This is a genomic window from Elusimicrobiota bacterium, assembly GCA_016706425.1.
In the GTDB taxonomy this organism is placed as follows: Bacteria; Elusimicrobiota; Elusimicrobia; order FEN-1173; family FEN-1173; genus JADJJR01.
This window is the reverse complement of the sequence record JADJJR010000001.1, coordinates 690,381-921,066: the sequence shown is the minus strand read 5'-3', so window position 1 is coordinate 921,066 and position 230,686 is coordinate 690,381. Positions and strand designations below refer to the sequence as shown.

Genomic DNA, 230,686 nt, shown 5'->3' with positions numbered 1-230,686 from the left:
CGTAGCCGGCCTCGCCGGCGGAGAGCCGGTCGGCCGGGATGTATTTCATTTTCAGGTGGCCCACTTCCTCGACCTGGTGCACGGAACCCGTGGCCATGAACCGCACCTGCATCCCCCGCTTGAGCACGCCGTCCAACATCCGGACGTAGACGATGACCCCCCGGTAGGAATCGAATATGGAATCAAAGGCCAGGGCGGACAAGGGCTTGGCCGGGTCCCCCGAGGGGGCCGGCACCCGCTCCACAATCGCCTGGAGGATCTCGGGGACGCCCTTGCCTTCCTTGGCGCTCGCGGGGAAATAGGGCCCGTCCAGCCCGAGGGATTCCCGCAGTTGTTTCTTCACCCCCTCGGGGTCGGCGGAGGGCAAGTCGATCTTGTTGATCACGGGGATCAGCGTGAGCCCCGCGTCCAAGGCCAGTTGGGCGTTGGCGAGGGTCTGGGCCTCGACGCCCTGGCTCGCGTCCACGAGCAAAAGGGCCCCTTCGCAGGCGGCCAGGGCGCGGCTCACTTCGTAGGTGAAGTCCACGTGGCCCGGGGTGTCGATCAAGTTCAACAGATAATCCTGCCCGCCCGTGTTCCACATCATGCGCACGGCCTTGGCCTTGATGGTGATGCCCCGTTCGCGCTCCAACTCCATGCCGTCCAGGATCTGGGCGCGCATTTCCCGGCGGGGCACCGTGCCCGTTTCCTCGAGCAGGCGGTCGGCGAGCGTGCTTTTGCCGTGGTCGATGTGCGCGATGATCGAAAAATTGCGAATGCGTTGGATGTCCATCGACGGGCTCAGCGGTTGCGGAATCGGCGCAGGAGTTTTTGCACGTTGTCCCGGGAGGGGTCTTTCATGACTTCCTGGGTCAACGCGCGGCAAGCGGCGTAATCCAAATCGCGGATGTTCTTTTTGAGTTTGGGGACGAGCGCCGGCGAGACCGACAGTTCGTCGAGCTCGAGCCCGATCAAGATCGGGGTGACCTCGGGGTCGGAGGCCATTTCGCCGCACATGCCGACCCACTTGCCGGCCGCGTGCGCGGCCTGGACCGTTTGATGGATGAGGCGCAAAATCGCGGGGTGCAGGGGTTCGTAGAGGTGCGACACCTCGTCGTTGACCCGGTCGACGGCCAGGGTGTATTGGATCAGGTCGTTGGTCCCGATCGACATGAAATCCGCCTCCTGGGCCAGGTAGTCGACCACCAGGGCCGCCGAGGGGATTTCGATCATGAGGCCGACCTCGATTTTTTCGTCGAAGGGAACCTTCTTTTCGCGCAGTTCCTCCATGCAACGCTCCACCGTCCGCTTGGCCAGGCGGAACTCCTCGAGGCCCGACACCATGGGAAACATGATCCGCACCTTGCCGTGGACCGAGGCGCGCAGGATGGCCCGCAACTGCGACCGGAAGAGTTCGTCGTGCTTCAGGGCGAGGCGGATGCCCCGCAGCCCCAGGAACGGGTTGGGCTCGCTTTTGGTGTCCTGGGAGAAACCGAGGTCCAACAGCTTGTCGCCGCCGATGTCGAGGGTGCGGATGATGACCGGGTGGGGCAGGACCGATTGCGCCACCTTGGCGTAAAACTGGTAATGGTCCTCCTCCGACGGAAGGGATTGGCGGTTGAGGTAGATGAATTCCGTCCGGTAGAGGCCCACCCCCTCGGCGCCGTTGGCGAGGATGTTCTTGACCTCGTTGGGGGCGTCGATGTTGGCGGCGAGGACGACGCGCCGGCCGTCCTTGGTCTGGGCCGGCTGGTCGCGCAGGCGCTCCAGGTCGCGGCGCTCGGCCAGGCGGATGTCGCGCTCGCGGCGGTAATTGTCGATGACGTCCGGCGTCGGGTTGAGGATCACCGTGCCGGTGTGGCCGTCGACGATCATCATCTCCCCGGGGCGCACGCGCCGGCTGATTTCGTGGAGGCCCACCACCGCCGGGATTTCCAACGAGTTGGCGAGAATGGCGGTGTGGCTTGTCCGGCCGCCGATGTCGGTGGCGAACCCCTCGGCGAATTGGGCCTTCATGTGGATGGTGTCGGAGGGGGTGAGGTTGCGCGCCACGATCACCGAGGGCTCGCTCAAATCCTCCAGGCTTTGGGGCTCGTGGCCCAAAAGGTGCAACAGGATTTTCCGACCCACGTCCAACACGTCGTGGCGGCGCTCGCGGAAATATTCGTCGGTGGCCGATTCCAGGGTCTTGACCGCGCCCGCGACCGCTTCGGACAGGGCGTACTCGGCGTTGACGCGGTTTTGGGTGATGGCTTTGACCACGTCCTTGGAAATGAGGGGGTCCTCCAGAATCAACAAATAGGCTTCGATCAGGTTGGCGTGAGATTTTCCCAGGAGTTTGAGGATTTTTTGCTGGGTGGCCAACATCTCCTTGCGGGTGTCCGCCACGGCCGAGCGAAAGCGCGACACCTCGGCCTTCACGGCCTCGGGCGGCACCTGCCAGCGGCCCACGGCGAGGTCCATGTCCTCCAAAAGGAACGCTTTGCCGATGGCGATCCCCGGAGAGGCGGAAATCCCCTTGAACACCCGGGTGTCGGCGGCGGGGGAGCTCATCTCATTCCTCGTGGGCCTGTTGGGTGAAAAAACGGTCCAGGGCGTCGATGACGCCCTGCTCGTCAAAACCTTCGGCCACCACCGTCAAGGCCGATCCGTACTCCGCCGTGAGGGTCAAGATGCCCATGATGCTTTTCCCGTCGACTTCCTGGTCGTCCTTCCGGAGCCGGACCTGGCTGTCGAATTTTTGCAGGGTTTGCACCAACATGGCCGCCGGCCGCGCGTGCAACCCCATTTTGTTTTGAACCGTGAACGTGCGTTCGATCACAAAGCCGCCTTTATGATGGAATAAAACACACAGACACCCGCCGTGCCCGTCGCCAACAACGACGGCCGCACGCCCAGACGCAAAAACCCCCAAAACACCCCCGCCCACAAAACGGGGCGCAGGGCGAACCCTTCCCCCCCCCCGGCCAACCGCAGGGCCGCCAGAGCGGCCCCCACCACCGTCACCGCCACCATCACCCGCTGCAGCCGGAGGAGCGCCAGTTTTTCAACCACGGCGCCCTTGTGTTTGTAGCCCAGATAAAACCCGCTGAAGCGCATGCCCAAATGCACCCCGTTGTAAAGCAAAAGGAAAATCCCGGCGACCGGCAGAGCCCGCCCCGGGAAAACCATCGCCGTCACCCCCGCCACCGCCAAACTGAAAGGAAGCCACGTTCCCCAGAAAAACCCCTCGCCGATGGCGGCCAAGGGGCCCGCAATGCCGGAGCGGGTCGCCAAAATGTCTTCCGCCGACCGTTCGCCCCGACTTTTTTCAACCTCGAGGCCGCACACCACGCCCAGCAGGACCCCCACGGTGTAGGGGTGCGTGCTGAAATACCCCAAGTGCGGCCGGGCGGCGCGGGCCCGATCGTCCCGTCGGGCGTACAAACTTTTCAACACCGGCCACAGGCTGAAGGTGAAACCCAGGCTTTGGGCCCGTTGAACCGTCAACAAACCGTTGAGAAAAACCGACCGCGCGCAGGCGGAGACCAAAGCGCGCGCGGGAACGCTCACGCGGGCCCCCGGGAAGGGCACCACGATTTCCAATTTTTACCGAGCCGTCCGAAAAAGAGATGCCAAAGCGTCGCGGCGCCCAACGCGGGCCAAAGACGCCAGGCTTGGTCCAGCCCCTCGGCGAGGGGACCCGTCAAACGCGGGAACACCGCGCCGCACAACGCCCCGCCCAAAGTCTCCGCCACGAAAAAAACGACGAGGCTCTTGAACCCCCACAACACCATCGAAAAAACCAACCCCCGCCAAAAGGGGCCCGACACCCCGTGATTGAACCCCGCCCGGGCGTAGTCGGCCAAAACCCGCGTGTTGCGCCGCAACCAAATATCCACCGGTCGGGCGACGACGGCAAAGGGAACGCTCGCCAAGAACGCCGTCGCCAGAAAAGCCCCCCGCGGGGAATCGCCCGGAACGGCGACGCCCGGGGAAAAAGCCCACACGCACGCCAGGGCGACGGCCAACCCCGTGTCCCATTGGGACGGTCCCGCGGGCGGCACCACCACCCACAGGCTTTCCCCCAAAAGACCGAGGGCCAACCCCTCGGCGGGGCGGCCCCAGAGAGTCCCCAACAGGGCCCCCAACACCAAGGGCCGCGAAAGAAGAAAGGGCCCCACCGCGAAATGGTCGATGGACAACACCCCGTACAACAGGGCCGATAAAAGTCCGGTCACGCCGTTTCCATGTCGGGGAACAACGTGCGAACGGGAACGTTGTCCGCCGTGGGCAGGGACCGCGTGTCCACCGCGATCCCGCGACGCAACAAGGAGGCCACGGCCCGTTTTTCTTCGACCGTCAAGGAGAGGTGCGGCGTGGCCTGGGTCCGCCCCGGCCCGTCGTGCACCCCGCCCAAATTGACTTGGGGGAGGGGGGCGCCCGCCTCCACGGCCCGCGCCAAATCCGCCACCGACCCGAACAAAACCATGACGCGCTCGTTCCCCCAGGGGTTTTCTTTCAGGCGGGCCGTGGCGGCGTCCACCGGGAGGACATCCAACGCCACCTCGTCGGGCACCGCCAGGCGCATCAACCCCCCCTGAAGCGGGTCGGCCGCGGCGCGGTCGTTGGCCACCACGATGCGCTGCGCCTGGATGACGCGCAGCCACCCCTCCACCACCTGCCCGTGGATCAAACGATCATCGATGCGCGCGAGGACCAAAGGCATATCAGGCCGGGGGCAGGTGGTCCCGCAATTTTTGCAAGGGCCGTTGGGCGCTCCGCGCCGCGTCGTCCACCAATTTTTGGGCCAACTGGGCCAACGGCATGTAATGCCGGTTGGCCAGGGCCGTGATCAACATGGGCAGGTTCATGCCGGTCACGAGCTCAAAGTGCAATTTCGGGTCGCGGGCCAGGCGGAGACACACGTTGCAGGGGGTGCCGCCCATCATGTCCGACAGGACGAGAGCGCCGGTCGGCCCGCTCCAGGCTTCCAGGGCTTCACGCACGCGGCCCTCGAAGGTGTCGGGGGAATCGGAAGGCCCCAACCCCAACACGCGCACGTTGGCCTGCTTGCCCACGACCGATTCGGCGCAGGACAAAAGCTCGTTCCCCAACCCCCCGTGGCTGACCAAAACGATTCCGATCATAATTGTCCTTTCCTTACCGCGCCGCGTCCCGGTGGTGCACCCGCACGTCGAACCGGCCGCCCCGGCGGATGAGCGCCGCGAGCGCCTCGGACACGGCCACGCTGCGGTGGCGGCCGCCCGTGCAACCGACGGCGATCGTGAGATAGCTCTTCCCTTCCTGGGAAAAGCGGTCCAGCAGATACGTCAGCACGGGCGTCAGCAACTCGATAAATTTTTTCGTGGCCTCGTTGCCCATCACGAACCGCGCGACCGCCGGGCTTTGCCCGGTCAACGGACGCAGCCGGGCGACGTAATTGGGGTTGGGCAAAAAGCGCACGTCCCACACGAGGTCCGCGTCGAGGGGCACCCCGTGCTTGTACCCGAAGGATTGCACGACCACGGCCATGCCCTGGGGGTGGCGCAAGCCGAGGGTTTTGAGAACGACCTCTTTGACCTCGGGCGGCGTGAGGTGCGAGGTGTCGATCGTTTTGTCCGCGAGGGCCTGGATGTCGTGCAACAGGGCCCGCTCCCGCCGAATGCCGCTCGCCACCGAGCCGGACAGCGGGTGCCGGCGACGGGTTTCGGAATAGCGCCGCAGGAGCGTCGTGTCGTCGGCGTCGAGGAAAAGGACCCGGGTCTCGATCCCCTCCCGGCGGAGCGCGTTGAGGGACCGACGGTAAACCCGGGCGGGCAGCCCCGTCCGGACGTCCACGCCCACCGCGACTTTGGTCAACCGCTGGCCCCACCCGCGGTACATGCGCATCAAGTCGGGCAAGAGGGGAAGGGGCAAATTGTCGACGGCGAAATACCCCATGTCCTCCAGGGCGCGGAGGGCGGAGGTGCGGCCGGCCCCGGAGAGGCCGGTGACCACCACGCATTCCATCCCGGCCCGGGAGGAACGGCGGCGCACGGACGTCACCCCCGGGCCGAGGGACCGGACATGCGCTGAATGAGCCGGTCGTTCAACTCGCGGGCGGAGTGGATGCCCTGCTGTTTGAGTCTTTGATTCAAAGCGGCCACCTCAATCAAGGAGCCCAGGTTGCGGCCCGGTTGGACGGGCACCCGAATCTCGGGCACCTCGACGCCCAGGAGCGTCGTGGTTTTCTCCTCCAAACCCATGCGGTCGTATTCCTTTTTGGGGTCCCACATCTCCAGGTAAACCACCAACTCGATGAGGGACCGCTTGAGCACGGCCCCGACGCCGAAAATTTTCCACACGTCGATGATGCCGAGGCCCCGGACCTCCATGTGGTGTTGGACCATCTGGTGCCCCGACCCCACCAGGATCCCGCCGGGTTTGTGGCGGACCTCCACGCGGTCGTCGGCCACCAACATTTGGCCGCGCTTCAGCAACTCCAGGGCGCACTCCGATTTGCCGATCCCGGACGCCCCCAAAATCAGAACCCCCATCCCGTACACGTTGATGAGCGTTCCGTGCACGGAGGTGCAAGGCGCCAGCCGCTCCTCCAGATAGGCCGTCATTTCGCCGATGAGCCGCGCGGTTTCCCATTGGGACTGGAACAGGGGCACCTGGAAACGGTCGCACATTTCCAAAAGTTCCGGCACGGGCTCCCGCCCGTGGGTCAAGATGAGGCAGGGCAATTCGTTGACGGAAAGGATGCGCTCGAAAATTTCCATGCGCTGGGCGCTCGACAGGGTGGACAAAAAGGCGCATTCGCCCATGCCGAACACCTGCACGCGTTCGCCGCGGTAATAATCGAAAAACCCGGCGAGGGTGAGGCCCGGGCGGTTGATGTCGGCCACGCGGATCGTCCGGCGGAACCCTTCTTGGCCCGCCAACAGGGAGAGGCGCAGGGACTCGGCCTGGCTCTTCCACATCTCCTCGACGTGGAGGGGGGCCGGGCGCCCGGCGGTGGCTTCGGGGGAGGGGGCGGGGCTCACGGGGTTAGAACTCGTCCTCGTCGTTGATGATTTTGAGGGCGGCCTCGGCGGATTTGGCGTCCCGCAGGGATTGGCGGAAAAACCGGTCTTTGAGCAGGCGGGAAATCTTCGCCAAGGCCTTGAGATGGTCCCCCGCGGCGTCCGTTGGCGCCACGAGCAGAAAAACGATGTGAACGGGCTCGCCGTCCAGGGCCTCGAACCCGATGCCCCGCTTGGAAATCCCCAACGCGGCGGCCTGCGCGGGGAGGTTCGCCGCTTTGCCGTGGGGGATGGCCACCCCCGCCCCGATGCCGGTGGAACCGAGGGCCTCCCGTTCCAGGAGGGTCCGCACCATGGCGGCGGGATCGGGCAACTTGCCCGCTTTGCCCAACACGCCGCAAAGTTCCTCCAACACCCCTTTTTTCGTTTGGGCGATCAGGTCCACCACCACCACATCGTTGGACAGGAGCGAAGCGAGTTTCATGGCGGGCCTCTAGAGGTTGGGTTCCAAAAGGCCGTAGGTTCCGTCTTGCCGTCGGTAAATGATGCGCGGCGCGTCGTCAGGGCCGAGGAACAACAGAAAATCCAATTCGGATTCGTCCAAAGCCCGCGCCGCTTGGGCGATGGACAACGTCCGGGGCGTCACCCGGCTGATGCGGGAAATGGTCGGTTCCTTGGGCTCCATCGCCACCGCGGCGGCGCGGTCCTTCACCTTCCCCCCCCGGCGCCCGCGGACGCGGCGGTCTTTTTCCCGGGCCAGATGGTTCTGCAGCTTTTCGGCGGCCAAGTCGATGGCCGCGTAAAGGTCGCCGGCCACCTCGCGCGCTCGGAAGTCGTGGTGCCCCTGGGCGTGCACCACCACCTCCGCGCTGTGCCGGTGTTTCTCGACGGACAAAATGACCTGGGCCCGCAGGACGATTTCAAAATGGCGGGCGATGCGCTCAAATTTTTTCCGGGCGTAATCGGCCAGGGCCGGTGTGAGCTCGATGTGGCGGGCGGTGATGTGTATTTGCATAGGGGTGGCCGCTTTCAGGAAGAATTTGAGGAGATTTTACATTTCCCCTTCGTCGGTGTCAAAGACGGAATTTTTCCCCCAAATAGACCCGCCGGGCTTCGGGGGAGTTCAACAGATCCTGGGCGCCGCCGTGGACCAGTATTTTTCCCGCGTAGATGATGTACGCCCGGTCCACGATCTCCAGCGTCGCCCGCACGTTGTGGTCGGTGATCAGCAGGCCCAAACCCCGCTTCTTGAGCTGGGACAGGACCTCTTGGATGTCGGCCACGGCCAAGGGGTCGATGCCGACGAAGGGCTCGTCCAGGAGCAAATACCGGGGGTCCGTCACCAGGGCGCGGGCGATTTCGGTCCGGCGTTTTTCCCCCCCGGACAGGGTGTAGGCCATTTGGTCCCCCAGACGGGTCAGGCCCAGGTCCTCCAAAAGGCGGGCGCGCTTGACCGACCGCTCCTCGGGGGCGAGGGGGACGTGTTCCAAAATGGCGTTGAGGTTGTCGGCCACCGTCATCTGACGGAAAATGGAAGGTTCCTGGGCGAGGTAGCCCAGACCGGCGCGGGCCCGCTGGTACATGGGCAAGGCGGAGACATCGCGCTCATCGATGGAAATCCGGCCGCCGTTCGGTCGAACGAGCCCCACCATCATGTAGAAACTGGTGGTTTTCCCGGCCCCGTTCGGCCCCAGGAGGCCGACGATTTCGCCGGGGTTGACCTCCAACGTCACCCCGTCGACCACGGTGCGGTGGCCGAACACTTTTTTGAGGTTTTCAGCGCGCAGGGACACGTGTCTTTTCCTCCGCTGGGTTGTTCAATTTTTCCCGGGACGGCACGGTCCCCGTTTCAAACAGAAAGACCGCCTCCACCCCGCCGGACAGGGACAGACGCCGCGCGCCCGGGTGGTAGGCCAACCGGAGCGCCCGCAACTCCCGGGCCTCCCGACCGTCGGTTTGCCGGGCGAGGGGCCGGTCTCCCCCGACGGGCGAACCCGCGGACGGCGCCCCCCGGGCGAACCCGCCCGTGAACACCATTTCTTCGCGGGCCCCATCGTAATCCATGCGGTCCGACCACAATTCCGTTCGGCGGTGAAGCGCGGGCTCTTCGCCCGCCAACCACACGCCCCCCGACGCCTCGGCGAATCCCCCCCGGACGGGAACGGTCGATTCGCCGTTCCGAAAAAAGATGTCCGTGGCCTCCAACTCGAAGCGGCCCGTCCCCGGATCGTCGGCGCGGGGGGTTCGGAGGGCGCGGGCCGGCCGCGCCGCCCCGCCCCGCAAATGCCCCGACGACGTGTGTGTGTCGTAGAGCCCGTGGTCGCCCCAGGCCTCCCAGCGCGCCGGATCGCCCGGCCATTCGCGACGGAGATACACGCGGTCCCAGGCCTCGGCCAGCGTGTTTTTTTCGGTGGTGACGACCCGATCGGCGGTCAGGCGGTCTCCGCCGCGGGACAAAGCGACGCGCCCGGTGAATTCCACCGATTCCCCCCGGTCCAGCACCCGCACCCGATCGCTGGCGATGACCGTGCGGGTTTCCGTCGATACGAACGGCGCCTCTTCCGCCGCGCCGCGCGCGGCCGCCCACAGCAACAGAAGGCCCAGGGCCGGGGTTTTCACGGCCGCTGCCGAAAGAAACGTTCGTCTTCGGGGGCGATTTCGCCCCGTTGCCGCCGCACTTCCATCTCCGAAAAGTCCGGCCGGGCCGACCAACCCACGCCGCGCACCACCGAACGCCCCCGCGTGATGACCACCGCGGCCGTGGAAAACAACAGGTCCTTTTGACTGTCGTAGCGCATCCAGGGGGTCTCCAAGCGGGCCCCCTCGGTGGACACAATCACCACCCCGCCGCCGGCGACCATATCGCGGGACCGGGTGTTCATTTCCCCGTGGGCGGCCGTCACCACCGAACCGGGCTTTTCGTCCGCGAAAAAGCGAACCTCCGGCCGGTCGAGGTCGGCGCGCTGGGGTCCGTCGAACACCCGGGCCTCCGGGGCCGTCAAGCTCCACGCCAAAGACCCGCGCGCGTAGGTGTCCATGCGAAATTCCCGGATGACCTGGTCGGGCGGCGACGGAACGTCGGAGGGAACCGTCGGCGCGCCGCCGCAGGCCGTCGCGACCGCGGCGAGGGCCGCGAACACGGAAACCCTCACGGGTTCGGGCGCCGCTCGGGGTTTTCAAACCATCCCAAGAGGGCGTCCGTCAACCCTTGCGCGTCCAAAACCGCGTCGATGACCTCCCGCACGGCCCCGCGGCCGCCCGCCGATCGCGTCGTCCAGGGGCAAACGGCCTTGACCGCGGCGTGGGCGTCGGCCGGGCACACGGCCACCCCCGCGCGGCGGAAAGCGGGCAAATCCACCAGGTCGTCGCCGATGAACAACGATTCCGAGAGGGCGATCCCCAGCTTCTCGCAAACCGCCGCCAGGGCGCGGCCTTTGTGATCGCATTTCTGATGGAGCGCGTCGACGCCGATTTCCCGGGCCCGGGCCGCGACCTGGGGGGAGGAACGCCCGGTGATCCAGGCGATTTTGAAGCGCGGCGAAAATTTCTTGAGGGCGAATAGCCCGATGCGGTCCTTGACGTTCCAGATTTTGATTTCCTCCCCGGAGTTGAGGACCACGATGTCCCCGGCGGTCAAAACGCCGTCGACGTCCATGGCGAAAAGCCGGATTTTTTTTAGCCGGGCCCGCACCGCCGCCGGGGGACGGGGGATTTTAAAGGAGGCCTTCATCCAACAGATCCTTTTCGTCCAGGACGCCGAGCGGACGCCGCCGCGCGTCCACGACGGGGAAATTGTCCAACCCGTGTTTGCGGAAAAGCGGCGCGACGTCGGCGGCCAGCTCCCGGGGGCCGATGGTGCGGGGCGACCGGGTCATGATTTGCGACAAAGGGCGGGCCAACAGGCGGGGGTCTTTTTGCAGCCCCCGGCGCAGGTCCCCGTCGGTGAACACGCCGACCAACCGGCCGCGGGCGTCCACCACCGAGGCGGCGCCCAGGCGCGTGCGGGTCATGATCGCGAGGGCGTCGGTGACCCGCCGATCGTCGCGCACCAGGGGGTTTTCGGCGCCCCGGTGCATCAAATCCTCCACGCGCAGGGTCAATTTTTTCCCCAGCGCCCCCGCCGGATGGAGGCGCGCGAAATCGTCGCGGCCGAAACCGCGCATCGCCATGGCGAGCAACGCCAGCGCGTCGCCCATGGCCAGCGCCGCGGTGGTGGACGCGGTGGGCGTGATGTTGAAAGGGCACGCCTCGCGCTCCACGGCGGTGTTGACCACGAGGTCGGCGGCGCGTCCCAGGGGCGACTGACGCCGTCCCGTGAAGGCGATCAAAAAAGCCCCGCGGTCTTTGATCGGCCCGAGGAGGCGTTTCAACTCTTCGGTTTCACCGGAATGGGAGAGGGCCAGCACCGTGTCGCCCGCCCGCACCATGCCGACGTCGCCGTGGGCGCCCTCGGTGGGGTGGACGAAGAAGGCCGGGGTGCCCGTCGAAGAGAGCGTGGCCGCCAACTTTCGCCCGATGAGGCCGGATTTCCCGATGCCCATCACCACCACCCGGCCCCGGGCCGACACCAACCGTTCGGCCGCCCGGACGAAATCCGCGTCGATGTGACGGGCCTGGTGGGCCACCGCGCGGGCCTCGACCGCCAGCGTGCGCCGGGCGTGACGGAGCCAGCGCGCTACTTGTTTTTGAGCCACGGGGTCATTTCCGGCGGGACGTCGCGCAATCGGTAAGGCTCCGGAAGCCGGGACAAGAATCGATCCACGGCGAAAAAAACGACGACCAGAACGATGTAGATGACGGCCAAAACTTTCAGGTGCCAGGCCCAGGAGGGACGCCAGAGGGGCTCCGACGGGGCGGGGGCCGGGGCGGACGGCGGGGAAGCGGGCGGTCTGGGTTTCATAGGTCCTCGGTCAGTGGAACGGGTTGTCGGTGAAGCCGCGGCGTTTGACCGTCCGGTCGAGAGCCAGCAGGCGCCTCAACAAATCGGGCACGTGCTTGAGACGCACGGCGTTGGGTCCGTCCGAGAGGGCCTTCTCGGGTTCGGGGTGGACTTCCATGAAGATTGCGGCCACGCCCAGGGCCACGGCGGCGCGGGCCAGGGGATAAATGAATTCGCGTTGCCCCCCCGACGATCCGCCCTGGCCGCCCGGCAACTGCACCGAGTGCGTCGCGTCAAACACCACCGGCGCGCCCAGGCCCCGCAACACCTCCAGGCCACGCATGTCCACCACCAAATTGTTGTAGCCGAAAGAAAACCCCCGCTCGGTGAGCATCGTTTTCTCGGAGCCGGCGGCCCGGGCTTTTTTCAAAATGTTTTCCGCCTCCCAGGGCGAGAGGAATTGGCCTTTCTTAATGTTGACGACGCGGCCGGACTTGGCGGCGGCCATCACCAGGTCCGTCTGGCGGCAGAGGAACGCGGGGATCTGCAGCACGTCCGCCACGGCGGCCGCCGCGGGCACTTCGGCGGCGGAATGCACGTCGGTCAAGATGGGCACGTCCAGCTTTTTTTTGATCCGCCCCAGGATGGCCAAGCCTTCCTCGGCGCCCACGCCCCGGAACGAGCCGATGGACGACCGGTTGGCCTTGTCGTAGGACGCCTTGAAAACGAAGGGCACGCGCAGTCGTCCGGCGATGGACTTCAGCTGTTGCGCGATGCGCAGCGTCAACTCCTCCGTTTCCACCACGCAGGGGCCCGCGATCAAGCCCAGGGGGCGATCGTTGGCAAACCGCGCGGAACCGATGGAGACGATGTCGGCGTGTGTCATGAGGGAGCGCCTATTATAAAAGAAAAGGGCCCTCGCCGGAAACCGGCGAGGGCCCTTTCACGCGATAAATCGCGATTTACAGCGGCCGAACGTTGGCGGCCTGCAGGCCTTTGGGGCCTTTGGTCACCTCAAGTTCCACCGCTTGGCCATCATTCAGGGACTTGTAACCTTCCCCTTGAATGGCCGAGAAGTGAACGAACACGTCCTCCGCGCCGCCTTCGGGGCTGATGAAGCCATAGCCCTTCGACGCGTTGAACCATTTCACTGTGCCTTTCATTGAAACATCACCTTCCTACGGTAAGACAAGATTAGAAGCTTTTCCCAGCACCAGCGAACCACCCGTAAAAAACCCGCGAGCCGATTTGCGCCCGCGGGACGATGATGTTCCACCGAACGACCGGAAGCCAAACTTCAGCCTTACAGTCACTATTATGGCATGTGGCCGGAAAATGTCAAGCCTCTCGTCCAGCCATCCGTCATTCCAGCACGCTCCTGGCGGGAATCCGTTCGCTTCTCCCCCGGAAAAAGAAAGAGGCCCCCGCCGGAAACCGGCGGGGGCCCTTTCACGCGATAAATCGCGATTTACAGCGGCCGAACGTTGGCGGCCTGCAGGCCTTTGGGGCCCTTGGTCACCTCAAGTTCCACCGCTTGGCCATCGTTCAAGGTTTTGTAGCCTTCGCCTTGAATGGCCGAGAAGTGAACAAACACGTCCTCCGCGCCACCTTCGGGACTGATGAAGCCGTACCCCTTCGACGCGTTGAACCATTTCACTGTGCCTTTCATTGAAACATCACCTTCCTACGGTAAGACAAGATTAGAAGCTTTTCCCAGCACCAGCGAACCACCCGTAAAAAACCCGCGAGCCGATTTGCGCCCGCGGGACGATGATGTTCCACCGAACGACCGGAAGCCAAACTTCAGCCTTACAACCACCATTATCGCATGTGGCCGAAAAATGTCAAGAACTCTTTGTGACCCGCCCCCGTCACGGGTCCGAACAATCCCGGGTGTACCCGCAGGTCGTGCAAATGATTTTGCACTTCCGGGCGAGCGCGAGCCCGCCGCAGACAATGCAGATCGCGACGTCCCGCGGATCCCGCCCGGCCAACCGCGGGTCGCGGACGGCGGCCGCGGGCGCGGGGGCCCTATCCGCCACGGAGCCCCTTCATCAAATCCATGGCCGCGCGGGCGCCCTCGGCCTTGGCGTCGGACAGCGCGCCGTTGAGCAGATCCACGAGGGCGCGTTCCAGGGCGCCCTTTTGGACCGGGGCCAGCAGGCTTTCGTCGATGGACAACGAGTGGACCACCTGGTTGCCGCTCACCGACGCGCGCAGTTTGCCGCCCAAGCCTTCGCGCTCCAGGCGGATGTCCCCCAGCCGGCGCTCGGCCTCCTTGGCGAATTTTTGCATGTCCATCAGTTGTTTCATTTTTTCAAACATAACGCCCCTCTCCTTTTTTTCACGTCAAATCTTTGGGCACTTCCTCGCCCCAACGGATCCGCTCGGGCGAGACCACGGCGCGGTACACCAAGACCTCCACCCCCGCCGCGGAGGCCCGCCGCAGGGCCGCGCCGTAGGCCGGGTCGATGCGATCGGCCGGCCGGAACACCCGCCCGTCGGGCCGCTGAACGACAAACAACATGGCCGCGCGGTCGCCTTTTTCCACCACGCGGGTCAACTCCTCCAAATGTTTGAGCCCCCGTTCCGTCACCGCGTCGGGAAACAGGGCCGTCTCGCCCTCCACCAGACTGACGCTCTTGATCTCGACCCACAGACGCCCGGGGGGGCCCTCCAACAACAAATCGATGCGGCTGTTGACGCCGCACCGCACTTCCCGCCGGACGGACGTGTGGCTGATGAATTCGGGGATGAGGCCGTACTTGGCGGCCAGGGCGGCGAGCCCGTTCGGGATCCCGGTGTTGACGCCGACCCAGCCCGCGTCCATGCGGATCATCTCCCAGGTGAGGGGGTGTTTCCGCGCGGGGTCGGGGTGGTAACTGAGCGCCACCTCCCGGCCGGGTTCCGAACAGTTTTTCATGCTTCCGGTGTTGGGGCACAGCGCGGTGATCACCTTCCCCGACGACAAACGCACGTCGGCCAGGAACCGCTTGTACCGCTTGAGGAGCACCCCCCGCGCCAGGGGCGATGAGAAAACTATTTCAGCTTCCACAGGTCCCTCAGTTCGTCGTTGATGGCGTCGCGGTCCGCGGCGGACAGCCCGGGACCCCGGCGGCCCGGGGCGGGCGCCCCCGCGGCCAAAAAATCGGCGACGGCACAGACCCGCGCGCCCGCCGCCCGCACCCAACGCTGGATCGCCCGATCGTCGGTGACGACCACGGCGTCCCGGGGGGACGCGGACTCGTCCACCAACGATTTGATCAGCGCGTCGGCGTCCTTGCCGTGGGAGAAAAACACGCGCGTGGGACCCGGCCAACGCGGGGAAGACACGTCCGCCCGGCCGTCGAACACCACGGTGACGCGGTGGGCGGGGCTCCCCTGGGGTCGCCGCTCCTCAATAAAGCGCAGTAGTCGCTCGCGCTGGTCCCGCAAGGAGCCGGCCGCGAGCGCGTCCGATTGCCGGATCACGTTGTAACCGTCCACGACGAAGTGCATCGGCGCCCATGATACGGGTTTCGGAACGCCTCCACAACACCGTCGACAAGGCCGATCCAAGGTGGTAGAATCCGCGCCATGAAATGGGCCTCCACCCTCTCGACCGCGACGCGCCTCGAAACCGCCGTGCGGGAAGCCGCCCTCGGCATCAAGGAGAAACTCGAGGGCGCCGCCCCCGATTTCGCGGCCCTGTTCGTCGCGCAGGCCTTCGCCGAGCGCCGCGAAGACATTCAGAACCTGCTGGCCAAGCATTTGCCCGCGCGCGTCCTCGTCGGGGCGAGCGCGGCCGGGGTCATCGGCGGCGGCCGGGAATGGGAATCCAAGGCGGGGCTGAGCCTCGTCGCGGCCGTCCTGCCCGACGTCAAGTTGCGGACCTTCGCGATCCGGGACGAGGACCTGCCGGACCTCGACGACTCCCCGCGCGCCTGGGAAAGCCTGGTCGGCGTCCGGGCCGCCGAGGAACCCCAGTTCGTGGTGTTGGCGGACCCCTTTTCCATCCGGCTGGACAATTTTTTGTCGGGGCTCGATTACGCTTTCCCCAAATCCGTGAAGGTCGGCGGCGTGGCCTCCGGCGCGTCGGAGCCGGGGCGCGGCGCCCTCTATCTCAACGATCAGTGCCTGCGGGGCGGCCTCGTCGGGGTGTCGTTCACCGGCAATTTGCGCATCGATTCCGTCGTCGCCCAAGGGTGCCGCCCCATCGGGCGCCCCCTGCGCGTCACCGGCTGCAAGGAAAACGCCCTGCTCGCGGTGGATGGAAAACCCCCGGTGGAAATCCTCCAAACGATTTTTAAGGAATTGTCGGACCGCGACCGCCAATTGTTGCGCCAGGCCCTCTTCATCGGCATCGCGATGACCTCCTCGGCCGACGCCCCCCAACCCGGGGATTTTTTGGTGCGGAACATCGTGGGCGTGGACAACGACCACGGCTATTTGGCCGTGGCCGCCCCGTTGCGCCTGGGGCAAACCGTCCAATTCCACCTGCGGGACTCCCGATCCTCCCTCGAGGATCTGCGCCAGGTGTTCGCCCGCTTCAACGGGGGCGCCGCGGCCCCCCACGGCGCCCTGCTGTTTTCCTGCGTCGGACGCGGGGAGGCGTTGTACGGAAAGGCCGACCACGATTCCGCCTTCTTCGAGGAAACCGTGGGCCCGGTGCCCTTGGGCGGCTTTTTTTGCAACGGCGAAATCGGCCCCGTCGGCGGCACCACCTACCTGCACGGCTACACCAGCTGCTTCGGTCTGTTCCGGTCCAAAACATGAAACGGCTGTGGGCGGCCGCGGCGATCCTGTTGGGCGCGGGATCGGTCCGGGCGGAGGACGCCGCCGTCGACGCGCTGATCGACACGGGCCTCGAAGCCATGTACAACCTCGACTACGCCCGGTCGCGCGCGGCGTTCGACGAATTGACGACGCGCTTTCCCCAAAACCCCATCGGCCCCTACGGCCGCGCCACGATCCTCTGGTGGGAACTGACCAACGAATACGATGAACAGAACGACGCCCTGGAGAAGGAATTCCTCGCCGCCGTCCAGGACACCGTTGAAAAAACACGCGCCCTGGCCAAAAACGGCGACCCCACCGGGCTGATCCGCCTCTGCGGGGGAGGCGCCCTCGGGCTCAAAGGCCGCTGGGACGCGATCGGCGGCCACTGGCTCGCGGCCTACCGGGCGGGCAAACAGGCGTTCAACCTTCAGTCCGCCGCCATCAAGGCCAACCCCGCCATGTACGACGCGTACCTGGGTCCCGGCATCTTCCATTATATGGTCGCGACCCTGCCCGCCGCCGCCAAGGTCATCGGCCGCATGATGTTCGGAGGTTCCAAAGAGCAAGGACTGCAAGAAATCCGCCTGACCATGGAGAAGGGGCGTTTCGCCAAAACCGCGGCGCGCCTTTTTTTGGTGAACATTTACGTCAACAACGAGAAGGACCCCGCCGCCGCCCTGGCGCTGTTGCGGGAGGGACGGGCGGCCTATCCCCAAAGCCCGTTTTTCCACTACGTGGAACTTTTGATCCTGGAGGAAGCCAAGGATTGGCCCGCCCTGGAGGCGGGGGCGCGGGACTACCTGGCCAAAATCCACGCCGGGGCGCCCCATTATTCGCCGCGGTTTCAACACATGGGTCTGTTCGCCCTGGCCAACGCCCACCGCGGCGCCGGACGGCTGGACGACGCGCTCGCGCTTTACAGCCGCGTGGTGGACCGGCCCGCCCGCGACGACCGTTGGGTCAGTTTGGCCTATTTAAACCGCGGCAAAACTTTTGATCTTTTGGGCCGCCGCGAAGACGCCCTCGCCGATTACCGCACCGTTTTAAAACGGCGCGACGTGTGGCAACTTCACGACAAAGCCCGGGACCGGGTGCGGCGTCCTCATTCGCCGGACGACGCCCCGCGGCGGCGCTGACCTTTGCGAACGATGGGCCCGCCCCCCCGTCGCGCCGCCGTCTGGCTCGTCACCGTTCTCTTCGCCGGGGGAACCCTCACGGCCATGGGGGCCTCTGTGCTGTGGGTACGCGACGCCGTTAACAACGCTTATTTTCTCCGGAGCACCGGTCCCATCCAAAAAGCGCGCGCCGGCCTTCAAGAAAACGTCGACCGGCAGGTCCGCGACCTGAACGCGGTGGCGGACGGCGTTTCGACCGACGGGGAGTTCGGGCCCGAAGCCTTTCAACACCGGGCGGCCCGCGCCCTCGGCGACAGCGCGGCGATGCGCGCCTTGGATTTTGTCGACCGCTCCGGCCGCGTGCTCTGGACCTTCCCCTTTTCGCCGGAACGGACGAAGCGGGGCGTCACGGGCGATCGGTCGGTCGCGGCCGACCGCGCCGGCCGGGAACAACGCACGACGGCCTCGGGGCTCATCGATCTCTGGGACGGCCGCGTCGGGGTCGCCCTGTACGCGCCGGTGTTCCGGGGGTCCCTCTGGACGGGCCTGGTGGAAGGCACCCTCGAGGTCTTGCGCGTGGCCGCCGGCGGCGCGCCGGGACTCGGGGAACGCTTCGACGTCACCTTCATCGATGAAACCCAGGGGCGGGAATACCGCCCCGTGGAAAGCCCCGGCCCCGCCTCCCCCGCCTACGATCATTACTTTCCCCTCAATCTGGCCGACCGAACCTGGTGGGTGATCCTTCACCCCCTGCGGCCGCCCCCGGCCCTGGCAATCGTCGTGGGGGCGCTCTTTTTGGAAGCCTTGCTGGGCGGTGTTGTCGTTTATTTGTGGTTGAGGAGGAACACGGCATGAATCAACGATCGCGGACCGGACTGTTCATCGCTGTTCTTTTCATGGGCCTGGGATTCGTGGGGCGCCTGCCCGCCGCCCCCCTGGATTTGGCGGTCCCCTGGGGCACCGACGAAAAGGACCCTTTGATTTTGCAGGGCGACTACGTGCCCCCCCAACGGGAGGGCGCCCCCGTCTTGATCGCCCTGCACGGGCTGGGCAGCGATCGCGCCGAATGGCGCCCGCTGGCCGCCGCGGCTCAAAAACGGGGATGGGGCGTGTGCCTTTACGACGCGCGCGGCCACGGAAAAAGCCGGGCGACCTTGACGGGCAAAGCGGTCAATCACGAAGACCGGGCCCAGCGGCGACCCGCTTTTTGGTTCGGCATGATGGACGATTTGGCCCGGGCGTCCCGGGCCGTGGAGGACCGGGGCGTGCCCCCCGCGCGGCAGGTGTGGGTGGGCGCGAGCCTGGGCGCGAACGTGTGCCTTTTAACGGCCTCCCGCGGCGTTCCCCCGGGCGCCTTGGTGTTGATGTCCCCGGGCTTGGATTACGCCGGACTCGAGGTCGATGAAATTCCCGCCCGCGTGGGGGCACCCATGCTTTTTGTTTCCGCCCAGCCCGACACCTACGCCCACATCAGCGCCGAGCGCCTGCTGGGGCAGGCCGATCCCGGCCGATCGAAATGGATCGCCCTCGAAAAGGGGACCGCCCAGGGGGCCCACGGAACGCAGTTGTTCGACGAAAAATTGGAAGGGAAGATGCTGGACTGGGTCGGGCGCGTGATGAAAATGGATCAGCCGCGGTCCGCCGGGGGCGCGCCCAAACCCAAGCGCTGAACCCGGGCGGCGCGCTCAAACCGGAGGGCCGCCCCGCCGGCGTTGACGCTTTGGACCAACACCCGGAATTTTTCTCCGAAGGCCGCCGGGTGCACCAACTGTTGGACCTCCCGCCCCCGGGACGGGACCGCCTCGATCGCGGCCCGCAAAGTCCCCTCCGCCCCCGCGAGCAGAAAAGGCCCCTGATCGCCGTAAAAAACCGTCCGAAACCCCCGCTCTTCCCCGGCCCGCGCGAGGCGGGTGAAATCCACGTGCGCGGTGATGTCTTTTTCACCCACGTCCCGGAAAGGGTCGTCCCCGACGCGGTGGTGCGAAAACGTGCGTCGCGTGCCCCGCGCGCGCGTGGGGTGATGGACTTCGGCCGCCGCGCCCCCGTAATCCACCGTCAACACAAACCCGCGCGCGAGCACCCGGGCCAATTCCTCTTGAACGGCGTCCACCAACGGGCACACTTCGGTCTCTTGACCTTCCTCCAGGGAAATCCCCGCGGACGACAGGAGGGCCACGAGGGCCGGGTCCGACAGGGGGCCCGGGGTTTCGAGCAGACCCCCGTTCCCCTCCGTGACAAAAAGCTCCTCCGGTCCGCCGGCCGCGCCCCGCAGCCGGTGGAAGGGCAGCGCGTCGAAAAACTCGTTGGAGTACACGCACCCTTCGACCCCGGCGGTGTGCTCCAGGTCCGCCAGGGCGGCGTGGAGGTGGACCCCGCCGAACCGCGACAACCGCCGACGCGCCGCCGCCCGGGCCGCGGGGGAAGCTTCCACCAGGTGCGTCGTCACCCGGCGGGCGCGACCGCGCCGGTCCAACGCGGTCAGCACCCGTTCGGCAAGCACGCCGTCCCCCGCCCCCAACTCAATCAACGTCCACCGGGCGGATCCCAGGGCGTCCCACATGTCCACGAGAATTTCAGCCAGAGCCTCCCCGAACAGGGGCACCTGGGCGTTGGTGATGAAATCCCCGGCCCGGCCGGTGCGCGCCCCGGCGGTGTAGTAGCCGTGGCGCGGGTGGGTCAGAGCCCATCCCATGAATTCGGCGAAGGTCACGCGCCCCCGCCGCCCGATTTCCGCGCGAACGGTTTCGGTGAAGGGCCCCGTCACGCCGCCTCCCGCAGGGACCGGTCGATTTCCTCTTTGACGACGGGGTGGGTTTCCGTCGTCCAAGCGCGGTCCAGCCGCGCCCGACCGACCCGGCCCGCGCGCCCCAGGGCCCAGGCCGCGTGCTCCCGCACCACCGGCTCGGGGTCGCGTCGCAGACGGTCGTCCAAAAGATCCGCGAGGGCTTCGGCGTGCCCCCCGTTGGCCGCCGCGACGCACGCGTTGCGCGCCAGTCCCGCCCGTTTGGCCCGCAAAACCGACGTTCCCCGAAACCGCACCCGGAAAGCTTCGTCGGAATCCAGCCGCAAAAGGTCCTCCAGCGACAACCACGGCCCCGGGCCCCGGCGGGCGGAAAATTCCGGCCACCGGTGGGCGGCCGCGCGCGCGTTGAACGGGCAAACGTCTTGGCAATCGTCGCAGCCGAACACCCAGCGGCCGATTTTCGGCCGCAGGTCCCGGGGGATGGCCCCCCGGTTTTCGATGGTGTGGTAGGCCACGCAGAGGCGCGCGTCCAGGACGAACGGGGTGTCCAGGGCGCCCGTGGGGCAGGCGTCCTGGCACCGCCGGCAGGCGCCGCACCCCTGGGGCACGGCGCCCTCGGGGGGCAGTTCCAGATTGACCAGCAGATCGGCCAAAAACAAAAACGAACCGCTGCCGGGGCGGATGAGATTGGTGTTTTTTCCGACAAACCCCAAACCCGCGCGCCGGGCGAAGGCGCGCTCGAGCAACGGCTGGATGTCGACGGCCGGCCGGGACAGGACCGTGGGACCGAAGGCGAGGCGCAAGCGGTCGCGCACGTCCCCGAGGCGCCGCTCGATGACGGCGTGGTAGTCCTCCCCCCAGGCGTAACGGGCCACCCGCCCGGCGGGACCGGCGGGGCGCGGGGCGGTGTCCTCCTCGAAATAAGACACACCCAGCGTGATGAGCGTGCGGGCTTCGGGCATCAGGGCGGTGGGACGGGCCCGGCGTTCGGGATCCCGGGCCAGCCACCCCATGCCCGCGGCCTTGCCGGCCGAACACCAATCGCTCAAAAAAGCGCCGTCGGACGCCGCGGGCGACGCGGCGGTGAAAGCGACCGCCTCGAACCCCGCCGCGGCGGCGGCCGCGCGGACGATGTCCGCGGGGGTCATCGGGCGCGTTCCGGAAAATTGGTGGCCAGGGCGTCGACCCCGGCGGCCCGCAACCGGCGGATCTCGGCCGGCGCGTCGGCCGTCCAGGTGCCGACCCACCACCCCCGCGCGTGGGCCGCCGCGACGAAATCGGGGGTGACCAAATGGCGGCGCGGGAACACGGCGTCGGCCCTCGTCCGCGCCACGCGGCGGGCCAAATCCGGGGGCGTTTCACGAAACAGGAGGCCCACGCGGACGCCGGGCAAAAGCCGTTTGACCCGCGCCGCGGCGCCGTGGTCGAACGAAATGACCGTGGAGCGCCGCACCCAACCCGCCCGCCGGAGGGCGCGCGCGACTTTATCGGCGATGCCCGGGTGGGGACGGTCCTCGGGGCGTTTGATCTCGATCACGAGTTCCAGCGGCCGGCCCCGGCGGGTGCGTCGGTGTTTGGCCCAGGCGAGAAGGTCGCCCAGCCGCCACAGCCTCTCGCCGCGGTGGGCCGGGCCGAACCAGGCGCCGGCGTCGAGATCCCGCAGGGCGGCCCAGGGCATCGCCCGCACGAACCCGTGACCGTCGGTGGTGCGGTCCAAAACATCGTCGTGAATCACCACGGGCACGCCGTCCCGCGACAGGTGGACATCGCATTCCAAAGCGTCCGCGCCCAGGGCGAGGCCCCGTTCAAAGGCGGCGCGGGTGTTTTCGGGCGCGTGCCCCGCGGCGCCCCGGTGGCCGATGAGGATCATCCGCCGAAACGGAGCGCCGCGCGCGCGGCGCCCCCCCACCCGCAAAAATAGACGAAAGCGCCTTCCCCCGCCCACTCCGCCGCCACGGGGCCCAGGGGATCGGGAACATTCCACCCGCGGGCCGCGAACAAAGCCGCCGTGCCCACCAGCGCCGGAACCGGGCCGCCTTCATGGAGCGACAAATTCCCCCCGAACCCGGCGTCCCCGTGCTCTTCAAAAGCGACGACGTCCTTGGCCCCCCGGCTGTTCCACAGCGCGACCCGGTGCAAATCGGGGGCGCCGGGATGCGCCGACCGGGCGGCCAGGCTGGCCGCGACCGTCAGAAAATCACGTTGGTTGTCGATGGTTTCGGGATGGGTGCGGAAGCCGCGGAACCGCCAGGCCGGATCGCCGACGGGGTGGGCGAGTTCATCCATAGAGGAAAAAATATAGGACCACCCCGGTCACGCACACATAAAGCCAAAGTGGCCAGGTCCAGCGCGCCCAGGCCCGGTGCCGTTCCGTCCGGTCCCGCAGGGCCCACACCAGGGTGACGATCACGAGCGGCACGATGACGACGGCCAGGACCGTGTGGGACAGGAGCAGGGCGAAATAGATGGGTCGCGTCCAACCGGTGCCCGTGTAGGACGTGTGACCGATGCCGGCGTGATAGTGGAGGTAAGAGGCCAGGAAGAGAGTTGAAAGAAGAAACGTCGCCCCCATGAGGGCGCGGTGCCAGGCCAAACGGCCCGACCGCACGGCCAGGCGGCCCAAGACCAATAGCACGGCCGCGGTGCCGTTGAGCATCGCGTGCAGGGCCGGTCGGGCGATCATTCTACCCCCGGTCGCGCCGCACGAGGGTCGTCGCCGCCGCGCCCATGACGACGGCGAAGAGCGCCATCACGGCGAGACAGGCGCCCAAGGACGGGCCCGTGGTCGCGCCCAGAAGCGCGCGGTGCAGGCCGTGCACGCCGTAGGTCACGGGGTTGGCGGCCATGGCGGCCGCCAGCCAACGGGGCGCGCCCGCCGACGGGAACACCGCCCCCGACAAAAACCACAGCGGCATCAAAATCAAGTTCATGAGCGCGTGGAACCCCTGGACGGATTCCGACGTCCAGGCGAGCAGGAGCCCCAACCCCGTCAGGCCCAAGCCCAGCAGGACCAACACCGCCAGCGCGGCGGCCACGCCCCCGGCGGTGAGAGGCACGCCCACCATCGGTAAGAAAATGAAAAACAACACCGACTGCCCCACCGCCAAAACCGTGCCGCCCACCATCTTGCCCGCGACCACGGCCGAGCGCGGCGCCGGCGACACCAGCACCGCCTGAAGGAACCCGGCCTGCCGGTCCTCGATCACCGATATCGTCGAAAAAATCGCCGTGAAGAGGCACACGAGCGCCATGGTCCCCGGCAGGAAAAATTGCAGGTAATTGAGCCCTTCGGCGCCGCCCAGGTTCACGCGAAAACTGGAGCCCAACCCCGCCCCCAGGAAGAACCAAAAAAGGAGCGGCGTGGCCAAAGCGCCGATGACCCGGTTGCGCTGGCGCGCGAAGCGCGTCAGCTCCCGCGCCGCCAGGGTGCCCGCCGCCAGAAAAAAAGCCCTCATCCGTTTTTCTCCGCCCAGAACCGGTGGCCGGTGTGCTTCACGAAAACATCCTCCAGCGTGGGCCGCCCCACTTGGACGGTCTCCACCCACCCGGGGAATTTTTCCACCAGTTGGGGCACGAACCGATGGCCGTCGGCCCGCTCGACGCGGACGATGTTGTCGATCACCTGGGCCGTGAGGTCGAAGGCCGCGCGCAGGCCCGCCGCCAACCCGGCCGGGTCGGAAGTCGTCACCGTCACGACCTCCCCGCCGACGGTTTTTTTAAGTTCTTCGGGAGTCCCGAGAGCCGCCAGGCGCCCCCGGTCCAAAATCGCGAGACGCGAACACCGCTCGGCCTCCTCCATCAAATGGGTGGTCACCAGCACCGTCACGCCCTCCCGGGACAAGGCGCTCAAGTAGATCCACAAATCGCGGCGGGCTCCGGGATCCAGGCCCGTGGTCGGTTCGTCCATCAACAAAAGCCCCGGGCGATGCAACAACCCTTTGGCGATCTCGGCCCGCCGCTGGAGGCCGCCGGAAAGATGTTCCACCACGTCCCCGGCCCGGTCGGCCAACCCCACGCGATCCAAAAACTCCAGGGCCCGCGAACGCAGGACCGCCCCGCTCAAACCGTACAACCGTCCCTGGTGGATGAGGTTTTCCAGAACGGTCAGTTTCTTGTCGAGGCTGGGGTTTTGGAAAACCACCCCCAGGGCGGCGCGCGCCGACGCGGGGTCGGACACCACGTCGCGGTCCATCACCCAGGCCTGTCCCGCGGTGGGGGGGAGGGCCGTCGAAAGGATTCGAAAGAGGGTGGTCTTGCCCCCGCCGTTGGGCCCGAGCACGCCGAACAATTCCCCCGCCCGGACATCGAAGGTGACGCCGGAGAGGGCCTCCCGCGCCGGCGAACGGCCCCGGGCCGGGTAGACATGCCGCAGGTTCTCGAGCCGGACGGCGCGGTCGTTCATGAGCGGAATCCGGACCAGACCAGCGCCGTCAGCAAAACGGGCAAATACACGACGGACGCCAAAAAGAGGCGCCGCGCGCGCCGGGTCGTGCGGTCCCGGTGAAAATGAAAACCCAAGGCGACCAGCGCCGCCCCGAGGGCCGTGGCCAGGACCGCGTAGGCTCCCGTCCCCCGCCCCGCCCACACGGGCACCCAGCTCACCGCCAACAGGGCCAGGGCCCCGAGCAACGCGTGGAGGGACGTGCCCCGGCCGTCGGGCTGAACCACCGGCAGCACGACGAACCCCGCCCGGGAATAGTCTTCGCGGTAAAGCCAGGCGAGGGCGAAGAAATGCGGAAATTGCCAAAAGAAAAGAATGCCGAACAGGATCCCCGCGCCCAACTCCAGTCGGCCCGCCGCCGCCGACCAGCCGAACACCGGCGGCAAGGCGCCCGCCACCGCGCCCACCAGGGTGTTGACGGCGGAAATTTTTTTCAAAGGCGTGTAGGCGTAAAGGTAGACGGCCGCCGTGGCCGCCGCCAGCGCGGCCGTGAGACCGTTGACGAAAAGTCCGAGGTAAGAGACGCCCCCGAGCAACAACAGGGCCCCCAGGAACAACGCTTCACCGGGCGAAACACGCCGCGCGGGCAAGGGCCGATCGCCCGTCCGCGCCATCAGGGCGTCGCGGTCCCGTTCTATCAACATGTTGAGGGCGCAGGCGCCCGCCGAAACCAACAACGTGCCCAGGGCCGTGTGTCCCAACCGCCCGAAGGACACCGCCCCCCGGGACGCCAGCAAAAATCCCGCCAGAGCCGTCAAGGCGGCCATCAAGGTGATGCCCGGCTTGGTGAGAGAAACGTAATCGCGCAATCGGTCGCCGTTGAACGCCCCCGGGAACCGTCGCCAGGAGAGAAGCGCCAGGGCCACCGACAAACCCAGGAGAAGCGCCCCCGCGACGACGTGGGCGGTGGCCCAACCCACCGAGGACCACGGGTGGACGGGCCATCCCGGCCCCAGGAAACTCAGCAGGGCCAAGAGACCGAGCAGGCATTGGACGGCGAAAACCGCCGCCACCGCGCCGGCCACGGCCCAAAGGTCTTTTTCCCGCGCGTGGGACAGGGACAGCCGGTGGAAGGACCAACCGATCCACAACAGGATCAACCCGGCGTTCACCAAATGGAACGACAGGGCGTGCCCCGTGTGGCGAACGGTGGCTCCCAAAATCAATTGAAGGTACAACGACGCGACGAGGAGGAGGGCGATGTGCGGCAAAGGGATGTCCGTCCCCCCCGCGTCCGCCGCGGGTTCGCGTTTCCAGAGGGGCGAGGTCCAGACCGCCAGGGCCACGGTCATGCAGAAGAATGTTTGCGCGAGCGTGGCGTGAACGATGGACACCGGCTTGGGGAGCTTCAGGAGAACCGTCAGGCCGCCGAAGACGCCTTGAAGGATGACCAACCCCAGGGCGGCCCAGGCGGTTCGGCGCAACCAGGCGCGGGGGTCCTTCCGGAAAACAATCGCGGTCACGATGGTCAGCAGCCCCACCAGAGTCGCCGCCAGGCGGTGGCCGTGTTCAAACAAAATGCCGCCCACCAGGCGGGGCATGAGGCGGCCGTAGGAGAGGGGCCAGTCGGGCACCGTCAAACCGGAATGGGTGCTGGTCACCAAGCCGCCCAACCCGACAAGGAGCAGTGTCGCGGCGGCCAAGGCGAGGGCGCACCGGAACGGCGCCACGGAAGAGGGCCGATCGATCATGCTATTCGGCCCAATCGTCCGCTTTGGGCGGGGCCAAGCTGTGCAGGTAAGTCACGAGGGCGTCGAGTTCGTCCTCCGAGAGAAAATCTTTCCAGCCGGGCATTTCCACCCAGGGCGGCGGGCGGGTGGGGTCGGCCGGCTCCGGTCGGCGTCCCAACCGAATGCGTTCCTTCAACTCCGGAACGGAGAATCCGTCGCGGGCGTGCTTCAAACCGGGCACCGCGCTGCCCACCACGTTGTTGTTGGGAAAACCGCCCCGCCCCCGGTCGCCGTGGCAGGCCACGCAGCCGACACGGTTGTAAATCATCTCCCCCCGTTTGCGGGGGTCGGCTTTGACCCCGGGGGCGTTCCAAGGGCGCGTGGCGCGGTAGGGCTCGCCGTTTAAAGATTGAAGGTAGGCGACCAAATCCGCGCGCACGTCGTCCTTCAACTTTAAATTGGGCATGGTGGTCCCGAGTTTCCAGGCCGACGGATCCTTCAACCACAAATCCAACCACGCGGCGGAATGTCGGATCCCCACGGTGGTGAGGTCGGGGCCGGCCTGTCCGCCGCCCCGTTCCCCCACGCGGTGGCAGGTCACGCACCCCAGGGCGGCGAACCGCGCCGCCCCGCGTGCCGCCGGGTCTTTCGACGGGGCGCAGGCCGACAGGGCGAACGGGATTAAAATCCAGAGCGCGCGACGCATCTTATCGATCGAACACCGCGCCGGTGTCCGCGCTCAAGACATGCTGGACGTAACGGCCCAACCACCCGCGGGTCACCCGGGGCTTGAAGGGTTTAAGGGACTTTTTCCGTCGCGCCCATTCGGACGCCGGGACCAAGGCATCGAGTTTCCCCCGCCCGGCGTCCACGCGGACGCGGTCGCCTTTTTTTAAAAGGGCCAAGGGACCGCCGGCGGCGGCCTCCGGGGACACGTGGCCGATGCAGAGACCCCGCGTGCCGCCCGAAAAACGCCCGTCGGTGACCAACGCCACGCGCAACCCCGCCCCCATGATGGCCGCGGTGGGGCTCAGCATTTCCTGCATGCCCGGCCCGCCGCGCGGCCCTTCGTAACGGATCACGACCACATCGCCGTTTTTCACGCGGCCCTTCAAAATGCCGTCGAGGGCGTCGTCCTGGGATTCGAAAATCACCGCCGGGCCCTCAAACGTCATCATGTCGGGAGCCACGCCCGCCGTTTTCACCACGCCGCCCCGGGGGGCCAGGTTGCCGAAGAGGACCTTCAATCCGCCCGTGCGGCTGAAGGGGTCTTCCACCCGGCGGATCACGTTGCCGTCGGGCGACGGGGCGTCCCGCAAAAGGTCCGCCAGGGTTCCCGTCACGGTCACCGCGCCGGTGTCGAGGCCGACGTCCGCGCGGGCCACTTCTTTTAAAATGGCCGCCACCCCGCCCACGCGATACACGTCCTCCATGTGGACGTCGGGCCGGGAGGGGCTCACTTTGCAAACGCACGGGGTTTTGCGGGACAGGGCGTTGATCCGTTTCAAATCGTAGGGGACGCCGGCTTCCCGGGCCAGGGCGAGGGTGTGCAACACCGTGTTGGTCGATCCGCCCATGGCCATGTCGCAGACGAAGGCGTTGTCGAGGCTCGCCCGGGTCACGATGTCGCGCGGACGAATGTTGTTGTCGATGCAACGCTTCAAGGCGTGGGCGCCGCGGCGGATCAAGGCTTCGCGCGCGGGGTTGTCGACCGGCCGGCCGTCGGGGCCGCGCACCTGGGCCGGCACGCTGCCGTTGCCGGGCAGGGCCAGACCGATCACTTCGCCCAAACAATTCATCGAGTTCGCCGTGAACATCCCGGAACAGGACCCGCACGACGGGCAGGCCCTCTCGGCCAGGTCGGACAGGGCGCCCTCGGTCATTTTCCCGACGGCGTGCTTGCCCACGCCCTCGAACACCGTCACGAGGTCCGATCCGTCCTCCCCGGCCAACATGGGTCCGCCCGACACGTACACCGCGGGGATGTTGACCCGGACCATGGCGTTGTACATGGCGGGAACGATCTTGTCGCAGTTGCCGAGGCCGATCCAACCGTCGCAGGGATGGGCGACGAGCACGGTTTCGATTTGATCGGTCATGAGTTCCCGGCTCGGGAGGGAGTATTTCATGCCGAAGTGGCCCATGGCGATGCCGTCGTCGACGGCCCCGCCGAGGTTGCAATACCAAACGTTGTAGCCCAGGCCCTTCAGTTCCTTCTCCAGGGCGTGGCCGAGGGCTTCCAAATGGGCGTGGCCGGGGATGTGCGTGGAGTAGGAATTGACGACGGTGACGAACGGCTTGCGCCGGTCGGCGATGGACCCGATGACACCGGCCGCCTTCATCAAGGAGGCGGCGGGCAACATGCGGGCCCCTTCCCCCACGATCCGGCTGCCGTACCGACGAAGATTTTCGATTCCGGGGTTGATGGAGTCCGATCCGTGTCTGGCCATAAAGTCCTCTCTCAGGGCGTGCGCCGCGGCCTGTCTCCCGCGGAAAAGGACAGGATACAATTTCCCGCGATCGACGGAAAGCGCGCGGGGTTTCCTCCCCGGGGCAAGAAACCCTTGAAAAGGGGAGGTTCTTCTGCTATGTTGAATTCGCTATGGCTTTGGGTTTCTCACATCACGATTCAACAACGCGGACCCAAGACCGCCGGTGCCGCACGCGACGCGCCGCTCGGCGCTCGTCGCTTGCGGCCCTCGCTTTTCTGGCGTTGTTCTCCACCGCGCCCCTGCGGGCCTTCGAAGAAGAAGACGACGATCTCGTAAAAAAGTGGCAAGAATCGGAAACCAAATCGAGTTGGGTACTTTCCCCCGCCCTCTACGGCGGTTATCTGGACCCGCTGGACGGGTACCCCCGGTTCGAAAGCTTCGCCAGTGGGGGGTTGGATCTTTATGTGAGGCCCCCTCTCCCCCAATTTCCCAATTGGGCCGACAAACTGGTGGGGCGAATCTCGTTCAACTATTTCCCCTTGGAAGCTCCCAAGGAGGTCCGCGGGGTCATGGAGGACATTTATTCCATCGACTTCAGCGTCCTGTATCGTCTGACCCGGTTCAAGGGAAAACCCGATCATCTCCGTTGGGTGCCGTTTTTGGGGGGAGGCATCGGCGTTTACCAGGACGTGATTAAATCCGAACACCCGGCCTTCTCCTCGCTGGGGCAAATCAAGCAGCGTGAAACGTACATGGGCTTGAACGGTTCGGCGGGTTTTATGCTTCCCTGCTTGGGTCCCATTCGTTTGATTCCGGAAGTCCGGTATCACGCGCTTAAAAAAGAGCACGGGGAGTGGGCGACCCACATCAGCTATCAACTGGGGTTGGCCTATTGGATCCCGGACCGGATCGAGGAGTAACCATGACGCCATTTCAAAAAACAGCGGCGACGGCTCTCCTCCTGATCTTGGGCAGCGGCTGCGATCGTTTCAACGACGGATTGACGGGCACCCCTCCCGCGGGCGCCACGGCCCTAACGTCCTTTAGCGGGACTTACGACCTTTCCCACTTTCCGGATGTTACGGTCACGTTTACCCTGGACACGGACCTGGGCCCCGTGGACAACCTGCAATTGGGCAACGTCGCCGCCCTGACCAAAGAATTTGACGTGGAAATCGACACGGCCACTTTGACGGTGACGGGCACGGTGTCCAAAGGTCCCGACCCCGTCGTCATCACCCAATTGACCAAAGACCCCTTGATCGCGGGGACCTACAGCCTTAATTTCCGAACGAAAACTTCGGGTTATTGGAGTTTCACCCTCGGTTTTGATTACGGGGGACTCAAGAGGACCGTTGACAGTTTTCTGAATTACCAAGGGTCCGCTCTGCCGATAGCCCCGCCCGGCGCCTCCGGGGCAGTCCACGTCACGCCCGCTTCAACGAACAACGGCGGCTGAACTTTAACCCGAATTCCCCAGTTGCGTCGCGGGATTCGACGGAAAATCCGGCCCTCTTTCCTTCACAAAAAAGTTTGCCCGTAGTCCCTGCTACGGACTGCACTTTTTTGTTCGTAAAAAGGGCGGTCTTTTCCGTCTCGGTCCTCGCGATCAACTGCGGAATCCGGGTTAACCCGAATTGTTGGGGAATCAATGAACCCGCCCGAAACCGAGGCGGGTTTTTTATTGGCTTTTAGCCGTAGCGGTACTGGACCCCAAAACCGCCCCGGGGCCAGTGGCATTGGATGTTGTCGAAGGGGCAGAGCATGCGGCAGGCGCCGCATTCGATGCAATTTTCAAAGGAGACGACGAGTTTCTTTTGGGGGTCTTCCCACCGGTACACCTGGGCGGGGCAGATCGTCGTGCAGGGGCGGTCGTGGCAACGGTCGTGGCACACGTCCGCGCTTTTGATGGTGATGTGCGCCTGGTGGTCCGCCTTGTAGGTCAGCGTCCCGAGCTTTTCATCGACGTTCACTTTGGGCAAATCGGGCATAGTGTCCCTTTATCCCCCGTGGGTCATTTTCCAGAGAAGCACGCGCATCTTGAGCGCGAGTTTCATCAGGGTGAATTCGTTTTTAAGGGTCAATTCGGTCTTGGCCAGTTCCTTGACGGCGGGGTTGCGCATCACCCGTTGAAGGATCGCCTTTTGCACATCCCGCCGGGCGCGTCCGTCCACCGCGAAATAGTCCAAGGCCGCCTGGGCCAACAGCTCCGGGCCTTGGTTGACGAGCTCCATGTGCTTCTCGATCAGAGGTTCCAGATCTTTGTGGTCGAAAAGATCGGGGAGGATAAACGAATTGCGCAATTTGGTTTGGTAGGCCGACAGGGTCGCCGCCGAGAAATTCCCCTTCTTTTTCGCCTCGATCACGGTTTCCCCGGCCATGCGACCGGCGGACATGGCCAGGTTCGACCCCTCGCGGTGGGAGGGGTTGACCATCTGGGCCGCGTCGCCGGCGATCAAAAACCCGTCGGCGTAAAGCGGCGGCATCGAGTTGTAGCCCCCCTCGGGAATGAGGTGGGCGGAGTATTCCAGGGGCTTCGCGTCTTTCAACAGACGTCGGACCATGGGGTGGTTCTTGGCGTACTCCAAAAGATCCGGAGGCCGGACGCCTGTTTTCTGGAAATGGGACAGTTTGGCGCCGATGCCGAAGGAAATGGATTCTTTGTTCGTGTACAGGAACGTGTAGCCGAGCATGCCCTGGGTGTTGTCGCCGAACATCTCGATGGTGGTGCCTTCCCCCCGCTCGAGATTAAATCGGTCTTCCAGCTTTTCCCGCGGCAACGCCAGGACCTCTTTGACCCCCAGGGCCACTTCGTCGGAACTCCACTCGTCCAAAAGGCCCAGGCTTTGGGCCAAGAGGGAATTGACGCCGTCCGCGGCGATCACCACATCCGCGTAAAGTTCGTCCCCCTCGCTGGTTTTGACGCCGACCACTTTGCCGTCTTTTTTGATGCCTTCCCGGACGGTCACGCCCGTGAAGAGCTGGGCGCCCGCCTCCTCGGCTTTCTTGGAAAACCATTTGTCGAAGTTGGCCCGGATGATGGTGTAGCAGTTGTGGGGTTCCTGCAACCATTTTTCGGATTTGAAACCCACTTGGAAGGCGGAGTCTTTGGAGAGAACCCAAATTTTCTGTTCGGTGATCGGCCGCTCCATGGGGTTCCCGTCCTCCTTCCAGAACCCGGGGACGATCTCATCGAGCATCTTGGTGTACAGCACGGCGCCCTGCACGTTTTTGGCTCCGGGGACATCGCCCCTCTCGAGCAAAACCACGTTGAGCCCGGCGCGCGCCATGGTGATGGCCGCCGCGGTGCCGGCGGGGCCGGCCCCGACCACGATCGCGTCGAATTTTTCCTCAGCCACGGTTAAAGGGAAACGGGCGCCACCTGGCGCGCCGCCTGTTCGAGGTCTTGGGGCGTGAAAGGCTTCGAGAGGAAACCCTTCACTTGGTTGAATTTTGAAAACATGTCTTGGGTGAACTCCAACGCCGTCACAACGATGACCGGCAAGTTTTTGAGGGACGCGTTCGCCGACATTTTCAGAAGGATCGAGTGGCCGTCGAGTCCGGGCAACATCACGTCCAGGAGGAGCATGTCCACTTTTTCCCGGAGCAACAGCTCCAGCGTGGCCGGCCCGGTGGCGGTTTCCACAACCGAGTAGCCCCCCCGCTCAAGGACGGCCCGGGCGAGTTCACGAATGTTTGCTTCGTCGTCCGCGACGAGGACACGGGGCATGGATTTATTTCTCGTAAAGCTCTTTGTAACGGGCCGGGTTCTTGGCTTTGAAATCAAGCAGAAGTTTTTCGCGTTGGGCTTTCCAGACGGCGGCGTTCTTGCCGGATTTTCGCTGTTCGCTGTCGTACACGAGGAACCGGTAAACCGCTTTGCCCTCCGGCTCGGAGATTTCGCAACCGGGTTTCGCCATCATACGCTTCACGTAGCGCTGCCAAATGTCGTTTTCCACCTGCCAGACGGCGGGGTTTTTGAACATGTCTTTGTTGGCGCCCTGGAGGCGAACCAAGTTGGCGGCCTTCTCTTCTTTCTTGCCAGGGACCTCGAAGAACTGGCTGTTCAAGGGCCGGGCCGCTGAATGGCATTTCGCGCATTTGACGAGCAGCACCTCTTTGTAGGCTTTCACGTGCTCCGCGGGGTAGGCGGCGAGCTGGGCGTCCGTCAGTTTTTCGGGCCCGAAATCGTTGGCGTAGGGGCTGGCGAGGGCTTTTTTGCGTTCGGCCTCGAACGCGGTGTCCGCGGCGAAGACCGCGCTCCCGGTCAAAGCCAACACCGTCATGAGAAATTGAATGGTTTTTTTCATAGGATTCCTCCGTTCCCCTTCTTATTAAGCTTACCAGTCCTCGTCTTTTTCCGCAATGCTGAACAGATAGGTCAACAGGTCGTCCATCTCCTGGCCTTTGATCTTTTCCTTCCACCCCGGCATGTACAGGGAGGGGGTCGGGCCCTTGGGATCTTTTTTGTCCACGGGCGACACGCCTTTCTCGATTTTCTCCTGGAGCTCGTGACGGGTGTAGGTGCCGACGACCTTCACCAAATTGGGTTCCGTGTCGTTGACGTAGTTGAAATTGCGGATCCCCCCGGTCCCGTCGGGGGCGTGGCAGCCGCCGCAGCCGTATTTCACGTACACCGCGCGGCCGCGCTCGATGGCGTTGCGGAACACCGGCGCGGGGCGGGGGCTCGCCGGGGCCAGGAATTCGGCCGGGATGCGGTCCCCGCCGAGGGACAACACGTACGTCGTCAAGGCGTCGGCCTCTTCGGCGGACAGGCTGAAGAACGGCATGCCCGACGGGGGCACCGGCTCGTCGTTGTGCAGGCCTTCCGGGTCGCCGGGAACAAGGGTCCACGGGTCCTTCACGAAGTGCAGCCGAATCCAATTTTCCAGCGTCCGGTCCTCGTGGGGAAGGCCCGTGAAGCTGAAATCAATCCGGGAAAGGGGCTTGTCGGCGGTTTCCTCGGCCAAGTCCACGGAGATGGGGCCGCCCTGGCCGTGGATCTGGTGGCAGCCGATGCAGCCGATTTTCTGGAAAAGGGCCTCGCCCTTGCGCCAGTTGTCCGTGAAGGGCATGGCCGCGGCGTCCCACAGATTGCTGTGGCACTTCGCGCAGGAGGCTTCCAGCACCGCGCCCTTCCTCATCGGTTCTTCCCAATGCTTGACGGGGCCGTGGGCGGCCCGCGCCGTGGTCGCCAGGCCCTGGCCCTCGTGGCACACCGTGCAACCGAATTTATCCGCCGGGTGGGACGCGTGGATCGCGCTGGGCCGCGCCTTGTGCGGGGGGTCGTCGTAAACGGTGGTTTGCGTCGGGGCGATCCCCGTGTCGTAACCCAAGTGACAGGTGATGCATCGGTCGTAGCGGTCCAACGCGGGCACCATCAACTGACGCAATTTGATGCCCTGGCCGCGCAGCAGGGCGAGGTGCTTGTCCACGTGGGCGGCGTCGGGGGTGTTCTTTTTTTCCTCTTTCAGGCGCTTGAATTCCCGGGCGTAAAATTCCTTTTGAACCTCTTTCCATTCCCGGCGCTGGTCCTTCACCACGGCCGCCGCCAACAGCAGAACGAGGACGACGTTGCCGCCCACGAAGAGGTTGCGCAGGGTGAAATAGCGCGTGAGGAGCAATTCCTTGACGCTCATAGGTTCAAATTGATCGACGGCAAACTGAGAATGTACTTGATGTTAAAGCCCATCCGGGCGCCCATTTTAAGGATCACCCCCAGCATCATCAAAAGCAGGAGCATGGTGGTGACGTACTGCACGGGGCTCAAGGGCGACGCGCGCAGATATTTCTGGGGCAGAAGGAACCCGATGACCACGACGATGAACAACACCACCGCCACGTAGGCGATTTCCGTCGGGCCGAATTGGGGAATGTTTTTCCCGATGAAATCGTGATGACGGAGAAAAACGTGGCCGACCTTCGCCGCCACGCCCACGAAAAGGGAGGCGACCGCGGTCACCCACAACGCCCGTCGGAAAGACCACTCTTTCTTGATCAGCCGGGGCAAGGCCAGGCCGGCCCCGAAATAGGCGCCGATCAACCCGCCGGCGGCGGCCAGGGCCGCGGCGATGCCCAAGAAACCGGGAACGCGGACCCCCGGCGTTTTCTGGCTCGTGAAGAAGACGCCCGCCTTGTCCGTCAAGTCGACGAGAATGAGGCTCCAGGACGGCGGGGGAAGGGCTTTGTGAATCTCCCAGGACTCCCAGGGCCAGTACCAGCTCCAGTTCGGACCGCGCAACACGGTCCCGATGAAAATCAGGAGGAACCAGAGGGCGATGCCGAAGAGAAATACCGTGCTGGCGAAGGGCCGTTCCTTGATGGAGTAGTAACCGACGCCCCGCTTGGCGTCCGGATCGATGTAGGGAATGGCCATGAGGCCCATGGCGATCACCCCGGGCAGAACGACCCCGGCCAGCCACGGATCAAAATACACCAACAACTCTTGCAGGCCCAGGAAGTACCAGGGGGCCTTGGACGGGTTCGGGGTCACGCCCGGATTCGCCAGTTCTTCCAGGGGGGCGTTCTGAAGGATCGACCAGGCGATCAAGAACACCAGCATCAACACCGCGCCGATGTATTCGCGAACAACCAAATTGGGCCAGACTTCCATCTTCTTCTCGGGCGCGTCCCCGGGGAGCGGCGCCGCGGAGAAACCGTCTTTGCGAATCCGCCAGAAGTGGACGATCATGAGCACGCCGGCCACGAACGGGACAGCCACGCAGTGCAGAACGTAAAAGCGAATGAGCGTGTTGGCGCCCACGGACGTGCCGCCCAAGAGCGCGAAGCGGGCGTCGTTGGCGTTGGTCACGCCCAGCAAATTGGAGAAGGGGCCCTCGGCCCCCGCAAAGGGGGTCGCGCTCGCCATGTTGGTGCCGACGGTGACGGCCCAGAGGGCGAGCTGGTCCCAGGGCAACAGGTACCCGGTGAACGAGAGGAAGAGCGTCACCACCAAAAGAACGACCCCGATTCCCCAGTTGAATTCGCGCGGGGTTTTGTAGGCCCCCGTCAGGAACACGCGGACCATGTGCAGGATCACCAACAGCACCATGGTGTGGGCGCTCCAGCGGTGCAAATTGCGGAGGAAAACGCCGAGGGACACGGCGAATTCCAGGTCTTTGATGTCCCGGTAGGCCAATTCGACGGAGGGCCGGTAATAAAACATCAAAAGGAGACCGGTGAGGGTGAGGATCATGAAGAGGCCGAAGGAGAGCCCGCCCAGACCCCAGGTGTAAGTGAAACGCACCGCGCGCTGGCGAATGCGCGCCGGGTGCAGGTGCAGCCAGACGTTGCCCAGAATGTGCTGGGCGCGGTCGCGGGAGGTGTCTTTCCAGGTGCCGCCCCGGAACATGGAGCGCCAGATCTGGCTGTTGATGAGTTTGTCTTTGGCTTCTTGGAGGGAGAGCATCAGACGACCAGGTGGAAGGCGCCCTTTTCACGGAACCCGGGGCGGTTTTCCATTTGGGATTTATCGATCACGAGATCGCCGTCGGGGGTCACATCCACCGCGCAGCGCCACAGGGGCTTGGGCGCGGGGCCCGCGACCACGTCGCCGTCGACATTAAAATTAGAGCCGTGACAGGGGCAGCGGAACCGCGATTCCGCGGGGAACCAGTTCGGGGTGCACCCCAGGTGGGTGCAGCGGGACCAAAGGGCGTAAACGCCTTTTTCGTCCCGGACGACCCACACCCGTTCTTTTTTGTTGATCGTGACGCCCAGGGGCAGGTCGAGGGCTTTCCCCATTTTGAACCGTTGCGAGGGTTCGTAGAGGACGTTCGGGAGCATGAAGCGCGCGCTGGCGCCCAGACTGCCCGCCACAAAGGCGCCGAAAGCCGCCCAGGCCCCGGCCAGCAAGCCGCGGCGGGTCAGCTCCGGGTTTAAAAGAGGGGCGCTGTCTTTGGGTTCGTTCGTGGGTTCGGACATGGCTGTATTTACGATCGCGAAGGGCGAAGCTTACAAGTTCCTCAAGACGCCTGTCAATCAAGAAACCCCGGCGAGGGTGGTTTCGACGGTGTCCTTGAGTTGGTGGAAGGTGAAGGGTTTGGGCAGGTAGGCCTGGATGGACCGTCCGATGTGATCGCGGACCCGCCACTCCTCGCACACGGTGCACAGGATGATGGGGCGGTGGGGCCAACGGTGCTTCATGGCGATGGCGGTTTCGACGCCGTTCATCCCGGGCATGCGCAGGTCCATGATCACCAAGTCCACGGGGCGGATCTCCAGGAGCGTCAAAGCCTCTTCGCCCGAGGCCGCCACCATGGCGCTGTGGCCCTGGGCCGCCAACGCCTCCGCCATCACCTCCCGGATGGAGGGGTCGTCTTCGACGATCAGGACCGTGCCGCTCATGTCAGCGCTCCAACTCGCTGTGCCAGTAGGCGTTGTCCACGAACCGCTGCCAGGACTGGCGCACTTTGAAATTGGATTTAAAGACGAGGGACGCCGGCCCTTTCCAGCGGGGGCGCGTGGGCTGAATCAGCAACCGCATGCCCGCTTCCGCCGGGGTCCGATTGGCCTTTTTGAGGTTGCAGGGGATGCAGGAGGTGACGATGTTTTCCCAGGTGGTCGACCCTTCGCGGCTGCGCGGAACCACGTGATCGAGGTTCAAATTTTCGGTGGAGAATTTCTCCCCGCAGTAACAACAACGATGCCCGTAATGGTCGTAGATGTTGCGGCGGGTGAATTTGACTTGACTCTGGGGCAACCGGTCGAAAACGCGCAAAGCGATCACTTCGGGGATCGCCAAGGAAAACCGCTGCGTGCGGATGACGCCGGTGGGGTGTTCGGCGCGGGAGGCGGAGAGGGCGCGCCAATCGTCGAAGGTGTAGGTGCGGTACTCCGCGTCGACCACCTGGGCGTGGTCGAGGTAAAGCAGTGTCAACGCCCGCTTGAGCGAGGTGACATGGATGGCGTAGAAACGCCGGTTAAGGACCAGAACGTCCGAACTCACGACTCCTCCCCCCCTGGGCGATCGTGCGGCAACGGCAAATTGGGGCCCGGGACGGCGGCGAAAGCGGTCAACCCTCCAGCGTGTCGTGGGTCACGGATTCCACTTTGACCCCCTGGCTTTTGAGCCACGCGGTGGCGGCGTCGAGGAGGGCGGCGTCGCCTTCCAGCTCCAGCACGCTCTCCCCCGCGGTTTCGGTGATCTTCGCGCGACGGACGTTGAACACGATGTCAAATTTTTTGGACAGCTCCCAGGTGAGGGGCTTTTGCACGAGATCCTTGGGAAAAATGAGGTGAACCCGACGTTTCATCGGCCCCCCGTCCTCCGCGCGGCGCTCCGATGACAGGGCGCGGCCCCTGTTGAGAGGGCCGAAACCCCGCCCGTCATCCGCGCGGCGCTCCGATGACAGGGCGCGGCCCCTGTTGAGAGGGCCGAAACCCCGCCCGCAATCGCCGGGACGATGCTGACCTCGGCGCCGGCGGCCACGGTGGTCTTGGCGCCGTCCTTGAAGCGGATGTCCTCGCCGTTGACGAAGACGTTGATGAACCGGCGGATTTGGCCGGTTTCGTCGCAGAGTCGTTCTTTCAGGCCGGGGAACCCCTTGTCCAGGTTGGCGATGATTTCGCCGACGGTCGCGCCCTCCACGTCGACCACGGCTTGGTCTTTGGTCAAACGGCGCAGCGGGGCGGGGATGCGAACTTTGGCGGCCATCGAAAGTCTCCTTGGGTCAAACGGGGGGCCGCGCGAGGCGTTCGTAGAGCCCGCGGAATTCCGCGAGGTGCGGCGCGATCTCGTGCACGGGCGCCACGCGCCCGGCGACGGCCTCCATCGTTTTGAAACCGTTGCCCGTGATGTAAGCCACCACGAGCTCGTCGGTGGAGATCCTACCACTCGCCGCGAGCTTTTTCAACACGGCCACGGTCACGCCGCCGGCCGTTTCGGTGAAAAGGCCCTCCGTGCGGGCCAAAAGACGGATGCCCTCGACGATTTCGTCGTCGGTGGCGGTGTCGGTGGCGCCGTGGGTGTCCATCACGATGCGGGAGGCGTAGGGCCCGTCCGCGGGGTTCCCGATGGCCAGGGATTTGGCGATCGTGCGGGGGCGGACCGGACGAACGACGTCGGTTTTTTCACGAATGGCCGTGGCCACGGGGGCGCAGCCCTCGGCCTGGGCGACGGACATGCGCGTCTTGTGCTTGGGAATGAGCCCCAACATTTCGAACTCTTTCAAGCCTTTGTGGATCTTGGTCAACAGGGACCCCGACGCGGCGGGCACGACGCAGTGGTCGGGGGCCCGCCAGTTGAGTTGTTCGGCGGTCTCAAACCCGAGGGTTTTGGACCCCTCCGAATAGTAGGGGCGGAGGTTCACGTTGACGAAGGCCCACTTGTGCGTGTCGGCCACTTCGGCGCAGAGGCGGTTGACTTCGTCGTAGTTGCCGCGCACGCCCACAATCACGGGATCGTAAACCCCCGCGCCGACGATCTTGCCCGCCTCCAAATCGGCCGGCATGAAGACGAAAGTCTTGAACCCCGCCGACGCCCCGTAGGCCGCCACCGCGCCCGCCAGGTTGCCCGTGGAGGCGCAGGCCACCGTGTCGAAACCCAACTCCCGCGCGCGCGAAAGGGCGACGCTCACCACCCGGTCTTTAAAAGAATAGGTGGGGTTCACGGAATCGTTTTTTATAAAGAGGTTGTTGAGGCCCAGGGCGCGGCCGAGGTTTTTGGCGTGGAAGAGCGGCGTCATGCCCTCGTGGATCGAGACGACGTTGTCGGTGTCCACCGGAAGCAGGTCCCAGTACCGCCACAGGGTGTGGGGGCCGGACTCGATTTTGGCCCGGGTCAGGGACCGCTTGATGAAATCGTAATTGTAATCGACCTCCAAAGGCCCGAAACAAAACTCGCAGACGTGGATGGCCTTGGCGGGGTAGAGTTCCCCGCATTCCTTGCATTTCAAGCCTTTGATTTTCGTCGACATCGTGGGTTCTCCAAAATAAAAAACCCCCAAGCAGAGCCCGGGGGTGCGCGCGTTTCTCTTATCGTGCCCGATTCGGGCCGGCGTTGGCACCGGCGGGGGGTCGCCCCGCGGTTGCCGTGGGTTCGTCGGGCTCTGTCCCTCCCCCACTCTGGATAAGAAGGTCCATCCTACAACACCCGCCGACGACCGTCAAGATTGGCTCACCTCACATCGATATTTTGATGGGTTTGCGGCAGAGCTCCCAGTAGGCGCAGTCCCGTCGGCAGGCGTCTTTGATGCCGGCGGAAATATTGGCTTCGCAGACTTTGTAATTGTGGGCCACGCGGGCGATGGCCTGGACGACGCCCGGGGACGGTTTGAGGAAGCGAATTCCCACGTGGGTCCCGGCGGGATCCTTTTCGGCCCAAACAACCTTCCCGCGCAGGCGAACCCCCTTCAGGGGGCCGGGGAGATCGAGAAGGATCCAGAACTGCTTTCGCCGCCGGACCTTATCGTAAAAAAGAACCCCCAACCCCTCCGTGGAAATATTCACCAACTCCCCTTCCAGGGGCGGTCGGTTCCGGCGGATCAGGCCGATGGGATAAAAAGTGGCCAAGCGGCCGTGTTCAATGCGCAGAGGAACGCGATAGGCTTTGCGGCGATCGACTTCCATGGACCCCTCCGGACGGCGAAATATTCTTCGTGGTGTGGGATGAATGAGTGCGCTGGTTTCTTCCACGAAGCGGAGGGACCCCCCAACCCTACCCCGGGAAGACCCGAATGTCCAGGGGAAATACAAAGGCCGCCCCCCGATCCAGGGGGCGGCCTTGTCAAAAATATTGAACAACAACAGTTATTTAACTTTCGACGGGTCCGCGCTGATTTGCAATTCCACCCGGCGGTTCTTGCTCCGCCCCTCTTCGGTGGTGTTGGGGGCCACGGGGGTCGCTTCGCCCATGCCCACGGCTTCCACGGCCGCGGCGGGCACGCCGCGCCCGACCATGGACAACCGGACCGCCTGGGCCCGTTGCAACGACAGGTTTTGATTGTAGGCGTCGCTGCCGCGATCGTCCGTGAAACCGACCACGATGATTTTGTTCTCCGGGTATTGCTTGAGGATATCGGAGATTTGGTTCACGCTGTCGGCCGCCACCGGCTTGAGGTCCGCCTTGGCGGTGTCGAACAACAGGTTGTTTTTCAGGGTGGTGACGATCCCGCTTTCCGTCCGGCGGGTCTCGGCGATCTTGGCCAACTCCTGCGCCTGTTTGTCCAGTCGATTGCCGATGGTGCCGCCCAAAAGGCCGCCCAACACACCACCGAGCAACGCGCCTTTGTCGCGGTTCCCCGACTGGTGACCGATGATCGCCCCCACGGTGGCCCCGGCCGCGGCGCCCGCGCCCGCCCCGATGGCGGTGCGTTTGCCCGGCGTGGCGCACCCGGCGACCAACAAGAGAGACAACAACCCAGCGATTTTTTTCATAGGAATACCCTCCGTTATGAACGAACTAAATTTGCGGAACCGCCAACTTTTCTTGCAACAGGCGTTGGACGGCCTGGGGGTTGGCCCGGCCGCCCGATTTTTTCATCACTTGGCCCACCAGGGCCCCGACGGCGCTGGCCTTGCCGCCCCGCACGTCGGCGACGATCTTCGCGTTGGCCGCGATCACCTCGTCCACCCAGCCGGCGATCGCCCCGGGGTCGTCCACCTGCACGAGCCCTTTCGCCTTGACGATGGCCTCCGGGTCCCCGCCTTCGGTGAACATCGTGTCGAAAACGGTCTTGGCGGCCTTGCTGTTCAAGGTGCCGTTTTGAACCAAGCGCACCAGGGCCCCCACCTGTTCCGGAGAAACGGGCGATTCCTCGATGGTTTTCTTCAGGCCATTGAGCCGGCCCAGGAGCTCCGTCGTCAACCAGTTGGTCAAGGGCTTGGCCGCGTCTTTCCGTTCGGCGGGCGCCAAGCGCCCCAGGGCGGTTTCAAAATAATCGGACAGGGCCTTCTCCCCCGTCAACACCCCGGCGTCATAGGACGACAGCCCCAGTTCCGACTGGTAGCGGGCGCGGCGGGCCTCCGGCAACTCCGGCAGGGCGCGCCGCTGCTCCTCGATGAAGGCGTCCGTCAGTTCCAGGGGCACCAGGTCCGGGTCGGGGAAGTAACGGTAATCGTGGGCCTCCTCTTTGGAGCGCATGGAGCGGGTGCTGGCCGTGTCCTGGTCCCAGAGGCGGGTTTCCTGGACGACCCGCCCGCCGGAGGAGACGAGCTCGATTTGGCGGGCGATCTCGTGGGCGATGGCGTCGCGCACGCTTTTGATGGAATTCATGTTTTTCACTTCGGCCTTGGTGCCCAGGGCCGTCGCGCCCACCGGGCGGATGGACACGTTGGCGTCGCACCGCAGGGAGCCCTTTTCCATGTCGCAGTCCGACACGCCGACGTAACGCAACAGCGTGCGCAGGGTGTCGAGGTAGACCCCCGCCTCCTCCGGCGAGCGCAGGTCCGGCTCCGAGACGACTTCCATCAAGGGCACGCCCGTGCGGTTCAAATCGACGAGCGAATAGTCCAGGGCGCGGCTGCCCACGGCGTGGAGGAGCTTGCCCGCGTCCTCCTCCAGGTGAATGCGGTGGATGCGGATCCGACGGGCGGGCGCCCCGCCCGTGGCGATGTCGAGCCCGCCGTTGATGGCCAGCGGGAGGTCGTACTGGGAAATTTGATAGTTCTTGGGCAGGTCGGGGTAGAAATATTGCTTGCGGGCGAAAGTCGAGCGCCGGTTGATGGCGCAACCCACCGCCAGGGCCGCGCGCACCAGGCCCTCGACCGCGCGGCGGTTCAACACGGGCAGGACGCCCGGGTACCCGCAGCACACCGGGCAAATTTGGCTGTTGGGGTCGGCCCCAAAGGGGGTGGGGCAGGAGCAAAAAATCTTGCTCTCCGTCTTGATCTGGACGTGGACCTCCAGGCCGATGACCGCTTCAAACGTCGTCATTTTTCTCCCTTTAACATCTTCAAAATGTCGCGGTCCGAGGGGTACGTCACCCGGCGCGCGACCTCGGCCATGTCGCACCAGGCTGTCTCCAAGACTTCCTCGGCGTCCGGGGTCCCGTCATGAGCCTCCGGCGCCATGCGAAACCAATGCACCACCTTGTCCACCGGTTCTCCGCCCCGCTTAAACCGATAGCGCACGTCGAGCAAGGGCGACACCACCCGGCACCGCCAGCCCGTCTCTTCCCACACCTCGCGCCGGGCCGCGTCCTCGGGCGATTCGCCGGTTTCCAGATGGCCCTTGGGAAAGGTCCACAGTTCGCGGCCCTCCAAATTGCGCACCCGGATCATCAAAAAACCGTTGGGGCCTTCCACCACCCCGCCCGCCGACACCTCGCGCCGCGGGGTCAAACAGCCAAGGGCGGCGTGCGCACCCAGGCCGTGGCCTTCTCGTAGGCCGCGGCGGCCGCCAGCAGGGTTTCTTCGTCAAAGGGTTTGCCCAACAACTGCAGGCCCACGGGCAAATTCTCCGCCGTGAACCCGCAGGGCAAAGACAGGCCGGGCACCCCGGCCAGGTTGCAGGAAATGGTGAACACGTCCGACAGATACATTTGCAGCGGATCGTTGGATTTCTCCCCCGCCTTAAAAGCCGCCGTGGGGCTCGTGGGGGTGGCGATGATGTCCACGGACTCGAACGCCTTGTCGAAATCCCGCTTGATCAACGTGCGGACCTTTTGCGCCTTTAAATAGTACGCGTCGTAGTAACCGGAGGAGAGAGCGTAGGTGCCCAGGAGGATCCGCCGCTTGACCTCGGGCCCGAACCCCTCGTCCCGGGACAACTCGTACTGCTGGAGCAGGTTCTCCGCCCGGGGGGAACGGTGGCCGTAACGGACCCCGTCGAAGCGCGCCAAGTTGGCGCTCGCCTCGGAGGGGGCCAGAATGTAATAGACCGACAACCCGGCGTCGGTGTGGGGCAGGGAGATTTCAACCACCTGGGCTCCGAGGGATTCGAGCGTTTTGACCGCTTCCCGAACGGCCTTTTCCACAGCGGGGTCCATGCCGTCGATGAAATACTCCCGGGGCAACCCCACCCGCAGGCCCTTGACGCCCCGGGCGAGCGCTTTCGAAAAATCCGGCACGGGCACCGGGGCGGAGGTGGAATCCTTGGGGTCGGGACCGGCGATCACCCCCAAAACGAGCGCCGCGTCGGCCACGTCCGTTGAAAAAGGGCCGATTTGGTCGAGGGAGGAGGCGAAGGCCACAAGCCCGAAGCGCGACACCCGCCCGTAGGTGGGCTTGAGTCCCACGACGCCGCAGAGGGCCGCCGGCTGGCGGATCGACCCGCCGGTGTCGGACCCCAGGGAGACGGGGGCCAGGCGCGCCGCCACGGCCGCGGCGCTGCCTCCCGAGGACCCACCGGGCACCCGGGACGGATCCCAGGGATTCCGGGTGGTGAAGTAGGCCGAGTTTTCCGTTGAAGACCCCATGGCGAACTCGTCCAAATTGGTTTTCCCGAGGAACACGGCCCCCGCGGCGCGCAGTTTTTCGATCACGGTGGCGTCGTAGTTGGCGGTGAAATTTTCGAGGATTTTGGAGGCGCAGGTCGTGCGGGTCCCGGTCACGCACAGATTGTCTTTGATGGCCACGGGCACGCCCGCCAGGGGGCCCGGGTCTTCGCCCCGGGCGATGCGGTCGTCCACCCCGCGCGCCTGGGCCAACGCGGCCTCCTCCGTCAAGCACAGGAACACTTTGAATTTCGGGTCGAGGGCCTTGGCCCGGTCGAGGAAGGCGCGGGCGACGTTCACGGCCTTCAATTCCCGGGCCCGCACGCGGCGGGCGATCTCGCGGGCGGTGAGCCCGTGCACGGCGCTCATTCGATGACCTTTTTCACCTTAAAGTACACGTCTTCGCGGTCGGGGGCGTTGGCCAAAATGGATTCGGGGTTAGCGAAGGCCGCGGCCTTGTCCTCCCGCCAGACGTTGGCCAGGGGCACCACGTGGCTGGTGGGCGGAACGTCCGTGACGTCGTACTTGGCCAGCGCCTGGATGTGCTCCAAGATGCGCCCCAGCTGGCCGAGGGCGTTGGCCCGTTCGGCGGGCGTCAGGGCCAAACGCGCCAGGCGCGCCACGTGATTCACGTCTTTTTCGGTCAGGCTCATGGGAGGAGGGATTTTACCAGTTTCTAAACCGTTTCGAAGTTGGCGTAGCGCGCCAGGATCTGCTTGCGCGCGCCGGAATCGAACAGGACCGTCACCTTGACGTTCTCCCCGGACCCCGATTTGTCCAGGATCTTTCCGGACCCGAACATCGGGTGCTTGACGCGTTGGCCGATTCGAAGGGGCCGGGGGCCGGACGCCGGAACGCCCTCCGCCGGGAGAGCCTCCCCGTCCGGATCGAAAACCCCGATGACCGGCCCGGCCGCGGGCGGCGCGTGTTCCGCGATGGGCGCCGCGAAGGCCCGCGCCGGCTTTTCCACCACCAGGCCGGCTTCGGTGACGAAGCGGGAGGGCGTGTTCCAATGGGACCGCCCGTAAATTTTGCGCGAGGCCGCGGACGTCAACGTTAAAAGCTCCCGCGCCCGGGTGATGGCCACGTAGGCCAGGCGGCGCTCCTCTTCCAATTCTTTTTCCTCAAAGGCGGACTCCCCGATGGGGAACAAGCCCTCCTCGAGACCGGTGACGTACACGATCGGGAATTCCAGCCCCTTGGCGAGGTGGACGGTCATGAGGGTGACGGCGCCCTCGTCCCCCTTCAAAACATCCAACCCGGAGGCGAGCGACACTTTTTCAAGGAAAGCGGCGGCCGTTTTCTCCTCCGAGGATTCCTCAAATTCCTTGGCGGCGTTGACCAATTCCTGCAAGTTGTCCAAGCGGAACGCCGCCTCGGGGTCGGATTCCGTTTGGCTCTCCCAATGGGCCCAATAGCCGGCGTCTTCGAGCACGCGCTGGACGAGGACCGACGCCGTGGCTTGGAACGCCGCTTCGCGAAGCCCCTTTATAATGTCCAAAAATTTGGTCAGGTTCCCCCGGACCGCCGTGGGGGCCTCCGGGTTCTGGGCGGTGGCGACGGCCGCCTCGTAAAAACTCACCCCGCGCGCCGCCGCCACGCGGTCCAGGGATTCGAGGGTGGTTTTCCCCAACCCCCGGGCGGGCACGTTGATGACGCGTTTCACGGCCACGGAATCCGCGGGGTTCACCGCGACCCGCAGGTAGGCCAACACGTCCTTGACCTCCATCCGCTCGTAAAAACGGACGCTGCCCACCAACACATAAGGAATGTTCTCCCGCCGAAAAGCGTCTTCGAGCACGCGGGATTGGGCGTTGGTGCGGTAAAAAACGGCGATGTCCGACCGACGACGCCCCGCCGCCAGATGGCGCGAGGATTCCTGGGCCACGGTGCGCGCCTCTTCCTGTTCGTCGCCGAACTCCCGGAAACGGACCGGTTCCCCCCCGGGGGCGTCCGTCCAAAGTTTCTTGTCCTTGCGGAACCGGTTGCGCTTGATGACGTTGTGCGCCGCGTCCAGGATCGACTGGGTCGACCGGTAGTTCTGCTCCAACTTCACCACCCGGGCGTTGGCGTAGTCCCGCTCGAACTCCAAAATATTGCGAATGTCCGCCCCCCGGAAGGAATAGACCGACTGGTCGTCGTCGCCCACCACGCACAAGTTGCGCGGCGGGGCCACCAGGTTCTTGGTCAAAACATATTGCGCGTGGTTCGTGTCCTGGTACTCGTCCACCAACACGTACCGGAACCGGGCCTGGTATTTTTCCCGCAGGGCGGCGGTGTCCCGCAGGGCGACGGTGGTGCGCAGGATCAAATCGCCGAAGTCCAGCGCGTTGGCTTTGACCAGCTTTTTCTGGTAGGCGCGGTAGAGGTTGGCCACGACCTCCCGAAAAGAGTCGTTCTGGGCCAGGGCGTGGATGGCGTAGGAATCGGAGTCCAGCAAATCGTCCTTGGCCCTGGAAATCACGTTCAACACCTGGTTGGGTTTGAACTTTTTCTCATCCAGGTTTTGCTCCCGGAGGCACTCCTTCATCACCTGGGTCTGGTCCCCGTCGTCGTAGATGACGTAATGGGGGTCCAGGCCCACGGCGCGGGCTTCCACCCGCAAAAACTGCGCGCAAAAAGAGTGGAAGGTCGAAATCCACACGCCCCGCCCCCGCCCGCCGGTCAATTCGTCGACACGGCGGCGCATTTCGGCGGCGGCCTTGTTGGTGAAGGTGACGGCCAAAATGTTCCAAGGTTCCACGCCTTCGGAAAGGAGGTGCGCAATGCGGTAGGTGATCACCCGGGTCTTGCCCGAACCCGCGCCGGCCAGGATCAACAGCGGTCCCGCGCCGTGGGTCACGGCCTCGCGTTGGGGGGTGTTGAGGGTGTTGAGCAGGTCGGGGGGCAACATTTTCGTCGGAGCGCGATTATACCAGATGCGCGGTTTAAATTTCGTAAAATAGTCCATTCCCTATGAAAAAATGGCCTTTGCTTTTCATCGCCTTCTCCCCCCTGGCCCAGGGCGCGGAGACCGACCTGCGCCGTTGTTACGAATGGGCGCTCGCGAGCCACGAAGGTCTGGCCCGCCAACGGGAAACCATCGCCCAGGCCCAAGCGAGGGGCCGCGTGGCCCTGTCCGGGGCGCTGCCCAACGTCGCCTGGGAGTGGCGCGGCACGCGCCAGGACACCCGGGGACTTCAAAACACTTTCGGGGGTTTCATCGAGCGGGACCAAATCGAGTCCAAATTCACCTTGGACCAGTCGATTTATCACGGGTTTCGGGAATGGTCGGCGCGGGCGGGATTTAAGAAGGAAGCCGCCCGGGACCTTCTCCTCTTAAAACGGTCGGAAATCCTCCTTTTCGCCGATGTGGCGACCTTGTATTACAACGTGGTCGCCCTGCAAAACGCCGTGACCGACACCGACAGCGCCCGCCGCCTCGCGGAAGGACGTCTCCAAGACCTACGGGAATTTTTGCGGTTGGGCAAAACCCGCGCCAGCGAGGTCCACAGCGCCGAATCCCAGGCCGCGCGCCTGCGGGCGGAGGTCACCCGATTGAAAAGCCGGCTTCGCGGGGCGCGCGCCGAGCTGGCGTTCCTCACCCAGCGCCCCTTGGGCGACAACCCCCTGCCCGACGGTTTGGACGCGGCCCCGGGCGGCCAACCCCTGGAAAAATTCCTGGACGGGGCCCGACGCCGTTCGGATCTCGAGGCCCAGCGCCGCGACGCCGAAGGCCGGGAGTACAACCTGCGCTACGAACGGGCGGACCGCTATCCCACCCTCGGCCTCACCGCCCACTGGTACACCCGCCGGCCCACCTTGTATGAGCCCATCGATTGGGACGCGAGCCTGTCCCTGCGCGCCCCCCTCTACCAGGGCGGCCGGACCGTGGGCACCGTGGCCGAGGTCCGCTCCCAAAAGAAACAGTCGGAGCTTTACCTCCGGGAACTCGCCCGCCGCATCGACACCGACGTCCGCCGCGCCTACGACGACTGGGTCGATTCCGGGGCCGAAATCGCCGACCTGGCCGCCGCCCAGCGCGCCGCCGAGGCGAGCCACAACGCCCAGGTGAAGGAATACCGCCTCGGCCTCGTGACCAATTTGGACGTCCTCATGGCCCTGCAAACGTTGCTCGACGCGAAACGCGCCCTGGACGACGCCCGCATCGAAAGCCGCCGCCGTTACGTCGCCTTGATGGTGGCCGCGGAGGTCCTGCCGTGAGATTGTCCGACGCCGCCATCAAGAACCCCGTCCTCGCCTGGATGATGATGTTCGCCATGATCCTCTTCGGGCTCATCGGCTTTGGTTCCATCGGCAAGAGCATGTTGCCCGACGTGGATTTCCCCATCATCAGCGTCTTGACCCGCTGGGAGGGCGCCGCCCCCGACGTCATGGAAACCGACGTCGTGGACATCATCGAAGACGCCATCACCTCGGTCAAAGGCGTCAAAAAAATCAATTCCACCTCTCAATTGGGCCAGGCGCGGATCGTCATCGAATTCGACCTCAAGACCGACGTGGACGTGGCCCTGCAGGAGGTGCAAAGCCAGATCTCCCAGGCCCAGTTCAACCTTCCCCGCGACCTCGACCCGCCGATCATCGCCAAGTTCAACCCCGAAGACCAACCCTTCATGTGGCTCTCCCTGTCGGGCGACCGCCCCCTGCGTTTCCTTATGGAGTTCGTCCGCGACGAGCTGAAACACGAATTCACCACCGTCCCCGGCGTCGGCAACGTCTTCCTGGGCGGCTACATCGAGCCCGCCCTGCGGGTGTGGCTCGACCCGGAAAAATTGCGGGCCAACGAAATCACCGTCGACGACGTGACCGCGGCCGTCGCCACCGAGCACACCGAGCGCCCGGCCGGGTACCTGACCTCCGCCACCAAAGAGTGGAACCTGCGGGTGATGGGCGAGGCGGGCGGCGTCGCCGAGTTTGAGAATTTGGTCATCCCCGCGCGAAACGGCGCGCCGGTCTATCGCCCGTTCCATTTAAAGGACGTCGCCACCATCGAAGACGGCCTGGCCGACGCCCGCGCCATTTCCCGGGTGAACGGCAAGCCCGCCATCGGCCTCGGGATCCTTAAACAGCGCAACGCCAACATGGTCGACGTGGGACGGCGCGTCAAAGAGAAGGTGGAGGCGCTTCAAAAGAATCTGCCCGCGGGGGTGATTCTCGCCGTCAACTACGACGGCACGGTTTTCGTGGAGGACGCGACCCACGAGTTGAATTTCAACCTCCTCCTCGCCGCGATCCTGACGTCCTTCATCTGCTGGCTGTTCCTGGGTTCCTGGAGCTCGGCCCTCAACATCATTTTGGCCATCCCCACGTCCATTCTGGGCACCTTCATCGTGCTTTACTTCCTCGGGTTCACGCAAAACACCTTCACGTTGCTGGGCCTGACGCTCGTGGTCGGCATCGTGGTGGACGACGCCATCATGGTCCTGGAGAACATCGTCCGCCACCGCGAGCTGGGCGAACCCCGGGTCAAGGCCGCCATCCTCGGCGCCCGCGAGATCTATTTCGCCGCCATGGCCACGTCGGTGGCCATTCTGGCCATTTTCGTTCCCGTGGTGTTCGTCAAAGGGGTCATCGGCAAATACTTCTTCCAATTCGGCATCACCATCTCGGCGGCGGTCATGTTCTCCCTGGTCGAAGCCCTGACCCTCGCGCCCATGCGCTGCGCCCAGTTCCTGGAAATCGGCCAAAACAACCGCCTCACCCGCGGCGTGGACGCCTTGATGGAGACCCTGACCCGCCGCTACAAATCCACGTTGACCTGGAGCCTCAATCACCGCTGGACGGTGGTGATTGTCGCGGCCGTGTTGTTCCACGGGTCGCTCCTCCTGTTCCCGCTCGTCAAAATGGAATTGATGCCGCCCCAGGACCAGAACATCCTGTTCCTGCGCATGGAAACCCCGGTGGGCTCCTCCATGGGTTTCACCGACGAGACCTTAAAGAAAGTGGAGGCCTTCACGATGGACCGCGGCGAGGTGGAGCGCTACTACGCCGCCGTCGGGGGCTTCGAGGGAGGCGAAATCAACAACGCCTTCATGTTCATCACGCTCAAAACCCCGAAAGAACGACCCGCGCCCGCGGGCCGGCGCCGCGCGTTCAGCCAACAGGAATTGATGGACGTGTTCCGCGCCGAAATCGCCAAACTCCCCGGCGTGGAAAAGATTATTTTAATGGACCTGTCCGTGGCGGGCGGCGGCGCGGAGCCGGGCTTTCCCGTGGACCTGGCGCTGCGGGGCCGGGATTGGGAACAACTGGCCAAGTCCAGCGAGCTCTTGAGGACCAAAATGAAGGAAACCGGCCTCATGGTGGACGTGGACTCCAACTACGCCCTCGGCATGCCGGAAGTGCAAATTTTCCCCAACCGCGAAGCCGCCGCCGCCCGGGGCGTGAGCGTGTCGGTCATCGGCAACGCCATCAACGCCACTTTAGGGGGCCAGCGCGTGGGCAAGTTTTCCCGGGGCGGTCGGCGGTACGACGTGCGCGTGCGCTTCCGCCCCGAGGACCGCGACAAACCCGCCGACTTGGACAAAATTTACGTCCGCAACAACCGCGGGCAGGTGGTGCCTCTCAAAGACGTCGTGACCGTCAAAGAACGGCAGACCCTGCTCAGCATCACCCGGGAGAACCGCTCCCGGGCGATCCGCCTGTTCGCCAACATCGCCCCCGGCAAGTCCCAGGCCGAAGCCTTGACGGCCGTTCAAAAAATCGGCAAAGACATTCTGCCCGAAGGGGTGACGCTGGTGTTCTCCGGCGCGGCCGAAACCTTCAAGGAAGCCTTCGTCGGCCTCGTGGCCGCCATCCTTCTGGGCATCATTGTGGCCTACATGGTGCTGGGGTCCCAGTTCAACAGCTTCATTCACCCGGCCCTGGTGCTCTTGGCGTTGCCCTTCAGCGTCACCGGCGCCGTGCTGGCCCTGTGGGTGGGCCAACAGTCCCTCAACATGTTCAGCATGATCGGCATCGTCCTCTTGATGGGCATCGTCAAAAAGAACTCGATCATGCTCGTCGATTTCACCAACGAACGACGGCGCGCCTTGGGCATGGCCGTGCGCGAAGCCCTTTTGGACGCCTGCCCGATCCGTCTGCGGCCCGTCATCATGACCACGGTGTCCACCATCGCGGCGGCCGTTCCGCCCGCCTTGGCGCTGGGCCCCGGGGCCGAAACCCGCGTGCCCATGGCCCTGGTCATCATCGGGGGCGTGTCGGTGTCGGCCCTGTTGACCCTCTACGTCGTGCCGTGCGCTTACAGCCTCACGGCCCGCCTCGAGAGCCGCCGCCATGAACAGGCGCTCAAGGAAGCCCTCCAAGAATTGGGCGAACTGCCCTCCGACTCAAAATAAGATTTTCGTTCTGGGAATTCGGGTCCCGGGGAGGACCCCTGGAGGGACGGAACTACTTGAGATCCAGCCGAACCACCGTCTCCACGTGGGGCGTGTGGGGAAAAAGATCCACCGGCTGGACGGTTTTGACATCGTAGACCGGCGCGAGATAAGCCAAGTCCCGCGCCAGCGCCTCCGGGTTGCACGACACGTAAACCCAGCGCGAAACAGGTTGTTCCAAAAGCAGGCGCCGCACATCGGGTTGCAGGCCGGGGCGGGGCGGGTCCATGACCGCCACGGCTCGGGGAGCCCTCCAGTGTTCCACCCAGGCGGGGGTTTTGGCGAAGGTCGCGGCGTCGAGCGCGTGGAACTCCGTGTTGGGCGCTTCCTGGACCCGCGCGTTTTGCAGGGCGTCCGCCACCGCCGCGGGGTTCGATTCGATGCCGACCACCTGTTTCACCCGGTCCGCCAAACACAGGCCGATGGCCCCCCCGCCGCAATAGACGTCGAACAAGGTGTCCGCGCCCTCGCCCAGGAAATCCCCCACGATCCCGTAAAGCTTTTCCGCCCCCCGGGTGTTGCTTTGAAAGAAGGACCGGGGCGAAACACGGAACACTTTTTTTCCCAACCGGTCGTCAATGGTCCCCCGCCCCCGCCACACCGCCCGCTCCTCGCCATGGGCCACGTCCGACAACCCGGCGTTCACCATCCAAACCACGGTGTCGACGCGCGCCCCCGAAGCGTCCAAGGCCGCCAAAAAACCGTCTTTGGGAATCTCGCCCTCGGCCGTCACCAGGGCGACCATGCGCTCGCCGGTGTTTTTCCCCTCCCGCACGACCAGATAACGCAACAATCCCCTATGGGATTTCAGGTGGTAAGTGGGCCATTTCTCCGCCAAGGCCCAGCCGCGCACCGCCGCCAACAGGGGCCCGGCCTCCGGCGACAGCAGGCGGCACTCGGTCAAATCCACAACGCGGTCAAAGCGCCCCTTTTGGCGCAGGCCCAGAAGCGGCGGTTCGTCCTTCAACCCGCCGAAGGCGAATTCCATTTTGTTGCGGTAGTGGAAGACGTCCGGAGACGGAACGATCGGCCGGAATTCCCCGGTCAAGAAAGGGTCGGTCAACCGGCGGACCAGGCTTTCCTTATGGGCCAATTGGTGGTCGTAGGGGCGGTCCTGGGAAGCGCAACCGCCGCACGCGCTGGCCGGAATACCGGGAGGACGGTCGCCCGTTCCAAAATGGGGACAGAGGGACATCGCCGGCCGGGGGTCCGCGGTACTCATGGACCCGCATTTTACATCGATTCAACCGGTGGGGGAAAGAGCCGCTACTGGGGGACGCCGAGCTTTTGCATGAGCTGCTCGGGAAACCGGGTGTGGCGGACGGCTTCTTCCAATTTAATGGTTTGGCTCGCCACGAGGTCCTGCAAGGACTGATTGAGGGATTGCATGCCGAAACGTTTTCCCGTTTCGATGTCGCTGACCACCTGAAAAGTTTTTCCCGTGCGGATCAGGTTCCGCACCGACGGAGTGGACACCAGAACTTCCAAGGCCAACGCCCGTCCGCTGCCCACCGAACGCCGCACCAATTGCTGGGAGAGGACCCCCTCCAGACTTCCGGAAATTTGGTTGCGCACCAGCGCCTGTTGGTCCGAAGGAAAACTCTCGATGACGCGGTCGATGGTGGACGCCGCGTCCATGGTGTGCAGGGTGCCGAGCACCAGGCGCCCCGTGCTGGCCGCGGTGATGGCCATGCCGATGGTTTCGCGGTCGCGCATTTCCCCGATCATAAGGACGTCCGGGTCCTGGCGAAAGGACCGCCGCAACGCCACGCCGTAACTGTCCGTGTCCTGGCCGATTTCCCGTTGCTTGATGAGGGCCCGGCGGTTTTTAAAGAGAAATTCGATGGGATCCTCGAGCGTGATAACGTGGCACGCCCGTTCGGTGTTGATGATCTCGATCATGGCCGCCAAAGTCATGGATTTGCCGCTGCCCGTGGGCCCGGTGATGAGCACGAGCCCCGATTCTTTGAGCGCCAGGGTCCGGACGATCTCGGGCAAACCCAACTCCAACAAAGACGGTATTTCCAGGGGGATTTTACGGAACACCGCCGCCCAACTCCCGCGCTGTCGGTGGATGTTGCCCCGGAAGCGTCCCACGTCGGTGAACCCGATGGAGAAATCCAATTCGCGATCGTTCTGGAGCCGCGCCTGTTGGTCGTTCGTGAGCACGCGGTAAAGCATTTGCTCGAGGTCCCGATATTCCAGCGGCTTGGCCCCCGGCTCCACGGGTTCGATGCGCCCGTTCACGCGGAAGCAGGGCGGCGACCCCGCGCACAAATGCAAATCCGACGCTTCGGCTCTTGAAAGCTGGGTCAGCAGTTCTTGGATATCAGGCACGGGGTTTCTCCAGGGACAATTCGCCCCATTGGCGGGCCAACCAACCGTAGAGACCGACGAACATCACGAGGACCCCCACCAGGGCGGCGGCAAACACCCCCACCAAAACACGCAACATCACCTGCTCCGCCGGCCAATGACTTCGCCCCCAAAGGGCGAAAAGGAAGAGCACGGCCAAAAGCGCCGACAAGCCTTGGCTCAACTTCGTCAAGCCGTCCACCAGAGCGAACTGGGCGCGCCAAAAATCGGCTTCCAGCCGTCGTTGGATCGTGCGGTGAACCCACCGTTCCAGGGGCCACAACAGGATAAAAAACAGCGCCACCCCCCAAAGCAGGGTGACGACCGGGGAACGCAACAAAAACGGCCAGCGCGAAGCCAAGATGTCGCCCCAGCGGGTCTCGGCCGTGTAGGCCGCGACGAACGCCACGGTCAGGTGAACCAGTCGCACCCAAAACGGGAGGTTGACCCGCCAAAACACCGGCCAGCCGTTGGAAAAGTCGCGCGGGGTCAGTTTCTTGAAAAGATTCGCCATGTTGTCGCTCGTCCCAAGTCTACAACCGGTTTCAAGAAAAACAAGGGCCATCTCCGGTCAAGGCGCGGGGGCGGGCTCCCGCCGAAAACGGGAAGCCAAGCCGATGTAAAAGAGGGATTTCAAAAAAACCATATCGCCGGCCATGCCCACCGCCATGATCGCGACGTTCAAAAGACCGTAGAAAAAGATCGGCTCGAATTCGCTGAGCATGAGGACGGCGAAACCCATCGAAAGGACGAAAGCCGAAGAGAGGGACGCCTCGCCTTTTTCCTCGGTGACCTCGTGCAGGGCCTCCGCCACGGGCACGCCCGCCCATCGCCGCTCGCGGTAACGAACGAAAAAGTGCACCGTGTCGTCCACGATGATGCCGAAGGCCGAAGCCGCGATGAGCGCGGTGCCCGTGTTCAACGTGATGCCCCGCGCGCCCATGAGGCCGAAATTAACAAGGACGGGGAAAAGGTTCGGGACCAAAAAGAGGAGCGTGAGCGGCAGGGAACGCAGGACCACCGCCATCACCAACCCGATGCCGAACACCGCCGAAAGAATGTTTTGCACTTGCCCGTTGACCATCACCACCTGCGATCGCACCAGATCCGCCATTTTCCCGATGAATTCCCATTCCACCCCCGGCCACGGGGTTTCCCCCAGGATCGAACGTATTTTCCCCAGAATCGCCAACACCGCCGCCGACCCGTCCGCGTGGAGGCGGATGCGCACGCGGGTCCAGTTAAAGGCTTCGTTGACGTATTCCCGCATATCCTCCCCGCCGTACAACAGGAGGTACTGATCGACCATCCGGCGGGTGCCCGGAAGGCGTCGCTGGGCGGGGTCGTCGGCGTGAAAGGCTTCGTTCATTTCCATAAAGAAGTCGGTGAGGGAGATCGCCTTGTCGACACCCGGAATGGCTTCTATTTTTTCTTGCGCCGCGCGCAGGCGGTTCAAAAACAACGGGTCGCGAAACGCGTTGGGGTCCGCGGCGCGGAAGGAAAGGTCGATGACCGTCACGCCGGCCAGACGGTCGCGCACGAACTCGATGTCCTGACGGTAGGCGTTGCGGGGTGGAAAAAACTCCATCGGGCTTGTTTCCACGCGCACCCGCCGGGCCTGGAACAGGGACGCGATCACGACCGCCAAGCAAAGAGCCAACGCCGTCCGCGGTCGGGCCCGCACCGCTTCGTGCACAAAAGACACCAGTCGGGGTATGGCGCGACGGCGGCGCGCCTCCACCGACCGGTAAATCTTCTCCACCGGGAACAGGAGAAGCCCGGGCGCCACGACCCCGAAAGTGATTAAAAATTCAAAGAACATCCCCGCCGCGGCCAGGAAGCCGAACCAGCGAACGGCGGGCAACGGCGTGAGCATCAAGGACGCGAACCCGATGGCGGTGTTCACGCTGGTGAGAAAACACGGGAACAAAATGGGTTCGAGGGCCCGGGCCAGGGCCTCGCGGCGCGAGGAGCCGCCCCGCGCGGCCTCCTCGTTCAAGTGCGTGAACAAATGAACCAAGTCCGACAGCGCCAAGGTGATGACGAGCGGGACCACCGCGACCACCGTCATGCTCACGGGAATGCCGCACAAACCGGCCAAACCCATGGTGGCGCTCAAGGTGAACACGATCCCCCCCCCCGCCATCAGCAAAAGGCGCCGATTTCGGAACACCCACCACAAAGTGCCCAGGGTCAACAACAAGGTCAAAGGCACAAAGCGCATCACGTCGGCGTTGGTGAAACGGGCCATTTTGACGTTGGTGATGGGCCACCCCGCCAGACGGAAACGGGGACCGCCTTTTTCCAGGGGCGCGAGCGTTTTTTCGATCGCCGCGACGACGCCGGCCCGGCCGCCCGGCGGGGACTCGGCCGACAAATGGACGATGATCGCCGCCACCCGGCCGTCTCCCGACACAAGCGCGTTGCGGTACAGGGGGTTGCCCAGCGTCCGTCGGCGGAGGGCCTCCATCGCCGCCCCCGCGGGCGGGATTTCGTCAAACAGGGGCTCGACGACGAAGGCGTCTTCGGTCCCCTTCATGTCCTCCACGCGGGCCAGGCTGATGGCGTCCGCCACGCCCTCGACCGCCAGGAGGGCGTCCGTCGCTTCGCGCAATCGGCGCAGGCTGTCCGGCGTGAAGAGGTCCGCCGTTTCAAAAGCGACGACCACGTGTTCGTTGCGGGTGAAGACCGACTCGGCGGCCAGCCCCAACAGGCGGACGGGATCCTTTTCCACGACGAAGTCATCCACGTCGGTTCGAAAGGCGAGGCGCGGCAGGTGGGCCCACAGCACCCCCAGCAACAGGAGCACGGCGGAGGCGACAATCCGGGGGCGCCCCGTGATGAGCCGCGCCGCGCCCATCACGAGCCTTTGGCGGAGCGGGAGGTCGGGTTGATTCACGATGGTCCTCTTAAGGCCGATTGAAGAAACGCCGCGCGGGGGTTCGGCTCCAGAACAACAACCACGCGGGCAAAAGAAACACGTCGGCCAGTACGCCCGTCACAAGGACGAACACATTGAGCAATCCAAAATGGAAAATAGGCACGAACCGGCTGAGCAGGAGCACGCCAAACCCCAACGTCAGCACCAAAAAGGAAGTCAGGACGGCCTCCCCTTTTTCACGCATCACCGACAGGACCGCGGGCTCGACCCCGTCCCCCCCCCGCCGGCGCTCCCGGTAGTCCATCATGAAATGCACCGTGTCGTCCACCACAATGCCAAAGGCCGCCGCGGCGATCAACGCCGTGCCCGTGTCGAGCGCCACCCCGGTGTAACCCATCAGCCCGAAATTCAAAACGATGGGGAACAGGTTCGGCATTAGAAAGAGCAGGGCCAAACGGAACGACCGCAACACCAACCACATCACCAGCCCGATGGACGCCACCGATTGGAACAAGTTCTTGGCCTGGTCCTCCACGATGACCCGCGCGGTGTTGATTTCCTGGGCCATGTAACCCGTGATTTTAATCTCGAAAGGCGTGTCGAGGGCGGCGGTGTGGGCTTCGATTCGCCGGGCGATCTCCCCCAGGCGCCCCAGGCTGTGTTCCGACAAATGAATCATGATCCGCGCGTGCCGGAAATCGGGGGTGACGAAATCCTCCAGATCGTCGGCGTTGTACAAGAGGAGGAATTGCTCCACCAGGCGCCGCGTCGCGGGGAGGACCGAACGGCGGGGGTCTTCATCGTAAAAGGACATGTTCATGTCTTTCAAGTAATCCACGAGCGATGTGGTCACGTCCACCCGGGGCAACCCGGCCGCGAAAGTTTGGAGATCCTCCAAAACGGCCAGGGCGGCGGGGTCTTTAAAGGCCCCGGCCGTCGGCCCCCGAACGGACAAACTCAGGTCCTGCGTGCCGCACAGGCGGTTTTCAATGAACTCGACGTCCTGTCGAATGCGCTCGTGCGGCCAGAAAAACTTTAAAAAATCCGTGTCCACCCGCACGCGGCCGACCCCCGCCGCGGCCACGGACAACACCACCGCCCCCACCGCGAGAATCGTCCCCGGGCGGGCCCGCACGGCCCGTTGGCAGGCGGCCAAGGCTTTTTGCAGGAGGTGCGGATTTCCCAGGTCCCGCTCCCGGTAGAGGGCCGCCGCGCGGAATCGCAACAGCAGAGGCGCCAACAGCCCGAAGGTGAAAACGAATTCCAAAACCATCGCGGCCGCCGCCACGATGCCGAATTCGGCGATGGCTTGAATGCGGTTGTTGGCGAAGGAGGCGAAACCCAGGGCCGTGTTGACGCTCGTGAGAAGGCACGAAAAGATCACCCCCCGCAGGGCCGCGGCGAGGGCGTCCCGCGGGTCCGGGTGAGCCCGCAGGGTGTCCGCCTTCAGACGACCGAACACGTGCACCGTGTCGGCCAGCGCCAGGGAAACACACAGGGGGACCACAATGGTCGTCACCGTGTTCAACGCGAAGCCGCACAACGCGGCGAACCCCATCGTCGACCCAAGGGTGACGCCGATGTTGAGCATCGCCAACGCGAACAAACGTCCGCTGCGAAACACCCAAAGCACCGTCCCCCCAACCAGGATCAAGACCAGCGGCAAAAAACGCACCAGATCGCGGTTCATGAACTCGTCCAGGGCCACGTTGGTGACCAAATACCCCGCCAAACGGTATTCCCCCTGCGGCAAAGGGTGACGCGCCAAAATCTCCCGGGTTTTGCCCAGAAGCCGTTCGTGGTAGGTGGGGTCTTCGGGTCGGTGGTGCGCGTAAACCACAATCGCCCCCACGCGCCCGTCTTCGGACACCAATTGGCGGCGGTAGAGGGGGTGGGCGACCGCGCGGCGGCTCAATTCCGCCGACTGGGCCGGCGACGCCGGCAGGGTTTTGAGGAACTTTTCAGCGACAAAGGCGTCGCCGTCCCCCACCGTGTCGGTGACGTTGGCCAGGCTGGTGACGTCCAACACCTCCTCCAGGCCGGACAGGTCCTGGGTCAACGCCCGCAGACGGCCCAGGGACCCCGCTGAAAAAAACGCCTCGTCTTCGAACGCGATGAGGAAATACTCCTCTTTGGGAAATTCCTTTTTAAACTCGCGAAAATAGCGGGCCGCGGGGTTGGTCCAATCCAGGAAGACGTCCACGGAGCTGGCCGTGGTGAGCCGGGGAATCTGGGCCATCAGGAAAAAGGCCAAACCCCCGACCAGTCCGGGGAGAATCATCGACCGGCGCGCGATGAACGCGGCGGCGCGGCCGCGCCAATCCCGCTCGGGCGCCTTGGTCACGGGCGATCCCGGCGGCCGGATTGAAGGGAAAGGGACACCTTGTTACCAGTGCCCGGACAGTAAAAGGTTGTAGTCATCTTTGCTCATCCCGTGGGATTTCAGGACATATTCAAGCTTCTCCCCCTGGAGACTCTTCAGCACGTCCGATTTCTCAACAAAGAAACGATGGAGGTCTCGAGGACTCAGGCGCAATTTCGGCTCCAGGACCTCCCGCGGAATGGCTTTATCAAGCGCGCAACGAAACAGCGCGATTTTGAAATTTAGCCATGACAGGGGTTTTTTCAAAGCGGCGCGGAGCGCTTTTAAATCGATCCGCTTGGCGACGGCCGGTTTGGGCTTGACGTGCGTTTCGTCAAACCCGAAGTGTTTGACGCCACCGATCACGTCGAGCGGGAAATATTTGAAAGACATCCGCTTGGGATCGGGGTTGGTCACGAGACAGCCGTCGTCCAAGTCGGTAAAATACAAACCCCATTGCAGGGCCAGGCGAAACATCGTGAAAATAAAAGAAAGTTTTTCGGGGTCAAAACCCAATAACCGCTTGCGCTTGAACAGACCGCCTTTGACCGCGAAGTATCCCACTTCGCCTATTTTCCGGCCCCCCGCGCGCAGAGCGTCCGCCTCCGGCCCGTACCCACCGTCCATCGGGAGACCGAGCGGCGAGTCTTTAAACGCCGAGAGGGTGATAACGACTTCCCCTTCCTTGACCCCGATGAACACCCGGGTCTCTTCGGGCAGGAGGTGGTGGACCCCAACGCGGATCGGCGCTTTGTAACGTGCCGGCAGGATGAGGCCGCGTTTCGCGTATTCCCGGTAGACCAGGGAAAGAGCCTCCTCCATCTCTTGGGGGGTCGTGGCAATCTTGTATTCCACAACCCCCAAGGTCGCGAACCGCTTTGTCAGCGAGGTCCCCATCCCCTTGTCCCTTTCGCGCGGTTGATTCATGAAGGTGGAGGGCCGGCGATCACGCGGTCGCGTCTCCCAAAGTGAATGTGCCGGTCTCGACCAGCCGGTCGAGATCCACGAGGTGGAGACGCGGGGCGGCCGCCACCGGACGCCCGGAAACAACGCGCACCGCCAACGTGGCCGCCAGGGCGGCCACGGCGGCGCCGCCGGCGGCCACCTGGGAAGCCGGGCACGGGGTGCCGTCTTCCATCACTCTCAACGCCTCGGCCATGACCCCGACAATCGCGGGATTCAGTTGGCCGGCCAGGGCGCGCATCAACCCGGCGAACCGCTCCGTGTAGGACGCCCCGTCCACAGATCCGGTGGAAGGGAGGCCGAAGAGCGACCGGGCGGTGCATGGTCCATCGGGAGGGAAATAGAACCCCACCGCCCCCCACCCCGCGGAGAGGCAGGATAAAAGAGGCGTTTGGGCCTTCCGGGCGGCGTCGTGCAGGGCGATCAGGTCCGGCAAACTGAGAAAATCGATGGTGTCCATAACCAGGTCGGCGTTCCCCACAAGCGTCGCCGCGTTTTCCGCGCTCACACGGCGGGCCACCGCGGCGATCTCCGCTTCGGGGAAAATCGCCAAAAGTCGGTCCCGCAGGGCATCGACCTTCCGCCGGCCCACATCCCCTCGGCCGTAGGCTTGACGGTTCATGTTGTGGGCGGCGACGGTGTCATGGTCCACCAGCGTCAAATGGACGAACCCCGACCGCAACAACGACTCGGCGATCGTGCTGCCCAAACCACAGCCGGCCACCAAAACGCGGGTCGCACGGATCTTTTCTTGACCCCCCGGATCGATGTACCCGCGGTTGCGCAGGGTGAAATCGCGGTAGGGTCCCGGGTCGGCGGGAAGGTCCTTGGGCATGGCGGTGTCCTTTCGATGCATCGTTCTCATCGAAAGTTTACCCCCGAAACGGAGGGTTTTCAATCGTCGGTTTTAGACGGAGGGGCGGACGAGCGGGACCAACAGTTCCCGCAGGCGCGGGGGCACGGCCACGGGCTTCCAGGACTTATTGACGAAGGGGTGTTTGGTGGTCCCGCGCACCAAGGTTTTTCCCGTGTCGGCGTTGACGACCTCGTAGGCGAAGGTCATGGAAGCGCGGCCCAAATCACAAATACGTGTTTTGATTTTGAGCAGGTCGTCGTAATGGGCCGGGGACAGGTAACGGAGGTTCGCCTCCATGGCGGGAAGAAAAAGGCCCTCCTCCTCCAGATCGCGGTAACGCACCTTGGCTTCGCGCATCAACTCCGTGCGCCCCCGCTCAAACAGGATCAGATAGTTGGCGTAATAGACCACGCCCATCCGATCGGTGTCGGCGTAGGAAACGCGGAAATCCAACTCGTGAACGGTCACGATGGGCCGGCTATCGGGATTCCAAAAGAAGCGTTTGGGTGGGGACGTCGGTCACCGCCGCCGGACCGAAATACTGGATCGGCCCGGGGAACACGTAATCGTCGTTCTTGGCCCAAGCCGCCCGGGCGGCGGCCAGGGCGCCGAAGGGGCGACCGTTCAACACCACCAGCGCCTTTTGAATCACGGGCTTGTCTTTGCCTTTTCGGCGTTCCATGTTCATCATCATTGTTAAAGGAACGCCCCCGGCCTTCCATTGGCCGGCCGGCTTCGTCAGATTTTGAATCGACGACAGGTAACCGGTCAGCCCGTTCAGGGCCAAAACGGCGGCGTTGAATCCCAGGGCGTAGCAATAGGTCGCGTCGAAATTCGACGGGGCCCCGCAGCGGCCCTCGTAGCCGAAGAAGTGGGTGATGGCGGAGAACTTACCCCCGTCGCCGCCGGTCTTTTTCATTTCCGACAGTCGGGTTTTGACCATCTCCACCAAAAGTTTTTCGGTCTCGATCTGGGACACCGTCACGTTCCCGTGGGGGTCGCGGTCCAGCATCAGCTGGATTTGGAGGGCCTCGGGCAAGGAGGTCAACAGCGCGGCCGTTTCCCCCGACAACATTTTGCGGACGATCTCGCGCTTTTCCGCGAAGGACGCCGCGTTTTCCGCCTGGGGAAGGGCGTCGTTCAGCTCGGAGATCAGGCGCCGCATTTCGGGAATGAATTCAATGAGACCTTCGGGGATCAAGACCAGGCCGTAATTCTTCTTTTCGGCGGCCCGCGCCATGATCACGCCGGCGATGCCGTCAACCACCTCGCCCAGGGTTTGTTTCCGGGCCAACACCTCTTCGCCGATCAAGGCGATGTTGGGGTGCGTCTGGAGCGCCACCTCCAGCGTGATGTGGGAGGCGCTCCGGCCCATCAGACGGACGAAATGCCAGTACTTGCGGGCCGACAGGATGTCGCGCGCGATGTTGCCCACCAGTTCGGAATAGATCTTGGTGGCGGTGTCGAAACCGAAGGAGGTCTCGATCCGCTCGTTCTTCAAATCGCCGTCGATGGTTTTGGGCACGCCCACGACGCTCGCCGGGAGCCCCTCGGTTTTGAAATATTCCGCCAAAAGGGCGGCGTTGGTGTTGGAGTCGTCGCCCCCGACCACCACCAGGGCGTCGAGTTTGTTGGCCGCGATGTTTTTCTTGGCGGCGGCGAACTGCTCGGGCGTCTCGATCTTGGTCCGGCCGGATTGGATCAAATCAAATCCGCCGGTGTTGCGGTAGGCGGCCAGGACGGCCGGGGTCAGTTCCAGGACTTTGTTGTCCAAAATGCCCGAGGGGCCGCCCAGGAAACCGAACAGTTTGTTTTTGGCGTTGGCTTTCTTCAGGCCGTCCAACAAACCCGCCAGCACGTTGTGCCCGCCGGGCGCCTGTCCACCGGACAAGACCACGCCCACCCGCACCGCTTTTTTGGTCGCGCCCGGGTTTTTCCCCTTGCCGAAGGAGACCACCGGAAGACCGAAGGTTTTCGGGAACACCGCGCGCAGGGCCTCCCCGTCGGTGACGCTCCGGGGGACCTTCCCCCCCTGGGGCCGCACCGTCCCCGGTCCGGCCTTAAACACGGCGGGCAGAGTCGGTTTGAATTTGAGGCGCTCTTTTTGAAGCGGAGAGATGGGGCTCATGGCGTGACCTCGTTTGAAAAAACCTCCCCGGCCCCGCGGGGGGCCGGGGAGGTGTTGAACAGTGGATTAAGCGATGGTGACGGACTTGTCCAGGTAGACGTCCTGGATGGCCTGCAACAGGGCGGCGCCCTCTTTCAAGGGGCGCTGGAAGGCCTTGCGGCCGGAGATCAAGCCCATGCCGCCGGCGCGCTTGTTGATGACGGCCGTGCGCACGGCGTCGGCCAAGTCGGAGGAGCCTTTCGATTCGCCGCCGGAGTTGATCATGCCGGCGCGCCCGGCGTAGCAGTTCAACACCTGGTAGCGGCAGAGGTCGATGGGGTGGTCCGTCGTCAGGTCCGAGTAGACCTTGGGGCTCGTCTTGCCGAACTTGACGGCGTTGTAGCCGCCGTTGTTTTCGGCCAATTTTTGCTTGATGATGTCGGCTTCGATGGTCACGCCCAGGTGGTTGCCCTGGCCCGTGAGGTCGGCGGAGACGTGGTAGTCCTTGTCGGCGGTTTTGAAGGCGTTGTTGCGGACGTAGCACCAGAGCACGGTGAACATGCCCAACGCGTGGGCCTCGGAGAACATTTCCGAAATCTCCTGCAGTTGGCGGCGGCTCTCCGGGGAGCCCCAGTAAATGGTGGCGCCCAGGGAGGTGCACCCCATGTCGTAGGCCTGCTTGACGCGCTTGGTGAAGAGCGTCTGGTCGGGGACCTGCGGCAAGGACATGAGCTCGTTGTGGTTGATCTTGAGCATGAAGGGAATCTTGTGGGCGTATTTGCGCGCCACGGCGCCCAGCACGCCGAAGGTCGAGGCGACGGCGTTGCAACCGCCCTCGATGGCAAGCTTGACGATGTTTTCGGGGTCGAAGTAATCCGGGTTGGGCGCGAAGGAGGCGCCGCCGGAGTGTTCGATGCCCTGATCCACGGGCAGGATCGACACGTACCCCGTGCCGCCCAGGCGGCCGGTGTTCAATAAGTTCTGAAGGTGGCGGAGCACGGCCGGCGAGCGGTCGGAGGCGGTCCACACGCGGTCGACGTAGTCGGCTCCGGGCAGGTGCAGGCGGGACGCCGGCACCTTGGCCTTGTAGGTCAAAAGATTTTCGGCGTCTTTGCCGAGCAACTCGGCGATGGAACTTTTCTTGGGCGCTTCGACGACACTGCTCATGGGTGTGAATCCTCCGTTTAATTTCCGTGCCGGACCGGCCGGTCCCGCCCCGCGGGGCGAAAGACCCGGCCCCGGGCGCGGATCAAGATTGTTCGGCTTTTTGCGTCGCGGCTTTGCTTTTGCGGCGGGGCGCGGCCTTGAGCTTCTTGCCCTCTTCCACATCGAACCGCCCGAGCACGCGGTATTTCTGGTACCGCTTCTCCAGAAGCGCCTCGGCCGACAGGCCTTTCAAATCCGCCAAATGGCTCAAAATCGCTTTCTTAAGGGCCGCGGCGGTCGCGTCCATGTCCCGGTGGGCGCCGCCCAGGGGTTCCGCGACGATTTCGTCGACGATGGAGAGATCTTTCAAATCGGTCGCCGTGATCTTGAGGGCGCGGGCGGCGTCGGCGGCCCGGGCCGCGTCGCGGTACAGGATGGAGGCGCACCCCTCGGGGGAGATCACCGAATACCAGGCGTTTTCCATCATCAAGAGGCGGTCGCCCACGCCGATGGCCAGGGCCCCGCCGGACCCGCCTTCGCCGATCACGCAACAGACGATCGGCACCGCGAAACCCGCCATTTCCCGTAAATTCTCGGCGATGGCCGTGGCCTGGCCGCGCTCCTCGGCGCCGATGCCCGGGTAGGCGCCGGCGGTGTCGATGAACGCCACGATCGGGGCCCCGAACTTGGCCGCCATGCGCATGAGGCGCAGGGCCTTGCGGTAGCCTTCCGGGTGGGGCATGCCGAAGTTGCGCGCCATGGACTCTTGCAGGGTGCGCCCCTTTTGGTGCCCGACCACCACGACGGCCTGGCCGTCGATGTAGGCGGGGCCGCCCACGATGGCCTTGTCATCGGCGTAGTGGCGGTCGCCGTGGAGTTCGATGAAATCGGTGCAGACGCGGGCGATGTAGTCGAGGGTGTAGGGGCGGCGGGGGTGGCGGGCGATCTGGACGCGTTGCCAAGGGGTGAGCTTGCCGTAAATATCGCGGCGCAACTCCTCCAAACGCTGGCGCAGGGCGCCGATTTCCCCGCCAATATCCACCCCTTCGTTGGCCTGGGCGGTTTTTTCCAAAGCCTGGATCTGCTCCTCCAGGTCGAGGAGGGGCTTTTCGAAATCAAATCCCTTAAATGTCGAGGTGTGTTCGGCCATGGCCGTCACCATCCTTGATCGTTTTGGCCGGCTCTCGCCGGGCTAAAACCCTCCGGAATACGCAAGGCGCACCATCCGCTCCCGGTCGTAACCGGGGCCCAACAGGTCGCGAAAATCGAACTCCACCGAAAAACTGGGCGAGACCCAAACCTCGACGCCGGCGTTCACTCGGCTGTCTTCCATGTGGTGGACGTTGTCCCATTCCGCTCGCAGGCCCAGAATGTCTTGAAACGAATAGCGCAACCCCGCGAAACCGTAGAGCCCGTCGTCTTGAAACCCGAATTTGTTGACGCCGGCGTGAAGGCTCAAATTGGGCACGAGGATTTCCCCCGAGCCCACGATGTAGACGCCTTTTTCCGGAAGGCGGTACTCGCCTTCCTTGTCGTTGTAGTAGGCGCCTTGGCCGTCGTAACCGATGGCGATGGCCGGCCAGTAGCGGCGCCCGTCAAAAACGCGCCACCGGGCGTGGATCGTGGGGGTGTTGAAATCGGCGGAACCGCTGCCGATGAACCCCTCCGTGTCGATTCCCAGGCCCATGTTGAACCGCGAAAAAACGCCGAAAGTACCCTTGGCCAGCATCCCGCCGCCGCCGTAAAAGCGAAACGAGGCGTCGTAGCCGTAGCGGTCGACCACTTCGGCCGTGGGCACGTCGATCAAGTCGAGAATCGGCGGGGCCGCGGCGCCCACCACGGGGATGAAAAGGAACGCAAACAGCGCAAATTTGGATTTCAAACGGCCCTCGTTTGGTTGAGAGATTTGTCTTGGAGGGGACCCTCTCCCCCGATGGGGAGGCGTCCGGCATATCTTTCTTATTATACCAGTTTTTAGGCTTCTTTCGCCAAGGCCGCCCGGGCTTCGGCCAGTTCGGCTTCCCGGCCCTTGAGGGCCTGGTCCAGCTCCATCAACTTCTTGTAGTCGCTTTGAATGAAAACCGAGCTCAAATCGCCGTTCAAATCGGCGATTTCCTCTTCCAACGACCGTATTTTCTGGTTGATCTTTTTGCGGCGTTTGGAACGCTCTTTTTCGGCCTCCCGGAGGCGCCGCAGGTCCTCCGCCGACCCCTTGACCCAGGAGACCTCCGTCCCTTTTTGACCGGGCGACTTGGGCGGGGAAGTGTCATCGGCGGGCGAAGAGGAAAAGGCGTAGGCCGCCTGGCGGAGGAAATCGTCGTGGTTGCCGGCGTAGAGCCGGGCCCGGCCCTTGTCCACGTGGGCCACGTGAGTCGCCAAGGCGTTGACGAAATAAAGGTCGTGGCTGATGAAGACCAGCGTCCCCGGAAAATCCCGCAGGGCGTCCACGAGGGCCTCCACGCTGGACATGTCGAGGTGGGTGGTCGGCTCGTCCAATAGCAGCAGGTTCGGGGGGTCCAACAACAGCTTTGCCAACGCGAGGCGGCTCTTTTCCCCCCCGCTCAGCACGGCCACCTGTTTAAAAACGGCGTTGTCCCGGAACAAAAAGGTGCCCAAAATCGTGCGGACCAGCAGGTCCGGGTTCATGCGGCGGGTGTCCATGGCCTCCTGAAGGACCGTGCGGTCGGGGCGCAGGGATTCCCAACGGTGTTGGGAAAAATACCCCGCTTTGACGTTCAAACCCAGGACGCGTTCCCCCTTTTCAAAAGGAAGGACCCCCGCCAAAATCTTCAACAGGGTCGATTTGCCCGCCCCGTTGGGGCCCACCAGGGCCACCTTTTGCCCCCGTTCCAACTCGAAATCGAGACCCTCGTAGACTTTCACGTCCCCGTAGGCCTTGTGAATGCCTTGAAGGGACAGAACCCGCACGCCGGGCTTCTCGGGCTGGGGAAAGTTGATCTTGACCTTGCGGATTTCCGGCGGAATTTCGATCAACACCTGTTTTTCGATCCATTTAATGCGGCTCTGCACCTGGGGCGCCTTGGCCGCCTGGGCTCGAAAGCGATTGATGAATTCCTGGGCGTCGGCGATTTCCCGCTGTTGGCGTTTGTAGGCCTCCAAGCGCTGCTCTTCCTCCCGCTCCCGCGCCGCCAGGAAATTCTCGTAGTCGCCCGGGTATTTGTTGAGCTTGCGTTCCCGCAAATCCAAAATGCCGTGGGCGATGGCGTTCACGAAGGCCCGGTCGTGGGAAATCAGAAGAAGGGTGGACTTGCTCTCCAGCAGTTTGTTCTGGAACCAAAGAAGCGAGTCCAAATCCAAATGGTTGGTGGGCTCATCGAGGAGCAGAAGGTCCGGGTCTTCCAGCAGAAGGCGGGCGATGGCGATGCGCATGCGCCAGCCCCCGGACAGGGCCGTGGCCGCGCGGTCGAAATCCGAAACGCGGAAGCCCAGGCCCATGAGGATTTTCTTGGCCTCCGCCCCGCGGCGCTCCGCCGTCGCCGGGTCGGCGTCCCCGTGGAAGGCGGCGAGGGTTTCCTCGATTACGGTGCCGTCGCCGATGTCGGCGGTCTCCTGGGGCAGATAACCCACCTTAAGACCCCGGGGGTAGGAGATCACCCCGTCGTCCGGCGTGTCGGTTCCGCGAAGGATGCGAAAAAGGGTCGATTTCCCCGCCCCGTTCGGGCCCATGAGGGCGTAGCGGTCCCCCGCGTTCATTTGGAGCGACGCGCCGTCAAAAATGACCTGTTGGCCGAAGGCCTTATGGAGGTCTTGAACGTTGAGCATGGATATGGGTAAGGGAGCGGGATTGTAGAATAAAAAACGTCGGGGTGACTGAACTTGAACTGGGCTCCCCCGCCCCACGGCGGGGAACACCCCCAAATTCAGGCCCTCGGCGTTCCGCCGAGCGCTTCCGCTGGGCTCCCCCGCCCCACGGCGGGGAACACCCCCAAATTCAGGCCCTCGGCGTTCCGCCGAGCGCTTCCGCTGGGCTCCCCCGCCCCACGGCGGGGAACACCCCCAAATTCAGGCCCTCGGCGTTCCGCCGAGCGCTTCCGCCCACGGCCCTTTTCTTGAACTGAAACTGGTCGGGGTGGAGGGACTTGAACCCACGGCCTCCTGCTCCCAAAGCAGGCGCTCTAGCCAACTGAGCTACACCCCGGTCACTCTAAGACCATATTGCCCAGGGTAGTCCTCGCGGTTTGTGCGAGGGCACCCCGAAAAATCTTATGAGCGCCTAACCGCTTTGGTCGCCCTGGACGGCTGAAGCCGTCCGCGCCATACGTGTGCCCCCGGCACACGGCGCCCCACGCAGGCGCTCTAGCCAACTGAGCTACACCCCGGTCACTCTAAGACCATATTGCCCAGGGTAGTCCTCGCGGTTTGTGCGAGGGCACCCCGAAATAAGGATTATAGCTTTAAAAACATCGCGCCCCGGCCGTTTAATACAGCCGGGGCGCGAGGAACAAAATGTGCGGTTTAGCGTTTAGCCCAGGTCATCTCCGCGTCGATGGGCACCTCGGCTTTGATGGCCATGCCGAGGAGCGACGGTTTCGGAATTTTGAAATCGTCCACGTTCAACGGAACGACGCCCTTGAACGTCAGCCCCCCGTTGGCGCGGCCGACGACAGTGAACGGCACGGCCCTGTACGTGTGGCTTTGACCCGAGAATTCAATGCCCAGGTCGGCGGCGAAGGAATCCCCCGCGGGAACCGCCGGCATTTTAACGGTCACTTTGACCATCGGGAAAGTCGCGCCCCGGGTGGTTTCGATCATGTGCAGGTCGCGGTTCGTGTCGCCCGAGTCGAAACTGTTGACCGGAGCGGCCACGAGGAATTGGCATCCCCCGGCGTCGCACAGGCCCTTCCCTCGGGAAAGGCGACTCGTTCCCTCGACCTTGTGCAACCGATGGGTCACGCGGTAGGTGAGGGTGGAGGATTGCAAAACCCAGTTTTCCGCCCGGGCCACGACGGACAGAAAACCCAAAAACGACAGCAGCAAGAGTCGGCGCATGGGGGCGGGGATTAGAAGTTGAAGACCATCACGAGCATGGCCGCCAGGTACGAACCGGCGGCGACCCCCGCCACTTCCCGATGGTATTTGGCGGAACCGTGAATGCTCTCGCCTTTTTCCGCCTGTTTGTAGGCTTGGTACCCCAGGATCGGGGCGGCCACCATGGCCGGGAAGTGAACCCAGGCCAGGGCTTTATGCAGTTTGGTCAAACCTTTGTTTCGCCCGGCGGTTTCCCCTTCGGGCGCGGCCAGGGCGAACCCCGCCGTCGTCAAGTACATGGCGCCCGAGGCGATGCCCAGCATTTTGTGGGTGTCTGTTTCCGACTCGACGTCCGCGGGGTTGCCGCCTTCAAATTCCGGGGCCGTCATCACCGTCGCCAGGATGGGCACGGCCGTCACCAACCCAAGGATCTGATGGGTCTTTAACATGCGGGAGCGTTTATGAAGTCGGGCCTGCATCGCGGGGTCCGATTTCATTTGGTCGGCCTGAAAACCCAAATCGTCCAAGGAAAGCTCTTTCGCCTCCGCCGCCCAGGATCCCGGGACCGCCAACCCCAAACCCACCCAAACCGCCAAAATTGATTTCAAAATGTTTTTCATTTTTCCCCCATAACAGTTGGACGCTAAGGTCTATATAGATCTTATTGAAGAGGACGAACATGACGGACGTCATGATTCACGGAACGAGAGGAAACCCGTCCCGCGGGGGGATCAACGGAGGCGAATGACGAAACGGGTGACTTCTCCCCGGTCTTTGATGGGGCTGTAGGTGTATTTGACGCTGTCCGGAGGCAATTGCAAATCCTTGGTGATTTTGTCCGTCAGCCGGCGCTGGCGTTCCTTGATCGGGTCCCCCTGGGGGGCCTCGGTCTGGAATTCCAAGGAAAAGGGGTAAGTGGAATATTCGCGCAGGACATCCAGCGTCCGCTCCAAAATCGGCACGGCGTCGATGGAAACTTTTTCGTCCTTGAAGAGGAATTTCGAAGAAATCTCAACGATGACGTTGCGTTTGTCCTGGTATTTCAAATGCCGGAGGGTAAAAGCTTTCCCCAGGGTCGTGTGGGTGTTTTGGAATTCGTCGATGGTGATGAAGCGGAAGGAATAGGCCGCGGCCACGCGGATCATTTGCCCTTTGGCGTCGATCCCGTCCCAGACGATCTCCTTGACCGGGTTGCCCTTGCCGGAAATGATCTTGATGACCTCCCCCAGGTCGTTGGTCACTTCCAACCGCCAACCGGTGACGGTGGTTTTGGGCGGAGCGGGCTGGAAACTGATGAGCGGGGGCTCGGCCAGGTCCGGCAACCAGGGCCGGGCGGTCTGGTTGGAGGTCAACCGGTCGAAATGGTCGTAATCCTCCTGGTCGGGAATGGTTCGGGGCCGCTCCAAAAGCTGTTCCGTCTTGTCCGTCACCGAATCCACGATCTCTTTGACGTCCAATTTTATTTCGGGGGAGGATTTCTCGATAAGCACTTTGTCTTTGGCTTGGCCCGTCACCTCGTAAGAACCCAGGTTCTCGCTGGCTCCGCCGGTGGCGGGGGCCGCGGCGGAGGGGGCGGGCTGATCCGGGGGCGGCGGCGTGGGCGCCTTTTTGGTGGTCGGCGCGGTTTTTTTGGCCGCGGCCGGCTTGGCCCCGTCCTTGGTCGCCGCCGGGGCCGCACGGAGCGCGCCCCCGTTGAGAGCCATCACCACCACCAAGATTCTCGCGAGAAGTCTCATGCGGTTCTCCTTGAACGCCTCAAAGCGCCCGGAACTTGAAAGTGATCAAGCCCCATTGTTCCTGTCCGTACTGGGAGGAGGGCAGGGGCTCGAATCGCCACTCGGACAACGCTTTCAGCGCCGCGTCGTCCAATTTTTGGTAGCCCGACGAGCGGGACACCGTGATGTTGTTCTTCACGACCCCGGTGTGGAACACGTAGAACCGCAGGGACACCGTGGCGATGAGACCCTTTTCCCTCGCCCAATCGGGATAGGGCGGCAACTGAAGATACAAAATCTTTCGACCGGACAGAGGGCCGGTGATCTCAAAGGGGGATTTTCCCCCGCCGGTCCCGGAGCCGCCCCCGCCGCCGGAGCCGATGCCCGAGAGGGATCCGCTTTGCCGTCCGCCACCGCCCGACACGTCGCTCGGAATACCGTCGAAGGCGCCGCCCACCCCGGAGAGACCGGTGCCGGTGCCGCCGCCCTTGTCGGTCAAAGCGCCACCGCCCCCGCCGGAACCGTGCCCGGCGCCGTCGCCGCCGCCGGTGCCGCCGCCGGTGCCGAAAAAGCCGGTGGAAATCTTCTTGATGCCCTTGTCGCTCCGGGCGCCCACGGCGATGCGCGGCGCGTCCTCAAGGCCCGCGGGCAGTTCCCCCTCGGGCGCGCGCTTGACGGCGAAGGGAAGATCCCCCGCCCCGACGCGGAACGCCGTGTTCGATTTTTCCTTCAAGGTGCCGCCGCCCGCCACCAGGGGGCCGGCCCCGATGCCGCCGGGGGCCAGGGTCGCCTGGGATTTGATGTTGGACACGTCCACGGTGCCGGCCAGGGAGCCGGCCGTGCGGGTCTTGTCCGACAACCGGTCGGACCCCAAAATGGATTCGATTTTTTTCGCCGTCGAAATGGGTCCGGCGCTGCCGGTGCCGGCCAGTTTGGCGGGCTCCGGGGTGGGCTGGAGGAATTTCTCCATCGACACCGGCTTGCTGGCCAGGCCGATCTTCTGTTGAATCTTCTTGAAGAACGTTTGCTTGGGCTCCTCGACTTCTTTCTTCACCGGGGGCGGTTCGGGTTCCGGCTTGGCCTCTTCCTCGATCACGAAATCGACGCCGACGATGGGATCCCCCGTGGGGCCAAGGTCCGGGCGCGCCTTCCAAAACAACAAGGGCGCGTGCAGAATCAGCGCCGCCGCGAGGAAAACCATCTCCCGGGGCTTGCCGAAGACGTGGTCGTTGAGCTCGAGGGCCGTCACGGGTTGGCCGCCAGGGCGGTGCCCGGACGCTGTTTCGTCGCCACGGCGATGCGTTTGGCCCGGGTTTTCACCTTAATCAATTCCATCAAATTTTCCACTTCGCTGTAGGGCACGGACCGGTCCGCCCGGATGATGACGATGGGGTTCTTTTTGAGCTTGAGCTGGCGATCGAGCGTGCGCGGGAGCTCCGTGATCGGCACGATGTTTTCGTCCACGGCCACCCGCAGGTCGGTGCCGAGGGAAATCGATATGTTGAGCTCTTTGGTCTCGGAGGTGTAGGCCTCGGGCAGTTCCACTTCCATGTTGGGGATGTTCATGACCGGCGCGGCCACCAACATGATAATGAGAAGAACGAGCGTGATGTCGATGATGGGGGTGATGTTGATGCCGGAAATCCCGCCCGAGCCGCTTTGGTCGCGGACTTTCTTCATGACTTGGCCGCCTTTTTCACCAACGACAGCTTCTCCGCCCCGGCCTGTTTGGCGATGTCCAGCGCGGTCACCATCCGCCCGTGGGTGACCCCCTTGGCCGCCGTCACGATGACCGTGCGGTCGTCCTTGCGGGACAGCTCCCCCCGCAAGTTCGCCAGCAATTGCAATTCGGTGGTCAGCGGGTTGGTGTTGAGAACGTAGGCCTCGGGACGCACTTCCAGGAAGAGGGGCTTTTCCTTGACCGTGCGGTCGGCCTCGACGGCCACCGCCCCCCGCGAGGCGAACACCTTGATCATGGACTGCATGACCATGGGGGTGATGAGCATCAGGATGATCAGCAACACCAGCGACACGTCGGCCAGGGGCACGACGTTCACTTCGCTGATATCTTCGCCTTCGCCTTTTTCAATCGAGGAGCGTTTCATGGCTGTTTAATAAGACACCCCGGGGGCCGTTATGTTCCTACCGTTTTTCCCCGAAAATCGATAGGAGGAGCCGCTGGCCGTAGGTGTTCATTTCCACCAAAACGGCGCGCAGACGGAAGTTAAAATAGTTGTAGATCATGGCCGCCGGCACGGCGACCACGAGGCCGGCCACCGTAGTGATCAACGCCTCGGAAATACCGGCGGCGACCACCGACGGGCCGCCCGACCCCGACTTGGCGAGGTCGTGAAAGGCGCGCAACACGCCCAACACCGTGCCCAACAACCCGATCAAGGGCGAAATGAAGCTGATGGTCCCGAAGAGGCCCACCCGCTTGCGCAGGATTTCCTGGCCCTCTTCCTTTTCAATGACCATGCCGTCCTCGGCGTCGAGGCGGGACACCAGGGACCCCTCGAGGCCGGCCTTGAAGACCTTGGAGAACACCCCGGAGGACACCTCGCAAAGGGCGATGGCGTCGCGAAGGCGCTTTTCGCGGATCAAGCCCACGATGCGCTCCCAGAGCTCCCGAGGGAACGTGGCTTCCCGACGAAAAATCCACATCCGCTCGAATGAAAAGGCCACCAACAACACCGAAAAAATCAAAATGGTGCTGATGATGGGCGGGTTCACCATGAACCACTCTTTGAAGCCCATTTGCATCATGATGCGTTCCTCCCTTGGATGTCCAGCGTCAAAACGAAGCTCAACGGCCCTTCAATTCGCGAATCTTTTCTTGCGCCACTTGACGCCATTCGGCGTTGGGGCTGTAGGACGCGATGTCCTGGTAAATTGCGACGGCCTGATCCTTGGCCCCTTCCAGCTCCAGCATCTCGCCCAACATCACGAGGCCGGCGAGGCGGAATTTGTTGTCCCGGGGCGTCAGCCGCCGAAGGGCCTCGTAGGCCGCCTTTTCTTCCGTGGGCGCCTTGAGCTTCTTGTAGCAACGGCCCTGGGCGAAGAGCGCCTCGAAAATCTCCATCTTGTCGCCGGGCACCTTTTTGTAGGTGTCCACGGCTTTCACGTAATCCTCCGCCTCCTCGTACAACTGGCCCATCTGGAGGATCGACGCCGCGACTTGTGGATCGTCGGGGTAGCGGCGGAGGAAGTTGCTGTAGGCCTCAATGCCCTGGAAGGGCTGGCCCGCCTTGGCGTAACAGACGGGGATATTGACGGCCGCGTCGCGGGCCTTGGGATCACCGGGGTGGGCTTCGATGAAGTCCGTAAAGGCGATGGCCGCCTCGGGGTAATTCTTCAAGCTGAAGTACGAAACCGCCAATTTAAACCGCGAATCCTTCGCCAGCACGTCCTGCGGGTAGCTGACGATAAAATTCTTGAAGTTCGTCACCGCGGCCTCGTAGTCCCCCTTCAGGAACGACGAATCCGCCTTGTAATAATAGGCCTGGAGCGCCTGGGTGCTGTTCGGGAAGTCGAGGATCAACCGCTGGAAATAATCCAGGGCCCTGTCGTAATCCTTCCGGTTGTAGGCCTCGGCGCCCAGTTCCCAATAGATGTCGGCGGTGAACTTGCTTTGGGGAAATTGGGCGATCATGGCCTTCAGGTCGTCGCCGCTTTTCCCCTGCTTGTAATAGGCCATTTGAAGGAGTTCCTGCACCTCGCCCGTCTTTTCGTCGTCGGGGTACTTCTCCATGAAGGCCTTGTATTGGTCGATGGCGCGCGGGATGTCGCCGGCGTTGTAATGGCACTGGCCCATCATCAACAGGGACTCTTTCGCCAACGGCGTGCCCGCGTACATTTCGGTGACGCGGCGGAAGGAGCCGTAGGCCTGTTGGTATTGGCCCAGGCCGAAGTAGGTGCGGGCGACCTGGAAGTTCGCCTCCGGCGCGAGGGAGCTGTTGCGGTAGCGGGCCAGGATCACGCTCCATTTTTTGATGGCCTCGGTGAAAAATTCCTGGCGGTAAAGGGCCAGTCCGGCCTGATAGTGGGCGCGGTCCGCGCGGGGGTCGTCGGGGTATTTGTTGATGAAGTCCTCGTAGAACCCCACCGCGCGTTCGTACTCGCGCTTGTTGAAATAGACGTCGCCGGAATCCAACAGCGCGGTCTTTTTGACTTCCGGGTCGTCGGCCCCCTGGGACAATTCGCGGGCGCGCGCCTGCATTTCGATGGCGCGGTCGTAATCGCCCATGCGGGCCAGGCTGGCGGCGATGCCGAGCGTGGCGCTGGGCACCAAATCGGTCGCGCGGTAGTTCTTCAACAACAGTTCGTAGGTTTGCTTCGCCAACTCAAATTGCCCGATGTTGAAATAGGATTCGGCCACCCAGTAGTAGGTTTGCGCCTGCCACGGGGTGGGGCTGGCGGGGGCGCTCTTGAGGATGGCGTAGACGTGGGTCACGACCTCGGCGTGGCGCTGGTCCTGCACCAGGGCCACGGCCATCAGGTAGAGGGCCTTTTCGAAATAGGCGGTGTTGGGGTAACGGTCCAACAGGAACTGGTAACTGTCGATGGCTTCGGTCCGTTTTTTCATGAGGTGCAGGCAAAGACCCTTGATGAGGGAGGTCTTGGCGTGCAATTCGCCCCATTCAAAGTCCTTAATAAAACGGTTGGCGCGGGACACCGCCATGTCGTACTGCCCCTGCACGGCCAGGGACCAAATCACCTTGTACTGGGCGTCCATGGAGTAATCGTCAAGGGCGACCAGGCCGCTGAATCCCGTGATGGCCGGCCCCAGCTCGTTTTGCCGCAGGGCGATTTCGGCGAGCAAATACTGGCTGGCCGGACCCGAAATGTTTTGCGGGAATTCCTTCACGAGTTTCGCCCAGTTTTGGCCGGCGGCGGCGAAGTTGCCGTTCTGGAAATTGACGCACCCCATGCGGAAGAGCGCGAAGGGTCGCAGAGGGCTTTCCAATTCCTTGTCGTAAATCCGTTTGAAGGAGCTGAACGCCAGCGGGTATTCTTTGGACTGGAAATAGGCTTCGCCCATTTGATACAGACCGCGGTCGGTCCAGGTCCGGGTGGTGTCCCCGTCGACGACTTCCTTCAGCAATTGAGCCGAGGCGATGACCCGGTTCAAAAGCCGCTGGCACACGCCGCGGTAATACAGGCACGCCGGGTCGGCCGGAGCGCGCTCCAAAAGATCCAGGGCGTCTTGGTAGCGCCCCCGTTCCATATGAATCAGGGCCATGGGCACCACGATGGGGGGCAGGTTGGAATACCCCGGGTTTGACTGGAGCAATCGCTGGAAATAAACCTCGGCCTTGTTTTTCTCACCGCGGGCGAGGTAGCAGTAGGCGGCTCCCTTCAACGCCTCGGCGCGAAGGACGGCGTTCTTTTGCTTTTCCACCCAGGCGAAATGGTCCAGGGCCGCCAAATATTTTTTGAGGTTGAAGTGGCATTCGCCGAGCCGCAGCCGCGCGCTGATCACCATCGCGCGGTGCGTCGGGTTGTCGTTCGCGTCGATGAATTCCTTGAATTCCGCGGCGGCGTCGTTCCAGCGGTTTTGACGGAAAAGGGATTCGGCCTTGATGTATTGGGCGGACACGGCCTTCGGGTCGCGACCGAACTGGCGCAGGAAGGCGCGGGCGTCCGCGATGGAAGATTCGTACTTGCCCGATTGGAAACCGCCGGCGATGACGGCGAACAGACGCTCGGCGTCCGGGTTGATCAACTCCGCGCGCACCCCCGCCCACGGCGCCACCAACGCCAAAACGCCCAGCCATCGTCGAACGGTCGTGTGAGTCATCGTGGTGTTCCTCCGCTTCCTTCGTTCATCTACCGCGCCGGCGTCGGCGCGTTTTCCCCGGTGACGGGGCCGGCCGGGGTCGGCGCCCCGGCGCTTTGGGCGTTGTCCGCTTCTTTCGGCATCTCCATCGGCACGGGCGTCTCTTGCGGCGCCGGCGCGGCCGCGGCGGGCGGGGTCGCCGTGTCCGCCCCTTCCAACCCCTCCGCGTCGCCCTTCATCCGGATTTCAACATCCGGCACCTGGTTCGTTTTGTAATCGAGGCGGAACCCCCCGCGCTCTTCCCACGTCTTGCCGTTCTTGTATTCCACGCGGAACAGAAACTTGTACTTGCCGCGTTTGACCGGCCGCCCGCCCTCGTCCATCATGTCCCAGAGGATCACGGTCGGCGGCGAGAACTGCTCCGACAGCGTGCGCACCGGCTTGCCCATCGCGTCCGTGATCGCCAACACGTACCGGTGCACGCGGAACTTCGGCACATTGGTCCGGAACTTGAGCTCGTTGCGCAGGCCCTCGAGATAGATCGACTCCGTTTCCTTCACGATGCCTTCGGGGTCGATCTTGGCCTGGTAAACGTTCCCCCACCGCCAGGTCAGGGAGACTTTGTTGTAGTCCCCCAGGTCCCGTTGGGTGGAAAACGCGTAATCAAATTTCAAATAACGGAACCCGAACCCCATGCCGGCGGTGACGGCGTTTTTCTCATCCCAGCCGGCCCGTAAGCTTAGCAGGGGAGTCGGGGCGTATTCAAGCCCCGCGGTGTAATAAACGCTTTGGCGTTCGGTTTTGTTCAAATCAAAAGCCACGATGAACCTGTCCCGGGGGGCCCGGTAGGCCAGACCCAGGCGGGCCGCGGGGCGGAATTCGTCGGACTCTGAATCGACGGTAATCTTTGGCCGGTTGAGGTTGTTAAGGGTCAGGCCCGTGGAAAAACCGTTCCAGGGCTTGGTGTAGCCGGACAAATCCAAGGCGAGGGCGTTGCCGGAGGCCGAGAAAATTTTCTGTTGAAGGAACCGCAACCGCGCGCCCGCCGACCAGCGGTCGCGGAAGGCCCGCGCGTAGGAGAGGGACGCCGCGTTGTGCAGAATCGATTGGTTGGACCCGGAGGGCTGGTTGAGGGCGTCGCGGTCCTGAAACCCGTCGGACCGCAGCATGAGGTTCGACGCCGCGAGGGACCCGTTGGGCCCCAGGGGAATGCCGACCCCCAGATAGTATAGGTTGGTGCCGAAATTGTAGGGGGCGTACATGGTGATCAACTGGTATTCGTCCAGGAAAGCCAGCCCGGCGGGGTTCCAGTATTCCGCCGAGGCGTCGTCGGCCACGGCCGTGAAGGCGCCGCCCATGCCCAGGGGCCGGGCCCCGGCGCCCTGCCGCAAATAATCCCCGGCGTCCCCGAACACCGTTTCCGCCCGGACGACGGACAATCCCGCCGCCACCAACGCCACCGCGCCCAGCCACCGCCGCATCGTGTTGTCCATTATTTTTTCACCGCGATCTTTCGTTTAAAAGTCGAACTCCCGGCTTTCAGGATGGCCACGTAGCCGCCGTTGGCGACCACCGCCCCTGCGCTGTTGCGGCCGTCCCAGGGGATCCGGTTCAATCCCGCCTGAGCCCCGACCGAACCCTCGATGACATCCCGCTCGTAAACCAACTGGCCCATCATGTCGTAGATCGTGAGTTTCACCGGCTCCGGCGCCGCGAGATTGAATTCCAGGAACGTCTCGGTGCCGGCGCGGAAAGGGTTCGGGTAATTGACCAACCCCTCCGAGGGGTCCGTGTCGGCCGTGACGAACACCGTGCGGGCCGTTTTGGTGGTCTCCGTGTGCAGCAGGGCCGACTGGGCCACGCTGTAATATTCGATGGTGTGCAGGCCCACGGTCGGAATGGCGAAGGGAGCGACGTAGGCCAGGAACGGCGCCCCGTCGATGGAATAACGGGTTTCCACCAGGACCATGCCGGGCTGAACGACGGGCGTCAGGGTGATGGGGTCCGCGGTTTTGAGGCTGTACCCCGCGGTCACGGGAACGCCGTAGCCCCCCACCGAGAACGTCGTCAAGGGCGGGCCGAGCACCCGGAAAGCCTGCCGCACGCTGAAGGGGCTGGACACCGCGATGAAATCGACCAACCCTGCCTTTTGGGCGTTGACGGTCAATTGCGTCGAGGATTGGCCGTTGACGTCGGAAACCCCGTTCGCCGTGGACAACACGCCGAAGGAGGTGTCGCTCAAGCGGAACGCCAACGGCAAATTCGGAATCGGGTTCCCGAAGGCGTCGAGGAGCGTGACGTCCACCGACTGCGTGGTGCCGGCCTCCAGGGTCGCCGGCAGAGTCGTGTTCAAAGCCGCCAGGGGCCCGGGGAGGAAATTCATGGCCGCCGTGGTGGAGAGCCGGGGCCCGTCCTGTAATTCAAAGCGGAACACGCCCGCTTGGGAGAAGGCCTGCTGGAACGTGGTCGTCCCGCCGGTCACCAGAACGGCGCCGACCTGCAACACCCCCGTGATCGGGGTGCCGATGGGGCTCACCGGGACGATGTTGACGTTGGACGTCCAGTTCTTGGGCACGGTGCCGGTGTTGGTGTCCTTGGGCACGACCGACATGGTGAAGCTGTCGGGAGGCCCGACCCGGGACTCCGCCGGGATCACCGCTTCGTAGCGGACGTTCCGGGGCACGAAGGGAATGGGCGCGCTGAAGCCCTGCCAACCGTCCTCATCGACAAACTTCAGGACGACGTCCTCGGCCACTTTGTAGGCCATCGTCACCGTCATGACGCCGGCGGGCAGCATTTTGAACATGTTGGGCCGCAGGGGGTCCGGCAGGGGGGGGTTGAGGATCACCAAATTCGTCACGGGCAAGGGGTCGAGGGTCGCGGTCAATGGAGTGACCGTGACCTCCCCGGAGAATCCGTTCACGATCGCCCCGGTGCTGACCCCGTCGAACCGCACCAATTCCAGCTGGACATCGAAAAAGTCCGGCGGGCCGCTGAAATAATCGGGCGGCGTGGGGGTCGCGGTGACGGCTTGGTAGACACGCCCGGTCAAGGGAATCACCACCGACTGCGGGAAAATGCCCGCGTTGGCGGTGTCCCGGGCCGTCAGGGTGGCCTGGGGCGGGGAATTGAGGGCGATGCCGGCGAACAGGGCCTGCCCGTTCACAAACCCCAACACCGAGGGGATCGACGATCCGTCCGACGCCGTGAGCGTGATGCTCGGGGCGAGCGGTGTGTTGAGGGAGGTCACCACGTTCCAGTAGCGGTCCACGGCGTTCACCTGCGCGCTGAAGGACTCGCGGGCGGCCTGGGCGACCAGTCCCGTGGAATCTTTGCCCGTCAAGGACGGGATGCCCGGGAGCGCGACTTCGCCCGGGGCCAAAATCTGAAGCTTCACGTAGGCGCCGGCGGTGATGTCCATGTCGTCCAATCCGGAAATATCGACAAAACCCGCCACGGCGCCCGTGGCCTTCACCACGATGTGTTCCGCCTTGGTGTAGCTGAAGTTGAAGGTGGCCACCCCGTTCGTCAATGTGGCGGCCGAAACGGGGGCGCTGCCCACCGCGGGCAGGCCGCCCACTTCAACGAAAACGTTGAACGTGTGTTGGTAGGAGGAATCGGCGATGGGGAAAGCGTCTTGCAGGGTGTCGTAGAGACCGACGCTGACGGGAAAAATATCGTCGGTCGTCCTCGAGGTCGCCGGCAGGGTGACCAAATATTTCAATCCGTTCGGCGTGATGTTGATGTTGCCGCTCAAGGCGACGCGGTTAAAGCTGTCGGTGATCTTGATTTTAATGGTCTCGACGTGGCTGTAGCTCTGGTTAAAGGCCACGGCCCCGTTATTCAAGGTTTGCAGGGGCACGCCCAGGGCCACCGTGGCCGGGGCCCCCAAGGGGGTCAAGGCCTGCATCGTGAAGGAGTTATTCGCCCCCGCCATGGGAAGTCCCGAGAGGGGGTCGATCAGTTCCACGGTCATGGGGAAATTGGCCCCGGCCAGAGCGGCCGGTGGAAGGGTGATCAGGTAGGTGGCCCCCGGCGTGACGGGGACGTCCGAAAAAGAGGTCTTGTTCGTGTCGCCCTGGTCGACCGCGGTGACCCGCACGGTCGAGGGGTTGGGAAGATTTCCGGTCAAGTAGACGCTGGGAACGGTGCCGCTCCCCGCCACGATGGGCAGGTTGAGGAGGCTGACCGATCCGTCATCGGACGACAGGTTGACGGCGTTGCCGGTGTAGGTCGTGTCGACGTTGTAAAACCGGTCGCAGGCGAAAATTTGGAAGTTGATGTTGGTGTTGGCCTGCGCCGGCAGGATCGCGGCGGTGTTTTTCCCCGGGGACGCCGGCGACCCGGGGATTATCGTTTCGCCCGGGGCCAACAACAACAATCGTCCCGTGACAGCGGCGTAGGATCCCGCCGTGACGGGGACGGTGGACGTGGCGACGAACCCCTGGGAGATGACCTCGCCCCGAACCACGGCGGCGGGGGTGGCCGTGTAAATTTGAATCACCGCGTTGCCGACCCCTTGCGCGAGCGTCACCGTCGGGGGCGCCCCCAAATTGGCCAAAACCCCCGGCGTGGGGAGCGTGAGCGTGGCGACATCCGCCTGGTTCAACCGATTCCCGAACCGGTCGACGGCCGTCACCGTCACGAGCAGGGAATCCCCCGCCATCACGGGATTCGGGTTGCCCACTTTAAAGACGCCCGTGAGACCCAAACCGGGACGTCGGGTTTCCCCCGGCAGGGTGACGACGATGCGGTCCCAGATGGCCTCCTCTCTCACGCTGAAGAAGGCACTGAACCCTTCCCGCAGGGCGGGCGTGTTGATGAACGCGCGAATTTGAAGTTGGTCCGGCCCCAACCCGAGGGAGGGTTCGGCCAAGGTGACGGTGACGGGGAGGGTCACCTCGCCGCCGAGGATGGGGTTCGACACAAAGGTCACCGAGCTGGGGGAAATGGCCCCGACGTAGGGAACGGGAACGCCGTTCGCCCACAACTCCAAAGTGACGTCCCCGCCAAAATTTCGGGCCAAATTGCCAAAACCATCAAAGGCCTTAAAAGTCATGCTGAAAGGAACGCCCGCCGTTTGGATGGGAATGGGGTCCGGGACGACGGAGGCGGGGTTGGGCGTGACAACAAAACGCGTGACGGCCCCCGGCTGAACGTCGATGGACACCTGGGAATTGCGCGCCGGGTTGAGGGTGTCGGTGACGACGATGGTGTTGGTCCCCATTTTGCGGGAGGTCACCAAACTCGAGAACAGCGACGAGGCCATGGGCGCGGGGTTGGGGGCGGGGAAAGTGATGTCCCCCCCGCCCAGAAGGGTGAATTGGAGGCTCGGCCAGGCGCCGGAGTAGGGCGGCGTTTGAACGGGGTTGAAAAACGAGTCGGTCAAATACACCTGCATGGGGAACCCGACGTTGAAGGCCTGGGTGGATATGGAGTTGATCTTGCCGTCGGGTTCCGTCGGGTTCCCGGGGGAAAGCGTTTCGGTCGGAGCGACCACGACCACGTTTGAATAGGCGCCGGGATTGACGGTGATGCCGTCGCTGTTCCCCAAAATATTCGGCACGGGGATCTGGGCCCGCAACACCTGGGGCACCGCGGCCGAAAGCGGCCGGAAGGAGGACGAGCGGAGACGTATGTTGTTGACCGTGATGTCGCCCACCGGGGGCATCACCAGTCCGCCGGGCACGTCGATGAAACCCACGGTGTTGTCCATGAACAAGGTCAACGGCTGGGGCACCGGGATGGAAACCTGGTTCCAGCTTAAATCGGTCACGCGCACGACCGCCGAAATGAGGGCGCCGGCGGACTGCGTCGCGGGCAGGTTCAAGTTGCCGGGGAAGGCCCCGGGGGTGTAAACCTGCCCGGGAAGCGTGAAGTGAAGCATGGCGGCGCCGCCGGCGTCGTTGTCAAAACAGGTGGAATTGCCGCTTAAGCCCGCCCCGGCGTCCACAAAGACAAGGCGGGTGAGGTTCGACGCCTTGAACACCTGCACCGGCCGGTTGATCCACTGGCCGGCCACGAAAGTGATGGTGTTTTGAGCGCCGGGCGTGGGCACGCCGGGGGCGGTGTCGAGGGTGTTGTTGCCGAAGGGCGCCCCCGCGCAGTTGTCGGCGGTGACGAGCGCGGTGCCGTTGTAAGCCACAAGGGGGTTGTCAAAAATGTCCACCGCCTCGACGGTGATGATGAAGGGGGTGACGGCGTCCGAATTGGGCATGGGGTCCGGGGTCACTTTGAACCGGAACCCGGCGGAGTTGACCACCGGCACGATGCTCTGGCTGACTTCGACGCCGGCGGTGGCTTGAATGAGGTGGTTGCCGGCGACGCGCATCACAAAGCTGACGTTCGCCTGGTTGGTGTTGACCAACACCGACGGCAAGGGCACCGTGTCGGGGGGGACCCCGGCGAAGAAGGACACGTAGTTGATGTTGAAGGGGTAGATGCCGGCGTTGGCCGCGGGGTTGATGGGGTTGTGCCATTGGTCGACAAGGTCGACGAAGACGGGGTTGATGCCCGCGCCCGCCACCTGGGTGGCCGCCGCGCCGGTTTTTCCCGCGCCCGTCCCCGGGGTCAGCGTTTCACCGGGGAATCGAAGGAGGATGTGGTCGTAGACGTTGGGATCGATGGTCAAAGGCGGCGAGGTGATGCCCGTGGCCGGCACGGCCTGGCCCGCGTAAGTTTCCACCTGGTTGGCCAGGATGTTGTTCTGCCGGGTCACGGGGTTCGTCCCGAACAAAGTCACCACGATGGAGGCGACCCCGTTGATGAAAGTGGCGCCGCTGACGAGTTGGCCGGCGCCGCCGACAGTGATCGACAAATCGCCGATCTGGGCGCTCAAAAGGACGTCGTCGCGGAAGGACGTGATGGTCACACCCCCGGGACCCACCGCCCGCACTTGAAGGTTGAACCCGACGCCGGCCATGCCCGTGAAGGGGACCAGGGGCGGCACCAATTCGAAGGACACGACGGTCGGCTCGATCTGCACGCTCTGGAACCCGAACACGTTGGCGTCGTTTTTGTCCCGCACGCGCAAATCAAAGAAACCGACGGGGGCGACCGCGTTCGTCCGGACGGTGAAATTCGTCAAACCCGCCACAATCCAACCGTTGACGGGGTCACCGGTGCCGCCGGCGCCCTCGACCGTCACCCCGGGGGGCACGACGAAGAGCACGCGGTGGGAGCTGAGATCGGGGAGATTGGCGGCGTCGCGGGGATCGACGGTGAAATTGATGCCGCTGTCGCCCTTCATGATCGCGAGCGGCGCGGTGACGATGTAATGGTCGACGACGGCGTGGGCCGCGCCCGCGCCGGTGGTGAACAACAACCCCAAAACAAAGCGCCGAAGGGTTCTCACCGGTTGGCCCCTTTGGCCCCTCGGGGCGCGCGGCCTTCGCCCCGCGGGGGGGCTTTTCGTCCAACGGGCACCGAGGCCGCCCGCGCCGTCAGGCGCACCAACCCGGTCGGGGGAGCGCCCCGGAACTCGACTTCCACCTCGGCGACGCCGTTTTCGAAGCGTTCGGCGGGCACCCGGTCGTTCAAAAGGGCCCCGGCGCTGGCGGTCAAAACCACCTCGTCCCGAAAATCCACCGCGATCAAACCGCGGTCGTCCAGGGCCACCAAACGGACCCGGCGACGCGGGTCACCCACGCGGGTGGGCAGGGGCGTGACCACCAACCGGGCCGTGGCGGGAATGGCCCGCACAACCCAGGACCCCGCCGCGGCGGGGCGCTCCCGGTTCCGGACCACGAGGCCGACCATCCCGGGACGGACGGCGGTGTTGAATGAAATTTTGTATTCGGTGGGACCGCGAACGGTCCAACCGGCCTGGGCATCAACGGGGGCCACGGTCACACCCGCCGGCAAATTCGTAAATTCGATATCGTGGGGCGTGGGATCGGCCTGTCGGCCCTGCATGGGGAACACCGTTAATGCCCCCTCGCCGCCCACGGGCAAGGATTTGGGACCTTCCAAACGGTAGCCATCGACCGCGCCGGAGAGACCGGCCAGGAAGGTAAAAACGCCGACAAGGAATGAAAAACGATTAAATTTCATAGCCCCCCTCGCAAGCTATGCATGCGCCACTTTCGCCAAAACCAACCGATTCCGGGCGGTTTTTATACGGGCACCACCATTTAATGAGAAGACTCGGTTCCATTGCCCAAACAGGGTAAACCCAGAAAGCTTTTTTTTCAAGAGTTTTTTACAAGAATTTTACTTTCGGAAGTAGGAGCGGTACCAATCCACGAACCGCTGGACGCCCGCTTCGATGCCGATTCGGGGTCGGAAACCCAATCGCCGGCGCGAAGAATCGATATCGGCCCAGGTCGCGGGGACATCGCCCGGCTGCAGGGGAAGAAATTTCTTGACGGCCTTTCGTCCGACAGAATTTTCAATGGCCCGAACAAATTGTCCCAGTGTCACGGGCCGCGAATTCCCCAGATTATAAATGCGATACCCCGTGTTCCGATCCAAGGCGGCCAAGACCCCGGCGACGATGTCGTCAATGTAGGTGAAGTCGCGACGCATTATTCCCCGGTTGAACAGTTCGATGGGCCGACCCTCCATAATCGCTTTCGTGAACGAAAACAACGCCATGTCGGGCCGGCCCCAGGGCCCGTAGACCGTGAAAAACCGAAGTCCCGTGCAACGAAACCCGTACAGGTGGTGGTAGACGTGCGCCGTCAACTCGTTGGCGCGCTTGGTCGCGGCGTAAAGCGACAGGGGGCGGTTGACCGCGTCTTCGACGGAAAAAGGCGCTTTGCGGTTGCCGCCGTACACCGACGACGAGGACGCGTAAACGAAAGAGCGGACGCCGGCCGTCCGGGCGGTTTCCAACAAATTCAACGTTCCCAGATTGTTGGTGTTTTCGTAGGCGAACGGATTTTGAAGGGAATAGCGCACGCCGGCCTGGGCGCCGAGGTGGCAGATCCGGTCGATTTTATTCGCGCGGAACACACGGGCCAGCGCCGCGCGATCGGCCAGATCGATTTCGTGGATTTTGACCCGGGGGATCAAGGCCTTCACCCGGTCGCGTTTGAGGCGGGGGTCGTAATAGGGGTTGAAGTTGTCCACGCCGATGACGCGTTCGCCCCGCTCCACCAGCGCCTTGGCGGTCCAGGCCCCGATGAAACCCGCCGCTCCCGTCACCAAAATCGTCTTCATTTTTGAACCGCCTCCCGGGGCGTCAGAACCACTCCCTCGCCGACGGACGACGGGTGTATCTCGTAAAGCCCGGGGGCCGCGGCCTCCAACGTGTGGCGGGCGGTCGTGAGCCGCGGACGCCACGGGGAATCCCCGTCCCAGCGGTCGGATCCGAATTTGACCAGACGCGCCCCCGCCCAGGACATCACGGTGTGGGTGCCCACCCGGACCAAAAACGTTTGATCCACGCCGACCAGGGGCCAGGAAAAACGCGCGTATTGGAGAGGCACGATCCAACGCGCGGTTTCGGGGTTCTCCACCACCCGCCCGACGCGTCGGCGCGGCCGCCAAACACGGAGCTGGCCGTCGGGGGTCACCGCCAGGACCGCCAGGGCTTCGCCCCGGACAAACGGCGCCGCCGCCCAGAGAATCCAGAGGATCAAGAACGCACCGGCCAGGGACATCATCACGAGGAAATCCGTGGCCCGCGAAACGGGCGACCCCCATTTCCAAGACACCACCCGGCGGGCGTAATAAAGAACCAGCACCAACAACACCATGGCCGCCGCCCCGAGCAGTTCTTGCAGCGGCTTTTGATCAAATTGGAAAAACCGGAACCGGTTCGCGGCGAACAAGGTCATTCCGTAGAAAAACACATAACCCGTTGCACGCAGGACGAACGCCGTGGCGCGCGCACCCCCCGCCAACCAACCCAAGCCGGGCAACCCTCGAAACCATCGCCCCGGGGAGGTTCCACCCCCCGCGCGGCATTTCGCGCAGGCGCCATCGGCGTGGGCGTTGGTGTGACCGCAGGCCGGGCAGATCCATTGGGGGGCCCACCCCGCGCCGCGCGCGGCTTTCCAACGAGCCCAAAACCAACGGGCGGGCGGAATCGCCAAGGCCAGGACGACGATCCCGAGGGACACCGCGTGGGCGCGGACCGCCCACAGGGCCAGGCCTTCCCCGAAGAAACGCTCAAGACCGGCGAACACCGCGCCGATCATCGGCCCGCTCCGGACCCGACCCATTTCTTCAAATACGCGGCGGCTTTTCGAAAGGCCCGGGAGCGATGGCTCAACCGGTTCTTTTCCGCCAGCGACATTTCGGCGAAAGTTTTCTTTTTCCCCCGGGGCAAAAAGACCGGGTCGTAACCGAACCCTTGGGAGCCCCGCAACGCCGGCACGATGCGACCCGGGCAACGGCCTTGAAACAATTTCTCACGCCCGTCGGGAAACACCAGGGCGACCACGCAACGAAAAACCGCCCCCCGCCGCGCGGCCGGGCGGTCGCCCAGGAGGCGAAGGACTTTGCGATTGTTGTCGGCGTAGGAACACCCGGGCCCCGCGAAGCGGGCCGAATACACCCCCGGGCGGCCGCCCAGGGCGGCGACTTCCAAACCCGAATCGTCGGAGAGCGCGGCGACGCCCGTGCGGCGGACGGCCTTGCGCGCCTTCAGCAACGCGTTGGCCTCGAGGGTTTTGCCGGTTTCCCGCACGGTGTAGGCGGGCGGGAAATCCACCAACCCCTTGACCGCGCCGACGCCGCGCCCCAGGATCTTTCGTATTTCCCTCATCTTGTCCATGTTGTGGGTGGCGATGACGATGACGGGGGGCTTCATAGACGGAGAGTCTACGTTTTCCGGAGGATCCCGGAAAGGTTACGGGAACTCGAGTTCGAGCCCTTCGCGGGCCGCGTCCACCTGCAGGGCGGACCCCCGGGCCATGGCCTGGGCCCGCATCCGTTCGACGATGCGGTCCAGGTCGGCGTCCGTGCGGTCGGGGTCGTGATGGAAATAGAGGAGCTTTTTGACTTTGCCGCGGAGCGCCATTTCAAGTCCGAATTCGAAAAAACTGTGGCCCCAACCGGTTTTTTCCTTGTATTCCTCTTCCGTGTATTGGCCGTCGTGGATCAAGAGGTCGGCGTCCGCCAAGTGGTCGACCAGCATGAGATCCTCGCGCTCCAGATCGACCTCGCCCCGGGCCAGGTCCTCGAACACGTCCTGCCGTTTGCCGAGACGTCGCAACAAGTAACGGAACGGTTCGTTGTCGGTCATGTACACGATTTTGCTTTGGCCCGTGTCGATTTTATAGGACAGGGCCAGGCCGGGGTGATTGACGTAAGCGGGCGTTATGGTCCACCCGTTGAGCGTGATGGGCCGGGTGGTCATCTGCACGAACTTCAACTGCGCCGGCATCTCGGCCAGGGTGACGGGAAAATACTCGGGGCTCATTTGCCCGACGAAAATATTTTCCAGCTTGCGGCCGGTGCCCTCGCAGCCGTAAATCGTGAACTCGTTGCCGGGTTTGTAGAGAGGCCGGAAAAAAGGGAACCCGACGATGTGATCGAGGTGGAAGTGGCTGATGAAGAGATGCCCCACGATCCGGCCGTTTTTCCCCGCGCGCCTCAGGAGATCCTCGCCCAACAGCCGCAGGCCGCTGCCGGCGTCCAAAATGGCCAGAGTCTCCTCGTCGGAAATCTCCACGCAGGAGGTGTTGCCGCCGTACTTCACGGTGTGAGGGCCGGGGGACGCGATGGAGCCGCGTGTGCCCCAAAACCGGATTTTCATGGTAACCCATTATTGTTGAAGATCCGGGGGGCGTCAAGGACAAAAGAAAACTCCCGTCCCCCGCGTTCGCGGGGGACGGGAGCGTTGGGAAACGTCGGCGGGTTAGGCGGCGACCGGCGCGCGTTTGGCGAGGATGTAATTCACCAGGTCCACGACGCGGTTCGAATAACCCCACTCGTTGTCGTACCAACTGACGAGTTTGAAGAAGCGTTTGTTGAGCTCGATGCCCGAGCCTTCGTCGAAAATCGACGACGCTTTGCAATGGATGAAGTCCGAGCTGACCACTTCGTCGGATGTGACCTCGAGGATCCCCTTCATATAGGTCTCGCTGGCCTTTTTCATGGCGGCGGCGATTTCCTTGTAGGAGGTGTCCTTCGACGTCTTGACCGTGAGATCGACCACGGAAACCGTCGGGGTCGGCACGCGGAAGGCCATGCCCGTCAACTTGCCCTTGACCTCGGGCAACACCAGGGCCACGGCCTTGGCCGCGCCGGTGGTGGAAGGAATAATGTTCTGCGCCGCCGTCCGGCCGCCCTTCCAGTCTTTCTTGGAGGGGCCGTCCACGGTTTTCTGGGTGGCGGTGTAGGAGTGAACCGTCGTCATGAGGCCTTCCTCGATGCCGAACCCTTCCTTGAGGAGGACGTGCACGACCGGGGCCAAGCAGTTGGTGGTGCAGGAGGCGTTGGAAATAATGTTGTGCTTGGCCGGATCGTATTTCCCCTCGTTGACGCCCATGACGATGGTGATGTCCTCGTTCTTGGCGGGGGCGGAAATGATGACTTTCTTCGCGCCGGCGGCGATGTGGCCCTTGGCCTTTTCGGCGTCGGTGAAGAGCCCGGTGGATTCGATGACGATCTCGACGCCGAGTTCTTTCCAGGGCAAGCCGGAGGGGTCCTTCGCGCTCACGACTTTGATGTCGTGGCCGTTGACGACCAGCACGTCGTCCTCCACCTTGTCGGCGGCGGACTTTTTGGATCCCACGGTGCCGCTGAAACGGCCCTGGATGGAGTCGTACTTCAAAAGGTAAGCCAGGTTGTCCGCGGGGACAATGTCGCCCACCGCCACGACGTCCAGGGTCTTTCCCAAAAGCCCTTGTTCGACGAGCGCCCGGAACACCAGGCGGCCGATGCGACCGAAACCGTTGATTGCGACTTTGACTGCCATAGACTGCCTCCTTAAGATAACCGCGTGTTCATCCCACAGAGGGAACGAAAAGGGTCCGCCGGATGGAAATGAAAAGGCCCCCCGACCTTCTCGGGGGGCGAGGGCGTGCGTCTATTTTACGAAACCCCCCTCTCCCCGGTCAAGGGCGAGGGAGGCTCTCTCAAAAAAAAGACGGTTTGGCGCCCGACAGAAGGGCGTTGACGTGGTCCACCAAAATCGACGGGTCCACGGGCTTGGCCAGAAAATCGTCCGCGCCCACGTCCTTGGCCTGGTGGCGGTCGGCCGGGAACGCCTTGGCGGTCAACATGATGACTTTGATGCGGGCGGTTTTGGGGTTGGTCTTGACCCGGTGGCACACCTCGTAGCCGTGGACCTCGGGCAACATCACGTCCAAGACGATCAATTCGGGGGGCCGGGCGGCCACGGCGTCGAGGGCGGCCTGCCCGTCCACGGCGGCCTCCACCGTGTGGCCGGCGTTTTCCAGAACGAATTTGAGGAATTCGCGGTTGGATTCTTCGTCTTCGACCACCAGGAGGCGCGCCATGGTAGGCGATTGTAGGCAATGCGCGCGCGGGCGTCAATTTGGCCCCCCGCGGCCAATGTAGTAATATGGGCGCCCTATGACGGAACTTCCCAGCGTTTACACGCCGGAAACCCCGGAGTCCAAATGGTACGAGGTGTGGGAAAAGCGCGGCCTGTTCGGGGCCGCGCCCGACCCGGCCAAACGGCCCTTCACCATCGTGATTCCCCCGCCCAACGTAACGGGGTCCCTCCACATGGGGCACGCGCTGAACAACACCCTGCAGGACGTGCTGGTTCGCCGGGCGCGCATGAAGGGGTTCAAGGCTCTCTGGGTCCCCGGCACGGACCACGGCGGCATCGCCACCCAAAACGTCGTCGAAAAAATCCTCAAGAAAGAGGGCAAAACCCGTCACGACCTGGGCCGCGCCGCCTTTTTGGAACGCATGTGGGCCTGGCGCAAGGAATCGGGCGACGCTATTTTGCACCAGCTCCGCAAGTTGGGCAGCTCCTTGGACTGGACCCGCACGCGCTTCACCATGGACGAAAAAAGCTCCCGCGCCGTGCAGCGCGCCTTCGTCGATTTGCACCAAAAAGGGAAGGTCTACCTCGGCAAGCGGCTCGTCAATTGGTGCGCCCGCTGCGGCACCGCCCTATCGGACATCGAAGTCGAATACGTCGAGCAATCCGGCCATTTGTGGCACATCCGTTACCCCCTGGCGGACGGCGGCGACGTGGTCGTGGCCACCACCCGACCCGAAACGATGCTCGGCGACACCGCCGTGGCGGTCCATCCGGAGGACCCGCGCTACGCCGACAAACGCGGGAAGACCCTGCGCCTGCCTTTGCGGCGGGCGGGCGACGCCAATTTCGAGATCCCCCTGGTTTTTGACGCGGCGGTGGACAAATCCTTCGGCTCCGGCGCGGTGAAAGTGACCCCCGCCCACGACGCCACGGACGCCGACATCGGCGGTCGCCACAAGCTCGCCTCCCTCACCGTCATCGGGTTCGACGGGAAAATGACCGCCGCCGCGGGGACCGACTACGCCGGCCTGTCGGTGAAAGACGCCCGCGCCAAGGTCCTGGCCGACCTGGAGGCCCAGGGCTTTTTGGTCAAAGTCGAGCCCCACAAGAACAACGTGTCCACCTGTTACCGGTGCGCCACGGTGATAGAACCCTTGGAATCCAGTCAATGGTTTGTGAAAACCCAGGAAATGGCCTCCCGGGCCGCGGCCGCCACCCGGGAGGGGCGCGTCAAAATCCACCCCGAATCCTGGGCCAAGCCTTATTTGGCCTGGTTGGACAACAACAAAGACTGGTGCGTCTCCCGCCAAATCTGGTGGGGCCACCAGATCCCCATTTGGTATTGCCGCAAGTGTGCGGAATCGAATCTTCAGGCTGGGACTCTTCGCCACCATTTGGATCAGGACCCGGAATTCAAATCCCAATGGACCAAAGAACTCCTGCGAGCGGCGGGACTCAAGAGCGCCCAGGCCACCGAGACCCGCCCCGCCCCCTGCGCGGATTGCGGCGGCGCGGATTTCATCCAAGACCCGGACGTCTTGGACACGTGGTTTTCCTCGGGATTGTGGCCCTTGACCACCCTGGGTTGGCCGGACGCCAACAAGGATTTGGATTATTTCTACCCGACGTCGGTGTTGGCCACGGGCCACGAAATCCTCTACCTGTGGGTGGCGCGCATGGTGATGATGGGGTTGGAGTTCCGCAACGAAGTGCCTTACCGGGATGTCTTCATCCACGGCATCGTCCGCGACAAGCAGGGGCGCAAGATGTCCAAGTCCCTCAACAACGTGATCGACCCCCTGGACGTCATGAAGAAGTTCGGCACCGACGCCCTGCGCTTCGCGCTGGTGACGCAGGCCTCGCCCGGCCGGGACATGCAAATGGCCGACGACAACTTTGTCGGCGCCCGCAACTTCGCCAACAAAGTGTGGAACGCCAGCCGGTTTGTGATGATGAACCTGGCGGGCTTCGCCCCGGCCGCGGACGCGCCGCTGGCGTCCCGGGCCGTGGAAGACCGATGGATCGCGGCGCGCTTCGCCGCCGTCGCCCGCGCGGTGGACGGCCACATGGACGCCTTCGACCCCGCCCAGGCGGCGCGCGCCCTCTACGGGTTTTTCTGGAACGATTTTTGCGATTGGTACATTGAGATGGTCAAACCCCGCCTGTCCCCCGGCGCCGACGCCGACTCGGCCCGGGCGGCCCGTCAAACCCTGGCGGAAGTCTTGGACGGGGTTCTCCACGCCCTGCACCCTTTCATGCCCTTCATCACGGAAGAGTTGTGGCAGGCCCTCTGGGCAACCCTCGGCCGGCCCCCGAAGACTTTGTTGATGGAAGAGCCGCACCAGCCCCTCTGGAAGGACTTGCCCGCCGGCGATGAGGACCAACGAGCCATCGGGCTCGTGCAAGACGTGGTGTCCTCCCTGCGGACCATCCGATCGGAAATGAACGTGCCCCCCGGCAAGGCCATCCGGGTGGCGGTCAATTTGACCGCGGCGGCCCCGGCCACCAAAGCCGTTTTGAAAACGCTCTCCCACCACATCGCCCACCTCGGAAAATTGGGCGAATGGAAAGCGGTGGAGGCCGGCGCTTTTGAGACCCCGCCCCAGGCGGCGGCCGCCGCCGCGGCGGATTTCGAAATGTTCATCCCGCTCGAGGGACTGATCGATTTTGAGAAGGAAAAAGCGCGGTTGGAGAAGGAAAAGGCGGCCTGCGAAAACGGCATCGCCCGGGACACGGAGCATTTGGCCAACCCCGATTTCCGCCAACGGGCGCCGGCGGCCAAGGTGGCCGAAGTGGAGACCCGCCTCGCCGAAGGCCGCGCGCGGTTGGCGCGCCTCGGCGCGTTCATCAAAAGCCTTTCGAATTAAATCCTAACCGAACAACACCGCGCGGAGCTTGTCCCAGGCCGACAGGCGGACGCGCCCGGCCCACACGTTAAATCCCCCGCGTTCGATTTTCGACAAAATCCCCTGGTACAGCCGCCCCATGACCAACGCCGGCCGCGCGTGTTTGCTGTCCGACCGGGGCAGGGCCGCTTCGGCCTTTTGGAAATAATCCCGGGCCCGGCCCGCGCCCGCCTTCACGACCCCCCGCAGGCCCGGGGAATCCCGCCCGGCCAAGACATCCGCGTCGGAAACGGCGGCGCGCTTCAATTCGTCCAGGGGCAAATACACACGCCCCCGGCGGGCGTCGGCCGCCACGTCGCGCAAAATGTTCACCCACTGCACCGCCCGGCCCAGGGCCACGGCGAAATCCGCGTGGCGGTCTTCCGTCAAACCGAAAATCGGCAAACAGGCCAGGCCCACGGAACTCGCCACCCCATCGCAATACACGTCCACGTCCGCCGCCGTGGCGTACCGGGTTTGGGTCAGATCCCGTTCCACCCCCTGGATCAAATCAAGCAGGTGTTTTTTATTGATCCCGAACCGGCCCAGGGCCGACCGAAGTTCCTCCCAGAGGGGGGCGTGTTCCGGTCGCTGGACGTCGCCCTGGACCAGCGCCCCGCGCCAATCGGCGAGGAGGGCCCGGGCCTCCTCGGGACGGTTTTGCGCTTCCCCCGTTTCGTCCACCGCGTCGTCCACGACCCGGGCGAAGGCGTAGACCGCCGCCAGGGCGCGCCGCCGGTCCGAGGGCAAAAGCCAAAAGGCCGGGGCGAAATTGCTTTTCGTGTACAGCGCCGGTCCGGGGGTCAGGCGGGGGCTCCCCACAGCCATTTTCCGCCGAGCCGCAACCAGTCCCATTTCGTCAGCGCGGGGCGGCCGGACCACACGTCGCCGTTCCGTTTTTGAATTTTTTTGAGAATCTCCATTCCGCCCAGCCAAACAAGCCGCAATTCCTTGCGCAGGCCGGACGGCGCGTCGGTCAAGAGCGGCCGTCCTTGGTCGAAGAGAGCGGTCGTTCGTTCGATTTGACGGTACATGAAAGCGCGCAGGGCGGGGGTGGCGGGGCCCTTCAAATAGTCGGTCTCGGCGATCCCCGCCGCGGCCAGGTCCTCAAGGGGCGCGTAGATCCGGTCTTTCGCGGCGTCGACGATCACGTCCTGCCAAAAGTTGGCCAGTTGAAGCGCCGTGCAAATCGCGTCGGACCAGCGCCCCCGTTGGGGCGTCCAGGCGCGATGGAGCCGCAACACCAATTCCCCCACCGGGTCGGCGGAATGACGGCAGTAATCCAGAAGCTGGTCGTAGGTGGGGTGGCGGTGAACCGTGACGTCGCGCTCAAAAGCGGTGATCAGGCGGTGGAATGGGTCCAAGGGGAGGTCAAAGCGTCGAACCGTGTCGGCCAGGGCCACGAAGATTTCGTGCCCTTCGGCGTCCACGGAGCAACGATCGAGGCGACGGCGCCAGTCGGCCAGGCGGGCCAAGCGTTCGGGGGCTTCGGGCCCCGGCTCGTCGGCGAAGTCATCGGCCGTCCGGGCGAAGGCGTACACGGCCGCCACGGGGCCCCGCAAGTCGGCGGGGATCCACCGGGACGCGACGGGAAAGTTTTCGTAGTGGGATTGGGCCAACCGCCGACAGGACGCGTAGGCCTCGCCCGGGGACAGCGGCGTCCGGCGGGGTTCGGCCACGGCCATCCTTAAACTAGTCCCAGATGGGCGCGTGCCAGATGGTCTCCATCAACCAGCGCACCTCGGAGTCGCAGAACACCATTTCGTGGTGCTGGCGTTTGCCGTGCTCGTCGCGGTAGGTGAGGGTGATGGTGACGTCGCGGTGTTTTTCGGCGTGCTTGTTGGCCGACCAGGCGGCCGACACGCAAAGAATGCCCGCGGGAATATCAAGATGCGCGCGCCAATCGGCGTTGGCGCAGGGGCCTTGGCAGGCCAGCCCGTGGCCGTCGGCGTCCTTGCCTTTCTTCTTGGCGGCGCCGGTCATACCGGCGGCCTCGCAGAGGGACGACAGGAATCGATCGAGTTTGCGTTTGTTCAGTTTGGGGAACCGCTTGGACGGCGGTTTAGGGTCTTGCCCATCATTTTCGGGTTTGTCCATTGTGTCCTCCCCTTCTCGGCCGTGTCGGCCACTATTCTTACTATTTTATCATATTTTCCAAGTCCTCTTTAATTCCAGCGAAAAAATAAAAAATTGCTATAATCCGGCGTCTCGGGGCTACGCCCCGCAACGGGTCCGTAGCTCAGGGGTAGAGCATTCGCCTTTTAAGCGAGGGGCCGAGGGTTCAAATCCCTCCGGACCCACTTTTTTTATTCCAGGACCTTATGGACATCCGCAACCTGCATCCTTGGAATATCCCCGCCTCCCAGGCGATCGGCGTTCAGGCCGACCTGGTCCGGCGGTTGTCGTTGCACAACGATTTCGACGACATCGGGATCATCGCCGGGGCCGATGTGGCCATGGACCCGAGAACGGGCATGGGTTTCGGGGCGGTGGTTTTGCTGGCTTACCCGAGCCTCGAACCCGTCGAGGTGGCCGTGTCCAAACGGAAAATCGAGTTCCCCTATGTGCCCGGGTTGCTCAGCTTCCGCGAAGGGCCGGTGCTCCTGGAAGCGTTCGAGCGGCTGGACAAAGAACCGGATTTGATCTTTTTTGACGGCAACGGCGTGGCCCACCCCCGCGGGTTGGGGCTGGCTTCCCACCTGGGGTTGGTTCTCGACAAACCCACCATCGGCGTGGCCAAGACCAAGCTGTTGGGAAACCACAAAGCCCCCGGCCGCAAAGAGGGCGACAGCGCCGAATTGATTTACAAGGGCAAAATGGTCGGCCACGCCGTGCGCACCAAACCGGCCACCGCGCCGGTTTTCGTGTCCCCCGGACACAAAATCGATTACGAAACGGCCCTGCGCCTCACGCTCACCTGCGTGGACGGAGCGCGCGTGCCCAAACCGACGCGGTTGGCGGACGCCGTGGCCGCGGCGGCCAAAAAGGGCAAGGAGAAAGAGGCAATAAAAAAGTTGAAATGAATTTGTCGTGTCGATGGGTTGTGGCCAGGCTGTCCCCATCGACTAGTGGTTAGGTCACGGCCCTTTCAAGGCCGTAGCAGGGGTTCGAATCCCCTTGGGGACAGCGTGGCCATAAAAAAAGACTCACCCCCTTCGCGGGGGGTGGGTCTTTTGCTTTTCGGCGTCTTTATTCCGCGATCGATTCGGACCTTGCGGGATTCCCCGGGCGTGGGCGGGTGGTGAAGAGCCAAAGCCACCGGAATCTTCGGGCGTGGCCGTGCGTTTCCCGCGCGAAGAGGCCGCCCAGAACATCGAATTCCCCCTCCCCGGGAACCCCCGCGGTCTTCGAAAACAAGGGGGCCAGTCCGACGGTCCGTTCCGAGGCGTCGCCTTTTTGGGTCACCACGGAATACCAGGGGCCGTAAACCCGCACGACTTTATTGTCTTTCCCCTCCCCCGAAAAGGTCGCCCGCCAATACAGGGGGAAGAACAACCGGAACGCCCCGCCCCGGGGCGTGTCGAATGACCACCAAAGCGGCGCCGCGACGCGGTACCGGCTTTGAGAATCCCGACCTTCGGCGTACAAGGGGAACAGGGTGGTGTATCGGCGTTCCGGCGATCGTCCCCGCCAGTAAAGTGGAAAAAGAACCTGGGTGGATTCTTTAGTTTTTCCCCTTTCCGCCGATGCCCCGGCGACGGGTTGGCTTTGCCGCGAGCCGTACCAGAGGGGCAGAAAAAGCTCCCACGCGCGCTCGGGGCTCCGGTGCCAAGCGAAGGGGAAGACCCAGCCGTCTCGACGGCGCTCTTCCCGCCGCCACGCGACCAGCGGGAGTCCGCGCGGCGCCCAAAAGTTTTTAAAATCCCCCCGCCGCACGCTCCGGTAAAGCGGGTAGAACCCGTGCGTGCGTTCATCCCCGTGCCGGGCCACGTGGCCCAAAAGCAGGAAGTTCAAATCAAAATCATCGCGGGGAACGGGCGGTTCCCGCCGGGGGGGCGACGCCCCCGGGCTCCCGGGATGGGGCCGGGTCCACCCCCACAGAGGGAACACCCCCCACCCGTCGAGGGAAGTCCGCGCGACGCGGTAGTAGGGCCCGAAAATCGTCAAACGCCGGTTCGCGGCGGCCGCGTTATAATAGAGGGGAAGGACGAGCCGCCGACTTTTTTCCGCGCTTTTGTACCAGTGCCCCAACGGCCAGGCCCCTTCCCGGGAAAGCGGGCCCCGGCGCGTCCAAAACAACGGGCTGACAAAGTTTCGCTTCCCGGGGGAACGGTCGTAAAAAGCGAGCGGGAACAGGACGTCCCGACGCCGCTCCTTTTGTCGGTCCCGCCAATACAGGTAAAGAAAACTCCAGGTCTCCTGTTCGTCGGAGCGGGCGTGCAGGAAAGGCAATCCCGCCGTGATTGTGGTGTGCGGATCCCGATAGCGGCCGAACAGAGGGAACGCCAAATCCAACGACCATCGGCCCGGCCGCCGGTACCGCCAATAAACGGGGAACGCCACATCCGTGCTGTCCCCGCCCGGGCGCCGGGCCCAGGTGTACAACAGAGACCAACCCCGAATGTCCTCGCCCGCGGGTCGACCGTCCGCGTCGCGGCGAACGGCGCGGCGCCGGCAATAAAGCCACGACAGGAACCGCGACCCGTCGGCGTTGGCCCAATGGCCGTAAAGTGGAAAAACCGTTTGAAAGCGACGGTCCGATCGCCGCTGATCGATAAAATTCAGCAGTTGCAAACCCCGCTCGGCGCCGTCCGTCGTCGCCGTCCGCGACCAAAGGGGAAAGATCCCGTCCGTTCGTCGGCGCGGGCCGCGCGCGCGGTAATACAACCCGATGTGGCCCCATCGACGCTCCCCGAGGGCCGCGCGGCTCGCCGGCAGAGTCAGGAGAACGCTCCGCCCGGGCGCGCGTTCGTGATAGTAAAACGGGATCAAGAAACTTGAGCGAACGGACGGGGACGCGGTCGTCCCGCCCGCGCCCCAAAGGGGGAAGACCCCCGCGTACCGCCGCTCCGGGACGTCGTCCCTTCCGCCCACCGCCGCGCGGTAGAAGGGACCCCACAGATCGAAGGCCCGGCCGGGACTTCGGTCCCGCCAGAACAAGGGCACCAGGGCGTGGGAACGTCGGTCCGGCGAAACGGACCAACCGTAATTCAAAAGCCAGCCCTTTCGCGCATCGCCCCGCACCCGGCGAAACCCGAGCGGGAAGGCCTGGTCGATGCGGGAACGGTCCCGATTTCGATAGTCGTAAAGGAGAATCGGCAGGGCGGTCGTCACCCGGCCACCGGAAAGTGTGGTCCGCTGAAGGTAAAGGGGCGGGAGGTAGGTTTGCGCGGCGGCGTCGTTTTTGAAACGGAAAAAGAAAGGCACGAACAACCGTTGGTACGACCGCCCCTGGGCCATGTCCCAATACAAAAGGGACACCATGAGGAACCGTCGGTCCTCCGCGGGGTCCCGCTCGTACCACAGCAGAGGCGGCAGGCGGACAGCTCGACCTTCCCACCCCGAGGACTCCTCCGCGGCCAACGGCCGCCCCACCAATATTCCGGCCCCGAAAAGAAGTGCCGCCAGCCAGCGTTTTCCCATGAAAGAATTATAGTTGATTGCGCTTGCCGGGAGCTGTTTCGGCCGACCCCTTCGGTGTTATTAGGTAGAATCAACGAATGGGGATCTTGGTCGGCGGTTTGGCTTTGATCGTGTTTCAAATCACGCGATGGGGGCTATTGGTTACCTCCGGGACGGGCCTCGTGCCCTGGGAACTGTGGCCCTCCGTCCTGCTCAAGGGCGCCTGGTTCGACGTCTTGGTCGCCGGGGTTTGGGCTGCCCCGTTTGTCCTTTACGACGCCGCGGTCCCCAACCGCTGGCGCCGCTCCGCTCGCCACAGACCCCTGCGCTTCGCGGTGTTGTGGACCTTTATCTCCTTTCTGCTTTTCACCGCCGTCTTGGAAATCGCCTTTTGGGCCGAGTTCTCGACTCGGTTGAACTTTATCTCCGTCGACTATTTGCTGTACACCCACGAAGTGATCGGCAACCTCCGCCAATCCTATCCGCTCGGCTGGATTTTCTTTTCCATCGGGCTGACCGCGGCGGGAACGTTGTGGAGCCTCCGCGCCCGTGTCATAAAAATCGATGCCCGACCGATCTCCCGGCGCCGCCGCCTGGGGGAAAGCCTATTCGGAGTCGCCCTTCCCCTTTTCGCCGTCCTCTTCGGCAACTTGGATCAGATGAGCGGATTGGGCAACAGCTACGCGGAGGAACTGTCGGGCAACGGGTTTTGGACCTTCGCCGCCGCCCTCCGCCGGAACGAATTGGACTACGACGCCTTCTACCCGACCCTTCCGCAAAAAGAGGCGGACGACGTGTTGGCCGCTCTGCGCGTCGAACGTTCGCCCCTGTCGGAATTGCTGGTCCGGGACATGAACGACGCCGCCGACGACCGAACACCCTTCCACCGCCGCCCCCGCCACGTCGTCTTGATTTCGGTGGAAAGCCTTTCGGCTTCTTTTGTGGGCGCCTACGGGTCCGAGCGGGGTTTGACCCCGAACATCGACCGACTGGCCCGGGAGGGGCTGCTGTTTCGCCGCGTCTACGCCACCGGCACGCGCACGGTGCGCGGGCTCGAGGCGCTTTCCCTGGGAACCCCGCCGGTTCCCGGCCAATCCATCGTCCGACGGCCCCACAACGACCATCTGGCCACCATCGGAGAAATCCTTCGAAAGCAGGGTTTTGCGACGATGTTTTTCTACGGGGGTCGGGGTTATTTCGACAACATGAACGCTTATTTCAGCGGGAACGATTACGAGATCATCGACCGCCCCCGTTTTCCGAAAGACACGGTTGTTTTTGAAAACGCCTGGGGCGTCGCGGACGAAACCCTCTACGCCAACGCCCTGACGACCCTGCGACGCATCCCAAAGGAAAGACCTTTTTTTGCCCACATCATGACGACCTCCAACCACCGCCCCTTCACTTACCCCGACGGCCGCGTGGACATTCCCTCCCCGGGGGGACGGGACGGGGCGGTGAAATACACCGATTTCGCCATCGGCGAATTTGTGTCCGCGGCGGAAAAGGAATCCTGGTTTTACGAAACCCTTTTTGTCATCACGGCGGACCACTGCGCCTCCGCCGCGGGCAAAACCAAATTGCCCTTGGAAAAATACAGGATCCCCCTCATCTTCTACGCGCCCCGGTTGCTGGATCGGGACGTTTTTGAACCCATGGTCAGTCAAATCGATTTGCTCCCGTCTTTGGTGGAGGTCTTGGGCAAACGCGGGGATGATCATTTTTTTGGGCGTTCCTTTTTTGAAGGCGGCCCCCCGCTGGAACGGGCGTTCATCAGCAACTATCAATCGTTGGGCTACGTGCGGGACGGTTTCTTGACGGTCCTGCTTCCCCAAAAGAGGGCGGAGTGTTTTCGACTGAACCCGATCCCCCTGGACGCCACCCCGACGCCCCTGAACACCCGACTTTTCCGGGAAGCCGTGGCCTATTACCAAACGGCCGCCCGCGCGTTCAAAAGCGGCGCGCTTCGTCTTTCAGAATAATTTCTATTCCATTAAGGAGTACGCGCATGGCGACCAAACTGGCGGTGGCGATTGTGCACGGCGTGGGACGGCCCGAGGCCTCCTTCGCCGACGGAATGATGGACGGGCTTCGCAAACGATTCGCCAGGGCCACGGGGCAGGACGGCCTGGTGATGCAACCGGTGTTTTGGGCGCCGGTCATTCAAAACGAGGAGAACACCCTCTGGGCCCGTCTCAAGGCAGGCGGTCCCATGGATTTCGTCAAACTGCGGCGTTTCATGGTGGATTTCGCGGCCGACGCCATCGCCTACCAACCCGCGCCCCGGGAGCGGGACATGTACGACGCGGTGCACGCGGTCGTCGCGCGCGCCCTGCGGGAGCTCGCCGCCGCCGCAGGGCCCCGGGCGCCGCTCTGCGTGATCGCCCACAGCCTTGGCACGGTCATCGCCTCCAATTACGTCTACGATTTGCAGGCCGAACCCCGCCGGCGCATTCTCCCCAAGGCCGTCCGCGCCGTCCTGGAACCCACCCCCCTCGAAAAGGGCGAAACCCTGAGCGGTTTTTACACCCTCGGCAGTCCAATCGCCCTCTGGAGCCTGCGCTACAAAGACTTCGGCCGCCCCATCGCCGTTCCCGCGCCGAAGTTGGCCGGGCACCACCCAAAAATCAAAGGGGAGTGGATCAACATCTACGATCAGGACGACGTCATCGGTTATCCGCTGAAATCCGTCAACGACGCCTACAAAAAAGCCGTCGCGGTGGACCGGGCGGTCAACGCCGGCGGAATTCTGTCCTCATGGAACCCCGCGAGCCACATGGACTACTGGACCGACGACGACGTGCTCGACCCCATCGTGGACTCGCTCGCGAAAATTTACCGTGGGGCCCAACAATGAAAAGCGCCTCCCCCATTCGCCTCGGCGTGTCGTCCTGCCTTTTGGGACAGGAAGTCCGTTACGACGGCGGGCACAAACGGGACGCCTTCCTGACGGACCTTTTAGCGCGTTTTGTGGAGTTCGTGCCTGTCTGCCCGGAGCTGGAATTGGGGCTCGGGGTGCCCCGGGAATCCATCCACCTTGTCCGGCGGGACGGGGAGGTCCGGCTTGTTTCCGTCAAAACCGACAAAGACCTCACCCACGACATGCGCCGCTGGGCCGCGCGCCGGTTGGAGTCCCTGGAGAAACAGGGCCTCACGGGGTATATTTTTAAAAAAGATTCCCCCAGTTGCGGGCTTGAGCGGGTCCGGGTCCACGGCGGCGCGGGGGTCGACAAAAGCGGCACGGGGCTTTTCGCGGCCGCCGTCCGGGAAAGATGGCCCCTGTTGCCGGTGGAGGAAGAGGGGCGGCTCAACGACCCGCGGCTGCGGGAGAACTTCGTCGAACGGGTTTTCGCCCACCACCGCTGGAGTGCCTTCCGGGAAACCGCCCGCAAGGCCGGAGACCTCGTCCGCTTCCACACGGACGAAAAAATGCTTCTGATGGCCCACGAACCCGGGGGTTACCCCGCCCTGGGCCGGTTGGTGGCGGGGGCCAAGGGACGGTTCGCGGCGGCCCTGGCGGACTACGGGGCGCTCTTCATGAAAACCCTCGCCACCCCGATGACGACCCGTCGGCACGTGAACGTTCTGCAGCACGCGGTGGGGTATTTCCGGGGCGTGGCGGGCGAATCCGAACGAAGCGAGCTCGCGCGGTGCGTCGAAGATTACCGCCGCGGCCTCTGCCCCTTGATCGCCCCCATCACGCTGTTGCGGTCGTTGGTGCGCGTTCACGGGATCGCCTACCTCGCCGGGCAAACCTATTTGCACCCCCACCCCAAAGAACTCATGATCCGCAACCACGTTTGATCCGGTTGACAGGGCCGGAAACCCTGGTGTAGAATCCCCCCGCGACACAGCGTTGTGCCGCGGCAACGAAACATCGATGTTCTTCCGGCCGGAAGAACCCCGGAAACACGAGACGACGACGTCTCGCCCTCCGATTCCATCGGGGCGCGAGGCGTTTTTTTTGTTTTCCAGGGGCCCGGTCACAATCCATCTTCGGGGGTTTCACTCTATGAACCTTGTTCAAAAATTGGGGGCCCGCCTCGCGGCCGTGGCCGCGTTCGCGCTCCTCGCCTGTCCCGTGGCGGCGGAAGACGCCGCCGCGGCCACGACCGCCATCAACAGCGGGGATACCGCCTGGGTGTTGGTCTCCGCGGCGTTGGTGCTCATGATGACGCCCGCCCTCGCGTTCTTCTACGGGGGTCTCGTTCGCCGCAAGAACATGCTCTCGGTCCTCATGCAATGCTTCGCGGTCATGGGGCTCGTCACCGTGCAGTGGGTGGTGATCGGTTACAGCCTTTCGTTCGGCCCCAGCCTGAAAGGGCTGATCGGCAACCTGTCCTGGGCGGGCCTCGCGGGCGTGGGCACGGCGCCCAACCCCGATTACGCCGCCACCATCCCCCATCAGGCCTTCATGATCTACCAGTGCATGTTCGCCGTGATCACCCCGGGCCTGATCCTGGGGGCCTTCGCCGAACGGATGAAATTTTCCGGGTACGTCCTCTTTTCACTTCTCTGGACCACATTGGTGTACGACCCCGTGGCCCATTGGGTCTGGGGCGTGGGCGGGTTCATCCGCTCTTGGGGGGCTTTGGACTTCGCGGGCGGGGCGGTGGTGCACGTTAACGCCGGGGCCGCGGCCCTGGCCGCCGCCCTGTTCCTGGGCAAACGGCGCGGCTACCCCGCGCAAATGTCGCCGCCCCACAACCTGCCCCTGGCGGTTTTGGGCGCGGGCCTCTTGTGGTTCGGCTGGTTTGGTTTTAACGGCGGCAGCGCCCTCGGTTCGGGCGCCCTGGCAACGACGGCCTTCGTCAACACGCACATCGCGGCGGCCGCCGCCGGGCTCGTCTGGGCGGGACTCGACGCGATCACCAACCGCCACGCCACCATGCTCGGCACCATCACCGGCGCCGTGGCCGGCCTCGTGGCCATCACCCCGGCGGCCGGCTTCGTCACGCCGCTGGGGGCCCTCGGCATCGGGGTCACCGTGGCGCTCATTTGCTTCGGCTCGGTCATGTACTTGAAGCCGAAGTTGGGCTATGACGACAGCTTGGACGCCTTCGGCGTGCACGGCGTGGGTGGCCTCTGGGGCGCCCTGGCGACGGGCCTGTGGGCCACCAAAGCGGTCAACCCCGCCGGCGCCGACGGCCTCTTCTACGGGGGCCCGGGCCTCTTTTTGATCCAATTGAAGGCGACGCTCGTGACGGGGCTCTATTCCTTCGTCGTGAGTTGGGGCCTGTTGAAACTGACGGACCTCTTGGTGGGTCTGCGGGTATCGGACACGGACGAACGCATCGGCCTCGACCTCACGCAGCATCGTGAGTCGGCCTATACGTTGATCGACTAGGAGACGCGCCATGAAATACATTATCGCCATCATTCAGCCGGACAAGCTGGACGACGTCCTGGCCGCGCTGGAAGCGAAGGAAATCCACATGGTCACCGTCTCCAACGTCATGGGCCGGGGCCGCCAAAAAGGCATTTCCGAGGTCTACCGCAGCCACAAAGAGGGCGGAAGCCTCCTCAAAAAAGTGAAGCTGGAGATCGCGGTCAACGAGGAGTTCGTCCAGCCGACCATGGACGCCATTCAGAAGTCGGCCCTGACGGGAAACGTGGGGGACGGCAAAATCTTCGTTCTGGACCTCGGCCAAATCATGCGCATCCGCACCGGCGAGACCGGGCGTTTGGCCATCGGTTAAAGCCGTTTCAACAAACGCCCCGCCCTTCCCGCGGAGGGAAGGGCGGGGCGTTTTTATTGGCGATCGGGGGCAGCTTCAACTATTTCAAGGCGGCCGCTTGATCCCGGAATTTTCTCGCCAACAACCAGCGTTTTAGCCGCTGGACTGGCCCTCGATTGGCCCACCAAAGCCGTCCCTGCACGTATTTCCGACGGTAAGGGTCGAATTGCGTGAAACACGGGACCGCCCGGGGAGGCCGACGGTTCAAGAGAAGCGCCAGCGCCTCGGTGGCCACCAACCCCGCGGAGAGATCGCAGGCCCCGGCCAATGAGGGCCCGGCCCGTTCCGCGACGCTGACTTTTTTTAAATCCATGTACGCCCAATGGGTTCCCCGCGGCGCCAACCCGACGGCGAAAGCGATCAGCCGATCGAATTTGGACATCCCCGGCCGAAAATCGAAATACCGCTCAAAGCTCATCCCATCGGGCGTGAACACGTGCAAAGTGGCCGAAAACCCGAGGGGCGCCGAAAAGAGAACCGGTTTGCCCAGGGCCCTCGCCCGTTGGTGGATGATCGTTCGCGCGTCGATGGAAAAGAAATCAACGCTGTCGAGCACGACGTCGGCCTCCACCAAAAAGGCGTCCACGTTTTCCGGCCGCACCCCCTGGGGAAACAACCGCAAGTCGACCTCGGGGTTGATGTCCCGAACCCGTTCCGCCATCACGTCCAGTTTTGGACGTCCGATCGTGGAACGGGCGGCCCCCGCCTGTCGGTTCATGTTTGCCAAGCCGAAGGTGTCGAAGTCCGCGAGGGAGAACTTTCCGATTCCCATTCGCGCGAATGTCGTGAGCGCCACACCCCCGACGCCCCCCAGGCCCGCCACCGCCACGCGGCGGTTTCGAAGGGCTTGCTGTTCCTCCGGGCTCACGAGCCCGATGTTCCGACAAAAAGACTCAACGTAGTCGTCCCGCCCAGCGTCAGACGGTGAAGCGGTGTCCGGTTTTTGCATATTCCCTCCGTAAAATGTAGCGGGTCTTTTCATCAAAATGTGCGGCCATGTCGGATTTTTCCACCGTGAAATACCGGAGGGTTTCCGGGGACCAGGGCGTGAGGAGCCGGTTCAATTTTCCTTCTGTCCAAGAGAGCTTTGAATGAAAAAATTCGCGGAGTTCCACGTCCGCCTTTCCGGCCGCTGTCCTTAAATCCAGGAAATGCCCTTGAACCTCCAACCCGTTTCCAGGGGCGTAAGGGACAAAATCCCCAACGGGCTCGAACAAAAGCACGTCGCGATAAAAAGCCGCGTGGGGACGCATCACCGCGCACCCCAAATGGGTGACACCCAACAAATGGGCGTATTCGAAGACCATGTGATACAACCGCATCATCAGGTTGGTGCGCCTGAACTCCGGCGCCACGGCCAGCGCCACGACTTCGGCGAGTCTGTTCCCCCGCCACCGCAAATCGTCCACCGCCTCCCCGCACACCGATTCCATGGGCAATCCCAACGGCGTGTCGAAGATCAGCGTCACCGTACCCAGAAGTTCCCCCGGCTCCGGCCGCTCGGCCAGGAACACTTGGGTTTGTGGCAGGAGGTGGTGTTTCACAAACCGAATCCCCCCCGGGGACGATGCTTGTAAACCAACATCCACATAGGATTGGTACACCAAACCGAAGGATCGTTCCAGGTCGTTCCGGGTCAAAGCGATGGAGTAGCGGATCGCCGGGCCCTCGCCGACGGTTGACAGCCGACGGCGGCGACGGCGCACCAAGCGATCCGGCTTTTCGGGAGGACTCATTGGATCACCCGAATATCCGCCCGCTCGGGCGGCAGGGCTGGAGGAACGAACCGGGCCATGGCGCGGGCGAGTTCACGGACCCCGCCCAAGGAGTGGACGGCGGTTTCGATTTCTTGAAACTTGATCGCGTGGGGCGCCCCGCCCCGCGGCCCGATTTGGAGTCGGGGGCCGATGGGCACGGGGTGCAACCCACGGGACTCCAGAACCCGACGCAGACGAGGGTCGGCCACCATGTGCAAAGTGGTCAACCGAAGCCAACGGGCGATGTCGTAGGCCACGCGAAAGAGCCCGTAAAGGATGAACAGCGCTTTGCGACGCTCCCGAAGGACGAGGCCCGGGTTTTCATCCCATCGGAAATCCACTTTCGCCTTCTTTTCCGTTGAAAGCATGGAATAGAAGACGTCGTGGATGTAACGGCTGTGCTCCCGGGACAGCGCCAGCCGAGACAACTCCCCCACGCGCCGGGACAGCGTCGTCTTATCGGGATATCGGGGGTCGGCCCAATTGAGGCATGGCAACCCTTCGGGTGAATTTTGAATCACCCGCAACGTTGCCACCACCTCGCCCCGGCGGTCCATCGCCGCCACCACAAAGGAATGGGCATCGTAGCGGTCCCGCAAACGTTTGTCGGGATACAATTCGGGCGGATCGAAATCGTTCTCGTCCACAAACACCCGGTAGCGGAGACGGTAAACCGCCTCCAGGAGAGGCTCGGTTCTCGCCACAAAGAAACGAAACCCGCCCAGGGTTAAAACGCGCGATTCCCCCCGATCCGTCGCGATGGAGGGATCGGGCGACCGCCCCGCCTCGTCCCGCGCCAACGACGATCGGGCCAATCCGGCTTCCACACCCTCGACCCGCGCCAAATACGGCGTGTGGCGACCCAGGCAATCCGTTTCCGGGGCCACCGGCTCGAAGGGAACGTGAACGGTCATCAACAGGTGCCACATTTTTCGGTGAGTCATCAGACACCAATGGGTGACTCCCAAATGGACCGAAGCTTCCGACAGGGCCATCAACAAACCCCGGGTCACCGCCAAGCCGTCCCCTTTGGCATCGACGGGGGCAGCGGGGGATTTCGTCCCCCCGTTCTCAACCGCAAAGATGTCTTCGACCCCCTGACGGTGTTCGGGGTCAAGGACCGGGGGGTCCAATTCAGCGGGCTTGAAGCGTCCCGTCCATCCCGGCGGGGGCATGCTCATGGCGCGGGCGGCCGGCAGGCCCATCAGAGAATCCAAAATCAAACGGGCCACCCCCACCACCCCGCCGGCCTGGGTTTGAGCCACGGCGGTCAGGGTGTAGTCCGCGCGGGAGTCTCGGCCTTCCGACGGTTCGACGGCTTGCCCGTGAATGTGGGTTCTGCTGAGGAATTCGTCCGCCCGTTGCAGAAGGTCCGCCCGAGTGGCTACATGGAAGGAATAGTCGCCCAAGGTGATCATGTGACGCTCCAAGGATAGCCCCGCATCTCCTTTGGATCAAGGTGCCGGGGCACAGATCGAAAACCCGGGTGGCCCTTGCGTCAAAGACGTCAAAGGCGGAAGCGAGGGCCCGCGGTTTTACGCGATTTGGATGTATTTGTAACCGATGTCTTTCACGCTGACGATGGCGGCGCCCGCGACACCCAATTTGTCTTTCAGCCGGGAAATGGCCACCGTCACCGTGTGGCGGGAGACGAGACGGTCCTCGCCCCACACGCCCTCCATAAGGGTGTCGTGGGAATGCACGACCCCCGGGCGACGCAAGAAGAAGACAAGCAAATCGAACTCCAGTTTTGACAAATCCACCGGGCGACCGTCCGCGACGACCTCCCGTCGGGCGGGATCGACACGAAGCGAACCGGACGCCAACGTGGACCCCGTTTCCCCGCCGGGACGCGAACGCCGCAGCACCGCCTCCACCCGCGCGGCCAGTTCCTTTTCGGAAAAAGGCTTCGTGACGTAATCGTCAGCGCCCAGGCTCAAGCCTTTGAGCTTGTCTTTTTCCGTGTGAAGGGCGGTCAACAGGATCACCGGCAAAGAGGCGGTGGCCGGATCTTTGCGAACGATTTCCAGCATTTGGAACCCGCTCAGCCCGTCGAGTCCCACGTCCAGGATGACCAAATCGGGCGGGGATTGTTTGACGACTTTCAAGGCGTCTTCGGCGTTGTGCTTCACGGTGACCGCGTGCCCCCGCAGCGTGAGACCGTCTTTAAGAATGCGGGCCAACCCGACATCGTCCTCCACCACCAGCAATCGAACGCTCACGCCCCGGCCTCCTGGGCCGCCGGCAGGGTAAATGAAAACACACACCCCCGACCCGGCTTTGAATCCACCTCGACTCGGCCCCCTTGGGCCGACACAAACGTGCGCACCACGAACAGCCCCACGCCCGCGCCCCGCACGGGGGACGACCCCGCGGGGACGCCGAACTTTTGAAAAAGCCGGTCCTGTCCTTCTTCGGGCAACCCGGGCCCGTTGTCAATGACGCGCACTTCCACGAAACCGTCCCGGGGGTGGACCTCCACGCGCACCCGCCCCTCCTCCGAGGGGGCGTGCTTCAAGGCGTTGGATACCAAATTCGTAAAAATGTGATCGACTTTTTCCCGGTCGGCCCGGACCGTGGAACGGGGGGTTATTTCTTTCTCCAACGCGACGCCTTTTTGCTGGGCCAAAGTGCCGAAGAGTTGGAGGGCCCGCTCCACCGCCGCCGCCAGGTCCACGGCCTCCATGCGGTAAGTGACTTTCCCCGCTTTGATCTTGGCCATGTCGAGCATGTCGTTGACGTAACGCAGGAGCCCGAAAACGTTTTCCCGCACAATGCCGAGGTAGTCTGACTGGACCGGGCTCAAAGGGCCCCGCCCCCCTTCGCGCAGGACGTCAATAACACTTGTGATCGAAGCCAAGGGCGTTCGCAAATCGTGGGTGACCATGGTGAATATGTCGTCTTTCAAACGGTCCAGCTCGCCCAGCCGGGCCGCCATGCCGTTAAAGACGTCGGCCAGTTCCTGCACTTCGCGGCTCGTCCCCCCGCTCACCCGGATGTCGAACCGCCCCTGCCCGATGGCTCGCGTGCCCCGGCTGAGGTCGCGGATGGGCCGCGTCAGGCGTGCCGCGAGGAAAAACGAGAGAAGCAGTCCCAATCCCGTGGCCAAAAGCGCCGCCGACCCGACGCCCAGGAGCACCTTGGCCAGGGATTTCTGAACCAACGACTCCGCGTAGGCCCGTTGCATGCCCAACTCCACCGATCCTCCCCGCGGCAGGGCGGCCGCGCTCACCGTGAAACGCCCGGTGTCCAATTGTTTTTTCCAGTCGGCGACCGACCGGCCGACCCACGACGGGTCGAGATGGGCGCGAATCACCCCCGCCGCGTCCGCGTGGTAGGCGTACTCCACGTCCGTCGAGTCGCGCAAAAGACCCATGTAAACAGACAAGACCGCGGGGTCTTTCTGCTCAAGGGCGGCCTCGCAGGCCGAGGCGAAGGACGCCGCCCGCCGCTGGTTGATGTAGGCGAAGGTGCCGAGCACGTACTGCCGCTGGAACACATAGAGGATCGCCGACAGAACGATGACCGTGAAAAGGGCCAGGAAAAGGTGCGACGCCGTGAATTGCCGCCGCAACGGCCAATCCAGCCAGGCGGAAAAAACGGGTCGGCGGTTCGGGAAAAGGCGCATCCCGTCAGTGTAACGGCCGCGCGGCGGGAATTCAATCCCCAGGACAAATATTTGTAACCCGGCCGTAACACGCCCGAGAGCCCGGCGTAAGGCCGCGATCGTAGACTGGGGGCATGAACGACGTGCGTGAGGAGGAAACCATGGAGCAAGTCCTCGAAAGTGTCAGCGCGGAGAAGCAAGCCGCCCTCGAACAGGCCTACGACTCTCCCTCCTGGTGGTACGACGTGCGCGGGTTCTTCATATTGACATTCAGTTACAACAGCTCTCTGTGGCGCCAAATTGATTTTTTTGAAAAAAACATTTCGGAAGAACACCTGGAGGTCGCCATCGGCAGCGGCACCCTGCTGTCGATGATCCTGGCCTGGCACCGCCTGCGGGGCGGCCGCGTGGGCCGATTGATCGGCGTCGACTACGCCGCCCCCATGCTGGCCGGCGCCCGGCGGCGCTTTAAAAACAATCCCCGCGTGCGCTTGGAACAACGCGACGTCGCCCACCTGGCCGACCCGGACAACACCTACCGTTCGGCCAACATCGCCAACGCGATCCACTGCTTTCCGGACGTGGACGGCGGCCTGCGTGAAATCTTCCGCGTCCTGCGCCCCGGCGCGACGCTGCGTTTCAACGCCCTTTTGGTGCCCGACCGGGGCCCACGGTTTCTGCGGGCCATCGCCGCGCGCATCAACGCGTGGGGAGCGCGCAAGGGCATCCTTCACCGTCCGTACACGACGGAAGACATCCTGGCCCGCGCCCGGTCCGCGGGGTTCACCGTCGAATCGGCCGTCCGGGCCGGGCATTCGCTCGAAGTCGTGGCCGGCAAACCCTCCGCCCTGGCCGTCGGCGCGGTGGTTGCGCGTCCGGCCCTGCCGGAAGCGGACCGCTTTTACCGGGAGGCTTTTCAACGCAACGTGGGCATTCTTTCGGAAGCGTCCATGGAACGGCTGCGCAACGCCTGCGTCGCGGTTCCCGGACTGGGGGGCGTCGGCGGGCAGCACGCGCTGTCTTTGACGCGGATGGGCGTGGGGCACCTCAAGCTCGCCGACATGGACCAGTTCGAATGGGCCAACCTCAACCGCCAGGCGGGGGCCAACGCCCGGACGATCGGCCGAAACAAAATCGACGTCATGATGGAGCAGACGACGGCCATCAACCCGCATTTGCACGTCGAGGCGTTCCCCAACGGGGTCACCGAGGGCAACATGGAGGAATTTTTGGCGGGCGCGGACGCCGTCGTCGACGGCCTGGACGGTTTTAGCGTCCGCGTCCGCCGCCGGATGTTCCAGGCGGCGAGGAAGAAAGGCATCCCCGTGGTGACCGCCGGGCCCATGGGGTACGCCGCGGCCCTGCTGGTGTTCACCCCCGATGGGATGAGCGCGGACGATTACTTCGATTGGCGCGACGGGATGAGCGACCTGGAACTCCTGATCGCGTTTTTTGCGGGACTATCGCCGACCCTGCCCCACTTGCGCTACATGGACCCGACCCGGGTGGATCTGGCCGAACACCGGGGCCCTTCCATCAACGCGGCCTGCCTGTTGTGCGCGGGGTTGGCGACCACGGAAATCGTCCGCTGCCTCACCGAACCCGAGCGGGTCCGCCCGGTGCCCTACTACACCACCTACGACCCCTACCTGCGCACCCTCGACACGGGCCGCCTGTGGTGGGGGAACCGATCCCCCTGGCGGCGTCTCGGGCGCTGGTGGGCCTACCGCCGCCTGGAGGCGGCCCGGGGGGAGTTGACCCGGCATTGGGGCAAGGACCGGTCCCCGGAAACCGCCACGCCGACCGCCGGCGACGGACCGGCGGCTCTCTAACCCGAATTCCCCGCCTTTCATCGGCCTCGGGTTTTCTCATGGGCCGATATGATTTACAATGGCCCCGTTCACCCCAGGAGGCCTTCATGATCCCCGTTCGTGGTTACGCCGCGCCCCAACCGGGCGCCCCCCTTAAGCCCCACGCCTTTGAACGCCGGTCCCCCGTCCGCCATGACGTCGTGATCGACATTTTGTATTGCGGAATTTGCCACAGCGACATCCACTCCGCCCGCGGCGAATGGGGCGAGGGAACATTTCCCCTGGTGCCCGGCCACGAGATCGTCGGGCGCGTGAGCGGCCGGGGCCCCAAAACCCGCCGGTTCAAGGTCGGTGACGTGGTGGGCGTGGGTTGTTACGTGGAGTCCTGCGGGGCCTGCCCTTCTTGTCGCTCGAATTTGGAACAGCATTGCGCCCGGGGCCCCGTCTTCACCTACGGGGACAAAGACCGATTCGGCCGCACCACCCAGGGCGGATACTCCACCCGCATCGTGGTGGATGAAAATTACGTCTTGCGGATTCCGCGCGGCCTCCCGCCGGACAAGGCGGCCCCGCTCCTTTGCGCCGGCATCACGACTTATTCCCCCCTGCGCCGTTGGAACATCGGCCCCGGCAAAACCCTGGGCGTCGTCGGCCTCGGCGGCCTGGGGCACATGGCGGTCAAGTTCGGCGCGGCGATGGGAGCCCGGGTCCTCGTGATCAGCACGTCCCCCCGGAAAGCCCCGGAGGCCCGGCGCCTGGGGGCCCGCGGTTTTCTTTTGTCCACCGACAAGAAAGGTCTGGCGAAGCACGCCTCGTCTTTGGATCTCGTGATCGACACGGTGTCCGCGAACCATCCCATGGAACCCTTGTTCGATTTGTTAAAGCGGGACGGCACCCTCGTGATGGTGGGCGCCTCGCCGACGGCGTTGGCGGTGCCCCCCTTTGCGCTGATTTTGGGGCGCAAGCAATTGGCCGGGTCGCTGATCGGCGGCCTTAAGGAGACCCAGGAGATGTTGGATTACTGCGGTCGACGTAAGATCACGCCGGACATCGAGACCATCGCCCCGGCCGAGATCAACCGCGCCTACGCGCGGGTGGTCAAGGGCGATGTGCGGTATCGGTTCGTGATCGACTGCGGAAAGTTTTAGCGAAGAAGCCAGAAACCCGTCGCGCAAGCGACGAGGAGCAAGACCAGAAAAACATCCAAAAGAACCCGCGTCGAGCGGATTTCCCCGCTCAGGCGGCGGAACTCCCGCTCGTGGGCGCCCAACAGGGTTTCGGCCCGCTCCCGCCATTCCTCCAAATCGTCCACCCGCTCGCCCACGCCCGAGGAGGCGCGCGCGGGTTTTTCACGGGCGGGGGGGCGTCCCTTGCCGCTCAAGAGCCGGCTGAACAACGAACCGCTCCCCGCCCCGACAATGGGGGACAAAATCACCGCCAACCAATCGAGCATAGGGTAATTATGGCTTCCGCTTCGTGGAATTTCCAGGGGGGTGTGGAAAAAGGCGATGGGAGGGGGTAGACTTAAGAGAGGGCCCGGGAGGGCCCGCCGCACGCGGCGCCGCCGATCGTTGACGGCGTGGCGCGCGGAGGGCGGCATGAACCGGGCGAAACAGGTGAACCCCTCGTACCCAAGAAAACCGGCGTGGGCCGGGGCGATCCTCCTATTGATTTTTGCCGCTCCCCCCGCGGGTCCCCGGGCCGCCGAGTCCGGTTCCTCCGACCCCGTCGCCCGATATCTTCCCTCGGACAAACACCTGCCCCGCCATCTTCAAGGCCGCCGCCACTGGGACTACCCCTGGCCGTTCCATCTCATCCCCCGGGGTTGGACCACGTTCGATTGGGGAAAACCGGAAATAATCCTGGGCAACCAGCGCGCGCGCAAAGACGGGAAACCGAAACCCATCGGCGAATACGGCAGTTTTCAAATTTCCCGCTACCCGGACCTGCCGCTGCCTTTTTCGTGGTTTCCGATTTACGTGGCGTTCACCACGGGGGACGGCCTGCATTTCCGGATCGGCGCGCGGTGGGACGATGTGGACGCCTACACGCAATTCCCCTCCGTGGCGATCAAGCGGCTGTACATTCGGCGGGGTCCCCGGCCGGTGCCGCCACGGGAGCCCCACGAGCCGGAACCGGCGTTGTCAGACGAAGAGGGGCGCGAAGACGAGGGTGATGGTGGCCAACAGCTTGATGAGAACGTGAAGACTGGGCCCGGCGGTGTCTTTTAGCGGGTCGCCGACGGTGTCGCCCACCACCGCCGCTTGATGGGCCAGGGAGCCTTTGCCGCCGTAGATGGCGTTGGTTTCGACATACTTCTTCGCGTTGTCCCAGGCCCCGCCGGCGTTGTTCATGAACAAGGCCATCAGGATCCCCGTGATCGTGCCGACCATGAGAAACCCGGCGGCCGTCTCGGCGCCGACGCCGAAAGATTTAAAGAGCAAACCCACCCCGATCGGCATGCCCACCACCAGAACGCCCGGCCACACCATTTGCCGGAGCGCCGCCGCCGTCACGATGTCCACGCAACGGGCGTAATCCGGCTCCTGGGTTCCCTGCAGAATGCCCGGCCATTCGGAGAATTGGGCGCGCACCTCGTTGATGACGGCGTAGGCCGCCTTGCCCACCGCGCGCAGGGCCAGGGCGCTGAAAAGGAACACCAACATCGCCCCCAGCAGGGCCCCCACGAACACCTCCACCTTGGCCAGGTCCACGGTCCGGAAGGGCTTGCCGATGAGATGGGTGACTTCGTCCAGATAAGCCGAAAACAGCAGGAAGGCCGCCAGCGCGGCGGACCCCACGGCGTACCCCTTGGTGAGGGCCTTGGTGGTGTTGCCCACGGCGTCGAGACGGTCGGTTTTCCGTCGGATACTGTCGGGCTGGCCGCTCATCTCGACGATGCCGCCCGCGTTGTCGGTGATCGGCCCGAAAGTGTCCATGGACAGCACGTAGGCGCAGGTCGACAGCATGCCCATGGTGGCGATGGCCGTGCCGTAGAGACCGGCGCTCATGGGATCCACCCCCGCGCCGGCCAAGCCGTGGACGCCGCAGAAATACGAACCCACCAGCGCCAGGGCGATCGTCACCACCGGCAGGGCCGTGCTTTCCATTCCGTAACCCAAGCCCGAAATAATGAGGGTGGCGTGGCCCGTCAAGGAGGAGCGGGCGATGTCCCGGACCGGGCGGTACTTCGACTCGGTGTAGTACTGGGTGATCCAGACAAAAATGTAGGACGCCGTCAGGCCGATCAATCCGGCGGCCAACAGCCAGGGGTTGTCTTTCAATAAATAGCGGACGGTGAGATAAAATCCAACCGCGGCGAGCACGCTGGTCACGAGGTAGCCCCGATTGAGGGCCTTCATGGGATCTTCCTGCTCGCCCCGCAAACGCACGGAGAACACGCCGCCGATGGCCGCCAGCAAACCGGCGGCCCGGGCCACCAGCGGGAACAACACCCCGCTCACCCCGAACACCGGGTACAGCGCGGCGCCCAACACCATGGCCCCGATGTTTTCGGCCGCCGTCGATTCAAAAAGGTCCGCGCCGCGCCCCGCGCAATCGCCCACGTTGTCGCCCACCAAATCCGCGATGACCGCGGGGTTCCGGGGATCGTCCTCGGGAATGCCGGCCTCGATTTTGCCGACCAAATCCGCGCCGACGTCCGCGGCCTTGGTGTAGATGCCGCCGCCCAATTGGGCGAAGAGGGCCACGAAACTCGCGCCGAACCCGAAGCCGACGATGCGCAGGGGCACCCGGGTCGGATCAAATTGGCCGCCCATGAACCAGAACAACCCCCCCACCCCCAAAAGGCTCAACGCCACGACGGCCACGCCGCTGACCGCCCCGCCCCGCAGGGCCAGGCGCAGGGCTTCGGGCAAACTCCGTCGGACGGCGCTCGCCACGCGGATGTTGGTGCGGATGGACACCTGCATGCCGATGAACCCGGCCAACAGGGAGGTCGCGGACCCGAGCAGGAACGAGAACGCCGCGTCGAGTCCCTCCGAGGTTTGGCGGCCGAGCAGGGCGTAGAGGGAAAAGATGCCGCCCCCGGTGATCAAGAAAAGGATGGAAATGGTGCGGTTCTGCCGGTTGAGGAACGCCTGGGCGCCGGTGTGGATGGCGGCGGCGATTTTTTGCATCTCCGGCGTGCCCTTGTCCGTTTTGAGAACGTCCCAGGCGAAGTAGGCGGCCACCAGCAACGCGGCCAGACACGTGGCGAAAACAAAAGTGAGCATAGGCCCGATCCCGTTTTTTGAATTAAACTCGACCGCATTCTAGCAATTTGGATCGTGTATAATACCGGCCGTGCGGCAGTATTTGAAACTCATCCGCGAAGACGACGGCCGGCTCAAAGAGCCCGTCCGTCTCGGTTTTTGGGTGACGGCGGTGGCCTGTTTCGGCATCGCGGCCCTCTGGGCTTTCGCTCGCCCCGCCCACCTCCCCATCGCGGGGTCTTTGTCCATCGACGCGGCCCTCAAACCCGTCGAGGGACGGACCACCACGGGGGCCTTCACCCCGGGCAAAATGCTCTTCACCGTTCTCAAAAGCGCCGGGGTTCCCGCGCCCCAGGCCGACGGCATCGCGCGGGCGTTCCAGCCGGTGTTGGATCCCCGCTCGCTCAACGAAGCCGACCGCTACGAACTGCTCCAAACGCCCGATGGGAAGTTTCAACGGCTGTCCATCGCCCGGCGGCTGGAACGCTTCGTCGTGGAAGCCGCCCCCACGGGCTGGGCCGTCCGAAGGGAGCCCGTGCCCCTTAAATCCGTCGAAAAATCCGCCGCGGGCACCCTCGCCGATTCCCTCTGGGTTTCGATGCAGGCCCAGGGCGTGGCCCCGGCGGTCATCGTGGGGCTGGCCGATATCTTCGCCTGGAACATCGATTTCCTCACCGAAACCCGCGGCGGCGACCGTTTCGCCCTTCAATGGAAAGAACAGAGGACACCCGACGGGAAGATCGTCGACGTCAAGATCCTCGGCGCGATTTACGACGGGGAGGCCACCGGGCGGCACGTGGCCGTCCGCTTCATGGACGACTACTACGGTGAAAAAGGCGAATCCCTGCGCAAAGCCTTCCTGCACGCCCCCCTCAATTTCCGACGCATCTCTTCCGGCTTCACCACACGGCGTTTCCACCCCGTGTTCCGCATTTATCGACCCCATCTGGGGACGGACTATGCCGCCCCCACCGGGACCCCGGTGGTGAGCGTCGGCGACGGGACGGTGGTCTTTCGCGGCAAGAAAGGCGGCTTCGGGAATTTGGTGATGGTGCGCCACAACGGCACCTACACATCCTACTACGGCCACCTGTCGCGGTTCGCGAAGGGCCTGTCGGTGGGATCCAAAGTGCGACAGGGCCAGTTGATCGCTTATGTGGGATCAACGGGCATTTCCACCGGTCCGCATCTGCACTTTCAAATGATGAAAAACGGGTCCATGGTTAATTTCTTGACGTTAAAGATGCCGTCCCTGGGTTCCGTGCCCGCGGCTCGGATGAAAGCCTACGAACAACGCCGGGACAACCTCGTGCCGGCGCTCGAAAAACAACTCCCCCCCAACGCGTAGAAACCCAAACCAGGACTTGAGGTGGGTTTTTTTTGCCATTGCTTTTCGTCCCTTTTCTTCGGGTGGGCAAAGTAAAGGGACCCCGGGACTTCTTTGGGATGCCGTTCGAAAAAACCAGTTGGTTACTGCGTGATTAGCCGCTGGAGCAGAAGGGCCGTCACCCGTTCGATGACGGTTTCTTCGGGCTCCTGGCCGGTGAGGCGGAGGTCCGAGGCGGAGACGGCGCCGCCGGCGGGGTTGATCTCCACCACCAGGAGCGGGAAATCCGGGACGAGGGCCTGGACGGCGCCGACGTCCGCCAAACCGATGGCGTTGGTCGTGGACACCACGAGGAGACCGGCGTCCAGGAACAGGTGGGCCACCTCGGCGAAACGGCGCACCAATTCGGACTGGGTCGAGGCCGTCCAGATCAAATCGCTGTCGACGCCCAGAAGCACGTTGGTGCCGTCCAACATATAAACGGCGCGCCCCTTGTCGAAGAGCGCCCGTTCCACGGCGCGGGCGTAGCGGTGTTTGCCGACGCCGGCCTTGCCGACGAACATGACGAGCGCCGCCCGGTGGGCGAACCGGCGCGCGCGGTCCGCCGCCGACACCCCGCCCCGAATCCAATGGAAGTCCCGCAGGCGCGCCTCGGCGCGTAAATCCTCTTTTTCGTCCCTTTCCGCCGCGGTGACAATGCCGCCCCCCGCGATGTCGTAACCGTCCACCAGCACGAATCGCCCCGTGGCTTCGTTCTGGCCGATTTCGTCGAAGGCCACCGGCTGGCGGGTTTCGAGGACGACGTCGGCCACGTCGTGGCGCCCCACGTGGTCCTTGGTCTGGGCGCCCGCGTCCTTGGCCGACGCGTCGATCACCTTGCGGATTTCAAGGAGCCGCACGGGCAGGGCCTGGGTGTGGATCTTGAGCTTGTAGTCGCGGCCTTTTTCCAGGGGCCGCTTGCCCAACCAAATCAGGTTCGCCCGCAAGCGGGTGCTGACCAGGGGCGCTGTCGCCTCGTGGCTCATGATTTCGCCGCGCGTGACGTAAATTTCCTCGGAGAGGGTGAACCCGGTGGACCACCCCGCGTCGATGTCGGTCCGTTCAGGGGCGTTGAAGGCTTCAATGGATTTGATCGTGCTGACCTTGTTGGAAGGTGAGAAAACGACCCGGTCCCCCACCCGCACGCGGCCCGATTCAATGCGCCCCGCCACGATGCGGCGGTCGTCGCCCTGGCTGACGAATTTATAAACGGCTTGCACCGGCAGACGGAGCGGGCGGTCGGCCTTGGGCGGGGCTTTTTCAAAGGCGTCCAGGCACTCCAACAACATGGGGCCGAGGTGCCATTCCATGCGGGTGCTCTTCACGGCCAAGTTTTCCCCGTTGACCGCACTGACAGGGATGAATTGACGAGGTTCGGCCGCGCCGATGCCCTTCAAAAATTCGCGGTACTCTTTTTCGATAGCGCGAAAACGTTCCTCGCTCCGGTCCACCAAATCCATTTTATTGACGCAGACGACGATCTGCCGAATGCCCAACATGGACAGCAGGTAGCCGTGCCGGCGGCTGTTCTCGCGCACGCCCTCCTTGGCGTCGATGACAAGCACCGCCGCTTCGGCGCGGGCCGCGCCGGAAATCATGTTCTTCAGGAATTCGATGTGCCCCGGGGCGTCGATGATGATGTAATCGCGCCGCTCGGTTTTAAAGAACGACCGGGCCGTGTCGATGGTGATGCCCTGGTCTTGTTCGTCGGAGAGCGCGTCCAAGAGGAAGGCGTATTCGAAGGGCTTGCCGGTGCGGGCGCATTCCTTGCGCACGGCCTCGAGCTTCCCCTCGGGCAGGGACCCCGTGTCGGCGAAGAGGCGCCCCACCACGGTGCTTTTGCCGTGGTCCACGTGGCCGACGACCACGATGTTCATTTGCTCGCGGGAGACGACGGCGTTCACATGTACCCTTCGCGGCGTAATTCCTCGAGGCCGTGTTTGCCGTCCTGCAGGCGGCCCGATCGCTCGGCGATGTTTTTGAGCTTGCCGCTCTTGAGTTCGGCGATGATGTCGTCGACGTTCTTGGCTTTGCTGGGGATCGGGGCCTGGCAGGGGGCGCAACCCAGGCTGCGGTAACGCGTGCCCGCGCCCCGGTCGTAATAGAGGGAGACCGTGGGGATTTTTTCGCGCTTGATGTATTCCCAGATGTGAAGCTCGGTCCAGTCGAGGAGGGGGTGGATGCGCACGTGGGTGCCCGGGGCGTAATCGGTTTTGAACTGGTTCCAAAACTCGGGCGGCTGTTCGCCGACGTCCCAGGCGTTGTTTTTGTCCCGGGGCGAGAAATAGCGTTCCTTCGACCGGCTCCCCTCTTCGTCGGCCCGGGCCCCCACGATCACCCCGTGGAAAGGTTCCTTGTCCGGGTCGGTTTCGTAAACCCCGCTGGTCAAATTAAGACGCTTCCGGGGCCACGCGCCGCTCAGCGTGTTGGCGAGGGCGTCTTTCTTCAACAGCCCGCAGCATTGCAGTCGGGACACCTTGTCCGGGTGGCCCTCCGGGAGCGATTCGGTCAAAGGAAAGGTTTTTCCCGCGGCCAGGGCCTCGGTGTTCTGTCCGACGATCATGGTGAGCTTGTATTCCTTGGCCAGGCGGTCGCGGTAGGCGATCATTTCGGGCAGTTTGTAACTCGTGTCGATGTGGACCAGCGGGAAGGGCGCGTGCCCGAAGAAGGCCTTGCGGGCGAGCCAGAGGAGGACCGTGGAATCTTTGCCGACGGACCAGAGCATGCAGAGGCGCTCGAAATGCCGGAAGGCCTCTCGGAAAATATACACGCTTTGCTGTTCCAGTTGGTCCAGATGGTCCATGGTAAGGGGATGGAGGAGCGTTTCGGTTAATATATTACTAAATTTTCCGGGTTTCTAGTCGTACCGCTCGAAGTGGATCTGCTCCTTGGGCACGCCCAGAGACAACAGGCGGTCGTTGACGGCGGTGATCATGTTGTTCAAACCGCAGATGAAATAACTCTTTTCTTTGAGTTCGGGAACAAAGTTTTGGATTTTCTCCTGCACATAGCCGCGTTCGCCCTTCCAATTCGTGTCGCGGCTCAGGGTGAACAGGAACTTGAAATTCGGGTTCTTGGCGGCCAGGTCTTCCCATTCCTTGCGGTAGATGATGTCGGGCTCGTAGCGGTGGCCGTAGATCAGGTAGAGGTTTTTTTTGAAATTCCGGTGAAGGAGATCGTGAATCATGGCGCGGAAGGGGGCCACCCCGGAACCGGTGGCGATGAAAACGAATTCCCGGGACTCGTCCTTGATCAGGAAATGCCCGAGAGGGGCCATGCCCTGGATCTTGTCCCCCGGTTTCATGCTGTGGAGATACGTGGAAGAAACGCCCCCGGTCACCAGGGTGACGCAAAGCTCGATGTAATCCTTATGAAAAGGCGAGGAGGCGATGGAGTAGGCCCGGCGGCGGACGCCCGCTTCGTGGGGGATGAACAGTTGGACGTATTGGCCGGCATGGAAAACCAGTTCTTTGCCGATGGGCATGGTCAACCGCATATGTTTGTTGCCCGGCGACACCTCCACCGATTCGGTCAGCGTGAATTCAAAGGTGTCGAAGGCGCGTTTGCGGTCGGTCGGTTCAGGCATGCGGGTCCCCCCGAAAAATTGGATCGGACGGATTATATCTAAATTTCGTAGTCGAGGGCCAAAACGCCCTCGCTGAGGGGTTTGACGTGGGTTTCAACCACCACGACGTGGGCGGGGTGGGGCAAATAGGCGTCCAAGGCGGCGCGGTCCTTGAAACGGATCACGAAGCCGTGGGTGTACCCCTGGGCGCGGGCCGAGAAGTTGACCCCCGCCGAGGCATGAAGTATGCCGGGAATGCGGTCTTTTAGATCCAAAAGGGCGTTTAACATCCCGCGCTTCTGGTCCTCCGACGCGTCGGTTTTGAGTTTAAACAGGACGATGTGTTCGATCACGCCGCTTTCCACCTCCGGGGGAAGTCGCCACCGGGCCGGGGCGCGGCCACGGGAGCGGCTTGCCGCGCCATCGCCGGCCGGGGCACCGCCATCGCCTCGTTCAGGGTCCGCCTCAAGTACGTGATTTCGGCCTCCAATTCCTGGATCCGGGCGGCTTTCGTTTCCAGCGCCTCCCGCATCAGGGCTTGCTCCGCCAACCTCAACGCCCTCACGTCTTCTTCGTTCACTTCCATGGGGATCACCTCGTTTGGGGTCACACTTCTTTAACCCCGAATTCGCCTTTTCGCCAGACTTTTCACCGAAAATAAAAAACCCACGATCCGGGGGATCGTGGGCGTCGGTTTCGGTTTGAATCGCTTCGGTTGTGCTAGAAGGACCCGCTCCCCAACGCCCCGTCCCCGTGAATAGAGGACTTCGCCCAGCGGCAATAGCCGCGGGCGACGGTCATAGCGAGCGTTGTGAAGGTCTGTTTCATTGCGCTGAAATTATAACACATTTCCGGGCCGACGCGCACAGGGACGGAGAATTTCGGTTATAATCCTCCCACAACCCCGTTGTTCCCCTCAAAAGGAGCGCTTATGAAGAATCTTTTGCTGTTGGTGGTACTGACCGTCGGCCTGGGGGCTTTCATCAAGGAATGCGGTCCGAGCCGCGCCGCCAAAAACTTGGAGTTTGAAGGCGCCTGGGTGCTCGTCAACGAAAGCGAGATCGTCGGGGGCAAAGAGGAGCAAAACGCCCGGGTCTGGGCCCGGAAAGACCGGTTCAAAATCATCGCCCAACACAAGTCCACGGGTTCCACCGGAGACCCCATCGAGTCCGAGGTGACGACGGTGTTTGACGGCCAAGACCTCCACGTGAAAACCGTCTTCGCGCCGCGGCGGAATTATCAAGGCGAAATGACCGAAATCCCCCCCGAATCGAATTCGCGAAAACCCGTGCCCGGCGAACTGGACGGTCTGCGGTTTTGGATCAAATCCTTCGTCGGCAAGGCCGGCCCCGGGGGACAGGTCGCCGGCCGCGACACCCTCCTCTACAGCGTCAAAGCCCGCCGCCCCGACGCCGAATCCACCGAGCAGGCCTGGGTGGACGCGAAAACCGGCCTCGTCCTGCGGTCCAACAACAGTCTTTTCAGTCGCCAGGTCAACATGACCATGGGACGTGAAACCCTGGAGTGCTCCTCCATCCGTTACGGGGCCGTTCCGGACACCGCGTTCGCGAAACCGTAAAACACGGCGTGTTTTTCCTCTTCCCCGTTTGGCCCCGGGTCCGGACCTTTCCCCTCATAACGGCGTCGCTGATCCTCGCGCTGGCCTTCGTCTTTTCGATCACCTGGCCACTGGAAAAACGGGGGCGCTCCGTGGTGGGCGGCGACGACGAGCGCAACCTCGCCCGGGACATGGTCCGCGTTCTTTCAACGGAGTCCACCCTTTCCGAGGCCGACAGGGCCCAACTGCGCGTTGCGCCCGCCGCGGCCGATTTCCCTTCCCCGGGGCTCAAAAACCTCTTCGACCGCGTGGAAGGGAACAAGTCCCTGCTCAGCTCCCGAACGCGTTACGAATGGGATAATTTATATCCCGTTCACCGGGCTTTCCAACAAACCCGAACGGCGCGCCCCGAAGCCACGAGCCCTTTTCGGTCCTACGGGTATTTTAAAAACCGGCCCTGGCCGGGAATTCTCACGCATCTCTTTTTGCACGGCGGGGTGGCGCACCTGGTGTTCAATCTGTTGTTCCTGTGGTGTTTCGCGGGGGTGCTGGAGCCGACCGTCGGCAAACACGTGTTGACGATTTTCATCGGCGGCGGCCTGGGCGCGGCGGTCGCCCAGGTACTTTGGGGCATTCCCCCCGACGTGCCCATGGTGGGGGCGTCGGGGGCCATCTCGGCCCTCATGGGTTTTGGCCTGGCGTCAATGCCCCACATGAAAACAAAAATCTTCTACGTGCTCGCGCCCTTCCTGTCGGTGAAGTACGGTTCGTTCGACGCGCCGCTTTGGTTCTTTCTTCCCCTGTGGGTGTTTCAACAGGTCTTGATGGCCCTGCTGACGCGGAACAACGCCCTGGTGGAAGTGGGGTACGGCGCCCACCTGGGCGGGTTTGTGTTGGGCGCCGCGGCGGGCTTCACTTTTCGTCTCTTTAAACCGGAACTTTGCCGCGCGACGCGGGAGGAGAGTCCATGGTAAAAAAAATAACGTTGTGGTTGGGAATCGGTTTGGTCTTTTTCGGGTGTCAAACCCACAAAGCCGACACGGCCGAGAACGCCTTTCGCGGCTACACTTTCGCGGCCCTGCGCAACCGAAAAGAAACCCTGAAAAAATTCGCCACCGCCGAACACATTCGGCAACTGGAGGGGTTGTTCGACCTGGTGGTGGTGTCGGCGGCGTGGCCGGCCAATGTGAGCGTCGTGCGTTCCAAAACCCGCGGCGACAAGGCCGTCGTTATCGCCCAGGGGCTCTCCCGCGACAAAACGGCGGCCTTCGGCGCATTTTATCTTGCCCAGCAGACCGACAAAACATGGCGCGTGGTCGATGGCTATTGGCGCGACACCGATCACGGGAAAGACGACCTGGACGACCTTCTCGATCGGCAGGCCGGGATTGGCCGATACGCCCCGGGTTCTTACACCTTCGAGGACAACGGCATCAGCTATTCGGAGACCGGCGAACCGATGATGGCGGTGAACTGATCATTCCCAATAGGTCCGCAGGGCCGGTTCCCGCAGGGTGAGTTCGCCCGGCAGAAGCGGGTCTTGCCCGAGTTCGATGTCCAGTTCGCACCGGTTGTCCAGGGACACCGCGGGATAATCGAAAGCCACCGACGCCGCCCGGGCCGATTCCTCGGCGGGCAGACGCGTGAGGTCGGTCAAACCCGGCCGCCGCGTCACGAGCACCTTGAAGGCCATTTTGCCGTGGCGCGTGGCCCGGAAGGGCACCGTCAGGCGGATCCGCCGGACCGAACCGGGCAGCAAAGGATCGCTGCGGTCGATGATCTCCTCCGCTTTCCAGCGGTGGTTCAGGACCTCGCCCAGGGCCCCCTTCAACAACTCCTCCTGCCGCCCCGACTCTTCGTGGACCAGCGCCACGTAGAGCGTGGGCGCCATCGTCGTCGGGAGCGGTCGGACGACATCCAGGGAAATCAAGACGTCGATCCGGCGGTTTTCCGCGAGCGCGTGTGTGGAGATGGCTTCGATCACGTTGTCGGAAACGCCCTGGGCCTTGAGCGCCGCCAGGGCCTCGCCCCGGACGGCGGCGAGCACCCGCCGGGAGCGGATCATCCGAACGAGGGCCTTTTCTTTCACCCCGGCGCGGGACAGGGAGCGGATTTCCTCGAGGGTCAAGGGGCGCGCTTCGGACCGGCGGTCGCGGGCGTCCTCCCAGGCGGCGGGGTCACTGGAAGAAAACTTCATGATTTCGACGGGGGTCCCCGCCCCCGCCGCGACGGCCCAAGCGAGGGCCGCCGACGCGATGGTCAACCGGCGCATGGGATTAATAAAACGTCAGGCCGGCGACGAGACCCAGGAACGTGAAATCAAAGTCGTCGTAGTCGTGGGAGCGATAAACGGCGCCGAGCCGCAGGGCGTTCTCCGCGCTCAAAAAGGTCTCGATTCCGAATCCCAACTGGAACCCGATGCCGTTTTCGGAGTCCGACATCCCCGCGGATTTCAACCGTCCCACGCCGAACCCAAGCCCGCCGCGCACGTAGATGTTCTTGTTGAGGAACTTTTGTACGTTGGCGTAGAGACCGGTGTGGGTTTGGTCGACCCCGTCGTCGCTGCCGAAGAAAACGCCGCCTTCCAAGTCGATGCCCAGGTCGCCTTCGGTCCCGATGCCGAGGCGCGCCGAGGGCATGACGCCCAGGGCGCTGGTGTCCGCGCCGCCGCTGGGCTCGGACTTGCCGTTCCCCCCCGCCGCGTCGAACCCGAAATAGACCCCCTTGCGGTCCTGGTAACCGTCCATAAAGGCGTGCCCCGCCCCGGCCAGGACCCCGGCCAAAAGGACACCCATCCACGCGCGCTTAATCATGTGAGACTCCTTTGTTCGAGAGTAAGACAAATTGCGTTTGCCCATCGGCCACCGTCACCTCGCGTTCCACGGTCTCGCCGGTGCCCGCGAAGGCGACCGAAAGGCGGTGGGTGCCCGCCGGCCAGCGGCCCCGGAGGTAAAACACCTTGGCGGGCAGGCTGGACCAGGAGCGGGTGTCGGGCACGTCCATCATCATGAGGGCCCCTTCCACCAGGGCCCCCACCAGGCCCGCGTTTTTCTTTTTGTCGCCCTGGGCCGCGGCCTCCGCGAAACGCGCCACCAACGCCCGCGACACCATGCGCGACAGCGCCGCCATCAAATAGGTCCCTTCCATTCTCGCGTGTTCCCGCCGGACCCCGGCTTCCACGTCCAACGCGTTGTGCAAAGTCGCCGCCCGGCCGCCCAACGACAACTCCGCGCCCTTGATGGGCGAGGGCGCTGGATGGAGACCCGGCATCCGCACCACCTTCAAAAACCCGAGCCCGGCCAACAAAGCCGCCCGTTCCCGGGCGTGGACACTGAGGTAAGCCGTCTCCGGCCACAGGGACCACACCGGCCAATTGAGCGGAACGTCGATGGGAATTTTCTGCGGGGCCCGGCCCGCCAAAACCACAACCACCACCTCGCCGCCGGCCGTGCGGGGCGCGGGCGCCCACCGACGGACCCGCGGGTCGGAGGCGCCGGTCCGCTGGTGCAGGGCGGCCATGGTTTCCTCAAGCCCTGGAACCCCGCCGCGTTCCCAGGAATCCGCGTAGAACCGCATGGCCTGGGGCGCTTCGCCGGCCATTTCAAAGGCCAATCCCGCCAGGGCCACCCCCAGCGGGTTCAGCGCCTCGGTCTTGCCGCTGTCCTTCAAAAAATCCTCGAACACCCTCAGGCGGCGCGCCTCCACCTTCGCCCCCGACAGGTCCCCCCGGGCCAAGTAGTTGGCCATGTTGAGGGTGTTGATGAGGGTTTTTTCCAGCGGGGTGGCCTTGTACACGGTTTTCTTTTCCGAGTACAAGTATTTGGAGAGGGCGTCGAGCGGGTTGCCCGATAGGCTCAGGACTTCCAGGTTGTCGTCCGCTTCCTGGAAATCCCGGGCTGACAATTCGTATTGGCCCATGTCCTGAAGCAGGCGGGCCCGGGTGAGCAGATGCAGGACCCGGCCGTTTTTAAGGTCGGCGGGCCGTTCGCTTTCGGAGGCCACCCCCAACAGGCGGTTGACCTCGGCCATCGCGAGGGTCGCCTGGCCCGTGTCCAAATAGGAGGTCAGGCGCGCGCTGGCGTTATGGAAACCCCCGGCGCAACCGCAAAGGGCGGCGGCCAGCGCGGCGAGAAGGACGGTGGACGCGGGGCGTCCCACCGGATGATTACTTCAGAAGGCCCTTGGAAAGGGCGGCTTCTTTTTGCCAGGCGACGAGGCTGGTCTCCAACTCGATCACCTGCATAAACAGGAAGTATTGCACCCGGCGCGCGCCCTTCGTGCGCTCGGCGCTGTCGTAGATTTTGCCCGTGACGTAGTATTTGGCGCCGAGCATGCGGCCCAGCTTCGCCGACTGGGCGGCGTCGAAGGCGCCGCTCTGTTGCAGGCGCAGTTCCTCGGCCAATTGTTGTTGGCGCTGGCGGCTGACCACCGACAGAGCGCCGGTGCCCACCAGCTGGGTCTCCATTTTACTCAACAGGGCGTCCAACTGTGTGTCGATGTGTTCGGTGGTTTCGTTGACGATCGGGAAAATCGCCACCACGGATTTTTTGCCGGTTTTCACGGCGGCGTTCTGCCATTCCGCCATCACCGGTGAGGCCAAAAGGGTTTGGATGTTTTCGTTGTACAGGCGTTCGAGGTCGGCCCGGTCAAGCCCTGTGGACATCGCGGGCTTGTCGAGCGTGGGGACGTCCGTGTCCCGCACGTATTTCGCCGAGCAACCGGTCAACAACGCCACCGCCGCCATCAACGCCAGGGTCCGAGTCATAGGGGTTTCTCCTTGGGGGATCTTATTGCCAAATTTACATCCGTGACGCGCCGCCGTCAAGGCACGTTGTTCCGCCGGTACTCGTCCATGTTGCGGCGCTCGGCGGCGGTGATGGATTCCGTGAGGCCCATTTTAAAGAGCGCCTCGGAGGCTTCGGAACGGATCGCCGAATCCGCGTGGGTGTCCATCAGGCGGATCAAATCGGTCAGGGCGACGGCGCCCGCCGCCCCCATGTCCCCCAGGGCGGACATGACGCCGTGCAGGACTTTCGTGTCCTTCGACTGCAGAAGCGGCAAAAGGCGCTCGGCCATTTTCTCGTCCTTTTGGCCCAACCGCCCCAAAACCGCCGAGGCCCTCAGCCGCACCGTCCGCGACGGGTCGGCCAGGGTTTCCATCAGGGCGTTGACCACCTCGGCCCGGGTGTCCGCGATCTCCTCCAAACCGTCCAGCGCCCGGAGCTTCAGATCGACGTCGCTCCCTTGCAGCGCGGTCAAAAACACCGGCGCCGCCACGCCCCCCATGCCCGCGAGACGCATGGCGGCTTCGCCGCGGGTGAATTCGTCCTTGTCTTTGAACGCGGGGAGGAGCACCTCGACGGCCTGGGCCTGGAGGTTTAAGGGCATGCGCCCGAGGGCGTCCCCGGCGTTGCGGCGGATCGCCGGGTTGTTGTCCTTCAAAAGCTCGAGCAGTCCGGGCACCGCCGGCTCCCCGATGACGCCCAGGGCGTCCACCGATTTTCCGGTCACGCAGAAATCATGGTCCTCCAGGGCCCGCAGGAGCTGGGGGACGGCCCGGGCCGCCACGGGGCGGGCGAGGCCCAGGGTCTCCGCCGCGCGACAACGAACCCAGGCGTCTTTGTCGGAGAGGAGTCGGGCCAGGGCGTCGACGCCGGGGTTCCCCAGGGAGAGGGTCGCCCGGGCGGCGGCCGTGTATACCTTGGCGCGGGGGTCCCGAAAAGCGTCGGTCAGCGCGGGCAAGACTTCAACGGCCGGGGGCTTTTGGGCCAACACCCCTTCGGCGCCCCGGATCCGCGTCTCGGGGTTGGGGGAACGCAACTGCTTGACCAAACCCTCCGCCGGCCGGCGGGCGCACCCCATCGAAACCGCCAACACCGCCATCGCGAAAATCCTTGTTGGGATCATGGCCTTATCCTATCATTTCCCAACACCCAATCCGCGAGGTCCCCGCCCATGCCCCTGTCCTTCCCCGGCCTCACGTCGGTCGAAGCCGCCCGTCGACGAATCGCGCTCGGTGCCAACGTCCTCCACGAATCCCGCGGACGCGCCCTGGCGCGGGACCTCCGTGAACTAATCAGCGACCCCATGGGGATCATGCTCCTCGTCTTGGCGGCGGTCTATTGGGGCATGGGGGAGCGGACCGACGCGATCGTCCTGCTCGCCGCCCTGTTGCCCGTCCTCGGGGTGGATGTCCTTCTCAACATTCGGTCCCACCGCGCGCTCGCGGCCCTCAAAAAAACCCTCACCCCCCTGTGCCATGTCATTCGCGACGGCCGGGTTCAACAGACCCAGGCGGCCGAGCTCGTCCCCGGGGATTTCCTTCTCTTGGAAGAGGGATTGTCCCTGCCCGCGGACGGGCGGCTGCGGGACGCTCAAAGCCTCACCGTCAATGAGGCCCCGCTGACGGGGGAGTCGGTGCCGGTGGAGAAAAACACCGGCGACGCGTTTTTCTCCGGCACCACCGTGTTGACGGGCCGGGGGGTGGGCGAGGTGGAAAAAACCGGCGCCCGGTCCCAAATCGGCGCCCTCGCCGCGGTGCTCAAAGATTTCGAAACGGTCCGCAGCCCGCTGCGCATCGCCATCGAGCGGGTGATAAAAAAAGCCTTCCTGATCGCGGTGGGAATGGCGGGAACCCTGTTTGTGATCGACTTCCTCCGGACCGGGGTTTGGGCCGAGAGTCTCATCCTGGCCTTGACCCTGGCCATGGCCGCCATCCCCGAAGAGTTCCTCTTGGTCTTCACTCTCTACCTCAGCTTGGCGGCTTGGCGATTGGCCCGACGGGGCGTATTGGTCAAATCCCTGCCGGCGGTGGAGGCCCTGGGCGGCGTGGACGTCATCTGCACCGACAAAACGGGCACCTTGACGGAAGGGCTCTTCCAATTGGTGGAAGCGCGCCCCCGGGGGACGGCGCGGGTCGACGGGGCTTTCGAGGACGCCCTGATCCACGCTTGCGAACCCGCCCCGACAGACGCCCTGGAGAAAGCCATATTCGCCTGGGCCGCGGCGCGGGGGTCAATCGCGGCGCGCGCCCACACGGGTTGGACCCTGACCCACGATTATCCCTTTGAAGCCACCGGGAAACACATGTCGCACGTTTGGACGCGCGCCGATGGATCCGGGCGCATCGCCATGAAGGGCGCCGTCGAAGGGGTTCTGGAGCATTGCGCCGTGACACCCGAAGAACGGCGGGAGATCCGGACCGCCGCCGAGTCCGAAGCCGCCCGGGGACGGCGGGTGCTCGGGTTGGCGGCCCGCGAGGGACGTTTTTCGGGGCACCGCGAGGAAGACGAAAGCGGTTTGGTCTTTATGGGATTCCTGATTTTCACCGACCCGGTGCGCCCCCGCGTCGTTGAGGCCATCGCCCAGTGCCGCCGCGCCGGCATCGAGGTAAAAATGTTGACGGGCGACCACCTGTTGACCGCCCACGCCATCGCCGAGGAGATCGGTTTGCCCCACGATCACGCGTGGATGATGACGGGGGATCAAATCGCTGGGTTGTCCCCGACGGATCGAGCCCTGGCTTACGAAAAGGGGACGCTCTTCGCCCGATTGCGTCCGGAACAGAAGATGGAATTGGTGGACACCCTGCGCGCCCGGGGTCTTCGGGTGGCCATGACCGGGGACGGGGTCAACGACGCCGCGGCGTTAAAGCGCGCCGACGTGGGTGTCAGCATGGGCAAGGACGCGACCGATGTGGCGCGTTCCACCGCCCAATTGATCCTCCTGAAAAACGATTTCCAGGGCATCGCCGAGGCCGTGTTCGAAGGGCGGCGGGTGATGGCCAGTCTTCGGGCGAGTTTCGGCTATTTGATCGCCTACCACGTGCCCCTTCTGGTATTGACGGTGGTGCCGCCGCTCTTTGGGTACGCCGCCCTGTTGCTGCCCATTCACATCGTCTTGATGGAACTCCTGGTCCACCCGTTGTCCGCCCTCGCGTTCGACGAACCCGCGGAGACAAAGCGCTTCGCCTCTTTCATCGACCGACGGGCCCTCGCCGCGTCCCTGGGACGGGGGGCGCTTCTGACGTTGATGGCGGTGGGCTTATTCCTCGCGTCCCCCTCGTCGACCGCCGGGCGAAGTCTGGCCGTCATCGGCCTGGTCTTCGGCAACATCGGCCTGGTGGTCGCCGAAAAACGGCAAATCCACCCGGACCGTTCCCCTTGGACAGTCCGCGCCTTCGTGGCGTCCGCGGGGATATGGGTCACGGGGACGGCGCTGGTGTATTGGCCCCTTGCCGCCCGTGTTTTCCACACCCCCGAGTCGGGCCCCTTGGCCTTGCTGTGGGGCCTCCTCGCGGTTTTCCCCCCCCTGGTGTGGCGGGTCCGCCGGTGACGAACCTCAATAACCAACCCGCCCCATCGACGCCCGGTCCCCCGTTGACGATTTCCGCCCGTCTCGCCCAGCTGAGCCGGCGATTGGGTTTGGACCTCCTGTTGTCTCAAGGGGCCAGCGGGAACACGGCGGTCAAACAAAGCGGGCGCATGGTCATCAAAGCCACACGGACGCGGTTGATCGACATGACGGAATCGACCGGCTGGGTGGAAGTGGATCTGGCGCGCCTCCACCGGGACTTTGAAACCCTGTGGGCCGGCGCCGCCGCATCGGAAAACTACCTCGCCGCCCTGGACGCCGCTGGTCCGCCCGGCGGTCGACCCTCCCTGGAGACCGGCCTTCACGCCCTTTTGCCCCATCCCTGGACGGCCCACGTCCACAGCCTGGCCGGGCAAATCCTGGGGAGACGCCCCGAGGAAGAAATCTTCGCTCGCACTTCTTTCCTGAACGGGGTGGCGGTCCGCGTCATCCCCGCTGTGCCCCCGGGCGTCGCGCTCACCGCCGCGGTGCGAGACGCCCTTCAAGAACGACCGTTGACGGGGGACCGATGCCTTTTGATCTTGCGCCACCACGGGCTCGTATGGGGCGGGCCCTCCGACACGGCGGTGGGGGAAATGTCCGACGCCTTTGAAGCGGAATTCCGGAAGGCCTTTCGGTTGTCGGATTTTCCGCCGCCCGAATCGTCCGCCACCCCCCCCCTGGCGAACGGCTGGCACCGGATTCTGTTCGAGGGTTGGCCCCGCTCGAATTTGACGGAGACCCCGAATTTTTTCGAATTCGCCGAACATTTCCACCCGGGAGAAAACCTGCGGGTCGTTTCCCCACGTGAGGCCCACGTCCGGGCCCTCGACCCGGCCGAACTGGAGACGCATCGGCAAGTCCTTTTCGCCCAGGCCCTCCTGGGGGCCCAAGGGACGCCGGGGACCCCTTGACAGGGGGCCGCGACGGGGCTATCGTGGGCCCCGGAGGTTTCCGAGCCGTCCGATGAGCAAATTGGGCCCGTTCACATTCTGTCCCGCCATCCTTCCGGAAATCCAAAATCCGGAATTGCGGCCCCTGTCCGACCTCCTAATTAAAGAGCACGGGAACGCCCCCGGGGCTTCGACCGTCGATCCCGGCGGGGAATTCCAAGGGGCGACTTTTCCCCTTGTGGCGCTCGACGCCCAAGGGAACACCGTCGCCCAATTGAGCGTGATACCGGTTTCGCGGCGCGGACTGCCCGCCTTCGCCACGGCCTACCCCTGGGAGTTGGACCCGCTTCGGCCCCCCGCGCGGCCGTGTCAATTGTCCGGACTGGTCGTTCACGCTCCGCTGAGCACCGAGGCCCCCCCGCAAACCGATGAAATCGGGGAGTACCTATCTTTCGACTTTTTCCCCCGAACGGAAAACGACGCTTTAACCCCACCCCCGCCGTCCCCGCGCGGGCTTGTTTTCCTCGGGCTTCTGCACCTCGCCGCCCAGGTGGCCCAAACCCTCGGCGCCAGCCATCTCGTGATCGCGGCCGAACCGGGGCTCTCCCCCTTGCTGGGGCCGACCGACATTCCCTGGAAGCCCATGGGTCCCGAGGGCAAGGCGACCGCGCGCCCGTTCGTCGTGCGCGGGACCGACGCCTGGCCGATCCTTCTGAGCCTGCGCGGGCGAGCGCTCAGCCGAATGCCGGACAAACCCGACGCCGCCGCGCGCCGGCCCGAATTTGATCGGGCCGCGGAGGAACAATTCCATTTGGGGGGTTTTGATTTCACGGTCGCCCGGGAGGACCCGGTCCGTCGGCAAATTTTCGAGTTGCGGCGCCGCATCGTGCCCTGGGCGCCTCAAACCCGCCTTTTGCAGCCGGGGAGGGGGCCTTTGATGGACGCCTACGACCCCTGGTCCGTCCACGCCGCCGCGACCGATAACACGGGCCGGGTCGTGGGGTCCTTTCGGCTCATCCTCAATTCCCCGCTCGGACTTCCCGCGTTGGAAGCCGCCCGGCCGGAGGAACTGCAACGCCTCGAAAAATCCCGGAAAATCGCCGAACTTTCCGGGCTCTGTTTGGCCCAGCCCTACGCGAGCGCATTCGCGGACGTGTGGTCGGCGCTCCTTTCCTACCCGGTCGCGGCGCCCGGCGACACCCCGACCTCGCACCAACGGCACCAAGGCGCGATCCTCATTTTGGGGTTGTTCCGCCTTCTTTACCGCATCTCCAAATCAATCCGTTTGACGGGGTGGGTGGTGTTTTTGCGCTCCGACGCGGCGGAGGCCCTGACCCGGAACGGGTACAAACTTCGCGCCATGGGATCGCCCACCGACGCGGCCGGGCGGGCGCCTTTTTTCCTCCAGTTCATCGAAAGCGAACATTCGCTCTTCTCGGTGAAGAACATCCGCGGCGCGGCGGCGGACCTGTCCCGTCTGGCCAAAGGCCCCGAGCGGGGCGGGCAATGACCGGAGGCCCAAAGGTTAAAAAAAGGGGGGGTTAAAACCGGCGAAGGTGTTTAGGATTCATCGGACCACCCGGTCCACATCGCCTTGACGTTAGCGCCCAGGGTGCGGCCGGTGGTGATCATGTAGAGGTGGACCAGGATGAAGATCATCATGCCGTAGGCCCCCGCCGTGTGGATCAGAGCCATCGATCCCAGGTGGGGCCGAAGCCCGGCGAAGGCGTCGAAACGCGGCAGTCCCCACAACAGGAACCCCGTCGCCATTTGAACCGGGAAGATGAACACGAGCAGACCGAAATAGGCAAAGCGCTGCAAAGGGTTGAATTTCGCCTCCGGCGACGGCGACTCCGGGTGGGGGGCGTCACGAAAGATGCCCCCGGTGTAAAAGCGGATCATATCCGCCAGTCCCCGTCGGCGGGGAATGAACTGTTTCCCCTCTCCGGTCGTGATGTGCCAGAACATCGTGAAGGCGGACAACACGAGGAGGCCGACCCCGACGGCTTCGTGCAGGGCCACCGCTTTCGAAAACCCCACCCCGCCCCAGGCGCCGTGGATCACCCACCCGGTCCAAAGCAGGACCAACACCAGGGCGCTTTGCACCCAATGCCAGATCCGCTCGTACACCTTGAACAGATAAATTCTCATTTTCCCTCTCCGGCGGCGGACGTCCGACGCCCCCGCCACCGCAAACCGGCGTGCAACAGGACCCCGGCCAACGCGGCGTAAAAGGCGATCCACCCGAAAAAGTCCAACCAACGGTTCCGGTGCTGTCCGGGAATATAAACCCCCGGCAAGCGCGCCAGGCGCCCGTTGCGGGCGTGGCAGTCGCGGCAGGAGAGCGCGGCCGACCCCTCGACGGCCATGTGCCCCAGGGGCCAATACATTTCCGTTTCCGCGAACCCCAGGGTCCCGCTGTACCCCATCCCCACGTAGGCCATGCCGACGCGGACGGATTTGTCCCACTGGAAATCCTCCCAAAAAGCGCCGGACCCCTTTTTCCCGGACAATTTCGGTTGAACGAGAATCCGGTTCACAACGTCGTAGGGCTGTTTCCCCCGCATGATTTTAAAAGGCCATATTTTGGCGTCGGGCTCCGCCGCGGACCCTTGGGGCGGGTTGAGGGCCAGGAGGCGGGAGGGATCAAACACATCCCCCAAAAGGTACCGTCGCTGGGTCCCGTTGTACCAGCGGTATTCCGGCGCCAGATCCTTGGTCCATTTAAAATCGCCCTTCTCGCTCATGTAGACGATATCGCCGTTCTCGTCCAAATCCTTGTAGGGTTTCCCGCCGTGAAGGCGCCCGGCGGTGGACCAATCCCACCAGGTTTTGGTGGGCATGGATTTGGCCACCCGGGGGATGTGGCAGGTTTGGCAGGCGATGCGCCGCGCGTGCCAATTGAGACGGTTCGCCTCGGCCGCGGGGATCGGGGGCCGGCCGGCCCGCAGTTTATCTCCGGCGCGTCGCTCGGCTTCGGTGCGGTATATGAAAGCGCGCCCGTGGGGGCTCTCGCCATGGCAGGTGGCGCAGGACAACCGGTCCCCCGTTCGAACCGACACCGACGCGGACCGCCCGCGAATGTGGTGGGCCGCCTCCTCCCCCCGGTGACAGGTGGAACAGGTGAAGGCCAGCCCGTCGGGGGCCATGTGCAGATCCAAGATCTTGTCGCCGTCCAAGAGAGACGGATCCAAATCGCCGTGCTTGACGCCTTCTCCACCGCCCCCGGCGAAATGGCAACTCCCGCAGGTTTGCACGCTCGTGGGCCCGACGGCTTGGGCCAGAGCGGTCCAGTTAAGAGGCTCATCGGCGATGGGTTTGCGGGTGTACTCGCCGGTGGTGTCGTGGCAAACCAAGCAATCGATGCGGGAAGCGTCGTTGAAATTGAAGGTTTTGTCTTTCCAACCGTAGCCGATGTGGCAGGCCGTGCAACTCGCCTCGTTGGATTGAATCCCGATGCAAAAATTATTGATGAGGTTGGCCTTGCCGATGCGGCGGGTTTTACCGTCGGAGCCGGGGACCACGGTGTCCTGGCCTTTCCAGGTCCAATGGGACGTCGCCATCAACTCCTGGGCGGATTGGTCGTGGCAGGACAAACAGGCTTTGGTGACGGACGGGCCGTCTTTGAACGGCCCTTTGAGGGCGGGAAATTTCCCATGGTCCACCCGGCGGTCGGCCCCCGTGAGGGGACCGACCGCGAGGACAAGAGTGGACGCGATGAGGATGCAGCGGAAACGCACGGGATATTTAAATCAGCACCCCGCCGTCTTTTTGAAGGAAACGCTCTTTTTGCGGCCGTCTTTTTCTTGGTAGACGCAGCGGATTTCGTCGCCCGCCTGGATTTTCTTCGACGCGAACTTGTCGAGGGTCAGCTTGTCCGCGATGTCGACGTCCACCAGTTTCCCCTTGGATTTCAAGGTCGCCACGGCGGATTTGCCGTCCTCGGCCACCACGACTTTCGTGACGATGCCGATCATTTTCGGGTCCGCCGCGTGCAGGGGCTTCGCCGCCGCCAGGGCCAACAGGCCCGCCAACAAAATCCCCAACGTTTTGAATCGTTTCATGTGCGCCTCCCGGGGCCGCCCGTCGCCCGGCCGCCGACGAACCGGCGGCCGGGGCGGGACGGTCGGTGTTTAGAAATGCACCTCGAAGGTGGTGTAAACGTCGATCGCCTTGTCCAGCGGGGTGAAGAACTCGGGCAGGGTCAAGTTGTTGACCGGCTGCGTCCCGCCGACCCAATTGTTGGAGTTGGTCCACTTGAAGTCGTAGTACTGCCACCCCAGGCGGAAGAACATTTTGCCCTTGGGGGCGATCGCGTGGCGGTTGACGTCCTGAATGATGTACGCCTCGTAGACGTTGCCGCGGGTGCCGAGCTTGGAGGTCCACACGTCGTCGGCCGCGGGGGTGAAGGTCAGCCAATGTTTCGAGCCGACGTTGTATTCGGCGCCGATCTTGGTGCCCGTTTTTTCGATGTCGTAGCGAAGGCCCGTGTAGACGGCCCACCCCTGCTTGCTGGTGGGCGCCTGGCCCGCCCCGGCGTTGTAGAGAAGCCCGCCGCCGAAGGGGTTGGTCTTGCCGTTGGGGAAACTCCGGCTCATAGCGCCGTAGCCGAAGACGCGCAGAGCGCCCATGGTGTGGACGGCCCCGGCGGCGATTTCTTCCATGTCGCCCAGGTTGGCGCTGACGTTGGGGCCCGGGATGGTGTCCATCAAGTCAAAGGCGTGCTGGAACTGAATGTCCACGCGGGTGCTGTCGTTTTCAAGCGGGATCAGGACGAGACCCAGCATATCGGTGTTTTTGAGGGGATCGACCGCCTGGGTCGATTGGAACCCCTTGGAGAAGGCGCGGCCGTAGCAGAGCTTCGTGGCGAAGCCGGGCAAGGAGGCGATGTCCGGCGCGTAGCCGAAGGAGAACCCGTCGAAGACGTAGTCCACCAGCAGGCCGTTGACGCCCGAAACGCCCTCGTGGTCGTCGTTTTTACGCAGGTTCGTGGGGACCCCGCCCGTGGACGGGCGACGCCCGGCGGAGAGCCAAATCGGCTGGCCGCCGATGTTGGTCCAGTCGGCGTAGGCCTGTTCGACCACCACGCTCGAGTCGCCGGGCACTTTCCCGACGGTGCCGTCAAAGACGTCGCCGCTGTTGAAGCGATCGGCAAAATAGCGGCCGTTGAACGCCCCGCCCTCGGCCATGCCGTAGACTTTGTTCATGGCGAGTTTGGTTTTGAGGAGCACGCCCTCGGCCACCCGGGCTTTCAAGCTCAGGCTGGTTTGGACGGTGAAGAGGGAATCGTTGCCGACCGAGTCGGCCGCGGTGGGGGTAAACGTGGCGGGAGGGTCGTATTGAACGTAGTCCACCGAATGGGCCCGCAGCACATCGTGCCGAACGCGCAGATCGCCCCCGATGGTCAGCCAGGAAAACCGGTTGTGGGTCGGGTCGTCGGCGGCGTCGTGCTTGGCCGCGTCGGCCTTCAACTGCTGGACTTGGGTCGCCAGCGCCTTGATTTGGGATTCGAGTTCATCGTTGCTGGCGGACCAGGCGGGCAACGCCGCGAGGGCGAGCAACCCCGCGAGTCCTGCGCGTAGGGATTTCATGAATATGCCTCCTTAAGGATGGAAGATGCAACTTCTGAGGTTTAGGTTATAGGTTTAGTTGAGGATCAACCATGATCCCCGTCATGTATCCTATGGGATTGGGGAGGGTTAGCGGTAGGACGCCCAGAAACGGGCGGGGAGCATGCCGAACAACATCACGATCGCCTGGCTGGCCACGAAGGCCGCGAGCCAGGGAAATGCTTTGTCCATAAAACCGTAAGAGTGTAGCCCGATGCCGAGCATATTGACGCCGAACCAGGACAGAGCGGTGATGACGTTGCCGAAAACGGCCAGAACCATAAAGCCCCGGCGGCTCACCAGGCTCCCCCAGCGGGCGTGGAGGAGGAGGGCGCTCCACAACACGATCATCAAAGCGCCGTTTTCCTTGGGGTCCCAGCCCCAGAAGCGGCCCCAGCTTTGGTCGGCCCAAATCCCGCCGAGCACGGTGCCGATGAAGCTGAAGAAAGCGCTAAAACACACGATCCCGTACACCATGCCGCCCAGGGCCTTGGCGGATTCCTCGGGAAACTTCTTTGAGAACATCCCCCGAAGAATGTAGACGACACCCAGCGCCCCCGACAGGAACGTCGAAGCGTACCCGACGGTGATGGTGATGACATGGGTGGCCAACCAGAAATTGGAGTCCAACACGGCGCGCATCATTTCCATGGTGTCGCCCTGCTGGGCCAGGTGGTGGGCGATGATTTGCGTGACGAAGCCGACAATCGCCGCGCCCAAACCCGCCAAGCCGTTTTTGTACATACGCTCGATCACGAGCCCCAGAAGAGCGGCGCACCACCCCACAAAGACCGCCGACGAATAGAGGTTCGTCACCGGAGGACGCCCTTCCAGCACGATGCGAACGAAGAGCCCCCCCGTGTGGACGACGAAGGCCAACGCCAGCAGGCCGTAGGCGGTCCGCCGCAGGCCGTCCGTCCAGCGCAGGAAAGACACGAACAACAACAAAAAGACCACGACATAAAGTTGCAGGCTGACGTAAAAAGGCTTAAAGCGGTTCAACACCGATTCGCGCCGGGCCTTGCCCACCGCGCCCGGAACCTGGGCTTTCAACCAGGCTTTGTACTCTTGGAGAGACGAGGCGAATTCCTCGGCATCGGCCGCGCGGTGGGCGTCGCCCAACCGGGCGAAGGCCGGCACGGCGGGGTGGAAGGCCGCTTCCCGCGCGCGGTTGACGTAGGCCCGCCCCAAGGTGGTCCAATTGTCGTCGGCCGCGGGCAAAAGGGGAATCGGCATGTATTCGGCGGAACTGTCCAGCTCCGCGTGCCGTTGGCCGTAGGCGGCCAAAACCCGCGCGGGGTCCGGGGCGTCCTTGGCTTTTTTCCTGTTTTTGGGCGCCGGGGCCGCCGCGGCGGCCAGGGCTTCCTCGTAGGCGGCGGCCTCGGCCAGGGCGTTCCCCGTGCCCGACACCTCGAGGGTGTTCTGCAGTTTCCAATAGAGGACCAACCGGTCCCACAGCCGGGCGATGTTCGCCTGGTAACGGGTCCGGATCTCGGGGCGGACCTCGAAAGCGTGCGTCGCCTGAGTTTGAATCGCGCTGATCTTGGGGCGAATTTCCTCGAAGCTGAACCGCCGCCGGCCCCCCGCTTGGATGTTCAAGGCGCCCAGGACCTCCGGGTCGTCGATTTCAAACACGGGGTAGGTATCGGCCAGGCCCGGCTTGAACGTCATGTCCAACAGCCACGTCGCGGCGCTTAGGGGCCGGTCGTTCATTCGGAGAGATTGCTTGCCGGAAAAGACCAAAAGGGAATTGCGCGCCACGGAATCCAGGGGTTTGATGCGGCCGCCGTTCAAGACCGGAAGGTCGGCGAAATCGCGCTCGACCGCGCCCTTCCCCAGGGCGGAATAGAACGACCCCATGAGGGCCGCGCCCGCGATGAGGACGACGAACGTCGGCCAACGGTTCTTCACGGTTTCCCCCTTCGGAAACGGGCCAGGGAAATGCCGAAGTGCCACAAAAGCCCCAGGCTGACCAGCAGGCACGCCAGATAGGGCGTCACCCAGACGGGGTTCGCCACCACCTGCAGGACCGATAGGGTGTCGTCTTTGCCGAAACTCTGCTGGAAGAAGGTCAGCCCCCGGTAACGCAGGGGATTGTTCATGTAGATCAAGACATCCCGATCTTCGCCCTTTTCCGGGTCCACCAACCGCAACAAGCTGGAGAAGTTCTTGGGGATGTTGGTGCCGGGGTAGCGGTCGTGCTTAAAGTCTTTCAAGGTCAGGGAAAAAGGGTGGTAATAACGGGTGGGGCGCAACTCCAGGCGGTAGGTTCGGCCGGCGTGCACGACGGTCTGGGGGGCGCCCAGGGCGTTCGACACCAGCCAGGTGCCGAGGCTTTGGCCGTCGGCGCGAAACTCCACGTAGGCGGAGGTGGCGTTGTCCTGGTCGTCGGCCGTGACGACGGGGATTTCCCGGGCGGTGACGTTCACCCCGACCCCCTGGGTGGCGAGGTTTTCCCCGCTCCCGCGCCCCAGCAGGGCGTTGGGAAAAAAGCGTTTGACGTTGATGGCGAAGGGCAGGCCCGGGTGCTTCAGTTCTTTCTCCTGGGCCAGCAGGGCGGCGGGGATCACGTGGACGGTGTCTTGGGCGGCCTCGGTCTCATCGATAAGGGCCAGCTCTTTCTCGCGGTAGTTTTCCGAATAACTTTTGGTTTGGCCCTCTTCGACGTCGAGGTGGCTCTCCACGGCGGTCATTTGGGTGATGCCCTGGCCGAGCAACAGGACAAAGAGGCCGGCGTGGGTCAGCAGCAGACCGAGGCGCCGCCGGTCCCACCGCGTGGGGTCGATGTGGGAGACGAGTAAATTGACGAGCCACAGCCCGCCCACCGTGTACCCGCCGGGGAAAATGGGGAACTTGAACCCGCCCTCGGTGTGGAAATACAGGAACCAACTGCTGAAATATTTTTTCTGGGCGAGCCAGGTGCCCAACTGGACCTGGTGGATGGTGCCGAAGAAGACCAACACCATCATCATCACGAGCACGGCCACCGTGAGTTCCAGGGAACCGAACCCCGCCCACACGGTCGACCAAAAAGACGGAGCGACGGGAGCGGCGGATTTTTTGGTCGTCACGTCAGAGGCCCTTCAGGCTCTCCAAAAGCTTCAAGAAATCCTTTTCGGCCGCGCGGACCAGGCCGTCCTCGCCGACCATCTTAAAGAACCAGGAGATGTCGGGCGTCGCGTAAATGGCGCCCATGATGCGGCGCTTGTGTTTTCCATCGATCAAGGGGTCCGCGCTCACGTGGCTGACAAAAGTCATGGGCCGTCCCGCCGGGGCGATGGATCGGCTCTCCTGGGGCAATTCCGACTCGGACAGGGCGGGCAGGCCGATTTGGCCCCGCCAACGGTTGATGTTGCCCAACAGACCGCCCGCCACGCCGGACAATTGGGTGACGGACAGGTCCGCCGTCAAACCGTCGGGGCCGGGAATCACAAAGGTGGCGTAACGGAAACCCGACCCGGGTTTTTCGGTCCAGCCCTTCGGCGTGGACCAGGAAACGGCACGGTCCGGGGCCGGGGCCGGCGCGATGCCGGCGGCCTGGGCGGAGGCCATGTCCATGCCCATACCGACGCCGATTTCCGGATGGCCCTCCGGCAACCCGCCGCCCGTGGGGGGATGGCCTTCCGGCAGGGCCCCCGACACCGGCGGGTGCCCCTCCGGCAAAGCGTTGTCCATCGGGGGGTGCCCCTCCGGCGGGGCGCCGTGGTCGTGGCCGTCGTGGTTGTCGTGGGCGGCCGCGGGGGGCGGTGTTTCCTTGGCCACGGTGTAGGAACGCATCTCCGGGGCCCGGCAAGCGATAACAAAGAGAGGCAAGAGGAAATAAAGGCGTCGCATGAAGGCGGGATTATAAAATTTTTGGAGCGGCGCCGGAAGGCGTTACGGCTCGATCCAGAGGTCCGTCATTCCCGAGTGCTTCAGGCAGGAATCCATGGGGGATCGCCGGTCGTTACATTTCGTAATTCAGGCCCAGGAAGTAATTGGAAGAGGAATAGTTGTAGCGGTAGGTCGACTCGTAGCGCATGTTGGACTTGGCGTCCTCGTAGGCCCCCTGCAGGCTCACCGAAAACCCCCGCCCCAGGGGGTACCCCAACGACAACCGCGTGCGCAGGGTCTCCGACCAAATCGCCGTTTCCGTGAACGTCCCGTCCCCCGCCTGCACCGGCCGGTCCAGGTATCCCCGCCGCGTCCAACCCACGCCGAAACCCGCCGTCGCCCGGCCCGCCACGCGGAAGTTGACGTCCGTCCCCAACGTGTACTCCCGGTAATCGTAATAGTTTGGGTTATAAACGTTGACGTCCGCCGCGTAGTTGTTTTGATTGGAGAAAAGCGACGCCCCGGAAAGGTTCAACTGCACCGAGGGCTCCCAACTCCAAATAAATTGACGCTCCCTCAACATCACCCGCGGCGCCAGGGAGGCGAACACGTAATAGTCCATGCGTTTGCCCCCCGTGAAAAGCCCCGTCTCCTGCACCACGGCCTGCTGGCGGAAGGGCCGCGCGGCGCCGAACATTAGCATCGACACCGACGCCTTGTCCGAAAACCCGTACTCCCCCTCCCAGGTCGCGTCATGGGACCGGAAGTCCAAGGTGGCGTCCCCCGCCGCGATCTCCGCCCCGAAATTATCGATCGTCAGCGGGTCGAAGTTCGGAAACGCCGTCTCCGAAAAGTCCAGGGCCCAGCGCAGGCTCCGCCACCTGTCCCCGCGCCGCTCCGCTTCCACCCCCAGCCCCCAGCGACCGTAGTCAAAAAGTCCCTTGCCCCATGGCTCGTCGGTGGTGTCCTTGATGAACTCCCGCTTATACCCCAACCGCGCCTTCGCCCGCCAGCGTTCGTTCAAAACCCAAATTCCTTTCACGTCGCCGTGGTAGATCTGCTGTTCCTGGGTCAGAAACCCGCCGCCCGCCAGCTCCTGCACGTCCCGCACCGCCTGGTAGCGCGCCGACACGCTCGGCATCAAGGTGAACCGTTCGCTGAAGGCCACCGCCGGCACGAACAACAGCGCCCCGTTGGGGCCCGTCACCGGCGATTCGTTGTCCCCCGAAAAGAACGACTGCCCGCCGTAGACGTCCAAGGACAAATAGGGCGCCCATTCGGCCGCGCGGGCCAAGGGGCCAACAACATCAACGTGCTTATAATTTTGGCGTGAAGTCGTCGTGGTGTCATAAGGTTAGTATCCTGGGGGAAGGTTGCTCCAACCGTCGTCGCTTCGCCCCATGGCGAACCGGAAAACGGGGCTGTACAGCAGATCAATATTGCGAAAACCGAAATCGGTCGAGCTGTAGACCTTTTCGAAATTCACATCGTTGAAATCGAACGAGCTCACCCGTTGTCCGTCGGGCGCCACGCGGTATTGTTGCACCCACAAATTGGTGGCGATGGTGGGCCCGCCGCCGTTGGCCCCAGGGGCGAGGTAACCGTTGCGGACGATGATTTTTTCCGGGAAAAGAGAAAACTCGACCTTCTCCGATTCCCGGGCATACCCTTCGCTGGTGTTGTATTTTGTACGCGCCGTAATGTCGGTGAAGTAATGGAGGCGCGTCTCAAAGCTCAAAAGGTCGACCTCCCGGTTATCGCCGATGCTACCACCACTGCCCACTTTTACAAAGTTGTTATAACCCCAGGGGTTGTCGAGGGCTCCGGGGGTCGACGTGACCCCACCAAAGTCATCAATGTCCCTGGATTTTGTGGCCTCGTAGTTCGCGCTGAATTTGAAAGCCGTATCGGGGACCCAATGGGACAGGAGCATCGGGTCCTTCCCGGCGCCCTTGACCTCCACAAACCAGTGATCAAACACCACCTCGCTGAAATCTCCGCGGCCTGCGGTGAAAAAAACGACCGGCGCCCCGTCGACCCGCCATTCCCGGTAATAATCCAAACTGTTGGAGGCCATGTAATGGGTGCTCTTGGCGTACAAACTCATCGTTGAGTTGCCTTCCTTAGAATACAGATTGAGGCCTTCCAGACTGGACGGCAGGGTCGCATTGGCCACCACGTCCAAACGGGAAAAATCCGTGCGGCCTTCGCGGTGGTTGACGACGACGTAGGCGTAGCTGTCCGGCGCCGGGCGCAGGATGAACTCCTCGATCCGCACGCGCCGGCCGAAGGCGTCCACCGCCGCGCGCCCCAGTTGATACTGCTCCTCTTTCTGCCCGTCCGCCGCCTTCTCTTGGAACCCTTCCCGCCGGTCGTCCTGCCGCTTCTCCACAAAGATCTCTCGCCGCACACGCTCCCGGTGCCCCACCGCCCCCTGCATCAAATCCTTCGGCATCATCTCCGGCGGCCGCGGCGCCTGCCCCCGCGGAATCAGCACCGTCTGCCCCTTCAGCACCTCGATCTCCTTCGCCAGCCCCGCCAAATCCCGGTAGTTCACCGCCCCTTCCAACACCGACAGCCGCGACGACGTGTCCTCCGACACGTCCATGTCAAAGGTCGTGCCGCGCACGGCGGCCACCGCCACCGGGGTCCGCACCTCAAATTTGTTCGCCGGCCTCAACTTCTGCACGAACGCCCGGATCCGCCCCACCAGCACTTTGAACTGGGTGTCCTTCCCGTTTTCCGAAACGGATTCGATCGTCGTCTTGGGCTGGACGTACACCGTGTGCCCGCCCTTCGTCCGCACCCGCGCCAAAGAGTTCGCCCCCGTCCGCAGGGAATCCCCCGGCTCCACGCGGCCTTTACCACGCAGGGCCGCCCACCGCGCCGACTGCGCCTTCTTCACGTACGCCGTCCCACGCGTCACACGAACTTCCGCGCCGTAAAGGACGGTCGAGGCGACGATAAAAGCGATGGCAAGGGATATTTGTTTCATAGGGCCAACAATAGATAACCCCGGTGGGGTATTTTGTCAACCGAGGGCGAAAGCGGGAAGAATTGAAAGCGCATGGGCCTCAATAGCCGGGCGGCAGATCGCTCCAACCGTCGTCCATATCGCCCATGGCGAATTTAAGATAGGGGCTATAGATCAAATCGATGTCCCGAACGCCGAACTCGCTGGAGTGGTAAACCCGCTGGGAATTGAATTCCGTCGCGGTCGCGTCCCCGAAGGGCAAGCGCGCGCCTTCCGGCGTGACCCGAAACACCTGGACATCCAATCGAAAAGGCAGGTAATTGCCAGGACTGATCGGATCCCTATAATTGTTTTCAACAAACTTCCTGTCCGGCGTGGTGAGCGTGGGGTGGAGGCCGGAAACGCGGTCATACCCTTCGCTGTAAATATTGTAAGCATCGGAAATTGCTGAATCCACGAAATAACCGAAACGGCTCTCGTTTGAATAAATATCGATGCCCTTGTTGTCGCCGATAACGTTATTGCCGTGTTTGTCGTAGTTTTTATAGCCCCAGGGACGGTCCAGGGCGCCCGAACTTCCCATGTCGAGGGAATAAATAGAGGCCAAAGAATCGTAGCCGGTGCCCCCGCCGAAGTAAGAGGCTTCGGGCACCCAGTGGGAGAGGAGTTCCGGCGTTTCCCCCGCCCCCTTGATTTCAACGAACCAATGTTCAAAAACAACTTCCTGAAAAGTTCCTCGCCCCGAGGAGATAAATTCCTTGGGTATTCCCCCGGAGCGCCATTCCCGGTAATAGTCTTGGCCGTTCGAGGCCAGGAAGTGGGTGCTGAGGGCGTACAAGTTCAGGGGGTCGACAACAACCGAACTCGGCTTCGTGAAAAGGTTTAAACCTTCCAGTCGCGCGGGAAGAGGGTCGTTCGCAACGACGTCCAAGCGTGAAAATGTTTGTCCCCCCTCGCGGTGGTTGACGACGACGTAGGCGTAGCTGTCCGGCGCCGGGCGCAGGATGAACTCCTCGATCCGCACGCGCCGGCCGAAGGCGTCCACCGCCGCGCGCCCCAGTTGATACTGCTCCTCTTTCTGCCCGTCCGCCGCCTTCTCTTGGAACCCTTCCCGCCGGTCGTCCTGCCGCTTCTCCACAAAGATCTCTCGCCGCACACGCTCCCGGTGCCCCACCGCCCCCTGCATCAAATCCTTCGGCATCATCTCCGGCGGCCGCGGCGCCTGCCCCCGCGGAATCAGCACCGTCTGCCCCTTCAGCACCTCGATCTCCTTCGCCAGCCCCGCCAAATCCCGGTAGTTCACCGCCCCTTCCAACACCGACAGCCGCGACGACGTGTCCTCCGACACGTCCATGTCAAAGGTCGTGCCGCGCACGGCGGCCACCGCCACCGGGGTCCGCACCTCAAATTTGTTCGCCGGCCTCAACTTCTGCACGAACGCCCGGATCCGCCCCACCAGCACTTTGAACTGGGTGTCCTTCCCGTTTTCCGAAACGGATTCGATCGTCGTCTTGGGCTGGACGTACACCGTGTGCCCGCCCTTCGTCCGCACCCGCGCCAAAGAGTTCGCCCCCGTCCGCAGGGAATCCCCCGGCTCCACGCGGCCTTTACCACGCAGGGCCGCCCACCGCGCCGACTGCGCCTTCTTCACGTACGCCGTCCCACGCGTCACACGAACTTCCGCGCTTTGGGCAAAGGAGACGCAAAGCAAAACCGCCAGCACCGAACCGAGGGTTTTCATGCCCTTTATATATAGGCCCTAAACCCCGTATTTTCAACAAAAAAAGACCTTCCCCGGGGATCCCGGGGAAGGTCTTCGTAAACCGCCTGGCGCTTGTTTATCTATCCTTACGTTCCCGGCGGCGTTGGAAGGGCCGCCCCTCGCCACCACCCCGGCGCTTCTCGCCGATCTCCCGGAGTTTTTTGAACTGTTCCGCGGTGAGGATTTCCCGCACTTGCAAGACCCCGGCCAACCGCTGTTCGGCCATTTTGTTGTGCAGGGCCTTGAGTTCCTCGTTGATGGATTTGGCTTTGCCGGAATCCACTTTAGGCTTTTCCAATTCGGCCCGCAGGGCTTCCCGTTTTTCCTCCATTTGCTTCCAGAGGGCCTGGTTGGTTTCCCGTTGGGAACGCCGATGGGCGCGCAGTTTTTCCGCCTGCTCCTTGGTCAATCCCAGTTCCTTGTTCATCTCCTCGAACCGGCCCTCCGTTTTCCCCTCGTCGCCGCGTGGGCCCGACCCGAACCCCGGGCCGTCGTCGCCCATGGGCTCGGCGAACAACCCGGCCCCGGCCAAGAGGAACAAGCCGGTCAACAACACCCCCGCTCTTTTGTTCAATGTGTTCATACCGCCTCCTTTCACAATAAATATTCTTCCACGTTGGTACCGTACCCCGCGGAGGACTCGTCCTCCCAGGGCAAAGTCGAATCCCCGGTGAAAACCGTCGCGCCGTTGATGGGCGCGACCGGGGGCCGCAAGAACAAAAGGCCCAGGGCCAAGCCCCCCACCGCAACCAACGACCAGCGCGCCGGAGCGGTGGAGAAGGCACGCCGCAACGCAACCCAAACGCCCGCGCTTCCGGGGAGGGGCTCCCGCCGAACGCGTTCCATGACGCTTTGGACGAAGTTCTCGGACGAGGCCGTCCGCGATCGGGGCCACCCGGCCCGCAACCGGCGCCAAACCACTTTGTCTGTTTTGTTCGTTTCGTTCATGACGGTTCTCCCGCCTGTTGGACGACGGAGCCCCCCCCAAGGTGTCGCGCCGACGCGATCAACCGCCGCCGGGCGCGCCGCAGGCGGGCCTTGACCGAATCAAGGGAGACACCCGTGGCCGCCGCGATTTCATCGTAACGGAACCCCTGGCTCTCGCGCAGGATCAAAACGGTTCGATACTCTTCCGGAAGTTCCGCCAGGAGTTCCGCCAGCCCGCCCGGTTCGACGGGGGATTCCCTTAAGCGGCCCAACACCCCGTCGCCCTTTTCCAGCATCGCGTCCAGGGACTCCGCGGGACGGCGGCGGCGCGCTTTTTGGGAGTCGAGGCATTGGCGGTAGGCGATGCGATAGATCCAAGTGGCGAAGGACGACTCCCCCCGGAAATCGGCCAGGTGCCGGTAGGCCTTCAGGAAGCTTTCCTGGGCGGCGTCTTCGGCGTCGGAGGGGTCTTTCAAGAGGGAAGCGCAGAGGGCCCGCACCCGGGCCTCGTGGCGGCGCACCAGGGGGGCGAAAGCGTCGGGATCGCCGTCCAAAACGCGGCGCACATCGTCCCGGTCGGTGGAACTGAATGCGGCGCGGTCGGTGTTCATGGACGCCCGTTGGACGACCCGGCCGGATGGAAAGTGTCGGGGGTTACCGCGTCAATCGCAGAACGCACGTCAAACGAAAGTCGCAGGGCACCGAGGGGTCGGTGTGGGCGGGTTCCCGGCAGACCCGGTTTTCCTCGGCCGTGTCGCCGCCGCCCTGGTGCAGCGCCCGCGCCGCGTCGGTCACATCAAAGTGGCCGTTGCCGCAACGACCGGGGCAGGGGGCCGAAAAGTCGCAGGGGTCGGAGGGCGAAAAATTCCGGACGACGTCTTCGTAGGGTTCGTTTTGGGGGGAAAGAAAATGGAACTCCACGCGCAGGGCGGTGACCCCGGGGAAGCGCTCCCGCAGGGACGATTCGGGCTGTCGCCGCATTACTTTTTTTTCGTTTTTATTGGGGCCGGAGGGCCCGCGACGGCGTTTCTTGTAAAAAGTAGGCATGTTAGCGATTCCTTTCCCGGACAGGGCGATGGCGACCCCCGCCGGGTCGTCCGCGCGCTCCGCTGAAGGGCGGCCGCCGTTGGGTCGGGGCGGGGTGGCGGGGCGGGCTGTTGTATTGGAAGCCCGGCAGCACCGCCCGGGGAAAAACGACCCCGACAAAACGCTCGATGCTCTTGACCGCCGACTCCTCAAGGGGATCGACGAACATCATCGCGTCGCCCACGCCGTAAGCCCGGGCCGTGCGGCCCACGCGGTGGACGTAATCCTCCGGGGCGCGCGGCACGTCAAAATTGACCACGTGGCTGATGTTCTTGACGTCGATGCCCCGGGCGGCGATGTCCGTGGCGACTAAAATTTTCGTGCGGCCGTGGCGAAAATCCTCCATGGCGGCCTGCCGTTGATTTTGGGACCGGTTGGAGTGCAACCGGCCGGACCGATGGCCTTCCTCCGCCAACCGCTGGGCCACGCGGTCCGCGCCGTGCTTCGTCCGTGTAAAAACCAGGACGGAACGCATTTCCATGGACTTCAAAAGCGCCAACAAAAGGCCCGCCTTCTGGGACTGGATCACCGGGTAGACGATTTGGCTGATGCCCTCGGCCACCGTGGTGGGGCGGGCGATCTCGATGCGCAGGGGGTTCCGCGTCGCGAAGGCGGCGATCCGCTCGACCTCGCCGTGGAGGGTGGCGGAAAACAGCTGGGTCTGTCGCTCGGACGGCACCTGCCGCAGCACGTCCTTGATGTCCGGCAGGAATCCCATATCCAACATGCGGTCGGCCTCGTCCAGAACGAGTTGCTCGACCTTGTGAAGGCTGAAGTTGCGTTGATCCAGGTGGTCCAGCAAACGGCCCGGGGTCGCCACCAAAATCTGCGCCCCCCGGCGGACGTCCTGCACCTGGCCGTGGTGGCCCACGCCGCCGATCACCACCGCGGTTTTGAGGTTCGTAAAGCGCGCGCAATCGCGAAAACTCCGGTCCACCTGCACGGCCAGTTCGCGGGTGGGGACCAGCACCAGGGCCCGCAGGCCCTCCCCGGGTTTCGTCAGCAAATGTTGGAGGATCGGCAAGGCGAAGGCCGCCGTCTTGCCGCTTCCCGTCTGGGCGCACCCCAGCACGTCGCGGCCGGTCAGGGCCACGGGCAGGGATTTTTCTTGAATCGGTGTGGGTTGTTTGAACCCGAGCGCTTGAATGGCCCGAACCAAATCGGGATGAAGCCCAAACGATTGAAACGGCATAAAACTCCTTTGTTTTCGCGGATGACACCGACTATAGCACACGGGATCGAGAAAGGCACGAACCGTTTTAGGCGGCCGAGGCGATGGCTTGAAAAACCCGCTGTATTTGATCCCAACGGCGCAACGGCATCGTCACCGGGAACCACAGATCCAAGAGTTGGACCAGCGCGTTGCGGAAAAGGGCGCTGCGGGCGGAGCCCGCCACGAAGACCACGTCGGCGGTGGTCATCAGGCGCCCGTCGGTGTAGCGGGAAAGGTCCACGCGGTCGGCCACGAAGCTCTCCAGGTCGCCCAGGTCCCAAACCACCGACCCCGCCGACCGCCGCGGAATATCCGCCAGCGCCCGCACCCGGGGATGGGCGAATGTCTTGCGGGCCAGGGCTTCCCGCCCCTCGCTGTCGAGGGGAAGGAGGACGACCTCGGCGGGGGGCTGGGCGGAGGAGCCCAGCGCCCGTTCCACCGCCCCGTCCAGACGGGGCACCATCGAACGGGAGACGAACACAAACACGACCGGCCGACGGCCCGCGTCGCCGTCCCCGCCCGGGTGGACACCCGCGAACGGCCCGGCCAACGATCGCCCCATCAAGGCGAGGAGCCGGAGGCGTGGGATCCCCACCAGGCCCGCCATCGGCTTGAGCCCGGCGGCCGCCCAGGATTCGCCTCGGGAAAGCGGCTCGAACCGCAGGGGACGCCCCACCCCCAGATCGCTCGAGCGGGAAACAATGTTGGCGAGAATGGCCCGGTCGATGCCTGTTTCGGGCACTCCGAGCGGAAGCGGCGCGCCGCCCGCGGGGGGCGCCCGGAACGCGCGCGCCGCCCGCCGCGCCCACCGATGGAGGACGCTCGATCGCCCATGCCGCCAAAGGTCCCAGACCGCCCAGACCGCGGCGACCCCGACGGCAACGACCGGCGCGGACATCCCCAAAAGCAACCACAGCCCCCCTTCCCGCAGCGTGCCCCCCCTCCCCGGAGGGACCAAACGGTCCAGGGCCGCTTCGAATTGGGCGAAACGGGGGTTTCGGATGGCCGAGGACGGGGGTGTCCGCGCCAGGGCCGCCAACCGCTTGAAAAATAACGCGCGGCGCTTTTCCAATTCCCCTTCGCGGCTCATGTGAAGGGGCAGGGTGCCGTCATCGGCCGAAAGAAGATCCCCGTAGAGGGCCTCGACCTCGGCGGGGGTTGTCCCGTTGAACAGAATTTCGTGGGCGACGATCGATTCGCGCCGCCGTCGCAGGTCCTCGGGCGCAAATCCTCCCTCGGCCAGGCGCTCCCGGAAGTCACGGACCGCCGCGGCGAACGCAGCCCGGCGCTCCGCAGGGCTTTTCCCGGCCCACCCCTCGGCCCAGGTCCCCAGGGCGGCGCGGGCGATTTGATCGGTGTTCATATCGCCTTCGGACGCCGCGCGGCCCACCCCCAAAACGTTCAACAGGGCCGCGGTGTCCGAGTAATCCCCGTAAACGAGGACATCGGCCCCCGCCCTCCGCAACCGTTCGGCGTGGGCGGGGCCGGTCACGATCCCCACGGCCAGGGCCCCGTTTTGCCGCGCGGCGGCCATGTCCCCGGGACCGTCCCCGACCATGGCGACGCGACGGCCCTCCAATTTTTCCTCCGCCACTCGGTTCGCGATGACCGCCTCTTTGTGCCCTCCCCCGTGCACGCGCGAGAAGAGAGAAGCCACGGCCAACCCCTCCAGCACGCGGCGGCGGGTCCCGGCGTTTCCGCTCGTGGACACCTCCAAGTGAACCCCCGATTTGTGAAGCGCCTCCAAGAACGCCTTCAACCCGGGGATGACGGCCGCGGGAACCGCCCGCTCGATCATGGCTCGATTGACGGCGGACCGCACCACATTTTCGGACCAATTTTTTCCGCGGGGACTGTCCACCCGCGGCAGGTTGCGTTCCCGGGCGAACCGATCCAATTCCCGCTCCTGGTCCTCCAAGTTCATCCAATCCGTCTCGGCCAACACGGTCTGAATCTCCCGTACCTGGTGGGGCAGAGGGATGGGGGTTCCGTGGAGAAAGCGCGCCCAGAGCGTGGCTTTTAAATCGAACGGATACCCCCGCCACAGGGTGCCGTTCACATCAAAGAAACAAAGCGTGACCGCGGCGTCTTTCACCCGTTCGGGGTGGACGATCTCGACGGTGCCCGGCGCGGGTCCGGCGCGCGGGGGGGGAGCGCGAACGTCTTCGATCACCTCGGTCCGCCAGAGCCGGGCGTGGGCCGGGGACAGACCGGCCAACACGAACGACGGCGCCTCCCGGTCGATGGTGGTCACCGGAAAATACGGATCCCCGGCGTCGTGCCCTTCCACCTGTCCGCCGACGGCCTGGATCAGAGCCCCGGGGGCCACGATGTCCCAGGGCTTTAACCGGTCGCTGGCGAAAACCGCGAAATCGGACGGGACCCCCGGCACGTCGACGCCGACCCGCCGCAGGGCCAGGGCGGTCAACCAATAACCCGCGGACCCGGCGCGCTCGAACACTTCGCGGCATTTTTCTTTCGCCGCGGCGAGGTGGGGGTAGAACCGCCCGACGGCGGATTTTCCATGGGCCATGGCCGAAAGGCGGGACAAATCCAAAGGCGGGAGGGCGTTTTCCACGGGCGGACGCGCGCGCCCGTTCACGAAAAGCCCGGGGCGGTTTCGGCGGGCGGAAACGACCAAGGGTTTCCCGTCCGGCCCGAGGACCCGGGGGAGGGCCACCACCGCGACGACCGGGTCCCCTCGAAAGGTCAACGCGATGTGCACCGCGAACACCACCGAACCGCGCAAATAGGATTCGCTGCCGTCGAGGGGATCCACGTGCCACACATAGGGGGAAGCCGCGTTGGCCGCCGCGCGCTCGGCCAGCGCCGGATCCACGGACGCCAGGTCCTCTTCCACCACCACGCCGTGTTGGGGGAACGCGTGCAAAAGAGCCCCCACGATCATCCGGGTGGCGAACACGTCGGCGTCGCTCAACCAACTGCCGTCCTCTTTTTGGGCTTGGGATTGTCGGGCCGCGTTTTGGAAGGCGACGAGCCATTGGGACACGCTCCGAGCCACCGCCGCGGCGACCGATTCGCCGACCTCCGCCAAACGGGTGTTTTCATCAAGCGTCGGGGGGAGCGCGCCCGAGAGGTCGAACTCCCGACGCAGCGTCAACGCCGCCCCGGCGGGAACGCTGGGGCCGTCGAGGAAACCGGCGAATTCCACCCAAACCGCCTTCCCCTGGAAGGCGAAATCCATCGTGGCGCGCGCCATCCAATTTTCAAGCCGGTCCGAGGGGAGAGCGGGATACAGGGCGTGAATCGCCTCCTCCACCGCATCGACGTCGGGCGGGTTTTTCGTCCCCCCGGGCGCAAGCAGCGACCGGGTTTCCCGCAACCAGCGGGCAAAGGCCCACTCCAGCAACCAACGGCGGCCCTCCGGGGAGAGCGTCGGCCGGAAGACGCTTAACCGGCGGACCCAGTCCGAAAAGATGGAAAGATCTTGTGCCGTCGGATTGGGGAACGAAGCCAACAAGTGGTTTTGAAGTTCCGCCTCCAATTTCCCCGACGGCATTTCAAAATAGCGCTGGACATAGCCGTCCCCGTCCGGCGCCGGGGCCCACTCGAAAAGATCCTCTTGAAGTCCCAAGCGATGGGCCGCCCCCACCACAAAAACCGCCCGGGCGTCCGGGTCGAGGGGGGATTGACGGAGGTGGGCTTTTAAACGCTCGTTGCGAAGGAACGTCGCTTTCGCCAAAACCAAAAAAGTTTGCAAAGCGCGTTCCATCGCCCTATCCAGCGCGGGCTCTTTGGCTTTGGGGGAGATGGACCAGGGCCCCAGGGACCACGACGCGAAGGCAAGGAACACCGATTGGGCGATGAAAAAATCAACATCGGGGGCGAAGGGTTCGGCGACGAGTGTGATTCGCCGGCGGTTTTTAAATAGCCACTGCCGCCGTACTCTTCCGAAATCCCCCTCCGCGCCAACGGCCGCAAAGCCCGCCTCGTCCCCACGCTCGAGGGCCGCCGTCCGTTCCCCGAGCATTTTCACCGTCAAGGCGTTTTGAGGACCCCAGAGAGACACCCACCGGCGCATGCGGTCCGGCTCCCAGCGAAGGGAGTCCATGTCCACCGGGGCGACGCCCTCGCCTTTCGCGAACAACAGATTTTCGGCCACCTCGGGACTTCTTTGAAAAGCCTCCAACAATTCCTCTCGCGGGAAAACCGACCCGTATTCTTCGACAAAAAACAGGGGGTAGGGCAGGGCGTCCAGAACCGCGGCCGGGAAGTCCGCCTTGGTCTCGTGCCGAACCGGAATCGCGTAAACGGCCCCCCCGCGGGTGTCCGCCAGAAACCGCTCCAAACGGCCCAGCTCGTTGGAGATCGCGCGATGAATTTCACCCGCCCCGCGCCCCGCGTCGGGGGCAAGATAAATGACCAACCGGGACCGGTCCCGGGACAACTGGATCCCCGACCGGTGGCGGGATCGGAGGACAACACGGGGGGAAAGATGGCCCAACCGGGGCGCCAGGTCGGTGAAAGCCGCGCGAAGTCCCGCCTCGTCGTTCACCCGGGCCCGAAGGGCGGGATCCAACGAGATCCGGACATCCCCGGGCAAGGCCAACCGCGCCTCGGGATGCGCAAAGTTGTAAACCGCGTGGGCCAGAGTGAGCCCCGCTGAGAAGCCAACGCCCACGGAAACCGTCGCCAACGCCGTGAGGTTCAACAGGAACGGCAGGAGCCCCCGGGCCGCCCACTCCGCGCCCCAAAACGACAAGAGCGTTCCCGCCACCCCCAGACCGAACCCCGCCCCCAGGGTGGCCCCCGTGGGAAGCCAACGGGTCAAGCCCATCGCCCGTTGCCGGAAAATCCAAACCGCGCGCTCGTTCACCTTTTCCGGATCGGTGCCGCGAACCACGACGGGGTGGACGCGGAGGAAATCAAAAAACGCCGCCCGATTGAAAAGGGCGCGGACGGTTTGGGGCCACTCGCGCAAGGGTTTCCAAAAGACGTCGCGCGCGTGCCCCGCCGCCCGCTGACGGAAAGAGGGTTTCCCGCGGGCGTCGTAAAACACGTGCACGTTCACGCTCTCGCCGTTGGCGAACTCCGCGTGCAGGTGCGGAATCAAGTCCCCTTCCATCCGCACCGTTTTGATCGGGACGAGGCCCTCGTAAAGGGCGTTCAGCGCGCCCGCCGGATCGGGGTCCAGGGCGGCGGCGTAAAAGGGGGCCTCGGCTTTTCCCGCGGCGGGGGGCGGCGCGAGAAAAAGCTTTTCCCCGGCGGCGATCCGCTCCAGGGGCAATTTCTCCTGGGCGAAGATCGACAGGGCGGCTTCCCCCGAAGCCGTGGCCACGGTTTCCACCCGGGGCACGAAACGCACCACCGTGAGGCCCGCGTTTTCAAGGGCGGCCGTCAGCCCGTCCCCGTGGAACCCCCCCGCCACCAACAGGGTCAAACGGGCGCGGCGTTCCTGGACCCCCGCGATGACGCGGGCCGCCATGGCGTGATCCCGGGCCTCCGCGTTCCGGTAGAAATCCATGAAGGGATTAAAGTCGTCCGCGCGGGCGACGGCTTTGTGTTCTTCCCAATCGACGGGCGTGAGGGCGAAATCCACCAGGCGCAAATCCCGGGCGATGCGCCGGTCCTCCTCGAGCCAGGCCTTTTCAAACTCCGTCCGGCCCCACCGGACGCGGACATCTTTTTCCACCCGGCGCAGGGCCCGTTGGAGATCCGATCCGCTTATTCGGCCCGCCCGAACGACGTACTCCACGTACCGGTCAAAGTCCGGCGAAAGAGTCCCCCCCTTTTTCACCAGCCAACGGCGCAGGGTTCCGTAAAAACGGTCGTGGGGCAAGCGCCCCGATCGAAACGCCACGCTGTCGTTCAAAAGCTGTTCTTTCTCCGACGGCGTCAAGCGTTCCGTCAGTTCCGACAACACCCGCGCCCGCTCCGCCTCAACGCCGGGAAAATCCAGGGCGCTTTCCATTTCCAACACCCGAACGAATTCCCGGAAAGCGGGCGGGAGGTCCTCGACGGGCAACAGGGCCGCCAACGCGCGCGCGTGGGTTCCGAGCGACGCCGTTCCGTCCTCAACGGCTTGCGTCGAATGGACGAAACGCCGCAAGGCCGGATTGAGTTGGGCGATTCCCTCCCGGTGCGCCGTCCTTTGGCGGATCAGATCCTTTCGAAGTCCGGGCGCCCTGTCCCGGGCGCGCCGGTAGGCGTCGACGTTGGCCGCGTGCAAAGAGAGGCTGTCCACCCCGTCGACAGGGGAAGAAGCGGCCGTCGACACGAGGACGGCGTGAACCGGTCCGGACAGGCGGTGGTTCGCCAACAGGAAATCCGCGACGTTCAGGACCACGTCCCGCCGGGGGTAGGAACGCCATCGATCGAAGCGGACGGGGCCGGCGGCGCCTTCCAGGGCCACCCAGTCCAAACGGCCGGTTTCCGTCAAGCGGTGGAGGAGTTTGCCGATGTTCCGTTGGGCGCCCTCGTTTTGATGGAGATCTTGAACCAAGAGGACGACGGGGCGGTCCGCGCGCGTTTTCGGTGATACCGATTGAACGGTTCCCAGGTCCGGGGTGAGGACGGCAAACGGTCCGTCTGAAAAATCCGGGGCGCCGTGGGGCCAGGGGGAGCCCGGGGCCGCGGGGCCGGGCCGGAGGGGAGGGAGGGCAAACCGGACGGAAAGGGAGGCCTCCCCCCGACCGGTGCTTCGCGCCAACAGGGCCGCGTGTTTTTCCCGGCCCGCCCGTCGCCTTTCCGCCCAAAAGGCGGATTCGGCCGAATGCGCCGCGGCCACATTGACAAGGGCGTAGACACCCGTTAAGAAAGCGCGGCCCAGGGAAAGGTTCACGAACCAATCATAACCGCCGTCGGTCGAGGAACTTATTAAGCGTTTGTAAACATTTTGTAAACACCCATTCATTTTGCGGCGCGTCCCGTCCTTGACAAAGCGGGGTTTCGCCTTATTCTTAGGGAGGCCGCGACCGACGCGCGCCACGGAGCCCCGTGACCAACGACGCCGAATACATCAAGGAATTTGTCCTCGAAGGGCACGAAAACCTCGACCGCATCGAAGCGCTGTTGCTGCTTCTGGAAAAAGACCCGCGTTCCCCCGAGACGCTGGCCGATGTGTTCCGGGCCTTCCACACCATCAAAGGCACGAGTCGGATGTTCGATTTTCGACGCGTGGAAAAACTTTCCCACGCGGCGGAGGATTTGCTGAGCCGCCTTCGGGACGGGCAAGCCGTTTTATCGACCGACAACGTGAACTGGCTGCTCCGCGTCGTGGGAACGCTCCGTCAGCGTTTGGCCGGGATCGAGAAAGCCGGCGCCGAGGAACCGGGCGAAGACGACCCTGTTTTTTTAAACACCCCCGCCCCCCCGACCGATCCGGGGCCGACGTCCGGCATCGCCGAAAACACGCTGCGCGTGAACGTCACCGTGCTGGATCGGTTGATGGCGGAGGTCGGGGAATTGGTTCTCACCCGCAACCGTGTTTTGCAATGGTCGACCGGCCGGGGCGACCCCGAAATCGCCCTCCGGTCCCAACAGCTCAACGGGATCACCACCGAAATTCAGCACCAGGTGATGCAAATGCGCCTGCAACCGATCGGGCAAGCCTGGAACAAGGTCCCGCGTCTCGTTCGGGATTTGTGCGCCCATTTGGGCAAGAAGGCGCGGGTCGTGATGGAAGGGGCCGATACGGAATTGGACAAATCCATTTTGGAGGCGATCCGGGATCCGTTGACCCACTTGGTTCGCAACGCGCTCGACCACGGGATCGAACCCCCCGACCTCCGCGCCCGGTTGGGGAAACCGGCGGAGGGCACCGTGTCCCTTCGGGCGGAGCACGAGAGCGGTTGGGTTCTTCTGGAAATCACCGACGACGGCGCGGGCATCGATCCGGCTCGCCTGCGGGAACGCGCCATCCAAAAAGGCCTTCATTCGGCCGAGGAAGCCGGCCGCCTGGAGGACCGGGACGCCGTGGCTCTCGTTTTTCGTTCGGGTTTCTCCACCGCCGAAAAAGTCACGGAGGTGTCCGGCCGCGGCATCGGATTGGACGTGGTCAAAGACAACATCGAAAAAGTCGGCGGGGCCATCGAAATCCTTTCCGCCCCCGGGCGGGGAACAACGTTTCAAATTCGGATTCCCTTGACCTTGTCCATTGTTCCGACCTTGATTGTGAGCGACGGCCAAACCGATTTCGCCATCCCCCAAACCCACGTGATCGAATTGGTCCGGCTCGGCGGGGAACGCGCCGCTCATGTCGAATGGATGGAGGACGCCGCTGTCTTTCGCTTGCGCGGACGCTTGTTGCCCTTGGTGTTTCTGCGTCAAGCCCTCCGCCGCGAACCGCCCCCCCGTTCCGCCTCGACCGCCCAAACCCTGGTGGTGTTGCGGGCCGGGGCCCGCCCCTTCGGGCTGGTGGTGCACCGGGCCAAGGACACCGAAGAAATCGTGGAAAAGCCCCTTGGCCGGCATTTCAAGGGCCTCCCTTTTTACGAGGGCGCCTCCATTCTGGGGGACGGACGGGTCGTCCCGATCCTGGATGTGATGGGGCTCGCGGAGTCCGCCCACGTCATCTCGGCCTTGGAACGCACCCACCGCCTGGCCCCGGCCGCCGCGCCCGCGCCCCCGGCCGAAAAACGGGAGGTCCTGCTCCTCGTCGCCGGCGTGGACGACAGCCGCGCGGCGATCCCCCTGGATCGGGTCGACCGCGTGGAAGAAATTTCGACGGCGGCCATCGAACGCGTGGGCGGCCGGGAGATGATCCAATACCGGGGCGAATTGTTGCCCCTCCACCGCCTTTCCAACCTTTTGAAAGAGCGCCGGGTTCGCCCGCGATCCACCCCCGCTTCGGAACCGATGGAGGCGTTGCCGGTGGTGGTCTGCCGCGACGCGCGAAACCGCCGGGGCCTCGTGGTGCACCGCATTCTCGAAATGGTGGACACCGCCCCGGGGGACCGTCGTCCGGGAAGCCGCCACGGCGTCGCCGGCACGATCATCGCGCGGGGGCGCATCACCGAGATCCTGGATTTGGACGTTTTGTTCGAACCGCTCCCGTCCTCCGGAGGGCCGTCTTGAAACACCGCTGCGGGTTTTATATCGGCGACTTCTTTTTCTCGGTTCCCCTTGAATCGGTTCGGGAAGTCTTGAAAAAAGCCGTGGTCGCCCCTGTTCCGGGGACCCCGCCCACCGTGGCCGGCCTGCTGAACCTGCGGGGCGCCATCGTCACGGTCCTCGACATCCGGTCCCGCCTGGGCCTTGCCCCGAAGCCCTCCGCCGAACCCGGCGCCTTGCTTTTGCTGGACGACGGCGACGAATCCGTGGGGTTGAGCATCGACCGCGTGGGGGACGTGGTCGGGGTGGAGGAAGGGAGCTTCGAACCCCTTCCCGAAACCCTGCGCGGGCCGGCGCGGAGCTTGATCCAGGGGGCTTACAAACTGCCGGATCGCCTGATGTTGGCCTTGGATTTGGACGCCGTGCTCGAAGCGGAACGTTCGATGGCGGAGGGATCGGGAAAGTGAACGAAAGCGAATTCGAGTACATGCGCGCCTTGTTCCACACGGAGACGGGCATTCTCATGGACCCCGGGAAGGCGTACCTGGTGGAGTTGCGCCTGCGCTCGCTCGCGGAGCAGGCGGGGTTTTCATCGGCCAGCCTTTTTCTTCAACATTTGAAGGCGCGCCCCACCATCGGCCTGCATCGGCAGGCCGTCGAAGCGCTGCTGATCCACGAGACCCGCTTTTTCCGCGACGAGCCCGTTTTCGAATTGTTCCGTTCCCTCTTGCCCGGCCTTGTCGAGCGGGCGAGCCGGACGGGAACCCCCCTGGGGGTGTGGTCGGCCGCCTGTTCGACCGGCCAGGAGGCCTACACGCTGGCCTTCCTCCTCCGCGCGACATTGTCCGAAGAAACGCGCTTCCGGCTTTTGGCCACGGACGTCTCGGAGGAAGCCCTCGCCCGGGCCCGCGGCGGCGCCTACTCCCTTTTTGAAATCGGTCGGGGACTCCCGGACGACATCAAAAACCGCTTTTTTACCATTCACGAGGATGAGGCGCTGATCGCCGAGGACATTCGAAAGGCGATCGATTTCCGCAAACTCAATCTCGCCGGGGAATGGCCGCCCCTTTCCCCCATGGACGTCGTGTTCCTTCGCAACGTGCTGATTTATTTCGAACCGGCGTTGAAAAAAAACATCTTGAACAACGTCCACCGGGTTCTTCGCCCGGGCGGCTACCTGTTCCTCGGAAACCCCGAGGCGGCGCTTTTTGACGACCCGCGGTTTCGACCGGTGGAAACCAAGGGCGCCTGTTGTTTTCAATCCATCGATCCCACAACGGAAGGGAGGACAACCGCCCCATGCGCGTCCTGATTGCCGACGACAGCCGTGTGATGCGAAAACTCATTCTCAAAAGCCTCAAAGAAAACGGTTTCTCCATCGAGGATTGCGTGGAGGCCGAAAACGGGGAGGACGCCTGGTCCAAAATCCAGGCGGCGCCCTTCGATTTGGCCATTCTCGACATCCACATGCCGCGGCTGAACGGAGAAGCCCTCCTGACCCGGGTTCGGGCGGAGCCCTCCCACCGCGATCTGCCCATCGTGATCGTGTCGAGCGAATCCAGCGCGGCGCGCCTGGAAAGCCTGCTGGACCAACGGGCCGGCTTCATCCACAAACCCTGGACCGATGAGGATTTCCACACCCAGGTGCAACGGGCCCTGGACCCCCGCCGTGACCGCCGCTGACGACAGCCTCAACGCCGCCGCCCGCGAATGCCTGGGGCGCCTTTTCGATTTGTTTCCGACGGGCGCGTCCCCCGCGACCGCGGACATCCCGTGGGAACGCGGGGTGATCGTTGGATTCCACGGGGACAAGACCGGCCATTTCCGATTGGATTTTTACGGGGGCGCCCACGGCGACCTGATCGCCCGGTGGGTCGGCGGCCCCGTGGAGGCCGTCGACGGCAACGACGTGGCCGGCGAATTGGCCAACATCCTTTGTTGCCACGTTCTGCCCAATCTTTTCACCGCCCGCGCTCTGTTCCGTGTCGAAAGCCCGCGCGCCCACAACGCCCCGCCAACGGAGGGGGCGGCCCCCCTGGCGGTCACCCGCGTGGCGATGCCCACGGGCTGGATCGAGGCGCGCGTGATGGTGGACCCCGCGTGAAAAAACGGCGGGTCCTTCTGGCCGACGACTCCGCGGTATTCCGTCGATTTCTTTACGCCCTGTTGGTGGCGGACCCCCGCGTCGAAATCGTGGGGGAAGCCCGGGACGGCCGCCAGGCCATTGAAATGGCGCGGGACACGCGCCCCGACGTTTTGACGCTGGACGTCGACATGCCCGTGATGGGCGGAATCGAGGTTTTGGACGCCCTCCTGGCGTTTGATCCCCGTCCGGCGGTGATCATGGTCAGCCGTCTCACCGACGCGGATTCTCGCACGACCCTGGCCGCGCTGTGCCGGGGGGCCGCGGATTTTGTCCTCAAGCCGGCCGATCTCGATCGGGAGGAGGAACAGCGCGCTTTCGGGGAGGCGTTGCGCGCCAAAATTCACGCTCTGGCCGGACCTCCCCCCAGCGGCGAGCGCCTCCCCCCGCCGGCGCGCCCCCCCGGGGAACGGAAGGGCGGCCCCCCCCGGGCCGTTTTGATCGGCGCGTCCACCGGGGGGCCCAACGCCCTCTCCGTCTTGTTGCGCGGGTTGCGCGCGGACTTTCCCCTCCCCCTTCTCATCGTTCAACACATGCCGCCGGTTTTCACCGGCCTCTTGGCCGAACGGTTGTCCGCCGAATGCCCCCTGCGCGTGCGGGAGGCGCGCGAGGGGGTTGTGCCCCGCCCCGGCGAAGCGTGGATCGCCCCGGGCGATCGGCACCTCGCTGTGGCCGGGGGGGAGGCGCGCTGGTTCCTGCACCTGACCGAGGATCCGCCCGAAAACTTTTGCCGTCCGTCGGTCGACGTTCTTTTCCGTTCCGCGGCCAAAACCTGGGGCGGTCGCGCCCTCGGGGTGATCCTCACCGGCATGGGCCAGGACGGCGCCCTCGGTTGCGAAGCCTTGCGGGGGGCCGGCGGCGCGATTTTGGCTCAGGATCCGTCAAGTTCCCTTATCTGGGGGATGCCCGGAGCGGTGGTGCGGGCCGGTTGGGCGAACGAAGTGGTTCCCTTGGACCGAATGGCCAACCGACTCCAGACCTGGGCGACGTCGGCCCCGGGCGAATCCCGTGGCCTCTGATCCGGAATTGATCGAGCTTTTTTTTGCGGAAACGGCGACCAACACGGCGGTGGCCCAACAGGCCCTCGCGCCGGGTCGATCGGCGCCTCCCTCCCCGGGGGAGATCGCGACGGTGGCCCGGGCTTTCCACACGCTCGCCGGGACCGCGGGACTCCTCGGGCATTCGGAGTGGGGGCGGTTGGCCGCGGCCGCCGAACCCCTGGCGCGCCGTTGGATGGAAACGGGCCGCGTTCCTTCCGACGTCGCGGCGTTGCTTCAAAAATCTCTGGAGGCGATTGCGGGATTTGCGAAACGCCGGTCCGGTTTGCCACCCCCGGCCTTAAAGGAAAGCCTGGGGAAGGCCCCTTGAACAGGCGCGCCCTTAAAACACGTCGGCGAGATTAAGGACGGCTTCGGAAAATTTGGCCCCTTGGGCCGCGGCCGCGCCCCTGTTGATGCGAATCCGCGGTTTCCCGTCGGCGACCCCGATGGAGACGGACGCCCCCCGGCGGGCGTCCCCGGGCTCGCTGCCGAAGCAACGGATTTTCCGGGTCCGCGCCGTTTCAAAAACGGCCTGCGCCGATGCGTCGTTGAGGGCGCAAAGAAAGTAAATGTCCGGGATCGGTTTGTCTTTGATTTCGTCCACCCTCACCACTTCCGTTTCCACACCGCGCCCGCCGACCGCCAGAGCCGCCGCCCCACGCGCCAATTCGGACACTTCGGTTTTTAACCACGCCGAGTCGGCCCCGGCCGGGTCGAACACGATTTGGACACGAATTCGGTTGCGGGACTGGAGGGAATCGTCCTGGGCGAAAATTTTCGTCAAGAGGGCCAACTGCAGTTTGGAGGGAACCCGGGCCGGCGCCGCGAAGGCGCCCCAGGCCGACAAAAGCAACAACCCCAACGCCGCCCTCCGCCCCAGAGGACGGAACGCGGTGGGTTTTTCAGTGCCGACGGCCCCCCCTCCGTTTTCCCTCATCCGATGAACCTCTGCAACTGGTCGATGTGATCTTGGATTTCCTTTTGCGTCACTTGGGTGTCTTCGGTTTGCGCGAAAGTGTTCCGCGCCATTTGGGCGACCCCCGTGATGCTTTGGGCGATTTGGGAGCTGGACCGCGCCGTTTCGGCCGCGCTGACGCCGATCTCCTTGGTGATCGCGGATTGTTCCTCCATGGCCCCGGCGATGTTGCCCTGGTAGGTGTTGATTTTCTTGATGATGTCGCCGATGGCCTCGATGGCCTTGACCGCGCTGGTCGTGTCCCCTTGAATCGTCTCGACCTTGTGGCGAATTTCTTCGGTGGCCTTGGCCGTTTCTTTGGCCAAGTCCTTGACTTCCCCGGCCACCACCCCGAACCCCTTGCCCGCCTCGCCGGCCCGGGCGGCCTCGATGGTCGCGTTCAAGGCCAGCAAATTGGTTTGCTCGGCGATCCGGTCGATCACTTGAATGATTTGACCGATGTCCCCGCTGGACTCCCCCAGGCGGGTGACCGTCCGGGTCGTGGCCTCGGCGATGCGGACCGCCTCGGTCGCCACGCGGGCCGCCTCGTGGGCGTTGTGGGCCACGTCCTCGACGCTGGTGGCCAGTTCCTGGACCCCGGCCGCCACCAATTGATTGCTCCGGCTGGCCTGCTCCGCCGCGGCGGAAACGCCGTTGGAGTGGCTCATGGTTTCCTTGGCGTTGTGGCGGGCCACTTCGAGCTTTTGGGGCAGGACGACCGTGGACAATTGCTGGACCACACGCATCGCGCGGGTCAAGTCCCGCGTGACGCGGCGACCCGCCCAGGCCGACAGGGCGAGCAAACCCACGAGCGAGACGAAACAAAAAGTGTAAGTCAGCGCCCGCAATCCCCGGCCGCGGGCGAAAACCCCTCTCTCCACGTCCACCAATTCGGCTTCGATCAAGGGCGCCAAAGGTCGCATCAGAGATTGCAGACGCTGATGGCTGTCAAGGAAGACGTCGTAATTGGCGCGCGCTTTGGAAAGGTGCGTGGCGGCGAGCGCCATTGTTTCGCGGGTTTTACCGGCGAAATCCTCCAACGCGGGCGTGAGCCGGGCGAACCCATCCCGGGTTTCCGGCCGCGCGTAGGGAACCTGGGCGGCCACGGTTACGTGGCGAAGTGTTTCCTCGAGCGTGTTTTTGATGTTTTCCCGTCGGACCGGCTCGTCCTCCGTCAGATCGCCGGACAACAGCGTCAGGAGGTTTTCCCTCACCGCTTCGCGGGCCGTGCCGGCGTCGATGATCTTCTGGAGGGCTTTGTTCATCCGCGCGAGGTCCCGCGTGCCTTGGTGGGCCAAGGACACGGCGATCAAGCTGAACGCGCTGAGCGCAATGGAAAAAACCACCCCGGTGACGGAGATGATGTGGAGCCGTTTGGAAACCGTCAGTGTTTTCATGTTGTGATTCGACGATGCGGGCCGACGTCCCGGCCGTCTCCACCATACGCCCGCGACGGTCTTTTGTCAATGGGCAATTGGCCCCCCACCCTTGCGCCCGTGGCGTTTATCACCTATAAATGAAAAGCACGAAAACGACCACCCCCCGGGAGGCTTTGAATGACGTCCATCCCCACCTTGCTACGACGGTCCCGAACTTTGTCGGCCCTCCTTTTCAGTGCCGCTTTCCCCGCGGCCGCGGAAGTGGACGTGTTTTCCCTCGATTTGGAACAGTTGCTCAAAACGGACATCACCGTGACTTCCGTTTCCAACAAAGAAGAATCCCTCGGCCGGGCCGCCGCCGCCATCCACGTTTTGACCGCCGAGGAAATCCGCCAATCGGGGGCCCGGTCCGTGCCGGACCTGTTGCGGTTGGTCCCCGGCCTCTACGTGGCCCAAATCGACGGGGGCGGTTGGGCGGTGAGCGCCCGTGGTTTCGCCGACCGCTACAACAACAAGATGCTCGTGCTGCGCGATGGCCGAAGCCTCTACAGCCCGTTTTTCGCGGGGACCTATTGGGACCTCCAGGACACGCTCATCGATGACATCGAGCGGATCGAAGTGATCCGGGGACCGGGCGGCACCATTTGGGGCGCCAACGCCGTGAACGGGGTGATCAACATCGTCACGAAATCCGCCCATCAAACCCAAGGCGGATTTTTACAGGCGGGGGGCGGCACTTTCGAGCAATCCCACGGGGCGTTGCGTTGGGGGGGCAAAGCGGCCGGCGGTGCCCTGCGCGTGTACGGCCAGGGGGCCGCGTTCAACAACACCGTGGACAACGACGGGGAAGACCGCAACGACGCGCGCCGCGCCTACCGCGGTGGAATGCGTTTCGACAGATCCTCCGAGGACGGGTCCGTGATGGCCCAAGCCGAAATCTACAACCACCCCGCCCGGAACACCTACCGTGTGGCCGAATTGGCGCCGGGAGGGGTCACCCTGTGGCAGGATGATTTTGTGTCCCGGGGCGGGCACGCCTTGGTCGACGCCCAGCGAAGAATCGGCGCCCGGAATCGGCTGGGTCTTCGGGTGTATTACGACCGGGCCGAACGCACGCAGTCCTACATCCAACCCACCTACGACACCCTGGACGCCCAAACCCAACACACCTACGACGGGGACCGGCACGGGGTGGTGTGGGGCGCGGGGTTCCGTTGGTGGCAGGACCATTCCCTCGGCTCAACGGTGGGCACCGCCGATCAACCTTCCCACACGCACCGCACCTACAGCGCTTTTCTGCAGGATGAAATAAAAATTGTGCCCCGACGCTGGTCCGTCACCGCGGGGTCAAAACTGGAATGGAATGATTTCACCGGCACCGAAATCCAACCCCGCTTGAACACCGCCCTGTCATTGAACGACGACCACACCGTTTGGGGCGCTGTGTCCCGGGCGGTGCGGACACCCTCCCAGGTGGAAGACACCGGCGCCTTCCGCTATCTGCTCGTCGCCACGTTCCCCGCCACGGTCTTCGGGGTGATCCGGGGGGACTCGGAATTGAAGGCGGAAACTCTTATGGCCTATGAAGTGGGCTACCGGGGCCGCCCCGACGTTCCCCCGGTAAACCAGGCCAAACGCAATTGGGATTCCTAGGTGCTAGTATAGACCAAATGGAGGCCCAAAAATGGCTCGGAAGCGATACACCGAAGAGCAGATCGTAGCGATTCTGAAGGAAGCGGCGGCGGGCGCGAAGACAGACGATATTTGCCGGCAGTACGGGGTCAACCGCAATACGTTCTACGCGTGGCGGACGAAATTCACCGGGATGACGGTCCCGGACGTGAGGAAACTCCGATCCCTTGAGGATGAGAATCTGAAGCTCAAGCGGAAAATCGGGGAATTGACGATGGACCTGGACGCGGCAAAGGAGCTGCTCTCAAAAAACTGGTAAGGCCCAAGGCAAGGCGTGCGGCGGCGAAACACGCGGTGGAAGTCTTGGGCCTGACGGGAAGACGAGCGTGCCGGTTGACGCGATTGTGCCGAGCGACGTGGCAATATGTGCCGAGCCTGAATCGGCTGAAAACGTGGCGCTTCGCGCGCGGATACGGGAACTGGCGGCGCAGAGGCGGCGGTTCGGAGCGCCGCGGATATGGCTCATGCTGGATCGGCAGGGTTGGAAGGTCAACCATAAGCGGGTGCATCGGATTTACGTCGAAGAACGGCTCTCTTTGAGGTTGAAAAGGCGCAAGAAGCAAGCGGCGGTGGTTCGTGTGCCTTTGGCGAAACCGACCGGGCCAAATCAGGCGTGGTCGATGGACTTCGTATGGGACATGCTGAGAAACGGAAGACGGGTGAAGATGCTGACGGTGGTGGACGATTTTACCCGGGAGTGCCTGGCCATCGAGGTTGACTTTGGGATCAATGGCCGCCGGGTGGCGCAAACGCTGGAAGGGTTGATGGAATCCCGGAAGGTCGGCGGGATTCGCTGCGACAACGGCCCCGAATTTACGGGCAACGCGCTGGACGGTTGGGCTTACGAAAGGGCGTGCGGTTGGACTTCATCCGTCCGGGCAAGCCGAACGAGAATGCCTTCATCGAAAGTTTCAACGGGCGGTTACGGAGGAGTGCCTTAACGATAACCAGTTCTTGACAATGGTCGAGGCGCAGACGGTCATCGAGGCGTGGAGAAAAGATTACAATGAGAAACGGCCGCATGGCTCGCTGAATGGGCTCACGCCCAGCGAGTTTGCAGAGAAGCACAAGACGGATTCAGCACCCGAGAAATACCAATTGCCAATGGCCTGAAAAGCGGGGGAACGTCGGCCCCACGCCACGGACCGGGCTGGACATCGTGGGCTTTTACAATCGCTACGAACGGCTGATCAACATCGACCGCACCGCGCCCTTGACCTTCGCCCCCCTGGAAAAACCCCTGCCCTGGACCAACAGCGACCCCGGTTGCGTTTACGGCGGCGAGGCGAGCGGGCGATGGAACCCGAGCCGGGTGTGGACGTTGTCGTCAGCCTACTCCTTTTACCAGGAGCATCTTCGCACCGCCGACCGGTTCGAAGCCTCCTACCCCAAACACATGGGGCGCCTGCAATCTTATTGGGACATGACACCCACGCTGGGTATGACGAACACCGCGCTTTATTATTCGACCATCGATTTAAAACACGCCGATCGGGCCTTCCGCATCGACGCCTATTGGCGGGTCGATCTGGCTTTGAGTTGGCGGCCCGCCCCCACCGTCGAATTCCTTGTGGCCGGACGGAACCTGCTTGATCCCCGCCACCCCGAATACGGCACCATCATCTTCGACGCCGCCGGCCAGGTTCCCCGTTCCGTTTACGCCCAGGTCACCCTAAAAACGCGCTGAGGTCCCTCCCCCCCCAAAAAAACGAAACCCAACGGCGTCGCCGTCGGGTCATGGTTTCGTTTCTGGCCGTGAGGTTGAGAGCGTTCTGGACCGTGCGCCCACCGCCCCCGGGAAAGGCCCTTGGATTCACCAACGGGGCCCGGGGCGTCGTGCGGGCCACAAGGCCCCGGGACAAATGGCGAGATATTTGAAATCCCGCGAAATAAGGCCCGACTTCTCTTCCCAAATATAACACATAGCTACTGGGGAACCTATCGTCAAACCGGGCAATACTACCTCCGCCCTTCTAAATTGTCGGTTGATGATGAACTCACGACCATATAGCGCCCCTTGGGTTGCCGTTCCCCTCGCCCGCGTGCGGGAGAGGGTGCCCCGGACGGGGCCGGAGAGGGCGGACGTTTCCCTCGCCCCTTGGGAGAGGGTGGCCGAAGGCCGGGTGAGGGGCCGAATTTTCCGTCGGGAATTCATCCTTCACCTTTCAATAATGAATTTGTGACGGTTATACCCGCCGCCTTCCAGCGCGGGACACACCGCGCCGCGTCGTCTTCGCTGATCACCATGACGAGAAGGGACGGCGTTCCGCGCCTCGCGTTCCCGTCGGTCACATCGCCGCATCGTCGTCACTGGCGAAGTGTGACGAGAGGATGGACAACGCCGCCGCGTCCCGTTGTCCATCCGACATCCCGCCGCGTCGTCGTCCCTGAGTGGCGGCGTCATCGTTGGCGGGGACAGCACCCGCCGCCATGTCACGGCGGGAAGGAATCCACAGCCACACGCCGACATGATCCCGCCGCCCGTCCTCGTCGTCCCGCCGGATGGATGGACACCGCCGCCGGGCTTCGTCTTTGTCCCGGCCGGAGGGATAACGGCCCCGGCTGTCGTCCCCTGGAAAACCGGAAGCCACCGCCGCCGGGAGAAAACCCCCGCCCTGTTTCGTGAATCGGGGACCGGGGATCGTGATCCGGCCGCGTGGGGATGATCCCGCCCGGTGTCGTTTTCCCGACGGATGGACGCCGCCCGCCGCGAAAACCAGAAGAAGCCACCCCCCGGAAGAAGCGAGTCCCGCGCCCGGAAAGAAAACCCGGGCGCTTGAACATGGCCGGGGAAAAGGCGGGGCGACCGTGGCGCTCCGCCGGAAAACCCCGGCGCTGTGTCGCTGGCGGGGGAAGGGGATCATCGCCCGGGCGCTCGGACAGAAACCCCCGCCCTGTGTCGTCCGGGGAGAGACGGGGGCGCGGCCCGGCCCGGCACGAGAGCGTGCGCCGGTCCAGGCCGCTCGGTCGTCGCTGACGGTTAAACGTCCGGTCCGGCGGAGTGACGGCACCCGCTCCGGCCTTCGGAGAAAAACCGCACCGGCCGCCGCCACGAAAAACGGGCGGCGTCGGCCGGTGCCCCGCTTCCCTCGCCGCGTCGGCGGCAGAGAACGCCGCCGCCGCACCTCGGCCCGCTGTGCTGGCGGACGGACGCCCGGCGCGCCGCACGAAAAACTTGCGCGGCGCACCTCCTCGGGGCGACTGTTTCGTTTCCGCTCCGGTCTTCGGCCAAACCAAACCACCCCCCGCAGAGTGTCGCCCTCCCGGACTTGACCCGCCGTCGCCCGGTGCAGGTCACGCCCCCGCCCGCCGTTGGCGGGCCCGCTGTCCGGGCCGGGGGGCCGGGTCGTTGGCCGGTGGCCTTTTGGGGGGGCGCGCGCAAACCTAAAATCGAAAAGGTTGCGGCCCCCCGGCCCGGCCATCGGTGTCGGGGCTGAAAAACGCCCCGCCAGGGGGCGTTTAGTTGTGCCTGTCAGGCACTATTTGTCCGGTGTTTTTGCCCCTGTCTTCCAGGTGGGTTTCTCTTCACGGCTCCCAAAAGGTGCGGCCCAACCCGCCGGAGCCATGTGCCAAACTCAGCCGGGGGGGGGCGTGGAATACCCTGGGGGGGTATTTCGTCTGGAGGGAGGGGTTCGCTTCACAACAAAATCAGAAGTGGTTCCCATCGCAAGCTCGGAGCTATATGCGGTGGTCTAAACGCGCCCCCTCCCCCCGGGCTTTGCTCCGTAGTTCCGTCGGTGGGTTTGGGTTCGTCTCATCCGCTTTCGTCCGTCTCCGCTCCGTCACCAACGGCCCGGCCAGGTGCGCGGCAAAAACCGCCGCGCACGGGGCGGGGGCGCAGCCCACCGGGGGGCAACCCCCCTCCCCCGCGCCCACCCCACGACAATCCCGGCCAGAGGCCGCGCGCAAAATTCGCGCGTCCCGCCCTCGACGCGCCCGGCCTGTCGGCCTTGGGCGCATCCAGGCGCGGAAACCCTGCGCCGGAGCGCCGCGTCTCGTGGCTTCACCCCGCCCGAGTCCCGGCCGAACCTCTCGCCGGGGAAACCCACCCCGGCCTCGCGGAGCTCGCCCGTCCGGCTCACCCTCGCGCCTTCAGCGCGCCGGCCTCGCCGCCCGCGCCAACCCCGCGCGACGGCCAAAAAACAAGACGCCGGTGGGGAAACCCTCTCCTCACCGGCGTCCACCCCTGATTTTCTCCGGGCTCTCGCCCGAAAATCAGAAACCCGAAACCGCTCTCGCCAACCCCCGGTTGATAAGCTCCTGGTTCAGCCAGTTCCCGTCGGTAAAAACTTTCTCCCGCTCCATCTCCGGGTCCAAGGTATAGAACACATGCGCCACGTACCGCCCGTGAGCGTCCACCTTCCCCGTCCGAATGACCACCCTCTTGGCCTTCGCCAGTTGGCTCAGGACATACTCTTGGGCCTCCGGCCCGCCGTCCTCGCCCAACGCCGGGGCGTCCAAACAGGCCAGCCGGAGCCGCTGTTCCTTCCAGACCTCAAACCCAAGGTCGGCCATCACAAGCAGAGTGTCCCCGTCCACAACCCGCAGAATGGTGGCGACATAGGTAAAGGGTCCGCCCGTCGGGCGCGTCAACTTCTTTCCGCCCTTCCCCGACGGGGTGACGGCGCTATCGTCCCGGACAGCCTCCACAAGTTTTTCGTAGCTCCAATGTTCTTTCTCCACCTTCTCGATGTAGTAGCCCCGCTCCTTCTCGTTCCCGACGGTCAAGAGGAGCCGCCACGATGTCCAAGGGATGGAGTATTCCGGCGCGCTTTTCGGATAGTCGTTATAGAACTGGATGCACCGGACCAGAGTGGAGCGGTCCGTTTTCAGAGCGACCGCCAATTTTTCCATGACGGCGTCGCCGTAACCGGCGGTCTCCGTCAGGCCTTCATCTTCAATCCGGCGGCCGACGGCCCAATAGGTCCGCACAAGTTCCATGTTCGCGGCGGACTTCACCCGCGCCCGCCCCTCGTTGATGATCTTGTTCAAATCATCGACGAGCTTGTTGTAACCCGTCGTCGTCAACACGGAATCTTTAGGCATCTCGCCTCCTCACTTCGTTCGGATTCTCGGGGGGGCTCCGCCGCCTTGCCCCTCTGGGGCTCCGGCCCGGCATTGTCCCGAGAGAGATATCCCCACCAGGCTCTCACGGGGAGCCTCTTTCAACCAGAGCGCCTTCCCGGAAACGAAGGCGATGCAGGCCTCCAAAACGTTCCATCCGACGAGGACGTACTGGTAAATGAAGGCCTTTTTGACCAAACGGGTTTTATCCATGGGGGGGGAGGATCATTTTTCCTGCGCTTCCCTTTGTTTATTTCCAACGAGAATACGGGTGTAGAGGGCCTTCTTCTCCTCCTGGAGCACGCATCCCCGTCGATCAAACTCAACAGGCCAATCCGTCCGCATGAATTCCAAAACGTGCGGCGGCTCGAACACCAGGAAGAAAAGCCGGAGGAGGAGCCTCCCTACGGCGGCGGACGGCCAGTCGTAGTCCGCCACGTAAATCCGCCCGCCGGGTTTCACGACGCGGACCATCTCATCCAGGACGCGGGCGCGAAGGTCCGGCGGCAGTTCGTGCAGAGCCAGCGAGATCATGGCGGCGTCGAATGACCCGTCCTCGAATTCCAGTCGGGCGGCGTCCATCGCGCGGAACGTCACGCGCCCTCGGTCCTTCGGAGGAACCTTGCGCTCCGCCACGGCCAACATGGGGACGGACAGGTCGATCCCGATGACTTGCGCCCCCGGACGGTGCGCCGCCACCGCCAGCGCGCCCCGCCCGGTTCCCGCGCACACGTCCAAAATGCGGCGTGCGTCCGGCGGAACCGCCTCGGCCAGAATGCGGCGGGGGTTCCGGGATGGCGCGGTTATGAAAACAAGGTCGAACGCGTCATAAAACAAACTCATCCAACGGAATTTCCGATCTATCCTGCCCTTCCAATTGTCAGGCATGACCATCCCTTTCCGACAATAAATCGATGCCACATGAGGAACAATCTAGAATTCGTGAGGGGATGAACGCAAGACCTTCGCGGTATCGTGGAAGCGGACGCGCACTTTGGACCCCGGTTTCAGGTCCTCCGGCAAGCGCGACTCGAAACGGAACCGCCGCCCGACCAGGGTGCTCATCCAGGCTTTGACCTCGAACGTCCCCGTCGTCACGACTTCCCCGTCCGGGCCGAACAGGCTCATGTCGATGTGGCCCGGATGGCGTCGCCGTCCGAAGTTGCTGTCGACGGCCCACCCTTCTACGTAGACCCCTTTTTCATCCCGCAACACCTTCACGTCGGCCAGGGCGATGCGGTCCGCGCTTACCGGCTCCAACAGGATATCCGACACCGGCGTCCCGGCCGCCCGTTTCTGAAAACCCGCGCAGGCCGATAAAAATAGAACGGCCGCGCCGATGATTATTCCGTTGCGTTTCATGATAAGCCTCCTATGGATCAATTTTAAACCGCCGCGCCCAAGACCGATCACGCCGGTCTCTCCCCTCGGGAGAAATAGGCGTACAACACCGGCAGGATGATCAGCGTCAGCGCGGTGGACGTCAATAATCCGCCGATCACCACCACGGCCAACGGCCTTTGAACTTCGGAACCGGGGCCGACGGCGAAGAGCATCGGCGTCAGGCTCGCCACGGTGATGAGCGCGGTCATGAGCACGGGACGCATCCGTCGTTTGCACCCTTCGGGGATTGCCTCCTCCATGGGCATGCCTTTGGCGCGCAATTGATTGATGTACGTCACCAGCACCACGCCGTTAAGAACGGCCACCCCGAACAACGCGATGAACCCCACCGCCGCCGGAACCGACAGGTACAGCCCGGAGATGAACAGCGCCGCGATGCCTCCGGCCATCGCCAGCGGCAAGTTCAAAAGGACCAACACGGCTTGCCGCAGGGAGTTGAACGTCATGGCCAACAGAAGAAAAATCAGCAGGATGGTCGCCGGAACGATGACGGCCAGCGTCTTCATGGCCCTCTGCTGATTCTCGAATTGCCCGCCCCACGTCAGGTAATAGCCTTCCGGCAGAGGCACGGCCTTCCGGATTTTTTCCTGCGCCTCGGCCACGAATCCCCCCAGGTCCCGGCCGCTCACGTTGGCCTCCACCAGGATGCGCCTTTTGCCGGATTCCCGCCCGATCTGCACCGGCCCCTCCACGCGCTTGATGCTCGCCAAAACGGAAAGCGGCACCCGCGCGCCCGATGGCGAGGCGATCACGATCTCGCCCAACGCCGTGAGGGAGTTCCTTTCGGTCTCCGGCAGCCTCACGGTGATGTCGAAGGCCCGGTCTCCCTCATACACCACTCCGGCGGATTTACCGCCCAGCGCGGTTTCGATGACGTCGTTGATGTCGGACACGTTCAGCCCGTAGCGTGAGATCATGCCCCGGTTCATCTCGATGTTCACGTAGGACTGCCCGCCCTGCCGTTCCAACGCCACGTCCGTCGCGCCCCGCACTCCGCCAAGGACGGCGGCGATGGCGGCGGCTTTTTGGGTGAGCACGTCCAGGTCGTCGCCGAAGAGCCTCACGGCCAACTGCGACCGCGTCCCGGCCACCAGTTCGTCGATGCGGCATTGGATCGGCTGGCTGAAACCGATCACCACGCCGGGGATGACGGCCAAGGCTTCCCGCATCTTCTCGAAAAGCTCCTCCCGTGTTTTCGCCGTCTTCCATTCCTTGCGCGGCTTGAGCACGCCCAGGAACCCCGTCTTCTCCACCCCGCGCGCCTCGATGGCCCGTCCGGTCCAGCCCGTTTTGGAAACCACCGTCTCGAGCTCCGGGAATTCCATGAGTATCCGTTCAATCTTCTTCGCCGCTCCGGCGGATGTTTCCAAGGAGGCTCCGGGCAAAATGCCGGTGTCCATATCGAAAGACCCTTCGTCCATCACCGGCACGAACTCCGTCCCCAATCGCGGCACCAGCGCCAGGCACCCGGCCAGCAGAAGCCCTCCCGCCAAAAGCACCTTCCTCGGGTGCGCCATGCTCCACGCCAAGGTCGGGCGATACAAACGCCCGGCCAAGGTCAAGAGCGGACTTTCCTTGTCCGGCGCGGGGCGCAACGCCGTCGCGCACAAAGCCGGAATGACGGTCAATGACAAAAGCAGAGAAGCGAAGAGGGCCAGCATCACCGTCAACGCCAGCGGCCCGAACATTTTTCCCTCGATGCCCTCCAGCGCGAGGATGGGAATGAACGTCAGCGCGATGATCAACTCGCCGAAGATGCTCGGTTTCCTCACCTCGATGATGGCATCGGCCACGGCCTTGTCCCTGTGCTCGGCCTCCCGGCGGGAGCCCAGGTGGTGCAAGACGTTCTCCACCTGGATGATGGTCGAATCGATGATCATGCCGATGGATATGGCCAGGCCGCCCAAGGACATGAGGTTGCCGGAAATCCCGAATCGCCGCATGGCCAGGAAGGTCAAAAGCGACGCCAGAGGCAGCGCCATGATGGTGACGAACGATCCCCGGAAACTCAGCAGGAACAGATAGAGAACCACCACCACGATGGCGGAGCCCTCCGCCAGCGCCTTGACGATGGTGGCCACGCTGCTGTTGATCACGGTGTCCCGCGTGTAGAACGCTTTCATCTTCATTCCGGCGGGCAACACCCCGGACGCGTTGATCTCGGCCACTTTTTCCGAAACCCGGCCCACCACTTTCCGGCTGTTCTCGCCCTTGAGCATCATGACCACGCCGCCCACGGCCTCTTTCTTTCCGTCGATGAACGACGCCCCCTGGCGCACGGCATGGCCTTCCCGCACGCGGGCGACGTCTTTCACCAGCACGGGCGATCCGCCGCGATCCGCCACCACGATGTCGCCCAGCTCCGCCGCGCTTTTAATCAGCCCCAACCCGCGTATGAGGAGCTGTTCCCCCGACGATTCCAGCAACCCGCCTCCCACGTTGGAGTTGTTGCGGCCGATGGCGTCGTAAAGCTCCTTCAGGCTCACGTTGTACTGCGTCATCAAGTCCGGCAGAGCCACCACTTGATATTCCTTGATGAAACCGCCGAACGAATTGATGTCGCCCACGCCCGCCACGCTTTTCAGGATCGGCGACACCACCCAATCCTGCAGGGTGCGCATCTCGGTCAATTGGGCGGGCGTCTCCGTCTCCCGTCCCGTGTCGAGGGTGTATTGGTAGATTTCACCCATGGCCGTGGCGGGCGGACCCATGGCGATTTCAATGCCCTCCCCCAGCTTCTCGCGCGCCTCCGTCAACCGCTCGGACACCTGTTGCCGGGCGAAGTACAGGTCCGTGCCGTCCTTAAAGACGACAGTCACCACCGAAATCCCGTATTTAGACGCCGAACGCAATTGCGTGAGGCCCGGCAGGCCGCGCAACACGTTCTCCACCGGATAGGTCACCAGTTTTTCCACTTCGAGGGGGGACTTGCCCGCCGCCGTAGAGACGATTTCCACCTGCACGCTGGTCACGTCGGGAAAAGCGTCGATGGGAAGGGAACGCAGAGAAGCCGCCCCCACGCAGGCCACCAGAAACGCGGCCGCCAGCACCAACCATTTGTGCCGGATGGAAAAAGCGATCATGTTGTTCAACATGTCAATGTCCCTCCCCCATCTGCTCCTTCATCATTTCCGATTTCAACAGGAAGGACCCTTCCACCGCCACGCTGTCCCCGGGGGCGACGCCCTTGAGTATCTCCACCAAGCCGTCTTTCTCCCGGCCGATTTCAACAGGCCTCGGAACGAACGAAGACTCTCCCGTCTTGACGAAAACAAAAGGCCCGGTGGGGCCGTTCTGCACGGCGTCGGCGCGAACCGAGGCCCCTTGAAAATGCCCGCCGGTGTGCACGGCGGCGTCGATGAACATGCCGAACTTCATGAGCCCGGCGGGGTTCTCGATCGCCACCCGCGTTTTGACCGTGCGGCTGACCGTATCGATTTCGGGGGAAATAAAGGCGACCTTCCCTTTGAACACTTCACGCGGATAGGCCGTGGTCCGTATTTCAACCTTTTGCCCCGGCCGCACCTGTCCAAGGCTTCGCTCGGGAATGTCCAACACTCCCCAAAGCGGGTCCACGTCGGTCAACGTGAAAAGGAACGTCATTTCGTCGACAGAGTCCCCTTCGCCGACGTGCAACGCCGTCACGATGCCCTTGTGAGGGGCGGTCACGTTCGACAGGCCCCCGGCGGGGGATTTGATGGCCGCCAGCACGTCGCCCGGGTTCACCGCCTGCCCCAGGGAAACGGCGAGGGTTTCAATCCGGCCGGGTCCGCCGGCCGTCACGTGGTGGGGCTTTTGCGCGTCCTGAAGGACGCGGCCCATGGCCTGGAAGGTTTCCGGCACGGAGGATTGTTTCACCGTTTCCGTCATGATGCCGCCCTCCTTCTGCGCCTCGACGGACACCTCGATGGTTCCCGCGTTGTGCGAGCCGCTTTCTCCCGCTTCGGCGGCGTGCTCCTCCGATGCGCCGGAGGTTCCGCCGCCGCAACCCACAAGGCCGATGAAGGCCGCAGACATCAAAACATGGATGAACGTTTTCATTTCTCGTCTCCTTTATTGACCACGGCATCCAACTGCGCGGTCCTCTCATAGAATTCTTTTAATGCGTCCAGATAGCTGATGTTTTCCTCAAGGAACACCCGATTGGTTTCGTAAAAGGACGTCAGGCCGATTTTCCCGGACAGATATTCCTGCGCCGCCGTTCGTCGGAGGTCGTTGAGCATGAACACGGTTTCCCGCGCGGCGGCCAGACGCTTTTGCGCCAGCCCCATCTCCAGCCAAGCACCATGGACCTCCCGCCGGATGTCCAGTTCCAGGCGTTTTCCCTCGTAACCCAGCGAGGCTTTGCGGGCCAGCGCCATTTTAATTTCGCCCTTGTTGTTGTACCAGAGCGGCAGTTCCAAACCCAAAGACAGCTTGGAATATCCCTCCCCGCCGTCAACCCCGCGTATGAACCCCACTTCCGGTACGGGCAAGCGCTTTCCCTTTTCAAGCTTCACGGTCAGGTCCGCCGCTTTTTCGCTGAAGGCCAAAGCGCGCGGCTCGGCGCGAGCGGTCAGGGCCTGGGCCGTGTAATGTTCCAACGGTTCCAGGGTCGGAGGAACGGGTGCCAAGCTGAAACCGCCGTTTTCCGACACGGCCACCGTCGCGTCCGGCCGTCGGCCCATGAGACTGTTCAATTCACCCGCCGCGCGGCTCACCATCGTCTCCGCTTCCTGAAGGTGGAGCCTGCTGCGGGTGACTTCCACCTTGGACCGGGCCAAGTCCGAGTTGCCCGCCTCCCCGGTCTGCATCCTCATTTCGATCTTGTTGAGGAGGTCCATGGAGAATTTAAGGTTCGTCTCCTCGAAACGGCGGCGTTCTTTGGAAATGCGCAACGCGTACCAGGCTTTGCGGGCCTCGGCAAGGATCACAGTCTCCAGGGCTTCCAGTTCCAATTTCCCCGCCTCAAATTCGGCCAGGGCCGCCGAGCGGGCCGTGCCCGCCCTGCGCGTCAACGGCACGGGCTGAGAGGCTTTCACCTCATACCCGTCGGTATCGCCGGAAGCGGATTTCTCCATTTCCAAACTCGGATTGGGAAACGCCGAGTTGACGGCCACATCCGCCTCCAACAGGCCCAAGCGCCACCGGGCCGATGATAATGACGGGTTCTTTTCTTTTACTTCTGCGATGACGCCGGACAAGGTCAGTCCGTCCTCCCCCGGCCCTTCCAAACCCCGAACGAGAACGGGGGACAAAAGGGTCAGGAGAATAAGGAAAAACAGCGATTTGCTCATTTTTCACTCCATTCAATGGATCGATCCCAAACGCTTCATGCGCCGGGAATAAATCCGTATGGTTTTAGGGACGGATGGACTGTCCCTTGATTGGTGGTTTGTTTAAAAAACGGGCTTTCCCCGGCGATAAATAAACAGTGGGCCGGGAAAATCCGTTACAGGCGCGTTTTAGACGGAGGTTTTAGGAGGGTGAAAAATATCTTTTGCGGTGAGGAACGAAGAAAAAACGGACCGCTCAAAGTGAGCCGGGTATTCCTTGGCCGCAACGCCGTCCCCGTCGATCAACATGGGAACGATGTGAGGCCCGCATACGCAGGCGTGGCAAACATCGGTCGTCACTTCGCCCGATGCGCAGGAACTCGAAGCGTCTTGAACCATTCCGAAGAGGAACAGGCTCAAGGCGAACATAAAGAACCAACGGCGACCACGTTTCATAACACAAGTGTAACATCAATGCTCTTCTCTCGCAAATTTACGTCGGTGGCGCTGATATCGGGATACTTCCACCACCCCATCACCTGCGAAACCCGGTCGCGGCTGTTCCTCCTCGGTAAAACTCGTCGGAACCGGCCCGGTTTCAACCGGGCGTCCCATTCGTGTGCCACCGGCACACGGGACCCTCGATCCGGCCACAGAATTCGGTTGCGAGCCCTCACCCAGGACGGCCCGGGGTTCCGCCCGGCCGTCGGCCGCCACAAACCGGCGGCTTCATACTGCGGCTTTTCCTTCGGGTCCGCCTCCGGCGGCCTCCAGATGGAAAAGGGACCGTCTCTCGGATTGGGTCTTGGGTCCCATTGCGCCGCAGAAGGCACGGACTCCATGCCCGTGGGCCCCAAGGCACAATCAGCCGCGACCTTTAAAGGTTTCACGGCCGGAGTCATGGCCGTGTTCCCGATTTGTGGGAATCCTTTCCGGGGGGGAAACTCCCGGAGAGGACGCCCGGTAGCCCGGTCGATCCTGATATTGCGCTTTCCGTCCTGTGTCTTTTCAGTTTAACAACGGCCTGAGGTGGTCACGTCAAGGGCTCCGGCCCAGGCATAAAAGAAACGGCCTTCGGCCATTTATTCCTGGCCGGACCCTCTACGGTCGCTTCGCTCCACTTCGCGCCGGGGCTCGATGGTGCGGGGCCTAAGGTGAGGCCCGTCCCCTTCCTTCGATCCAACCCCTCCCGGCGTGACGGACCTCCCAGGCTCGTTGTTCCTTTTCTCCCAAACACCGCGGAAAGCGGCTTAAGGAGGAAACACATGCACACGCAAAAGCAGGGATTGTTCAGTGACGCGCCGGTCATCAGCCGATACACTCGCGCCCAGGCCATTGAGGATGGGTTCTTGGTTGACGTGTCTGATTCGTCGGAATACAAGGAGCTTCGGTTCCGCTTCCCCATCGCGCTCACTCGGGCGGTGTGGGATCGGTATGTCGAGGTCCCGGCAGGTGTCCCCTGTCAGGATTCCAAGGGGCGGCTGTTTGATCTTCTGTTCATGTTACGCCACGCCATCCGCCAGTCCGATGGCGGGGATTACATCCGCTTCAGTCTCCACGTCCGCAACGATAACAAGGCAGGCACGCCGCCGCTCGTCACGCTCAAGGCCCTCTGCGGCCCCGGCGATGATGCGGAGGCAGTCATTACCGTCCTAGAACTTGATGAAGATTAGCGGCAAAAGGGCGGGTCTCCCAGATCATCGGGAGGCCCGCCCCTATTTTTGGACTCCAAGGAGTGGGATTCTAAGCGGTGTAGGGGACGTTGTCAATTTAATTGAGGTGAAGGGGTGGGGATAAGTTTCTAAGTTGACAACGTCCCCTACGCGCCTAGGTTCAATGCCACAATCATTCGCGAACTTGTGATGAATCATACCCGGAGTTCTGTTCTATATTGAGCTTGTTGCTCCATGAGTCAAATGGGATTAGATCAGCTCTTCCCCATATGCTGAAGAAAAGGCCCTCTGGTAAGAATTCGTTCTTATCCAGCACATCTTTGACCCGGGGCCTCGATTCCACTGGAAAACATCTGGAGACCGATTCTGATAGTTCCTTATACGCGGCAACACGGGTCAGGGGATTCATCGCCTTTCCAAGCCAAGGCGCTTTTTTTTCATAATCCATCTTGGGGATCAAATAGGAAAGCTTATTGCTGTCGAGGATTCTATGGATCATGTCCTCGAAAAGTGAAGTTCTGAGGTTGTGGCTGACGAAATCTAGCCAATTATGATGGATCTTTGTTTTTGCTGCCGTCGAAAGATTGATGAGTATTCGATTACATAACAAAAAGGCACTATTGATTGAAATCGGAAGAATTGTTGTTACCACGGACATGGCCCCAGCTTCGAAAAATGCCTGGGGAATGGGGTTGAGATAACCGAACAGTGGGGCCATTTCACAGGCGAACAGCACAACGAGCGGGGCAGACAGGCCGTTATCAATAATCTCTTGACCGGATATCTCAACCCCATCCATTAAGAGAACGGAGTCCGACCTGTCTTTCCTTGATGATCCATGGGAGAAGTAAATGATTAGGTCCCAATCAGATTCGTTTGCCACCTGCTTGAGATGCTCCATGCTTCTGCAAGTTTCAAACCTCACACCACTGGATTCGTGCGTCCGTTTGATATTCTGAAATGCGCGTAAGATTTCATCGTCCCCTGGCGAAAGGCACACGACAAGAGTCTTTTTTAAAATCTCGGAAGGAATTGAAAAGAAAACTTGGCTGTTTACTGCGAACTGAGTCATAACGGTGGCGCCTGGATTTTCCGGCAACCTACATACGTCATTCTTAAACCCCAATGGAACTCCGTCAATCATCAACCACTCAATTGGCAAATCACTTATCACGACCATCTGTCTTTTGGCCTGCCTGAGAATATCCAAGTATTCAGATGGGATCGATTCCGCCAATTTCTCACCAAGCTTTGAAATGTTTTCAAAAACGCCTTTGGGCGAATAATTCCGTCGAAACTCCCGAGGTTCAAAAGGGGCCAAACAGTCATAGATTGAGGCTCCTTTGGCCGGAACCCGGAGAGAGGGAGAACATCTAAACCCTGAATGAAGGAACTGCATGTTATCGAGGAATGCAAGATGTTTGCTCCTCTCTCGAATAATCAAGCCAGAGATGGATTCTAGCTCTTGGTCAAAATACCACAGATAGTCTTTTGATTGCTCGATTTTAAAGCCACGCATTAGTTTGAAAATTTCTGGCTTGGCTTTGGCAGGGATCTCGTTTCGAATGCGCCGCAATTTGATCGACTCTTCACGACGATTAATAAATGGAAAGGTCAGGATTAGGGGGGGAGACTCTTGGTTTATAACCCAATGATTGATGTCTAGCTTTTTGACAGATCTTATCGCCGCCCTAATCCGTCGATGATGTTCAACCTTTTTAGGTAAATGGGTAGCGTTCCAGCCCCACCCCTTTATCTGGGCAATGTTTAAGTAATTTGGATAGCATGGCGCGAAGTCATAAAACATTTTCTGATCGCCGCGTTTAATCAACTCAGATTGCGCTGTCATTCTTGCAATTATTTCATCAGGGAATGGGTCCCCCATCAGTTCCCCACACATTCTTAGGGCCATTGGAAGATGTCGTCGTATTTCATCTGCGACAACAATTGGATCGAAATCTAAAAATTTATCATTGCAGACAGGATCAGCCTTTAGTTCTTTAGCCACATTATCATCAAATGCGGTAATAAAGGTTTTACGAAACATCTTCGCTAGATGCTGAAAAACCTCTTTTTTATGTGTGTCTACGATCAGTATGCCTATCGGATGGTGGTTCTCAATCTGGTTTTCAACACAATCAGCCACATTTTCATCATAGATAACGCCGAAGTCATGCCCGCCAGTATTGGCAAGTTGAGATATCATCTTGAAGGCAACGGTGGGATTGACCAAGGAAAGTAAATTCTGAGGAAATGCGCCTAAAGTTAATAGCCATCTGTCGGAGAGGAAAGGGGGGCGCCAAGTATTTGGAACACGGGGACCAATATACCGGTATGGGATGCGGAGAATCGATCGGCCCATAAAATGGCCCATTTTTTTCATATGCGTCCTTCCAAGCTATTTTCTAGATTTTCTTGGAGATCTTCGGCCTGTCAACTCATCTCGGGAGGCCCGTACCGTTTTTTGGACTCCAAGGGGATAGGTAGCCACAATTCTCACTTCGTCGCCGCTTGACTAATGGGGAGCATTACAACAAAGCGCTGCGGGCCTTTTTTAACTCCGCAATGACGATCGGGGAGAGATCTAGGCTGTCACAATCTAATTGTTTGAGCCATGCGATGGCGGCATCCCTATCCATGTTATGTTGCGGAATAAGCTCAGAAATAGAAATTGCTGTTTGACGAGAGAGGCCTATTCCCATCAGAGAAATCTGGGTTTGCTGAGACGCACCAAATTCGAGCCAGATATTCAGATCTGGAATTTGTCCTAAATGGGCGGCATGTCCAGTTGTTCGGAAATAGAAGCGCAGGATGTCAACATAGCATGCCGAATATTTCACAAATTTAAACCTCGCGAACTCCTCCACGTCACGCATTGAGTCTCGAATAATCACCGGCACTGTCTTCTTCTTCTCGGGATGCTTTCCCCAATACTTGATATTGTCGGCAATGATTCTTGACAGCGGATAACCACGCATCCAGTTAATTGCCAATACCGCAAAATATGGACTGAGCTGCGTGGGGTCCCCAGACAGGTGGGTGCAAATGCGGTTAAGAAGGCGAACATAGGAGGTAAAAGCATCGTCGCTTTCAGGAAGGGTGGGGATAAGCTCCGTGGCTTGATCGTCATATTCCAGAAAGTATTTGAGAAGGCTTTGTTGACCCAATGGATTTACCCCAGGGTTGCGAGTAAGGATTTCTATCGGCAAAGTGACTTTGTCACTTACGGATTTTAGGCTGGCGTCAATCTGTTGCAAGATAGCCAGATCGCACTCGGGGGCAGAGGGGCCTTTGCTAATAGACCCATGGCGAGAGTGTTGAAGGAAGAGGTATGCGAGAGTATGCTCAAGCTCAGCTTTACTCGGCCCCCCTTTCATCGTCTTTCCGGAGTCAATGAAATTTATAAGTGATGTGGCTTGAGAAGTCACTTTATCCAGTGTCCTCTCTATTTTGTATCGGACGCGTTTTTGTGGCGGTGGTTCTTCCCAGTTATCAGGATCAACACAGATAATATTTCCCTGGAATTCCTTGCCGAGCCTTCCCGCTCTCCCCGCCATATTCCAGAAATCAATTTCACTCATAGGTCTGCCTGGCCCCTTGGTTGGGCGGCGAACAAATATTGAGCGGGCAGGGAGGTTCACCCCCTCAATGAGTGTTGATGTGCAAACCAAGTATCGTATCTTGCCCTCCTTAAATAGTCGCTCGATCTCAGTGCGAATTAAAAGAGGGATATTGCCGTAATGGAAAGCAACGCCACGAGCCAGAGTGCTTACTAGCGCATACTTTGGATGAATGGTCTTGGCAACTAGATCTATTAAGTCCGATATTCCCGAGTCTATAACATCTTCTAAAATTGAATTGGCCAGCAAGATTGCCATCTTTTCGGCATCTGCTTGTCCACTAGCATAAATTAAAGTTCCGCCACTGGCGTCAGACATGGCCTGGGCGATAAAGGCCAACCTTTTCCGAGGGTCAGTCGGACGCTGTTCTAACGAAATTGTCCCAAGCAATGACTTTCCATCATGCACACAAAGCTCTGCGGTCCATTGTTTGGGGTCACGGGGAACCTGCGAGACCCATATGAGATTTTGATTCACGGTGACTAATTCTGAAATTACTCGGACGCCAGTTTTTCCTGTGTGGCGAAATAACATTTCTGGATTGCTAGACATGGGACTAGAGAATATAACCTTGCAGCTCGTCCATCTTGAAGTGGCCAATTCAATCGCTTGCTGTAAAAGAACCCCACGGGCACCATCGCCGACCTTTTGTGCTTCGTCAATAATGAGTAGGTCAAGTTTAAACTCGTCCGGAGCATCATTCATTAGCCACTGAAGTCTTTCCTGGGTGTAGACAAGAATATTCGATTGTTGATCCCAGTTCGGTGGAAGCTGAGGGACAGAGGTGATTATCGGTTTAATAGATGAATCAGAGAAAATGGATTGTAAGTCCGTCTCGACCTGTTGTATGAGTGCCCTGGTGGGAACCACAAATACGATGTTCTTTTTCCCAGAGTCAGTTACATACTCTCTCACATGATTTTCGAGGATAAACGATTTTCCAGCGGACGTTGGCGCTGATATGCTGACGCATTCTGCCGACTCAAGGGCATTATGGACGTCTTTTTGAAACCGATTGAGATGAATTACTTTGTCACCGCGATAAACCGAAAATTCGGCGGCCCGTTTAAATACATCAAGGCGTAGGGGGGCTGGAACTCGCTCCATAAAACCCTCGTCTAGGAGGTTTTTTTCTATCGCAAGCTTAATAGATGGACTATTGGTCAATAAATCCAAAACGATTGCTGCGGCCACGCGGTGGTTAGTTCCATTTGTTGTGGAGTTGAGACAATGGTGAGCGATACGGAGTGCCGTCGCTTGTGGTCGCTCTTTGGGAGCCTGAGCCATTAGGCTTGCTGTGAGGAGTAAGTGTTGCCAATCATGTGATACTGGCTGGGCATCGGCTGGGGGTTTCAGATTTGCAAAGCTCCCACGCACCGACTCAAGGGTCAGTGCATGCATTTGACGACGGAAGCCCGGGCTATTTAGAAGGCGATCTTGGAGGCTCACGCGTCCCTATCTCCTCAGCAAAGGCGTCACGAAATTCCTGAACGGACGGAAACGGGACGAAAAAAACTTCGAGAGAAAAGGAGGCAAGGGAGGCAGAGATTGCTTGCTCTTTTAGAAAGGCAATTTGATCGGCAAGACCCGTTTTTATTTCCGCACAAACAACCTCTTCAGTCTTTGAATTCGGAGTATTGGGATATGCCTTGTGATCGAATCCAATGAGGCAGGCGCCCCGGTACTCAAGTTTCTTATACATAGGATCGTCAGGGTCAAGATACTTGAATAGGGCGGTCTCAAGTGCCGGGTCACTTAGGTCCAGGTTGTCCCGCATGAGCTGAAGGTCCCTTTCGCGTGGATCGCCCGAGCCTCCTTTCGGAACAAGGAAAGGTTGGATACTAGAAATGCAGGCAGATATCGCGGCATTCACGTCTTTATAGAGCTTCGATTCCCCCCAATAGAGCGCGAGATTATTTGTGTCCTTATCCACGGATGCATGGATGCCATCAATACCGTGGTAGTGGACTTCTGAATTTGTCTTTAGTGGCATCTTACACATCACTTGTGGGAGTTGAAGAAAATATTCGACCAGAAGATACAAGAGCAGCTCACCACCCTCCCCACTTTTCTCCAAGCTAGAGAAAAGTGAGGCGGCTTTCTTTTGAAGCTCGGCAACTTTTGCTGCTGATCCTGTCTTGGTCAAGTGTTCTTTCGCACGATCGATCTCTTTTCTGGGGATGGAATAATCGATGATTTTAAAAGAAAGGAACTTGGCCAAATCTTTAATCCGGGGGAATTTCTGACCGTCCAGTGCGATGGTATGGCAATGAATATTGGCCTTTGTGCCGGCTAACGGTAGGGATGTTTCGATGTTTGTGAGATAGGCCTTTATGTCTTCAGGTGTTCCTCGAACTAGTTTATCAAAGGCTTCTTTGAGTCCGGGGGAAAGGGTGGTAGTGGTCATGTGATAACCTGAGAATAAGGTCTTTTATCCAATGAAGTGTTCTAAAGGCTTCTTATAAATTCTTGCCAGCGTTTTAAGCTGGACTACGTCAACCCGGCGCTGCCCAGATTCGAGTTTTGACACATAAGACTGGGTACGCTTCAACAGTCGGGCGACATCCTGTTGTTGAAGTCCCGCAGCTTCCCGTGCCTTCTTAAGCCGGGCGATCAATCCTTTATGTTCCCGCGAATAGATAGTCTTTTTCATAGTGTTCTGATAAGATAGTTTCCATAATGTCATATGCCAAATTGGAATGTAATAAGGGTTTTACCGAGGAGGCTAAAATGTCTTTGAGCGACGAGCAGCGGGCAGTTGGGCGAGAGGGCATGATTCAGACAGGAGGCTTGGAAGTCTCCGTCATCATCCGGGACGTGCGTCCGAAGCCAAACGCGGTGGACTACCTCATCGAACCCACGGCTGGACATGGGAAAACATGGATCGATGGTCATCAGGTCAAAATCGTTGGTTGGTCGGAATAATCGCGCCCGCCGCCGGAAGGGGGAATCTCTCCCGGCGGCGGGAAAACCCGGCGGACTTGGCGGCCGAACCTCATGGCCACGCAAGACCGCCTTTAAAGGATGTCCAAAGGCGGGGGGCCTGGCTCCCGCGAGGTGAGCCCAAGCCCCCCAACGACGGACGCCATTTGAAGGAAATCATAAAAGGAAGGGTAAGGCCTATGTGCGCGCGCCCCCCCAAAAGGCCACCGGCCAACGACCCGGCCCCCCGGCCCGGACAGCGGGCCCGCCAACGGCGGGCGGGGGCGTGACCTGCACCGGGCGACGGCGGGTCAAGTCCGGGAGGGCGACACTCTGCGGGGGGGTGGTTTGGTTTGGCCGAAGACCGGAGCGGAAACGAAACAGTCGCCCCGAGGAGGTGCGCCGCGCAAGTTTTTCGTGCGGCGCGCCGGGCGTCCGTCCGCCAGCACAGCGGGCCGAGGTGCGGCGGCGGCGTTCTCTGCCGCCGACGCGGCGAGGGAAGCGGGGCACCGGCCGACGCCGCCCGTTTTTCGTGGCGGCGGCCGGTGCGGTTTTTCTCCGAAGGCCGGAGCGGGTGCCGTCACTCCGCCGGACCGGACGTTTAACCGTCAGCGACGACCGAGCGGCCTGGACCGGCGCACGTCTCTCGTGCCGGGCCGGGCCGCGCCCCCGTCTCTCCCCCGGACGACACAGGGCGGGGGTTTCTGTCCGAGCGCCCGGGCGATGATCCCCTTCCCCCGCCAGCGACACAGCGCCGGGGTTTTCCGGCGGAGCGCCACGGTCGCCCCGCCTTTTCCCCGGCCATGTTCAAGCGCCCGGGTTTTCTTTCCGGGCGCGGGACTCGCTTCTTTCCGGGGGGTGGCTTCTTCTGGTTTTCGCGGCGGGCGGCGTCCATCCGTCGGGAAAACGACACCGGGCGGGATCATCCCCACGCGGCCGGATCACGATCCCCGGTCCCCGATTCACGAAACAGGGCGGGGGTTTTCTCCCGGCGGCGGTGGCTTCCGGTTTTCCAGGGGACGACAGCCGGGGCCGTTATCCCTCCGGCCGGGACAAAGACGAAGCCCGGCGGCGGTGTCCATCCATCCGGCGGGACGACGAGGACGGGCGGCGGGATCATGTCGGCGTGTGGCTGTGGATTCCTTCCCGCCGTGACATGGCGGCGGGTGCTGTCCCCGCCAACGATGACGCCGCCACTCAGGGACGACGACGCGGCGGGATGTCGGATGGACAACGGGACGCGGCGGCGTTGTCCATCCTCTCGTCACACTTCGCCAGTGACGACGATGCGGCGATGTGACCGACGGGAACGCGAGGCGCGGAACGCCGTCCCTTCTCGTCATGGTGATCAGCGAAGACGACGCGGCGCGGTGTGTCCCGCGCTGGAAGGCGGCGGGTATAACCGTCACAAATTCATTATTGAAAGGTGAAGGATGAATTCCCGACGGAAAATTCGGCCCCTCACCCGGCCTTCGGCCACCCTCTCCCAAGGGGCGAGGGAAACGTCCGCCCTCTCCGGCCCCGTCCGGGCACCCTCTCCCGCACGCGGGCGAGGGGAACGGCAACCCAAGGGGCGCTATATGGTCGTGAGTTCATCATCAACCGACAATTTAGAAGGGCGGAGGTAGTATTGCCCGGTTTGACGATAGGTTCCCCAGTAGCTATGTGTTATATTTGGGAAGAGAAGTCGGGCCTTATTTCGCGGGATTTCAAATATCTCGCCATATGTGAAACCCCCCTCGGGGGAAGAAAGGCCCAACGGCGAATCGTCGTTGGGCCTTTCGCTTGTACGGGCGGAGTCGTCCGACAGCGTCCGAGTCGTCGTCCCCGGTCGAAATCCAACCCTCAAAGCGGTCGAATTCTTTCTATTTCCCGCGCTCCGCGCGGCGGTGGCGGAGTCCAACACCATCGGACTTTTACCGTCGAGCGGACGGGCGGAGTCCCCGTCCCGCCCGGTCGTCCTCCCCGCGTCAACCTCCGGGGCGGGACCGTCCACAACGAAGTCCACACCGATGCTCTTTTTCGAATAGCGGACCCTTTCGATCCACTTCCGAACCAAAAGGGATTTCTCGATTCCAACACCGCGCGCACACCCACCCCCAGGAGGAGCCCCCTTCCCTGCCTCCCTTCCCCCGTCTGGGGGGAAGGGACAGCCGGAACCTCTCTCCCGGCCTCTCCCCGTCGGGAAGAGGAGAAAATAAAAAAGGTGTGACCCACGCTGATTCAAAGCCCCAAGCAGGGTCAAAAGCGGGAAAAGCTTTCGCGCCCGGAAACCCAAGGCCCGCTAAGCCACCCCTTTTTCGCGCCCGAAATCCAGAGGCCCGCTTACCCCTTTCATCGGCCCGCCTTCCGGCCCGGCTGAAGAACGGCCCCATTAAAACAGCCGCGCCAACGGGCCACATGGCGGCCCATTGACGCGGCTGTCATGGTTTAATTTTTTGACTTGTGGGGAACGGTCCGCCCGATCAGTTCGTCAATGGAGACGCCCAGGACATCGGCGATTTTGACGAGGGAGGACATGGCGGGATCTTTGGTGAAGCCTTGCTCCACCTTGGTGACGACGATCAGCGAGACGCCCGCCTCTTGGGCGAGCTTTTGTTGCGTCAGGCCGTGGGCCTTCCGCAACCGCTTAAGGCTTTCCGAAAGGCTGGTATTCATCTTGACGGTATAATATAAATTAGAGTATTATCTAATATGTAGTTCATAATAGGCTATTGAGATTCTAACCATTGGAGGCCCGCTATGCAAGCTTTAACCACCCCGACGGAAAATGAACGGAAAATCACCCGTTGCGCCATCTACACCCGCGTAAGCACCGACGCCCAAGCCGAGGTCGAGTTCAATTCTTGCGAGGCCCAAGAGGACCGCATCCGCTCCTTCATCGCCAGCCAGGAGGGGTTTGAAATCTTTAATGTCTATTCCGACCCCGGTTTCACCGGGGCCAACATGAACCGCCCGGCCCTCAAACGGATGATCGATGATATCCGGGCCGGGCAAATCCAGCTTGTCATCACTTACAAGATCGACCGTCTAACCCGCTCCCCCCGCGACTTCTATCAGATGATCGAATTCCTTGAAAAGTATCAGGCTTCTTTCATTTCGGTGACGGAGCGGTTCGACACCTCCACGCCCTCGGGCCGTCTCCTTCGCAACATCATGCTGACCTTCGCTCAGTTCGAGCGGGAGCTCGCTTCCGAGCGCGTGAAAGATAAGGTGATCCAGCGGGTCAAGCGCGGCCTCTATCATGGCGGCCAACCTCCTTATGGATACAAGGCGGAAAACGCCGCCCTCGTCATCGACCCGCCGCGCGACCAGATCGTCAAACAAATCTTTGAAACCTACGTCAAAACCCGCTCCATCCGGGCGATCCTCCGGATGCTTAAGGAAAAGGGGATTCTCTCCCGCCGTGGGAAGCCTTTCGGGGATTCAGCCATTTGGCAAATGTTGAGGAAAAACGTCTACACCGGGAAGATCGTCCATAAGGGGAAAATTCATCCCGGCCAGCACCCGCCCCTTATTTCGGAGGACTTGTTCAACCACGTTCAAAAGCTCATGACCGAATCGCCCCGCTTCCATACGGAAACCCATTCCCACCTTCCTTTCGCCGGGATCATCAAATGCGGGGAATGTGGTTCCGTCATGGGCGTGGCGTTTTCAAGCAAGCTCAAGAAAAACGGGCACAAGTACTACTATTACCGATGTTCGAAGGTGGGACACAGTGGAAAGGACGCTTGCGGCACCCGCCAAATCGGCGCGGAGCGCCTCCATGACGCGGTCTATTCCAACCTCCTACGGATTTCGGAGGACACCGAATATTTGAAAAACTTGGTGAATTCCCATCAAAATCAAACCACTCGCCCCAGGGGGAGTGGTGTTGAACCGCTACCAGATGTTTACAACTTTACCCCCGAATTGCTCCAAAAAAACCTCAAAGCATTTGTAAAGGCATGTGCGCGCACAACCGGAATCGAGAAATCCCTTTTGGTTCGGAAGTGGATCGAAAGGGTCCGCTATTCGAAAAAGAGCATCGGTGTGGACTTCGTTGTGGACGGTCCCGCCCCGGAGGTTGACGCGGGGAGGACGACCGGGCGGGACGGGGACTCCGCCCGTCCGCTCGACGGTAAAAGTCCGATGGTGTTGGACTCCGCCACCGCCGCGCGGAGCGCGGGAAATAGAAAGAATTCGACCGCTTTGAGGGTTGGATTTCGACCGGGGACGACGACTCGGACGCTGTCGGACGACTCCGCCCGTACAAGCGAAAGGCCCAACGACGATTCGCCGTTGGGCCTTTCTTCCCCCGAGGGGGGTTTCACATATGGCGGAGGGAGTGAGATTTGAACTCACGAGGAGCTTGCGCCCCTACCGCATTTCGAGTGCGGCGGATTCAACCGCTCTCCCATCCCTCCAAAAATTGGCACGCTAATAACGTGCGGCGGATTGTTTGCCTCGGCCCGAAAATGTCGGGCCAGGAGGCAAACCCGGGGTCTGTCGACCCGCGCCAAACGTGTGCCACTGGCACACGGCGCCCGCTCTCCCATCCCTCCGCGGGATGCCCCAAAAATTAAACCCGGTGTTTCCCCGAAAACTGCCGCCGCATTTCCCGCGACAGGTCCTTTCGCTTGAGGTCCTCGCGTTGGTCCGGGGCGTTTTTCCCCTTGGCGAGGCCGAGCTTCACCTTCGCGAAACCCGTTTTTGAAAAATAGACTTCCAACGGCACCAGGGTCAAGCCTTTGGTCGTCAACTTCCCCAAGATCCGTCCGATCTCGGTTTTGTGGAGGAGGATCTTCCGCTTGCGCGTGGGTTCCTGGGTCACGTGCAGGGAACCCGCCCGGTACGGGTTGATGTGCACGTTCCAAAGGAAGATCTCGCCGTTCTCCACACGACCGAACCCGTCCTCCAGATGAAGCTCTCCGGCGCGGACCGATTTGACTTCCGGCCCCGTCAGCGCGAGGCCGCCGTCAAACGTTTCCAGAATGGCGTATTTGTGGTGCGCCCGCCGGTTGCGGGCGACGGTCGTCACGTTCGGAGGGGATCCTCACACTGCGCGGGACAGGATTTGAACCTGCACAGCCTTGCGGCCATAAGCTCCTGAGGCTTACGTGTCTGCCAATTCCACCACCCGCGCGGTGTGAGGACCCCTTTCATTCCGAAGAAACCGTCTGGTCTTTCAAGCGGGCCAAGGCCTCCGTCGCGGCGGTATGCGACGGGTCCGCCAAAACCGCGGCCCGGTATTCGTTCGCGGCCTCGTCCAGCCGGCCGCGTTTTTCCTGCAGGCGGCCCAATCCCCAATAGGCGGGGGCACAGCGGCCGTCCCTCTTGAGGGCGCGTCGGAAATAGCCCCGGGCCCGGGCTCGTCGTCCGCGATTCAGGGCCGCTTCGCCCAAAACGACATAGGCCGGTGCGGAAGGCCCCTGGGCTTTCAAGGCCGCCCGGGCGGCCCGCTCCGCCGTCCGGTGATCCCCCCGGGCCAGGGCGTCCTCCGCGGCGGCCAACGTGGCCGGAACGGCGGCGACCACCGGGGCGCTCGCCGCCCAAACCCCCGCGAGGAAAACGATGGCGCTCTTTTTCATGGGGGCGAGGAAACCCTACCGCTTCTTTTTCACGGCGGCCAGAGCGGCCTTGGCCTTTTCGGCCACCGTCGCGGCGAGCTCATCGACGCGGGTCGTGAATTCCTCGGATCGCCGCGCGACGTTCGCGAAGTTTTCCTTCAAATTGTCTTCTTTCACGGTGGTCCAAGCGTCGTCGAACGATTTGAGGGCGTCGTTGATGTCCTTGGCCGCCGCCCCTTTCACCTTCGCGGCGCTTTCCTTGATGGTCTTCAGCTTTTCCTCGACGCTCACAATCAGTTGGCCGGATTGCTCTTTGGCCGCTTCCTTGCCGGCCGTCACGGCGGCGGCGGCTTCCTCGGCTTTGGTCCGGGACAGGATCGCGGCCTCCCGCGCGGCCTTGTAATTCTTGGCTTCGATTTTGGCCTGGGCGTCGGCGAAGGCCTCCCGCGCGGCGGCGAATTCCACATCGGCGTACTCCGCGGCGCCGGCCTGCTCGGCGGCGTTCAAAGCGTTCTCGGCGTCCGCCATTTCCATCTTGGGCGGCTTCGCGCAGGCCGCCAACAACGACAAAAGAGCCAATCCCAATACCTTGTTCTTCGCGTCCAACAACATGAAAGACCTCCGTGGGGATGAGAAATGAATCCGATGGTGCGATGGGAGGCTATTATGGAATTCCCTTGGCTCCCTGTCAATTTCCTTTGTAGAATTCCTCCCTATGAAAAAACGTTTTTTGGTCACCGGCGCGGGCGGCTTGATCGGCGCCAACTTGGCCCTCCACCTGGAGGCCCAGGGGCACGAGGTCCACGCGTTGGACCACTTCGCGGTTGGCACGCGCGACAATCTGGCGGCGTTCCGCGGGGTCGTGCACGCCGGCGACATCCGCGATTTCGATTACGCCCCCCTGGGCCGGTTGGACGGGATCTTCCACCAGGCGGCCATCACCGACACGACGGTGATGGACGAAAAGCTCATGCGATCCGTCAACGTCGAGGCGTTCGTCCGGCTCTTGGAATTCGCCCGGATTTCGGGTTGTCCCAAGGTGGTCTACGCCTCGAGCGCGGCGACCTACGGCAAAGGCCCCCCCCCCCACCGCGAGGACACCCCCCCTCAACCGGCCAACATTTACGGCGTGAGCAAAGCGGAAATGGAAGTGGCCGCCCGCCGCTTCACGGACGCCCACCCCGCGGTCAAAGCCGTGGGGTTGCGGTATTTCAATGTTTACGGCCCTTTGGAATTTCACAAACAATCCGCCGCCAGCATGGTCTACCAGTTGTACCGGCAAATCGCATCGGGCAAAGGCCCCCGGGTCTTCAAATGGGGCGAACAGTACAGGGATTTTATTTACGTGAAGGACGTGGTGGCGGCCAATGAGGCGTCTTATCAACACCCCGACAACGGCGTCTTCAACGTCGGGACGGGCCGGGGGACGACGTTTAACGAAGTGATCGGGTGGATCAACAAAGCGTTTAACCGCCAATTAGCGACGGAATATTTCGACAACCCCTACGGGTTCTACCAGGACGCCACCCAAGCCGACACCACGCGGTCGTCCACTGTTTTGGGCTGGAAAGCCGCGCACACCCCCGAGGCCGGCGTCGCCGACTACGTCGCCTGGCTCCAATCCCGAAACAACTAGCTTTCCCGCCGAACCACCAGTCCCTGGTGGCGGATAATGTGGACAGTGGTCACCCACTCCATTAAGATCAAAAAGAGAGCCGCGGCCATGTAGGCGGTAAATTGGCTCCAGCCGGCGTACAGGACCAGCGTAAGTCCCGTAAAAAGGACCACGACCGACAACCCGAAGGCAATCAAGGTCAAACGCCATTTCCTTTTGAGGAAAATCATCGCCCCGCAACAGGCACAATAAATGCATTGGAAGGGGGTGACGATGCTGAGAACGTCCGTGAAAGAGACGACCCCGGCGCATTTGGGGCACTTGCCGTTGGGGAACAGTATCATGGCCGCATTACCTCGATGGGGTGACTTTTCTCGTGACCTCTTACTAATTAGGGTAACCCCCGAATCCCATTCGTTCAAGGGGCAGACCCATTTGACCCGAGCTTCGGAGATGACCTAAAATGCTTCCATGTTGATTCTTAAAATTTTTGCCGGGTTCCTTCAGGCGCTGAACGCCAAGGCCACCCCCCGGGCCATCGCCGGCGGGGTCGCCCTGGGCGCCCTGATCGGCCTCTCCCCCACGGGGGGCGTTCAAAACATCCTCTTTCTCCTGTTGATTTTCCTGTTGCCGGTGAACAAGAGCGCGTCGGTGGTGGCGGCCTTGGCCTTTGGGGCGTTGACGTGGCCGCTCGGCGGCCTGTTTGACCGACTGGGTTACGCCCTGCTCACGGCCCCCGCGTTGCAAGGCCTCTGGACCGCGCTCTTCAACACCCCCGTCCTGCCCTGGACCCGATTCAACAACACGGTCGTCCTGGGCGGCCTGGCGGTCGGCGCGACGCTCTTTGTCCCGATTTTTTTAAGCGCGACGTGGGGCGTTCAACGCTACCGGGACCGGGTGGTCGCGGTCGCCGCGAAATGGCGTGTGTTCCAAATCCTGCGGGCTTCCAAATTTTACGAGCTGTACGAGAAATTCTCGTGATCCGCTGGAACCGCTTCTTCCTCCTGGCCACGCCGCTGGTCCTGCTCTGGGCCGCGGGGCACTTTTTTCTGGACCGCGGCTTAAAAATCGCCGTCGAACAGTTCGGCTCTGCCGCCAACGGCGCCCGGGTCGATGTGCGCGGTTTGACCACGCGATTTTGGCGGCTGTCCCTCGACGTCCGCGGGCTCGCCGTGGCGGACGCCGACGCGCCCATGACCAACATCGTCGAAATCGAGGCGATGCGATTTAAAATGGCCCCGAAACCCCTTTTCTGGCGCCGGTTCATCATGGAGGAAGCCGCGATCACGGGCGTCCGCACCGGGACGAAGCGCCGGGTGTCCGGCGCCCTGCCCCGCCGGGGGAGCCCCGCCGCCGAGAAAACCCGGGAAATCGCCGACGCCGCGGTCGGCAACATCAAGACCGCCTACGACCCGTCGCGACGGATATCCACGGGGTCCCTCACGGCCTACGTTTACCTCGAAGAAAAGCGCGCGCGGTTGACGACCCTGGCGGATCAATGGCGGTCCCGGGCGGATAGTCTCGACGTAAAAAATCTTTCCGTCAAAACCCGGGATTTCATCAAGAAAGCCCAGGGGGACACCTATTCCGGCCTCGAGGGCGTGGCCAAGGCCCAGGCCCACCTCAAGGAAGCCAAGGACCTGCGCGCCGAGCTCAAGGCCGCCCGCAACACCGTCAAGGAATTAAAAAATTCCTTGACCAGCGAAATCGGGCAATCCCGGACGGTTCTGAAAGAAATCGACCGGCTCCGCCGGGAGGACATCCAACGCTTGGTGGGCGACGTCAAAGGCGCCCTATCGGCGGAAGGGGCTTTGAAAGGATTGTTGGGACCGGCCTGGACGGCGAAACTCGACAAGGCCCTCGGCTTGTTCGAGAAAACCCGCCGCCTTTCGGGGTCCCCTGAAAACGCGCCGCCCCCCGAACCCAAGGTCGCTTTCCCCCAAGGGCGGAACATCGATTTTCCTTTTCACCATCGCTGGCCGGTGTTCCATTTAAAGCACGCCGTTTTTTCCGGGGAAACCCCCGATGGATTGACCTACAAAGGCGAAATTCGCGACGCGGCCTCCGACCCCGTGTTGCTGGGCCGACCGGCGGTTTTGACGGCGGCGGGGTCGACGGACAACCGATCGCTCGACGTCAAAGGGGTTTTTGATTTCACCACACCGACCCCGAAACAATCGGTCCTCGCGAAATACGCGGGGCTGCCCCTGGGGGGTCTGCCCCTGGGCGATCTAAAAGGCCCGGTCGCCCTCGGGGGGGGAACCGGGGCCGTCCGGGCGAACATCACGGTGACGGGGACCGCCCTGGGCGGCCGCGTGGACCTAAAAGGCGACGGCTTGAGCGTGCGGCACGAACTCCCCGCCGACGCCGACCGTCTCACCCAAAGCCTGCACGCGGTGTTGGGCCGCGTCAAGGAAGCGTCCATCGGCGTGGGTCTGGGCGGGACGTTGAAATCCCCCCGCTTCAGCCTTAACAGCACCCTGGACGACCAACTCCGCGGAGCGGTCAAAGGCGCCCTGGACCAGGAGGTCGCCAAGCTCCGGGCCGACGCGGAAAAAAGCGTGGCCGCCCTTCTGGACAAGGAGACCGACAAGCTCGCCGCCCTCGTGAACGAGCGCGCGGGCGACGCCCTGGCGAAAATCGGCCTGGGCGAAAAGGATTTGGGCGGTTTGGACGAGCGCCTCGAAAAGGCCCTGCGCGATTTGACCGGCAAGACCGGCGTCCAGGCGTTGCCGGATTCGATTCAAAAGTTGTTCAAGAAAAAGTGAGGAGCCGCCCGTGGCCGTCCCCGAACAGATCGTCAACGTCGCCGTCAAACTGAAAGCCAACGTCTACTTCGACGGAAAAGTGGTGAGCCACAGCCTCGTCTTCCCCGAGGGCCAACGCAAAACCGTGGGCGTGATTTACCCGGGGAAATACCATTTCAAAACGGACGGCCCGGAAAAAATGGAAATCCTGGCCGGACGCTGCCGGGTGAAAGTGGCCGACGAAAAAACCGAGCGGACGGTGTCCGCCGGGGAGTCGTTCCGGGTTCCCGGGCAATCCGCCTTCGACATCGCGGTGGACGAGAATCTCGCGGAGTACCTGTGCAGTTTCGAATAACGGCCTTTCTGCTTTTGGCCGTTCCGCTTTGGGGAGGACCCATGAACGACACGCCGAAGAACGAGTCCGACTGGAAGAAAAAATTGACGCCCGCGCAGTTTTGCGTGATGCGCCAGAAGGGCACCGAAGCGCCCTTCGACAACGCCTATTGGAACCACCACGCGGAGGGGATGTACCACTGCGCGGGGTGCGGGCAAGCCCTGTTTTCCTCCAAGGCCAAATTCGATTCCGGCACGGGCTGGCCCAGCTTTTGGGAGTCGGCCGCGGGCGACCGCGTGGCCACCGAAACCGACGGAGACCACGGGATGGTGCGCACCGAGGTCCTCTGCGCCCGGTGCCGTTCGCACCTCGGGCACGTGTTCGAAGACGGGCCCCGGCCGACGGGACTGCGCTACTGCATCAACTCGGCGGCGTTGACTTTTAAGAAAGCGGAGAAAAAACCATGACTTCCCGACCCGGTTTCGACGATTACTTCATGGGCATCGCCCTGGCGGTCCGCCGCCGGGCGGATTGCCGGGGCAGCCGCGTCGGCGCGGTGATCGTGGTCGACCGGCGCATCGTCTCCACCGGCTACAACGGCACCGCCGAAGGCATGGCCAATTGCACGGACGGCGGCTGCGACCGTTGCGCCAACCGCGAAAAATACCCCAAGGGCACGGGCTACGACCTGTGCATCTGCGTCCACGCGGAACAAAACGCGGTTTTGGCCGCGGCGCGTTTCGGCATCCCCGTGGCGGGCGGCACCGTGTACACCACGCTCCAGCCCTGTTTCGGCTGCCTCAAGGAAATGATCCAGGCCAAAATCCGCCGGGTCTGTTACCTCGACCCCTGGTCGCACCCCGACGAACGGTTGGCGACCGAATACCAAAAGATCGCGGCGCGCCTGCCCGAGGGCCTTGATCCCATCGAAGCCGCCGCCGGGCAGACCCTCCGCGCCCTCGCCCTTTAAACCCTCAAGGGGGACAGCCCCCCCCGAAAAGTGGTAAATTGGCCCCCTATGGGTTACCTCGTCCTCGCCCGGAAATACCGCCCCCAAACTTTCGACGATCTGGTCGGCCAGGAACACATCGCCAAAACGCTCACCAACGCGTTGGAGGCCAAACGCCTGGCCCACGCCTACGTTTTCTCCGGGCCGCGCGGCTGCGGCAAAACCACCACCGCGCGCATCCTGGCCAAGGCCCTCAATTGCGTCAAGGGGCCCACGGCGTCCCCCTGCGGGGAATGCCCCCAGTGCCGGGACATCGCGGCCGGCAGTTCCACCGACGACGTTCTCGAAATCGACGGCGCCTCCAACCGCGGCATCGACCAGATCCGCGAACTGCGCGACACCGTGAAATACGCCCCCGCCCGCTCCCGGTACCGGGTGATCATCATCGACGAAGCCCACCAAATTTCCAAGGACGGATTCAACGCTCTTCTGAAAACCCTCGAGGAACCGCCGCCCCACGTGGTCTTCATGATGGCCACCACCGAGGCGCAAAAGATCCCCGAGACCATCCTGTCCCGGTGCCAACGGTTTCAGGTGCGGGCCATCGCCCCGGCGGACATCGTGGGCCGGCTCAAACACATTTTGACGAAAGAAAACATCGCCCTTTCCGACGAAACGCTGCACGAGGTGGCGCGGGCGGGCCGCGGCTCCCTCCGCGACGCCCTTTCGCTCTTGGACCAGGTGCTGGCCTTCGCCCCGGGCGGGGCCACGGCGGCCGACGTGCGGGGCCTGCTGGGTCTCTTGCCCAAAGAGTTCGTGCGCGGTTTCGCGGCCACCCTCAGGAAGGGATCGCCCCCCGAAATTCTTCAGTCCGTTCAAAAGGCCCTGGAGGACGGGTTCGATCTCTCCCAACTGGCCGAAGACCTTTTGGAGCGCCACCACCGGCTTCTCCTCTGGCAAGCCGGGGTCCGCGACCCCCACGCCCCCGACGCGGCCGAACTGGACGCGGAAACAAGCAACGTTTCTTTGGAGGGGTTGGAGCGTTCGGTCGCGGTTCTTGCCCGGGCGGTGGCGGACCTCCGCCGGAGCGAATCGCCCCGGGTGACTTTCGAATTGGCCTGCCTGGAATTGGCCCAGGACCCCGTGCCCGTGCGCGAGTTGCTCGAGCGGTTGGAATCCCTCGAAAAATCCCTCGCGGGCGGAAGCCCCTTGCCGGCCCGAACCGCCCCGGTCGCGCCCCCGCGCGTCGCCCCCCCCCCCGCCTCGGCGACGCCGGCGGCGGTCGCCCCCGTTTTGGCCACGCCCGCGCCCCGCGCTGAAACCGACGGAAACGCGGACTTGACGAGCGCTTGGTCCCGTCTGACCGCCGAAATGGGCCGGACCAAACCCTCTTTGGAAGCGCTTCTCGCCGCGGCGCGGCCGGAATGGGTCGCTCCCGGGGTTCTGCGCGTTCTCTGCGACAACGATTTCCAAAAGGGCCAGTTGGCCGGACACGAACGCCTTTGGAGCGAGGCCCTCCATAAACAGATCGGCCCCTTTGCGATCCAATGGGCGGTGGCCCCGGCGGTCCGCCCCGCCGCCCGGCCCGCCCCCCCCGCCCCGACCCCGGAACCCGCCGAGGAAGCGGAGGTCGTGGACGACGCCGCACCGGAGACCGAAACCGAGGGCCCCGTGGTGGAGGGGGCCGACGAAGACGCCCGCGCCCAGGCCGCCCAGGACCCGGGCGTACGGAAGGTCTTGGAGAAATTCCCCGGCAAGGTGCGCCGGGTGGAGCGTTAGTGTAGTGCGTCGCACCTGGGACAATTTGGTCACGGCCATTTTGGGCCTGCCCGGAGTCGGCCCCAAAATGGCCGAACGCATCGCCCTTCACCTCGTCCGGCACGAAAAAGACGCCGACGCCCTGTCCGCCGTTCTGACCGAGGCGCGGGCGCGCATGAAACGTTGCCCCCTTTGCGGGGACTTGATCGAGACCGACGGCCCGCCGGAACTTTGCGCCCGCTGCCGCGACCCCCTTCGGGACGGCCGGTTGCTCTGCGTGGTGGAGGACGTGCCCGATCTGGCGGCCTTGGAGCGCAGCGGGGCCTACCGGGGCCGCTACCACGTCCTGGGCGGCGCTCTGTCCGCTTTGGACGGCATCGGGCCCGAGGAACTGCGGGTCGAGCCTTTGCTGCAGCGCGTCCACCGGGACGGCGCGGACGAAGTGATTTTGGCCACCAACCCCACCGTCGAAGGCGAAACCACCGCGGCCTACCTGGCCGACCTCTTGAAAACGATGAACGTGCGCGTCACGCGCCTGGCGGCGGGACTGCCGGCCGGCGCGGTCATCCAATACGCCGATGAACACACCCTGGCCCAGGCCGTCACCGGCCGCCGGGCCTGGACTTGAGGCCCCCATGACCGACACCAAAGGCAAGATCGTCATCGCCGACGACGAAGTGGACATCACCCGCATCGTTAAGCGCATGCTCGAATTGGAGGGTTACACCGTCTGGGCCGCCAACGACGGCCAAGCCGCCCTCGACCTGTACCGTCAGCACAAGCCGGATTTGCTCATCCTGGACGTGTCCATGCCGGTGAAAGACGGCGTGGCCGTCTGCGGGGAAGTGCGGGAAACGGACAACCAGATCTTGCTGCTCATGCTCACCGGGCAAAAAAAAGAGCAGGACAAGGTCATCGGCCTCGGGGCCGGCGCCGACGACTACCTCACCAAGCCCTTCGGTGAAAAAGAGTTGATGGCCCGGGTCCGGTCCCTTTTCCGACGGCTGGGGCGTTAAACCAATGGCCGGCGCGAAAGTCCTGGTGGTCGAGGACGACCGCGACATCGCCAAAATCCTCCGCTACAACCTCGAAAAGGAAGGCCACCAACCCCTCCTGGCGGCGGACGGCGACGCCGCCGTGGCCCTCTTCCGCCGCGAAAAACCCCGCCTCGTCCTGCTCGACCTGATGCTGCCGAAAGTGGACGGGCTGGAAATTTGCCGCCTGATCCGGCAGGACGACAAGCAAGTCCCCATTTTGATGTTGACCGCCAAAAGCACCGAGGTCGACAAAATCGTGGGCCTCGAAATGGGCGCGGACGATTACGTGACGAAACCCTTTTCGGTGCGGGAAGTCATGACGCGGGTCAAGGCGTTGTTGCGGCGCGCGGCGGCGGGCACGGCCCCCTTGGCGGGCGCGATGACGGCCGGCGCCTTGGAATTGGACGCGGAACGCTACGAGCTGCGGCTCAACAAGAAGCCGGTGGCCCTGACGGGCAAGGAGTTCGAGCTCCTCAAAATCCTGTGGTCCGCGCGGGGCAAGGTCCTTTCCCGCGAAGACGTCCTGGAACGGGTGTGGGGCATCGACCGGGCGGCGGACATCGACACCCGCACCGTCGACCAGCACGTGGCGCGGATTCGCGCCAAGCTGGGGGCCGAAAAGAAACGGTTGCGCACCGTCAAGAGCGTGGGCTACTGCTTCAGCGTCGAATGAGCCCCCTTCGCGGATTCTTCGGCGCGCCGCCGCCTCCGCCGCCCGACCCACCCCCCCCGCCGCCTCCCGACACCGATTGGACCGCCTTGTTCGATCTTTTGGAAGAGGGCGTCCTGGCGCTGGACGCCGCGAAGCGCATCGTGCTCGCCAACCGACGGATGACGCCGTTGCTCGGACACCCGTCCCGCAACGCGCCGGGGAAACCGCTTTGGGAAATGTTCCGTCAGCGGGAAATCACCGAGATGGTCGACCGGGTGCTGGGCGGCCGCCCCGCGGAGACCGCGGAAATCCCCATGGCCGCCGACGGGGAGCGCCTGTTCCGCGTGACCGTGACGGGACTGGGCGCGGCCGGGGGCCCCGCCGTCCTCCTCACCTTCGCCGACCTCACCCTCACCCGGCGGTTGGAGGCCGCCCGCAAGGATTTCGTCGCCAACGTGTCGCACGAGCTCAAAACCCCGCTCACCGCCCTGCGGGCGTCCCTCGAAACCCTCCTGGACGGCGCCCTGGACGACAAAGTCCACGCCCGCGATTTCCTCGCCACCGCCCTGGACCAAGTCGAGCGCTTGCAACGCCTGATCGACGATCTGCTGGCCCTGTCCCGGCTTGAGAAATCCGGCGCGGCCCCGGCCGCCGCCTGCGACGCGGCCGAGGTGGGGCGGCGGGTGCTGGCCGCCCTGACGCCCGTGGCGGCCAAACACAACGTGACGATTCACCCGACGACGACAACGGCCGCCCTCCCCGCGGCGATTTCGGCCGATGAGTTGACCCAGGTGTTGATGAACCTGTTCGACAACGCCATCAAGTTCAACCGGCCCGGCGGCACGGTGGCCTTCGCCCTGGAGGCGAAGGAAAACCGCGTTTTTCTGAGAATTCGGGACACGGGGGTCGGCATCGCTCCCGAGGACCAACCCCGCGTCTTCGAGCGGTTTTACCGGGCGGACAAGGCGCGCTCCAAAGAAACCGGCGGAACGGGACTCGGCCTGGCCATCGTCAAGCACATCGTGGAAAACCGGGGCGGCGCCCTTCGATTGGAGAGCCGCCTCGGCGAAGGAAGTCTCTTCGAGGTGGCGTTGCCTTCGCCCGCGGGCGAGTGATCAGTCGGGGACGGCGACGGGAAGGCGTCCGCGGGCCAGCTCGAGCGCCTTTTCGGCGACTTCGAAAGCCGCCCAGGGACGGGCGGCTCGCCGGGCGTTATCGGCAAGATTCGCGAGGCGCGCGGGGGAAAACAACAGGCGCGCCAGTTTGTGGGTCAGAACGGAAAGATCGTTGATTTTAACGGCCGCGCCCGCCTCCAACAGATAGTCGCTGTTCCGGCTTTCCTGGCCGGGGATCGGGTGGACGATGGCCATCGGGACGCCGCGCGCCAGGCATTCCGAAGAGGTCAACCCCCCCGGCTTGGAAATGACCAAATCGGCCGCCCCCATCCACCGCTCCATCTCCCGGGTGAACCCGAGCACCCGCACGGCGTGCCGCGACGGATTGGGCACGGAACGCAACCGCTCGGCGACGAGCGCGTTCGTTCCCGTGACAACGACGACGCTTAAAGGGATGCGGATGTTGAGAAGAGCGCGGTGCACCGACTCCACCGGCCCCACCCCCAACCCGCCCGCCAATTGCAAAACGAGGGGGCGCCCCTCCGGAAAACCCAGGTTTCGGCGCAAGTCGCGCTTATCGAAGGGCAGGGCGAACACGGGAGCGATCGGAATGCCCGTCACGCGGACCCGCGCCGGCGACACCCCGACGTGCCGCAGGGTGGACCGGGCCTCGGGACTGGCGACACAGTAAAAATCCGTCGGCTCATTGACCCAAAGGCGATGGGCTTCGAAATCCGTCACGACGGTGATTTGGGGGACGCGAACCTCCCCCCGCTTTTTCAAGCCCGCGAGAATGTCGGCCGGCAAAAAATGGGTGTTCACGATCACGTCCCAGCGGCCCGACCGAAGGAACGCGTCGAATTTCTTTAAGTTGGCTTTTTGGACGACCCGCCGCAACCTTTCGGCCACGCCCCCTTTGGCCTCCCCCGCCTTGTCCAATCGGTCGTAGAGGTACCCCAGGAGGTGCGGCGCCTTCGCGTAAACCTGGAAATAGGCTTTCCCATAAAGGTGCCGGAAAGCCCGGTTGGTGAAATCCAATAGGTCGGCGGTCTCCACCGCCACGGCGGGAGCGAGTTCCCGCAAGGCCGCGGCGACGGCGTTGGCGGCGCTGCCGTGGCCGCCCCCCACCGAGGCGTAAAGGACGAGGACCCGCGCGCCCTCAAGCATAGGCCAGGTCCCGCGCCGGCCGAACCGTTTCGATGGAGGGGTTTTCCGTCCGCGCCCACGAGAGGATTTCCAAACGCCCGGCGGCGTCCTCGGCCAGGGCCGTGCAATTTTCCACCCAATCCCCGTCGTTGGCGTAGAGGATTCCGTCGATCGTTCGAATCTCCGGCCGGTGGATGTGGCCGCAAACGACGCCGTCCACCCCCAGGCGCCGGACTTCCCGAACCACCGTGTCCTCGAAACGCGTCACGTAGCCCAACGCTTTTTTGGTTTTTTGCTTTAAGAACGAGGCCAAGGACCAGTAGGGCAACCCCATCTTCCGCCGCGACCAATTCAGCAGGTTGTTCACCGCCAGAGCCGCTTCGTAGGCGCCGGACCCCATCATCGACAGCCACGGCGCGTGATTCAAAATACCGTCGAATTGATCCCCGTGCAACACCAGCAGGCGGCGGCCATCGGCCAAGCGGTGGATCACCCGGTCGTGGATTCGTATTCCGCCGAAGGACGTGCCGAGGAAATCCCGCGCCATTTCGTCGTGGTTCCCCGGCAGGAAGACGACGCGCGTGCCTTTGCGCGCCTTTCGGAGAATTTTTTGAATGACGTCGTTGTGGGCCTGGGGCCAATGCCACACCCGCCGCAACCACCAACCGTCGACGATATCCCCCACGAGATAGAGGTATTCGGATTCGTTGTGTTTGAGAAAGTCCAACAGGAAATGGGCCTTGGAACCCCAGGTGCCCAGATGCACATCGGAGATCCACAGCGCCCGGTGATATCGCGTTTTCATGGCTTCATCTTACCCGGGAAGGCCCTGCCGGGCCATGGAGCCACGGTAAATTCGGTGTTGCGGCGGCGTGACGGGGGGTTTTAAAGGAGAGAGGGCAGGACGTAAAAAAACACGCCCAACGGGCCCATGATCCAGTAGGGCACGGGAAGCCCGCAGAACCAGCGCCGGTGCCAGCCCGCGCGGCCGGGGGTCAATGCCCGCCAGCCGTAATGGGGGTTTAAAGCAAACCACAGCACATCTTCCAACAACCAAAACAGAACAAACGCCCCCAAAACCCGCGTTTCGGACGCCCAGGTCCAACGGCCCAACACCTTCAAATGGAAGAACGCCAGGGTGGCCGCAAAGGCCCACACGTGGTAACCGGTGATGTCCCCCCCGCCCAAAACGACATCCGCGAAGGCCGGCTTTTTCACCCGCCACGTCGGCAAACGCGCCGCCCACCCGTCGGGCCCCTCGATTTCAATTTCCAATTTGGCCCAAAAAAACGCCAAAGCCAATACCGACAAAAGAAACGGCCATTCGAGGGAGGAGAGGACGGCGTCGCGGGGGATCGTGGGCATCGATGCGTTTATGTAGAAAAAGCGCGGGCAAAGCGCAAGCGCTTTCTCCGTCACGCGACGGTCACAATCAATTTACCGCCGCGCAATGGCTTTCGGGCGATCCCCGGGTTAACATGGCGTCAACAATAATAAAAAAGGCCGAGAACCCAAGGAGAAACCCCATGAGCCCCACAAAGTTCAACGCGGACGCCGTGCGCGCCGCGCTGAGAACCGCCGAACGACGCCTGGCGGAGACGTTAAAAGACCTGGAATCCAACGACATGGACGACGCCGCCGTGGCCGAACGGTTGAGGCAAATCGGACAGGACCTGCGCCGGTTGGCGCCGGCGGCTTGACCGTGACCCGGGACTCGGAAACGACCGCGGCCCCCCTGTCGGCAATCGCCGTGTTGGAAAAAATGCGTCCCCGCAACCCCCAACTGGGGCGCCTGGTGGCGCGCCTGTCGGCGCGCGGCCTCCAGGAGGACGTCATTCATTATTGGAACCGCACCCGCCGATTGCCCGCGGGATTCTTTCGGTTGCCCACCATCCGCCCCGCCCTGGCCGGGGCCGGCCGCCGGGAAGTGCTCGTGTAGCGCGCGGGGCTTCTTCGGGCGCTTGAGGGCCCCCCGCCCCGAGCGCCCCAAAAAGCCCGGCCCGCTTTTCCGTCGAAGACCCCCGTCACGCCGCCGTCACACACAATTGACGGCCCCACAATTCCCTTGCGGGGCGGCGGTGGGATAAAGTGGACGAGCCGGAACGAGACGCACCCGCGCCGCGTTCCGCCGCCACCGGGGGACATCCAAGGACTCAACGGAGCGCCGTTCTTTCGATCATCGATTTGGGCAACCCCAAACTTCGTTCCGGACCCACAAAGTCCCTCTCGCCGACGCACGGATTTTCCAGGCTCGGGGAGGTCGGCGGGGGGTGGAACGAAAAAACCGGACACAGGTCCGGACCACTAAAGGAGGAAGTTCCATGCACTTCACGAAACGATCCACAGCCGTCTTGATGGCCTTCGCCGCGGCGATCACCGCGACGTCCGCCCGGGCGGGAGAAATCACCATCAGCAGCGACAAGCTCGAAATCAAGGGCGATTTGCGCCTGCGCCACCAGACCAACGAGGAGACCGCCAATTCCAACCGCGACCGGCAACGCATCCGCCTGCGCCTCGGCATGAACTACACGGTCAATCCCATGCTGGCCGTGAAAACCCAGTTCGCCACCGGCGGCGCCGAACAGACGTCCACCAACCAAACCCTGGACAGCCTCTCCAAACCGAAGGGCATCTTCCTGGACCTGGCGTATTTGGAACTGAAACCCCTGCCGGGCGCCCACGCGGACACCCTCGTGGTCAGCGGCGGTCGGATGAAAAACCCCCTGTGGCAGACCTACAGTTCCGACTTGGTGTGGGATTCGGACCTCAACCCCGAAGGCCTCGGCGAAAACGTCAAGTTGTCCTTGGCGGGCTTTGGCCGCGTGTTCGTGAACGCCTCCCAATGGGTGGTGAACGAAAAGAAAAAAGTCGCGGACTCCGCCTCGCTCGCTGGGAACCGTCCCCAGTACGTGTTTTCGACCCAAGCCGGGGTCATCCTGCCCGCCCCGATGGATTCCCGCTTCACCTTGGCGGGGTCGATCCATGACTGGGTGAACGAAACCGATCGGGCGTTCGGCGATGGAGTGAGCGGTTCGACCAACCTCCTTATATCCACCACCACCGACAAGTTGGCGAACGATTTCCGCGTCATTCACATTGACGCCGAATGGTTCACCACGATCCCCGGCGTCGACCTGCCTTTGTCGATCCAGGGCGCCTTCGTCAAGAACACCGCGCACCGGGACAACTTGTTCGCCAACAACGACAAGCGCGACACCGGCCACCAAGTGGGGGCCATTCTCGGCAGCGCCAGCAACCCCAACTCCTGGGAAATCGCCTACTTCAACAAGAGCGTGGACCAGGACGCCGTGGTTTCGGACGCCTCCGACTCGGACTTCCCCGGCACGAACCGGAAAGGCAACATCTTCTGGGTGGCCTACGCGCCTTGGAAGAACCAACAGGTGAAGGTGAAACTGTTCCAGACGTCGATCATCGAAGGGGCGGAAAAGGACATCGACACCCTTCAACTCGACTGGCAGGTGAAGTTCTAATACGTCACGCGCCGCTCACGCGGCCGTCACACAAACGTCACATTGAAGACTTAATATAATGACACAGGAGAAAAACATGTTGAAATCCACTCTGCGCGGTCTCGCGGCCTTCGCCCTGCTGTTGGGCGCCCTGCCGGCGGCCGCCGAAAAAAAGATCGTCAAAATCGACGGCTCCAGCACCGTCTACCCCATCACCGAGGCCGTGGCCGAGGAGTTCATGAAGGCCAACAGCGACACCCAGGTCACGGTGGGCATCTCGGGGACCGGCGGCGGGTTCAAGAAGTTCTGCCGCGGGGAAACCGACATCTCCGACGCTTCGCGCCCCATCCTCCGCAAGGAAATGGACGCCTGCTTGGACGCCGGCATCCAGTATTACGAACTGCCGGTGGCCTTCGACGCCTTGACCGTCATGATCAACCCCAAGAACAATTGGGCCGACACCATGACCGTCGCCGAACTCAAGAAAATCTGGGAGCCGGCGGCCCAAGGGAACGTCACCAAATGGAGCCAGGTCCGCGCCGGTTGGCCGGAGAAACCGCTGAAACTCTACGGCGCCGGCTCCGATTCGGGGACCTTCGACTACTTCACCGAAGCCATTGTGGGCAAGGCGAAGTCCAGCCGGGGCGATTTCACGGCCTCCGAGGACGACAACGTCCTGGTGCAGGGCATCGCGTCCGATGAAACGGCGCTCGGCTATTTCGGGTTCGCCTACTACGAAGAGAACGCCGACAAGCTGAAGGCCGTCGCCGTTGACGGCGGCAAGGGCGGGGTTCTTCCCTCCATGGCGACCGTCAAGGACGGCTCCTACCAGCCGCTCGCGCGCCCCATCTTCATCTACGTTTCGAAGAAATCGGCGCGCAAACCCGAGGTCAAGGCGTTCGTGGACTTTTATCTGCAAAACGCCGCGGCGCTCGTGGAAGAAGTGAAATACATTCCGCTCCCGGCCAACGAATACGCCGCGATCGCGGAACGGTTTCAAAAGGGCCAGACCGGCACCGCCTTCGGCGGCAAGGCCGAAATCGGCGTCAAAGTCGGCGACCTGCTGAACCGTCGCCCGAAACTCTAAACACCGAGGTCCCGCCCCCGGGTTCCGGCCCGGGGCGCGGGGCCCTCGCGGCGTTTCTCATCGGGGAACGCCGCGAGGGTTAACATGGAAATGCAAACGGAAGAGAAAATCACCCCTTTTACCCGCATCTTCCTTGCGAAGAAGCGGAAGGAGTCCGTGTCGCCGGACGCGGACCATCCGGCGGCCCTTTCCCCCTTGCCGCCGTTGCCGCCGCGGTCCTCCACGCGGGGTTTTCGCCGTTTTCAGGAAAAGGCCATCCAGTTCCTTCTCTTCCTCGCCGCCGCCTCTTCGATCGCCATCACCCTCGGCATCGTCTGGATCCTGGCCTACGAGTCCTTCGGCTTTTTTCGTCATGTCCCACTCATGGATTTTCTCACGGACACCCAGTGGACGCCCCTTTTCGACGACGCCCATTACGGCATTCGCCCCCTGGTGACCGGCACTCTGGTGGTGGCCGCGGTGGCCCTGGCCCTGGCCCTGCCCGTGGGCACCATCACCGCCATCTACCTGTCGGAATACGCCCCCCACCGGGTCCGGGAGATCGTCAAGCCCTTTCTGGAATTGTTGACCGCGGTGCCCACGGTGGTGTTCGGTTATTTCGCCCTTCTTTTCGTCACCCCCCTCCTGCAAAAGCTGATTCCCTCCCTCCCGGGCTTCAACATGCTCTCGGCGGGGCTGGTGATCGGCGTCATGATCATCCCCTACGTGAGCTCGCTTTCGGAAGACGCCATGCGGGCCGTGCCCATGCATTTGAGGGAAGCGAGCTACGCCATGGGAGCCACGCGGTTTCAAACGTCGGTGCGGGTCGTGACCCCCGCGGCTTTCAGCGGCATCGCCTCGGCCTACGTGCTCGCCTTCTCCCGCGCCATCGGGGAGACCATGGTGGTGGCCATCGCCGCCGGCATGCAACCCCGGCTGACGGCGAACCCCCTGGAACCGGCCGCCACGATCACCGCCTACATCGTTCAAGTGGCCCTGGGAGACCTGCCCCACGGCAGCATCGGGTACCAAACCATCTTCGCCGCGGGCCTGACCCTGATGCTCATGACCTTGGTCTTCAACGTGGCCGGTCACCTGTTGCGCAAAAAGTTTCGGGAGGTGTACTGATGGACGCCGCCGCCCTCCGCCGCGGCATCGTGCGGCGAAAAAAGAAGGACGCGCTTTTCGCCCTCGTCGGGCTCGCGGCCACCCTGGTGGGGCTGATCACGCTCCTGGCGTTGCTCATCGACCTGGCCATCGACGGCGTCGGCCGCATCAACCCCGGGTTTCTTTCCAATTTCCCCTCGCGCTTTCCGGACAAGGCCGGGATCCTGTCCGCTTGGGTGGGCACGGCGATCGTCATGTTCGTGACGGCCCTTTCGGCGGTGCCCCTGGGCGTGGCGGCCGGCGTTTATTTGGAAGAATACGCCCCCAAAAACCGCCTCACGTCCCTCATCGAAATCAACATCGCCAACCTGGCGGGCGTGCCGTCCATCGTGTACGGGCTGATGGCCCTGGGTATTTTCGTTTACAAATTCAACCTGGGCCAAAGCGTGATCACGGCGGGGCTCACTTTGGCGCTTTTGATTCTGCCCATCGTGATCATGGCCACGCGGGAGTCCATTCGCGCCATCCCGTCCTCCATCCGGGAAGCGGCCTTCGCGGTGGGCGCCACGAAATGGCAAATGGTGCGCCACCACATCCTGCCCTATTCGGCGGGCGGGATTTTGACCGGGGTGATCATCGGTCTCTCCCGGGCCATCGGCGAAAGCGCCCCCCTCATCACCGTCGGCGCGCTCACTTTCATCGCCTTTCTGCCCCCGTCCCCCGTGACGGGGTCGTTTCCCTTCATCAATTTCGAATGGTTGAAATCCCCTTACACGGTTCTTCCCATTCAGCTTTTCAACTGGGTCTCGCGGCCCCAAAAGGCCTTTCACCTCAACGCCGCCGCGGCGGGCCTGGTCCTCATGACCATGACCCTGGCCATGAACGGCCTGGCGATCGCCATCCGATATCGTTTCCGAAAGAGGATCAAATGGTAGACACCCTCACCGCTCCCCCGACGTCCGGCCTGGCCATCAAAGCCGAAGTCGACCGACTGAGTTTTTATTACGGAGCTCACCAAGTGCTTAAATCGGTGACGCTCTCTGTCCCCGAAAAAAAAGTCACCGCGCTCATCGGCCCCTCGGGCTGCGGCAAGACAACACTGCTGCGCTGTTTCAACCGGATGCACGACCTCTACCCGGGGAACCGCTACGACGGGGCCATTCGGCTTTCCCCCGAGAACACCAACATCCTCGACCCGGTCATCGACCCCATCGAGGTCCGCATGCGCATCAGCATGGTGTTCCAAAAGGCAAACCCGTTCCCCAAGACGATTTTTGAAAACGTCGCCTATGGCCTGAAGGTTCGGGGGAACGTGAAAAAATCGGAGGTCAAAGAGCGGGTGGAGCGCGCCCTGCGCGGGGCGGCCCTTTTCGATGAGGTGAAAGACCGCCTGCACTCCCTGGGCGGCAACCTTTCCGGCGGACAGCAACAGCGCCTGTGCATCGCGCGCGCGCTCGTGACCGACCCGGAGATCATCCTGTTCGACGAGCCCACCAGCGCCCTGGACCCCATCGCCACCGGCAAGGTGGAGGAACTGGTGGCCGAGCTCAAACAGCGCGTGACCATCCTCATCGTCACCCACAACATGCAGCAGGCCGCGCGGGTGTCGGATTTCACGGGCTTCATGTACCTGGGCGAATTGGCGGAGTTCAACCGGACCGAGCGGGTTTTCACCAACCCTTCCAACAAATTGACCGAGGATTACATCACGGGGAGATTCGGATGAGCGAGCGACATTTTGACGGAGATTTAAAGGACCTGGACCGGCGCCTGTTGGCCATGGGCGCCCTCTGCGAAACGATGATCCAAAAAGCGGTGAAGGCCCTCATCGACCGCAATCCGGAGCTGACGCAGGAGGTGTTTCGACACGAGGAGGAGGCCAACCGCTTCCACATCGAGATCGACGACATCGCCATCAAGCTCATCGCCCTGCACCAACCCATGGCCGGGGACCTCCGCTTTTTGGCCGCCGCCATGAAGATCAACAACGACCTCGAGCGCATCGCCGACATGGCGGTCAACGCCTCCCAAACCGCCTTTTATCACCTTTTCAAGGAGCCGCCGGTGCCCCAAATCGCCATGGTGCAAAACATGGCCGAAGTCGCGCAAAGGATGTTGCGCCACAGCCTCGAGGCCTACGCCACCCGCGATGTGGATCTGGCCCAACGCGTGCTGGCCGAGGACGCCGAGGAAGACCGGCTCAAGGCGCAAGCGCTGAAGGACCTTATTTCCCTCATCCGCTCCGATCCACCGCGTTCGGAGGCCTTCGTCGAATTGATCCTTTTGTCCAAAAACATGGAGCGCATCGGCGACCACGCCACCAACATCGCCGAAGACGTGGTGTTCATGGTCCTGGGCAAGGACATTCGCCACCAAGAGGACGCGGCGGTCTCTTAAGGCCGGGGGGCCCTGTGCCGCGCTTTCTCCCCACGCTTCCCCATCTGTTGAGTTCGCCCGGGCGCCCCTTCATCCAGCGGGATCTGGGGACCCTCCAATTCAACGAGCGCGTGCTCGCCGAGGCGCGCACCAGCTCGAACCCTCTCCTGGAACGGCTCAAGTTCCTCGCGATCACCTCCTCCAACCTCGATGAATTTTTCATGATCCGCTACGCTTCCCTGGACCGGTCCATCCGCGGTCAGAAGAACCGGCGGGCCGCGCGGCACCTGCTGCGGACGCGGGACGCGTTGCTGGAAATGGTCACCGCCTTCGCCGCCAAACAAGCGGAGACCTTCGACCTGCTGGCGGGGGCCTTGGACGCCAAGGGACTGCGGCTCATCCGGCGGGCCGGAGCCAACACGCCGGAATTCCTCCAAGGGCGGGACCTCTTCCACCGGGAGATCCTCCCCCACCTCCCCCCGCCCGAACCGTTCCGCCCCAGCCGATTGGGCGGTCTGGAAAATTTGAAAAGCGCCCTGGTGTTTCCCTCCGGCCTTTGGGTCGCCGTCTCGCGTCGATTGGCGCCGGTCCATCTCCACGAAGGGGAGGACGGCGTCGTCCGGGTTTTCTTTTTGGACGATCTCCTGTTGACCCACGCGGCGGAGGCTTTTCGATTAAAAGACGGGCCGACCCTGTTGCGCCTCACGCGCGACGGGGACATTCCCGTGGAACTCTCGGAGGAGGACCCCTCCGCCGTGCCCGACATCATCCGTTCGGGGGTCGGATCGCGGGACCGGGGTCGCCCGGTCCGCCTGCAATACGAAGGGGAGACCCCCCGGGACCTATTGGACCACTGCGTGGCCGCCCTGCGCCTCTCGCCGCGTCAGGTCCACCCCGCTCCCGGCAGTCTCTTCTTGTCGGGACTCTGGTCCGTCCTGGGGCGTTTGCCGGAACGCCTCCGACAGGACCCCGACCTCTCCCTCCCCGTCCCGACACCCTTCCTGTTGACCTCCCTCGCGTCGCCCGAGCGCATTTTCGCGGAATTGAAAAACCGGGACATCCTCCTGCACCACCCCTACGAGAGTTTCGAGGGGTACGTCAACTTCATCCGGGCGGCGGCCGCCGACCCGCGCGTGACTTCGATCCAACAAACCGTCTACCGTATGGACGCGCTGTCCCCGGTGGTCGCGGCGCTCAAGGCGGCCGCGCGGGCGGGGAAAAAAGTCCGGGTGGTCATCGAACTGCGCGCGCGTTTCGATGAGATGAACAACCTGCGGCTGGCCGAGGAACTGCGCCGGGAAAAAGTGGACGTCGCCTTCGGCCTGAACCGCCTCAAAGTCCACGCCAAGATCGCGCTGGTGACCCGCCGCGAGGAGGACGGGGAACGTTTGTACAGCCATTTGTCGACAGGCAACTACAACGCCGCGACCGCCCGCGCCTACGAGGACCTGGCGGTGTTGAGCGCCCGGCCGGAATTGGGGGAGGACGCCCGCCTCTTTTTCGATGCCCTCCATCGCGGCGAAACACCCGCCGGTTTCAAGACACTGGTCCCCGCGCCGGCGCGCCTGCACCGGCTGATGTTGCAATTGATCGAAAACGAAACGGCCGCCGCCCGGGCGGGGCGCCCGGCGGCGCTCTTCGCCAAGGTGAACGCGCTCGTGGACGAGGGGCTCATTGAAAGCCTTTACCGCGCCTCGCAGGCGGGGGTCAAAATCGATTTGATGGTGCGCGGGGCCTGTTCGCTCATCCCGGGGGTGAAGGGGCTCAGCGACAACATCCGCGTGCGGTCGATCGTCGATCGCTACCTGGAACACAGCCGCATTTATTATTTCGGTCACGCGGACCGGTTGTATCTGTCGAGCGCGGATTGGATGCCGCGCAATTTCTTCTCCCGTTTGGAAATCGCCTTTCCCGTGTTGGACGATCGTCTGCGGCGGTTCCTGCGGGAGGTCGTGATTCCCACTTACCTGGCCGACACCGTGAAAGCGCGGGAGCTCACCCCCCAGGGAACGTGGCGCAAAAGGCCCTCCGGCCCCAACGGCGTGCGCGCGCAATTTTTTTTCGAGGACATGGCCCGCCGCGGATACCACGGCACACCGCTCCAATGGAACCCCGCCGGTGCCTCAACGTAACCTGATCCTGCTCCGGCACGCCCACCGATCTTTAAAAAACCCCGCGGCGGACAATGGTCTGAGTGGGAAGGGAAAAAAGCAAGCGAAACGGTTTCGAAAGGATTTCCTACGGGAATTCGGGCCGGACGCCCGCCCACGCTTTCTGTCCAGCCCCAAACGGCGCTGCGTGGAGACACTGGCCCCTCTCGCGAAACGGCTGGGCCGGACGGTTCAGACGAATGCCGATTTGAGGGAACGGGACCCGGACGAGACCGCGTTGGAATTCCGAGCCCGGGTGGCGGGCTTCCTGCGGGGGTTCCCTCGGCGACCGGGGCGGTTGGTCGTCCTTTCGACGCACGGGGATTGGGCGCCCCTGGCCCTGCGGATTTTAACCGGCGCCCGGGCCCGCTTCGCCAAGGGCGGTTGGGCGTGGATCGAACCGGGGAACCCCTCCCCCCTTACCGCGCTCGTCCGGACCGGGCGATGAGGGAAAGGCCGAAGATCTTTTCGAAGAGCTCTTTTTTCTGTTCCACGCGCAGAACCGCCAAATCCACGGCGGATTGTTCTCCCCCCAAATCCAAGCGGACCCGGCCCCGTTCCCGTCGGACCGCACGAAGCACGACCAGGTGAGCCCGGGATTTCTCCAGGGCGTCCACAATACGCAGCAACGCCAAAAGCTTGAAAAACGCCGATCGCCGGACCGTCTCCTCCAGGGGGATTTCTTTGCGATCCAACTTTCCCCCCTTGTGCCAGAGGACCAATTGCCCGATGAATTCCCGTTCCCAGGGATCCAGTCCCGGCAAGTCGCCGTTCTTGACCATGTAATAGGAATGCCGCTCGTGGTGGACCGGACTGACGGCCTCGCCCGCGTCTTGAACCCACGCCGCGGCCACCAAATAATCCCGCCAGGGCCGGGCCAATCGGTGCAAAGGCGCCAAACGGTCGAAAAGGGCCCGCGCGAAGGACTCCACATGACGGAGATGCCGGGACGGCAAACCCCACCGGACCGCCCGCTCGAAAACATCCTTCAGGTGGAAATCGAGGGCCGACCCCGCCCCGCGAATGGCCCGGGCCTCCTCTTCCAGCATGCCGTCCCGGAGGGCGAAATCGGTCGTTTCGACACGGTCGGCCCGGACGGCTCGCACAATTTCCTCCAGAACGACCGCCCCCGCGAGGATGGTGTCGATCCGTTTGGGATCCATGGCGGGGACGCGGGCCAGCCCCACGCGGCCGAGACGGGCGAACCGGTCCGCCCAACGGCGGAGGGCCTCGGCGTCAAGGACCGATCCGCCGTCCGCTCGGTGGACGCGGTCCAGGGCGCGCACCGTGCCCGCCGAACCGATGACCCGGGCGGCCCGGGGCCAACCGCCCCGGGGAGCCCCTTCGGCGAGCAGGCTGCGGATGTGCCGCCGCAATTTGACGAGGGGAGCGTTCTCGCCGCCGGCGCGGGCCGGGGGAACCGTTTTGAGAAAAACCTGCTGAAGCCGGGCCACGCCCAATTTAAAACTTGTGGAGCGGAGAATGCGTCGGCCCCGGCAAAGGGTCACTTCGACACTGCCGCCGCCGATGTCCACCAGGGCGACCCGGTCGCGCGCGTCGCGTTCCTCGTGGGCGAGGATGCCCTGGGCGATGAGCCGCGCTTCCTCTTGACCGGAGATCACGCGGACGTCGATGCCGGTCCGCCGCTTGATCGTCGCCAGGAAAATGTCGCTGTTGGCGGAATCCCGCAGGGCGCTGGTGCCGAAAGCCGTGACGCGCTCCACCCCCAGGTCCCGGATGGTTTTTTGGAAACTTTCAAAAGCCGCCAGCGCGCGGTTCATGGCGGCGCGACCGAGGCGTCCGGTTTGAAAAACCCCCTCCCCCAGCCGCACGGCCAACCGTTCGCGGTGCAAGCGGCGGGCCTCGCCCCCGGGACCGAGGTCGACGACATCGAAACGCACCGCGTTGGTGCCCAAATCAATCAAGGCGAGTCGCATGTTCTCGACGGGATTATAGCGGATTCGGTCGGGCGCTGGGGGCCACGACCCGCGCGGCCTTGAGCGCCCGCCGGGCGAGGTCCAGAAGATCCACCGCTTTCAATTCCCCCCACCCAATCCAAATGGAATCACAATTTTCCAGCGACATCATGATAGATATCTTTCGTCATTAAACGATCTTTAACTAAACAACCGAGACAATGGGGACACAGCAACAACGCCTCCTTCCAAATCGTTCCACAGGGGGGACACCCCATTTCATCGATCGCGCACGGTGTTGGTCTCCCAAAGGCGGGGGCGGGACGCCAGCATTCCGTTAAAAGGCGACGGGGCATAACAGCATCCCTCTCCGGGTTGGCGCCACTTTTAAATCACGCGGACCTGTTCAAGGCCGCGCGCATCAGTCGAAAACGCTCCAGCGACTCCTCCAGGGGGGACCGCGGGTCCTCCAACAGGAGAGGGTCCAACGCCGTCGCGCCGCTCCATGACGTCGTGGCGGGCGCGGTGGAGCCATCTTCCGTCTTATCTCCCCCTCTTAACCCAAGTCCCTTCGTCCACAGAGAGGGTCGAGCCCATGGATTGACGCTTAACAAAAGCCCTTTGACCCCGCCCCCCCGCTGGATTCCATAGACCGCGGCCAGACCCACGGCAAAAAGCAATCCCATCCCCCACAGCATCGCATCCGGAACGGACCAGAGAGGGGCCGTTTTCTCCCATATCCCGGCGCCCTCCCCCATCCCCACGCCCACAGGGATGAAAGCCGGCAACCACCTCCCGTCGGCCCCGTTCTGAGAACGGGAGGGGGGTTGACCGTTTTCAATCGTGTCTTTTAACCGTTGAAAGTCCGGCGATGTTCGAATCAAAAGTGTGATCCAATTCAAAAACCCTTCAACCCGCCGCTGGGCAAAGTGATGCAAGGCGTTGAGTCGAAACTGATCATAGCGTTGTCCCCCCAGGGTATTCACATCCGCGCCCGTTTCGGCGGATCGGTCAGCGATGGACTTGTAGGTCCGCGCTTTGGTTAATAGGTCGTCCAGCAAGTTCATCGAAAAATCCTCCGGCACATGGCGCAAAATAAAACCTATCCGTCTGGCCTGTTTGGGCGGCACACTCAACCGCAAGGGCACATTGGGATAACGTCGCGCCAGCCCCGTCCAAAGCCCCAGGGCATCGTCCCGGGCGGCGAAATTTCCGCACACATGCACGCTCAATTCCGTTTCCGGGGACCGATCACTGTTCACCCGGCTCACCAGATCCATATATCGTTGCAGGTCGAAGAGGAGCGGCAAATTCAACTGGGTCTCGTGTTCCCGGGATTCCGGTGTGCCTCGCTTGACGCCGTAATAAGCCTCCAACCAGGAATTGGAACCGAAACTTATCCCGGACACCCCCTCCATGGAAATCATTCGCACAAATTCTTCGTCCGGCACAGGAGACTCCACCATCAGCCTCACCGGAATGCGCTTTAACGCCCCGGCCAGACCCGGCCGGACCACCATGCCCTGCATGATGAGCTCAAAGATCTCCTCCACGTCTCGGACGGATTTCACCTCCGGGAAAAGAACGCTCAAGCGGGTCGCGGGAAAACGATTTTTTAGTTCGGCGAGCGCGATAAGTTGAGCCACCGCCAACCGTTGGCCAATGGGATGATGAAGCAAAAAATCCAACCCGCGTTCTTCAATATCATCCAACAGCCCATCCAATTTATCGTCCTGAGCGTCCAACATTCGGACATGGATGGGGAGATCTGCGTCCAGGGCGGCTTTTACAAGCGGCTCCAGGGGCCGAATCATGCCGGGGACCATCTCGTCCTGGGTGAGAACCAACGCATAATCCGTCAACGGGGTCCGCACGCCCCACACATCCTCAAACCGGACCAGGCCCACGCCCACCGCGCCGCCGGCCACCCCTTCGCGAATGGCTTCGGGGGAGGCGGCGTTCAAGTAGATATCCACCGGGGACGAGGCGGCCCCGCGCGATTTGAATTCCGTCAGGCCGGCGGCCGCGTTCATTGTGTCCCGGTCCAGTCCGAGCCGACGGGCCCAGCGGTCTTGGTCCGGGGTGGGGTTGACCACCACCAACCCCGATTCGTCGACAATGGCCGACCGGACCTCCCCGCGCCGGTGCGCCCACAACGCATGCAGGTCCCCCGCGCCGGTCACGGCCATCAGTCGGGGCCACCGACTGAGCATCCCCAAAATGGAATGCTGATTGGGACTCCCCTCGGACGAGACGAACGCCTCGGCGAAGGGGTGTATCCGGTGCAGTTGGCGGAAATGTTCGGAGTGCAACAGGCCGTCAAACAGCACGATGTGGATCCGTCCCGGGATCAACGCCGGGCCAAAAAACTCCAACAACAGCCGGCGATTGAGCGCAAACATGGCACGCGATGGGACTCCTCCCGCCCCGACCTCGCGCACACGCTCCAGGATGTCCCTCGCTTCCATATTCAATCTCTCGAACTCAATGGGCAGGCGTTGCCACAGATTCCTGTCCGCCACCAGTCGATTGAGCGCCCGAACCACGAGGCGTTTTCCGGCCCGCTGGGGAAAGAGGGGTTCCCGGGAGAATTCATTTAAACCCGTCAGGAGGGACTGAATTTTGGGGGATCCGGCAACCCCCTCCAACAACGCGCGTATATCATCGAGGTGGGACCACCATCGATTCCAATCCACATCACCCACGGTGAATGCCATCAGCCGAAAAGGGTTTCCGACACGCCCGGCGAGGGCCGACTCGGTCCATAAAACAGCCGGGCCCGATGTGACACGGAAACCGCCGGGATCGCCCACGATGACATCGGCGCGAGTCCATGTGCGCCAAACGTTTTCCACCCAGGGCAACACGATCCGCATCGGCCAAGCGAAAATCAACGCGGGCCACATCATCCATCCGCCCAGGGGGGTCGTGGCGGCCCATGCGGGCATACTGAGGAACGCGAGCGACGCAAACAATGTTATTTTGGCACCCGGCCCCCATCGGCCTGTCGCCGTCGCGGCCGCGTGGGACACCACCGAGAAGGCCAGCCGTTGATTCCTTATTTGTAGCTCCAGAGACGCTTTTTCCTGCTTCCCCGCCGGTTCCAGTTGATATTCGACGCCTCCCCGCGTCATATGGAGCGCAGGTTCTTCCCAATGGACATCCTCCCACGCGGCGTCCCCCCCTGGGGCCTCATCAATCGCCGACCGGCGCGCCATCCAAATCTGAATCATCGAATAAAGTGTTCGTAAAAGAGAGCGATGTTTCTCCACAAACGGAGATGGCGACAGGAGAGGCCGCGGCGCCAGGGATATCCGGTCCGCCGTAAACAGGCGGTCCAAAGGCAACGGGTCCCGCGAAAAGAGCGACCGGGCAGGGTCCTCGTTCACGCCGTCCACGACCGCGTGGGGAGTGAGGACCACGTAGGACACGCCCTGGTCCCGCCACAGGCGGGTCAAGCCGTCGGTGTGGAACCCCCCGGCCACCAGCACCGAGATAGAAGGTGCCATCCCCCGGATGTTTTTAACAAACTCATCATTTCTTTCCAGGGCGAGGCGGTAGAATTGTTCCACCTCCTCCAGATCCTCCTCCCTCCAGCCCGCGCCGGAAAAATTCGCCGTTTCCCATCGGCCGATCATCAAGCGGCGGGCCAGGTATTGTTCCCAATCCTCCAGGCGCAGACGATGGCACACCATTCGCTCCGCCAGGTCCACATCGTGATCGATCCGGGCCAGACGCCGTTCCCCTTCCGTTCGGGGCAAACGGGTCCGAACCCTCTCCTCCGCCCGGGCCATTTCACGCAGGAGCGCTCGTCGGTCCAGGGACTCGGCCAGACCGTTGTACTCGAAACCGGTCGACAGGGAAGGGAATTCTCTCCACGAAAGACCGGCCGCGGCCATCAATGGGGCGGTCATTTCCCGAAACACCTTTCCATTCAACCGGCCCGCCCGGTGCTCGGCGGCCAGCCGGGCCCAGCGGAGCATCGACGCGCGGTCCAGCGCGCGCCCCAGCGATTGGGCCATCCGTTCGGCCTCGGCCCGCGCCGCGCCCGGGTCCAACCGCGATTCCATGACCGCGGCCCGCGCCAACGCCGCCATGTGCGGCAGATCTTTAAAATCTTCGTTTAAGAGTCCGGCGAGAACCCGCGCATAGGCGCCATACCCCATATCACCGCCTTGACAGGCGCGCCTTGCCCGGTCCCACCGTGACAGCGCGGGGCCGTAAACACGGGGTTTATGGGCCTCCAGCGCGCTTTTCCAGGAATTGATTTGACCGCGCAGGCGGCGAACGGGGCCATCCACTCTCAAAAGCGCATCCACATTGGCTTGGTAAAGCGCATCCCGCTCCACGCCCCACAGGCGAATGGGGGGGGACAATGTAATGGCGGCGTGTTCGACCCCGGTCAAAAATCCCTCATGCAAAAAACTGTCGGCAATGGCGCGCGTGAGGGATCGGTCCGGCCAGTCCCGAAATCCGCCCAGATCAAAAGGTCCTTCGGCCCCTTCGACCCCCACCCAGGTCAGGCCGGCGCCGGACAAACGGTCCAGCAGTCGGGCGATGTGCATCTGGGCCGAACGGTTTCCATGAATGTCCTGGATGTGAATGACCCACGGGGCGCCCGGCCGGCGGGCGACGCGAATGTCCGACACCGTCGCGTGGGGACCCGCGAGGTCCGCCAAAATGTCTTGAGTTTGAGGGGAGACCAAAACGGAATGGTTTAGGACCACGCGGGCCGTTTGAACGGATGGGTGGGGTCGCTCTTCCGCCCAGGCGGAACTGCCGGTGGCGACCGCTGGCGAATTCATCAACACCGCCCGGGCCGATCGACGGTCACGCCAAAAGGCCCCTTCGGCGGCGTGGGTCAAAACGCCCTGCGCCGTCAGAAGGATCGACATCCCGACGGATACAATGAACCGCTTTCTTTGGGTCCTCATGCCCGGCATTCGATTTGAAGCAGGTTAAAAACGCGTTAAGGGCTGCGTGTGGGAAATGTTGCGCATTTTCGGATTCAGAAAGGCGCGGAGACAGGATGCGGTGTGGTCCAACGGGGATGATTAACCACGGTTCTTTACACTGAGGGCTATTGGGACGATAATCCCGTGATCAGCGCGGCGGTCTTTGCGGGCGCGGGCCCCGCGGCCAAGGAAGAGACCGGCGCCGAAACGTCGCCGGACGGCGAGCCGTTTCCGAGGGAGCCGACGGGCGCTCCTGTCGGGGGACAGGTCCACCACATCGAAACGCACCGCGTTGGTGCCCAAATCAATCAAGGCGAGTCGCATGTTCTCGACGGGATTATAGCCGTTTCGATCAGGCGCTGGTGGCCACGACCCGGGCGGCTTTGAGCGCCCGGCGGGCGAGGTCCAACAGGTCCACGGCCATCAGTTCCCCGCCGACCCATTCCAGGAGGAGCACCCGGTAGGACAGATGGGTGCGGTGGGGGTTGATCAAAATGGCCGTGGGATCGGCGGTGAAAAGGTTCAGGGTTTTCCCCCGGGTCGTCGTGTTGGGCAGGGCGGCGATGACGGCCTCGGGGGTAAACCGCTCCTCCGGCAGGACGACGACCCGGCAGGCCGCGAGGTAGGCGTCGAAGGCGGGAAACCCGCTCACCCGCCGTCGAAGAAGGTTCTTGATCCGGGTTTCATCGGCCCCGCGGCCGTTGACGATCAGGACGTCCCCCGCGTGCGCGCCGGGGCGGAACCGTTTGGCCCGCTCGATCAAATGCTTTTCCAGAACGGGGCGCCGGGCGGCCCCCTCGCCGGCCCCGGGCAAAAATTCACTGACACGAATCATCGTCAGTTCGGCCTCCGCGTCCCCCGCCGGAACGCCCGAGACGCCTTTCAGCAACCCGGCCAATTTCCGGGCGCCGTTCGACCATTCCCGGGCCCCGCCGACCCCGGCCACGCCCCAGAGGGGGCCGAGGGTTCCCAGCAGGGCGTCCCCGCCGGAACCGTCCGGCAAAGGCCGGCCCATCATGCCGCGCAAATACCAAACCTGGCGGAACTCCGCGGCGGGAACGACCCCGCGCCGGTGCGCCTTCCAGGCGCGGGCGATTTGGTGGGCCAGGGACAACTCGGCCACTTCGTCGACGCGGGCCCGCCCTTCGCCGCGCGGGTCCGCCGCGCGCCGCGCCATTCGCCGCGCCCGGGTTTCTTCGGCTTTGGCCACGTCCGCGCGCAACCACGACAGGCTCAACCGCCCGGCGAGATCGTCCTCCAAAGGCAATTCAGCGGCCGCCCGCACGAGCAGCCGCGTCAACTCCCGCTCGGCCGCGGCGTTGCGTCGATCGGACGACCGAACCGCCGAAAGAATCTCCGCGAGGGCGGTCACCGTTTCCTCCGGATGGGACCAGGATTCCGTCGTCACGTCGACCGCCGTCGACCGCCGGGGCGATCGCCCGGGCGCCGCGGCCGAAACCGGGGCGGGCGTTGTTCCCAAACGCAGAGCGATCAGGTCATCCACGAACAACTCGAAAACGGTCAAGAAAAACGCCGGGATCAGCAACAACGCCGGGGCGAACACCAAAGCCCCGGCGGATCCGAAGGCCTGCACCAACCCACCGTAATTCACGAAGAGAGCCACGGGAAGAAGGGCGATTTTGACCCCCCTCAGCGCTTTTCCGCCCGTCAGCCGATCGACCGCCCACCGGCCGACGCGGGAGAAAAACGTCCGGGCGGCGGCCGCCGCCCCCCCGAAACCCCGCCTCCCGTGTTGGGAAATGGAAACACCCGCCACCGCCGCGACGGCGGGCGCGGAACCGGTCCAAGCCGCGTCGACAACAGGCGATGGGAAACCGGCCGGGGCCAGCGACAGCGCCCCGAGAAGGAGGACCGCGTTCACGCTCCCCCTTGTGGCCTTTCGCCACCCCACGGCCGGACCCGCGGAGGGCGCCTCGACCGGGCGCACGGTGCGTCTAACGGGAACTGTTCCAAAGACGGCGACGTCCTTCTCCCCCTTCGGCCCCGTCGAGAGCATTCCCCCCAGCCAGGATTGGAACACCGGGGTGGGCACCGTGCCGCGCAATCGGTCGGGCAGCAACGGATCCAGAAAATCCTGTAAGTCGTCCGACTCCCCCAAGGCCAGCCCCCAAAGGCGCGCAAAATGAAAAATCTCAGCCGTCGGCCGGAATCCCGCCCGGCGCGTCTCGATCGCCTCGGCCAGTTGGAGGATTAAAACCTTCGCCGCCGCGCGGGGGATCGACCCCGCCGCATGAAAATCGATATCCCCTCGGTTTGGTTCGTTGTCAACAGGGGCAAGCGCCGCCGTCTCCGATTCGGCACGCGCAAGGAGCGCCGCCCATGCCGCCGCGGACCCCGAACGGTTCCGCGCCCGCAACGCTTTGATCTCCATCGCCAGCACGGCGCGCGCCTTTTCGAAGGAGAGACTTTCCTCCGTGACATTGACCCACTCCCGGGACCTCTTGTGGGGAGCGGAGGTGCCGCGTCCGAAGATGTGTTTCACATTCAGAAGAGCCGACCCCACCAAAAACCCCCCCATTAATCCCAAGGCTCCCTGGGCCCAAGGACCGGAGGGAATTCCCCCTCGCAGCAATTCCAAACGGTCCCGGGCCGTTGCCCAGACCCCCCCCTCGAAATCGGCTCCACCGGCCCACGACATCCCCGTGCCCATCAAGGAAAAAAGAGCGATCCCCCCCCCCACGGCGGCCAAAACCCATCCCCCGCGACGATTGAACAATGCTCCCCACTGACTCACCACGCGGCGCCACAGACCCCCCTGGGAAAGGGAGGCGCCGGCCACCGCGGCGACAAAGGGGACGGGCCCGCCCCAGGCCGACTCCACGGCGGCCCCTTTGGACCCCGCCGCGGCCATCGCGGGAAAAAACATCCCCAACAATAGAAACGCGTGGACGGTTCCGTTCCGAACCACGCGCCGAATCCGATCGCGCCACCGGGGCGCGTCGGGGGGCTCGGTCCCCGGATCGAACTCGGCCTCGTCCTGTTCCACGGCCGCGTCGACGCTCGCGTAGAGGGATTCATCCACAAAGGCGGCGTTGAGGGAAAAGGTCGGGCGGGCCTCCTCACGGAAGGTCGCGGCGAGGGCGTTGGCGGACCGGTTGTTGAAGTGCTGGATCGCCTCGGGCAGAGGGTCGCTCAAGAACCCGTGTCCGGAAAAATACACGTTGATTTTGTGGCTCACTTCCGCGTCGCGGGCCTGGGCGATGCAGAGGGGCACCAAGTAGTAGGTCATGAGGTTTAAAGACGGCGGGTCCAAGTTCGCCTCCGCGGGCAACGAATCGCTCCGGGCGATGACATCCTTCAAAAACTCGTGGTGCGCGGCCGCCGCCGCGGCGTCGAACGCGTAGAAACCCTCCCCGGAAAATGCCTGGATTTGTTTCAAGCGGTCGTTCCGCAGGTCGTAGACCCGGTTCGTGTGTTCCTCCGCCAGAAGGCCCAGCGTTTTCTCAACGCGGGACCGGCGAATCAATTTAATCGGCTTCTCGAGCGAGGCGATGACGGCGCCGAAATTGAAGCGGTCCATGTCCTCGCGGTTCACCCACTGGGTGTCAAGGGTGACCCCGGTGCCGGCCGAAACCCGCACCGGCCCCACGTAGGCGCGGTCGGCCCAACGGAGGGCGAGCCCGCCGCGTTCTCCCCCCTCGGTCCGGGCGCGGGTCGCCCGGTAGGCGTTCATGACCGCGAGGTCGAAAATCGTCCGGGCCCCGAGAGCTCCCGCCCCCAGGCGGTTCGCGAACAACGGGAGACCCGCCAGGGGCTTGTTCATTCCTTCGACGGCCCCGCCCTTGGCCACCAGGGTCGCCGCGTTCAACGTCCAGGGGGCGCGGCCGTTAAGGCGGGGGTGGCGCTCGGCCAGGGATTTGTACTCCTCCGAGAACAGGTACGTCCACGCCCGGGCGTAGGCCGCGAAGGAACCGCGGCGGGACGGGACGGTCAAGACCACCACCGGCACCGATGGAGGAAAGAGGGCCCGGTCCGTCGATCGGGATTCAAAATAGGACCTCTCCTCCTCGTTTTGGGCGATCAAGAGAACGATGTCCGTGGACGGTTCCCCCGCCGCCAACTCCTCCCGCAGGGCGTCCTCCGCCTCTTGAAGGTGAAAGCGCGCGAAGTCGCGGTTCAAGTGGAAGGGATCCTCCCCGGCGGATTCGCCGATGCCCTTGAGGCGCCCGTTGACGTGGGGCCGCTGGTTCATCTCTCGCCAGGCCCGCAAGCCCGCGCGGAAAAAACCGTCTCGCCGCGTGCCCAGGGTTTGAATCCGGAACAACGCCATGGTGACGCCCAGCCCGGTGAAGAAAGCCAGCACCGCCGGGAACACCGACACCATGCGGGAGATGGCCACGCTCCAGAGCAAGAGGCTGATCATGGTGCCCCACCCTTTGCGGTGCAGGTCCTTGGCCGACATGTCGGACAATTCTTTCGTTTCGGATTTTTTTTGCAGGGAGTCGAACACGCGGGCCAAATCGGATTTGTCTTGCCCGTCGTACAACCCCGGGACGAGGACGTTCCCCAAGGACACCACGGAGAGCCCCTCCGCCCGTTCCCAGAGCGTGCGCCCCGGCCGCGTGTCGTCGGTCAACATCCGTCCCCGGTATTCTTCGACGGTTTGACGGATCATGGGGCGGACGCCGCGGACAAACCGCAAAACCGCGCCCAATTTCTTTTTTTCAAACCAAGAGTCCCGTCGATCGAAATTGGACAACGCCCAATGGGCGACGCTGGCGGGGACCAGGGCGTGGGCGGTTTTCAAGCCGTACAACTGATAAAGGAAGAATTTTTCCCGGGTGTCCACCAGACGGTCGCGGGTGTTTCCGACGGCGAAACCACCGGTTTCCAAGCGCCGATCGAGGAGGCGCACGGTACGCTCCGACAAACGCGCGATGGCGCGGTAGGCGTCGATCCGTTTTTCCATTTGACCCCGGTCGGACACCGCGGCGGGGGTGACCCGGTTGTTCAATATGAGCGCGTGAACGTTGTTGGCGAGCCATGAGAGGTCCTCCTCGCTCAAGGTCTCGTTCTGTTCCAGCCGGTCCAGGAGGGTGATCCAGTCCCGCACGCGGGCCTCGTTCTTTTCAATGGCCGCCAGGTCCACTTCTTTGTCGCGGAACCAAACGTAATAGACGGCGCCCAACAAACCGGTGCCCAGCGCGGCAAGCACGGGCCACTGCCCCACCAGAAACGCCCGCGTCTGGTCGACCAATTCCGCCGCGTCGAACCAGGAGAACATCGCCGGACCCCAATCCGCCACCCCGGGAACAAGCGAGAGGGCCGCTATCCCCGTGGCGGCCAAGAGGAACGACGTGAGGGGATCGCGCCCTTTCCCCGTCGCGGGGTGGAGGACCTCGGCGATCGCGGCGATTCCCTCGCGCGCCGATTGTCGCGCCCGATTCCAAGCGCGATGGAAGGCCCCCCCCCATCGACGATGGCTGTAAGCGCGGCCGCCCCAGGCGGTGAGGAGCAACAACGCGGCCGCCACCGTGGCCACGAACCCGGCGCTCGGGGCGGGGAAAACCGAATCCCCGCGGGCGTTCGTGGACGGCAAGGGGACGGTGGACCCCGCCTCCGCGGGAGCGGCCGTGTTGATTCCGGCCCCCGCGACCGCGGGGGGGGCGACCGGCGAAATGGACGGAGAGAGGGGGAGGCTCGCCGTTCCGTTGTCCAAGGGGACGATGCCCGGCACGGCATCGGCCGGACGTCCCCCGGACAGGTCCGCCGGCGGCGCCACATTCGTCGGAGAATCCACCGACACCGGGGCCGGTGTGGCCATGTAAAGCGTTTGGGGGTGGATGAGATCGGGGTTCGTGAGCCCGTTCAGCTCCGCCATTTCCTTCACCTTCGCGGCGATGTGCGGGTTGGAGGGGTTTCGTTCCCCGCCCGCTTTCAAAACGTGCGCCGCGGCTCCCCAAAGATGTTCTCCCTTATTGACCACCACGTGAACCCCGGCCGGGCCTTCCACCAGGGTGTAGGCGTGGGCGGGCGACACCGCCGCCAAAGGGATCAAGAAGGCCGCCAGCAGGGCCGCTCCGAACAGTTTGGAGCGTCCTTTGGCGAAGAAACCGTGGGGAGATTTCCACCGGCTCCACCAGCGTCCCCACGGGGCGCCGTTCCTGTGGAAAACCGAAACGTCAGAGCCGTTCGACAACCCGTCCAAATCCACCGACACCGAGGTGACGACCGGCCGCGCGCCCGCCACGGTGGGCTCGGGACCCTCCGGAGAGCGGGCGATGACGATGGTCCGCCCTCCGTCCAGAGCGGGAGCGGTTTGGGGATCGCCCGGCGACGCCAGCGCGGACCGAACCAGGGGCCCGAGTTCCCGAACGGCGCGCGCGCGGGGGATCCCATCCGGCGTCAAGGGGGCCAGCCCCGAGGTTTCGGCCAGGGAAACGCGCGGGGACTGGAACAACTCTTCCAAAGGGGTGTGGTCGCGGAAGAAAATATCGAAGGGTCCCCGCGCGGCGTCCCCGGCGTCGCCCAATTTCGGAGCCACGGAGAGGAATTCGATGCCCCGCGCGGCCAAAAGCGCGGCCACCCCGCTGTTGTGAAACCCGCCGGCCACCAACACGACGGGTTCCCCGGCGCGCGCGGCGATTTCGGCGGCCTCGGCCAAGGCGTGGTTACGCGCTTCCGCCAAACGGTAAAACGACTCAAAGACCTCCAAACCGTCAAACCCCGGCGCGGCCACACCGACCGCCGCCAAGCGGCGTTTCAGATGGCCTCGATCGGCCCCCCCGGCCAAGTGGGCCCGCCAATCCGCCGGGGTCATGGAGAGCGCGATGAGGCGGCGCATTTCCCGCAAAGCTTCGTCCAAGGCGCGTAAATCCCGCTCGGGCGGCGTCAACGCCACCGCCGTCCACAGCCGCGCTTCGCGCTCGTTCAATTCGGCTTCCAGCGCCTCCGGGCGCACTCTTTCGGCGAGGGCGGTGTACGCCACGTAGGCATCGAAGGCGGGAAACTCCGCGAGGCGGACCCCCCGCCGCCCGGCGAGGGCGCGGACCCCGGCGTAAAAGGCCCCGGGCGACATCGCCCCGCCGCGAAGGGCCATCGCGTCCGCGGCCAAACTCTGAACCTCCACCGGGTTCAAGCGATCCGCCAGTTGTTCGAGGAACACGCCCCGCTCCCGGGCGGCGGCTTCGGGCGAAAGGGATTTTTCCAGGGCGATCAACCGGACGAAACGTTCCAACGCGCTCCCCGGGGGGGGAGGGGGCAGATTCGGCGCGGCGCCCAAAAAGGCGGCCCGCTCCAGAAACGCGCCCTCACCGGACCACGCGGCGGCTTGGCGATCGAGAGACAGCGCGCGCGGGGAGTACACGACGGGTTTCGCCGATTGGACGGCGGCGGTCCAACCGGACAGACGGCGCTCCCAATCGGGGCGCGCCGCCCGCGCGTCGTCGACGGCGCGGCGGTTGGAGATGTACTCGGCCGGGTTCTCGGCCCCCGCCACCCGGGGCGCCCCCGGGGCGCCGTAAACCGCCGCTTCCGCTCCCGACAGAATTCCCGCGTTGAAGAAAAATCCGGCCACGGCGGCGTTTCGATCGTCCCCGGCGGAGCGCAAAGATTCAAGGGAAATCGGTCCGGCGGCCCCCTCCAGCAACACCGTGGCCCCGGGGCGTCGATCCAACACCGCGCGCACCAGGGCGGCGATGTTCTTTTGGGCGTTCCGGTGGCCGTGCACGTCTTGGACATGGAGGACCACCCCCTGCGCGCCGGGTTGGTGACCGCGAACATGCCCATGCCCGCCGAACACCCGCGCCCAATCGGTGGAAGTGGAAGAAGAGGGGATTTCCCGGCCGACCACGGGCGGGACATCCAAAGGAAGGGTCCCCCACAACGGCGTCGGCGTGACCGCGCCCCCCCGGAACCGCCGCGCGGTTTCCGCGCGCTGGGCCCAAAAATTCGCCTCCGCCGCGTGCCCCAACACCGTTTGACCGATGAAGTGCGCCACGGCCAAGGCGACAGAAAAAACGCGGAGAACTCGGGGGACGGAGGGGCTTTTCATGCCCCCATGATATCCGGTGGGAATTAAATCCCGGTTTCACCCATGTAAACAATGCGTGACGAAACCGGCTGTCGCGGGAGGGTCTAAAAAACGAAGATCGGGCTTTACGGGCCGGTGGCTACGAGGCCGGGGTCGGCCACGCACCGTCCAAAGAAGGGGTTTCAAACATCGATTGGAACCGTTTAACAAAATCCAAGAGATCGGCGCGCACGGCCTGGAGGGCGGCGGCGAACTCCTCCCTTTTCGATTCCGCCTCGATCCAATCCTCCCGCAGGAGGCCTTTGTAATGTTCGAGCCCCGCGAGAAGGTTTTTCTTGAATTCGGCGAAATACACTTTTTCCTTTTCACCGATCCGGGGGAACGCGTCGGCCACACGCTCCTTCAAATAGGCGACGTAAAGACGAAGTTCGTTGATGAACTGATGAGGCCGCGTCTCGGCGACGAGATCGTTGGTGCGCCCGTAGATGTGATCGATCATTTCGCGAAGGGAACAGACCTTGGAAAAAAAGGCGATGTTGGGTCCGGGGCACACCGCGGGCGTGGCCGACTCCTTGGCGAGGAAACCGTACCGCACCAGGGCGGCGTGGCCCAAATCCCGGCACAAACAGGCTTTCTCCATCACCCGCTCCATGGCCCGGGACAAGGCGTCTGGATCCGTTTCGGCGCTCTTCAACTGTTCGATCTTTTTTTTCTGGTAAGCGTAGGACGCCGTGCAAAGGAGCGGACCGGGAAATTCGGTGTTCGTGGCCAAGTACCCGTTCGGGCAGGGGCTCCCCGGTTTTCCCCGGGCGATGCGCTCGCGCCGCGCCGTTTCGCTGGCGGAACCGCGCAGGGTGTAAAAGGGGGCGCCCAGGGGCGAGGACCCGCTGAGGCGGACGTCGTCCGCGCCGGCCGCGGCGAGCCGCGCTAAGGTTTCGTCGTCGACCGTGGTCGCCTCCGGCACGAGGAGGAACGGGGTCCCCCAGCCGGTTCCGTCGATGCCGTAGCGGTCGCGGAGGAAACGGTCCTCGGCCGCGGTGCCGATGCCTCCCTGGGCGGTGACGCGCAGGGCGGGGGGATGCGCGACCGCGATCCCCTTTTTCTCCAACAGGGCGGGCCGGAACAATCGAAACATTTCGCTTTCCAGTTCGCCCCGCCGCGTTTTGAACTCCTCCAGGGTGGGGCCCAGCGTTTCCCCGACGGTGGGAAAAGCGTGGCCGCCGCAATTCAAGCCCGATTCGACGCGGAACTCCGAAACCCACAGGCCCCGCTTCGCGAAGATTTTCCCTTGGGTCAAGGCCGAACGGTAATCGCTGACTTTCAGGATGATTTGTTTCCGGGATTGGCCCCGGGCGTCGATGAAGAAATCGGGGAATTCGGCCACCGCCCCGTAGAGGCGCAGGTTCAGTCCGGCGGAGAAAACCATCGACGACCGGAGGTCGCTCGTGGCGAACCCACGCAGGGCCGCAATGGTTTGGGATTCCTCCGTCGCCGTTCCGCCGCTGGCCGGGAAGCGGTCGGCCTTGGTCATGATGTTGACGTCGATGCGGCCCGGCACGACGGCTTTTCGAAGCCGGGCCTGGCGCAGGGAGCGTTCGATCCTGTCGCCCGAGGCCGTCATCCGCGCGTGTTCGTGTTTCAGCGGCGAATCATCGGGCAGCATTTCGAAATAAAGCGTGATCTCGCTGCCTTTTTCAAAAGGCAGCGCGCGGAGACGGCGCACCTGCTCCGCCACCAGATCGTTCACGAGATTGAGATAGGCGGTGGTCCGCCGGGCCCGGGCGGCGGGTTCGCCGTCGCCGATGGGCGCGTGGGGCCGCCCGTGCAGGGCGGCGTAATGCGCCCGCATCTTTTCGAGAAGTTTATCGTCGCCCAAAGAGATCACCGACGAGATCCCGAAGCGGGCCACTTTCAGCGGGGTGTCGACCGTGAACCCCGTTCCCAAAACCGGGATATGAAAGGAATGCGGTCCGTTCGTCATAGGCGTGCGGGTCCTGTCCAAAGGAAAGTGGCGCGAGGGGGACAACAAACGCCGGCCCAACCGCCCGGAAACCGCCTCCCGCTGTTGCAAGTATAGAATAACCCCGAAGCCTTTCCTAAAAAATGAAAGGCGGGGCCCCTTGCCAAAGTCCTTTTTTCTCCCTATTCTTCGGTTGGGTTCAATCGCTTCGCAGGGGAGGCCTGTATGAAACGACGCGCGTTTTGGGCGGCGATCGGGCTGTTCGGCCTGGTCGGCCTGTCCGGTTGTCAGAATGAAAATTTGTTCGGCGGCCTGCACAAGGAAGGGTCCGGCGACGCCCGGAGTTTGATCGCCGACGGCAACGCCGCCCTGGCGGACCTGAATTTCCCCGCCGCCGAGGATTACTTCAACCGGGCCCTCGCCCAGGATCCCCGCAGCGCCGAGGCCCTCTACGGCGCCGCCGTCGCGGCCATGGGCCGGTCGGGCTTGAACCTGGGGCAATTGCTCTCCAACTTGATGACGTCGAACCCCGGCTCTTCCGCCACCGCCCTGCGGAGCGCGGTGATGACCGCGGCGCCGGGAGCCCCGACCGACAGCATCCTCTTCGGACTCTCGGTGGCCGACCTTCACAACGCGCTCAAGGCGGCGATTCCGCTCCTGGAGCGGATCCGCCTGGGTCTCTCCGACGGAACCATCCCCGCCGACAACCCCAACCTGCTCATCAACCTGGGCCTTTGCCGGATCCTTCACGCGGCCACTTGGGCCTACAGAAGGCCCGTGTTTGATATTCGAGTCAGTGGTTCGGATTTCGAAGTGGTTCAAACGGGCGGCGCCTGTCCCGACGTGGCCATCGCCGCCGAAGAAGCCGCCTGGGGGGCCCGGTACCTGGGTCTCGCGGCGATCAAACTGAATCAATCGGCGGGCGACATGCTTTTCGATTTACAAAACGACGCGGCGGACCTTTACGATACGCAAATCTTGGCGGGCACGGGTTGCACGCCCGCCCCGCCCTCTTACTTCGACGTGGTGTTGCCCACCCTTCCCGACCAGATTCCGGCCGACTGAGGAGACCTTCCATGAAAAGACTTTTCCTTGCGATAACCGCCCTGACCCTGGCCGGAACGTTGGCGGCCACGGAACGCCCCATGGCGGTCCGCGGGGCACGTGCCCTCGGCATGGGCGACGCCTTCACGGCCATGGCCGACGACCAAAACATATTTTTCTACAACCCGGCGGGCCTCGTGCAGCGCACCGGATCGGCGTTCACCCTGCTCGACATCCCCGTCACCGTGGGCAACGACGTGACGAAGATCATCGACTTCATCAACGACAACGAAGACGACCTTAAAAACTTCGACACCCTCCTTCCCGCCCGCCAGGCCGCGCTCATCAACCAGATCAACCGCGATCTCGTGACCCTGCGCCCCACCTTCGGCTTCGGCGCGCCGAACCTGAGCTACCTTTCGGGGCCCGTGGTCGGTGGGTTTTTCTGGGGCGCCGGCCTCTTCGGTCAGGCCAGCGGCCGCGTCGGCTTTGTCTACGACGTGCTCACCCCCTCCCTGTACTACGACATCAATATTGACGCGGCGCCCATGGTGAGCTTGGCCAAGCATTTCG

211 protein-coding genes, 5 tRNA genes, 1 pseudogene and 1 riboswitch (2 of these 218 only partly in view) are annotated in these 230,686 nt (G+C 63.4%); of the genes and pseudogenes, 65 read left to right on the top strand and 152 right to left on the bottom strand.

Annotated elements, in window-relative coordinates:
• From lepA to IPI56_03810, 24 genes are all read right to left on the bottom strand, one after another.
• Positions 1-772: the 5' portion of an elongation factor 4 gene (gene lepA, locus IPI56_03925; protein ID MBK7544890.1), read on the bottom strand. Its footprint begins 1,040 nt before the window's first position; the window shows 772 of its 1,812 coding nt (coding positions 1-772); the start codon lies at positions 770-772; its stop codon lies beyond the left edge, outside the window.
• A gap of 8 nt (positions 773-780) precedes the next feature.
• Positions 781-2,532 carry a phosphoenolpyruvate--protein phosphotransferase gene (gene ptsP, locus IPI56_03920; protein MBK7544889.1) on the bottom strand — a complete coding sequence of 584 codons (1,752 nt, stop codon included), beginning with the start codon at positions 2,530-2,532 and terminating at the stop codon, positions 781-783.
• A gap of 1 nt (position 2,533) precedes the next feature.
• The gene (locus IPI56_03915) at positions 2,534-2,800 is read right to left on the bottom strand and encodes an HPr family phosphocarrier protein (GenBank protein MBK7544888.1); all 267 of its coding nucleotides are present in this window, start codon (positions 2,798-2,800) and stop codon (positions 2,534-2,536) included.
• On the bottom strand, positions 2,797-3,531 hold the full coding sequence (locus IPI56_03910; GenBank protein ID MBK7544887.1) for a PTS system mannose/fructose/sorbose family transporter subunit IID: 735 nt from the start codon (positions 3,529-3,531) through the stop codon (positions 2,797-2,799). The genes IPI56_03915 and IPI56_03910 overlap by 4 nt, the downstream gene beginning before the upstream one ends.
• Positions 3,528-4,199: a PTS sugar transporter subunit IIC gene (locus tag IPI56_03905; GenBank protein ID MBK7544886.1), complete on the bottom strand. Its 672-nt coding sequence runs from the start codon at positions 4,197-4,199 to the stop codon at positions 3,528-3,530. The genes IPI56_03910 and IPI56_03905 overlap by 4 nt, the downstream gene beginning before the upstream one ends.
• Positions 4,196-4,687: a PTS sugar transporter subunit IIB gene (locus tag IPI56_03900; protein MBK7544885.1), complete on the bottom strand. Its 492-nt coding sequence runs from the start codon at positions 4,685-4,687 to the stop codon at positions 4,196-4,198. Before IPI56_03900 ends, IPI56_03905 begins: the two co-directional genes overlap by 4 nt.
• 1 nt (position 4,688) lies before the next feature.
• The gene (locus tag IPI56_03895; protein MBK7544884.1) at positions 4,689-5,108 is read right to left on the bottom strand and encodes a PTS sugar transporter subunit IIA; all 420 of its coding nucleotides are present in this window, start codon (positions 5,106-5,108) and stop codon (positions 4,689-4,691) included.
• A gap of 13 nt (positions 5,109-5,121) precedes the next feature.
• Positions 5,122-5,970, bottom strand: coding sequence for an RNase adapter RapZ (gene rapZ / locus IPI56_03890; GenBank protein ID MBK7544883.1), 849 nt, complete (start codon positions 5,968-5,970; stop codon positions 5,122-5,124).
• Between the two features lie 32 nt (positions 5,971-6,002).
• A complete protein-coding gene (gene hprK, locus IPI56_03885) occupies positions 6,003-6,989 on the bottom strand; it encodes an HPr(Ser) kinase/phosphatase (protein MBK7544882.1) in 987 nt (328 codons plus the stop codon).
• A gap of 4 nt (positions 6,990-6,993) precedes the next feature.
• Positions 6,994-7,452, bottom strand: a complete 459-nt coding sequence (locus IPI56_03880; protein MBK7544881.1) for a PTS sugar transporter subunit IIA — start codon at positions 7,450-7,452, stop codon at positions 6,994-6,996.
• A gap of 9 nt (positions 7,453-7,461) precedes the next feature.
• Positions 7,462-7,983, bottom strand: a complete 522-nt coding sequence (gene raiA / locus IPI56_03875; protein ID MBK7544880.1) for a ribosome-associated translation inhibitor RaiA — start codon at positions 7,981-7,983, stop codon at positions 7,462-7,464.
• A gap of 58 nt (positions 7,984-8,041) precedes the next feature.
• Positions 8,042-8,761: an LPS export ABC transporter ATP-binding protein gene (gene lptB / locus IPI56_03870; protein ID MBK7544879.1), complete on the bottom strand. Its 720-nt coding sequence runs from the start codon at positions 8,759-8,761 to the stop codon at positions 8,042-8,044.
• Entirely contained in the window at positions 8,745-9,587 is an 843-nt protein-coding gene (locus IPI56_03865; GenBank protein MBK7544878.1) for a hypothetical protein, read from the bottom strand. Before IPI56_03865 ends, lptB begins: the two co-directional genes overlap by 17 nt.
• Positions 9,584-10,108 carry an LPS export ABC transporter periplasmic protein LptC gene (lptC, locus tag IPI56_03860; protein MBK7544877.1) on the bottom strand — a complete coding sequence of 175 codons (525 nt, stop codon included), beginning with the start codon at positions 10,106-10,108 and terminating at the stop codon, positions 9,584-9,586. Before lptC ends, IPI56_03865 begins: the two co-directional genes overlap by 4 nt.
• A gap of 8 nt (positions 10,109-10,116) precedes the next feature.
• Positions 10,117-10,698 (bottom strand): HAD hydrolase family protein, encoded by a 582-nt coding sequence (locus IPI56_03855; protein ID MBK7544876.1) that lies wholly within the window; start codon positions 10,696-10,698, stop codon positions 10,117-10,119.
• Positions 10,682-11,662 (bottom strand): KpsF/GutQ family sugar-phosphate isomerase, encoded by a 981-nt coding sequence (locus IPI56_03850; protein ID MBK7544875.1) that lies wholly within the window; start codon positions 11,660-11,662, stop codon positions 10,682-10,684. Before IPI56_03850 ends, IPI56_03855 begins: the two co-directional genes overlap by 17 nt.
• Positions 11,644-11,868 carry a hypothetical protein gene (locus IPI56_03845; GenBank protein MBK7544874.1) on the bottom strand — a complete coding sequence of 75 codons (225 nt, stop codon included), beginning with the start codon at positions 11,866-11,868 and terminating at the stop codon, positions 11,644-11,646. The genes IPI56_03850 and IPI56_03845 overlap by 19 nt, the downstream gene beginning before the upstream one ends.
• Before the next feature lie 10 nt (positions 11,869-11,878).
• Positions 11,879-12,733: a 3-deoxy-8-phosphooctulonate synthase gene (kdsA, locus tag IPI56_03840; GenBank protein MBK7544873.1), complete on the bottom strand. Its 855-nt coding sequence runs from the start codon at positions 12,731-12,733 to the stop codon at positions 11,879-11,881.
• A gap of 76 nt (positions 12,734-12,809) precedes the next feature.
• Entirely contained in the window at positions 12,810-13,010 is a 201-nt protein-coding gene (locus IPI56_03835; GenBank protein ID MBK7544872.1) for a cold-shock protein, read from the bottom strand.
• A 305-nt stretch (positions 13,011-13,315) separates the two neighbouring features.
• Positions 13,316-13,516 carry a cold-shock protein gene (locus IPI56_03830; GenBank protein ID MBK7544871.1) on the bottom strand — a complete coding sequence of 67 codons (201 nt, stop codon included), beginning with the start codon at positions 13,514-13,516 and terminating at the stop codon, positions 13,316-13,318.
• A 202-nt stretch (positions 13,517-13,718) separates the two neighbouring features.
• Positions 13,719-13,889, bottom strand: coding sequence for a hypothetical protein (locus IPI56_03825; GenBank protein MBK7544870.1), 171 nt, complete (start codon positions 13,887-13,889; stop codon positions 13,719-13,721).
• Positions 13,879-14,172 (bottom strand): YbaB/EbfC family nucleoid-associated protein, encoded by a 294-nt coding sequence (locus tag IPI56_03820; GenBank protein MBK7544869.1) that lies wholly within the window; start codon positions 14,170-14,172, stop codon positions 13,879-13,881. Before IPI56_03820 ends, IPI56_03825 begins: the two co-directional genes overlap by 11 nt.
• A 19-nt stretch (positions 14,173-14,191) precedes the next feature.
• Entirely contained in the window at positions 14,192-14,890 is a 699-nt protein-coding gene (gene sfsA / locus IPI56_03815; protein ID MBK7544868.1) for a DNA/RNA nuclease SfsA, read from the bottom strand.
• On the bottom strand, positions 14,887-15,345 hold the full coding sequence (locus IPI56_03810; GenBank protein ID MBK7544867.1) for an NYN domain-containing protein: 459 nt from the start codon (positions 15,343-15,345) through the stop codon (positions 14,887-14,889). The genes sfsA and IPI56_03810 overlap by 4 nt, the downstream gene beginning before the upstream one ends.
• Before the next feature lie 78 nt (positions 15,346-15,423).
• Here IPI56_03810 and IPI56_03805 point away from each other — a divergent pair, with 78 nt between their 5' ends.
• The 4 genes from IPI56_03805 to IPI56_03790 are packed head-to-tail and all read left to right on the top strand — an operon-like array spanning position 15,424 to position 19,390.
• A complete protein-coding gene (locus IPI56_03805; GenBank protein MBK7544866.1) occupies positions 15,424-16,602 on the top strand; it encodes an FIST C-terminal domain-containing protein in 1,179 nt (392 codons plus the stop codon).
• On the top strand, positions 16,599-17,741 hold the full coding sequence (locus IPI56_03800; protein ID MBK7544865.1) for a tetratricopeptide repeat protein: 1,143 nt from the start codon (positions 16,599-16,601) through the stop codon (positions 17,739-17,741). Before IPI56_03805 ends, IPI56_03800 begins: the two co-directional genes overlap by 4 nt.
• A 12-nt stretch (positions 17,742-17,753) precedes the next feature.
• A complete protein-coding gene (locus IPI56_03795) occupies positions 17,754-18,575 on the top strand; it encodes a hypothetical protein (protein ID MBK7544864.1) in 822 nt (273 codons plus the stop codon).
• Positions 18,572-19,390, top strand: coding sequence for an alpha/beta fold hydrolase (locus tag IPI56_03790; GenBank protein ID MBK7544863.1), 819 nt, complete (start codon positions 18,572-18,574; stop codon positions 19,388-19,390). Before IPI56_03795 ends, IPI56_03790 begins: the two co-directional genes overlap by 4 nt.
• Here the strand turns inward: IPI56_03790 and IPI56_03785 are convergent.
• From IPI56_03785 to ilvD, 10 genes are read right to left on the bottom strand one after another with little or no spacing between them, the layout of a single operon-like run.
• Positions 19,348-20,484: an SAM-dependent methyltransferase gene (locus IPI56_03785; protein ID MBK7544862.1), complete on the bottom strand. Its 1,137-nt coding sequence runs from the start codon at positions 20,482-20,484 to the stop codon at positions 19,348-19,350. The genes IPI56_03790 and IPI56_03785 overlap by 43 nt on opposite strands.
• Positions 20,481-21,611 carry a tRNA epoxyqueuosine(34) reductase QueG gene (queG, locus tag IPI56_03780; protein ID MBK7544861.1) on the bottom strand — a complete coding sequence of 377 codons (1,131 nt, stop codon included), beginning with the start codon at positions 21,609-21,611 and terminating at the stop codon, positions 20,481-20,483. Before queG ends, IPI56_03785 begins: the two co-directional genes overlap by 4 nt.
• Complete coding sequence (locus tag IPI56_03775; GenBank protein MBK7544860.1) at positions 21,608-22,333, bottom strand: glycerophosphodiester phosphodiesterase; 726 nt, start codon at positions 22,331-22,333, stop codon at positions 21,608-21,610. Before IPI56_03775 ends, queG begins: the two co-directional genes overlap by 4 nt.
• Positions 22,330-22,749 (bottom strand): hypothetical protein, encoded by a 420-nt coding sequence (locus IPI56_03770; GenBank protein ID MBK7544859.1) that lies wholly within the window; start codon positions 22,747-22,749, stop codon positions 22,330-22,332. The genes IPI56_03775 and IPI56_03770 overlap by 4 nt, the downstream gene beginning before the upstream one ends.
• The gene (locus IPI56_03765) at positions 22,742-23,146 is read right to left on the bottom strand and encodes a DUF420 domain-containing protein (protein ID MBK7544858.1); all 405 of its coding nucleotides are present in this window, start codon (positions 23,144-23,146) and stop codon (positions 22,742-22,744) included. Before IPI56_03765 ends, IPI56_03770 begins: the two co-directional genes overlap by 8 nt.
• A gap of 1 nt (position 23,147) precedes the next feature.
• Positions 23,148-23,918, bottom strand: a complete 771-nt coding sequence (locus IPI56_03760) for an ABC transporter permease (protein MBK7544857.1) — start codon at positions 23,916-23,918, stop codon at positions 23,148-23,150.
• Entirely contained in the window at positions 23,915-24,865 is a 951-nt protein-coding gene (locus tag IPI56_03755; protein MBK7544856.1) for an ATP-binding cassette domain-containing protein, read from the bottom strand. The genes IPI56_03760 and IPI56_03755 overlap by 4 nt, the downstream gene beginning before the upstream one ends.
• Positions 24,862-26,595 carry a protoheme IX farnesyltransferase gene (gene cyoE, locus IPI56_03750; protein ID MBK7544855.1) on the bottom strand — a complete coding sequence of 578 codons (1,734 nt, stop codon included), beginning with the start codon at positions 26,593-26,595 and terminating at the stop codon, positions 24,862-24,864. The genes IPI56_03755 and cyoE overlap by 4 nt, the downstream gene beginning before the upstream one ends.
• A gap of 1 nt (position 26,596) precedes the next feature.
• A complete protein-coding gene (locus IPI56_03745) occupies positions 26,597-27,280 on the bottom strand; it encodes a cytochrome c (protein MBK7544854.1) in 684 nt (227 codons plus the stop codon).
• Between the two features lies 1 nt (position 27,281).
• Entirely contained in the window at positions 27,282-29,024 is a 1,743-nt protein-coding gene (gene ilvD / locus IPI56_03740; protein MBK7544853.1) for a dihydroxy-acid dehydratase, read from the bottom strand.
• A gap of 152 nt (positions 29,025-29,176) precedes the next feature.
• Here ilvD and IPI56_03735 point away from each other — a divergent pair, with 152 nt between their 5' ends.
• On the top strand, positions 29,177-29,926 hold the full coding sequence (locus IPI56_03735; GenBank protein MBK7544852.1) for a hypothetical protein: 750 nt from the start codon (positions 29,177-29,179) through the stop codon (positions 29,924-29,926).
• Between the two features lie 2 nt (positions 29,927-29,928).
• Positions 29,929-30,465: a hypothetical protein gene (locus tag IPI56_03730; protein ID MBK7544851.1), complete on the top strand. Its 537-nt coding sequence runs from the start codon at positions 29,929-29,931 to the stop codon at positions 30,463-30,465.
• Positions 30,466-30,697: 232 nt separating this feature from the next.
• Here IPI56_03730 and IPI56_03725 read toward each other — a convergent pair whose 3' ends face one another.
• The 19 genes from IPI56_03725 to IPI56_03635 all read right to left on the bottom strand — a co-directional run bounded on the left by IPI56_03725 (position 30,698) and on the right by IPI56_03635 (position 47,273).
• The gene (locus tag IPI56_03725; GenBank protein MBK7544850.1) at positions 30,698-30,979 is read right to left on the bottom strand and encodes a 4Fe-4S dicluster domain-containing protein; all 282 of its coding nucleotides are present in this window, start codon (positions 30,977-30,979) and stop codon (positions 30,698-30,700) included.
• Positions 30,980-31,006: 27 nt separating this feature from the next.
• On the bottom strand, positions 31,007-32,365 hold the full coding sequence (locus IPI56_03720; GenBank protein ID MBK7544849.1) for an FAD-dependent monooxygenase: 1,359 nt from the start codon (positions 32,363-32,365) through the stop codon (positions 31,007-31,009).
• A 2-nt stretch (positions 32,366-32,367) separates the two neighbouring features.
• Positions 32,368-32,736, bottom strand: a complete 369-nt coding sequence (locus IPI56_03715) for a response regulator (GenBank protein ID MBK7544848.1) — start codon at positions 32,734-32,736, stop codon at positions 32,368-32,370.
• A 4-nt stretch (positions 32,737-32,740) separates the two neighbouring features.
• Positions 32,741-33,316, bottom strand: coding sequence for a hypothetical protein (locus IPI56_03710; protein MBK7544847.1), 576 nt, complete (start codon positions 33,314-33,316; stop codon positions 32,741-32,743).
• A 30-nt stretch (positions 33,317-33,346) separates the two neighbouring features.
• The gene (locus IPI56_03705; GenBank protein MBK7544846.1) at positions 33,347-34,645 is read right to left on the bottom strand and encodes a cytochrome c; all 1,299 of its coding nucleotides are present in this window, start codon (positions 34,643-34,645) and stop codon (positions 33,347-33,349) included.
• The gene (locus IPI56_03700; protein MBK7544845.1) at positions 34,642-36,414 is read right to left on the bottom strand and encodes a cytochrome bc complex cytochrome b subunit; all 1,773 of its coding nucleotides are present in this window, start codon (positions 36,412-36,414) and stop codon (positions 34,642-34,644) included. The genes IPI56_03705 and IPI56_03700 overlap by 4 nt, the downstream gene beginning before the upstream one ends.
• Positions 36,414-36,929 (bottom strand): Rieske 2Fe-2S domain-containing protein, encoded by a 516-nt coding sequence (locus IPI56_03695; GenBank protein MBK7544844.1) that lies wholly within the window; start codon positions 36,927-36,929, stop codon positions 36,414-36,416. Before IPI56_03695 ends, IPI56_03700 begins: the two co-directional genes overlap by 1 nt.
• A 57-nt stretch (positions 36,930-36,986) precedes the next feature.
• Complete coding sequence (locus IPI56_03690; GenBank protein MBK7544843.1) at positions 36,987-37,352, bottom strand: response regulator; 366 nt, start codon at positions 37,350-37,352, stop codon at positions 36,987-36,989.
• A gap of 1 nt (position 37,353) precedes the next feature.
• Positions 37,354-37,953, bottom strand: a complete 600-nt coding sequence (locus IPI56_03685) for an HNH endonuclease (protein ID MBK7544842.1) — start codon at positions 37,951-37,953, stop codon at positions 37,354-37,356.
• Positions 37,954-38,020: 67 nt separating this feature from the next.
• Positions 38,021-38,260 (bottom strand): NIL domain-containing protein, encoded by a 240-nt coding sequence (locus IPI56_03680; GenBank protein ID MBK7544841.1) that lies wholly within the window; start codon positions 38,258-38,260, stop codon positions 38,021-38,023.
• Positions 38,257-38,661, bottom strand: coding sequence for a MoaD/ThiS family protein (locus IPI56_03675; GenBank protein ID MBK7544840.1), 405 nt, complete (start codon positions 38,659-38,661; stop codon positions 38,257-38,259). Before IPI56_03675 ends, IPI56_03680 begins: the two co-directional genes overlap by 4 nt.
• A 16-nt stretch (positions 38,662-38,677) precedes the next feature.
• Positions 38,678-39,922, bottom strand: a complete 1,245-nt coding sequence (locus IPI56_03670) for a threonine synthase (GenBank protein ID MBK7544839.1) — start codon at positions 39,920-39,922, stop codon at positions 38,678-38,680.
• A gap of 55 nt (positions 39,923-39,977) precedes the next feature.
• Positions 39,978-40,081, bottom strand: a riboswitch (SAM riboswitch).
• A gap of 46 nt (positions 40,082-40,127) precedes the next feature.
• Entirely contained in the window at positions 40,128-40,574 is a 447-nt protein-coding gene (locus IPI56_03665; protein MBK7544838.1) for a PilZ domain-containing protein, read from the bottom strand.
• Between the two features lie 180 nt (positions 40,575-40,754).
• Positions 40,755-41,381 carry an OmpA family protein gene (locus tag IPI56_03660; protein ID MBK7544837.1) on the bottom strand — a complete coding sequence of 209 codons (627 nt, stop codon included), beginning with the start codon at positions 41,379-41,381 and terminating at the stop codon, positions 40,755-40,757.
• A gap of 25 nt (positions 41,382-41,406) precedes the next feature.
• Positions 41,407-42,879 carry an Asp-tRNA(Asn)/Glu-tRNA(Gln) amidotransferase subunit GatB gene (gene gatB / locus IPI56_03655; GenBank protein MBK7544836.1) on the bottom strand — a complete coding sequence of 491 codons (1,473 nt, stop codon included), beginning with the start codon at positions 42,877-42,879 and terminating at the stop codon, positions 41,407-41,409.
• Positions 42,876-43,286, bottom strand: a complete 411-nt coding sequence (locus IPI56_03650; GenBank protein MBK7544835.1) for an NUDIX domain-containing protein — start codon at positions 43,284-43,286, stop codon at positions 42,876-42,878. The genes gatB and IPI56_03650 overlap by 4 nt, the downstream gene beginning before the upstream one ends.
• The gene (gene gatA / locus IPI56_03645; GenBank protein MBK7544834.1) at positions 43,283-44,749 is read right to left on the bottom strand and encodes an Asp-tRNA(Asn)/Glu-tRNA(Gln) amidotransferase subunit GatA; all 1,467 of its coding nucleotides are present in this window, start codon (positions 44,747-44,749) and stop codon (positions 43,283-43,285) included. Before gatA ends, IPI56_03650 begins: the two co-directional genes overlap by 4 nt.
• Complete coding sequence (gatC, locus tag IPI56_03640; protein ID MBK7544833.1) at positions 44,746-45,033, bottom strand: Asp-tRNA(Asn)/Glu-tRNA(Gln) amidotransferase subunit GatC; 288 nt, start codon at positions 45,031-45,033, stop codon at positions 44,746-44,748. Before gatC ends, gatA begins: the two co-directional genes overlap by 4 nt.
• 23 nt (positions 45,034-45,056) lie before the next feature.
• Positions 45,057-47,273, bottom strand: a complete 2,217-nt coding sequence (locus tag IPI56_03635) for a UvrD-helicase domain-containing protein (GenBank protein ID MBK7544832.1) — start codon at positions 47,271-47,273, stop codon at positions 45,057-45,059.
• Between the two features lie 62 nt (positions 47,274-47,335).
• Here IPI56_03635 and IPI56_03630 point away from each other — a divergent pair, with 62 nt between their 5' ends.
• Positions 47,336-48,583, top strand: coding sequence for a TolC family protein (locus tag IPI56_03630; GenBank protein MBK7544831.1), 1,248 nt, complete (start codon positions 47,336-47,338; stop codon positions 48,581-48,583).
• A complete protein-coding gene (locus IPI56_03625; protein ID MBK7544830.1) occupies positions 48,580-51,717 on the top strand; it encodes an efflux RND transporter permease subunit in 3,138 nt (1,045 codons plus the stop codon). The genes IPI56_03630 and IPI56_03625 overlap by 4 nt, the downstream gene beginning before the upstream one ends.
• Positions 51,718-51,769: 52 nt before the next feature.
• Here the strand turns inward: IPI56_03625 and rlmD are convergent, their stop codons facing one another.
• The 31 genes from rlmD to IPI56_03470 all read right to left on the bottom strand — a co-directional run bounded on the left by rlmD (position 51,770) and on the right by IPI56_03470 (position 90,324).
• Complete coding sequence (gene rlmD, locus IPI56_03620; protein ID MBK7544829.1) at positions 51,770-52,978, bottom strand: 23S rRNA (uracil(1939)-C(5))-methyltransferase RlmD; 1,209 nt, start codon at positions 52,976-52,978, stop codon at positions 51,770-51,772.
• A 44-nt stretch (positions 52,979-53,022) separates the two neighbouring features.
• On the bottom strand, positions 53,023-54,084 hold the full coding sequence (locus IPI56_03615) for a type IV pilus twitching motility protein PilT (GenBank protein MBK7544828.1): 1,062 nt from the start codon (positions 54,082-54,084) through the stop codon (positions 53,023-53,025).
• A 1-nt stretch (position 54,085) separates the two neighbouring features.
• Entirely contained in the window at positions 54,086-54,625 is a 540-nt protein-coding gene (locus IPI56_03610; GenBank protein ID MBK7544827.1) for a hypothetical protein, read from the bottom strand.
• Positions 54,626-54,682: 57 nt separating this feature from the next.
• Complete coding sequence (locus IPI56_03605) at positions 54,683-57,010, bottom strand: MMPL family transporter (GenBank protein MBK7544826.1); 2,328 nt, start codon at positions 57,008-57,010, stop codon at positions 54,683-54,685.
• Between the two features lie 10 nt (positions 57,011-57,020).
• A complete protein-coding gene (locus IPI56_03600; GenBank protein ID MBK7544825.1) occupies positions 57,021-59,336 on the bottom strand; it encodes an MMPL family transporter in 2,316 nt (771 codons plus the stop codon).
• A gap of 42 nt (positions 59,337-59,378) precedes the next feature.
• Positions 59,379-60,251, bottom strand: a complete 873-nt coding sequence (locus IPI56_03595; protein MBK7544824.1) for a hypothetical protein — start codon at positions 60,249-60,251, stop codon at positions 59,379-59,381.
• A 49-nt stretch (positions 60,252-60,300) separates the two neighbouring features.
• Complete coding sequence (locus IPI56_03590) at positions 60,301-61,173, bottom strand: ThiF family adenylyltransferase (GenBank protein ID MBK7544823.1); 873 nt, start codon at positions 61,171-61,173, stop codon at positions 60,301-60,303.
• A 51-nt stretch (positions 61,174-61,224) separates the two neighbouring features.
• Positions 61,225-61,590, bottom strand: a complete 366-nt coding sequence (locus IPI56_03585; GenBank protein MBK7544822.1) for an acyl-CoA thioesterase — start codon at positions 61,588-61,590, stop codon at positions 61,225-61,227.
• A 61-nt stretch (positions 61,591-61,651) separates the two neighbouring features.
• Entirely contained in the window at positions 61,652-63,301 is a 1,650-nt protein-coding gene (locus IPI56_03580; protein MBK7544821.1) for a diphosphate--fructose-6-phosphate 1-phosphotransferase, read from the bottom strand.
• 66 nt (positions 63,302-63,367) lie between these two features.
• Positions 63,368-64,447: a class I fructose-bisphosphate aldolase gene (locus IPI56_03575; GenBank protein MBK7544820.1), complete on the bottom strand. Its 1,080-nt coding sequence runs from the start codon at positions 64,445-64,447 to the stop codon at positions 63,368-63,370.
• A gap of 82 nt (positions 64,448-64,529) precedes the next feature.
• Positions 64,530-65,576 (bottom strand): acetyl-CoA carboxylase carboxyltransferase subunit alpha, encoded by a 1,047-nt coding sequence (locus IPI56_03570; protein ID MBK7544819.1) that lies wholly within the window; start codon positions 65,574-65,576, stop codon positions 64,530-64,532.
• Positions 65,577-65,618: 42 nt separating this feature from the next.
• A complete protein-coding gene (locus tag IPI56_03565) occupies positions 65,619-66,308 on the bottom strand; it encodes a hypothetical protein (protein MBK7544818.1) in 690 nt (229 codons plus the stop codon).
• A 92-nt stretch (positions 66,309-66,400) separates the two neighbouring features.
• Positions 66,401-68,209 (bottom strand): ABC-F family ATP-binding cassette domain-containing protein, encoded by a 1,809-nt coding sequence (locus IPI56_03560; protein MBK7544817.1) that lies wholly within the window; start codon positions 68,207-68,209, stop codon positions 66,401-66,403.
• 299 nt (positions 68,210-68,508) lie between these two features.
• A tRNA-Pro gene (locus IPI56_03555) sits at positions 68,509-68,585 on the bottom strand.
• 317 nt (positions 68,586-68,902) lie between these two features.
• Positions 68,903-69,436: a YceI family protein gene (locus IPI56_03550; GenBank protein MBK7544816.1), complete on the bottom strand. Its 534-nt coding sequence runs from the start codon at positions 69,434-69,436 to the stop codon at positions 68,903-68,905.
• 11 nt (positions 69,437-69,447) lie between these two features.
• Complete coding sequence (locus IPI56_03545) at positions 69,448-70,035, bottom strand: hypothetical protein (GenBank protein ID MBK7544815.1); 588 nt, start codon at positions 70,033-70,035, stop codon at positions 69,448-69,450.
• A 111-nt stretch (positions 70,036-70,146) separates the two neighbouring features.
• A complete protein-coding gene (locus tag IPI56_03540; GenBank protein MBK7544814.1) occupies positions 70,147-71,151 on the bottom strand; it encodes a hypothetical protein in 1,005 nt (334 codons plus the stop codon).
• A gap of 19 nt (positions 71,152-71,170) precedes the next feature.
• A complete protein-coding gene (locus IPI56_03535; GenBank protein MBK7544813.1) occupies positions 71,171-72,379 on the bottom strand; it encodes an energy transducer TonB in 1,209 nt (402 codons plus the stop codon).
• Complete coding sequence (locus tag IPI56_03530) at positions 72,376-72,810, bottom strand: biopolymer transporter ExbD (GenBank protein ID MBK7544812.1); 435 nt, start codon at positions 72,808-72,810, stop codon at positions 72,376-72,378. The genes IPI56_03535 and IPI56_03530 overlap by 4 nt, the downstream gene beginning before the upstream one ends.
• Positions 72,807-73,235 carry a biopolymer transporter ExbD gene (locus IPI56_03525; protein ID MBK7544811.1) on the bottom strand — a complete coding sequence of 143 codons (429 nt, stop codon included), beginning with the start codon at positions 73,233-73,235 and terminating at the stop codon, positions 72,807-72,809. Before IPI56_03525 ends, IPI56_03530 begins: the two co-directional genes overlap by 4 nt.
• 37 nt (positions 73,236-73,272) lie before the next feature.
• The gene (locus IPI56_03520) at positions 73,273-73,896 is read right to left on the bottom strand and encodes a MotA/TolQ/ExbB proton channel family protein (GenBank protein MBK7544810.1); all 624 of its coding nucleotides are present in this window, start codon (positions 73,894-73,896) and stop codon (positions 73,273-73,275) included.
• 40 nt (positions 73,897-73,936) lie between these two features.
• On the bottom strand, positions 73,937-76,930 hold the full coding sequence (locus IPI56_03515) for a tetratricopeptide repeat protein (protein ID MBK7544809.1): 2,994 nt from the start codon (positions 76,928-76,930) through the stop codon (positions 73,937-73,939).
• Between the two features lie 29 nt (positions 76,931-76,959).
• Positions 76,960-78,390 (bottom strand): PorV/PorQ family protein, encoded by a 1,431-nt coding sequence (locus tag IPI56_03510; protein MBK7544808.1) that lies wholly within the window; start codon positions 78,388-78,390, stop codon positions 76,960-76,962.
• Between the two features lie 11 nt (positions 78,391-78,401).
• Positions 78,402-84,263 (bottom strand): T9SS type A sorting domain-containing protein, encoded by a 5,862-nt coding sequence (locus IPI56_03505; GenBank protein MBK7544807.1) that lies wholly within the window; start codon positions 84,261-84,263, stop codon positions 78,402-78,404.
• A complete protein-coding gene (locus IPI56_03500) occupies positions 84,260-84,961 on the bottom strand; it encodes a hypothetical protein (protein MBK7544806.1) in 702 nt (233 codons plus the stop codon). The genes IPI56_03505 and IPI56_03500 overlap by 4 nt, the downstream gene beginning before the upstream one ends.
• Before the next feature lie 159 nt (positions 84,962-85,120).
• Positions 85,121-86,071 carry an NAD-dependent epimerase/dehydratase family protein gene (locus IPI56_03495; GenBank protein ID MBK7544805.1) on the bottom strand — a complete coding sequence of 317 codons (951 nt, stop codon included), beginning with the start codon at positions 86,069-86,071 and terminating at the stop codon, positions 85,121-85,123.
• On the bottom strand, positions 86,068-87,054 hold the full coding sequence (locus IPI56_03490) for a hypothetical protein (protein ID MBK7544804.1): 987 nt from the start codon (positions 87,052-87,054) through the stop codon (positions 86,068-86,070). The genes IPI56_03495 and IPI56_03490 overlap by 4 nt, the downstream gene beginning before the upstream one ends.
• The gene (gene rdgB / locus IPI56_03485) at positions 87,051-87,668 is read right to left on the bottom strand and encodes an RdgB/HAM1 family non-canonical purine NTP pyrophosphatase (GenBank protein MBK7544803.1); all 618 of its coding nucleotides are present in this window, start codon (positions 87,666-87,668) and stop codon (positions 87,051-87,053) included. The genes IPI56_03490 and rdgB overlap by 4 nt, the downstream gene beginning before the upstream one ends.
• Before the next feature lie 39 nt (positions 87,669-87,707).
• Positions 87,708-88,616 carry an MBL fold metallo-hydrolase gene (locus tag IPI56_03480; protein ID MBK7544802.1) on the bottom strand — a complete coding sequence of 303 codons (909 nt, stop codon included), beginning with the start codon at positions 88,614-88,616 and terminating at the stop codon, positions 87,708-87,710.
• A gap of 102 nt (positions 88,617-88,718) precedes the next feature.
• Entirely contained in the window at positions 88,719-89,780 is a 1,062-nt protein-coding gene (gap, locus tag IPI56_03475; GenBank protein ID MBK7544801.1) for a type I glyceraldehyde-3-phosphate dehydrogenase, read from the bottom strand.
• 160 nt (positions 89,781-89,940) lie between these two features.
• On the bottom strand, positions 89,941-90,324 hold the full coding sequence (locus IPI56_03470) for a response regulator (GenBank protein ID MBK7544800.1): 384 nt from the start codon (positions 90,322-90,324) through the stop codon (positions 89,941-89,943).
• A 76-nt stretch (positions 90,325-90,400) separates the two neighbouring features.
• On the opposite strand from IPI56_03470, the gene IPI56_03465 reads away from it, so the two are divergent.
• Positions 90,401-93,190, top strand: a complete 2,790-nt coding sequence (locus tag IPI56_03465; protein ID MBK7544799.1) for a valine--tRNA ligase — start codon at positions 90,401-90,403, stop codon at positions 93,188-93,190.
• A 3-nt stretch (positions 93,191-93,193) separates the two neighbouring features.
• On the opposite strand, the gene IPI56_03460 is transcribed toward IPI56_03465, so the two are convergent.
• From IPI56_03460 to IPI56_03450, 3 genes are read right to left on the bottom strand one after another with little or no spacing between them, the layout of a single operon-like run.
• Positions 93,194-94,030, bottom strand: coding sequence for a squalene/phytoene synthase family protein (locus IPI56_03460; protein ID MBK7544798.1), 837 nt, complete (start codon positions 94,028-94,030; stop codon positions 93,194-93,196).
• Positions 94,012-94,887, bottom strand: coding sequence for a squalene synthase HpnC (gene hpnC, locus IPI56_03455; GenBank protein ID MBK7544797.1), 876 nt, complete (start codon positions 94,885-94,887; stop codon positions 94,012-94,014). Before hpnC ends, IPI56_03460 begins: the two co-directional genes overlap by 19 nt.
• 13 nt (positions 94,888-94,900) lie before the next feature.
• On the bottom strand, positions 94,901-95,305 hold the full coding sequence (locus IPI56_03450; protein MBK7544796.1) for a hypothetical protein: 405 nt from the start codon (positions 95,303-95,305) through the stop codon (positions 94,901-94,903).
• Positions 95,306-95,436: 131 nt separating this feature from the next.
• On the opposite strand from IPI56_03450, the gene IPI56_03445 reads away from it, so the two are divergent.
• From IPI56_03445 to IPI56_03435, 3 genes are all read left to right on the top strand, one after another.
• Positions 95,437-95,508 (top strand) — tRNA-Lys (locus IPI56_03445).
• A 21-nt stretch (positions 95,509-95,529) separates the two neighbouring features.
• The gene (locus tag IPI56_03440; protein MBK7544795.1) at positions 95,530-96,231 is read left to right on the top strand and encodes an endonuclease V; all 702 of its coding nucleotides are present in this window, start codon (positions 95,530-95,532) and stop codon (positions 96,229-96,231) included.
• A gap of 31 nt (positions 96,232-96,262) precedes the next feature.
• Positions 96,263-96,334: transfer RNA gene (locus IPI56_03435), tRNA-Glu, on the top strand.
• A gap of 63 nt (positions 96,335-96,397) precedes the next feature.
• Here the strand turns inward: IPI56_03435 and IPI56_03430 are convergent.
• The gene (locus tag IPI56_03430) at positions 96,398-98,791 is read right to left on the bottom strand and encodes a hypothetical protein (protein MBK7544794.1); all 2,394 of its coding nucleotides are present in this window, start codon (positions 98,789-98,791) and stop codon (positions 96,398-96,400) included.
• 77 nt (positions 98,792-98,868) lie between these two features.
• Here IPI56_03430 and IPI56_03425 point away from each other — a divergent pair, with 77 nt between their 5' ends.
• The 5 genes from IPI56_03425 to IPI56_03405 all read left to right on the top strand — a co-directional run bounded on the left by IPI56_03425 (position 98,869) and on the right by IPI56_03405 (position 104,469).
• The gene (locus IPI56_03425; protein ID MBK7544793.1) at positions 98,869-100,752 is read left to right on the top strand and encodes an LTA synthase family protein; all 1,884 of its coding nucleotides are present in this window, start codon (positions 98,869-98,871) and stop codon (positions 100,750-100,752) included.
• Between the two features lie 26 nt (positions 100,753-100,778).
• The gene (locus IPI56_03420) at positions 100,779-101,627 is read left to right on the top strand and encodes a chemotaxis protein (GenBank protein MBK7544792.1); all 849 of its coding nucleotides are present in this window, start codon (positions 100,779-100,781) and stop codon (positions 101,625-101,627) included.
• Complete coding sequence (locus IPI56_03415) at positions 101,624-102,574, top strand: DUF1722 domain-containing protein (protein ID MBK7544791.1); 951 nt, start codon at positions 101,624-101,626, stop codon at positions 102,572-102,574. Before IPI56_03420 ends, IPI56_03415 begins: the two co-directional genes overlap by 4 nt.
• Before the next feature lie 208 nt (positions 102,575-102,782).
• Entirely contained in the window at positions 102,783-104,117 is a 1,335-nt protein-coding gene (locus IPI56_03410) for an ammonium transporter (protein ID MBK7544790.1), read from the top strand.
• A 10-nt stretch (positions 104,118-104,127) separates the two neighbouring features.
• The gene (locus IPI56_03405; protein ID MBK7544789.1) at positions 104,128-104,469 is read left to right on the top strand and encodes a P-II family nitrogen regulator; all 342 of its coding nucleotides are present in this window, start codon (positions 104,128-104,130) and stop codon (positions 104,467-104,469) included.
• 79 nt (positions 104,470-104,548) lie between these two features.
• On the opposite strand, the gene IPI56_03400 is transcribed toward IPI56_03405, so the two are convergent.
• From IPI56_03400 to IPI56_03380, 5 genes are all read right to left on the bottom strand, one after another.
• On the bottom strand, positions 104,549-105,457 hold the full coding sequence (locus IPI56_03400) for a ThiF family adenylyltransferase (protein MBK7544788.1): 909 nt from the start codon (positions 105,455-105,457) through the stop codon (positions 104,549-104,551).
• Positions 105,426-106,244, bottom strand: coding sequence for a hypothetical protein (locus IPI56_03395; GenBank protein ID MBK7544787.1), 819 nt, complete (start codon positions 106,242-106,244; stop codon positions 105,426-105,428). Before IPI56_03395 ends, IPI56_03400 begins: the two co-directional genes overlap by 32 nt.
• Complete coding sequence (locus IPI56_03390; protein MBK7544786.1) at positions 106,241-107,683, bottom strand: GNAT family N-acetyltransferase; 1,443 nt, start codon at positions 107,681-107,683, stop codon at positions 106,241-106,243. Before IPI56_03390 ends, IPI56_03395 begins: the two co-directional genes overlap by 4 nt.
• 117 nt (positions 107,684-107,800) lie before the next feature.
• The gene (locus IPI56_03385) at positions 107,801-108,487 is read right to left on the bottom strand and encodes a response regulator transcription factor (GenBank protein ID MBK7544785.1); all 687 of its coding nucleotides are present in this window, start codon (positions 108,485-108,487) and stop codon (positions 107,801-107,803) included.
• Positions 108,484-109,893: a HAMP domain-containing histidine kinase gene (locus IPI56_03380; protein MBK7544784.1), complete on the bottom strand. Its 1,410-nt coding sequence runs from the start codon at positions 109,891-109,893 to the stop codon at positions 108,484-108,486. The genes IPI56_03385 and IPI56_03380 overlap by 4 nt, the downstream gene beginning before the upstream one ends.
• 113 nt (positions 109,894-110,006) lie before the next feature.
• Between IPI56_03380 and IPI56_03375 the strand changes: the two genes are divergently transcribed.
• A complete protein-coding gene (locus tag IPI56_03375) occupies positions 110,007-111,704 on the top strand; it encodes a ThiF family adenylyltransferase (GenBank protein ID MBK7544783.1) in 1,698 nt (565 codons plus the stop codon).
• An 86-nt stretch (positions 111,705-111,790) separates the two neighbouring features.
• A complete protein-coding gene (locus IPI56_03370) occupies positions 111,791-112,831 on the top strand; it encodes an NAD(P)-dependent alcohol dehydrogenase (protein MBK7544782.1) in 1,041 nt (346 codons plus the stop codon).
• On the opposite strand, the gene IPI56_03365 is transcribed toward IPI56_03370, so the two are convergent.
• A complete protein-coding gene (locus tag IPI56_03365; protein MBK7544781.1) occupies positions 112,828-113,136 on the bottom strand; it encodes a hypothetical protein in 309 nt (102 codons plus the stop codon). The genes IPI56_03370 and IPI56_03365 overlap by 4 nt on opposite strands.
• Before the next feature lie 145 nt (positions 113,137-113,281).
• Here IPI56_03365 and IPI56_03360 point away from each other — a divergent pair, with 145 nt between their 5' ends.
• Positions 113,282-113,914, top strand: coding sequence for a hypothetical protein (locus tag IPI56_03360; protein MBK7544780.1), 633 nt, complete (start codon positions 113,282-113,284; stop codon positions 113,912-113,914).
• On the opposite strand, the gene IPI56_03355 is transcribed toward IPI56_03360, so the two are convergent.
• Positions 113,828-115,918 (bottom strand): sodium-translocating pyrophosphatase, encoded by a 2,091-nt coding sequence (locus IPI56_03355; protein ID MBK7544779.1) that lies wholly within the window; start codon positions 115,916-115,918, stop codon positions 113,828-113,830. The two genes, IPI56_03360 and IPI56_03355, sit on opposite strands and share 87 nt — an antisense overlap.
• Positions 115,919-115,988: 70 nt before the next feature.
• Between IPI56_03355 and IPI56_03350 the strand changes: the two genes are divergently transcribed.
• Positions 115,989-117,245 carry a peptidoglycan DD-metalloendopeptidase family protein gene (locus IPI56_03350; GenBank protein ID MBK7544778.1) on the top strand — a complete coding sequence of 419 codons (1,257 nt, stop codon included), beginning with the start codon at positions 115,989-115,991 and terminating at the stop codon, positions 117,243-117,245.
• A 122-nt stretch (positions 117,246-117,367) separates the two neighbouring features.
• On the opposite strand, the gene IPI56_03345 is transcribed toward IPI56_03350, so the two are convergent.
• The 5 genes from IPI56_03345 to IPI56_03325 are packed head-to-tail and all read right to left on the bottom strand — an operon-like array spanning position 117,368 to position 121,438.
• Positions 117,368-119,140 carry an adenylyl-sulfate kinase gene (locus IPI56_03345; GenBank protein MBK7544777.1) on the bottom strand — a complete coding sequence of 591 codons (1,773 nt, stop codon included), beginning with the start codon at positions 119,138-119,140 and terminating at the stop codon, positions 117,368-117,370.
• 23 nt (positions 119,141-119,163) lie between these two features.
• Positions 119,164-120,066 (bottom strand): sulfate adenylyltransferase subunit 2, encoded by a 903-nt coding sequence (locus IPI56_03340; GenBank protein ID MBK7544776.1) that lies wholly within the window; start codon positions 120,064-120,066, stop codon positions 119,164-119,166.
• Positions 120,067-120,120: 54 nt separating this feature from the next.
• On the bottom strand, positions 120,121-120,849 hold the full coding sequence (locus tag IPI56_03335; GenBank protein ID MBK7544775.1) for a hypothetical protein: 729 nt from the start codon (positions 120,847-120,849) through the stop codon (positions 120,121-120,123).
• A gap of 38 nt (positions 120,850-120,887) precedes the next feature.
• A complete protein-coding gene (locus IPI56_03330; protein ID MBK7544774.1) occupies positions 120,888-121,181 on the bottom strand; it encodes a Dabb family protein in 294 nt (97 codons plus the stop codon).
• The gene (locus IPI56_03325; protein MBK7544773.1) at positions 121,178-121,438 is read right to left on the bottom strand and encodes a hypothetical protein; all 261 of its coding nucleotides are present in this window, start codon (positions 121,436-121,438) and stop codon (positions 121,178-121,180) included. Before IPI56_03325 ends, IPI56_03330 begins: the two co-directional genes overlap by 4 nt.
• Before the next feature lie 321 nt (positions 121,439-121,759).
• On the opposite strand from IPI56_03325, the gene IPI56_03320 reads away from it, so the two are divergent.
• Genes IPI56_03320 through IPI56_03310 form a run of 3 tightly spaced genes read left to right on the top strand, consistent with a single transcriptional unit; the run spans position 121,760 to position 123,863 of the window.
• Positions 121,760-122,407 (top strand): hypothetical protein, encoded by a 648-nt coding sequence (locus tag IPI56_03320; protein MBK7544772.1) that lies wholly within the window; start codon positions 121,760-121,762, stop codon positions 122,405-122,407.
• An 8-nt stretch (positions 122,408-122,415) separates the two neighbouring features.
• Positions 122,416-123,360, top strand: coding sequence for a rhomboid family intramembrane serine protease (locus tag IPI56_03315; GenBank protein MBK7544771.1), 945 nt, complete (start codon positions 122,416-122,418; stop codon positions 123,358-123,360).
• Positions 123,354-123,863 carry a hypothetical protein gene (locus IPI56_03310; GenBank protein MBK7544770.1) on the top strand — a complete coding sequence of 170 codons (510 nt, stop codon included), beginning with the start codon at positions 123,354-123,356 and terminating at the stop codon, positions 123,861-123,863. The genes IPI56_03315 and IPI56_03310 overlap by 7 nt, the downstream gene beginning before the upstream one ends.
• Here the strand turns inward: IPI56_03310 and IPI56_03305 are convergent, their stop codons facing one another.
• From IPI56_03305 to IPI56_03285, 5 genes are read right to left on the bottom strand one after another with little or no spacing between them, the layout of a single operon-like run.
• Positions 123,864-124,658: a hypothetical protein gene (locus IPI56_03305; protein ID MBK7544769.1), complete on the bottom strand. Its 795-nt coding sequence runs from the start codon at positions 124,656-124,658 to the stop codon at positions 123,864-123,866.
• Between the two features lie 4 nt (positions 124,659-124,662).
• Complete coding sequence (locus IPI56_03300; GenBank protein MBK7544768.1) at positions 124,663-125,199, bottom strand: hypothetical protein; 537 nt, start codon at positions 125,197-125,199, stop codon at positions 124,663-124,665.
• Positions 125,192-126,544, bottom strand: coding sequence for a hypothetical protein (locus IPI56_03295; GenBank protein ID MBK7544767.1), 1,353 nt, complete (start codon positions 126,542-126,544; stop codon positions 125,192-125,194). The genes IPI56_03300 and IPI56_03295 overlap by 8 nt, the downstream gene beginning before the upstream one ends.
• A 7-nt stretch (positions 126,545-126,551) precedes the next feature.
• Positions 126,552-127,151, bottom strand: a complete 600-nt coding sequence (locus IPI56_03290) for a penicillin-binding protein activator LpoB (GenBank protein ID MBK7544766.1) — start codon at positions 127,149-127,151, stop codon at positions 126,552-126,554.
• Between the two features lie 56 nt (positions 127,152-127,207).
• Positions 127,208-128,293, bottom strand: coding sequence for a HEAT repeat domain-containing protein (locus tag IPI56_03285; protein MBK7544765.1), 1,086 nt, complete (start codon positions 128,291-128,293; stop codon positions 127,208-127,210).
• A gap of 48 nt (positions 128,294-128,341) precedes the next feature.
• On the opposite strand from IPI56_03285, the gene IPI56_03280 reads away from it, so the two are divergent.
• Genes IPI56_03280 through IPI56_03270 form a run of 3 tightly spaced genes read left to right on the top strand, consistent with a single transcriptional unit; the run spans position 128,342 to position 133,141 of the window.
• A complete protein-coding gene (locus IPI56_03280) occupies positions 128,342-130,720 on the top strand; it encodes a cation-transporting P-type ATPase (GenBank protein ID MBK7544764.1) in 2,379 nt (792 codons plus the stop codon).
• Entirely contained in the window at positions 130,717-131,652 is a 936-nt protein-coding gene (locus tag IPI56_03275; GenBank protein ID MBK7544763.1) for a class II aldolase/adducin family protein, read from the top strand. The genes IPI56_03280 and IPI56_03275 overlap by 4 nt, the downstream gene beginning before the upstream one ends.
• 52 nt (positions 131,653-131,704) lie before the next feature.
• Positions 131,705-133,141, top strand: coding sequence for a hypothetical protein (locus IPI56_03270; protein MBK7544762.1), 1,437 nt, complete (start codon positions 131,705-131,707; stop codon positions 133,139-133,141).
• A gap of 50 nt (positions 133,142-133,191) precedes the next feature.
• Here the strand turns inward: IPI56_03270 and IPI56_03265 are convergent, their stop codons facing one another.
• From IPI56_03265 to IPI56_03190, 16 genes are all read right to left on the bottom strand, one after another.
• Positions 133,192-133,782, bottom strand: coding sequence for a cytochrome b/b6 domain-containing protein (locus IPI56_03265; protein ID MBK7544761.1), 591 nt, complete (start codon positions 133,780-133,782; stop codon positions 133,192-133,194).
• Positions 133,779-135,371, bottom strand: a complete 1,593-nt coding sequence (locus IPI56_03260) for a cytochrome C (GenBank protein ID MBK7544760.1) — start codon at positions 135,369-135,371, stop codon at positions 133,779-133,781. The genes IPI56_03265 and IPI56_03260 overlap by 4 nt, the downstream gene beginning before the upstream one ends.
• Before the next feature lie 12 nt (positions 135,372-135,383).
• Entirely contained in the window at positions 135,384-135,695 is a 312-nt protein-coding gene (locus IPI56_03255) for a hypothetical protein (GenBank protein ID MBK7544759.1), read from the bottom strand.
• Positions 135,696-135,764: 69 nt separating this feature from the next.
• Complete coding sequence (locus IPI56_03250) at positions 135,765-137,222, bottom strand: DUF3373 family protein (GenBank protein MBK7544758.1); 1,458 nt, start codon at positions 137,220-137,222, stop codon at positions 135,765-135,767.
• A 108-nt stretch (positions 137,223-137,330) separates the two neighbouring features.
• The gene (ccsA, locus tag IPI56_03245) at positions 137,331-139,151 is read right to left on the bottom strand and encodes a cytochrome c biogenesis protein CcsA (GenBank protein ID MBK7544757.1); all 1,821 of its coding nucleotides are present in this window, start codon (positions 139,149-139,151) and stop codon (positions 137,331-137,333) included.
• The gene (locus IPI56_03240; GenBank protein MBK7544756.1) at positions 139,148-140,212 is read right to left on the bottom strand and encodes a cytochrome c biogenesis protein ResB; all 1,065 of its coding nucleotides are present in this window, start codon (positions 140,210-140,212) and stop codon (positions 139,148-139,150) included. Before IPI56_03240 ends, ccsA begins: the two co-directional genes overlap by 4 nt.
• A 100-nt stretch (positions 140,213-140,312) precedes the next feature.
• On the bottom strand, positions 140,313-141,074 hold the full coding sequence (locus IPI56_03235) for a hypothetical protein (protein MBK7544755.1): 762 nt from the start codon (positions 141,072-141,074) through the stop codon (positions 140,313-140,315).
• A gap of 112 nt (positions 141,075-141,186) precedes the next feature.
• Entirely contained in the window at positions 141,187-142,347 is a 1,161-nt protein-coding gene (locus IPI56_03230) for a hypothetical protein (GenBank protein MBK7544754.1), read from the bottom strand.
• Between the two features lie 60 nt (positions 142,348-142,407).
• The gene (locus tag IPI56_03225; protein MBK7544753.1) at positions 142,408-144,048 is read right to left on the bottom strand and encodes a FecR domain-containing protein; all 1,641 of its coding nucleotides are present in this window, start codon (positions 144,046-144,048) and stop codon (positions 142,408-142,410) included.
• A 79-nt stretch (positions 144,049-144,127) separates the two neighbouring features.
• On the bottom strand, positions 144,128-145,768 hold the full coding sequence (locus IPI56_03220) for a FecR domain-containing protein (GenBank protein ID MBK7544752.1): 1,641 nt from the start codon (positions 145,766-145,768) through the stop codon (positions 144,128-144,130).
• Between the two features lie 97 nt (positions 145,769-145,865).
• On the bottom strand, positions 145,866-146,372 hold the full coding sequence (locus IPI56_03215) for a periplasmic heavy metal sensor (protein ID MBK7544751.1): 507 nt from the start codon (positions 146,370-146,372) through the stop codon (positions 145,866-145,868).
• Positions 146,373-146,383: 11 nt separating this feature from the next.
• Positions 146,384-146,737, bottom strand: coding sequence for a hypothetical protein (locus IPI56_03210; GenBank protein ID MBK7544750.1), 354 nt, complete (start codon positions 146,735-146,737; stop codon positions 146,384-146,386).
• A complete protein-coding gene (locus tag IPI56_03205) occupies positions 146,734-147,327 on the bottom strand; it encodes a sigma-70 family RNA polymerase sigma factor (protein MBK7544749.1) in 594 nt (197 codons plus the stop codon). Before IPI56_03205 ends, IPI56_03210 begins: the two co-directional genes overlap by 4 nt.
• 43 nt (positions 147,328-147,370) lie before the next feature.
• The gene (locus IPI56_03200; protein MBK7544748.1) at positions 147,371-147,697 is read right to left on the bottom strand and encodes a hypothetical protein; all 327 of its coding nucleotides are present in this window, start codon (positions 147,695-147,697) and stop codon (positions 147,371-147,373) included.
• Between the two features lie 67 nt (positions 147,698-147,764).
• Positions 147,765-148,994, bottom strand: a complete 1,230-nt coding sequence (locus IPI56_03195; protein ID MBK7544747.1) for a DEAD/DEAH box helicase — start codon at positions 148,992-148,994, stop codon at positions 147,765-147,767.
• A 67-nt stretch (positions 148,995-149,061) separates the two neighbouring features.
• Complete coding sequence (locus IPI56_03190; GenBank protein MBK7544746.1) at positions 149,062-155,817, bottom strand: HAD family hydrolase; 6,756 nt, start codon at positions 155,815-155,817, stop codon at positions 149,062-149,064.
• Positions 155,818-155,972: 155 nt separating this feature from the next.
• Here IPI56_03190 and IPI56_03185 point away from each other — a divergent pair, with 155 nt between their 5' ends.
• From IPI56_03185 to IPI56_03155, 7 genes are read left to right on the top strand one after another with little or no spacing between them, the layout of a single operon-like run.
• Positions 155,973-158,051 carry a chemotaxis protein CheA gene (locus tag IPI56_03185; GenBank protein ID MBK7544745.1) on the top strand — a complete coding sequence of 693 codons (2,079 nt, stop codon included), beginning with the start codon at positions 155,973-155,975 and terminating at the stop codon, positions 158,049-158,051.
• Positions 158,048-158,494 (top strand): chemotaxis protein CheW, encoded by a 447-nt coding sequence (locus tag IPI56_03180; GenBank protein ID MBK7544744.1) that lies wholly within the window; start codon positions 158,048-158,050, stop codon positions 158,492-158,494. The genes IPI56_03185 and IPI56_03180 overlap by 4 nt, the downstream gene beginning before the upstream one ends.
• On the top strand, positions 158,491-159,339 hold the full coding sequence (locus IPI56_03175) for a protein-glutamate O-methyltransferase CheR (protein ID MBK7544743.1): 849 nt from the start codon (positions 158,491-158,493) through the stop codon (positions 159,337-159,339). The genes IPI56_03180 and IPI56_03175 overlap by 4 nt, the downstream gene beginning before the upstream one ends.
• On the top strand, positions 159,327-159,710 hold the full coding sequence (locus IPI56_03170; protein ID MBK7544742.1) for a response regulator: 384 nt from the start codon (positions 159,327-159,329) through the stop codon (positions 159,708-159,710). The genes IPI56_03175 and IPI56_03170 overlap by 13 nt, the downstream gene beginning before the upstream one ends.
• Positions 159,697-160,131: a hypothetical protein gene (locus IPI56_03165; protein MBK7544741.1), complete on the top strand. Its 435-nt coding sequence runs from the start codon at positions 159,697-159,699 to the stop codon at positions 160,129-160,131. The genes IPI56_03170 and IPI56_03165 overlap by 14 nt, the downstream gene beginning before the upstream one ends.
• Entirely contained in the window at positions 160,128-161,189 is a 1,062-nt protein-coding gene (locus tag IPI56_03160) for a chemotaxis response regulator protein-glutamate methylesterase (protein ID MBK7544740.1), read from the top strand. Before IPI56_03165 ends, IPI56_03160 begins: the two co-directional genes overlap by 4 nt.
• Complete coding sequence (locus IPI56_03155) at positions 161,179-161,538, top strand: Hpt domain-containing protein (GenBank protein ID MBK7544739.1); 360 nt, start codon at positions 161,179-161,181, stop codon at positions 161,536-161,538. Before IPI56_03160 ends, IPI56_03155 begins: the two co-directional genes overlap by 11 nt.
• Positions 161,539-161,550: 12 nt before the next feature.
• Here IPI56_03155 and IPI56_03150 read toward each other — a convergent pair whose 3' ends face one another.
• Positions 161,551-162,147, bottom strand: a complete 597-nt coding sequence (locus IPI56_03150) for a YfiR family protein (GenBank protein MBK7544738.1) — start codon at positions 162,145-162,147, stop codon at positions 161,551-161,553.
• Complete coding sequence (locus tag IPI56_03145) at positions 162,144-163,562, bottom strand: hypothetical protein (protein ID MBK7544737.1); 1,419 nt, start codon at positions 163,560-163,562, stop codon at positions 162,144-162,146. Before IPI56_03145 ends, IPI56_03150 begins: the two co-directional genes overlap by 4 nt.
• A gap of 159 nt (positions 163,563-163,721) precedes the next feature.
• Between IPI56_03145 and IPI56_03140 the strand changes: the two genes are divergently transcribed.
• From IPI56_03140 to IPI56_03130, 3 genes and pseudogenes are all read left to right on the top strand, one after another.
• Positions 163,722-165,197, top strand: coding sequence for a TonB-dependent receptor plug domain-containing protein (locus IPI56_03140; GenBank protein ID MBK7544736.1), 1,476 nt, complete (start codon positions 163,722-163,724; stop codon positions 165,195-165,197).
• A gap of 31 nt (positions 165,198-165,228) precedes the next feature.
• Positions 165,229-166,349 (top strand): annotated as a pseudogene (locus IPI56_03135) (IS3 family transposase).
• 46 nt (positions 166,350-166,395) lie between these two features.
• The gene (locus IPI56_03130) at positions 166,396-166,923 is read left to right on the top strand and encodes a TonB-dependent receptor (GenBank protein MBK7544735.1); all 528 of its coding nucleotides are present in this window, start codon (positions 166,396-166,398) and stop codon (positions 166,921-166,923) included.
• A 601-nt stretch (positions 166,924-167,524) separates the two neighbouring features.
• Here IPI56_03130 and IPI56_03125 read toward each other — a convergent pair.
• The 9 genes from IPI56_03125 to IPI56_03085 all read right to left on the bottom strand — a co-directional run bounded on the left by IPI56_03125 (position 167,525) and on the right by IPI56_03085 (position 177,415).
• Positions 167,525-167,827, bottom strand: a complete 303-nt coding sequence (locus IPI56_03125) for a hypothetical protein (protein MBK7544734.1) — start codon at positions 167,825-167,827, stop codon at positions 167,525-167,527.
• Positions 167,828-169,451: 1,624 nt separating this feature from the next.
• Positions 169,452-170,282 (bottom strand): thermonuclease family protein, encoded by an 831-nt coding sequence (locus IPI56_03120; GenBank protein ID MBK7544733.1) that lies wholly within the window; start codon positions 170,280-170,282, stop codon positions 169,452-169,454.
• A gap of 9 nt (positions 170,283-170,291) precedes the next feature.
• On the bottom strand, positions 170,292-170,513 hold the full coding sequence (locus IPI56_03115) for a hypothetical protein (protein ID MBK7544732.1): 222 nt from the start codon (positions 170,511-170,513) through the stop codon (positions 170,292-170,294).
• Between the two features lie 12 nt (positions 170,514-170,525).
• Positions 170,526-171,188: a class I SAM-dependent methyltransferase gene (locus IPI56_03110; protein MBK7544731.1), complete on the bottom strand. Its 663-nt coding sequence runs from the start codon at positions 171,186-171,188 to the stop codon at positions 170,526-170,528.
• Between the two features lie 45 nt (positions 171,189-171,233).
• Positions 171,234-171,662, bottom strand: coding sequence for a hypothetical protein (locus IPI56_03105; GenBank protein ID MBK7544730.1), 429 nt, complete (start codon positions 171,660-171,662; stop codon positions 171,234-171,236).
• Between the two features lie 47 nt (positions 171,663-171,709).
• Complete coding sequence (locus tag IPI56_03100) at positions 171,710-174,799, bottom strand: efflux RND transporter permease subunit (protein MBK7544729.1); 3,090 nt, start codon at positions 174,797-174,799, stop codon at positions 171,710-171,712.
• Between the two features lies 1 nt (position 174,800).
• Entirely contained in the window at positions 174,801-175,745 is a 945-nt protein-coding gene (locus tag IPI56_03095; GenBank protein ID MBK7544728.1) for an efflux RND transporter periplasmic adaptor subunit, read from the bottom strand.
• Positions 175,742-176,980, bottom strand: coding sequence for a TolC family protein (locus IPI56_03090; GenBank protein MBK7544727.1), 1,239 nt, complete (start codon positions 176,978-176,980; stop codon positions 175,742-175,744). The genes IPI56_03095 and IPI56_03090 overlap by 4 nt, the downstream gene beginning before the upstream one ends.
• 168 nt (positions 176,981-177,148) lie before the next feature.
• Entirely contained in the window at positions 177,149-177,415 is a 267-nt protein-coding gene (locus IPI56_03085; GenBank protein MBK7544726.1) for a hypothetical protein, read from the bottom strand.
• Positions 177,416-178,224: 809 nt separating this feature from the next.
• Between IPI56_03085 and IPI56_03080 the strand changes: the two genes are divergently transcribed.
• Positions 178,225-178,632, top strand: a complete 408-nt coding sequence (locus IPI56_03080) for a hypothetical protein (protein ID MBK7544725.1) — start codon at positions 178,225-178,227, stop codon at positions 178,630-178,632.
• Positions 178,633-178,804: 172 nt separating this feature from the next.
• On the opposite strand, the gene IPI56_03075 is transcribed toward IPI56_03080, so the two are convergent.
• The 4 genes from IPI56_03075 to IPI56_03060 all read right to left on the bottom strand — a co-directional run bounded on the left by IPI56_03075 (position 178,805) and on the right by IPI56_03060 (position 184,905).
• Positions 178,805-181,015 carry a CHAT domain-containing protein gene (locus IPI56_03075; GenBank protein ID MBK7544724.1) on the bottom strand — a complete coding sequence of 737 codons (2,211 nt, stop codon included), beginning with the start codon at positions 181,013-181,015 and terminating at the stop codon, positions 178,805-178,807.
• Positions 181,016-181,160: 145 nt separating this feature from the next.
• Positions 181,161-183,701, bottom strand: coding sequence for a DEAD/DEAH box helicase (locus tag IPI56_03070; GenBank protein MBK7544723.1), 2,541 nt, complete (start codon positions 183,699-183,701; stop codon positions 181,161-181,163).
• Positions 183,673-184,659: a DUF1837 domain-containing protein gene (locus IPI56_03065; GenBank protein MBK7544722.1), complete on the bottom strand. Its 987-nt coding sequence runs from the start codon at positions 184,657-184,659 to the stop codon at positions 183,673-183,675. The genes IPI56_03070 and IPI56_03065 overlap by 29 nt, the downstream gene beginning before the upstream one ends.
• Positions 184,660-184,683: 24 nt before the next feature.
• Complete coding sequence (locus IPI56_03060; protein MBK7544721.1) at positions 184,684-184,905, bottom strand: helix-turn-helix transcriptional regulator; 222 nt, start codon at positions 184,903-184,905, stop codon at positions 184,684-184,686.
• A 119-nt stretch (positions 184,906-185,024) separates the two neighbouring features.
• Between IPI56_03060 and IPI56_03055 the strand changes: the two genes are divergently transcribed.
• The 3 genes from IPI56_03055 (at position 185,025) to IPI56_03045 (ending at position 187,204) form a co-directional block, all read left to right on the top strand.
• The gene (locus IPI56_03055; GenBank protein ID MBK7544720.1) at positions 185,025-185,177 is read left to right on the top strand and encodes a hypothetical protein; all 153 of its coding nucleotides are present in this window, start codon (positions 185,025-185,027) and stop codon (positions 185,175-185,177) included.
• Between the two features lie 994 nt (positions 185,178-186,171).
• Positions 186,172-186,474, top strand: a complete 303-nt coding sequence (locus IPI56_03050; protein MBK7544719.1) for a hypothetical protein — start codon at positions 186,172-186,174, stop codon at positions 186,472-186,474.
• Between the two features lie 427 nt (positions 186,475-186,901).
• On the top strand, positions 186,902-187,204 hold the full coding sequence (locus tag IPI56_03045) for a hypothetical protein (GenBank protein ID MBK7544718.1): 303 nt from the start codon (positions 186,902-186,904) through the stop codon (positions 187,202-187,204).
• 400 nt (positions 187,205-187,604) lie between these two features.
• Here the strand turns inward: IPI56_03045 and IPI56_03040 are convergent, their stop codons facing one another.
• Positions 187,605-187,832 (bottom strand): helix-turn-helix transcriptional regulator, encoded by a 228-nt coding sequence (locus IPI56_03040; protein ID MBK7544717.1) that lies wholly within the window; start codon positions 187,830-187,832, stop codon positions 187,605-187,607.
• Between the two features lie 84 nt (positions 187,833-187,916).
• On the opposite strand from IPI56_03040, the gene IPI56_03035 reads away from it, so the two are divergent.
• Positions 187,917-189,512 carry a recombinase family protein gene (locus IPI56_03035; GenBank protein ID MBK7544716.1) on the top strand — a complete coding sequence of 532 codons (1,596 nt, stop codon included), beginning with the start codon at positions 187,917-187,919 and terminating at the stop codon, positions 189,510-189,512.
• Here the strand turns inward: IPI56_03035 and IPI56_03030 are convergent.
• The 5 genes from IPI56_03030 to IPI56_03010 all read right to left on the bottom strand — a co-directional run bounded on the left by IPI56_03030 (position 189,491) and on the right by IPI56_03010 (position 191,335).
• Positions 189,491-189,580: transfer RNA gene (locus IPI56_03030), tRNA-Ser, on the bottom strand. The genes IPI56_03035 and IPI56_03030 overlap by 22 nt on opposite strands.
• 155 nt (positions 189,581-189,735) lie before the next feature.
• The gene (smpB, locus tag IPI56_03025) at positions 189,736-190,194 is read right to left on the bottom strand and encodes an SsrA-binding protein SmpB (protein ID MBK7544715.1); all 459 of its coding nucleotides are present in this window, start codon (positions 190,192-190,194) and stop codon (positions 189,736-189,738) included.
• 21 nt (positions 190,195-190,215) lie between these two features.
• A tRNA-Leu gene (locus tag IPI56_03020) sits at positions 190,216-190,299 on the bottom strand.
• 16 nt (positions 190,300-190,315) lie between these two features.
• Positions 190,316-190,744, bottom strand: coding sequence for a tetratricopeptide repeat protein (locus tag IPI56_03015; protein ID MBK7544714.1), 429 nt, complete (start codon positions 190,742-190,744; stop codon positions 190,316-190,318).
• 15 nt (positions 190,745-190,759) lie between these two features.
• Positions 190,760-191,335, bottom strand: coding sequence for a DUF4398 domain-containing protein (locus IPI56_03010; GenBank protein MBK7544713.1), 576 nt, complete (start codon positions 191,333-191,335; stop codon positions 190,760-190,762).
• 103 nt (positions 191,336-191,438) lie between these two features.
• On the opposite strand from IPI56_03010, the gene IPI56_03005 reads away from it, so the two are divergent.
• Complete coding sequence (locus tag IPI56_03005) at positions 191,439-192,359, top strand: NAD-dependent epimerase/dehydratase family protein (protein MBK7544712.1); 921 nt, start codon at positions 191,439-191,441, stop codon at positions 192,357-192,359.
• Here IPI56_03005 and IPI56_03000 read toward each other — a convergent pair.
• On the bottom strand, positions 192,356-192,682 hold the full coding sequence (locus IPI56_03000; GenBank protein ID MBK7544711.1) for a hypothetical protein: 327 nt from the start codon (positions 192,680-192,682) through the stop codon (positions 192,356-192,358). The genes IPI56_03005 and IPI56_03000 overlap by 4 nt on opposite strands.
• A 127-nt stretch (positions 192,683-192,809) precedes the next feature.
• Between IPI56_03000 and IPI56_02995 the strand changes: the two genes are divergently transcribed.
• Genes IPI56_02995 through IPI56_02950 form a run of 10 tightly spaced genes read left to right on the top strand, consistent with a single transcriptional unit; the run spans position 192,810 to position 200,930 of the window.
• On the top strand, positions 192,810-193,319 hold the full coding sequence (locus IPI56_02995) for a TIGR03546 family protein (protein ID MBK7544710.1): 510 nt from the start codon (positions 192,810-192,812) through the stop codon (positions 193,317-193,319).
• Positions 193,316-195,106 carry a TIGR03545 family protein gene (locus IPI56_02990; protein MBK7544709.1) on the top strand — a complete coding sequence of 597 codons (1,791 nt, stop codon included), beginning with the start codon at positions 193,316-193,318 and terminating at the stop codon, positions 195,104-195,106. Before IPI56_02995 ends, IPI56_02990 begins: the two co-directional genes overlap by 4 nt.
• Before the next feature lie 10 nt (positions 195,107-195,116).
• The gene (locus IPI56_02985) at positions 195,117-195,440 is read left to right on the top strand and encodes a pyrimidine/purine nucleoside phosphorylase (GenBank protein ID MBK7544708.1); all 324 of its coding nucleotides are present in this window, start codon (positions 195,117-195,119) and stop codon (positions 195,438-195,440) included.
• A 41-nt stretch (positions 195,441-195,481) separates the two neighbouring features.
• Complete coding sequence (gene msrB / locus IPI56_02980; GenBank protein ID MBK7544707.1) at positions 195,482-195,886, top strand: peptide-methionine (R)-S-oxide reductase MsrB; 405 nt, start codon at positions 195,482-195,484, stop codon at positions 195,884-195,886.
• 29 nt (positions 195,887-195,915) lie between these two features.
• Entirely contained in the window at positions 195,916-196,389 is a 474-nt protein-coding gene (locus IPI56_02975) for a dCMP deaminase family protein (protein MBK7544706.1), read from the top strand.
• A 48-nt stretch (positions 196,390-196,437) separates the two neighbouring features.
• Positions 196,438-198,147, top strand: coding sequence for a DNA polymerase III subunit gamma/tau (gene dnaX, locus IPI56_02970; GenBank protein ID MBK7544705.1), 1,710 nt, complete (start codon positions 196,438-196,440; stop codon positions 198,145-198,147).
• 4 nt (positions 198,148-198,151) lie between these two features.
• Positions 198,152-198,754, top strand: a complete 603-nt coding sequence (recR, locus tag IPI56_02965) for a recombination protein RecR (GenBank protein MBK7544704.1) — start codon at positions 198,152-198,154, stop codon at positions 198,752-198,754.
• 7 nt (positions 198,755-198,761) lie between these two features.
• Positions 198,762-199,142, top strand: a complete 381-nt coding sequence (locus tag IPI56_02960) for a response regulator (GenBank protein ID MBK7544703.1) — start codon at positions 198,762-198,764, stop codon at positions 199,140-199,142.
• A 4-nt stretch (positions 199,143-199,146) separates the two neighbouring features.
• Entirely contained in the window at positions 199,147-199,836 is a 690-nt protein-coding gene (locus tag IPI56_02955) for a response regulator transcription factor (GenBank protein ID MBK7544702.1), read from the top strand.
• On the top strand, positions 199,833-200,930 hold the full coding sequence (locus IPI56_02950) for a PAS domain-containing protein (protein ID MBK7544701.1): 1,098 nt from the start codon (positions 199,833-199,835) through the stop codon (positions 200,928-200,930). The genes IPI56_02955 and IPI56_02950 overlap by 4 nt, the downstream gene beginning before the upstream one ends.
• Here the strand turns inward: IPI56_02950 and IPI56_02945 are convergent, their stop codons facing one another.
• The 3 genes from IPI56_02945 to IPI56_02935 all read right to left on the bottom strand — a co-directional run bounded on the left by IPI56_02945 (position 200,931) and on the right by IPI56_02935 (position 203,441).
• On the bottom strand, positions 200,931-202,097 hold the full coding sequence (locus IPI56_02945; GenBank protein MBK7544700.1) for a UDP-N-acetylglucosamine--LPS N-acetylglucosamine transferase: 1,167 nt from the start codon (positions 202,095-202,097) through the stop codon (positions 200,931-200,933). It lies immediately after the preceding gene.
• The gene (locus IPI56_02940) at positions 202,090-202,881 is read right to left on the bottom strand and encodes a UDP-2,3-diacylglucosamine diphosphatase (protein ID MBK7544699.1); all 792 of its coding nucleotides are present in this window, start codon (positions 202,879-202,881) and stop codon (positions 202,090-202,092) included. Before IPI56_02940 ends, IPI56_02945 begins: the two co-directional genes overlap by 8 nt.
• Before the next feature lie 80 nt (positions 202,882-202,961).
• Positions 202,962-203,441 (bottom strand): hypothetical protein, encoded by a 480-nt coding sequence (locus IPI56_02935; protein ID MBK7544698.1) that lies wholly within the window; start codon positions 203,439-203,441, stop codon positions 202,962-202,964.
• Positions 203,442-203,602: 161 nt separating this feature from the next.
• Here IPI56_02935 and IPI56_02930 point away from each other — a divergent pair, with 161 nt between their 5' ends.
• The 10 genes from IPI56_02930 to IPI56_02885 all read left to right on the top strand — a co-directional run bounded on the left by IPI56_02930 (position 203,603) and on the right by IPI56_02885 (position 212,693).
• Positions 203,603-203,776, top strand: a complete 174-nt coding sequence (locus IPI56_02930) for a hypothetical protein (protein MBK7544697.1) — start codon at positions 203,603-203,605, stop codon at positions 203,774-203,776.
• 2 nt (positions 203,777-203,778) lie between these two features.
• Positions 203,779-204,015, top strand: a complete 237-nt coding sequence (locus IPI56_02925) for a hypothetical protein (GenBank protein MBK7544696.1) — start codon at positions 203,779-203,781, stop codon at positions 204,013-204,015.
• Positions 204,016-204,397: 382 nt separating this feature from the next.
• Positions 204,398-205,567 (top strand): putative porin, encoded by a 1,170-nt coding sequence (locus IPI56_02920; protein MBK7544695.1) that lies wholly within the window; start codon positions 204,398-204,400, stop codon positions 205,565-205,567.
• Positions 205,568-205,643: 76 nt separating this feature from the next.
• Entirely contained in the window at positions 205,644-206,633 is a 990-nt protein-coding gene (locus IPI56_02915) for a PstS family phosphate ABC transporter substrate-binding protein (GenBank protein ID MBK7544694.1), read from the top strand.
• Positions 206,634-206,723: 90 nt separating this feature from the next.
• Positions 206,724-207,740 carry a phosphate ABC transporter permease subunit PstC gene (gene pstC, locus IPI56_02910; protein MBK7544693.1) on the top strand — a complete coding sequence of 339 codons (1,017 nt, stop codon included), beginning with the start codon at positions 206,724-206,726 and terminating at the stop codon, positions 207,738-207,740.
• Positions 207,740-208,654 (top strand): phosphate ABC transporter permease PstA, encoded by a 915-nt coding sequence (gene pstA, locus IPI56_02905; GenBank protein ID MBK7544692.1) that lies wholly within the window; start codon positions 207,740-207,742, stop codon positions 208,652-208,654. The genes pstC and pstA overlap by 1 nt, the downstream gene beginning before the upstream one ends.
• Positions 208,648-209,445, top strand: coding sequence for a phosphate ABC transporter ATP-binding protein (gene pstB, locus IPI56_02900; protein MBK7544691.1), 798 nt, complete (start codon positions 208,648-208,650; stop codon positions 209,443-209,445). The genes pstA and pstB overlap by 7 nt, the downstream gene beginning before the upstream one ends.
• Positions 209,442-210,116 (top strand): phosphate signaling complex protein PhoU, encoded by a 675-nt coding sequence (phoU, locus tag IPI56_02895; protein MBK7544690.1) that lies wholly within the window; start codon positions 209,442-209,444, stop codon positions 210,114-210,116. The genes pstB and phoU overlap by 4 nt, the downstream gene beginning before the upstream one ends.
• A 14-nt stretch (positions 210,117-210,130) precedes the next feature.
• On the top strand, positions 210,131-212,227 hold the full coding sequence (ppk1, locus tag IPI56_02890; protein MBK7544689.1) for a polyphosphate kinase 1: 2,097 nt from the start codon (positions 210,131-210,133) through the stop codon (positions 212,225-212,227).
• Positions 212,214-212,693 carry a histidine phosphatase family protein gene (locus IPI56_02885; protein ID MBK7544688.1) on the top strand — a complete coding sequence of 160 codons (480 nt, stop codon included), beginning with the start codon at positions 212,214-212,216 and terminating at the stop codon, positions 212,691-212,693. Before ppk1 ends, IPI56_02885 begins: the two co-directional genes overlap by 14 nt.
• Here IPI56_02885 and IPI56_02880 read toward each other — a convergent pair.
• The 6 genes from IPI56_02880 to IPI56_02855 all read right to left on the bottom strand — a co-directional run bounded on the left by IPI56_02880 (position 212,665) and on the right by IPI56_02855 (position 229,090).
• The gene (locus IPI56_02880; GenBank protein MBK7544687.1) at positions 212,665-214,182 is read right to left on the bottom strand and encodes a Ppx/GppA family phosphatase; all 1,518 of its coding nucleotides are present in this window, start codon (positions 214,180-214,182) and stop codon (positions 212,665-212,667) included. The genes IPI56_02885 and IPI56_02880 overlap by 29 nt on opposite strands.
• Before the next feature lie 13 nt (positions 214,183-214,195).
• A complete protein-coding gene (locus IPI56_02875) occupies positions 214,196-214,333 on the bottom strand; it encodes a hypothetical protein (protein MBK7544686.1) in 138 nt (45 codons plus the stop codon).
• Between the two features lie 220 nt (positions 214,334-214,553).
• Complete coding sequence (locus IPI56_02870) at positions 214,554-219,056, bottom strand: hypothetical protein (GenBank protein MBK7544685.1); 4,503 nt, start codon at positions 219,054-219,056, stop codon at positions 214,554-214,556.
• A 159-nt stretch (positions 219,057-219,215) separates the two neighbouring features.
• The gene (locus IPI56_02865; protein ID MBK7544684.1) at positions 219,216-219,440 is read right to left on the bottom strand and encodes a hypothetical protein; all 225 of its coding nucleotides are present in this window, start codon (positions 219,438-219,440) and stop codon (positions 219,216-219,218) included.
• Positions 219,441-219,468: 28 nt separating this feature from the next.
• The gene (locus tag IPI56_02860) at positions 219,469-227,130 is read right to left on the bottom strand and encodes a hypothetical protein (GenBank protein ID MBK7544683.1); all 7,662 of its coding nucleotides are present in this window, start codon (positions 227,128-227,130) and stop codon (positions 219,469-219,471) included.
• 118 nt (positions 227,131-227,248) lie between these two features.
• Positions 227,249-229,090, bottom strand: a complete 1,842-nt coding sequence (locus IPI56_02855) for a hypothetical protein (GenBank protein ID MBK7544682.1) — start codon at positions 229,088-229,090, stop codon at positions 227,249-227,251.
• Positions 229,091-229,294: 204 nt separating this feature from the next.
• On the opposite strand from IPI56_02855, the gene IPI56_02850 reads away from it, so the two are divergent.
• Together IPI56_02850 and IPI56_02845 are read left to right on the top strand one after the other, a co-directional pair.
• Entirely contained in the window at positions 229,295-230,134 is an 840-nt protein-coding gene (locus IPI56_02850; GenBank protein MBK7544681.1) for a hypothetical protein, read from the top strand.
• An 11-nt stretch (positions 230,135-230,145) separates the two neighbouring features.
• Positions 230,146-230,686, top strand: partial view of a hypothetical protein gene (locus IPI56_02845; GenBank protein MBK7544680.1) — the start only. 782 nt of this gene lie beyond the right edge of the window; 541 of the gene's 1,323 nt are visible here — the first part of the coding sequence; its start codon is at positions 230,146-230,148; its stop codon lies off the right edge, out of view.

Coding starts and splice junctions, on each gene's coding strand:
- ptsP (MBK7544889.1), bottom strand. CDS start 2,532: ATGAGCTCCCCCGCCGCCGACACCCGGGTGTTCAAGGGGATTTCCGCC.
- IPI56_03900 (MBK7544885.1), bottom strand. CDS start 4,687: ATGCCTTTGGTCCTCGCGCGCATCGATGATCGTTTGATCCACGGGCAG.
- IPI56_03895 (MBK7544884.1), bottom strand. CDS start 5,108: ATGATCGGAATCGTTTTGGTCAGCCACGGGGGGTTGGGGAACGAGCTT.
- rapZ (MBK7544883.1), bottom strand. CDS start 5,970: ATGGAATGCGTGGTGGTCACCGGCCTCTCCGGGGCCGGCCGCACCTCC.
- IPI56_03880 (MBK7544881.1), bottom strand. CDS start 7,452: ATGAAACTCGCTTCGCTCCTGTCCAACGATGTGGTGGTGGTGGACCTG.
- raiA (MBK7544880.1), bottom strand. CDS start 7,983: ATGCAAATACACATCACCGCCCGCCACATCGAGCTCACACCGGCCCTG.
- IPI56_03855 (MBK7544876.1), bottom strand. CDS start 10,698: ATGAAGGCCTCCTTTAAAATCCCCCGTCCCCCGGCGGCGGTGCGGGCC.
- IPI56_03845 (MBK7544874.1), bottom strand. CDS start 11,868: ATGAAACCCAGACCGCCCGCTTCCCCGCCGTCCGCCCCGGCCCCCGCC.
- kdsA (MBK7544873.1), bottom strand. CDS start 12,733: ATGACACACGCCGACATCGTCTCCATCGGTTCCGCGCGGTTTGCCAAC.
- IPI56_03835 (MBK7544872.1), bottom strand. CDS start 13,010: ATGAAAGGCACAGTGAAATGGTTCAACGCGTCGAAGGGCTATGGCTTC.
- IPI56_03830 (MBK7544871.1), bottom strand. CDS start 13,516: ATGAAAGGCACAGTGAAATGGTTCAACGCGTCGAAGGGGTACGGCTTC.
- IPI56_03820 (MBK7544869.1), bottom strand. CDS start 14,172: ATGTTTGAAAAAATGAAACAACTGATGGACATGCAAAAATTCGCCAAG.
- IPI56_03810 (MBK7544867.1), bottom strand. CDS start 15,345: ATGCACTTCGTCGTGGACGGTTACAACGTGATCCGGCAATCGGACGCG.
- IPI56_03805 (MBK7544866.1), top strand. CDS start 15,424: ATGAAATGGGCCTCCACCCTCTCGACCGCGACGCGCCTCGAAACCGCC.
- IPI56_03800 (MBK7544865.1), top strand. CDS start 16,599: ATGAAACGGCTGTGGGCGGCCGCGGCGATCCTGTTGGGCGCGGGATCG.
- IPI56_03795 (MBK7544864.1), top strand. CDS start 17,754: ATGGGCCCGCCCCCCCGTCGCGCCGCCGTCTGGCTCGTCACCGTTCTC.
- IPI56_03790 (MBK7544863.1), top strand. CDS start 18,572: ATGAATCAACGATCGCGGACCGGACTGTTCATCGCTGTTCTTTTCATG.
- queG (MBK7544861.1), bottom strand. CDS start 21,611: ATGACCCCCGCGGACATCGTCCGCGCGGCCGCCGCCGCGGCGGGGTTC.
- IPI56_03775 (MBK7544860.1), bottom strand. CDS start 22,333: ATGATCCTCATCGGCCACCGGGGCGCCGCGGGGCACGCGCCCGAAAAC.
- IPI56_03770 (MBK7544859.1), bottom strand. CDS start 22,749: ATGGATGAACTCGCCCACCCCGTCGGCGATCCGGCCTGGCGGTTCCGC.
- IPI56_03765 (MBK7544858.1), bottom strand. CDS start 23,146: ATGATCGCCCGACCGGCCCTGCACGCGATGCTCAACGGCACCGCGGCC.
- IPI56_03760 (MBK7544857.1), bottom strand. CDS start 23,918: ATGAGGGCTTTTTTTCTGGCGGCGGGCACCCTGGCGGCGCGGGAGCTG.
- IPI56_03755 (MBK7544856.1), bottom strand. CDS start 24,865: ATGAACGACCGCGCCGTCCGGCTCGAGAACCTGCGGCATGTCTACCCG.
- cyoE (MBK7544855.1), bottom strand. CDS start 26,595: ATGATCGATCGGCCCTCTTCCGTGGCGCCGTTCCGGTGCGCCCTCGCC.
- IPI56_03745 (MBK7544854.1), bottom strand. CDS start 27,280: ATGCGTCGCGCGCTCTGGATTTTAATCCCGTTCGCCCTGTCGGCCTGC.
- ilvD (MBK7544853.1), bottom strand. CDS start 29,024: ATGGCCAGACACGGATCGGACTCCATCAACCCCGGAATCGAAAATCTT.
- IPI56_03735 (MBK7544852.1), top strand. CDS start 29,177: ATGGCTTTGGGTTTCTCACATCACGATTCAACAACGCGGACCCAAGAC.
- IPI56_03730 (MBK7544851.1), top strand. CDS start 29,929: ATGACGCCATTTCAAAAAACAGCGGCGACGGCTCTCCTCCTGATCTTG.
- IPI56_03715 (MBK7544848.1), bottom strand. CDS start 32,736: ATGCCCCGTGTCCTCGTCGCGGACGACGAAGCAAACATTCGTGAACTC.
- IPI56_03710 (MBK7544847.1), bottom strand. CDS start 33,316: ATGAAAAAAACCATTCAATTTCTCATGACGGTGTTGGCTTTGACCGGG.
- IPI56_03705 (MBK7544846.1), bottom strand. CDS start 34,645: ATGAGCGTCAAGGAATTGCTCCTCACGCGCTATTTCACCCTGCGCAAC.
- IPI56_03700 (MBK7544845.1), bottom strand. CDS start 36,414: ATGCTCTCCCTCCAAGAAGCCAAAGACAAACTCATCAACAGCCAGATC.
- IPI56_03695 (MBK7544844.1), bottom strand. CDS start 36,929: ATGTCCGAACCCACGAACGAACCCAAAGACAGCGCCCCTCTTTTAAAC.
- IPI56_03690 (MBK7544843.1), bottom strand. CDS start 37,352: ATGAGCGGCACGGTCCTGATCGTCGAAGACGACCCCTCCATCCGGGAG.
- IPI56_03680 (MBK7544841.1), bottom strand. CDS start 38,260: ATGAAACGTCGGGTTCACCTCATTTTTCCCAAGGATCTCGTGCAAAAG.
- IPI56_03675 (MBK7544840.1), bottom strand. CDS start 38,661: ATGGCCGCCAAAGTTCGCATCCCCGCCCCGCTGCGCCGTTTGACCAAA.
- IPI56_03670 (MBK7544839.1), bottom strand. CDS start 39,922: ATGTCGACGAAAATCAAAGGCTTGAAATGCAAGGAATGCGGGGAACTC.
- IPI56_03665 (MBK7544838.1), bottom strand. CDS start 40,574: ATGGAAGTCGATCGCCGCAAAGCCTATCGCGTTCCTCTGCGCATTGAA.
- IPI56_03660 (MBK7544837.1), bottom strand. CDS start 41,381: ATGAAAAAAATCGCTGGGTTGTTGTCTCTCTTGTTGGTCGCCGGGTGC.
- gatB (MBK7544836.1), bottom strand. CDS start 42,879: ATGACGACGTTTGAAGCGGTCATCGGCCTGGAGGTCCACGTCCAGATC.
- gatA (MBK7544834.1), bottom strand. CDS start 44,749: ATGAGCGCCGTGCACGGGCTCACCGCCCGCGAGATCGCCCGCCGCGTG.
- gatC (MBK7544833.1), bottom strand. CDS start 45,033: ATGAGCCTGACCGAAAAAGACGTGAATCACGTGGCGCGCCTGGCGCGT.
- IPI56_03635 (MBK7544832.1), bottom strand. CDS start 47,273: ATGTTGCCCCCCGACCTGCTCAACACCCTCAACACCCCCCAACGCGAG.
- IPI56_03630 (MBK7544831.1), top strand. CDS start 47,336: ATGAAAAAATGGCCTTTGCTTTTCATCGCCTTCTCCCCCCTGGCCCAG.
- rlmD (MBK7544829.1), bottom strand. CDS start 52,978: ATGAGTACCGCGGACCCCCGGCCGGCGATGTCCCTCTGTCCCCATTTT.
- IPI56_03610 (MBK7544827.1), bottom strand. CDS start 54,625: ATGGCGAATCTTTTCAAGAAACTGACCCCGCGCGACTTTTCCAACGGC.
- IPI56_03595 (MBK7544824.1), bottom strand. CDS start 60,251: ATGGGGACCTCGCTGACAAAGCGGTTCGCGACCTTGGGGGTTGTGGAA.
- IPI56_03590 (MBK7544823.1), bottom strand. CDS start 61,173: ATGCATCGAAAGGACACCGCCATGCCCAAGGACCTTCCCGCCGACCCG.
- IPI56_03585 (MBK7544822.1), bottom strand. CDS start 61,590: ATGGGCGTGGTCTATTACGCCAACTATCTGATCCTGTTTGAGCGGGGG.
- IPI56_03580 (MBK7544821.1), bottom strand. CDS start 63,301: ATGAGCCCCATCTCTCCGCTTCAAAAAGAGCGCCTCAAATTCAAACCG.
- IPI56_03575 (MBK7544820.1), bottom strand. CDS start 64,447: ATGAGCAGTGTCGTCGAAGCGCCCAAGAAAAGTTCCATCGCCGAGTTG.
- IPI56_03570 (MBK7544819.1), bottom strand. CDS start 65,576: ATGGCCGAACACACCTCGACATTTAAGGGATTTGATTTCGAAAAGCCC.
- IPI56_03560 (MBK7544817.1), bottom strand. CDS start 68,209: ATGCTCAACGTTCAAGACCTCCATAAGGCCTTCGGCCAACAGGTCATT.
- IPI56_03550 (MBK7544816.1), bottom strand. CDS start 69,436: ATGCGCCGACTCTTGCTGCTGTCGTTTTTGGGTTTTCTGTCCGTCGTG.
- IPI56_03545 (MBK7544815.1), bottom strand. CDS start 70,035: ATGAAAAACATTTTGAAATCAATTTTGGCGGTTTGGGTGGGTTTGGGG.
- IPI56_03540 (MBK7544814.1), bottom strand. CDS start 71,151: ATGAGACTTCTCGCGAGAATCTTGGTGGTGGTGATGGCTCTCAACGGG.
- IPI56_03530 (MBK7544812.1), bottom strand. CDS start 72,810: ATGAAGAAAGTCCGCGACCAAAGCGGCTCGGGCGGGATTTCCGGCATC.
- IPI56_03525 (MBK7544811.1), bottom strand. CDS start 73,235: ATGAAACGCTCCTCGATTGAAAAAGGCGAAGGCGAAGATATCAGCGAA.
- IPI56_03520 (MBK7544810.1), bottom strand. CDS start 73,896: ATGATGCAAATGGGCTTCAAAGAGTGGTTCATGGTGAACCCGCCCATC.
- IPI56_03515 (MBK7544809.1), bottom strand. CDS start 76,930: ATGACTCACACGACCGTTCGACGATGGCTGGGCGTTTTGGCGTTGGTG.
- IPI56_03510 (MBK7544808.1), bottom strand. CDS start 78,390: ATGCGGCGGTGGCTGGGCGCGGTGGCGTTGGTGGCGGCGGGATTGTCC.
- IPI56_03500 (MBK7544806.1), bottom strand. CDS start 84,961: ATGAAATTTAATCGTTTTTCATTCCTTGTCGGCGTTTTTACCTTCCTG.
- IPI56_03495 (MBK7544805.1), bottom strand. CDS start 86,071: ATGAAGACGATTTTGGTGACGGGAGCGGCGGGTTTCATCGGGGCCTGG.
- IPI56_03490 (MBK7544804.1), bottom strand. CDS start 87,054: ATGATCGGCGCGGTGTTCGCCGGTCTTGAGCGTTTCTTCGGGGAAGGC.
- rdgB (MBK7544803.1), bottom strand. CDS start 87,668: ATGAAGCCCCCCGTCATCGTCATCGCCACCCACAACATGGACAAGATG.
- IPI56_03480 (MBK7544802.1), bottom strand. CDS start 88,616: ATGAAAATCCGGTTTTGGGGCACACGCGGCTCCATCGCGTCCCCCGGC.
- gap (MBK7544801.1), bottom strand. CDS start 89,780: ATGGCAGTCAAAGTCGCAATCAACGGTTTCGGTCGCATCGGCCGCCTG.
- IPI56_03470 (MBK7544800.1), bottom strand. CDS start 90,324: ATGGCGCGCCTCCTGGTGGTCGAAGACGAAGAATCCAACCGCGAATTC.
- IPI56_03465 (MBK7544799.1), top strand. CDS start 90,401: ATGACGGAACTTCCCAGCGTTTACACGCCGGAAACCCCGGAGTCCAAA.
- IPI56_03450 (MBK7544796.1), bottom strand. CDS start 95,305: ATGGACAAACCCGAAAATGATGGGCAAGACCCTAAACCGCCGTCCAAG.
- IPI56_03440 (MBK7544795.1), top strand. CDS start 95,530: ATGGACATCCGCAACCTGCATCCTTGGAATATCCCCGCCTCCCAGGCG.
- IPI56_03430 (MBK7544794.1), bottom strand. CDS start 98,791: ATGGGAAAACGCTGGCTGGCGGCACTTCTTTTCGGGGCCGGAATATTG.
- IPI56_03425 (MBK7544793.1), top strand. CDS start 98,869: ATGGGGATCTTGGTCGGCGGTTTGGCTTTGATCGTGTTTCAAATCACG.
- IPI56_03420 (MBK7544792.1), top strand. CDS start 100,779: ATGGCGACCAAACTGGCGGTGGCGATTGTGCACGGCGTGGGACGGCCC.
- IPI56_03415 (MBK7544791.1), top strand. CDS start 101,624: ATGAAAAGCGCCTCCCCCATTCGCCTCGGCGTGTCGTCCTGCCTTTTG.
- IPI56_03410 (MBK7544790.1), top strand. CDS start 102,783: ATGAACCTTGTTCAAAAATTGGGGGCCCGCCTCGCGGCCGTGGCCGCG.
- IPI56_03405 (MBK7544789.1), top strand. CDS start 104,128: ATGAAATACATTATCGCCATCATTCAGCCGGACAAGCTGGACGACGTC.
- IPI56_03400 (MBK7544788.1), bottom strand. CDS start 105,457: ATGCAAAAACCGGACACCGCTTCACCGTCTGACGCTGGGCGGGACGAC.
- IPI56_03395 (MBK7544787.1), bottom strand. CDS start 106,244: ATGAGTCCTCCCGAAAAGCCGGATCGCTTGGTGCGCCGTCGCCGCCGT.
- IPI56_03390 (MBK7544786.1), bottom strand. CDS start 107,683: ATGATCACCTTGGGCGACTATTCCTTCCATGTAGCCACTCGGGCGGAC.
- IPI56_03380 (MBK7544784.1), bottom strand. CDS start 109,893: ATGCGCCTTTTCCCGAACCGCCGACCCGTTTTTTCCGCCTGGCTGGAT.
- IPI56_03375 (MBK7544783.1), top strand. CDS start 110,007: ATGAACGACGTGCGTGAGGAGGAAACCATGGAGCAAGTCCTCGAAAGT.
- IPI56_03370 (MBK7544782.1), top strand. CDS start 111,791: ATGATCCCCGTTCGTGGTTACGCCGCGCCCCAACCGGGCGCCCCCCTT.
- IPI56_03365 (MBK7544781.1), bottom strand. CDS start 113,136: ATGCTCGATTGGTTGGCGGTGATTTTGTCCCCCATTGTCGGGGCGGGG.
- IPI56_03360 (MBK7544780.1), top strand. CDS start 113,282: ATGAACCGGGCGAAACAGGTGAACCCCTCGTACCCAAGAAAACCGGCG.
- IPI56_03355 (MBK7544779.1), bottom strand. CDS start 115,918: ATGCTCACTTTTGTTTTCGCCACGTGTCTGGCCGCGTTGCTGGTGGCC.
- IPI56_03345 (MBK7544777.1), bottom strand. CDS start 119,140: ATGAACATCGTGGTCGTCGGCCACGTGGACCACGGCAAAAGCACCGTG.
- IPI56_03340 (MBK7544776.1), bottom strand. CDS start 120,066: ATGGACCATCTGGACCAACTGGAACAGCAAAGCGTGTATATTTTCCGA.
- IPI56_03335 (MBK7544775.1), bottom strand. CDS start 120,849: ATGCCTGAACCGACCGACCGCAAACGCGCCTTCGACACCTTTGAATTC.
- IPI56_03320 (MBK7544772.1), top strand. CDS start 121,760: ATGAAGAATCTTTTGCTGTTGGTGGTACTGACCGTCGGCCTGGGGGCT.
- IPI56_03310 (MBK7544770.1), top strand. CDS start 123,354: ATGGTAAAAAAAATAACGTTGTGGTTGGGAATCGGTTTGGTCTTTTTC.
- IPI56_03305 (MBK7544769.1), bottom strand. CDS start 124,658: ATGCGCCGGTTGACCATCGCGTCGGCGGCCCTCGCTTGGGCCGTCGCG.
- IPI56_03300 (MBK7544768.1), bottom strand. CDS start 125,199: ATGATTAAGCGCGCGTGGATGGGTGTCCTTTTGGCCGGGGTCCTGGCC.
- IPI56_03290 (MBK7544766.1), bottom strand. CDS start 127,151: ATGACTCGGACCCTGGCGTTGATGGCGGCGGTGGCGTTGTTGACCGGT.
- IPI56_03285 (MBK7544765.1), bottom strand. CDS start 128,293: ATGATCCCAACAAGGATTTTCGCGATGGCGGTGTTGGCGGTTTCGATG.
- IPI56_03280 (MBK7544764.1), top strand. CDS start 128,342: ATGCCCCTGTCCTTCCCCGGCCTCACGTCGGTCGAAGCCGCCCGTCGA.
- IPI56_03270 (MBK7544762.1), top strand. CDS start 131,705: ATGAGCAAATTGGGCCCGTTCACATTCTGTCCCGCCATCCTTCCGGAA.
- IPI56_03265 (MBK7544761.1), bottom strand. CDS start 133,782: ATGAGAATTTATCTGTTCAAGGTGTACGAGCGGATCTGGCATTGGGTG.
- IPI56_03255 (MBK7544759.1), bottom strand. CDS start 135,695: ATGAAACGATTCAAAACGTTGGGGATTTTGTTGGCGGGCCTGTTGGCC.
- IPI56_03250 (MBK7544758.1), bottom strand. CDS start 137,222: ATGAAATCCCTACGCGCAGGACTCGCGGGGTTGCTCGCCCTCGCGGCG.
- IPI56_03240 (MBK7544756.1), bottom strand. CDS start 140,212: ATGATGATGGTGTTGGTCTTCTTCGGCACCATCCACCAGGTCCAGTTG.
- IPI56_03235 (MBK7544755.1), bottom strand. CDS start 141,074: ATGCGACGCCTTTATTTCCTCTTGCCTCTCTTTGTTATCGCTTGCCGG.
- IPI56_03225 (MBK7544753.1), bottom strand. CDS start 144,048: ATGAAACAAATATCCCTTGCCATCGCTTTTATCGTCGCCTCGACCGTC.
- IPI56_03220 (MBK7544752.1), bottom strand. CDS start 145,768: ATGAAAACCCTCGGTTCGGTGCTGGCGGTTTTGCTTTGCGTCTCCTTT.
- IPI56_03215 (MBK7544751.1), bottom strand. CDS start 146,372: ATGAACACATTGAACAAAAGAGCGGGGGTGTTGTTGACCGGCTTGTTC.
- IPI56_03210 (MBK7544750.1), bottom strand. CDS start 146,737: ATGAACGAAACGAACAAAACAGACAAAGTGGTTTGGCGCCGGTTGCGG.
- IPI56_03205 (MBK7544749.1), bottom strand. CDS start 147,327: ATGAACACCGACCGCGCCGCATTCAGTTCCACCGACCGGGACGATGTG.
- IPI56_03200 (MBK7544748.1), bottom strand. CDS start 147,697: ATGCGGCGACAGCCCGAATCGTCCCTGCGGGAGCGCTTCCCCGGGGTC.
- IPI56_03195 (MBK7544747.1), bottom strand. CDS start 148,994: ATGCCGTTTCAATCGTTTGGGCTTCATCCCGATTTGGTTCGGGCCATT.
- IPI56_03170 (MBK7544742.1), top strand. CDS start 159,327: ATGCGCGTCCTGATTGCCGACGACAGCCGTGTGATGCGAAAACTCATT.
- IPI56_03150 (MBK7544738.1), bottom strand. CDS start 162,147: ATGAGGGAAAACGGAGGGGGGGCCGTCGGCACTGAAAAACCCACCGCG.
- IPI56_03145 (MBK7544737.1), bottom strand. CDS start 163,562: ATGAAAACACTGACGGTTTCCAAACGGCTCCACATCATCTCCGTCACC.
- IPI56_03140 (MBK7544736.1), top strand. CDS start 163,722: ATGACGTCCATCCCCACCTTGCTACGACGGTCCCGAACTTTGTCGGCC.
- IPI56_03120 (MBK7544733.1), bottom strand. CDS start 170,282: ATGCCTAAAGATTCCGTGTTGACGACGACGGGTTACAACAAGCTCGTC.
- IPI56_03115 (MBK7544732.1), bottom strand. CDS start 170,513: ATGGATAAAACCCGTTTGGTCAAAAAGGCCTTCATTTACCAGTACGTC.
- IPI56_03110 (MBK7544731.1), bottom strand. CDS start 171,188: ATGCCTGACAATTGGAAGGGCAGGATAGATCGGAAATTCCGTTGGATG.
- IPI56_03105 (MBK7544730.1), bottom strand. CDS start 171,662: ATGAAACGCAACGGAATAATCATCGGCGCGGCCGTTCTATTTTTATCG.
- IPI56_03100 (MBK7544729.1), bottom strand. CDS start 174,799: ATGTTGAACAACATGATCGCTTTTTCCATCCGGCACAAATGGTTGGTG.
- IPI56_03095 (MBK7544728.1), bottom strand. CDS start 175,745: ATGAAAACGTTCATCCATGTTTTGATGTCTGCGGCCTTCATCGGCCTT.
- IPI56_03090 (MBK7544727.1), bottom strand. CDS start 176,980: ATGAGCAAATCGCTGTTTTTCCTTATTCTCCTGACCCTTTTGTCCCCC.
- IPI56_03085 (MBK7544726.1), bottom strand. CDS start 177,415: ATGAAACGTGGTCGCCGTTGGTTCTTTATGTTCGCCTTGAGCCTGTTC.
- IPI56_03080 (MBK7544725.1), top strand. CDS start 178,225: ATGCACACGCAAAAGCAGGGATTGTTCAGTGACGCGCCGGTCATCAGC.
- IPI56_03075 (MBK7544724.1), bottom strand. CDS start 181,015: ATGAAAAAAATGGGCCATTTTATGGGCCGATCGATTCTCCGCATCCCA.
- IPI56_03065 (MBK7544722.1), bottom strand. CDS start 184,659: ATGACCACTACCACCCTTTCCCCCGGACTCAAAGAAGCCTTTGATAAA.
- IPI56_03060 (MBK7544721.1), bottom strand. CDS start 184,905: ATGAAAAAGACTATCTATTCGCGGGAACATAAAGGATTGATCGCCCGG.
- IPI56_03055 (MBK7544720.1), top strand. CDS start 185,025: ATGATTCAGACAGGAGGCTTGGAAGTCTCCGTCATCATCCGGGACGTG.
- IPI56_03040 (MBK7544717.1), bottom strand. CDS start 187,832: ATGAATACCAGCCTTTCGGAAAGCCTTAAGCGGTTGCGGAAGGCCCAC.
- IPI56_03035 (MBK7544716.1), top strand. CDS start 187,917: ATGCAAGCTTTAACCACCCCGACGGAAAATGAACGGAAAATCACCCGT.
- IPI56_03015 (MBK7544714.1), bottom strand. CDS start 190,744: ATGAAAAAGAGCGCCATCGTTTTCCTCGCGGGGGTTTGGGCGGCGAGC.
- IPI56_03010 (MBK7544713.1), bottom strand. CDS start 191,335: ATGTTGTTGGACGCGAAGAACAAGGTATTGGGATTGGCTCTTTTGTCG.
- IPI56_03005 (MBK7544712.1), top strand. CDS start 191,439: ATGAAAAAACGTTTTTTGGTCACCGGCGCGGGCGGCTTGATCGGCGCC.
- IPI56_03000 (MBK7544711.1), bottom strand. CDS start 192,682: ATGATACTGTTCCCCAACGGCAAGTGCCCCAAATGCGCCGGGGTCGTC.
- IPI56_02995 (MBK7544710.1), top strand. CDS start 192,810: ATGTTGATTCTTAAAATTTTTGCCGGGTTCCTTCAGGCGCTGAACGCC.
- msrB (MBK7544707.1), top strand. CDS start 195,482: ATGAACGACACGCCGAAGAACGAGTCCGACTGGAAGAAAAAATTGACG.
- IPI56_02975 (MBK7544706.1), top strand. CDS start 195,916: ATGGGCATCGCCCTGGCGGTCCGCCGCCGGGCGGATTGCCGGGGCAGC.
- dnaX (MBK7544705.1), top strand. CDS start 196,438: ATGGGTTACCTCGTCCTCGCCCGGAAATACCGCCCCCAAACTTTCGAC.
- IPI56_02960 (MBK7544703.1), top strand. CDS start 198,762: ATGACCGACACCAAAGGCAAGATCGTCATCGCCGACGACGAAGTGGAC.
- IPI56_02955 (MBK7544702.1), top strand. CDS start 199,147: ATGGCCGGCGCGAAAGTCCTGGTGGTCGAGGACGACCGCGACATCGCC.
- IPI56_02950 (MBK7544701.1), top strand. CDS start 199,833: ATGAGCCCCCTTCGCGGATTCTTCGGCGCGCCGCCGCCTCCGCCGCCC.
- IPI56_02945 (MBK7544700.1), bottom strand. CDS start 202,097: ATGCTTGAGGGCGCGCGGGTCCTCGTCCTTTACGCCTCGGTGGGGGGC.
- IPI56_02940 (MBK7544699.1), bottom strand. CDS start 202,881: ATGAAAACGCGATATCACCGGGCGCTGTGGATCTCCGATGTGCATCTG.
- IPI56_02935 (MBK7544698.1), bottom strand. CDS start 203,441: ATGCCCACGATCCCCCGCGACGCCGTCCTCTCCTCCCTCGAATGGCCG.
- IPI56_02930 (MBK7544697.1), top strand. CDS start 203,603: ATGAGCCCCACAAAGTTCAACGCGGACGCCGTGCGCGCCGCGCTGAGA.
- IPI56_02920 (MBK7544695.1), top strand. CDS start 204,398: ATGCACTTCACGAAACGATCCACAGCCGTCTTGATGGCCTTCGCCGCG.
- IPI56_02915 (MBK7544694.1), top strand. CDS start 205,644: ATGTTGAAATCCACTCTGCGCGGTCTCGCGGCCTTCGCCCTGCTGTTG.
- pstC (MBK7544693.1), top strand. CDS start 206,724: ATGCAAACGGAAGAGAAAATCACCCCTTTTACCCGCATCTTCCTTGCG.
- pstA (MBK7544692.1), top strand. CDS start 207,740: ATGGACGCCGCCGCCCTCCGCCGCGGCATCGTGCGGCGAAAAAAGAAG.
- pstB (MBK7544691.1), top strand. CDS start 208,648: ATGGTAGACACCCTCACCGCTCCCCCGACGTCCGGCCTGGCCATCAAA.
- phoU (MBK7544690.1), top strand. CDS start 209,442: ATGAGCGAGCGACATTTTGACGGAGATTTAAAGGACCTGGACCGGCGC.
- IPI56_02880 (MBK7544687.1), bottom strand. CDS start 214,182: ATGCGACTCGCCTTGATTGATTTGGGCACCAACGCGGTGCGTTTCGAT.
- IPI56_02875 (MBK7544686.1), bottom strand. CDS start 214,333: ATGATGTCGCTGGAAAATTGTGATTCCATTTGGATTGGGTGGGGGGAA.
- IPI56_02870 (MBK7544685.1), bottom strand. CDS start 219,056: ATGTCGATCCTTCTGACGGCGCAGGGCGTTTTGACCCACGCCGCCGAA.
- IPI56_02865 (MBK7544684.1), bottom strand. CDS start 219,440: ATGCGACTCGCCTTGATTGATTTGGGCACCAACGCGGTGCGTTTCGAT.
- IPI56_02860 (MBK7544683.1), bottom strand. CDS start 227,130: ATGAAAAGCCCCTCCGTCCCCCGAGTTCTCCGCGTTTTTTCTGTCGCC.
- IPI56_02855 (MBK7544682.1), bottom strand. CDS start 229,090: ATGACGAACGGACCGCATTCCTTTCATATCCCGGTTTTGGGAACGGGG.
- IPI56_02850 (MBK7544681.1), top strand. CDS start 229,295: ATGAAACGACGCGCGTTTTGGGCGGCGATCGGGCTGTTCGGCCTGGTC.